Origin of the sequence: Aurantiacibacter suaedae, from assembly GCF_005434915.1 — a bacterium.
GTDB classification, from domain to species: Bacteria; Pseudomonadota; Alphaproteobacteria; order Sphingomonadales; family Sphingomonadaceae; genus Alteraurantiacibacter; species Alteraurantiacibacter suaedae.
In genome coordinates this window covers 224,070-454,755 of sequence record NZ_SKCG01000001.1, presented here as the reverse complement: position 1 = coordinate 454,755, position 230,686 = coordinate 224,070, and the positions used below count along the sequence as shown (strand labels likewise).

Annotated in this window: 189 protein-coding genes, 5 tRNA genes and 3 pseudogenes (2 of these 197 only partly in view); 85 read left to right on the top strand and 112 right to left on the bottom strand. The window is 63.6% G+C overall.

The genetic code is table 11. The features are described 5' to 3' along the window. A protein-coding gene (locus tag E0473_RS02065; RefSeq protein ID WP_241657292.1) for an endonuclease domain-containing protein crosses the window boundary here: on the top strand, window positions 1–40 show its 3' end. The gene continues 320 nt to the left of window position 1, outside the view; 40 of the gene's 360 nt are visible here — the last part of the coding sequence; its start codon lies off the left edge, out of view; its stop codon occupies window positions 38–40. Between the two features lie 124 nt (window positions 41–164). On the opposite strand, the gene carA is transcribed toward E0473_RS02065, so the two are convergent. After that, the gene (carA, locus tag E0473_RS02060) at window positions 165–1,343 is read right to left on the bottom strand and encodes a glutamine-hydrolyzing carbamoyl-phosphate synthase small subunit (protein WP_137679194.1); all 1,179 of its coding nucleotides are present in this window, start codon (window positions 1,341–1,343) and stop codon (window positions 165–167) included. Window positions 1,344–1,488: 145 nt separating this feature from the next. On the opposite strand from carA, the gene E0473_RS02055 reads away from it, so the two are divergent. From E0473_RS02055 to rpoD, 4 genes are all read left to right on the top strand, one after another. Then, window positions 1,489–1,941, top strand: a complete 453-nt coding sequence (locus E0473_RS02055; RefSeq protein ID WP_137679193.1) for a GatB/YqeY domain-containing protein — start codon at window positions 1,489–1,491, stop codon at window positions 1,939–1,941. A gap of 118 nt (window positions 1,942–2,059) precedes the next feature. After that, window positions 2,060–2,800, top strand: coding sequence for a hypothetical protein (locus E0473_RS02050; RefSeq protein WP_137679192.1), 741 nt, complete (start codon window positions 2,060–2,062; stop codon window positions 2,798–2,800). A 57-nt stretch (window positions 2,801–2,857) separates the two neighbouring features. Continuing rightward, window positions 2,858–4,756, top strand: coding sequence for a DNA primase (dnaG, locus tag E0473_RS02045; protein WP_137679191.1), 1,899 nt, complete (start codon window positions 2,858–2,860; stop codon window positions 4,754–4,756). A gap of 9 nt (window positions 4,757–4,765) precedes the next feature. Then, on the top strand, window positions 4,766–6,793 hold the full coding sequence (gene rpoD, locus E0473_RS02040) for an RNA polymerase sigma factor RpoD (protein ID WP_137679190.1): 2,028 nt from the start codon (window positions 4,766–4,768) through the stop codon (window positions 6,791–6,793). A 74-nt stretch (window positions 6,794–6,867) separates the two neighbouring features. Here rpoD and E0473_RS02035 read toward each other — a convergent pair whose 3' ends face one another. Both E0473_RS02035 and E0473_RS02030 read right to left on the bottom strand, forming a co-directional pair. Next, a complete protein-coding gene (locus E0473_RS02035; protein WP_137679189.1) occupies window positions 6,868–8,634 on the bottom strand; it encodes a bifunctional diguanylate cyclase/phosphodiesterase in 1,767 nt (588 codons plus the stop codon). Window positions 8,635–8,753: 119 nt separating this feature from the next. Then, the gene (locus E0473_RS02030) at window positions 8,754–9,161 is read right to left on the bottom strand and encodes a nuclear transport factor 2 family protein (RefSeq protein WP_137679188.1); all 408 of its coding nucleotides are present in this window, start codon (window positions 9,159–9,161) and stop codon (window positions 8,754–8,756) included. 142 nt (window positions 9,162–9,303) lie between these two features. Between E0473_RS02030 and rpiB the strand changes: the two genes are divergently transcribed. The 5 genes from rpiB to rpsD all read left to right on the top strand — a co-directional run bounded on the left by rpiB (window position 9,304) and on the right by rpsD (window position 13,075). Beyond that, window positions 9,304–9,747, top strand: a complete 444-nt coding sequence (rpiB, locus tag E0473_RS02025; RefSeq protein ID WP_137679187.1) for a ribose 5-phosphate isomerase B — start codon at window positions 9,304–9,306, stop codon at window positions 9,745–9,747. Window position 9,748: 1 nt separating this feature from the next. Beyond that, window positions 9,749–11,062, top strand: coding sequence for a serine hydroxymethyltransferase (gene glyA / locus E0473_RS02020; RefSeq protein WP_137679186.1), 1,314 nt, complete (start codon window positions 9,749–9,751; stop codon window positions 11,060–11,062). A 15-nt stretch (window positions 11,063–11,077) separates the two neighbouring features. After that, window positions 11,078–11,548 carry a transcriptional regulator NrdR gene (gene nrdR, locus E0473_RS02015; protein WP_137679185.1) on the top strand — a complete coding sequence of 157 codons (471 nt, stop codon included), beginning with the start codon at window positions 11,078–11,080 and terminating at the stop codon, window positions 11,546–11,548. Beyond that, window positions 11,541–12,299, top strand: coding sequence for an RNA methyltransferase (locus E0473_RS02010; RefSeq protein WP_137679184.1), 759 nt, complete (start codon window positions 11,541–11,543; stop codon window positions 12,297–12,299). The genes nrdR and E0473_RS02010 overlap by 8 nt, the downstream gene beginning before the upstream one ends. A 161-nt stretch (window positions 12,300–12,460) precedes the next feature. Then, complete coding sequence (gene rpsD, locus E0473_RS02005) at window positions 12,461–13,075, top strand: 30S ribosomal protein S4 (RefSeq protein WP_137679183.1); 615 nt, start codon at window positions 12,461–12,463, stop codon at window positions 13,073–13,075. A gap of 88 nt (window positions 13,076–13,163) precedes the next feature. Here rpsD and E0473_RS02000 read toward each other — a convergent pair whose 3' ends face one another. From E0473_RS02000 to E0473_RS01955, 10 genes are all read right to left on the bottom strand, one after another. Then, window positions 13,164–14,414 (bottom strand): cation:proton antiporter, encoded by a 1,251-nt coding sequence (locus E0473_RS02000; protein WP_137679182.1) that lies wholly within the window; start codon window positions 14,412–14,414, stop codon window positions 13,164–13,166. Window positions 14,415–14,481: 67 nt separating this feature from the next. Then, the gene (tgt, locus tag E0473_RS01995; protein ID WP_137679181.1) at window positions 14,482–15,612 is read right to left on the bottom strand and encodes a tRNA guanosine(34) transglycosylase Tgt; all 1,131 of its coding nucleotides are present in this window, start codon (window positions 15,610–15,612) and stop codon (window positions 14,482–14,484) included. A 43-nt stretch (window positions 15,613–15,655) separates the two neighbouring features. Continuing rightward, entirely contained in the window at window positions 15,656–16,612 is a 957-nt protein-coding gene (locus tag E0473_RS01990; RefSeq protein ID WP_338325084.1) for a DUF481 domain-containing protein, read from the bottom strand. Window positions 16,613–16,630: 18 nt separating this feature from the next. Next, window positions 16,631–17,401, bottom strand: a complete 771-nt coding sequence (locus E0473_RS01985; RefSeq protein WP_137679179.1) for an ABC transporter permease — start codon at window positions 17,399–17,401, stop codon at window positions 16,631–16,633. Further along, window positions 17,398–18,348, bottom strand: coding sequence for an ABC transporter ATP-binding protein (locus E0473_RS01980; protein ID WP_137679178.1), 951 nt, complete (start codon window positions 18,346–18,348; stop codon window positions 17,398–17,400). The genes E0473_RS01985 and E0473_RS01980 overlap by 4 nt, the downstream gene beginning before the upstream one ends. 58 nt (window positions 18,349–18,406) lie before the next feature. Further along, a complete protein-coding gene (queA, locus tag E0473_RS01975) occupies window positions 18,407–19,456 on the bottom strand; it encodes a tRNA preQ1(34) S-adenosylmethionine ribosyltransferase-isomerase QueA (RefSeq protein ID WP_137679177.1) in 1,050 nt (349 codons plus the stop codon). Between the two features lie 27 nt (window positions 19,457–19,483). Beyond that, window positions 19,484–20,194 carry a peptidylprolyl isomerase gene (locus tag E0473_RS01970; protein ID WP_137679176.1) on the bottom strand — a complete coding sequence of 237 codons (711 nt, stop codon included), beginning with the start codon at window positions 20,192–20,194 and terminating at the stop codon, window positions 19,484–19,486. A gap of 91 nt (window positions 20,195–20,285) precedes the next feature. Continuing rightward, complete coding sequence (gene coaD / locus E0473_RS01965) at window positions 20,286–20,801, bottom strand: pantetheine-phosphate adenylyltransferase (RefSeq protein ID WP_137679175.1); 516 nt, start codon at window positions 20,799–20,801, stop codon at window positions 20,286–20,288. Then, a complete protein-coding gene (locus E0473_RS01960; protein WP_137679174.1) occupies window positions 20,798–21,703 on the bottom strand; it encodes a polyprenyl synthetase family protein in 906 nt (301 codons plus the stop codon). Before E0473_RS01960 ends, coaD begins: the two co-directional genes overlap by 4 nt. 14 nt (window positions 21,704–21,717) lie before the next feature. Continuing rightward, entirely contained in the window at window positions 21,718–21,966 is a 249-nt protein-coding gene (locus tag E0473_RS01955) for an exodeoxyribonuclease VII small subunit (protein WP_137679173.1), read from the bottom strand. Window positions 21,967–22,052: 86 nt separating this feature from the next. On the opposite strand from E0473_RS01955, the gene purL reads away from it, so the two are divergent. The 3 genes from purL to E0473_RS01940 all read left to right on the top strand — a co-directional run bounded on the left by purL (window position 22,053) and on the right by E0473_RS01940 (window position 25,560). Next, complete coding sequence (gene purL, locus E0473_RS01950) at window positions 22,053–24,287, top strand: phosphoribosylformylglycinamidine synthase subunit PurL (protein WP_137679172.1); 2,235 nt, start codon at window positions 22,053–22,055, stop codon at window positions 24,285–24,287. A gap of 5 nt (window positions 24,288–24,292) precedes the next feature. Next, window positions 24,293–24,859, top strand: coding sequence for a DUF1993 domain-containing protein (locus E0473_RS01945; protein ID WP_137679171.1), 567 nt, complete (start codon window positions 24,293–24,295; stop codon window positions 24,857–24,859). Between the two features lie 83 nt (window positions 24,860–24,942). Beyond that, window positions 24,943–25,560 carry a twin-arginine translocation pathway signal protein gene (locus E0473_RS01940; protein ID WP_137679170.1) on the top strand — a complete coding sequence of 206 codons (618 nt, stop codon included), beginning with the start codon at window positions 24,943–24,945 and terminating at the stop codon, window positions 25,558–25,560. A gap of 1 nt (window position 25,561) precedes the next feature. Here E0473_RS01940 and serB read toward each other — a convergent pair whose 3' ends face one another. Next, complete coding sequence (serB, locus tag E0473_RS01935) at window positions 25,562–26,446, bottom strand: phosphoserine phosphatase SerB (protein WP_137679169.1); 885 nt, start codon at window positions 26,444–26,446, stop codon at window positions 25,562–25,564. Between serB and miaA the strand changes: the two genes are divergently transcribed. From miaA to leuA, 8 genes are all read left to right on the top strand, one after another. After that, window positions 26,439–27,398: a tRNA (adenosine(37)-N6)-dimethylallyltransferase MiaA gene (miaA, locus tag E0473_RS01930; RefSeq protein WP_137679168.1), complete on the top strand. Its 960-nt coding sequence runs from the start codon at window positions 26,439–26,441 to the stop codon at window positions 27,396–27,398. The genes serB and miaA overlap by 8 nt on opposite strands. Window positions 27,399–27,514: 116 nt before the next feature. Then, window positions 27,515–29,257 carry a biosynthetic-type acetolactate synthase large subunit gene (ilvB, locus tag E0473_RS01925; protein ID WP_137679167.1) on the top strand — a complete coding sequence of 581 codons (1,743 nt, stop codon included), beginning with the start codon at window positions 27,515–27,517 and terminating at the stop codon, window positions 29,255–29,257. A gap of 14 nt (window positions 29,258–29,271) precedes the next feature. After that, complete coding sequence (gene ilvN / locus E0473_RS01920) at window positions 29,272–29,787, top strand: acetolactate synthase small subunit (RefSeq protein ID WP_137679166.1); 516 nt, start codon at window positions 29,272–29,274, stop codon at window positions 29,785–29,787. A 142-nt stretch (window positions 29,788–29,929) separates the two neighbouring features. Continuing rightward, window positions 29,930–30,949: a ketol-acid reductoisomerase gene (ilvC, locus tag E0473_RS01915; RefSeq protein ID WP_137679165.1), complete on the top strand. Its 1,020-nt coding sequence runs from the start codon at window positions 29,930–29,932 to the stop codon at window positions 30,947–30,949. A gap of 48 nt (window positions 30,950–30,997) precedes the next feature. After that, entirely contained in the window at window positions 30,998–32,149 is a 1,152-nt protein-coding gene (locus E0473_RS01910; protein WP_137679164.1) for a glycosyltransferase, read from the top strand. Further along, the gene (locus E0473_RS01905; protein ID WP_137679163.1) at window positions 32,146–33,567 is read left to right on the top strand and encodes a hypothetical protein; all 1,422 of its coding nucleotides are present in this window, start codon (window positions 32,146–32,148) and stop codon (window positions 33,565–33,567) included. The genes E0473_RS01910 and E0473_RS01905 overlap by 4 nt, the downstream gene beginning before the upstream one ends. 145 nt (window positions 33,568–33,712) lie before the next feature. Continuing rightward, entirely contained in the window at window positions 33,713–34,357 is a 645-nt protein-coding gene (locus tag E0473_RS01900; RefSeq protein WP_137679162.1) for a YceI family protein, read from the top strand. A 277-nt stretch (window positions 34,358–34,634) separates the two neighbouring features. Next, on the top strand, window positions 34,635–36,332 hold the full coding sequence (gene leuA / locus E0473_RS01895) for a 2-isopropylmalate synthase (protein WP_137679161.1): 1,698 nt from the start codon (window positions 34,635–34,637) through the stop codon (window positions 36,330–36,332). 37 nt (window positions 36,333–36,369) lie between these two features. On the opposite strand, the gene E0473_RS01890 is transcribed toward leuA, so the two are convergent. After that, the gene (locus E0473_RS01890) at window positions 36,370–36,888 is read right to left on the bottom strand and encodes an AHH domain-containing protein (RefSeq protein WP_277751510.1); all 519 of its coding nucleotides are present in this window, start codon (window positions 36,886–36,888) and stop codon (window positions 36,370–36,372) included. Window positions 36,889–36,952: 64 nt separating this feature from the next. Further along, on the bottom strand, window positions 36,953–37,594 hold the full coding sequence (locus E0473_RS01885; protein ID WP_137679159.1) for a hypothetical protein: 642 nt from the start codon (window positions 37,592–37,594) through the stop codon (window positions 36,953–36,955). 329 nt (window positions 37,595–37,923) lie between these two features. Here E0473_RS01885 and recJ point away from each other — a divergent pair, with 329 nt between their 5' ends. From recJ to phoB, 10 genes are all read left to right on the top strand, one after another. Next, a complete protein-coding gene (gene recJ, locus E0473_RS01880; protein WP_137679158.1) occupies window positions 37,924–39,705 on the top strand; it encodes a single-stranded-DNA-specific exonuclease RecJ in 1,782 nt (593 codons plus the stop codon). Window positions 39,706–39,788: 83 nt separating this feature from the next. Continuing rightward, window positions 39,789–39,863 (top strand) — tRNA-Glu (locus E0473_RS01875). A gap of 31 nt (window positions 39,864–39,894) precedes the next feature. Further along, window positions 39,895–39,969, top strand: a tRNA-Glu gene (locus E0473_RS01870). A gap of 70 nt (window positions 39,970–40,039) precedes the next feature. After that, entirely contained in the window at window positions 40,040–41,224 is a 1,185-nt protein-coding gene (locus E0473_RS01865; protein ID WP_137679157.1) for a sensor histidine kinase, read from the top strand. Window positions 41,225–41,357: 133 nt separating this feature from the next. After that, window positions 41,358–42,386, top strand: coding sequence for a substrate-binding domain-containing protein (locus E0473_RS01860; RefSeq protein ID WP_137679156.1), 1,029 nt, complete (start codon window positions 41,358–41,360; stop codon window positions 42,384–42,386). 18 nt (window positions 42,387–42,404) lie between these two features. Then, on the top strand, window positions 42,405–43,790 hold the full coding sequence (pstC, locus tag E0473_RS01855; protein ID WP_137679155.1) for a phosphate ABC transporter permease subunit PstC: 1,386 nt from the start codon (window positions 42,405–42,407) through the stop codon (window positions 43,788–43,790). Next, window positions 43,783–45,042: a phosphate ABC transporter permease PstA gene (pstA, locus tag E0473_RS01850; RefSeq protein WP_137679154.1), complete on the top strand. Its 1,260-nt coding sequence runs from the start codon at window positions 43,783–43,785 to the stop codon at window positions 45,040–45,042. Before pstC ends, pstA begins: the two co-directional genes overlap by 8 nt. 38 nt (window positions 45,043–45,080) lie before the next feature. Further along, the gene (gene pstB, locus E0473_RS01845) at window positions 45,081–45,872 is read left to right on the top strand and encodes a phosphate ABC transporter ATP-binding protein PstB (RefSeq protein ID WP_170308120.1); all 792 of its coding nucleotides are present in this window, start codon (window positions 45,081–45,083) and stop codon (window positions 45,870–45,872) included. After that, entirely contained in the window at window positions 45,872–46,540 is a 669-nt protein-coding gene (gene phoU, locus E0473_RS01840; RefSeq protein ID WP_170308108.1) for a phosphate signaling complex protein PhoU, read from the top strand. The genes pstB and phoU overlap by 1 nt, the downstream gene beginning before the upstream one ends. Window positions 46,541–46,651: 111 nt before the next feature. After that, window positions 46,652–47,341 carry a phosphate regulon transcriptional regulator PhoB gene (gene phoB / locus E0473_RS01835; RefSeq protein ID WP_137679151.1) on the top strand — a complete coding sequence of 230 codons (690 nt, stop codon included), beginning with the start codon at window positions 46,652–46,654 and terminating at the stop codon, window positions 47,339–47,341. Between the two features lie 2 nt (window positions 47,342–47,343). Here phoB and E0473_RS01830 read toward each other — a convergent pair whose 3' ends face one another. Further along, window positions 47,344–48,072 carry an extensin-like domain-containing protein gene (locus tag E0473_RS01830; protein WP_137679150.1) on the bottom strand — a complete coding sequence of 243 codons (729 nt, stop codon included), beginning with the start codon at window positions 48,070–48,072 and terminating at the stop codon, window positions 47,344–47,346. Window position 48,073: 1 nt separating this feature from the next. Further along, window positions 48,074–51,691: an error-prone DNA polymerase gene (locus tag E0473_RS01825; protein WP_137679149.1), complete on the bottom strand. Its 3,618-nt coding sequence runs from the start codon at window positions 51,689–51,691 to the stop codon at window positions 48,074–48,076. A gap of 239 nt (window positions 51,692–51,930) precedes the next feature. On the opposite strand from E0473_RS01825, the gene E0473_RS01820 reads away from it, so the two are divergent. Beyond that, window positions 51,931–52,731: a TerC family protein gene (locus E0473_RS01820; protein WP_137679148.1), complete on the top strand. Its 801-nt coding sequence runs from the start codon at window positions 51,931–51,933 to the stop codon at window positions 52,729–52,731. 56 nt (window positions 52,732–52,787) lie between these two features. Here the strand turns inward: E0473_RS01820 and E0473_RS01815 are convergent, their stop codons facing one another. The 3 genes from E0473_RS01815 to E0473_RS01805 form a co-directional block, all read right to left on the bottom strand. After that, window positions 52,788–53,204, bottom strand: coding sequence for a PRC-barrel domain containing protein (locus E0473_RS01815; protein WP_206663411.1), 417 nt, complete (start codon window positions 53,202–53,204; stop codon window positions 52,788–52,790). A gap of 76 nt (window positions 53,205–53,280) precedes the next feature. Beyond that, window positions 53,281–54,888 carry a DUF6504 family protein gene (locus E0473_RS01810; RefSeq protein WP_137679146.1) on the bottom strand — a complete coding sequence of 536 codons (1,608 nt, stop codon included), beginning with the start codon at window positions 54,886–54,888 and terminating at the stop codon, window positions 53,281–53,283. Further along, window positions 54,794–55,522 carry an ImuA family protein gene (locus E0473_RS01805; protein ID WP_137679145.1) on the bottom strand — a complete coding sequence of 243 codons (729 nt, stop codon included), beginning with the start codon at window positions 55,520–55,522 and terminating at the stop codon, window positions 54,794–54,796. Before E0473_RS01805 ends, E0473_RS01810 begins: the two co-directional genes overlap by 95 nt. A gap of 99 nt (window positions 55,523–55,621) precedes the next feature. On the opposite strand from E0473_RS01805, the gene E0473_RS01800 reads away from it, so the two are divergent. Continuing rightward, entirely contained in the window at window positions 55,622–56,092 is a 471-nt protein-coding gene (locus E0473_RS01800) for a pyridoxamine 5'-phosphate oxidase family protein (RefSeq protein ID WP_137679144.1), read from the top strand. 75 nt (window positions 56,093–56,167) lie between these two features. Here the strand turns inward: E0473_RS01800 and E0473_RS01795 are convergent, their stop codons facing one another. Next, window positions 56,168–57,604: a sodium-dependent transporter gene (locus E0473_RS01795; protein ID WP_137679143.1), complete on the bottom strand. Its 1,437-nt coding sequence runs from the start codon at window positions 57,602–57,604 to the stop codon at window positions 56,168–56,170. A gap of 85 nt (window positions 57,605–57,689) precedes the next feature. On the opposite strand from E0473_RS01795, the gene panB reads away from it, so the two are divergent. Both panB and E0473_RS01785 read left to right on the top strand, forming a co-directional pair. Continuing rightward, on the top strand, window positions 57,690–58,559 hold the full coding sequence (panB, locus tag E0473_RS01790) for a 3-methyl-2-oxobutanoate hydroxymethyltransferase (protein ID WP_137679142.1): 870 nt from the start codon (window positions 57,690–57,692) through the stop codon (window positions 58,557–58,559). Window positions 58,560–58,662: 103 nt separating this feature from the next. Next, the gene (locus E0473_RS01785; protein ID WP_137679141.1) at window positions 58,663–59,742 is read left to right on the top strand and encodes a DUF475 domain-containing protein; all 1,080 of its coding nucleotides are present in this window, start codon (window positions 58,663–58,665) and stop codon (window positions 59,740–59,742) included. Here E0473_RS01785 and prsR read toward each other — a convergent pair. The 3 genes from prsR to E0473_RS01770 are packed head-to-tail and all read right to left on the bottom strand — an operon-like array spanning window position 59,739 to window position 64,599. Beyond that, window positions 59,739–61,103: a PEP-CTERM-box response regulator transcription factor gene (gene prsR / locus E0473_RS01780; protein WP_137679140.1), complete on the bottom strand. Its 1,365-nt coding sequence runs from the start codon at window positions 61,101–61,103 to the stop codon at window positions 59,739–59,741. The genes E0473_RS01785 and prsR overlap by 4 nt on opposite strands. After that, window positions 61,103–63,232, bottom strand: coding sequence for an XrtA/PEP-CTERM system histidine kinase PrsK (gene prsK, locus E0473_RS01775; protein ID WP_241657291.1), 2,130 nt, complete (start codon window positions 63,230–63,232; stop codon window positions 61,103–61,105). Before prsK ends, prsR begins: the two co-directional genes overlap by 1 nt. Next, window positions 63,211–64,599, bottom strand: a complete 1,389-nt coding sequence (locus E0473_RS01770) for a TIGR03013 family XrtA/PEP-CTERM system glycosyltransferase (protein WP_137679138.1) — start codon at window positions 64,597–64,599, stop codon at window positions 63,211–63,213. The genes prsK and E0473_RS01770 overlap by 22 nt, the downstream gene beginning before the upstream one ends. 180 nt (window positions 64,600–64,779) lie before the next feature. Between E0473_RS01770 and E0473_RS01765 the strand changes: the two genes are divergently transcribed. Next, the gene (locus tag E0473_RS01765; protein WP_137679137.1) at window positions 64,780–65,286 is read left to right on the top strand and encodes a hypothetical protein; all 507 of its coding nucleotides are present in this window, start codon (window positions 64,780–64,782) and stop codon (window positions 65,284–65,286) included. A 2-nt stretch (window positions 65,287–65,288) separates the two neighbouring features. Here the strand turns inward: E0473_RS01765 and E0473_RS01760 are convergent, their stop codons facing one another. The 10 genes from E0473_RS01760 to E0473_RS01715 form a co-directional block, all read right to left on the bottom strand. Beyond that, window positions 65,289–67,085, bottom strand: coding sequence for an SLC13 family permease (locus E0473_RS01760; protein WP_137679136.1), 1,797 nt, complete (start codon window positions 67,083–67,085; stop codon window positions 65,289–65,291). 103 nt (window positions 67,086–67,188) lie between these two features. After that, window positions 67,189–67,273, bottom strand: a tRNA-Leu gene (locus E0473_RS01755). Window positions 67,274–67,319: 46 nt separating this feature from the next. Then, a complete protein-coding gene (locus tag E0473_RS01750) occupies window positions 67,320–68,141 on the bottom strand; it encodes an inositol monophosphatase family protein (RefSeq protein ID WP_137679135.1) in 822 nt (273 codons plus the stop codon). Window positions 68,142–68,147: 6 nt separating this feature from the next. After that, window positions 68,148–68,711 carry an elongation factor P gene (gene efp / locus E0473_RS01745; RefSeq protein ID WP_137679134.1) on the bottom strand — a complete coding sequence of 188 codons (564 nt, stop codon included), beginning with the start codon at window positions 68,709–68,711 and terminating at the stop codon, window positions 68,148–68,150. Window positions 68,712–68,776: 65 nt separating this feature from the next. Further along, complete coding sequence (locus tag E0473_RS01740) at window positions 68,777–69,418, bottom strand: esterase/lipase family protein (RefSeq protein WP_241657290.1); 642 nt, start codon at window positions 69,416–69,418, stop codon at window positions 68,777–68,779. Between the two features lie 58 nt (window positions 69,419–69,476). After that, window positions 69,477–70,883, bottom strand: a complete 1,407-nt coding sequence (locus E0473_RS01735; RefSeq protein WP_137679132.1) for an NAD(P)H-dependent flavin oxidoreductase — start codon at window positions 70,881–70,883, stop codon at window positions 69,477–69,479. Between the two features lie 24 nt (window positions 70,884–70,907). Then, complete coding sequence (locus E0473_RS01730) at window positions 70,908–71,648, bottom strand: class I SAM-dependent methyltransferase (RefSeq protein ID WP_241657289.1); 741 nt, start codon at window positions 71,646–71,648, stop codon at window positions 70,908–70,910. A 74-nt stretch (window positions 71,649–71,722) separates the two neighbouring features. Further along, window positions 71,723–72,850, bottom strand: coding sequence for a peptide chain release factor 2 (prfB, locus tag E0473_RS01725; protein ID WP_137679130.1), 1,128 nt, complete (start codon window positions 72,848–72,850; stop codon window positions 71,723–71,725). A gap of 90 nt (window positions 72,851–72,940) precedes the next feature. Further along, complete coding sequence (locus E0473_RS01720) at window positions 72,941–75,475, bottom strand: penicillin-binding protein 1A (protein ID WP_241657288.1); 2,535 nt, start codon at window positions 75,473–75,475, stop codon at window positions 72,941–72,943. A 68-nt stretch (window positions 75,476–75,543) separates the two neighbouring features. Next, window positions 75,544–76,395 carry an N-acetylmuramoyl-L-alanine amidase family protein gene (locus tag E0473_RS01715; protein ID WP_241657287.1) on the bottom strand — a complete coding sequence of 284 codons (852 nt, stop codon included), beginning with the start codon at window positions 76,393–76,395 and terminating at the stop codon, window positions 75,544–75,546. A gap of 486 nt (window positions 76,396–76,881) precedes the next feature. On the opposite strand from E0473_RS01715, the gene E0473_RS01710 reads away from it, so the two are divergent. After that, window positions 76,882–79,725 carry an Rne/Rng family ribonuclease gene (locus E0473_RS01710; RefSeq protein WP_137679129.1) on the top strand — a complete coding sequence of 948 codons (2,844 nt, stop codon included), beginning with the start codon at window positions 76,882–76,884 and terminating at the stop codon, window positions 79,723–79,725. Between the two features lie 74 nt (window positions 79,726–79,799). Here the strand turns inward: E0473_RS01710 and E0473_RS01705 are convergent, their stop codons facing one another. After that, window positions 79,800–80,435 carry a class I SAM-dependent methyltransferase gene (locus tag E0473_RS01705; RefSeq protein WP_137679128.1) on the bottom strand — a complete coding sequence of 212 codons (636 nt, stop codon included), beginning with the start codon at window positions 80,433–80,435 and terminating at the stop codon, window positions 79,800–79,802. Between the two features lie 63 nt (window positions 80,436–80,498). Continuing rightward, window positions 80,499–81,215 carry an SDR family NAD(P)-dependent oxidoreductase gene (locus E0473_RS01700; RefSeq protein WP_170308107.1) on the bottom strand — a complete coding sequence of 239 codons (717 nt, stop codon included), beginning with the start codon at window positions 81,213–81,215 and terminating at the stop codon, window positions 80,499–80,501. A 121-nt stretch (window positions 81,216–81,336) separates the two neighbouring features. Between E0473_RS01700 and E0473_RS01695 the strand changes: the two genes are divergently transcribed. From E0473_RS01695 to zapE, 3 genes are read left to right on the top strand one after another with little or no spacing between them, the layout of a single operon-like run. Continuing rightward, window positions 81,337–82,119 carry a succinate dehydrogenase iron-sulfur subunit gene (locus E0473_RS01695; RefSeq protein ID WP_137679127.1) on the top strand — a complete coding sequence of 261 codons (783 nt, stop codon included), beginning with the start codon at window positions 81,337–81,339 and terminating at the stop codon, window positions 82,117–82,119. A gap of 12 nt (window positions 82,120–82,131) precedes the next feature. Beyond that, window positions 82,132–82,581 carry a PaaI family thioesterase gene (locus E0473_RS01690; RefSeq protein WP_137679126.1) on the top strand — a complete coding sequence of 150 codons (450 nt, stop codon included), beginning with the start codon at window positions 82,132–82,134 and terminating at the stop codon, window positions 82,579–82,581. 10 nt (window positions 82,582–82,591) lie between these two features. After that, the gene (gene zapE / locus E0473_RS01685; RefSeq protein ID WP_137679125.1) at window positions 82,592–83,704 is read left to right on the top strand and encodes a cell division protein ZapE; all 1,113 of its coding nucleotides are present in this window, start codon (window positions 82,592–82,594) and stop codon (window positions 83,702–83,704) included. On the opposite strand, the gene E0473_RS01680 is transcribed toward zapE, so the two are convergent. From E0473_RS01680 to E0473_RS01625, 12 genes are all read right to left on the bottom strand, one after another. Next, on the bottom strand, window positions 83,701–85,599 hold the full coding sequence (locus tag E0473_RS01680; RefSeq protein ID WP_137679124.1) for an XrtA/PEP-CTERM system amidotransferase: 1,899 nt from the start codon (window positions 85,597–85,599) through the stop codon (window positions 83,701–83,703). The two genes, zapE and E0473_RS01680, sit on opposite strands and share 4 nt — an antisense overlap. An 11-nt stretch (window positions 85,600–85,610) precedes the next feature. Beyond that, a complete protein-coding gene (xrtA, locus tag E0473_RS01675; RefSeq protein WP_241657286.1) occupies window positions 85,611–87,149 on the bottom strand; it encodes an exosortase A in 1,539 nt (512 codons plus the stop codon). 4 nt (window positions 87,150–87,153) lie between these two features. After that, complete coding sequence (locus tag E0473_RS01670) at window positions 87,154–88,383, bottom strand: TIGR03087 family PEP-CTERM/XrtA system glycosyltransferase (RefSeq protein WP_137679122.1); 1,230 nt, start codon at window positions 88,381–88,383, stop codon at window positions 87,154–87,156. Next, window positions 88,383–89,441: a FemAB family XrtA/PEP-CTERM system-associated protein gene (locus E0473_RS01665; RefSeq protein ID WP_137679121.1), complete on the bottom strand. Its 1,059-nt coding sequence runs from the start codon at window positions 89,439–89,441 to the stop codon at window positions 88,383–88,385. Before E0473_RS01665 ends, E0473_RS01670 begins: the two co-directional genes overlap by 1 nt. Next, complete coding sequence (locus tag E0473_RS01660; RefSeq protein WP_137679120.1) at window positions 89,438–90,292, bottom strand: XrtA system polysaccharide deacetylase; 855 nt, start codon at window positions 90,290–90,292, stop codon at window positions 89,438–89,440. Before E0473_RS01660 ends, E0473_RS01665 begins: the two co-directional genes overlap by 4 nt. Window positions 90,293–90,373: 81 nt before the next feature. Continuing rightward, a complete protein-coding gene (locus E0473_RS01655; protein ID WP_137679119.1) occupies window positions 90,374–91,633 on the bottom strand; it encodes an XrtA/PEP-CTERM system-associated ATPase in 1,260 nt (419 codons plus the stop codon). A gap of 20 nt (window positions 91,634–91,653) precedes the next feature. Further along, the gene (locus E0473_RS01650; protein WP_137680010.1) at window positions 91,654–93,291 is read right to left on the bottom strand and encodes a preprotein translocase subunit YajC; all 1,638 of its coding nucleotides are present in this window, start codon (window positions 93,289–93,291) and stop codon (window positions 91,654–91,656) included. A 5-nt stretch (window positions 93,292–93,296) separates the two neighbouring features. Then, window positions 93,297–94,277: an AAA family ATPase gene (locus tag E0473_RS01645; RefSeq protein ID WP_137679118.1), complete on the bottom strand. Its 981-nt coding sequence runs from the start codon at window positions 94,275–94,277 to the stop codon at window positions 93,297–93,299. 10 nt (window positions 94,278–94,287) lie between these two features. Beyond that, window positions 94,288–95,811: an XrtA system polysaccharide chain length determinant gene (locus E0473_RS01640; RefSeq protein ID WP_137679117.1), complete on the bottom strand. Its 1,524-nt coding sequence runs from the start codon at window positions 95,809–95,811 to the stop codon at window positions 94,288–94,290. Window positions 95,812–95,827: 16 nt separating this feature from the next. Then, a complete protein-coding gene (locus E0473_RS01635) occupies window positions 95,828–96,463 on the bottom strand; it encodes an XrtA/PEP-CTERM system exopolysaccharide export protein (RefSeq protein WP_421721761.1) in 636 nt (211 codons plus the stop codon). A gap of 206 nt (window positions 96,464–96,669) precedes the next feature. After that, on the bottom strand, window positions 96,670–97,896 hold the full coding sequence (locus E0473_RS01630) for a pyridoxal-dependent decarboxylase, exosortase A system-associated (protein ID WP_137679115.1): 1,227 nt from the start codon (window positions 97,894–97,896) through the stop codon (window positions 96,670–96,672). Beyond that, a complete protein-coding gene (locus E0473_RS01625) occupies window positions 97,893–99,407 on the bottom strand; it encodes an acyl-CoA ligase (AMP-forming), exosortase A system-associated (RefSeq protein ID WP_241657285.1) in 1,515 nt (504 codons plus the stop codon). The genes E0473_RS01630 and E0473_RS01625 overlap by 4 nt, the downstream gene beginning before the upstream one ends. Before the next feature lie 20 nt (window positions 99,408–99,427). Here E0473_RS01625 and E0473_RS01620 point away from each other — a divergent pair, with 20 nt between their 5' ends. Genes E0473_RS01620 through E0473_RS01605 form a run of 4 tightly spaced genes read left to right on the top strand, consistent with a single transcriptional unit; the run spans window position 99,428 to window position 102,183 of the window. Further along, window positions 99,428–100,414, top strand: coding sequence for a GNAT family N-acetyltransferase (locus tag E0473_RS01620; protein ID WP_137679114.1), 987 nt, complete (start codon window positions 99,428–99,430; stop codon window positions 100,412–100,414). Window positions 100,415–100,426: 12 nt separating this feature from the next. After that, window positions 100,427–100,720, top strand: coding sequence for an acyl carrier protein (locus tag E0473_RS01615; protein ID WP_137679113.1), 294 nt, complete (start codon window positions 100,427–100,429; stop codon window positions 100,718–100,720). Window positions 100,721–100,726: 6 nt separating this feature from the next. Continuing rightward, window positions 100,727–101,377, top strand: a complete 651-nt coding sequence (locus E0473_RS01610) for an alpha/beta hydrolase family protein (protein ID WP_241657284.1) — start codon at window positions 100,727–100,729, stop codon at window positions 101,375–101,377. Then, window positions 101,374–102,183 carry a hydrolase 1, exosortase A system-associated gene (locus tag E0473_RS01605; protein WP_137679112.1) on the top strand — a complete coding sequence of 270 codons (810 nt, stop codon included), beginning with the start codon at window positions 101,374–101,376 and terminating at the stop codon, window positions 102,181–102,183. Before E0473_RS01610 ends, E0473_RS01605 begins: the two co-directional genes overlap by 4 nt. Here E0473_RS01605 and E0473_RS01600 read toward each other — a convergent pair. The 8 genes from E0473_RS01600 to E0473_RS01565 form a co-directional block, all read right to left on the bottom strand. Continuing rightward, a complete protein-coding gene (locus tag E0473_RS01600) occupies window positions 102,136–103,341 on the bottom strand; it encodes a class I SAM-dependent RNA methyltransferase (RefSeq protein ID WP_137679111.1) in 1,206 nt (401 codons plus the stop codon). The two genes, E0473_RS01605 and E0473_RS01600, sit on opposite strands and share 48 nt — an antisense overlap. Continuing rightward, a complete protein-coding gene (locus tag E0473_RS01595; protein ID WP_137679110.1) occupies window positions 103,338–104,732 on the bottom strand; it encodes an NAD(P)H-hydrate dehydratase in 1,395 nt (464 codons plus the stop codon). The genes E0473_RS01600 and E0473_RS01595 overlap by 4 nt, the downstream gene beginning before the upstream one ends. 4 nt (window positions 104,733–104,736) lie before the next feature. Then, on the bottom strand, window positions 104,737–105,069 hold the full coding sequence (locus E0473_RS01590) for a hypothetical protein (protein ID WP_137679109.1): 333 nt from the start codon (window positions 105,067–105,069) through the stop codon (window positions 104,737–104,739). A gap of 149 nt (window positions 105,070–105,218) precedes the next feature. Then, entirely contained in the window at window positions 105,219–107,084 is a 1,866-nt protein-coding gene (gene ilvD, locus E0473_RS01585) for a dihydroxy-acid dehydratase (protein ID WP_137679108.1), read from the bottom strand. A gap of 96 nt (window positions 107,085–107,180) precedes the next feature. Continuing rightward, window positions 107,181–107,903 (bottom strand): N-formylglutamate amidohydrolase, encoded by a 723-nt coding sequence (locus tag E0473_RS01580; RefSeq protein WP_137679107.1) that lies wholly within the window; start codon window positions 107,901–107,903, stop codon window positions 107,181–107,183. Window positions 107,904–108,015: 112 nt separating this feature from the next. After that, on the bottom strand, window positions 108,016–108,813 hold the full coding sequence (locus E0473_RS01575) for a 4-(cytidine 5'-diphospho)-2-C-methyl-D-erythritol kinase (RefSeq protein ID WP_137679106.1): 798 nt from the start codon (window positions 108,811–108,813) through the stop codon (window positions 108,016–108,018). After that, the gene (locus tag E0473_RS01570) at window positions 108,813–109,244 is read right to left on the bottom strand and encodes an endonuclease domain-containing protein (RefSeq protein ID WP_137679105.1); all 432 of its coding nucleotides are present in this window, start codon (window positions 109,242–109,244) and stop codon (window positions 108,813–108,815) included. The genes E0473_RS01575 and E0473_RS01570 overlap by 1 nt, the downstream gene beginning before the upstream one ends. A gap of 60 nt (window positions 109,245–109,304) precedes the next feature. Continuing rightward, window positions 109,305–110,966, bottom strand: coding sequence for an electron transfer flavoprotein-ubiquinone oxidoreductase (locus E0473_RS01565; protein WP_241657282.1), 1,662 nt, complete (start codon window positions 110,964–110,966; stop codon window positions 109,305–109,307). Between the two features lie 40 nt (window positions 110,967–111,006). On the opposite strand from E0473_RS01565, the gene E0473_RS01560 reads away from it, so the two are divergent. From E0473_RS01560 to E0473_RS01525, 8 genes and pseudogenes are all read left to right on the top strand, one after another. Next, window positions 111,007–111,768, top strand: coding sequence for a uracil-DNA glycosylase family protein (locus E0473_RS01560; RefSeq protein WP_137679104.1), 762 nt, complete (start codon window positions 111,007–111,009; stop codon window positions 111,766–111,768). Between the two features lie 38 nt (window positions 111,769–111,806). Further along, window positions 111,807–113,555 carry a lytic transglycosylase domain-containing protein gene (locus E0473_RS01555; protein WP_137679103.1) on the top strand — a complete coding sequence of 583 codons (1,749 nt, stop codon included), beginning with the start codon at window positions 111,807–111,809 and terminating at the stop codon, window positions 113,553–113,555. A gap of 10 nt (window positions 113,556–113,565) precedes the next feature. Beyond that, window positions 113,566–114,093, top strand: a complete 528-nt coding sequence (gene moaB, locus E0473_RS01550) for a molybdenum cofactor biosynthesis protein B (RefSeq protein WP_137679102.1) — start codon at window positions 113,566–113,568, stop codon at window positions 114,091–114,093. A 36-nt stretch (window positions 114,094–114,129) separates the two neighbouring features. After that, a pseudogene (locus E0473_RS01545) lies at window positions 114,130–114,369 on the top strand (PA0069 family radical SAM protein); the annotation flags it as partial. A 173-nt stretch (window positions 114,370–114,542) separates the two neighbouring features. Continuing rightward, window positions 114,543–115,853 (top strand): tyrosine-type recombinase/integrase, encoded by a 1,311-nt coding sequence (locus E0473_RS01540; RefSeq protein ID WP_161981477.1) that lies wholly within the window; start codon window positions 114,543–114,545, stop codon window positions 115,851–115,853. A gap of 86 nt (window positions 115,854–115,939) precedes the next feature. Next, on the top strand, window positions 115,940–117,793 hold the full coding sequence (locus E0473_RS01535) for a hypothetical protein (RefSeq protein ID WP_137679100.1): 1,854 nt from the start codon (window positions 115,940–115,942) through the stop codon (window positions 117,791–117,793). A 5-nt stretch (window positions 117,794–117,798) separates the two neighbouring features. Beyond that, on the top strand, window positions 117,799–120,261 hold the full coding sequence (locus E0473_RS01530; RefSeq protein WP_137679099.1) for a site-specific integrase: 2,463 nt from the start codon (window positions 117,799–117,801) through the stop codon (window positions 120,259–120,261). Beyond that, window positions 120,251–120,748: a hypothetical protein gene (locus E0473_RS01525; protein ID WP_137679098.1), complete on the top strand. Its 498-nt coding sequence runs from the start codon at window positions 120,251–120,253 to the stop codon at window positions 120,746–120,748. Before E0473_RS01530 ends, E0473_RS01525 begins: the two co-directional genes overlap by 11 nt. A 508-nt stretch (window positions 120,749–121,256) precedes the next feature. Here the strand turns inward: E0473_RS01525 and E0473_RS01520 are convergent. After that, window positions 121,257–121,529 (bottom strand): hypothetical protein, encoded by a 273-nt coding sequence (locus tag E0473_RS01520; protein WP_137679097.1) that lies wholly within the window; start codon window positions 121,527–121,529, stop codon window positions 121,257–121,259. Window positions 121,530–121,832: 303 nt separating this feature from the next. Between E0473_RS01520 and E0473_RS01515 the strand changes: the two genes are divergently transcribed. From E0473_RS01515 to E0473_RS01485, 7 genes are all read left to right on the top strand, one after another. Beyond that, entirely contained in the window at window positions 121,833–123,356 is a 1,524-nt protein-coding gene (locus tag E0473_RS01515; protein WP_137679096.1) for a site-specific DNA-methyltransferase, read from the top strand. Then, window positions 123,356–126,037 carry a DEAD/DEAH box helicase family protein gene (locus E0473_RS01510; protein WP_137679095.1) on the top strand — a complete coding sequence of 894 codons (2,682 nt, stop codon included), beginning with the start codon at window positions 123,356–123,358 and terminating at the stop codon, window positions 126,035–126,037. The genes E0473_RS01515 and E0473_RS01510 overlap by 1 nt, the downstream gene beginning before the upstream one ends. 136 nt (window positions 126,038–126,173) lie before the next feature. After that, window positions 126,174–126,458 (top strand): hypothetical protein, encoded by a 285-nt coding sequence (locus E0473_RS01505; protein WP_137679094.1) that lies wholly within the window; start codon window positions 126,174–126,176, stop codon window positions 126,456–126,458. Between the two features lie 1,267 nt (window positions 126,459–127,725). Continuing rightward, window positions 127,726–129,798 carry a TonB-dependent receptor gene (locus E0473_RS01500; RefSeq protein WP_206663410.1) on the top strand — a complete coding sequence of 691 codons (2,073 nt, stop codon included), beginning with the start codon at window positions 127,726–127,728 and terminating at the stop codon, window positions 129,796–129,798. 64 nt (window positions 129,799–129,862) lie between these two features. After that, window positions 129,863–130,831 carry an amidohydrolase family protein gene (locus tag E0473_RS01495; protein WP_206663409.1) on the top strand — a complete coding sequence of 323 codons (969 nt, stop codon included), beginning with the start codon at window positions 129,863–129,865 and terminating at the stop codon, window positions 130,829–130,831. A gap of 353 nt (window positions 130,832–131,184) precedes the next feature. Next, window positions 131,185–132,219: a LacI family DNA-binding transcriptional regulator gene (locus tag E0473_RS01490; protein ID WP_137679091.1), complete on the top strand. Its 1,035-nt coding sequence runs from the start codon at window positions 131,185–131,187 to the stop codon at window positions 132,217–132,219. A gap of 449 nt (window positions 132,220–132,668) precedes the next feature. Beyond that, window positions 132,669–133,307, top strand: a complete 639-nt coding sequence (locus E0473_RS01485) for a tyrosine-type recombinase/integrase (protein WP_421721760.1) — start codon at window positions 132,669–132,671, stop codon at window positions 133,305–133,307. Window positions 133,308–133,904: 597 nt separating this feature from the next. Here E0473_RS01485 and E0473_RS01480 read toward each other — a convergent pair. Together E0473_RS01480 and E0473_RS01475 are read right to left on the bottom strand one after the other, a co-directional pair. Further along, a complete protein-coding gene (locus E0473_RS01480) occupies window positions 133,905–135,020 on the bottom strand; it encodes an extracellular catalytic domain type 1 short-chain-length polyhydroxyalkanoate depolymerase (protein ID WP_206663408.1) in 1,116 nt (371 codons plus the stop codon). Continuing rightward, a complete protein-coding gene (locus tag E0473_RS01475) occupies window positions 135,017–135,535 on the bottom strand; it encodes a hypothetical protein (protein WP_206663407.1) in 519 nt (172 codons plus the stop codon). The genes E0473_RS01480 and E0473_RS01475 overlap by 4 nt, the downstream gene beginning before the upstream one ends. 182 nt (window positions 135,536–135,717) lie before the next feature. On the opposite strand from E0473_RS01475, the gene E0473_RS01470 reads away from it, so the two are divergent. Both E0473_RS01470 and E0473_RS01465 read left to right on the top strand, forming a co-directional pair. Then, entirely contained in the window at window positions 135,718–136,224 is a 507-nt protein-coding gene (locus tag E0473_RS01470) for a YciE/YciF ferroxidase family protein (RefSeq protein ID WP_137679089.1), read from the top strand. A gap of 116 nt (window positions 136,225–136,340) precedes the next feature. Further along, window positions 136,341–137,999, top strand: a pseudogene (locus E0473_RS01465) (catalase); the annotation flags it as partial. Window positions 138,000–138,095: 96 nt separating this feature from the next. Here the strand turns inward: E0473_RS01465 and E0473_RS01460 are convergent. From E0473_RS01460 to E0473_RS01445, 4 genes are read right to left on the bottom strand one after another with little or no spacing between them, the layout of a single operon-like run. Next, the gene (locus E0473_RS01460) at window positions 138,096–138,668 is read right to left on the bottom strand and encodes a class I SAM-dependent DNA methyltransferase (RefSeq protein WP_161981474.1); all 573 of its coding nucleotides are present in this window, start codon (window positions 138,666–138,668) and stop codon (window positions 138,096–138,098) included. Beyond that, window positions 138,661–139,392, bottom strand: coding sequence for a PIG-L deacetylase family protein (locus tag E0473_RS01455; RefSeq protein WP_161981472.1), 732 nt, complete (start codon window positions 139,390–139,392; stop codon window positions 138,661–138,663). The genes E0473_RS01460 and E0473_RS01455 overlap by 8 nt, the downstream gene beginning before the upstream one ends. After that, window positions 139,389–140,474, bottom strand: a complete 1,086-nt coding sequence (locus E0473_RS01450) for an acyl-CoA dehydrogenase family protein (protein WP_241657281.1) — start codon at window positions 140,472–140,474, stop codon at window positions 139,389–139,391. The genes E0473_RS01455 and E0473_RS01450 overlap by 4 nt, the downstream gene beginning before the upstream one ends. Then, window positions 140,471–141,487 (bottom strand): glycosyltransferase family 2 protein, encoded by a 1,017-nt coding sequence (locus tag E0473_RS01445; protein WP_161981471.1) that lies wholly within the window; start codon window positions 141,485–141,487, stop codon window positions 140,471–140,473. The genes E0473_RS01450 and E0473_RS01445 overlap by 4 nt, the downstream gene beginning before the upstream one ends. Before the next feature lie 881 nt (window positions 141,488–142,368). Here E0473_RS01445 and E0473_RS01440 point away from each other — a divergent pair. Both E0473_RS01440 and E0473_RS01435 read left to right on the top strand, forming a co-directional pair. Then, window positions 142,369–143,205: pseudogene (locus E0473_RS01440) on the top strand (PA0069 family radical SAM protein); the annotation flags it as partial. A 121-nt stretch (window positions 143,206–143,326) separates the two neighbouring features. Beyond that, complete coding sequence (locus E0473_RS01435; RefSeq protein WP_137679084.1) at window positions 143,327–144,445, top strand: OmpA family protein; 1,119 nt, start codon at window positions 143,327–143,329, stop codon at window positions 144,443–144,445. 74 nt (window positions 144,446–144,519) lie between these two features. On the opposite strand, the gene E0473_RS01430 is transcribed toward E0473_RS01435, so the two are convergent. Beyond that, complete coding sequence (locus tag E0473_RS01430) at window positions 144,520–144,972, bottom strand: Lrp/AsnC family transcriptional regulator (RefSeq protein WP_137679083.1); 453 nt, start codon at window positions 144,970–144,972, stop codon at window positions 144,520–144,522. Between the two features lie 67 nt (window positions 144,973–145,039). On the opposite strand from E0473_RS01430, the gene E0473_RS01425 reads away from it, so the two are divergent. After that, the gene (locus E0473_RS01425) at window positions 145,040–145,642 is read left to right on the top strand and encodes a LysE family translocator (protein WP_161981469.1); all 603 of its coding nucleotides are present in this window, start codon (window positions 145,040–145,042) and stop codon (window positions 145,640–145,642) included. Window position 145,643: 1 nt separating this feature from the next. Here the strand turns inward: E0473_RS01425 and dnaE are convergent, their stop codons facing one another. The 8 genes from dnaE to recG form a co-directional block, all read right to left on the bottom strand. Beyond that, the gene (gene dnaE, locus E0473_RS01420) at window positions 145,644–149,207 is read right to left on the bottom strand and encodes a DNA polymerase III subunit alpha (RefSeq protein ID WP_137679081.1); all 3,564 of its coding nucleotides are present in this window, start codon (window positions 149,205–149,207) and stop codon (window positions 145,644–145,646) included. A gap of 75 nt (window positions 149,208–149,282) precedes the next feature. Continuing rightward, window positions 149,283–149,618: a hypothetical protein gene (locus tag E0473_RS01415; protein ID WP_137679080.1), complete on the bottom strand. Its 336-nt coding sequence runs from the start codon at window positions 149,616–149,618 to the stop codon at window positions 149,283–149,285. Between the two features lie 74 nt (window positions 149,619–149,692). Further along, the gene (locus tag E0473_RS01410) at window positions 149,693–149,971 is read right to left on the bottom strand and encodes a hypothetical protein (RefSeq protein WP_137679079.1); all 279 of its coding nucleotides are present in this window, start codon (window positions 149,969–149,971) and stop codon (window positions 149,693–149,695) included. A 66-nt stretch (window positions 149,972–150,037) separates the two neighbouring features. After that, window positions 150,038–150,712, bottom strand: coding sequence for an ABC transporter ATP-binding protein (locus tag E0473_RS01405; RefSeq protein ID WP_137679078.1), 675 nt, complete (start codon window positions 150,710–150,712; stop codon window positions 150,038–150,040). Beyond that, window positions 150,705–151,946 carry a lipoprotein-releasing ABC transporter permease subunit gene (locus tag E0473_RS01400; protein ID WP_137679077.1) on the bottom strand — a complete coding sequence of 414 codons (1,242 nt, stop codon included), beginning with the start codon at window positions 151,944–151,946 and terminating at the stop codon, window positions 150,705–150,707. Before E0473_RS01400 ends, E0473_RS01405 begins: the two co-directional genes overlap by 8 nt. 91 nt (window positions 151,947–152,037) lie before the next feature. After that, entirely contained in the window at window positions 152,038–153,390 is a 1,353-nt protein-coding gene (locus E0473_RS01395; protein ID WP_137679076.1) for an aldehyde dehydrogenase family protein, read from the bottom strand. 150 nt (window positions 153,391–153,540) lie between these two features. Beyond that, window positions 153,541–155,994 carry a TonB-dependent receptor gene (locus tag E0473_RS01390; RefSeq protein WP_241657280.1) on the bottom strand — a complete coding sequence of 818 codons (2,454 nt, stop codon included), beginning with the start codon at window positions 155,992–155,994 and terminating at the stop codon, window positions 153,541–153,543. Window positions 155,995–156,159: 165 nt separating this feature from the next. Further along, window positions 156,160–158,229, bottom strand: coding sequence for an ATP-dependent DNA helicase RecG (gene recG, locus E0473_RS01385; protein ID WP_137680002.1), 2,070 nt, complete (start codon window positions 158,227–158,229; stop codon window positions 156,160–156,162). A gap of 48 nt (window positions 158,230–158,277) precedes the next feature. Between recG and E0473_RS01380 the strand changes: the two genes are divergently transcribed. Further along, window positions 158,278–158,547 (top strand): FAD assembly factor SdhE, encoded by a 270-nt coding sequence (locus E0473_RS01380; RefSeq protein WP_137679075.1) that lies wholly within the window; start codon window positions 158,278–158,280, stop codon window positions 158,545–158,547. Between the two features lie 37 nt (window positions 158,548–158,584). After that, window positions 158,585–162,064, top strand: coding sequence for a transcription-repair coupling factor (gene mfd, locus E0473_RS01375; RefSeq protein WP_137679074.1), 3,480 nt, complete (start codon window positions 158,585–158,587; stop codon window positions 162,062–162,064). Here the strand turns inward: mfd and E0473_RS15695 are convergent. Continuing rightward, complete coding sequence (locus E0473_RS15695) at window positions 162,061–162,732, bottom strand: CatB-related O-acetyltransferase (protein ID WP_137679073.1); 672 nt, start codon at window positions 162,730–162,732, stop codon at window positions 162,061–162,063. The genes mfd and E0473_RS15695 overlap by 4 nt on opposite strands. Window positions 162,733–162,781: 49 nt before the next feature. Then, on the bottom strand, window positions 162,782–164,083 hold the full coding sequence (locus E0473_RS01365) for a GGDEF domain-containing phosphodiesterase (RefSeq protein ID WP_137679072.1): 1,302 nt from the start codon (window positions 164,081–164,083) through the stop codon (window positions 162,782–162,784). Window positions 164,084–164,194: 111 nt separating this feature from the next. Between E0473_RS01365 and E0473_RS01360 the strand changes: the two genes are divergently transcribed. The 3 genes from E0473_RS01360 to E0473_RS01350 all read left to right on the top strand — a co-directional run bounded on the left by E0473_RS01360 (window position 164,195) and on the right by E0473_RS01350 (window position 168,010). Then, window positions 164,195–164,980 (top strand): NAD kinase, encoded by a 786-nt coding sequence (locus E0473_RS01360; protein ID WP_137679071.1) that lies wholly within the window; start codon window positions 164,195–164,197, stop codon window positions 164,978–164,980. A 153-nt stretch (window positions 164,981–165,133) separates the two neighbouring features. After that, window positions 165,134–165,208, top strand: a tRNA-Asn gene (locus tag E0473_RS01355). A gap of 159 nt (window positions 165,209–165,367) precedes the next feature. After that, window positions 165,368–168,010 carry a M14 family zinc carboxypeptidase gene (locus E0473_RS01350; RefSeq protein WP_137679070.1) on the top strand — a complete coding sequence of 881 codons (2,643 nt, stop codon included), beginning with the start codon at window positions 165,368–165,370 and terminating at the stop codon, window positions 168,008–168,010. Here the strand turns inward: E0473_RS01350 and E0473_RS01345 are convergent. From E0473_RS01345 to E0473_RS01330, 4 genes are all read right to left on the bottom strand, one after another. Then, entirely contained in the window at window positions 168,007–169,194 is a 1,188-nt protein-coding gene (locus E0473_RS01345; RefSeq protein ID WP_137679069.1) for an MFS transporter, read from the bottom strand. The two genes, E0473_RS01350 and E0473_RS01345, sit on opposite strands and share 4 nt — an antisense overlap. Beyond that, window positions 169,187–170,050: an SMP-30/gluconolactonase/LRE family protein gene (locus E0473_RS01340; protein WP_137679068.1), complete on the bottom strand. Its 864-nt coding sequence runs from the start codon at window positions 170,048–170,050 to the stop codon at window positions 169,187–169,189. The genes E0473_RS01345 and E0473_RS01340 overlap by 8 nt, the downstream gene beginning before the upstream one ends. A gap of 64 nt (window positions 170,051–170,114) precedes the next feature. Continuing rightward, complete coding sequence (gene secA, locus E0473_RS01335; protein ID WP_137679067.1) at window positions 170,115–172,862, bottom strand: preprotein translocase subunit SecA; 2,748 nt, start codon at window positions 172,860–172,862, stop codon at window positions 170,115–170,117. 97 nt (window positions 172,863–172,959) lie between these two features. Beyond that, on the bottom strand, window positions 172,960–173,220 hold the full coding sequence (locus E0473_RS01330) for a hypothetical protein (protein ID WP_137679066.1): 261 nt from the start codon (window positions 173,218–173,220) through the stop codon (window positions 172,960–172,962). A 65-nt stretch (window positions 173,221–173,285) separates the two neighbouring features. Here E0473_RS01330 and argJ point away from each other — a divergent pair, with 65 nt between their 5' ends. Both argJ and E0473_RS01320 read left to right on the top strand, forming a co-directional pair. Continuing rightward, window positions 173,286–174,512, top strand: a complete 1,227-nt coding sequence (gene argJ / locus E0473_RS01325; RefSeq protein WP_137679065.1) for a bifunctional glutamate N-acetyltransferase/amino-acid acetyltransferase ArgJ — start codon at window positions 173,286–173,288, stop codon at window positions 174,510–174,512. Further along, window positions 174,493–175,326 (top strand): inositol monophosphatase family protein, encoded by an 834-nt coding sequence (locus E0473_RS01320; RefSeq protein WP_241657279.1) that lies wholly within the window; start codon window positions 174,493–174,495, stop codon window positions 175,324–175,326. The genes argJ and E0473_RS01320 overlap by 20 nt, the downstream gene beginning before the upstream one ends. A 40-nt stretch (window positions 175,327–175,366) precedes the next feature. On the opposite strand, the gene trxA is transcribed toward E0473_RS01320, so the two are convergent. The 8 genes from trxA to ahcY form a co-directional block, all read right to left on the bottom strand. Beyond that, complete coding sequence (gene trxA / locus E0473_RS01315) at window positions 175,367–175,687, bottom strand: thioredoxin (RefSeq protein WP_137679064.1); 321 nt, start codon at window positions 175,685–175,687, stop codon at window positions 175,367–175,369. A 70-nt stretch (window positions 175,688–175,757) separates the two neighbouring features. Continuing rightward, complete coding sequence (gene addA / locus E0473_RS01310) at window positions 175,758–179,213, bottom strand: double-strand break repair helicase AddA (RefSeq protein ID WP_137679063.1); 3,456 nt, start codon at window positions 179,211–179,213, stop codon at window positions 175,758–175,760. After that, entirely contained in the window at window positions 179,210–182,185 is a 2,976-nt protein-coding gene (locus E0473_RS01305) for a PD-(D/E)XK nuclease family protein (protein ID WP_137679062.1), read from the bottom strand. Before E0473_RS01305 ends, addA begins: the two co-directional genes overlap by 4 nt. Further along, window positions 182,178–182,894 carry a nucleotidyltransferase family protein gene (locus E0473_RS01300; RefSeq protein ID WP_137679061.1) on the bottom strand — a complete coding sequence of 239 codons (717 nt, stop codon included), beginning with the start codon at window positions 182,892–182,894 and terminating at the stop codon, window positions 182,178–182,180. The genes E0473_RS01305 and E0473_RS01300 overlap by 8 nt, the downstream gene beginning before the upstream one ends. Next, window positions 182,891–183,868, bottom strand: coding sequence for an aminoglycoside phosphotransferase family protein (locus E0473_RS01295; RefSeq protein ID WP_137679060.1), 978 nt, complete (start codon window positions 183,866–183,868; stop codon window positions 182,891–182,893). Before E0473_RS01295 ends, E0473_RS01300 begins: the two co-directional genes overlap by 4 nt. Then, a complete protein-coding gene (gene tsaE, locus E0473_RS01290) occupies window positions 183,865–184,320 on the bottom strand; it encodes a tRNA (adenosine(37)-N6)-threonylcarbamoyltransferase complex ATPase subunit type 1 TsaE (protein ID WP_137679059.1) in 456 nt (151 codons plus the stop codon). Before tsaE ends, E0473_RS01295 begins: the two co-directional genes overlap by 4 nt. Further along, the gene (locus E0473_RS01285; protein WP_137679058.1) at window positions 184,317–186,659 is read right to left on the bottom strand and encodes a PAS domain-containing sensor histidine kinase; all 2,343 of its coding nucleotides are present in this window, start codon (window positions 186,657–186,659) and stop codon (window positions 184,317–184,319) included. The genes tsaE and E0473_RS01285 overlap by 4 nt, the downstream gene beginning before the upstream one ends. Window positions 186,660–186,734: 75 nt before the next feature. Further along, window positions 186,735–188,144, bottom strand: a complete 1,410-nt coding sequence (ahcY, locus tag E0473_RS01280; RefSeq protein ID WP_241657278.1) for an adenosylhomocysteinase — start codon at window positions 188,142–188,144, stop codon at window positions 186,735–186,737. Window positions 188,145–188,325: 181 nt separating this feature from the next. On the opposite strand from ahcY, the gene E0473_RS01275 reads away from it, so the two are divergent. Beyond that, on the top strand, window positions 188,326–188,805 hold the full coding sequence (locus E0473_RS01275; RefSeq protein WP_137679056.1) for a peroxiredoxin: 480 nt from the start codon (window positions 188,326–188,328) through the stop codon (window positions 188,803–188,805). A 79-nt stretch (window positions 188,806–188,884) separates the two neighbouring features. Here E0473_RS01275 and E0473_RS01270 read toward each other — a convergent pair whose 3' ends face one another. The 5 genes from E0473_RS01270 to E0473_RS01250 form a co-directional block, all read right to left on the bottom strand. After that, the gene (locus E0473_RS01270; RefSeq protein WP_137679055.1) at window positions 188,885–190,177 is read right to left on the bottom strand and encodes a UDP-N-acetylglucosamine 1-carboxyvinyltransferase; all 1,293 of its coding nucleotides are present in this window, start codon (window positions 190,175–190,177) and stop codon (window positions 188,885–188,887) included. Window positions 190,178–190,220: 43 nt separating this feature from the next. Beyond that, complete coding sequence (gene folE, locus E0473_RS01265) at window positions 190,221–190,826, bottom strand: GTP cyclohydrolase I FolE (RefSeq protein ID WP_137679054.1); 606 nt, start codon at window positions 190,824–190,826, stop codon at window positions 190,221–190,223. After that, a complete protein-coding gene (locus E0473_RS01260; RefSeq protein ID WP_137679053.1) occupies window positions 190,826–192,406 on the bottom strand; it encodes a phospholipase D-like domain-containing protein in 1,581 nt (526 codons plus the stop codon). The genes folE and E0473_RS01260 overlap by 1 nt, the downstream gene beginning before the upstream one ends. Window positions 192,407–192,462: 56 nt before the next feature. After that, window positions 192,463–192,948, bottom strand: coding sequence for a hemerythrin domain-containing protein (locus E0473_RS01255; RefSeq protein ID WP_137679052.1), 486 nt, complete (start codon window positions 192,946–192,948; stop codon window positions 192,463–192,465). Window positions 192,949–193,117: 169 nt separating this feature from the next. Then, window positions 193,118–195,586, bottom strand: a complete 2,469-nt coding sequence (locus tag E0473_RS01250) for a TonB-dependent receptor (protein WP_137679051.1) — start codon at window positions 195,584–195,586, stop codon at window positions 193,118–193,120. Between the two features lie 404 nt (window positions 195,587–195,990). Between E0473_RS01250 and E0473_RS01245 the strand changes: the two genes are divergently transcribed. Continuing rightward, a complete protein-coding gene (locus tag E0473_RS01245) occupies window positions 195,991–196,185 on the top strand; it encodes a hypothetical protein (RefSeq protein ID WP_137679050.1) in 195 nt (64 codons plus the stop codon). A 114-nt stretch (window positions 196,186–196,299) separates the two neighbouring features. On the opposite strand, the gene E0473_RS01240 is transcribed toward E0473_RS01245, so the two are convergent. After that, window positions 196,300–196,376 (bottom strand) — tRNA-Arg (locus tag E0473_RS01240). A gap of 47 nt (window positions 196,377–196,423) precedes the next feature. After that, a complete protein-coding gene (locus E0473_RS01235; RefSeq protein ID WP_277751495.1) occupies window positions 196,424–196,801 on the bottom strand; it encodes a (deoxy)nucleoside triphosphate pyrophosphohydrolase in 378 nt (125 codons plus the stop codon). A gap of 108 nt (window positions 196,802–196,909) precedes the next feature. Between E0473_RS01235 and E0473_RS01230 the strand changes: the two genes are divergently transcribed. Next, a complete protein-coding gene (locus E0473_RS01230; protein WP_137679049.1) occupies window positions 196,910–197,095 on the top strand; it encodes a Flp family type IVb pilin in 186 nt (61 codons plus the stop codon). A 94-nt stretch (window positions 197,096–197,189) separates the two neighbouring features. Then, window positions 197,190–197,369: a Flp family type IVb pilin gene (locus E0473_RS01225; RefSeq protein ID WP_137679048.1), complete on the top strand. Its 180-nt coding sequence runs from the start codon at window positions 197,190–197,192 to the stop codon at window positions 197,367–197,369. Window positions 197,370–197,429: 60 nt separating this feature from the next. Here E0473_RS01225 and E0473_RS01220 read toward each other — a convergent pair whose 3' ends face one another. The 4 genes from E0473_RS01220 to E0473_RS01205 all read right to left on the bottom strand — a co-directional run bounded on the left by E0473_RS01220 (window position 197,430) and on the right by E0473_RS01205 (window position 202,784). Next, the gene (locus E0473_RS01220) at window positions 197,430–198,929 is read right to left on the bottom strand and encodes a M48 family metalloprotease (protein ID WP_137679047.1); all 1,500 of its coding nucleotides are present in this window, start codon (window positions 198,927–198,929) and stop codon (window positions 197,430–197,432) included. A gap of 126 nt (window positions 198,930–199,055) precedes the next feature. Continuing rightward, on the bottom strand, window positions 199,056–200,009 hold the full coding sequence (locus E0473_RS01215; protein WP_137679046.1) for an acetyl-CoA carboxylase carboxyltransferase subunit alpha: 954 nt from the start codon (window positions 200,007–200,009) through the stop codon (window positions 199,056–199,058). Window positions 200,010–200,019: 10 nt separating this feature from the next. Continuing rightward, window positions 200,020–200,913, bottom strand: a complete 894-nt coding sequence (locus E0473_RS01210; protein WP_137679045.1) for a tyrosine recombinase — start codon at window positions 200,911–200,913, stop codon at window positions 200,020–200,022. Continuing rightward, window positions 200,913–202,784 (bottom strand): hypothetical protein, encoded by a 1,872-nt coding sequence (locus E0473_RS01205; RefSeq protein WP_137679044.1) that lies wholly within the window; start codon window positions 202,782–202,784, stop codon window positions 200,913–200,915. Before E0473_RS01205 ends, E0473_RS01210 begins: the two co-directional genes overlap by 1 nt. Window positions 202,785–202,998: 214 nt before the next feature. Here E0473_RS01205 and E0473_RS01200 point away from each other — a divergent pair, with 214 nt between their 5' ends. After that, window positions 202,999–203,580: a shikimate kinase gene (locus E0473_RS01200; RefSeq protein ID WP_137679043.1), complete on the top strand. Its 582-nt coding sequence runs from the start codon at window positions 202,999–203,001 to the stop codon at window positions 203,578–203,580. Further along, the gene (aroB, locus tag E0473_RS01195) at window positions 203,559–204,677 is read left to right on the top strand and encodes a 3-dehydroquinate synthase (RefSeq protein WP_137679042.1); all 1,119 of its coding nucleotides are present in this window, start codon (window positions 203,559–203,561) and stop codon (window positions 204,675–204,677) included. The genes E0473_RS01200 and aroB overlap by 22 nt, the downstream gene beginning before the upstream one ends. 6 nt (window positions 204,678–204,683) lie before the next feature. On the opposite strand, the gene E0473_RS01190 is transcribed toward aroB, so the two are convergent. The 4 genes from E0473_RS01190 to pgi all read right to left on the bottom strand — a co-directional run bounded on the left by E0473_RS01190 (window position 204,684) and on the right by pgi (window position 209,857). Then, window positions 204,684–205,208: a DUF421 domain-containing protein gene (locus tag E0473_RS01190; protein WP_137679041.1), complete on the bottom strand. Its 525-nt coding sequence runs from the start codon at window positions 205,206–205,208 to the stop codon at window positions 204,684–204,686. A 37-nt stretch (window positions 205,209–205,245) separates the two neighbouring features. Then, window positions 205,246–206,589, bottom strand: coding sequence for a glutathione-disulfide reductase (gene gorA / locus E0473_RS01185; RefSeq protein WP_137679040.1), 1,344 nt, complete (start codon window positions 206,587–206,589; stop codon window positions 205,246–205,248). A gap of 75 nt (window positions 206,590–206,664) precedes the next feature. Continuing rightward, window positions 206,665–208,104 (bottom strand): DEAD/DEAH box helicase, encoded by a 1,440-nt coding sequence (locus E0473_RS01180; protein ID WP_137679039.1) that lies wholly within the window; start codon window positions 208,102–208,104, stop codon window positions 206,665–206,667. Window positions 208,105–208,342: 238 nt separating this feature from the next. Beyond that, window positions 208,343–209,857: a glucose-6-phosphate isomerase gene (gene pgi / locus E0473_RS01175; RefSeq protein WP_137679038.1), complete on the bottom strand. Its 1,515-nt coding sequence runs from the start codon at window positions 209,855–209,857 to the stop codon at window positions 208,343–208,345. Between the two features lie 152 nt (window positions 209,858–210,009). Here pgi and lepB point away from each other — a divergent pair, with 152 nt between their 5' ends. The 3 genes from lepB to era are packed head-to-tail and all read left to right on the top strand — an operon-like array spanning window position 210,010 to window position 212,437. Further along, window positions 210,010–210,867, top strand: a complete 858-nt coding sequence (lepB, locus tag E0473_RS01170) for a signal peptidase I (protein WP_137679037.1) — start codon at window positions 210,010–210,012, stop codon at window positions 210,865–210,867. Continuing rightward, window positions 210,864–211,535 carry a ribonuclease III gene (rnc, locus tag E0473_RS01165; protein WP_137679999.1) on the top strand — a complete coding sequence of 224 codons (672 nt, stop codon included), beginning with the start codon at window positions 210,864–210,866 and terminating at the stop codon, window positions 211,533–211,535. The genes lepB and rnc overlap by 4 nt, the downstream gene beginning before the upstream one ends. After that, a complete protein-coding gene (era, locus tag E0473_RS01160; RefSeq protein ID WP_137679036.1) occupies window positions 211,532–212,437 on the top strand; it encodes a GTPase Era in 906 nt (301 codons plus the stop codon). The genes rnc and era overlap by 4 nt, the downstream gene beginning before the upstream one ends. Here era and E0473_RS01155 read toward each other — a convergent pair. The 4 genes from E0473_RS01155 to plsY all read right to left on the bottom strand — a co-directional run bounded on the left by E0473_RS01155 (window position 212,430) and on the right by plsY (window position 218,495). After that, window positions 212,430–213,821, bottom strand: a complete 1,392-nt coding sequence (locus tag E0473_RS01155; RefSeq protein ID WP_137679035.1) for an MFS transporter — start codon at window positions 213,819–213,821, stop codon at window positions 212,430–212,432. The genes era and E0473_RS01155 overlap by 8 nt on opposite strands. A gap of 289 nt (window positions 213,822–214,110) precedes the next feature. Further along, window positions 214,111–216,681: a type I DNA topoisomerase gene (topA, locus tag E0473_RS01150; protein ID WP_137679034.1), complete on the bottom strand. Its 2,571-nt coding sequence runs from the start codon at window positions 216,679–216,681 to the stop codon at window positions 214,111–214,113. Window positions 216,682–216,774: 93 nt separating this feature from the next. Next, window positions 216,775–217,887: a DNA-processing protein DprA gene (gene dprA, locus E0473_RS01145; protein WP_137679033.1), complete on the bottom strand. Its 1,113-nt coding sequence runs from the start codon at window positions 217,885–217,887 to the stop codon at window positions 216,775–216,777. Next, window positions 217,884–218,495 (bottom strand): glycerol-3-phosphate 1-O-acyltransferase PlsY, encoded by a 612-nt coding sequence (gene plsY / locus E0473_RS01140; RefSeq protein WP_137679032.1) that lies wholly within the window; start codon window positions 218,493–218,495, stop codon window positions 217,884–217,886. Before plsY ends, dprA begins: the two co-directional genes overlap by 4 nt. A gap of 113 nt (window positions 218,496–218,608) precedes the next feature. On the opposite strand from plsY, the gene murI reads away from it, so the two are divergent. Both murI and hemA read left to right on the top strand, forming a co-directional pair. Further along, the gene (gene murI, locus E0473_RS01135) at window positions 218,609–219,403 is read left to right on the top strand and encodes a glutamate racemase (RefSeq protein WP_241657277.1); all 795 of its coding nucleotides are present in this window, start codon (window positions 218,609–218,611) and stop codon (window positions 219,401–219,403) included. A 106-nt stretch (window positions 219,404–219,509) separates the two neighbouring features. Further along, a complete protein-coding gene (gene hemA / locus E0473_RS01130) occupies window positions 219,510–220,730 on the top strand; it encodes a 5-aminolevulinate synthase (protein ID WP_137679998.1) in 1,221 nt (406 codons plus the stop codon). Between the two features lie 92 nt (window positions 220,731–220,822). On the opposite strand, the gene E0473_RS01125 is transcribed toward hemA, so the two are convergent. The 3 genes from E0473_RS01125 to E0473_RS01115 form a co-directional block, all read right to left on the bottom strand. After that, entirely contained in the window at window positions 220,823–221,887 is a 1,065-nt protein-coding gene (locus tag E0473_RS01125) for a choice-of-anchor A family protein (protein WP_137679030.1), read from the bottom strand. A gap of 123 nt (window positions 221,888–222,010) precedes the next feature. Next, window positions 222,011–223,213: a type III PLP-dependent enzyme gene (locus E0473_RS01120; protein ID WP_137679029.1), complete on the bottom strand. Its 1,203-nt coding sequence runs from the start codon at window positions 223,211–223,213 to the stop codon at window positions 222,011–222,013. A gap of 401 nt (window positions 223,214–223,614) precedes the next feature. Beyond that, the gene (locus E0473_RS01115) at window positions 223,615–224,667 is read right to left on the bottom strand and encodes a 1,9-bis(guanidino)-5-aza-nonane synthase (protein WP_137679028.1); all 1,053 of its coding nucleotides are present in this window, start codon (window positions 224,665–224,667) and stop codon (window positions 223,615–223,617) included. 134 nt (window positions 224,668–224,801) lie between these two features. Here E0473_RS01115 and E0473_RS01110 point away from each other — a divergent pair, with 134 nt between their 5' ends. The 3 genes from E0473_RS01110 to E0473_RS01100 all read left to right on the top strand — a co-directional run bounded on the left by E0473_RS01110 (window position 224,802) and on the right by E0473_RS01100 (window position 226,800). Beyond that, a complete protein-coding gene (locus E0473_RS01110; protein ID WP_137679027.1) occupies window positions 224,802–225,779 on the top strand; it encodes a threonine ammonia-lyase in 978 nt (325 codons plus the stop codon). 37 nt (window positions 225,780–225,816) lie between these two features. Further along, on the top strand, window positions 225,817–226,239 hold the full coding sequence (locus tag E0473_RS01105; protein WP_137679026.1) for an MAPEG family protein: 423 nt from the start codon (window positions 225,817–225,819) through the stop codon (window positions 226,237–226,239). 93 nt (window positions 226,240–226,332) lie between these two features. Further along, the gene (locus tag E0473_RS01100; protein ID WP_161981466.1) at window positions 226,333–226,800 is read left to right on the top strand and encodes a response regulator; all 468 of its coding nucleotides are present in this window, start codon (window positions 226,333–226,335) and stop codon (window positions 226,798–226,800) included. Window positions 226,801–226,817: 17 nt separating this feature from the next. Here E0473_RS01100 and E0473_RS01095 read toward each other — a convergent pair whose 3' ends face one another. The 3 genes in view from E0473_RS01095 to otsB are tightly spaced (at most 25 nt apart) and all read right to left on the bottom strand, a layout consistent with a single transcriptional unit that may run on beyond the window. After that, window positions 226,818–228,221, bottom strand: coding sequence for an alpha,alpha-trehalose-phosphate synthase (UDP-forming) (locus tag E0473_RS01095; RefSeq protein WP_137679024.1), 1,404 nt, complete (start codon window positions 228,219–228,221; stop codon window positions 226,818–226,820). 25 nt (window positions 228,222–228,246) lie between these two features. Beyond that, complete coding sequence (locus tag E0473_RS01090; RefSeq protein WP_137679023.1) at window positions 228,247–230,037, bottom strand: glycoside hydrolase family 15 protein; 1,791 nt, start codon at window positions 230,035–230,037, stop codon at window positions 228,247–228,249. Continuing rightward, window positions 230,034–230,686, bottom strand: partial view of a trehalose-phosphatase gene (gene otsB, locus E0473_RS01085; protein ID WP_241657276.1) — the 3' portion only. The gene runs 61 nt beyond the window's last position; only the last 653 of its 714 coding nucleotides appear in the window; its start codon lies beyond the right edge, outside the window — the gene reads right to left on this strand; it ends in the stop codon at window positions 230,034–230,036. The genes E0473_RS01090 and otsB overlap by 4 nt, the downstream gene beginning before the upstream one ends.

Below are 230,686 nucleotides of genomic sequence, written 5' to 3'. Positions count from 1 at the left end.
CGAGATTGCCCTGGCGCGCAACCAAGCTCCCCTTCGCTGAAGGGAAGGGGTTGGGGGATGGTTCTCCGAATTCGGAATTGTGGCGCTGCAATATCAAAGTATAACCCCCATCCCCAACCCTTCCCCAAGGGGAAGGGAGTTATGGGTGGAAGTCAGGTGATCGCTCACCCCAACATCCCCACGAACTTCTCGAACAGATAAAACGAGTCCTGCGGCCCCGGCGAGGCCTCGGGGTGATACTGCACGCCGAACGCCTTCTTGCCCGCAATCGCGATGCCGCAGTTCGAACCGTCGAACAGCGACACGTGCGTCTGCTCCACGCCCGCAGGCAAAGTATCGCCATCCACCGCAAAACCGTGGTTCATGGAGGTGATCTCGACCAGACCCGAAGTCTCGCCCCAGCCCTCGCCCACGCGCTGCACCGGGTGGTTCGCGCCGCGGTGGCCCTGGTGCATCTTCATCGTCTTTGCGCCCGCCGCCAGGGCCAGCATCTGGTGGCCGAGGCAGATCCCGAACAGCGGCATGTCCGCATCGAGCAGCGCCTTGATCACCGGCACCGCATATTCTCCGGTCGCGGCCGGGTCGCCGGGGCCGTTGGAGAGGAACACGCCCGCAGGCTTGAGCGCCACGATTTCGTCGTAAGAGGTCTGCGCCGGAACCACCGTAACCTTGGCGCCAGCGCGCACGAGGTTGCGGAAGATGTTGTCCTTCGCGCCATAGTCGATGGCGACCACGTGCGGGCGGCTATCGCCCTCGCCTTCACCGTAGCCATGGCCGAGCTGCCAGTAAGAACCGGTCCAGCTTTCCTGATCGCGCCGCGAAACGCCGATGGCGAGGTCCATGCCCTCAAGCCCCGGCCAGCTCTGCGCCTTGCCGAGCAGCGCATCGACATCGAACTTGCCCTCAGGGTTGTGCGCGATCACCGCGTTGGGCGCGCCGCTCATGCGAATGCGGCGGGTCAGCGCGCGGGTGTCGACGCCCGAGAGGCCGATCTTGCCCTTGGCCTTCATCCACTCGACGAACTCGACCTCGGAGCGGAAGTTGCTCTGCAACGTGACTTCCTCGCGCACCACGCAGCCCACCGCGCCTTCGACGGCGCTTTCCACATCCTCGCCGTTGGTGCCGACGTTGCCGATATGGGGGAAAGTGAACGTGACGATCTGCGCCGCATAGGAGGGATCGGTCATCACCTCCTGATAGCCGGTCATCGCGGTGTTGAAGCAGACTTCGCCCACCGCATCGCCGATGGCGCCGAAGCCCTTGCCCCAGATGATCGTTCCATCCGCCAGAACGAGGACGCCCGTGGCTCCGTGTGGCGCAGGCGAAGAGGCGGAAAAGGCCATGAATGGGCTCCCGTAGAAAGGTTGATACCGGCGATGTCGCTAAGCCTGAGCCGCTAGGGACAAGGTGGCCCCGCGTCAAGCGCAAGACTTGGATTTGCGGCCAGCAGCGCTACCTAGGCCGCGAACAGTCCACAGGAACGACATCATGCTCAGGGATACGATCAAGACCGAAACCGTCGCCGCGATGAAGGCGAAAGACAAGGAGCGGACCGCTGCGCTTCGCCTGATTGCCGCCAAAATCAAGGACCGCGACATCGAACTTCGCACGTCCGAGGCGCCTGCCGACGACGATGCCATGGTGATCGACGTGCTGCAGAAGATGGCCAAGCAGCGCCGCGAATCGATCCAGATGTATCAGGATGGCGGCCGCACCGAACTGGCCGAACAGGAGCAGGCCGAGCTTGCGGTGATCGAGGAATTCCTCCCCCAGCAGATGAGCGAGGCCGAAACCATGGCCGCTATCGAATCGATCAAAACCGAGATCGGTGCCGAGGGCATGAAGGACATGGGCAAGGTCATGGCCGAACTGAAGGCGCGCCACGGCACGCAGCTCGATATGGCCAAGGCGAGTGGATGGGTGAAGGCATCGCTCAGCTGAAGGTTGCCCGAGGCTTAACCATAACTGGCTGAAAAGAAGGGAACTCCTGAGCGTCTTGCGCGCTGTCGAAGCACGTTTTGGCGTGCTTTTCGCGCCGGTGTTCAGGAGCGATCCCGCGATGCGCCATACTTTTTCGACCGTCCCCCTCGCCTGCCTCGCGCTAGTTGCGGCCTGCGGCGATGGTCAGCCCGATGTCGCTCCGCCCGATCTCGATGAGGTCGAATCGGACGGCGAGCTGGAAGCAGCGCGCGAAGCATTGCCGGCGGGCGATTTTCTTGACCTTGCGCTGGGCGCGAAGGTGATCGGCCCTGAGGGCGAGGATGTTACGACCCGGATGACGAATGAAGCCGGCGCCTTCGCCGATATGACCTCCTATGTCGCCTGCCCGGCCGGGTTCACCTCCTGCGATCCCGCGACGGTGCCCGAGGGCACGGTCTTCACCTATGTTCACGTGGTCTATCCGGGTGAAGATAACGATCCCGACACCGGCAGCGGCACGGGCAACGACAGCTCCGATGTCGAAAGCGCCGATCTGTTTCGGCTGACCCGCCCTGCGCACGGCTTCACCGGCGGTGTCGGCTATGCCAAGCCCGAGGCGCTGGCGGCGATTGGCGAGACCGGCAAGGTGGTGATTTCTTGCGAAGGCGAGGCGCTGGCCTGGACCGTCTATGCCGGCGACGGCGGCGACCAGTGGGAACAGGCCGAACCGATCACCTTCTATTGGCAGAGCACTGTCCCGCCCGCTGGCCCTGCCGAGGCCTATGAAATTTTCGCCAACGATGTCGCGGCGCAAGGCTCCGGCCCTTATCCCGGCGTCGATGCTGCGGCGGGTAATGCCTGCCCTTCCCTCCCGAATTGAGCGTTAAGGTGTCCCCGCGGACTTGAATGGCGAGCGACCTGCGCGCATGGGTCGGGCATGGCGCTTTCCCCGCAATGGCTGGATGAACTCAAGACGCGGACCACGCTGTCCGCGCTGATCATGCGCACCACCAAGCTCACGCGCGCGGGCAACGAGTGGAAGGCTTGCTGCCCGTTCCATCAAGAGAAGACGCCCAGCTTCTACGTCAACGACGCCAAGGGCTTTTACCACTGCTTCGGCTGCCAGGCTCACGGCAGCGCGATCGACTGGATGATGCAGCAGCACGGGCTGGAATTCATGGACGCGGTGAAGGAGCTCGCCGCCGCTGCCTCAATGGACGTCCCCGCCCCCGATCCGCGCGCCGCGCGCCGGGCAGAGGAGCGCGCCTCGCTACACGATGTGATGCAGGCTGCGCAGCAGTGGCTTATGGCGAATCTTCGCCAGCCGGTAGGGGGCAAGGCACGCGACTACCTCTCCTCGCGCGGCTTCTCGCAGGCCATCTGCAACGAGTTCGGCTTCGGCTATGCCCCCGATGAGCGGCAGTCACTTAAGCAGGCGCTTGGCAACTTCGAAGAGCCGATGCTGATCGAGGCGGGCCTGCGCATCGCGGTCGACGACAAGGAGCCTTACGACCGCTTCCGCGACCGTCTGATGCTGCCCATTCAGGATGCGCGCGGGCGGGTGATCGCGTTCGGTGGACGTATCCTCGAAAAGCGCGAAGGCGCGCCCAAGTATCTCAACAGCCCCGACACCCCGCTGTTCGACAAGAGCCGCACGCTTTACAACCTCCACCGCGCCGCCCCTGCCGCGCGCAAGAGCGGGCGGCTGATCGCGGTCGAAGGCTATATGGACGTGATCGCGCTCGCGGCGGCAGGTTTTGCCGAGGCGGTCGCGCCGATGGGCACCGCGCTCACCGAACAACAAATCGAACTGATGTGGCGGGCATGTGAAAAGCCGGTGTTGTGCTTCGATGGCGATGCGGCGGGGCAGCGCGCGGCGATGAAGGCAGTGGTGCGTGCCCTGCCCCTGCTGCGTCCGGGGCATACCTTGCAGATCGTCACGCTGCCCGAGGGGCTCGATCCCGACGATCTCATCCGCCAGCGCGGCAAGGCGGCGATGGGCAAGCTGCTCGAAGCGCCGCGCTCGATGATCGACCTGATCTGGAGCCACGAGAGCGCCGCGGCCCCCCTCGCCTCGCCAGAAGAAAAGGCGGGCCTGAAGGCGCGGCTGCTGGCGCATGTCGATAGCATCGCCGATACCGACATCCGCGCGCTCTATCGCCGTGAACTGCTCGATCGGTATGGAGCTTTCGCCTTTCCGCCGCGTGAGGCAAGGTCCGGCAATCGCACCGCATGGCAAGGCCGGCCCGGTCAGCGTCCCGCAGCTCCCGCGCGTATGGACCCGCAACATGCGGCCAATCTGCGCAAAGCTGCCGAGGGCGCCTCGCGCGATGTTCTCACCCGTGCGGTGCTGCATGGATTCCTGCGCCATCCTGAGCTGATCGCCCCTCATGCCGACAGCCTGTTCGAGCTGGCCAGAGCCTTGCCGCAGGTCGCGCCATTGGTCGATCATCTGGTCGATAGTGCGGAAAGCCTTGAAGCCTTCGAGAATTTGCCCATATTCGATGCAGACAGCGTTCCGCCGCCACCGGATAACACCCGTTTCTCCTTCCTCGGTGAAGGACAAGATCCGGTCGAAGTGCGCGAGGACCTGGCCGAGGCGGTTTCGCTGCTGGTCGAAAGGCCAGCGCTTGAGGCTGCAATAAAGGCGGCTACCGCCCGATTCGATGCCGATCCCGAAGGCGCGTTTGCCGAGCAGCAGCTGCTCCGTAAACGAAAGCTGGAAATTGAGGAGCGTATCGGGCAGATGGCCAGAAAACGGGCCGCAGCTTACGCGGTAGAAACACCAACGCCCGACGGTGCCGAACCATCGGAAGGCGCGAGCGAAACGGAATAAAGCACTATTATGGCCACTGACGCCAAGAGCAATGCCAGTGAAGACGCGCCGCTGATCGACCTGAACGAAGCCTCGGTCAAGAAGCTGATCGCGAAAGCCAAGCGCAAGGGCTACATCACGTACGACGAGCTGAACGAGGCGCTCCCGCAAGGCGAGATGTCTTCCGATCAGATCGAGGACATTCAGGCCGCGATCTCCGAGATGGGCGTGCAAATCGTCGAGAACGCTGAAGAGGCCGAGGAAGAGGACGGCGACAACGTCGAGGAAATCGCGCCGACCGGGTCGGACGACAGCGACACAGACGAAAATAAGCAGAACGTCCCCGAAAAGAAGCGCGCCACCGGCGCGGGCGAGCGGACCGACGATCCGGTCCGCATGTACCTGCGCGAAATGGGCGCGGTGGAGCTGCTCAGCCGCGAGGGCGAAATCGCCATCGCCAAGCGCATCGAGGCCGGGCGCGACACCATGATCATGGGCCTGTGCGAAAGCCCGATCACGTTCCACGCGATCATCACCTGGTCCGAAGCCCTCAACAACGAGGAAATGCAGCTGCGCGAGATCCTCGATCTCGACGCCATGCTCTCGAAGGAGCCGCCGGTCGACAAGATGGCCGAAGGCGCGGAAGACGATGACGACGGCGAAATCTCGGAAGAGACCGCCGGCCCGACCATCCGCGAGGATGACGACGAGGACGAGGAAGAAAACGCCGAGGGTGAAGACGGCGAAGAGGGGTCCTCGCGCCGCCGCGAGGAAGAGGACGAAGAGGACAACACCATGTCCCTCGCCCAGATGGAAGCGGCGCTTAAGCCCGATGCCATCGAGCGCTTCGCCCGCATCACCGACCTGTTCAAGAAATTCGAGAAGCTGCAGGCCGAGCGTGTCGACGTTCTGGGCCGCGGCGAAGATTTCCCCAAGGCCAAGGAAACCAAGTACGAAAACCTGCGTGAGGAGCTTACCGCCGAGGTCGAATCGGTGCAGTTCCACGCGACCAAGATCGAATTCCTGGTCGACAATCTTTATGCCTTCAACCGCCGCCTGACCGCGCTCGGCGGACAGATGCTGCGTCTGGCCGAGCGTCACAAGGTGAAGCGCGTCGATTTCCTCAACGCCTACGTTGGTAACGAGCTCGACGACGCCTGGCTGAAGGATCGCTCCAAGAAGGACAAGAAGTGGGCTGCCTTCGCCGAGAAGGAAGCCGACGCGGTCGAGCGTATCCGCGCGGAAATCGCCGATATCGCCAGCGCCACCGGCATGAGTCTCGACGAGTTCCGCCGCATCGTGAACATGGTGCAGAAGGGCGAGCGCGAGGCGCGTATCGCGAAGAAGGAAATGGTCGAGGCGAACCTGCGCCTGGTGATTTCCATCGCCAAGAAATATACTAACCGCGGGTTGCAATTCCTTGATCTTATTCAGGAAGGCAACATCGGCCTGATGAAGGCGGTCGACAAGTTCGAGTACCGCCGCGGTTACAAGTTCTCCACCTATGCCACCTGGTGGATCAGGCAGGCGATCACCCGCTCGATTGCCGATCAGGCGCGTACGATCCGTATCCCGGTCCACATGATCGAGACGATCAACAAGCTGGTGCGCACCAGCCGCCAGTTCCTGCACGAGCAGGGCCGCGAGCCGACGCCGGAAGAAATGGCCGAGCGTCTCTCGATGCCGCTCGAAAAGGTGCGCAAGGTGATGAAGATCGCCAAGGAGCCGATCAGCCTCGAAACGCCGATCGGCGACGAAGAAGACAGCCACCTGGGCGACTTCATCGAGGACAAGAACGCGATCATCCCGGTCGATGCGGCCATTCAGGCGAACCTGAAGGAAACCGTCACCCGCGTGCTCGCCAGCCTCACCCCGCGTGAAGAGCGCGTGCTGCGGATGCGCTTCGGGATCGGCATGAACACCGATCATACGCTGGAAGAAGTCGGCCAGCAGTTCTCGGTGACGCGCGAACGTATTCGCCAGATCGAGGCCAAGGCGCTGCGCAAGCTGAAGCATCCGAGCCGCAGCCGCAAGATGCGTTCGTTCCTCGATCAGTAGGGTATTCAGGGATAGGGGGCGGTAGGCTTGCGCAAGCCGCCTCACCCGCTCCGGTGATCTCGGCTAAGCTGCGTTCAGCAGCAGCACAGCGCCACCACGGCGATGCCATCTGGCGAGCGTTTCGCCTGCTTTTTCCCGCAGTTCAGGCGATCCTCAAGGTCCGGTGTCGAGCAGGGGTTGGCCCCCGACGGCAGATGCAGGACCGATGCCGAAACGCTGAGCATCGGAAACAGGCGCTCGCTGCCGTAGCGGTCAAGCGCGCGGATGCCGCCGCGTTCGCGGTCTTCGGCGCTGTAGAGACACGAGGCGTCCGAAGCGAACTTGGCGCGGATATCTTCGATGATCTGCAGCGCTTCCTTGGGCTCTGCCTCGACAGCGAGGAAGAAATCATCGCCGCCGATATGAGCCGCGAATATGTCGGTTCGGCGGGCCAGGTCTTTCAGCTGGTCTGCGAACATCATCAGCGCGCGGTCGCCCATGCTGAATCCGTAACAGTCGTTGAATGCCTTGAAGTGGTCGAAGTCGAAATAGGCGATTGAGGTCGCGGGGCCGGTTTTGGTCACGTCGCCCAGCTTGCGGGTAATGGCGCGGTTGCCGGGTAGCTGGGTGAGCGGATTGGCATCGCGCGCGATGGATACCGCGCGATCGAGCGCCAGGCGCATCAGCGCGTGGTTGGAAAGATAGCCGACATAGGCGCCCTCGTCGGCGAGCATGATGCCGCGCGCTGAATTGGTGTCGACATAGCTGTTGAGGATCTGCTCGACCGAGCCGGTGGCATCGGCAATCGGGCAGTTGCGCACGAACGAGCCGATGCGCGGCGCGGAAGCCTTGTTCGCCATTAGCGCGCGCCCGAATTCCGAGCTGCGATAGGAAAAGAAGTCGTCCTCGTAGACGACGCCCACCAGCATACCCGTTTCGTCGACCGCGGGGGCGAGTGGAAGGTCTGGATTGTCTTCGAAAAAAGTTTCCAGCTTGCCCAGCGAATCGGTGGTGAGCATCGGCGCCGCCTTGTTGAGCAGCAAGCCGACATCCTCGTCCATCTGGTTGCTTGTCACCTGAGCCACGCAGCGCGTGTAATTCTGGGTGAGCTTGCGCAGTTCTGTGGTCGGGCGGGCGATGTGGTAGCCTTGCGCAAAGTCGCAGCCGAGGTCGCGCGCCACGCGGAAATCTTCCTCGCATTCGACCCCTTCGGCCACGGTCTGAAAGCCAAGCGAATGGGCCAGCCCGCACAGCTTCGAAACCACCGCCTGCTGGCGCTGGTTCGTGGCTATCGAGAAGATGAAACTCTGGTCGATCTTCACATAGTTCGGCTCCACCCGCAGCAGCAGGTGCAGGCCGGACATGCCGGTGCCGAAATCGTCGAGCGCGGTATGCATTCCGCAGGCGGAAAGCTGCTTCGAAAGGTCGATCAGGTTGGTCCAGTTGCGCAGCTGGTAGCGTTCGGAAATCTCGAGGCAGATCGCGCCCGGCGGAAGGCTTCGCGGGCGCAGCAGATCGCGCATCAGATCTGGCGAAAGACACTCGCCTTCGTAAAGTCGGCCGTCGAGATTACAAAACAGCCGGGTGGAGCCGGCCGCCTCGTAGCGGGCGAATTTCGCAACCGCGTTGTCGAGGATAACACTCTCGGCACGTTGAAGATCTGCGGTCTGGGTCATCGCTTCAAGCAGATCGATGATCGAGCCGAACGGTGTTTCCTGGGTGCGGGCCAGAGCTTCAAAGCCATGCACGGCCAGAGTCTTGGTGCTGACGATTGGCTGATAGGCGAAGTCGACGCTCGCCACACTGTCGAGAGCGAGCTGCGCAAGGTCGGCCTGTTCGCTTGTCGAAGGCGGTGTTGTCACCGTCCCGGGTCGTGCTGTTGCCACGCTGCGACCTAACCTCGCTGTTGGATGAGTACGCAGCTTGGCTAGGCCATATAGGTAAATATACTGTGTGCGGGCCCTGCGGCTAGTACGTAGCCTTAGGTTTCAGGCATCCACACCGCGCCTTTGATATGGTGAATGAGCCCGTAGTCCCCGAGTTTGTAGTGGATATAGAACTCGACGGGCACGGTCATGCCGACCGGAATCGGGGTCATGCCGGAATAGCCGCGTTCGTCGAGCTGCGCCTGAGACAGCTCTTGCAGCCCTGTAAAGTGGATGACGACATTGGCGACAAAACCGTTCTTGCCCGGAAAGTACCCTTTGAACTCGACCTCTTCGCGGCAGAATGTGTGGAAGAAGGCATAGAATTGGCGAAAGGCCGCCTTGCCGCGCACCGCAAAGCCGGCGTTTTCGAGCACGAAATCGTCGGCGAAGAATGTCTCCAGCGTCGCGTAGTCCTGCGCATTGAAGGCCCCGATATAGCGGTGATAATCATCTTCGGTCATGCGGCAGGCTCCTCTCGCGGCACAGCATATAGGTGAGCGATGGGGCACAAAAGGCTATTTGCGGTAGTCACTGACGCGAAGTGCTCCTATTGGCTCGCGCACACGAGTCATTGTCCTGAGAAGAACGCCGGAAGAGTTCCCCATGCGCATTGCCATCGCATCCGACCACGCCGCTTTCGAGCTGAAGGCGCTTCTGCGCGACTGGTTGATCGACGAAGGGCACGAGGTTGCCGACCTTGGCCCCGATAGCGACGACCGGGTTGACTACCCCGATTATGGATATTTGCTGGCGGGCGTTGTCGCCGATGGCACCGCCGAACGCGGCATTGCGCTGTGCGGCAGCGGGATCGGCATTTCGATGGCGGTCAACCGCAACCCGGCGCTGCGCTGCGCGCTGGTGTCGGAGCCGCTATCTGCCGCCCTCGCCCGCGAACATAACGATGCCAACTGCCTTGCGCTCGGCGCGCGGCTGACCGGGATCGACATGGCGAAGGCCTGCGTCACCGCTTTCCTCGAAACCGAATTTGGCGGCGGCCGCCATGCTGGCCGCGTCGAAAAACTGTCCAATCCGTCCCACGAGTGCTGATATGTCCACCATTGCCCCTCCTGCCCAGTCCGCTGCCCTCGATCGTTTCTGGAACGAAAGCCTCGAACAGGCCGATCCCGAAGTGTTCGGCACGATCCGCCGCGAGCTGGGCCGCCAGCGCGACCGGATCGAGCTGATTGCGAGCGAGAACATCGCCAGCCCCGCCGTGCTCGAAGCGACCGGTTCGGTGTTCACCAACAAGTATGCCGAGGGCTATCCGGGCAAGCGCTATTACGGTGGCTGTGAGTTCGCCGACGAGGTGGAAAATCTCGCCATCGCACGCGCCAAGCAACTGTTCGGCTGCAACTTCGCCAATGTGCAGCCCAATTCGGGCAGCCAGATGAACCAGGCGGTGTTCCTCGCCCTGCTTAATCCGGGCGACACCTTCCTCGGGCTCGATCTTGCAAGCGGTGGGCACCTCACCCACGGCTCGCCCGTCAATATGAGCGGCAAGTGGTTCAACGCCGTGCCTTACGGCGTGCGCCGCGAGGACGAGCGGCTCGACATGGATAAGGTTCGTGAGCTGGCACATAAGCACAAGCCCAAGCTGATTATCTCGGGCGGCACGGCTTATCCCCGCCTGTGGGACTTTGCCGCTTTCCGCGAAATCGCGGACGAGGTCGGCGCCTATCTGCTGGCCGATATGAGCCACTTCTCCGGCCTCGTGGCAGGCGGGATGCACCCCAACCCGTTCCCCCATGCTCACATCGTCACCTCCACCACGCACAAATCGATGCGTGGCCCGCGTTCGGGCATCATCCTGTGGAACGACGAAGAGCTTTCCAAGCCGCTCAACATGGCGGTTTTCCCCGGGATGCAGGGCGGCCCGCTGATGCATGTGATCGCAGGCAAGGCCGTGGCCTTCGGCGAGGCGCTGCGGCCCGAGTTCAAGACTTATGCCGCCAACGTGGTCGAGAACGCCAAGGCGCTTGCCGCAAGCCTTGAAGAAAACGGCCTGCGCGTTGTTTCGGGCGGAACCGACAATCACCTGATGCTGGTCGATCTCACCTCTGCCGATGTCACCGGCAAGGCCGCAGAGAAGGGCCTCGATCGCGCCTTCCTTACCTGCAACAAGAACGGCATCCCGTTCGACACCCGCTCGCCCTTCGTAACCAGCGGTGTGCGCCTCGGCGCGCCTGCGGGAACCACGCGCGGGTTCGGCCCGGCCGAGTTCCGCAAGATCGGCGCCTTGATCGCCGATGTGGTGGGCGGCATGAGCCGCAACGGCGAGGAAGGCGACGCGCAGATCGAGGAGCGTGTGCAGCGCGAAGTCAGCGAGATGTGCGCGGCTTTCCCGGTCTATCCGGGCCGGTAATCGGGCGACAAAGCGATGCGCTGCCCGTTCTGCGCCCACGACAACAGCCAGGTAAAGGACTCGCGCCCGACCGAGGACAACTCGGCCATCCGCCGCCGCCGCCAGTGTGAAAGCTGCGGCGCGCGCTTCACCACCTTCGAGCGCGTGCAATTGCGCGAGGTGACGGTGGTGAAGTCGGGCGACCGCCGCCAGCCGTTCGACCGCACCAAGCTGGAGCAGTCTGTCACCCTCGCCTGCCGCAAACGCAGTGTGGAGCCCGAGCGCATTGCGCAGCTGGTTTCGGGCATCCAGCGGCAGGTGGAAACGGCGGGCGAGAGCGAAGTCGCCTCATCGCGTATCGGGGAGATGGTGATGGAGGGTCTGAAGCAGCTCGACTCGGTCGCCTATATCCGCTTCGCAAGTGTTTACCGCGATTTCTCCGAAGCACGCGATTTCGAGGAGTTTGCGAGCACGGTGCAGGATGCGGCCGGAAAGCCGAATGCCTGAGAAGCTGCAAGCGGGTGAGCAACCCGTCATCGTCTTGGTGCGCCCCCAGCTGGGCGAGAACATCGGCAAGGCCGCGCGCGCTATGCTCAACTTCGGGCTGACCGAAATGCGGCTCGTGGCCCCGCGCGATGGCTGGCCCAATCCCTCGGCTGGCCCTGCCGCCTCGGGCGCGGACATCATTCTCGAACAGGCCAAGGTTTACGAGACCACCGCCGAAGCTGTGGCCGACTGCGCGCATGTCTATGCTACCACGGTGCGCAAGCGCGGGGTGACCAAGCCCGTTGTCACGCCCGAGGGCGCGGCGGCGGAAATGGTCCGCGCAGAAGGCCGCTCCGCTGTGCTGTTCGGGCGCGAGGCCTCGGGGCTGGAGACGAGCGACGTGGCGCTGGCCCGCACGATTATCACCGCGCCGATCAACCCCGAGTTCGGCTCGCTCAACCTCGCGCAGGCCGTGATGCTGGTGGTCTACGAGCTGTCCAAGCACGCCGATCTCACCATGCCCACGGTGGAGGAGCTGCTCCCCCCTGCCCCGCAGGACGAGCTCGAAGGCCTGATCGGCCATTTCGAGAAACTGCTCGAACCGCGCCGCTATTTCTGGCCGGAAAGCCGCGCTGAGGCCACCCGCCGTACCCTGCGCGGTGTGCTCACGCGGCCAGGCTGGAACCACCTCGAAGTGCGCACCCTGCGCGGCGTGCTGAGCGCCCTCGAACGGCCCGAGGGCGAGCGCCACCGTTCGGACGACGAGCAATAGCTTGACTTTGGCCCGCGCGCAGCTATTTGCGCGCCTTCGCGATTGATTGGCTCCGCATCCCGGTGAAGCGGTGGCCGCGTCTGGCAACTCGGTCAGACGGTGCGATACCGGGTTTAAGCGCTGCCACTGGGGCCGCGATAGCAAATTGAAGGATACGTCTGATGACGAAGCGCACCAGCGCCAAGCACAAACTCGACCGCCGGATGGGCGAAAACATCTGGGGTCGTCCGAATTCGCCGGTCAACAAGCGTTCGTATGGCCCGGGCCAGCACGGTCAGCGCCGTAAGGGCAAGATGAGCGACTATGGCCTGCAGCTGCGCGCCAAGCAGAAGCTCAAGGGCTACTACGGCGATGTGACGGAAAAGCAGTTCCGTAGTACCTACAAGCAGGCTGCCGCGATGAAGGGCGACGCTAGCCAGAACCTGATCGGCCTGCTCGAGCGTCGTCTCGACATGATCGTTTATCGCGCCAAGTTCGCGCCGACGATCTTCGCGGCCCGTCAGATCGTTTCGCACGGCCACATCAAGGTCAACGGCGTGAAGTGCAACATCGCCAGCCGTCGCATCGACGTGGGCGACGTGATCTCGCTGGGTGACAAGGCCAAGGAAATGGCGCTGGTGATCGAGGCGCAGAGCCTGCCCGAGCGTGAAATTCCCGAATATGTCGTTCCCGATGGCACCGACAAAGTGACCTTCAACCGCGTGCCGACGCTGGATGAAGTGCCCTACCCGGTGCAGATGGAGCCGAACCTGGTCGTCGAGTTCTACTCGCGCTAAGTCCGGCGGCTTATGCCGACAATGCAAAGGGCGGTCCTTCGGGGCCGCCCTTTTCGTTTGTTCGGGTGATTAGCGCAGGCAGCCGAACCTAGCCTTCGGCGGCTTCACCACTCTTCCTCGTTACCCAATCGACGTTCGCGCCAGCGGTGAAGCCATGAACGATGGTGGATACCAGAATGGTAAAGCCGACCGTGGCCCAAAGGGGGCCTTCGTCCGCCAGATCAAGCTTGCCGCCTGCATAAGCAAGGTAATAAATCGACCCTACCCCGCGCACGCCGTAGAACGAAACGACTGCCCGCTCACGTATTGTCATCGAGCTGCCGAGAAGCGCCAGCATCCCGCTGGCGGGCCGGATCAGGAAAATCAGCGCCAGGGCGAGTGCGGCGTGGCTCCACTCAAGATAGGGTAACAATCCCGGCAAAGCGCCGCCAAGCAGCACGAGCAAGACCGCGGTGATCGCATGTTCGAGCGCCTGCGAGAAGCCGTGCAGCCGCGCGTGATATTCGTGCTCGCTCTCGATCTGCCGCAGCGTGAGGCCCATCACGAAGGCGGCGATAAAACCGTAACCCTCGGCTATTTCGCACAATCCATAGGTGAGCAGCACGCCTGCCAGGGCGATAAGGCCGGATGACGTGTCGGCCAGAACATTGTCGCGTGGGAAACGGAACAACACGCGCCCGAGCACAAACCCCGCCGCGACGCCGATCAGCACGCCAATGGCGATCTTGTAGACGAGATAGAGGCCGAACCACTCCATGCCCCAGCTGCCGCTCGCCGCCACCATGAAGATGCCCAGATAGACGAACGGAAAGGCCAGCCCGTCATTTAACCCTGCTTCGGCGGTAAGGGCAAAGCGAACAGGATGTTCGCCGCCTTCGAGCGGCGGCCCAACCTGGACATCGGCGGCCAATACCGGATCGGTGGGCGCGAGCACAGCGGCGAGAAGCACCGCGCCTGCAAGCGTCATTCCGATAAGCCACCCGCCAAGCGTGACGGCGAGGATACACAGCGGCATGGCAACTGCCAGCATTCGCGTCGTGTTGCCCCACTTGGCCAGAGGCCGGATCGCATCGATCCTGATGCCGGTGCCGAACAGCGCAATGATCACCGCCATCTCGGCCGCCATTTCCCAGAACACGGGCCGCTCGATGGGGCTGAACGCGTCGGGCACTCCCGGCATGACGCCGAACACTGCCATGCCGCCAAGGATCAACAGCCCCGAGGCAGCAGGCTCTCGCCCCGAAAACAGGCGCGGCAACCAGTAGGCAGCGACAATGACGATACCGCAACCGGCGAGCAGCACATGATAGGGCGCAAGGTCAAAGAAAGCGGTGTCCATGAGCGACTAACGAACCCCGGCAAAGGTTGTTTCGCCACACGGGTTTTTGCTGGTCAAAGCGCTGTGCTCAGGTGCCGAGGTAATCCCGGCGAAAATCGGCGGCAAAGGCGGCGAAACGCCGCTCGCCAATCGCATCGCGCATCGCCTGCATCAGTTGCTGATAAAATGCGAGGTTGTGTTCGGTCAGCAGCATCGCGCCGAGAATTTCGCCCGACTTGTGTAGGTGGTGCAGATAGGCGCGGCTGTAGTTCTGGCAGGTGTCGCAAGAGCAGCGCTCGTCTAGCGGCGCGGTGTCTTCGGCATGGCGGGCGTTGCGCAGGTTGACCGGCCCACTCCAGGTAAAGCCCTGCCCGTTGCGGCCGGAACGCGTCGGCAGAACGCAGTCGAACATGTCGATCCCGCGTTCCACCGCGCCGACTAGATCGTCGGGCTTGCCCACGCCCATCAGATAGCGCGGTGCGTCTTGCGGCAGTTGTCCCGGCGCGAAGTCGAGCGTGGCGAACATCGCCTCCTGCCCCTCGCCCACCGCCAAGCCGCCGATGGCATAGCCGTCGAAGCCGATCTCCCGCAGAGCTTCCGCCGAGCGAACACGCAGCCCTTCGTCGAGCGCGCCCTGCTGAATGCCGAACAGGGCCGAATTCGCCGCATGGTCGCCGCCAGCATCGAAGGCATCACGGCTGCGCTTCGCCCAGCGCATCGACAGCTCCATGCTCGCCTCGATTTCCTTGAGCGGGCGGTCGGCCCGCGGGCATTCATCGAAGCACATCACGATGTCGGAGCCGAGCAATCGCTGGATCTCCATACTGCGCTCGGGGCTGAGCATGTGGCGCGAGCCGTCGATATGGCTCTGGAAGGTGACGCCTTCCTCGGTCAGCTTGCGCAGCGAGGCGAGGCTCATCACCTGATAGCCGCCGCTGTCGGTAAGGATCGGCCGGTCCCAGCGCATGAAACGGTGCAGCCCGCCCAACCGTGCGACACGCTCGGCACCGGGGCGCAGCATCAGGTGATAGGTGTTGCCGAGAATGATGTCGGCCCCGATCGAGCGCACGGTTTCGGGCTTCATCGCCTTCACCGTGGCCGCAGTGCCCACCGGCATGAAGGCAGGCGTGCGGATTTCGCCGCGACGCATGGCGATGGTGCCGGTGCGGGCCTTGCCGTCGGTGGCACGGATCGAAAACTGGAAACGCGGTGCTGTCATCTTCGGCTCGTTAGCTTGGCAGCCGTGTGAGGCAAGTCAGAACCTAAAATCCGTACACCAGCGTAAAGCGCGCGAGAGTATCGGTCTTCACCGAGCCTGCGGGCGGATCGCTGTTGTACTCGACCGAATAGGTCAGCCGGGTCGACAGCGACGAATTGAGCTTCGCCTCCAGTCCGGTGAGCGCCGAAAGGCTGATATTCTCAGAGTCTACGAACACCAAGGCCTGCCCGCCACCCTCGGCAGTGGCGCTGGTGTCGTTGGTCAGCTTGACCTTGTCGGCGAGCTGCCAGTCGAAATCGAGGCCGAACAGGGCGGCCAGGTTGTTGTCCGTCGTGCCATCCACGAATTCGGTGCGGCGATAGGCCGGGCCGAGCTTGATCGAAAGGTTCACGTCGCTCTGCTCGACGAGCTTCCAGCCCAGCCCGCCCGAAAGCGCATAGCGCCCGGTGTAGCCCTGGAAGCGGTTGCTCTCGTATTGGGCGAGGCCGTAAGTGAATGCGCGCTCGGAAAATTGATAGCGCGGTTCGTAGCTAGCCAGCCATTGTTTGCGCGAGGTTTCGCCATCGGTGCGCTGGTAATCGGCCGCCACCTTCATCTTGTGCGTCCAGTCGAGGCCCTTTCTGGTGAGCGACAGCGCTGCTGTCAGGCCGATGCTCTCGGTATTGCCCGAGGACTGGAACGCGCCGATCTGCCCTTGACCGCTCCAGTTCGCCAGCAGCCCGGCTTCGCGGATACGCCTTTCCTCTTCGGCGGCGGCGATGCGTTCGGCCTCGGCGCGATCCTCGTTGAAGGCCTCTTGCAGCGTGTCGAGCTCGTGCGCAGACTCGGGATTGGTGGACCGGGCAATCTCGATCACCGCCGCGACCTTGCCCGGATCGCCGGTTTCGATCGCCGCATCGATCATGGCGCGGACAGGCTCGGGAAGCTCCGCCAAGGCTGGGCTGGCGGCGGCGGAAGTTGCAAGCGCGATGGCTGGGGCGATCAGGCGAACACGGGTCATGCCCATTTCGCTAGCCAATCATTCGCGCAAGCACCAGCCTGTCCGGAAGATCCATGCGATGACTGCCACGCACAGCACGAGGAATGCCAGCGTGAAGCCGAATGCCACGCCGATGGGCACGTCGGCGCTGCCGGTGAAGGTCCAGCGAAGGCCGTTGATGAGGTAGAAGATCGGGTTGAACTGGGCGACCGTGGACCAAGGTTCCGCCAGCATCTGCACCGAGTAGAACGTGCCGCCGAGGAAAGTGAGCGGCATCAGGATCAGCAGCGGCACGATCTGTAGCTTCTCGAACCCGTCGGCCCATAGCCCGATGATGAAACCGAACAGCGCGAACGATGCAGCCACCATCACCACATAGCCCACCGCCAACAGCGGATGGGCGATCTCGTAATCGACGAAGATCCGCGCAGTTACCAAGATGATCGCTGAAATGATCAGCGACTTGAGCACCGCTGCGCCAACGAATCCCAAGATCGTTTCGGCTACGCCAACTGGGGCAGACAGAAGCTCGTAAATCGCCCCGGTGAACTTGGGCATGTATATGCCGAAGCTTGCGTTGCTGGTGCTTTCCGATAGCAGCGTGAGCATGATCAGCCCCGGTACGATGAACGCGCCATAGCTGGCCCCGCCGAACTGGCTCGGGTCCATCTGGCCGCCAATGGCGGCGCCGAACACCACGATATAAAGCGAGGTGGTCAGCACCGGTGACAGGATCGAACCGAAGGCGGTCCGGAAGAAGCGCGCCAGTTCGTGCTTGAGGATGGCGATTGCGCCGCGCCAGTTCATCATGCCGCCTGCTCCTGCGCGCCCTGTTCGACAAGATCGACGAAGATATCCTCCAGCGTGCTCTCGCGCGTTTCGAGGCCGGTATAGGCAATGCCAAGACCGGGCAGACGCTGCGCCAGCTCGGCCACTTCGCGCTTGCCCTTGCCGGTGCCGTCGCCGCCGCGATAGATCAGATGGGTGCCGCCATCTTCCAGCGTGATCGGGTAGTCTAAGAAGTCGGCGGGAATTTTTGCCAGCGGCTCGGCCAGTGTAAAGTGTGCCTCGGTGCGGCCGAGCTTGGCCATGATTGCGTCCTTGTCGTCGACCAGAAGGATACGCCCCTTGTTGATGACGCCCACGCGGTCGGCCATCTCCTCGGCCTCTTCGATGTAGTGCGTGGTGAGGATGATGGTGACGCCCGCTGCGCGCAGCGCATCGATCTGCCGCCACATATCGCGGCGCAGTTCGACGTCGACCCCGGCGGTCGGCTCGTCGAGGAACAGCAGTTCGGGATCGTGAGCGAGCGCCTTGGCGATCATCACCCGGCGCTTCATCCCGCCCGAAAGCTCGCGAATGGCGGCATCGCGTTTGTCCCACAGGCTAAGCGAGCGCAGCACTTGTTCGATCCGCGCTTCATCCGGCGGGCAACCGAACATGCCGCGCGAGTAGCGCACCTGCCGGATCACCTTGTCGAACATGTCGAAGCTGAGCTCCTGCGGCACCAGCCCGATCTTGCGCCGCGCTTCGCGCCAGCTTTTCGCGGTGTCCTGCCCGAAGGCGTGGATCGAGCCGCCGGTGGGGTTCACCAAGCCACAAACCGCCCCGATCAGCGTTGTCTTGCCAGCACCGTTCGGCCCCAGCAGAGCGAAAATCTCGCCTTTGTTGATCGTCAGGTCGACGCCGGCCAGTGCCTTGGTGCCGCCCTTATAGGTCTTTTCCAGCCCGCGGATTTCGAGAATCGGTTCGCTCATGCGCGGCAATGTGGCGCGCGGGCCGGGTTTTACAAGCTTTTCTGTATCGAGTGGTATTTTATTCGCTGGCCGTAGCCTTGCGCGGTAACAGCAGCGAAGAGTCGCCATAGGAATAGAAGCGGTATTCAGCGGCGATGGCATGGGCATAGGCCGCCTGCATTGTCTCGCGGCCCATCAGCGCGCTGACCAGCATGAACAGAGTGGACTTGGGCAGGTGGAAGTTGGTCATCAGCCCGTCGACCGCGCGGAACCTGTAGCCGGGCGTGATGAAGATGTCGGTATCGCCTGCGAACTCGCGGATCTGGCCGTCTTCGCCCGCAGCGCTTTCGAGCAGGCGCAGGCTGGTGGTGCCGACCGCGATCAGTCGGCCGCCCGCCGCGCGTGCTTCGTTGAGCCGCGCGGCCGTGGCGGCATCGATGCGGCCCCATTCGGAGTGCATCTTATGCTCGGCAGTGTCCTCGGCCTTCACCGGCAGGAAGGTCCCTGCCCCTACGTGCAGAGTTAGTGTCTCGCGGGCGATCCCCGCCGCGTCGAGGGCGGCAACCAGTGCGTCGGTGAAATGGAGCGAGGCGGTGGGGGCGGCAACCGCGCCATCCTCGCGGGCAAACATTGTCTGATAGTCCGAGCGGTCGGCCTCGTCGGTGCCGCGCTTTTGCGCGATATAGGGCGGCAGAGGCATGGTGCCCGCACGCTCGAGCAGCAGTTCGACCGGCTCCTCGCCCGCGAAGGCGAGCGTGAACGAGCCATCGGCATGGCGCGTCTCTGCCGCGGCGACAACTTCCGCGCCGAAGTCGATCACGTCGCCCTCGCGCAGCCGCTTGGCATTGCGGATAAAGGCCTGCCAGCGCCTGAGGTCGAGCCGCTTGTGGAGCGTCGCCCCGATCCGTGCCTCACCGCGCCGCCCTTCAAGCTGGGCAGGGATCACGCGGGTATCGTTGAAGACCAGCACGTCGCCCGGTGCGAGCAGGCTGGGCAGGTCGCGCACGCCCGCATCGGCAAGCGGTTCGCCCTCTTTCACCACCAGCATCCGCGCCGCGTCGCGCGGGCGCGCCGGACGCAGCGCTATCCGCTCGGGCGGGAGGTCGAAATCGAACAGGTCAACGCGCACGGCGCGCCCCCTTCAGCCAGGCTGGGATCAATCGCTCTGCGAGTTGTTGAGCATGTCGCGCGTGACTTGCTGCTGCTGCGCCGGAGCGGCGGGCGCGGGCATGGCCTGCGGCTTGTTGTCCGAAGCGATGCTCGCTTGCAGGATGCGCGTGGGGTTGGTCGGCGGCTCGCCCCGCTCGATCTCATCCACGGCGGTCATGTTCGAAATCACGCGGCCGAAATTGGTGTAAGTCCGGTCGAGCGCGAAGCGCGGGTAGAACACGATGAAGAACTGGCTGTTGGCGCTGTCTTCGGTGGCCGAGCGCGCCATCGAGACGGTGCCGCGAACGTGGGGCAGCATGTTGAACTCGGCCTTGAGGTCGGGCAGCTCGGAGCCGCCCCGGCCGGTGCCGGTCGGGTCACCGGTCTGCGCCATGAAGCCGTCGATCACGCGGTGGAAGATCACCCCGTCGTAAAAACCGGCGCGGGCCAGTTCCTTGACCCGCTCGACATGGTGCGGCGCCCATTGCGGCATCAGACGGATCGCGACCCGTTCGCCGGTAGAAAGATCGAGCAGGAGGATATTGTCGCGATCTTGGGTCAGGTCGAAGTTGACCTTGATCGGCATTTGCTCCGCCTGAGAATTCGCCTCCTGCGTTGTCTCCAGAGCGGGCGACAGCGAAGTATCCTGCGCCAGCGACGGCGCGGCGGTGAACGAGAGGGTGGCGGCGATGGCGGCGCCAATCAGAGTGCGGATCATGAAGATAGTCCGGTTATGCGCATGGCAGATGAGCGGCGGGCCTAGTCAAAGCACGCTGACAGTTCAATGAACATTGCGTGTGCGGTTGTGGTCAAAGATCGCCGCGCAGGCCCAGCTCGGCTACTCGTGCAGCGACCAGCTTGCAAACATGCGGCGCGACAAAGGGGGCGATATCGCCGCCATAGAGGGCGATTTCCTTCACCAGCTTGGAGGCAATCGGCTGCAACGAGATGTCGGCCATCAGGAAGACCGTCTCGATATTGGCATTGAGTTGCTGGTTCATGCCAGCCATCTGATATTCATATTCGAAATCGGCCACCGCGCGCAGGCCGCGCACGATCACGCTGGCGCCCTGAGCTTCGGCGAATTTCATCAGCAGCGCATCGAAGCCGACCACCTCGACGTTTTCGAGCCCCAGCCGCGCGACTTCGGCGACTACCATGTCCATCCGCTCTTCAGGCGTGAACATGGGATTTTTCGAAGGATTGGTGGTGACGCCGATAATCAGCTTGTCGACCAGCTTTGAGCCGCGCCGGATGATGTCGGAATGCCCGAGCGTGACGGGATCGAAAGTGCCGGGGTAAAGACCGATGCGGGGAACGCTCATCGGTCGCGCTCCACCACGAAACTGGCAAGTGCGCGCAACAGGTCTGCCTCCTCGCCGTGCTGCGCCAGATGACCGATGGCCTGTTCGCTCAAGGCGTGGGCCTGCGCGCGGGCGGCCTCGGCACCCATGAGCGAGACAAAGGTGGCCTTGCCCTGCCCTTCGTCTTTCCTCAGCGCCTTGCCGGCCAGCTCCTCGTCGCCCTCGTGATCGAGCAGATCGTCGGCGATCTGGAACGCGAGGCCGATGTCGCGGGCATAGTTGCGCAGGTGATTGCGCCCCTCGTCGGGCAGCTTGCCGAGGATCGCGCCCATCTCCACCGCCGCCATCAGCAGCGCGCCAGTCTTCAATTGCTGGAGCCGGGTGACGGTATGCAGGTCGAACTCTTCGCTCTCGGCGGCGAGGTCCATCATCTGGCCGCCTGCCATGCCTTTGTGCCCGCTGGCCGTGGCAAGCGTGAGCACCAGCTCGGCGCGGACAAAAGGATCAGCACTCACCCGTTCGTCGGCGAGCAATTCGAAAGCCAGCGCGTGAAGCGAGTCGCCCGCGAGGACGGCAGTCGCTTCGTCGAAGGCCTTGTGAACGGTCGGCTTGCCGTGGCGCAGGTCGTCATCGTCCATGCAGGGCAGATCGTCGTGGATCAGCGAATAGACGTGAATCGCTTCGAGCGCGCAGGCGGCGCGAATTGCGGCATTGCGGTTCGCACCGTACATTTCGGCCACGGTGACCACCAGCAACGGGCGCACCCGCTTGCCGCCACCGATCACGGCATAGCGCATGGCCTCGATCAGGCGGGCACGCGAATCCTCGGGCACCGGAAGAATAGCGTCGAACGCATTGTCGATCTCGCGCTGGACCTGCGCCAGCCCGCGTCCAAGCAAATCATCAGCCAAGATGAGCCCCATCCCCCTGTGCTCCCTCAACCAGCGTCGAACGGCGCAGTGCCGGTCGGCGTGCCGTCGGCTGAGGCAACGATCTTCTCGATCCGTTCCTGCGCCGCATCGAGCCGCTTCTGGCAGTGGCGACGCAGCGCCTCGCCGCGCTCATACAGCGCCAGTGATTCGTCGAGCGGCACTTCGCCGCCTTCAAGCTTGCGCACCACGTCTTCGAGCGAGCGCAAGGCGTCTTCGAAGCTCAGATCGGCCATTTGTGCAGGGTTTTCCGCCATGGCAGCCACGTTTGGCGGGGATGAGTGGCATGGTCAAGCGCGCGAGGACTGGCGCTCCCCCGCAGCCAGCGTTATTGGCGCTGCCCATGAGCGAAATTACCCCTGATGTCGTCGAGGCGCACGGCCTCAGCCCCGAGGAATACGAGCGCGTGCTGAATGCGCTGGGCCGCGAGCCGAACATGGTCGAGCTTGGCATTTTCTCGGTCATGTGGTCCGAACATTGCAGCTACAAGTCATCACGACTGCATCTGAAGAAGCTGCCGACCGAGGCGCCCTGGGTGATCTGTGGCCCCGGCGAGAATGCCGGCGTGATCGACATTGGCGATGGTCAGGCGGCGATCTTCAAGATGGAGAGCCACAACCACCCCTCGTACATCGAGCCCTATCAGGGCGCGGCGACGGGCGTGGGCGGCATCCTGCGCGACGTCTTCACGATGGGCGCGCGCCCGGTGGCGAACGCCAATGCGCTGCGCTTCGGGCGTCCCGAGCATCCGAAGATGAAGCATCTGGTGCAAGGCGTGGTCGCGGGCATCGGCGGCTACGGCAACTGCGTCGGCGTGCCGACCGTTGCGGGCGAGACAAACTTCCATCCGGCCTACGATGGCAACATTCTTGTCAACGCGATGACCGTGGGCGTCGCCGATGCGGACAAGATCTTCTACAGCGCGGCGACGGGTGTGGGTAACCCCATCGTCTATGTCGGCTCGAAGACCGGGCGCGACGGCATCCACGGCGCGACCATGGCTAGCGCCGACTTCGGCGAAGACGCCGAGGCCAAGCGCCCCACGGTGCAGGTGGGCGATCCCTTCACCGAGAAGCTACTGATCGAGGCCTGTCTCGAACTGATGGCCACCGACGCCATCGTCGCTATTCAGGACATGGGCGCGGCGGGCCTGACCTCGTCGTCGGTGGAAATGGCCACCAACGGCAAGGCCGGCATCCGGCTCGACATGAACATGGTGCCTTGCCGCGAAGAGGGGATGACGCCCTACGAGATGATGCTGAGCGAAAGCCAGGAGCGGATGCTCATGGTCCTGAAGCCCGGCAAGGAGGCCATGGCCGAGGAAATCTTCCGCAAGTGGGAGCTGGACTTTGCCGTAATCGGCGAAGTGACCGACACCCAACACATGGTGCTCGAATTCGACGGTGAGGTGGTCTGCGACATTCCGCTCGGCCCGCTCGCGGCCGATGCGCCGCTGTATGACCGGCCCTATCTCACCCGCGAGGAATACCGCGCCTGGGCGGGCACGAAGCCACTGGAGAATGTTCCCGGCGGCACCGATATCGGCGGCGACCTGCTTAAGCTGATCGGCAGCCCTGATCTCGCCAGCCGCAGCTGGATTTCCGAGCAGTACGACAGCCAGGTCGGCGCGGACACCTTGCAGACCGGCGGCGATGCCGGTGTGGTGCGCGTCCACGGCACGAAGAAGGCGCTGGCGATCAGCACCGATTGCACCCCGCGCTATGTCTATGCCGACCCGTTCGAGGGCGGCAAGCAAGCGATCGCCGAAGCCTATCGCAACCTGTGCGCGGTAGGCGCGCGCCCGCTGGCGGTGACCAATTGCCTGAACTTCGCGAACCCGCAGCGGCCCGAAATCATGGCCCAGCTGGTCCACGCGCTCGATGGCATGGGCGAAGCCTGCCGTGTGCTCGATTTCCCGATCGTGAGCGGCAATGTCTCGCTTTATAACGAGAGCAAGGCGACCGGCGGCGGCTCGGCGATCCTGCCCACCCCCGCCATCGGCGGCGTCGGCCTAATTGACGACTACGCGACGATGATGACCGCGCCGTTCAAGCAGGAAGGTGATGCGATCTACGTTATGGGCGCAGAGCCATGGGCGACGCCGAACCCCGAGCGCAGCCTGGTCGGCCAATCGCTGTGGCTGCGGATCATCCATGGCCGCGAGGAAGGCCGCGCGCCGCATGTCGACCTGACGTTGGAGAAGAACTCCGGCGAATTCATCCGCGAGCTGATCGAAGCTGGCCTCGTGAATGCGGTGCACGACGTGTCCGATGGCGGCATGGCCGTGGCGCTTGCCGAAATGGCTATGCAGAGCGGGCTTGGCGCGGAAACGGTGAACCACCCCGATTACGATCCGGCCCGCTGGTGGTTCGGCGAAGATCAGGGTCGTTACATCGTCACCGTGCCCGATAATGAGGCCTTCCAGGCACAAATCGCCAAGGGGACCCGCGACGATGAGACGGCGTCGAGCGGCCTCAGGCGGATCGGCACCGTGGGCGGCTCGTCGCTGTTCGGCGTTGAGGTGGAGGAGCTGCGCAACACGCACAAGGCCTTCTTCAAAGACTGGATGGAGGCCTGAGCGCCATGCACCTGACCAACATCCTCGCGCCGACCTATCTTCAGATGCTCGGGGCTTTGTCGGCCTGGCTGAGCAAGGCGGCCGAGCAACTGCCCGAGGCAGAGGCCGAGGCGCTGCTATCGAAGCGGCTGGCCGACGATATGTTCCCGCTGGCGACCCAGGTTCGCTTCTCCTGCGTGCAGGCGCTTGAAGGGATGCATCGTCTGCGCGAGGAGGATCTCCCGCCGCTGGTCGACGAACTTCTGACAGAAGGACGCAATGCAGGCGAGCAGCCCGGCACCATTGCCGATGCGCGTGCACGGATCGATCAGGTATTGACCGAGGTGCGCAAGCTTGCCGAGGATATGCCTGCTGGCGATGAGGACCGTAAGCTCGAACATGCGCTGCCGATGGGCATCGTTTTCGACCTGACCGCCGCGCAATATGCGCGCGACTGGGCGTTGGGACAGTTCTATTTTCACATCATGATCGCCTATGCGATCATGCGCGCGGGCGGCGTCGATCTCGGCAAGGCCGACTATGTCGCGCATATGTTCCAGTATGTGCGGCCTGGCACCATGCCGACAGCCTGAGCGACGGGCGCGTTCCGGCTTGCGACTTGCTGGACTCATGATATTATCTTTGCCGGCATTGGTAATATCATGAGGGCGGTCTTATGCGGCACACGCACGTGAAAAATGGCCTGCGCCTCTCGCTTTCAGCGCTCGGCCTGTGCATTGCCACAGCCGGTTTTGCCGGCGAGCCGGTCGTTGACGAAGTCGCCGCCAGCCCTGCCCCTTCCTTCATTCCGGCTGACTTCGAGCCGCCGACCTTGGTCGACGCGCAAGGCTTCAAGCTCGTTCCTCTCGGCCCCGATGTGGTCAAGCAGGATTATGCGGCCTACATGTCGTCGATCGAGCACCTGCAGCAGACCTTCACGCGCAGCACCGGATGGCCTCGCGCCGATCTCACGCTGGCCGATTCGATGGTCGATATGGAGACAGAGGCGGCCCGCTTCGCCAATCGAGAAAGCTTTGCCTATGGCGTGTTGACGCCAGACGGCCAGCACGAACTGGGCAGCGTCTACGTCCGCCCCAGCCCTGTTTCCGATTACGACGCGGTGGTGTCGCTGTGGGGAACGAAAGCGCAATACGATGCCGGGTTCGACGCCGTGCTTTATCGCTGGGTGCGCAGCTGGGTGGCGCGCGATTGGCCGTTCGCCAAGGTCGCCTATCCGGGGCGAGAGATCGCCTGGGGCGAGTGGGACGTTATGACCGAAGCAGCGGGAAGCTGACCTAGCCCCCGACCCACTCCTCGCGCGGGATTTCGAGCAGCTCAAGCAAGGCGGTCAGGTCGCCCTGCTCCACCCAGCCATTGGCGGCGGCGCGGGCCTTGGGCTTGGCGCGATAGGCGATGCCGTAGGCGCTCGCTTCGAGCATCGGGATGTCGTTCGCACCGTCGCCAGCGGCCATGCTGATCGCGCCCTCGCCCAGCTTCGCCAGTTCCTCTTCGAGGACCGCCTGCTTGGTCGAGCTGTCGCAGATGTCGCCGACCAGCGCGCCAGTGAGCTTGCCATCTGCCACCTCGAGCCGATTGCCGACCACACGTTCGAAGCCGATCTGATCCGCCACGACATCAGCGAAGTGGTGGAAACCGCCGGTCACAAGCGCGGACCGACAGCCGCGCGACTTGAGCGTCTCGACCAGCACCCGCGCGCCGTCGTTGGGGCGGATGCGCTCATCCAGGCACTGCTGGATCGCGGCCTCATCGAGGCCAGCCAGCAGCCCGACACGTTCGCGCAGGGCGCTGCGGAAATCGAGTTCGCCCTGCATCGCGCGCTCGGTGATGTCGGCAATTTTCTCCTTGAGCCCAGCAAAGTCCGCCAGTTCGTCGATGCATTCCTGCCCGATCATGGTCGAATCCATGTCGGACACGAACAGGTGCGGCACGGCGATCTCGTCGCGCGCGATCAGACCGTCGGTGGGGCCGAAGTGGCTGTCGATGACTGCGCGCAGGGTGGCCATGTCGTCGCCCGGGCATTCGATCTGCAACACCCGCGAATTGGCGTCGAGCAATTCGGCGCAGGCGGCCGGCAAGCCCTTCGCCTTCAATTCGGCAAGCGCGGCGTCGAGGCTGGTTTGCAGCTTCGCGGGGTCTGCTATCAGGCGGGCAATGAGCACTCGGGAAACTCCAACGGATAACGCGCCAAGAAACGTCCTGGCGCTCATTGCAGGGCCGACCGCCAGCGGCAAGAGCGATCTCGCCGTCAGGCTTGCACTGGCCTTGCAGGAGCGTGGCCGGGAAGCCCGCGTGATCAATGCCGACAGCGCGCAGGTCTATGCCGATCTTTCGATCGTTAGTGCCCGCCCGACCGAGGCCGAGATGCAGGGTGTGCCACATCTGCTGTTCGGCGCATGGGACGGGGCGCAAGCCTGCTCGGCGGCGGACTGGGCCGAGGCCGCCAAGCGCGAGGTCTTCGCGGCGCACGAGGCGGACGCGGTGCCGATCCTTGTGGGCGGAACCGGGCTGTATATTCGCACCCTGCTGGAAGGGATCGCTCCGATCCCCGCAATCGACCCCATCGTGCGCGAGACTGTGCGCGCCCTGCCCTTGGCCGAGGCCTATGCCGCCCTGCAAGCCGAAGACCCGGCCCGGGCAGCTCAGCTCAACGCTGGCGACAGCCAGCGCGTGGCCCGGGCGCTCGAAGTCGTGCGTTCGACCGGGCGTTCGATGCTCGAATGGCAGCGGCACCTGGAAGGCGGCATTGCAGATCAGGTCACGCTCGCTCCGCTGGTCCTGCTGCCTGAGCGCGAGGCACTGTTCGACCGGTGCGATCGGCGCTTTGCCGCGATGGTCAAGGCCGGTGCGCTCGAGGAAGTTGAGGCGCTCTATGCTCGCGGGCTCGAGGAGAACCTGCCCGTCATGCGCGCGATTGGTGTGCCCGAACTGGGCGAGGTGCTGCGCGGTCGCGCTTCTGTGGCCGAGGCAATTGCCAATGGCCAGCGCGCCACCCGGCAATATGCCAAGCGGCAATATACTTGGCTCCGCAATCAGCTGCCGGACGATTGGAAGCGCGCTTTGCCCGAAAATATCGACCTAGCCTCCGATTTTGAAATGTTATTGCCTATATAAAGGTTGACATGACATTTCGTGTCTCATAGAGCCGCATCAGGAATTCGGAGAGGAACGGCCCGGTATGAGCGATCATGCCGGGCCAATCATTTCACGAAGCGAGAAAGGAATTTCACGTGGCAGACGAACGCAGTGGCGCTGCGATACTGGTCGAGACATTGGTGCGGCATGGGGTCGAATATGTGTTCGGCTATCCCGGCGGCGCCGTGCTCCCGATCTACGACGAGCTATTCGCCGATAATCGTATTCGCCACATTCTGGTCCGCCACGAAGCGGGCGCGGCCCATGCGGCCGAAGGCTATGCCCGCAGCACCGGCAAGCCCGGCGTTGTTCTGGTTACCTCCGGCCCCGGCGCGACCAACGCGATTACCGGCATTGCCGATGCCTTCCTCGATTCCATCCCGCTGGTCGTCATCACCGGGCAGGTTCCGACCAATCTGATCGGCACTGATGCGTTTCAGGAGGCCGACACCATCGGCCTGACCCGCCACTGCACCAAGCACAACTATCTGGTGAAAGACCCGGAGCAGCTTGCAGCCGCAGTCGATGAAGCTTTCGAGATCGCCACCACCGGTCGCCCCGGCCCGGTCGTGATCGACATCCCCAAGAACGTCCAGATCGCCACCGCGCGCCTTGAAGATACCGCGCCGCAGCGCCCGAAGCGCTATAATCCGCAACTGGTCGCCCCGGCGGACGAGATTGCCGAGGCCATCGACCTGATCGCCAATGCGGAAAAGCCGGTGTTCTACACGGGCGGAGGCGTGATCAACTCTGGCCCACGCGCTACCGAGCTGCTGCGTGAGTTTCAGGCGCTCACCGGCGCTCCGGTTACCTCGACGCTGATGGGCCTTGGCGCGTTCCCCGCCGAACATGCCGACTGGCTCGGGATGCTCGGTATGCACGGCACTTATGAAGCCAACATGGCGATGAACCAGTGCGACGTCATGATAAACATCGGCGCGCGCTTCGATGATCGGGTGACCGGCCGTCTCGATGCGTTCTCGCCGGGTTCGAAGAAAATCCACATCGATATCGACCGGGCCAGCATCAACAAGATCGTGCCAGTCGATCTCGGGATCGTGGGTGACTGCGCGCACGTACTCGAACAGCTGATCGCAGCCTGGGGCAACCGCAAGGGTGCGGACCTTGCCGAATGGCAGGCGCGCATCACCGGTTGGAAAGCGCGCGAAAGCCTGTCCTACCCGGCCAAGGCTGACGAGATCATGCCGCAGCTCGCGGTCGAGCGGCTCTATGCTCTTACCAAGGAACAGGACCCGATCATCACCACCGAGGTCGGCCAGCATCAGATGTGGGCCGCGCAGTACTTCGGCTTTCAGGGGCCTAACAAGTGGCTCACCTCGGGCGGGCTTGGCACCATGGGCTATGGGATGCCTGCCGCTATCGGCGCGCAGCTCGGCAATCCCGATAGCCTCGTGATCGACATCGCGGGCGAAGCCTCGATCCAGATGAACATTCAGGAGATGGGCACGGCCAGCCAGTTCCGCCTGCCGATCAAGGTGTTCATCCTCAACAACGAGTACATGGGCATGGTTCGCCAGTGGCAGGAACTGACCTATGAGAGCCGCTATTCGAATAGCTATTCCGACAGCCTGCCCGATTTCGTCGCGCTGGCCGAGGCCTATGGCTGGAAGGGTATTCGCATTCATGACGAAAGTGAACTCGACGCCGGGATCAAGGCCATGCTGGAGCACGATGGCCCGGTGATGGTCGACTGCCTCGTATCGAAGGAAGCCAACTGTTTCCCGATGATCCCGAGCGGCGCGGCACACACCGAAATGCTGCTCTATGGCGACATGGTGGCCGGCACCATGGCAGACGAAGCCAAGGCTCTGGTCTAAGAGGCGCGTAGACAATGAAAATCAATCACCGCGAATCCGAGCGCCACGTGCTCGCCATCATGGTCGACAACGAAGCGGGTATTCTCGCCAAGATCGCCGGTCTGTTCACAGCGCGTGGATACAACATCGACAGCCTGACCGTGGCCGACATCACGAACGACCATGCGATCAGCCGCATCACCATCGTTACCAACGGCCCGCCGCAGGTGATCGACCAGATCGAAGCGCAGCTCGAACGGCTTGTGCCCGTCCACAAGGTCGTCGACCTTACGGCAGCTGGCCCGCATGTCGAACGTGAGCTGGCGCTGGTGAAGGTACAGGGCACAGGCGAGAAGCGGGTCGAGGCGCTGCGCCTCGCCGATATTTTCCGCGCCCGGCCGGTCGACACCACCACCGAGAGTTTTGTGTTCGAGATCACCGGGCCTCCCGAAAAGATCGACAGCTTCATCGCTTTGATGCGCGAGTTGGGGCTGGTCGAGGTAGGGCGCACGGGCGTCGTCGGCATGATGCGCGGTAGCGAAGGCGTCTGAGCACGCGACCGCCGGTCGTTACAAAGTAACTACATTTCCCGTTCCCGAACGGGGGGCATTGCCGCTAGGGCCACTTTTTCCGAGTCGCGCGCTCCGCGCATTTCCCGCAGAGCGACTCCATAAGATAAGCAGGAAAGACGAGATGAAAGTCTATTACGACGCCGATTGCGACCTGAACCTGATCGCTGACAAGAACATCGCCATCCTCGGCTATGGTTCGCAAGGCCACGCCCATGCGCAGAACCTGCGCGATTCGGGCTGCAAGAACGTCGCCATCGCGCTGCGCCCCGGCTCGGCCTCGGCCAAGAAGGCTGAAGGCGCTGGGTTCAAGGTACTGTCGAACAGCGAAGCTGCCGGCTGGGCCGACATCCTCATGATCCTCGCACCCGACGAACATCAGGCCGCGATCTGGGCGGACGATCTCAAGGGCAACATGAAGCCTGGTGCCGCGCTCGCCTTCGCGCATGGCCTGAACATTCACTTCGGCCTGATCGAAGCGCCCACCGATATCGACGTGATCATGATCGCGCCCAAGGGCCCCGGCCACACGGTGCGCGGCGAATACCAGAAGGGCGGCGGCGTGCCATGCCTGATCGCGGTCCATCAGGACGCTTCGGGCAATGCGCATGACGTGGCGCTGGCCTATGCTTCGGGCGTCGGCGGCGGTCGCTCGGGCATCATCGAGACCAACTTCAAGGAAGAGTGCGAAACCGACCTGTTCGGCGAACAGGCTGTGCTTTGCGGCGGGATCACCCACCTCATCCAGGCCGGGTTCGAGACGCTTACCGAAGCAGGCTATGCTCCCGAGATGGCCTATTTCGAGTGCCTGCACGAAACCAAGCTGATCGTCGACCTGCTCTATGAAGGCGGCATTGCCAACATGCGCTATTCGATCTCGAACACCGCCGAATATGGCGACATCGTGACCGGCCCGCGCATCATCACCGAAGAAACCAAGGCCGAGATGAAGCGCGTCCTCGCCGACATCCAGTCGGGCCGCTTCGTGAAGAACTTCGTGCTCGACAACCGTGCCGGCCAGCCCGAGCTGAAGGCGAGCCGAAAGGCTGCCGAGGCACACCCGATCGAGCAGACCGGTGCCAAGCTGCGTGCGATGATGCCGTGGATCGGCAAGAACAAGCTGGTCGATCAGGAAAAGAACTGAGCCTGATCCCATAATTAGGTATCGCAAAAAGCGCGCCATGGCCTTCCCATGGCGCGCTTTTTCGTGTTCGAGCGGGATATGGACGAGACGAGCGCACGGCACATCCTGATCCCGATCCACGACTTCTCGCTTGGCGGGACGGAGCGGATCGCCTTTCGTCTGGCGGGCGAATGGGTCCGCCGCGGGCGGCGCGTTACCGTGCTGGCGGGCGCGAGCGATGGGCCGATGCGTGCGCAGGTGCCGGGCGGTGTTGGGATCGAGGTGCTGGCAGAGCCTGTGCCGCGCAGTACCTTTTCGCGAATGCGTCTCGGTGCGGCGATGGCGGGACCAGCCAAAGCGCTCTCGCCCGATGGCGTTTTTCTGATCGGCAATTTCCATTTTGCCGTGGCTAAGGCGCTCAAGCAGGCACTGCCGGCGGTGCCCATTGTCGGCAAGGTCAGCAATCCGCTGGTTCCTGCCAGTCTGGGAACTGGCCCCCTGGCCCGCGCCTTGGCTGGCTGGTGGTCGGGCGGCGTAGACAGGCTGGTAGCCATGTCCCCCGGTATGCGCGAGCAACTGGCGCAGCTCGTCCCCGCCAGCCGCACACTCGCCATCCCCGACCCCTTTGTTGACGACGATGTGGCCGTGACTGCACGCTTGGGACAGCCGCGCAAGCCGCTTTCGCTGCTGTTCGTGGGTAGGCTCGAACCGCAGAAGAATCCGCTGCTCGCGCTCGCCACCGCTGCGAGCGTGCGCGATCTTGGCGAGCCCTTCACGCTCACCATGATCGGCGGCGGCGCGATGGAGCGGCAGGTCCACAAGGAGATCGCGCGGCTGGGACTGGCCGAGCACGTCACCCTGCACGGCCACGTCGCGAACCCCGCTCCGTTCTTTCGCGAGGCAGACATCCTGCTGATGACCTCGCGCTATGAAGGCGTCCCGGCGGTGATCGGCGAGGCGCTGGTGACCGGAATGCCTTTCGTCGCGACACCCTGCACCGCTTGGCTTGAAGGACTGGTCGTAGGCGATCCGGCGCTTGGCACGCTGGTTGCCGCGCACGATCCTGCTCAGCTTGCCGAGGCGGTGCGCAAGCGTGCGGCACTGCCCTTCCCCGCTGCAGATGCAATCGAGCAAGCGATCGGCGGGCACCGTCTCGCAAACGCGGCAGAGGCCTATCTTTCCCTATTCGACGCGCTTGCACGCGATCAAAAGCAGACGTGAACGCCGTGCGCCGCGTTCCGCCCGTTGTGTGGCTTGCGATTGCGGCGGCGATCCTGCGCGCGCAGACCTTCGGCAATCCGGTGATCGAGTTCGACGAGCAGTATTACCTGCTGGTGGGCGAGCGGATGTTGGATGGTGTGCTGCCTTACGTCGATATCTGGGATCGCAAGCCCATCGGCCTATTTTCGATGTTTGCCGCCTTTGCTTGGATTGGCGGGCTGTTCGGCGGCGATGGCTTGCTTACCAGCCAGATCGGAGGCCTTGTGGCGGCAGTTGCCGCTGCCGAGCTGATCCGCCGCATGGCTTTGCACGGCGGAGCGAGCGGCGTGCCTGCAATTATGGGTGGGCTGGCTTACGTTATCTGGCTCAACCTCGCCCAGGGCGAAGGCACGCAAGCTTCGGTGCTTTATACCCCGCTGGTGGTGGGCGCGGCTTTTCTGGTTCAGCGTTGCGGTCACAGATTGCTGCGCGATGGCGCGCTGGCGATGGGGCTGATCGGTCTGGCAATACAGCTCAAGTACACTGTCGGCCTTGAGGGCCTGTTCTTCGGTCTTTGGCTGATGGCGCTTGGCCATCGGCGAGGCTGGTCTTCGTCGCGAGTGCTCGGGGCAGCGGCGCTATGGGCGCTGGTTGCCTTCCTTCCTACGCTGGTGGCAATGGCACTTTACGCTCAGCTCGGAGCGCTCGATGCCTTCGTGTTCGCCAACTTCCAGTCACAATTCCTGCGCGTCCCTGATGAGCTTTCGGTGATGGGTGAAGACCTGCTTGGAAGCATGGCGATCCTGCTGCTGCCCCTCATCCTGCTGCTGGCCACCATCCGGCGTGAAGACCTGCGCTTGCGGCGTTTCGAATGGCAATGGCTGGCTGTTGCGCTGGCCGCGATTCTGATCGTCGGTGCGTATAGCCCACACTATTTCATTCCGCTGTTCGCGCCGCTGTTCGTTGTTCTGGCGCCTGCGTTCGAGCGCTGGCGCAAGCTTGGTGCCGCCATGCTCGTTCTTGGCGTCGTAGCCGGGCAATACCTCCTTCATCATTATGAGGAGACGAAGGGAGGCCGGGCCGAAGCCTTGGCGATGGTCGAAGCCATCGGCGAAGTGCCGAACTGCCTTTATGTCCACGATGGCTTTCCCGCGCTTTACCGTCTCTCGGGAAGCTGTCTGCCATCACCGTTCGCCTTCCCCGGCTCGCTCAATATGGCCAACGAGGCCGATGCGCTCGGGGTGGACAGCCGAAGGGAAGTCGAACGCATCTTCGCGGCGCGCCCCGATGCCGTGGTGACTGACCTTCCCGCGTACAATCGCGGCAACCGCGTTACCCGTGCGATCGTTCAGCGCGAGCTGGCCGCGCATTACAAGCTGGCCCTTCGCCTCAAGACCGGGTCCGACCGCTACCGTCTCGTCTACCGCCGCCGCGACTGACCCGCGGCTGCCTGTTCATTCACGAATGCGACCTATTCGCAAGTTCGCAGTGGACAATGCGCAGCGCTACCTTCACATTGAATCTCGACAACCCTCAATTTTGCTACATCAATTCCCTCAGCCTTTTCGAAACGGGAGATCTCGAATGCGCAAGACCCTTCTCGCCACTGTGGCCGCCGCTGGCATGGCCACCCTCGCCCTTGGCACGCTTAACGCTCAGGACGCCCCTGCACCCGGCGCGATCGACCTCGCTGCGGTCGACGCGGGCGACTATGCCACCGATCCGGCGCACTCGCTGGTCGTGTGGGAGATCAGCCACCTCGGATTCAACGACTATTTCGGCATCTTCGGTGATGTTGAAGGCACGCTGTCGATCGATCCGGCCAATGTCGAGGCTGCCGCGCTTGACGTGACCATTCCGATCGCTGCGGTCACCGTGCCGAGCGAAGGCCTGAAAGACCACCTGCTGCGCCCTGGCAAGGACGGCGGCGATCCCGACTTCTTCGGCCCTGAACCTGAGGCTGCCCGCTTCGTGTCGACCGCCGTCCACAAGACCGGCGACACCACCGCGCACATCATGGGCGATCTCACCTTCAACGGTGTGACCAAGCCTGTGACCATTCAGGCCGAGCTTTCCGGCATGGGCACGAACGCCATGAGCCAGAAGGAAACGCTCGGCTTCCACGGCACGACCACCATCAAGCGGTCGGACTGGAACCTTGCATGGGGTATCCCCTTCGGCATCAGCGACGAGGTCGATCTCGAAATCTCGGTTGCCTTCGAGAAGTAAGCCTCACCTCAAAACTCACAACAGGAGCGCGCGGGGCCATGCCTCGCGCGCTTCTTGCGTTGGGCGGCGGGGCTGGACATTCGGCGCTCCTGCCCGCATATAACGTGCCTATGAGCACCCGCGAGCTTCTTTCGCTGCTTCGACTTACGCGCCCTTAGGCGCGCCATTTATCCTGCCCGCGTGGCAGGAACCCGCCTAAGGGCCCTTCCAGCTTCGTAAAGAAACAGCAGCGCGCGGTCTTGCCGTGCGCGCGTCAGGCGATAAGGCGAATTCCACCATGCCGATGCTCAAAGACCCTTCCCGCAAGTACCAGCCCTTCCCGCAGGTTCCGTTGACGGAACGCCAGTGGCCCAGCCGCACGATCACCGCGCCGCCGCGATGGCTCAGCACCGATCTGCGCGATGGCAACCAGTCGATCATCGATCCAATGGACGCAGTTAAGAAGAACCGCTTCTTCGACCTCTTGTGCGAAGTGGGCGTGAAGGAGATCGAGGTCGGCTTCCCCGCCGCCGGCGCGACCGAGTTCGACTTCATCACCGGCCTGATCAAGGCAGATCGCATCCCCGAGGACGTGGTGATTCAGGTCCTCACGCAGAGCCGCGAAGACCTGATCCGCCGCAGCTTTGAAAGCTTGCAGGGCGCACGCGAGGCGATTGTCCATCTCTATAACGCGGTAAGCCCCGCTTGGCGCGATATTGTGTTCCGGATGAGCCGCGAGGACGTGAAGGCGATCGCGATCAAGGGCGCGCAGATGCTGGTCGACGAGGCAGCGAAACAGCCCGATACCAAGTGGCATTTCGAATATTCGCCCGAGACCTTCTCGACCGCCGAACTCGACTTCAGCCTCGAGGTTTGCGAGGCAGTGATGAACGTGGTCGGACCGACCAAGGACTGGCCGATCATCCTCAACCTGCCAGCCACGGTAGAGGCGGCGACGCCCAATATCTATGCCGACCAGATCGAATATTTCTGCCGCAATCTTCCAAACCGCGAAGCGGCGGTGATCTCCCTGCACACGCATAACGACCGGGGCACCGGCGTCGCGGCGGCGGAGCTTGGCATGATGGCGGGTGCCGACCGTGTCGAGGGCTGCCTGTTCGGCAATGGCGAGCGCACCGGCAACTGCTGCCTCGTCACCGTGGCGATGAACATGTACACGCAAGGGGTCGATCCGGGGCTCGACTTTTCGGACATCGACAAAGTGATCGAGACGGTTGAATACTGTAACCAGCTGCCGGTCCATCCGCGCCATCCCTATGGCGGCGAGCTGGTGTTCACCGCCTTTTCGGGCAGCCATCAGGACGCAATCAAGAAGGGTTTCGAGGCCCATTCGACGCAGAACAACGAACATTGGCGCGTGCCCTATCTGCCAATCGATCCGGCGGACCTCGGCCGCAGCTATGAGGCGGTAATCCGCGTTAACTCGCAAAGCGGCAAAGGCGGCTTTGCCTGGGTGCTCGAACAGGGTCAGGGGCTCAAGCTGCCAAAGCGCTTGCAAGCCGATTTCTCGAAGCACGTGCAACAGATGGCCGACGATATGGGCCGCGAACTCAACGCTGAAGACATCTGGACCTGTTTCCGCAAGGCTTACTACGTGAAGGTCGAGCCGCGCCACTTCCGTCTGGTCGACTACGAGGAAAGCCGCGCTGGCGACGGCACGCGTATCTTTACCGGCACCGTCGAGGTCGACGGCGAGCCGCAGCGCATTTCGGGACGCGGCAAGGGGCTGGTTTCCTCGGTGTTGGCAACGATTCGCGATGCCTATGGCCTTGAACTCGACGTTCTCGACTACACCGAGCACGCGATGGGCAAAGGCAGCGACGCGCGGGCGGCGGCCTATCTCGAATGTGCGCTGCCCGATGGACGTATTGTCTGGGGCGTAGGCATCGACGAGGACGTGGCGACGGCCAGCGTGCGCGCGATCCTCTCGGCGGCCAATTCCGCGCACCATGGGCCGGGAATGGGCAAGGCCTGATAACGGCACAGTGGCGCTCGTTGTAGATGTGGCGCGCCTAGTGCCGCATCCAGCTGCTGCTTGCCCAAAGCGCTTCGGCCATCGCATCGAGTTCGGTGAAGTCGAAGCCCTTGCCGAGCGGGTCGTGCCGGTTGAGCCGGTACGGCCGCTCCCCGCCCTCGAGCAACTTTCGCCGGAGCGCATTGCGCAGCAGATCTAGCCGCATCAGAGCTTCGTCGAGTGCGACCTCCGGTGCGCGTCGGCGCAGGTGCGCCCAGCGGCCTTCGATCTGTCCGAACCGTTCCATCACCAGTCCGTTGTAGGCCCTGTGCGGCCCGCGGTGCAGCGGCAGGCCTGCGCTTAACGCTGCATCCTCGGTGGCGGGCAGCAGCAGGCCGTTGCGGCGAAAGTCGTCATACCCCAGCCGCTCGCGCCCGAGCGCTTCGATCAGGCGGGCAAAGCTCGGCTCGCAAAGCAATTGACGCGGCAGCAGGTGGTGGCGCTGCATCTGCGGCGCAAATCCGGGAGCGTCGCGCCGGTTGACCGAACGAAAAGGCAGATGCCGCCGCGCCCACACCGGCACGACAGGCCTAACGCCTGCCACAGCGGCAGCGCTGATTTTGCGACTTGTTCCCACGTCGTCAGAAAGACGCGGTAACCTTAACAATTCGCTGATTTTGTTCCGGAACCAGGCGCAATGTCTCGCCCGCAGGTCCCATCATCGAGGTGCTCTCAGTAATGCGGCCGCTCTCGGCCAGCCAATTCATCAGGCGGATCGCCACCTTGGTCCCTTCTGCCTTGTCACGCGCAAGATCAGGCCCAAGCACCAGCTCCTGCCCGATGAAAATCTCCAGTCCGTCGCTCTTGAGACCGCCTTCCCTTGTAGGAGCAATAGCCGTGAGGCCGAGGCTGGGAAACGGGCCGCCGGCGATCCAGCGCAGAATGACGGAGCGAAAGTAGCCCGGCTCGCTCCAGGCGCCGGCGGCGTGCCAGACGACGGCATGAACCTGAGGCAACTCTGCCAGCATGGCCCCGAGCAGGGCAAGGCTCCGCAAAACCGGCAGCATTGTCCTGCCGCCTGCAAGGTGCGGTCCCGGCGTGATGGTGATGGCTTCGCTGGTTGAGAAGTCTTCGGCTTCGGCAAGGCCTAGCAGATGGTAGCGTTCGGGGTGGACGCGGGCCGGGCCGGGACTTAGACCGGTCACGTCGAAGGTTAGCCCGTTGGCGAGCAGTTCGGCCCAATGCTCTTCTTCATGCGACCTTTCTTCAGAAGCGACGCTCATCGCAAACTTGCCGTTGCTCTTTGCCAAAGCCCTGATTGCAGGCGCGTCGGGTCTCGCGCCGGGGACGAAGACCAGCGAGACGGCAGGTTGATCTGCCCGAGAAGGCGTGTTCCCGGCGCTGGCGATAGCCTCTATCTCCTTCTTTTCCCGCTCGTTTCCTGACCAAGAGCATCGTCATTTCGAACCCGAAACGCAAAGATGCAATTTCGTCAGTCCACCCGATACAACCGAAATGTTCACAAACCTTTCCGGACGTAGCTCGGGTAAATCTGTAGACGGGCGATGGGGCTGCCTTCCGTAATGCGCCCGCTTGGCTTAGCGCAGCTGTCATGCACAATCGCGCTTCTGTCCTCGGTGTCGATCGGTCGCTGTCCGGCAAGCGCTGGCTGTGGCGCGGCGGCAATATGGCTCTGGCCTCGCCTGCCGACGCGCTGAGCAACGACATCGTCACCCAGTTGCTTCTATCACGCGGCGTTGCTCCCGACGACCTCGATAGGCATCGCCAGCCGAGCCTGCGCGCCTTCTTGCCCGATCCGTCGATCTTTCGTGACATGGACCGCGCGGCCGAGCGTCTGGCCGAAGCTGTGATCGCACAGGAACAGGTAACGATTTACGGTGACTACGACGTCGATGGCGCGACAAGCTCGGCGCTGCTGATCCGCTTGCTGCGCCAGCTGGGCCTGGAGGCTGGGCACTATATCCCGGATCGTCTGCTCGAAGGCTATGGCCCGAGTGGCGCGGCGCTGGTCGAGCTTGGCCGCGCAGGGTCCAGCCTGGTCGTGACGGTCGATTGCGGAGCGATGGCATTCGACGCGCTGGCAGAAGCTCACGAGGCCGGGATCGACGTGATCGTGGTCGATCACCACAAGTGCGCGCCCGAGTTGCCCCGCGCTCTTGCTCTGGTGAACCCCAACCGGCTCGACGAGGATGACGAGGCCGCCGCGCACGGGCATTTGGCCGCGGTCGGTGTCGCTTTCGTGCTCGCGGTGGCGCTGGTCCGCCGATTGCGCACGAGTGGCTACTTCAAAGACCGGCCCGAGCCCGATTTGATGGGCCTGCTCGATCTGGTGGCGCTGGGCACCGTGGCGGATGTGGCCGCGATTCGCGGGCTCAACCGTGCGTTCGTCGCGCAGGGGCTCAAGGTGATGGCCAAGCGAGCAAACACCGGCATGGCGGCGCTGATCGACGCCAGCCGGCTAAAGGCCGCCCCGCAGGCCAGCGATTGCGGCTTCGCTCTGGGCCCGCGAATCAATGCCGGCGGGCGTGTGGGCGAATCGACGCTCGGCGTGCGTCTGCTGACCACCGAAGACCCGGAGGAAGCGCGCCAGATCGCGGCCCAGCTCTCCCAGCTCAACGAGGAGCGCCGCGCCATCGAGGCGGCCGTGCAGGAAGAGGCCGAGGCGCAGATCGCGGCACAGCACAACCGCGCGGTGATAACGGTTGCGGGCCGCGGGTGGCATCCCGGCGTGATCGGGATTGTCGCGGGGCGGTTGAAGGAGAAATATGGCCGCCCCGCCCTCGCCGTGGCGATCGATTCGGAAACTGGAGAAGGCAAAGGCTCTGGCCGCTCTATTCAGGGCGTAGATCTTGGTGCGGCAATCATCGCCGCCCGAGCCGAGGGTTTGCTCATTGCCGGTGGTGGTCACGCGATGGCGGCGGGTTTCACCGTGGCCGGGGATAAGCTCGAGCAGTTCGCCGATTGGCTCGACGAACGCCTGGCCACGCCGGTTGCCCGTGCCAGTGCCGAGCAGACCATGCTGCTTGATCTCGCGGTCGCGCCGGGCGGGCTGGTTCCCGATCTTGTCACTTCGCTCGACGCAGCAGGGCCCTATGGCATGGGCTGGCCCGGCCCGCGCGTGGCCGTGGGTCCGGTCAGGCTCGTCAAAGCCGACGTTGTCGGGACCGATCATCTGCGCGTGATCGCGGCCGGGCAGGATGGCGCCTCGTTCAAGGGTATCGCCTTTCGCGCCGCCGAAAGCCCTATGGGGCAGGCTCTGCTGCACGGGGCGAAGGGGCGTTTGTTGCACCTGGCTGGCCGCGCCAAGATCGACGATTGGGGCAGCCGACCGGCAGCCGAACTGCATCTGGAAGATGCGGCCTGGGCCGACTGATGCGAACTCTCTTTTACAACAGTTGCAATGAGGGCTTGACCCGAATCCAAACCCCTCCTAATTGCGCCCCTCGCCTCGCGCATGGCCCCTTCGTCTAGCGGTTAGGACGCGGCCCTTTCACGGCTGAAACACGGGTTCGATTCCCGTAGGGGTCACCAGCGCGAGGCGGCTTTACCACATGGCTCACAAGGCCCCTTCGTCTAGCGGTCAGGACGCGGCCCTCTCACGGCTGAAACACGGGTTCGATTCCCGTAGGGGTCACCAGCCGGACTTATCCCGGCTCCCGCCAACTTCTCCCTAGCCAAGCCGCCCACCTTATGCTGTTGCACCCGGCATGGGAGAACGCCCGCTACCATTTTCTGGAATCGCACTTGCGCTGATAACCGGCGCCGTGCTTGTCGCTGCGGGGATGGATTTCTGGCTCGTCGGCGGGGCCTGTGTGGTGTGGATCGGCTCGTTGTGGCTGCTTGCTCCACCGCCCCCGCCTCCGCGTATGCAGGAACCCGATAGCGTCAAAATGACCCGCTCGGGTATGCGCGACATGATCGAACATTCGGGCCTGCCGGTGCTGATGCTCGACGGCAACCGAATCATCTCGGCCAACGCCGCCGCGCGAGAGGCTATCGGTGCCCATGTGGTCGGACAGGACGCGCGGGTGGCTCTGCGTCATCCGGCAGCGGTCGACCTGCTTGCCCGGCCCAGAGGCGGCTCGGCCACGGTGCAGGGGCTCACCGGGCCAAGATCGAGCTGGCAGATGACGCGCCAGCCGATCGACGAACGCTATTGTCTGATCGAACTGGTCAACCGCACTGCCGAAGCCGATGTCAGCCGCGCGCATACCGATTTCGTCGCCAATGCCAGCCACGAGCTGCGTACGCCGCTCGCCTCGATCATCGGCTATATGGAAACGCTGGAAGACGAAGGCGAACGCGTCGATCCGAAGCAGGCGAGCAAGTTTTACGGCACCGTCCTGCGTGAGGCGCGGCGGTTGCAGGCGCTGGTCGACGATCTGATGAGCCTGAGCCGTGTGGAAGCGGAAAAGCATGATCATCCGCGCGAGAAGATCGATCTGCGCCCGATCATTCTCCAGGCAGCTCGCGACGGGGCCGGCCCCAATCGAATCGAACGTTTGGTCTGCAATATCTCCGAAGGGACGTTTCCCGTGCGCGGCGATTCGCGCCAGCTCGAACAGCTCGTGCGCAATCTCGTGGACAATGCGATGAAATATGGCGGGCAGGATAAACCGGTCACCGTCACGCTAGACCATGGCACGCGCGAGATGGCCGTATTCACCGTGCGCGACGAAGGCGAAGGCATTGCGCCCGAGCATATCCCGCACCTCACCCGCCGCTTCTACCGCACCGATCCAGGGCGCAGCCGCGCGCAAGGCGGCACTGGACTCGGCCTTGCCATCGTGAAGCACATCGTCGAACGGCACCGCGGTCGGCTCGACATAAGCAGCAAGCTCAACAAGGGAACGAGCGTGGAAGTGAAGCTCCCGCTGGTCACGGAAGACTAGGCACGAACGCGGTTCTTGGAAGACAGTCCCCAAGAGTCGCGAAATCAGGGGTTGCTTTGCCAGCCGACCTTGGCTGTAGCCATCGCGTAACCTGGCTGACTTAAGTCGCGCTCGGAAGGAATTGGAATTGCCCATGCACGCCAGACCTGCCCTCATCCTACTTGCAGCGGCCAGCGCCCTGCTTTCCTCGTGCGGCGATGCCGGCGAAGGCCGCACCGGGATTCGCGCGGTGGGATCGTCCACCGTCTATCCCTTTGCCAAGGTGGTGGCCGAAACGTTCGCCCGGTCCTATCCCGAATATTCGTCGCCCGTGATCGAGGCGATTGGCTCTGGCGCGGGCATTGCGCTGTTCTGTAGCGGCGTCGGCCCCGATACGCCCGATTTCGCCAACGCCTCACGCCGGATGAAGAAGAGCGAGTTCGAAACCTGCGCTGCCAACGGCGTCAACGCGATTACCGAGATCCAGGTTGGCTTGGACGGCATCGCCTTTGCCTCGTCGCGTGATGGGATCACGATCGATCTCACGCCAGAGATTGTCTATCGTGCGCTTGCGGCAAACCCTTATGGCGGCGAGCAGACAGCGGAAAACTGGTCCGATATCGATCCCTCGCTGCCCGATCTGCCGATCCTCGTCTATGGTCCGCCCTCCACGTCGGGCACGCGCGATGCGTTGAAAGAACTGGTGCTCACGGTCGGCTGCGAGGCTGGCCCACTGCCCGAAGGTTTGAGCGAAGAAGATGAGGATCGCATCTGCACGGAAGTGCGCGCCGACGGCGCTTTCGTCGAGCAGGGTGAGCAGGACAACCTGATCGTGCAGAAGATCGAGAGCAACCCCAACACCATCGGTGTGTTCGGCTATTCCTATCTCGAAGAAAACCTCGACAAGTTGCAGGGCCTGACGATGAACGGCGTCGAGCCGACTTATGACAACATCGCCAGCTTCACCTATCCCGGCGCGCGGCCGCTTTACGTCTACGTGAAGAACGACCATGTCGGAGCGATTCCTGGTTTGGTCGAATACCTTCAGGTCTGGCGCGAGAGCTGGACGGCTGACGGCCCGCTAGCCAAGGTTGGCCTGGTGGCCAATCCGCCCGAAAAGATGGCGGAGATGGACGCGGCAATCTCCAGCCGCCCCGCCCTTACCACCGCTGATTTCCAGTAACCGGAAGAAGCGCACCCCATGTCGCCCGCCTTGCCGATTCTGCTTGCTCTTGGCCTTGGCCTGGCCGCCTGGCTTTTTGCGCGGGCGCGGGCGCAAACCTTCCGCGCGAACAGCACGGCCAAGCGCCATGCCGCGCTGCCATCGCATTTTGGCTGGTATGCGGCGATATGGGTGGCGGTGCCGATGGCGCTGTTCCTGCTGGCGTGGGAGCCGATCTCGGCGCAGCTCATCATGGCCGACGTGCTGGACAGCCCGGCTGCGCAGGGCCTTCCCGCCTTCGGCCAGCAGCGCATGGCGATCCTTGCCGAAGCTCGCAATCTTGCCAACAATCCGGGCGGACCGAACTTCTACGACGAGGCCCGCGGCCTGGCCGATGTCTATGCCGCGTCGAGCCAGTTCTACACCTTCATCGGCGTGGCAATTGCGCTGTTGATAGCGGGTGCCTCAGCGGTTTACGTCTACCTGCGCCTGAAGCCCGATCTTGCCGCGCGCAACCATGTCGAACGCATGGTGATGGGCGTGCTGCTGGCTTTCTCGCTGGTTGCGATCTTCACCACGCTGGGGATCTTCGCGACGCTTGTGTTCGAAACCTGGCGCTTCTTCGGCATGGTTTCACCGCTGGATTTCCTGTTCGGCCTCCAGTGGAACCCCGACCCCATGAGCGCGGTCGAGACTATCGACCCCAGCCGTTATGGCGCGGTGCCGCTGTTCTGGGGCACGCTGTTCATTGGCGCGATTATCGCGATGATTGTGGCGATCCCCATCGGCATGATGAGCGCGATCTACCTCACCCAGTATGCAAACCCGCGCTTCCGCGCCTGGGCCAAGCCAGCGCTTGAGATTCTCGCAGGCGTGCCGACCGTGGTTTATGGCTACTTCGCCGCGCTCACCATCGGCCCAGCCATTCGCGATGTGGCGATGGCGATCGGAGTGTCGAATCCTTCGAGTGAGAGCGCGCTGTCAGCCGGCCTTGTGATGGGCGTGATGATTATTCCGTTCGTGTCTTCGATGGCTGACGATTCCATCGCCGCTGTGCCTTCTGCCATGCGCGATGGCAGTCTGGCGATGGGAGCTACCAAAAACGAGACCATCCGCCGCGTGCTCGTTCCCGCAGCGCTTCCCGGCATTGTCGCCGGCGTCATGCTGGCGGTCAGCCGCGCCATTGGCGAAACCATGATCGTGGTGATGGCCGCATCGACTGCCGCCAACCTTACCGCAAATCCGCTGGAGGCGATGACCACCGTCACGGTGCAGATCGTCGCCCTGCTAACCGGTGAAGGCAGTTTCGATCATCCGACCACTCTGGCGGCATTCGCGCTTGGTTTCGTGCTGTTTCTGGTCACACTGGCGCTCAACTTCATAGCTCTGCGCGTGGTGAAGAGGTTCCGTGAAGCCTATGAATAACAGCACCGAACCCCTCGGCCCTACCCGCACCCCAGCCTTTGCCGCGCGGTTGCAGAAGCGTTACGCTGCAGAGCGTCGCTTCAAGTACCTTGGCATGGCCGCGGTGGGCTTTTCCATTGCCATGCTGTTGTTCCTGCTGGTGACGATGACGCTTAACGGTCTTGGCGGCTTTCAGCGCGCCGAACTGCGGGTGGACATCGATCTCTCCAGCGCGGCGCTCTCGCTTGATCCAACTGCCGATAGCGACGCGGTGCAGATCCGCGCGCTCGAAAGCCAGGGCTTGCCCGAGGTGGTTTCCTTCTCGGCCGAGCAGAGCCTTGGCGAGGACGCCGCCGAGGAACTGAACACCGATGCCTGGCGCTCTGTTGCCGAACGCATCATCGATGATCCCGGCATCCTCAATCGGTCGACCCAGGTGTGGCTGCCGGCCAGCAACTCGCTTGCCTCAGCTTACGCGGGCGACGGACAGGTTCAGCTGCAACCGCTGGCGCAACAACTCGCCGCCGAGGGCAAGCTGGCGGAACGCTTCGATGTCGGCTTTCTGGCCCGCTCTGACGCGACCGATCCGCAGCTTGCCGGTATCTGGGCTGCGCTCAAAGGCTCGATCCTGACAATGATCGTCACGCTCGCCCTCGCCTTCCCCATCGGGGTGCTGGCGGCGCTTTACCTTGAAGAATATGCGCCCAAAAATCGCTGGACCGACATTATCGAAGTCTCGATCAACAATCTGGCCGCCGTGCCTTCGATCATTTTCGGTTTGCTTGGCCTTGCAGTCTTCCTCGCGATTTTTCCTGGCTTTCGCTCCGCCCCGCTGATCGGCGGCCTGACGCTGGCGCTGATGACGATGCCGGTGATCGTCATTTCTGGCCGCAATGCGATCAAGGCCGTACCCCCTTCGATCCGCGCCGGGGCTCTGGCAATTGGTGCCTCTCCGATTCAGGTGGTGTTCCACCATGTGCTGCCACTGGCGCTGCCCGGCATCCTGACCGGCACCATCATCGGCATGGCTCGCGCCTTGGGCGAAACTGCGCCCTTGCTGCTAATCGGTATGCGCGCTTTCGTTGCCACCCCGCCCGACGGGTTCACTGACAACGCCACCGTTCTGCCGATGCAGATCTTCCTGTGGTCGGACGAAATCGACCGCGGGTTTGTGGAAAGGACCAGCGCGGCTATTATCGTCCTGCTCGTGTTCCTCCTGCTGATGAATGGCCTCGCCATTTACCTGCGCAACCGCTTCGAGAAGAAATGGTGATGACCGAATATACGGAAGCCCCGAAAATCCGCGCGGCCATGCCCTCAATCGACGCCGAGCGCGCCGATCACGGCCCGGCCAAGATGACCGCGCGCGACGTGTCGGTCTACTATGGTGACAAGCAGGCGATCGATTCGGTGTCGATCGACGTGTTCAGCGAATATGTGACCGCCTTCATCGGCCCTTCGGGCTGCGGCAAGTCGACCTTCCTGCGCTCGCTAAACCGCATGAACGATACCATCGCCTCCGCGCGCGTCACCGGACAGATCGCGCTCGATGGCGAGGACATCTACGACAGCGGGATGGACGTGGTGCAGCTGCGGGCACGCGTGGGCATGGTGTTCCAGAAGCCCAACCCCTTCCCCAAGTCGATTTACGAGAACATCGCCTATGGCCCGCGCATCCATGGGCTCGCGGATAACAAAGCCGATCTCGATGTGATCGTGGAAAAGAGCCTCCAGCGCGCAGGCCTGTGGAACGAAGTCAAAGACCGGCTGACCGATACCGGCACAGCGCTTTCGGGTGGCCAGCAGCAGCGCCTGTGCATCGCGCGCGCCATCGCGGTGGAGCCAGAGGTTATCCTCATGGACGAGCCATGCAGCGCGCTTGACCCGATCGCTACCGCCAAAATCGAGGAACTTATCGATGATCTGCGCGGCAACTATGCTATCGTAATCGTTACCCATTCGATGCAGCAAGCTGCGCGCGTATCGCAGCGAACTGCCTTTTTTCACCTCGGCCATCTGGTCGAATACGGTCTGACGTCCGACGTCTTCACCAACCCGGCGGAAGAGCGGACCAAGGACTACATCACGGGACGCTACGGCTGATGAGCGAACATACCGTCAAGGCCTTCGACGAGGACATTACCCGTCTGCGCGGGCTGATCGCCGAAATGGGCGGTCTGGCCGAACTGGCAATCCATCAGGCGATGGAGGCCATGCTCAATGGCGACGAGGTTCTCGCCGCCGAGGTGGTGGAGCGGGACAAGAAGCTCGACACGCTTGAGGCAGAGGTCGATGCGATGGCCGTGCGGATGCTCGCCCTGCGCGCGCCGATGGCTGACGACCTGCGCGAGATCATCGCCGCTCTGAAGATCGGCGGCGTGATCGAGCGCATCGGTGACTATGCGAAGAACATCGCCAAGCGCACCGGCCGCATCGAAGGTCGTGCCCGGTTCGAGCCGCTGACGCTGCTGCCTGCGATGGCTGAGGTTGCCATCGAGATGGTGCATGACGTGCTCACCGCCTATGCTGCGCGTGACCCAATCGTGGCGCGCGACGTGATTGAGGCCGACGCCAAGGTCGATGCTTTCTACGACAGCATCTTCCGCAATTACGTCAGCTATATGGTCGAGAATCCTGCCACCATTTCGAGCGCGGCGCAGCTGCTATTCGTGGCCCGCAATATCGAGCGGATCGGCGACCATGCGACCAATGTGGCCGAAATGGTGCACTTTGCCGCCGTCGGCACTTATCCGCAGGATATCGAGCGCTAAGCGGCAATCTCACGTCAGCGTTGTGTCTTATTGTCACAAATCTGTCGGAAAAATGCCATAACTGCGTGACAGCGGCCCGCGCTTGTGCGGCCGTCCATGAGGTTTCGCATTATGTCCGCTCCCAAACTGCTGCTGGTCGAAGACGATACGGCGCTCGCCGAACTGCTCGAATACCGCTTCGCCAGCGAGGGATACGAGGTGCGTACCAGCGCTGACGGTGACGAGGCGCTGGTCATGGCATCCGAGGATACGCCCGATCTGGTTCTGCTCGACTGGATGATCGAGGGCACCAGCGGCATCGAGGTCTGCCGCCGCCTGCGCCGCGACAAAGCGACCGCGCACGTTCCTATCATTATGCTCACCGCGCGCGAGGCCGAGGATGATCGTGTGCGCGGGCTTGAAACGGGTGCTGACGATTATGTGACCAAGCCGTTCTCGCCGCGCGAATTGTTGGCGCGCGTTTCTGCCGTGCTGCGCCGTGTGCGTCCGGCACTGGCGGGCGAGACCATCGAGACGGGCGACATCAAGCTCGACCCAGTAGCGCACCGAGTGGAGCGGCGCGGGCGCGCCTTGCAGATCGGCCCCACCGAATATCGCTTGCTCAAGTTCTTCATGGAGCACCCGCGCCGCGTGTTCTCGCGCAGCCAGTTGCTGGATGCGGTCTGGGGCACGGGCAGCGAGATCGAGGAGCGCACCGTCGACGTGCATATCCGCCGTCTGCGCAAGGCGATCGCGCTCGACAATGCGCGCGATCCGATCCGCACCGTGCGCTCGGCCGGTTACGCGCTCGAGCCGGTCTGAGGCTAGCGGCAGGCGCCCATCATGGGCGGGCGACCCTGATCGAGATGGAAATGATCGGCGTGGGCGGCGTTGTAATCGGGCGATAGCACGGTGCCGAAGCTTTCGCAGGCAGCTGTGCGTGCAGCGCGTAGGAACTCTCCGCGCTCGCCCTCTTCCTCCCAGTCGCCCAGTAAACTGATGCGGCGTCCATCTTCGAGCACGAAAGCCGCCACGTCGATCGCGTTGCCGGTGGCGTGTTCGCTCCAGTTGCCGGTTGTTGCGCCATACATACGGCGGCACGAATAGGTGCCGAGCTGCTCAATCCGCGCGATGGACGAGCCGAGGATGTCTGTGGCGAGCGGCTCCAGGTCCTGTGTCCACAGGGTGATGCCGATGGCGACCGGACAAGTCATCTGCGGGCTGCCAGGGGTTAGCGCCGCGTCGGACAGGGTCATCCGGTCTTCGCGTCGGCACTCGCCCTCTCCTGACGGATCGAGCGCGGTAAAGGTTACCTCGCTGCGGGTAAGCACGGCGCGGCACTCGTCCATATCCTCGCGCGCCAGTTCGAGCTTGGCTGCGGTGGCCCAGCCACGTGGCTCGCGCAGATCGAGCGGAGCCCACGGGTTATGCTGCGGGTTCTCCTGCAACCATATCCATCCCGCATAGAGAAAGGCTGTCAGCGCGAGCAGGCTGGCCCAAGTTCCCGGCGCTGGTAGTCTGCGTGGTGAACTGCGTCGCTTTGGTCTGGCCATATCAATGAAAGTCGCGGGACTTGGGAATGATCCGAAGATCGCGCGGATGGCCGCGCAAGTCGGGGCCGTGAAAGCCGCAATCGCGGTTGCCCGGTGGGGGATCTTGCCATGGCTCGACCGGATCGTCGGCCCCTTCGCGCAGATTGTCGCGCGGGTTGACCTTGCCGCTGGGCAGCGGGGCCTTGATATGATCGGCGCGCGCAAGTGGAGCGGACAGCAGATCCTCGGAGAGGAGATGCAAATCCTGCGTCGTGTCGGTGATATGCTGGGCGATGATGTGGACCACCTCGTCGTCATACTCGACCCGGCCGCGCACTTCCATCAGCCGCGCGCCCATAACCACGCGGCGAAGGCGCTCCATCAGGTCGGGCCAGACCACCACATTGGCGACGCCGGTCTCATCTTCGATGGTGATGAAGCAGACACCCTTAGCCGAGCCGGGCCGCTGGCGGATCAGCACAACGCCCGCCACCTGCACCATCGTGCGGTTCTTGCGTGCGCGCAGGTCCGCGGCGCGGACGAACCCGCGCTCGCCCAGCGAAGCGCGCAGGAAGCTCATCGGGTGTGCCTTCAGGCTGAGCCGGGTGGTCTGGTAGTCAGTGACGACTTCCTCGCTGAGCGGCATTTTGGGCAACACCGCCCGGCCCCGTTCGGCACCTTCCTCGCGGGTTTCGGCATGGGTGAACAGCGGCAGGTCTGGCGCGGAGACGAGGCTGCGTGCATCCCACAGCGCCTGCCTACGGCTGAGGCTGAGCGAGACAAAACAGTCGGCACTGGCGAGCTTTTCGATATGCGCAGGGATCAACCGCGCGCGTTCGCGCAGGTCGTTCACATCGGCAAAGGCCCCGCCTGCCTGCCGCGCGGCGACCAGCATGGCGGCGGCGTGTTCGGGCAGGCCGTCGAGCTGGCGGAAGCCGAGGCGCAGAGCGATGTGCCGGTCTTGCCTGCCGGATGGGGATTTTTCGTTCTGTGAGCGCTCGTCCAACACCTCCAGAGTACAATCCCATCCCGATCTGTTCACATCGACCGGCAGCACCACCACGCCATGCTCGCGCGCATCGCGAACGATCTGCGCCGGTGCGTAAAACCCCATAGGCTGCGAATTGAGCAAGGCGCAGGCAAAGGCGCCGGGGAAGTGGCACTTCAGCCAGCTCGAAACATAAACCAGATGCGCAAAGCTCGCCGCGTGGCTTTCGGGAAAGCCATATTCGCCAAAGCCCTTGATCTGGTTGAAGCACCGCTCCGCAAACTCCGGGTTATAGCCCCGTTTTATCATGCGCCCGACCATCATATCCTGCAATTCGTCGACCATGCCCCGGCTGCGGAAGGTGGCCATGGCCTTGCGCAGCCGGTTCGCTTCGAGAGCGCTGAACTTGGCCGCATCGAGCGCGATCTTCATCGCCTGCTCCTGAAAGATCGGCACGCCCAAGGTCCGCTTGAGAATGCTCGACAGTTCATCGGGCGGGCCATGTTCAGGGCTCGGCGCGGGTATCTCCACCGCCTCCGCTCCGCGCCGCCGGCGCAGGTAGGGATGCACCATGTCGCCCTGGATCGGGCCGGGGCGCACGATCGCGACCTGGATCACAAGGTCATAAAACTCGCGCGGGCGCAGCCGGGGTAGCATGTTCATCTGCGCCCGGCTCTCGACCTGAAACACCCCCAGCGAATCGCCCTTGCGCAGCATCGCGTAGGTCTCCTCGTCCTCGCGCGGCACCGTCGCCAGCGTGAGCGCGCGGTCATGGTGATCCTCCAGCAGGTCGAGACATTTGCGGATGCAGGTGAGCATCCCCAGCGCCAGCACATCGACCTTGAGGATGCCGAGCGCGTCGATATCGTCCTTGTCCCATTCGATGAGCGAACGCTCGGGCATGGCGCCATTGCCGATCGGCACCGTCTCGGTGAGCGGGCTAGCGGTGAGGATGAAGCCGCCAACATGCTGGCTGAGATGGCGTGGCATCCCGATCATTTGCTCGGTCAGCGCCAGCACGCGCCTGAGGTGCGGGTCGGATAGATCCATGCCGATTTCCTCGGCGTGGCGGTGGCTCACCTCGCGGCCCATGCTGCCCCAGACCGTGCGCGCCAGCGCCGAGGTGACATCTTCGCTGAGGCCCATCACCTTGCCCACTTCGCGGATCGCCATGCGCGGGCGGTAGTGGATCACCGTCGCGCACAGCCCCGCGCGGTGGCGGCCATATTTGCGGTAGATATACTGGATCACCTCTTCGCGCCGCTCGTGCTCGAAATCGACGTCGATATCGGGCGGCTCCTTACGCTCTTCGGAGATGAAGCGGTCGAACAGCAGAGCGTGTTTCGCCGGGTCCACGCTGGTGATGCCGAGCACGTAGCAAACCGCTGAATTGGCCGCACTGCCCCGCCCCTGGCACAGGATCGGCGGCTCCTGCCTACGGGCGAAATCGACGATGTCCTTGATGGTGAGGAAATAGCGCGCGAGGCCCAGCTTGCCGATCAGCGCCAGCTCGCGCTCCAGCGTCTCGCGCACCGACGAGGGGACGCCTTGCGGAAATTCCTCAGGTGGATAGCGCCGCTTGGCACCTATCCATGTCTCGGCTTCGAGGTGTTCCTGCGGGGTGCGGCCTTTGGGGTGGATCTCCTCAGGGTAGTCATATGCCAACTGCTCCAGATCGAAGGTGCAGGCATCGGCAATTTGCCGCGTTGCTGCGATGGCGTGAGGCCAGCGGGCGAACAGGCGCTCCATCTCTGCGGGCGATTTCAGGTGCCGCTCGGCATTGGCGTGGAGCAGGTGGCCTGCCTTGGCGATAGTGGTCTTGTGGCGGATCGCGCTCATCACGTCTTGCAGCGGGCGGCGCTCGGGGGCGTGATGGTGAACGTCGTTGGTGGCAAGGATCGTCAGCGCGTTGGCATGGGCGAGCATGTCGAGCCGCTCGATCCTTGCGATGTCATCGCCGGCATAGAGGAAGCTGGCGGCAAGGTGCTTCATGGTGGGGAGCTGCTCGACAAGGTGCGGGAGCAGGTCCACGTATGCGGCGGTGAGCTGGCGGGTTTTTGCTGCGCTCACAGAGTCCGCAAAGATAGGATCGCGCGCCAAATCCCTCTGCGGCCTCTGTGAGCGGCCCGGAAAGGCCACCACATTATCCTCCACCGCAATGGTGAACTCCGCCATCAGATCGCGCGGTGGCAGGGCAATCAGGTGAACTCCCTCAGCATGAGCTGCCAGCATCGCCAGCGAAATCGCGCAGGCCCCTTTTTCCTGCCACTCGCCGTCCAGCGTCTGCATCCGGCCTGCCGAGATCAGGCGGCACAGGTGCCCATAGGCGGCGCGGTCTCGCGGATAGGCAAGGAAGGCCAGCCCCTCGACCGTCTCGATCCGGCAGCCGATCACCGGGCGCAGCTTCAGCGCCTTGGCCTCGGTATGCACGCGCACCACGCCCGCCATCGAATTGGCATCGGCAATGCCCAGCGCATCGTAGCCCAACGCCCGCGCGGTGAGCGCAAGGTCGACCGCATCGGAAGCCCCGCGTAGAAAGGAGAAGCAGCTCATCACCCCCAGCTCGACGAAGCTGGCACGCGGGGGTTGCCCGATCAGCTCGGGGTCGACCTCTACATGACGCTTGCCAGGTGTGAGCGGAGCGTCAGGCACAGGGGCCTTCCCTTCGACAGGCACCCTTTTCGATGATCGTAGCTGGCCACATATGTTCTACATATGTTCTTTAAATCGGGCCGCCAACAACATTCGTCTGCCATGGAACCTTTCCATCCGGCCTGAGCACAGCTAAACCGCATGGGCGACCGGGCCCCTCTGGCGAGCATTTGCTCGTGATGTCGGACGCTTCAACAGGGGCCGTTTCGCAATGCGGCCCTCAGTAACAGGGACCATTGATGGATATCCTCGCCCTTCTTTCCGATCCCGGCGCATGGCTCGCGCTGCTTACGCTGATTGCGCTCGAAGTCGTGCTCGGGATCGACAACCTCATCTTCATCGCCATCCTCTCGAACAAGCTGCCCGTGCACCAGCAACAGCGGGCGCGCCGCATCGGCCTTGCGCTGGCATTGGTGATGCGGATCGGCCTGCTGATGCTGATTGGCTGGCTCGTCACCTTGCAGGCGCCGCTGTTCGATCTCGGCATTCGCGGTGCACCCGGCCCCTATGGCGAGCCGACCTTCGATACCGCCTTCTCTGGCCGTGACCTGATCCTTCTGGCAGGCGGGCTTTTCCTGCTGTGGAAGGCCACCAAGGAAATCCATCATTCGATGGAGCCGGAAGACAATTCGGGCGAACTGCTGGACAAGACCCCCGGCGCTGCCGCCGCGGCGACCGCTACTTTCGGAGCGGTGATCCTGCAGATCGTGGCGATCGACATGGTGTTCTCGGTCGATTCGATCCTCACCGCCGTTGGTATGACCGACGAGATCCCGATCATGGTCACGGCCGTGGTGATCACCGTGGGTGTCATGATGGTGGCGGCCGATCCGCTGGCGAAGTTCATCGAGAAAAACCCGACGCTGGTGATGCTGGCTCTGGCCTTCCTGGTAATGATCGGCCTCGTGCTGATCGCCGACGGTTTCGGCGTTCACGTGCCGAAGGGCTATATCTATGCGGCGATGGGCTTCTCTGTCGGTGTGGAGTTGCTCAATATGGTGCAGCGCAACCGGCGGGCAAAGAAGGCTACCTCGGGGTAAATCAGATAGGTCTGCGGCAAGGCGGATTTCGATCTGCCTTGCCGCAGTTCTTGGTATTATGTTGCTGCCGGGGTGGGCGCTGCCGGCATCTCGGATAGTGCGACTTCGGGCAAAGCCATCAGGTCGTCGGCTGTCATCGAGGTAACAAGGTCGATATCGTCGCCTTGGCGTTGCACGGTCAGGCCCTCAATCGGCACTTCGACATAGCGATCGGGATTGCTATCCTCGATTTCCACCAGCAGACGATTGACCGAGCCTTCTGTATCGCGCCGGATCGCTGCAACGTCGGCCAGTTCGCGTCCGTCGGTGCTCCGCAGTTCGCCATCGAGCAGTTCCCATTCGGTCAGGCCGAGCGCTACGATGGTGTTGCCCGATTGGGCAGCGCTGGTTTCGGCGGCCATTTCCACCTGATCTTCTGCCCGCTCCTGCGCAGTATCTTCGTCGGCGCAGGCGGCCAGCAATGCGACCGGCATGAAGATTAAAGATTTAATTACATAGCTTTGCATGACAGTTCTTTCTCTAAGGGGGTGCGTCACATAAGTGTCATATTTATCCGCACAAGCCTTGGAGAAACCACACGGGCATTCCGCCGCGCCCATCGTCAGGAAGACCGCTGCGGTAAATCCAGTAACGCCGCCCCAAGCCATCTTCGACGCGGTAATAGTCGCGCAGGCGCGCATTGCCGCGCTCGCGCCACCATTCGGGGGCGATCCGCTCCGGCCCCTCGACCCGCGCCACTTCATGCACCTCGCCGCGCCAGCGAAACCGGCGCGGATAGCCATCTGGGCTGGCGTAGAGCACCGAAATCGCCTCCGCCTTGTCGAGCAGTTTTGTCGGGCGGGCGTGGAAGCGCAGCTCTTCCTGATGGAGCGGCTCGGGCTCCAGCGGGGCCTGCCAACGCAGGCTGCGTTCGGGAATGTGGCTGGCGTGCAGTACTGGACGACGCACCGCCCCTGCCCCAAGCCGCACGCTGAGCCGGTCGATACAGGCTGCAAGCGAGGTGCCATGCTCCTCGGCGGCGGCTTCGAGATCGGCCTGACCCAACGGCAGCGGCTGCGCCCAGCTGGCGGTGAGGCGCACCATCTCGATCCCGAACCCGGCGTCGATATCGTCGAGCTTTGCCGCGAACAGACGGCAGATATGTGTGGCTTCGCGAGTGGCCGCAGCCAGTTCGAGGCGGCGCGTGAGCACCTCGCCATCGACGCGCCACATAGCCAGATCGAGCCGCCGTGCTCCCTCCCCCCGCCCTTCGAGCAGCCGCTCCATATCCGCCGCCAGATCGATCATTACCGTGTCGAGCGGATCGCGGTGGCGGATTGGTTCCATCAGGCGGCGCTGCACCAGCGGCACCTCGGGCATGGTCACGGGCAGCAGTGGCTCGGGCACGTGGCCGATAAGCTGGTCGAGACGGATCAGCGGGTTGGCGCTGGCGGCATGGCGGGTGCGAAAGCGGCGGCGCAGCGCATCACGTCCGCTGGCCCGGTCGCCTGCGCCGCTCTCAACCCGCACCAGATCGCCGATCCGCTTCAGCCCGAGCCTTCGCAGCACCAGCAGCACATCGGGATCGAGCCTGAGTGCGGCAACGGGTAGATCGGCAAGGCGCGCCAGCGGGTCGTCTTCCGGCGCAAGGATCGCGCGCTCCGGCCCATGGTGCGCCAGCGCCCAAGCCGCCCCTGCCGTGGGCGCGATGGCCACCCGCACGGCCAGCCCGCGCCCGGCACAGCAAGCCACCACGTCGGCCAGCAAGCGTGCCTCGCCGCCGAACAAGTGCGCCACCGCTGACACATCGACCAGCACACCCTCTGGCGCGTCGAGCGCGCTCCACGGTCCCCAGCGCTGCGCCCACACGGCGAACCGCTCAAGAAAGGCGAGGTCGCCCGCCGGGTCTGCCGGGCGCAAATCGAGCCTTGGGCACAGGGTGCGCGCATCGGCCAGCATCATGCCCGGCGCGGCTCCTTCGGCCAGCGCGGCCGGGTTCGCCGCTTCGATGCGGGGGCCATGGGCCGTGTCCATAGTCAGAACCAGCGGCGCAGCGTCGGGCCCCTCTCCGGGCGCGCAGCCTTCAGCCTGTCGCCAGCGATCGAGCGCCAGCGTCTGGCACCAGATCGCCATGATCCGGCGCGGCGATCCGTTCGGCGCCAAGGGCGTGTCCATCATCGCGCAAGGTCCATTCTCCCGGAGCGTGCCCGCGGGCACGGAACAGCTCGGCATGCCAGCTCGGATGGCCGGGGGCACCGCGATCCCACAGTGGCGGAACCGATGGCGCCGAGCACACCTGCCAGCGCATCCGTGCCGAGCCGAGATCGGGCCGCGCGTCGTGCCTGAGCACGAACAGCGGCACGTCATGCCGCTCCGCCGCCAGCGTGAGCCGGCGCGAGGCGGTGAAGCTCATCTCCTTGGGGTTGCCGCCAATCTCGCCGATCACGCAGGCCAGATCGCGACAGCGCAGACCCTCCTCCAAGGCAAACAGCGCATCTTTGGCACTATCTGCCGCAACGTGAATGACGCGGTGGCGCAAGCCTTGCGGCAGGCCGGGAGGATAGGGCCGCCCGCTCAGCCGGATGGCCGCCTTGTCCTGTACCCACAGCAGCGCCCGCTCCTCCACCCGGCCACGCTCGCGCTGACGCAGGGCCGCGCCTGCCAGCGCCAGCAGCGCGCCCATGCCACCGCCATCGCTGGAGGCGGCAAAGATTTCGCTATGCAGTGCCGGGGCAACACCGGGATGCCAATGCGGGTTGCGCGCGCCTGCATGAACCAGTTCCACCGCCCTTGGCAGCGAGGCAAGCTCCATGATTCGACTCCTTTGTTCTTATTATGTTCTTATTTCTGAGCCATGACAAGAGTGGAACCGCCGCGTGAATATGGCGTTGGTAGGCAAAGGAGATTATTCATGACCGACATCAGCGAACTCAAGCAGCGCTTCTGGAAGAAACTGGACGACAGCCCCTTCGTGTTCCTGCAGCAGGACGCCGATCCCTCCACCGCTGTTCCGATGACCGCTCAGCTCGACAAGGATGCCAATCACGCGATCTGGTTCTTTGGCCGCCGCTCGTCTGAGCTTGCCAAAGGCGGGCCTGTTACTGCCACTTTCGCTGGAAAGGGCCACGAAATGTTTGCACGCTTCAATGGCGTCCTCAGCGAAGAGCCGAGCCGCGAACGGCTTGAGCAGTTTTGGGGCAAGCCGGTTGAGGCATGGTACCCGCAGGGCAAGCAGGATCCTGAACTGATCCTGTTACGCATGGATCTGGGCCAGGCTGAGCTGTGGAACTCGGACCTCGGCTTCCTCGACACGGCGCGTATGCTGTTCGGCTTCGACATGCTGGACGAAGCGAAAGACGAGCACGCCGAAACAACGCTCTAAACAAGCACAAACTTGCGGCGCCGCATGGCGCTGTTCGGGCCGTCGCACCCCCTGCGGCGGCCCGAATTGTATGGCCTATCCCAAAAGGCCGGGGAACAGCCCGAACAACAGGATAAGGCCAACCGCGACTGGCGCCAGCCAAACCACGAGACCGCGCCAAAGTACGAAGGCCACGCCAGAAAGCCCGCTTTCCGCTTCGACCAACCGCCGGTCGGCACGCCAGCCGGTAAACACCGCAAGGCCCAGCCCCGCCAGCGGCAACATCAGCTTGCCCGTCACCCCATCGATAGAATCGAGGATGTCGGTGTTTTCGAAGATGCTCCAGAAAGCCAGCGGTCGCACGTCCGACCACACATTGTAGCCCAGCGCACAGGCAATCCCGATCGCGAAGGCCAGCACGGCCACCAAAATCGCCGCCGGAACGCGGCGAAGCTTCAGCGCCGACATGGCAAACGCGGTCGGGCCCTCAAGCAGCGAAATCGAACTGGTGAGCGCGGCAAAGAAGATCAGCACGAAGAACGCCAGCCCCACCAGCGCGCCGCCTGGCATCCCCTGAAACGCCACCGGCAACGACTGAAAGATCAGCGCCGGTCCCGCCGCAGGATCGAGCCCGGCGGCAAACACGATGGGGAATATCATCAGGCCGGCAAGGAGAGCTACCCCCGTATCGGCAGCCGCGATCATCGCCGCTGTCGAGCCGAGGCTCACCCGCGCCGGGACATAGGAGCCATAGGTGATAAGCGCCGCCGACCCGAGGCTGAGCGAAAAGAACGCCTGCCCCAGCGCTTCGTTGACCGCCAGCGGGGTCAGCGCCGAGAAATCGGGTGTGAAAAGAAACGTCACAGCCTCGGCAAAAGCGCCTTCAAACGCGCCGTAGACCGTGATGAGAACCAGCAGTACGAAGAAGGCCGGCATCAGCCAGGTGGCCGCCTTCTCGATCCCTCCGCCCACTCCGAGCATCACGATCCCCAGGGTCACGGCCATGAACAGCGCGTGCATAGCAATCATCCGTCCGGGCGAGCTGAACAGCGTTCCCATCATGCCCGTCACCTCGGCCTGGCTTTGCTCGGCGAAGGCCGTTGCCATCGGGTTGCCTGCCAGCACGGCCGACAGGACATCCCCGCCCGACAGCAACACGTAGTTGAGCACCCAGCCCGCCACCACGGAATAGAACGACAGGATGAAGAAGGCCGCGATCACCTCGATCAGGCCGAAAGTGCTCCACATACGGCTGCGTCCCGAGCGCTCTGCCACGTCGGCCACCGAACCCACGGCATCGGCATGGCCCCCGCCCGCGCGCCCAAGCAGCACTTCGGTCAGCACCATCGGCATCCCGATCAGCGCCACACACAAAACATAGACCAGCACGAAGGCGCCGCCGCCATTTTCACCAGCCAGAGTTGGAAAGCGCCAGATGTTGCCCAGCCCCACCGCAGCACCGATTGCCGCCATCAGGAATGCTGTGCGCGACGACCAGCCGTCGTTCGCCGCTACTGCGCCGGATCCAACCATATAAACCCCTTGAAGTCCCACCAATCCGGCGAACATGCATGGAAAAGCCCCTCGCGTCGAGTGATCCATCTGCTAGAAGCAAACCATGTCCACCAGCTTCACGCTCGATACCTCCACCAGCCGCGCCAATCCCACGCCCACGCCGATGAAACGGCTGACCGTGCCCGCGATCCGCGCGCGCAAGGTGGATGGGGTCACCGCCGAACCGATCGTCATGCTCACGGCCTACACCGCGCGGCAGGCGCAGCTGCTCGATCCGCATTGCGATATGCTGCTCGTGGGGGATTCGCTGGGGCAGGTGATTTATGGCCTGCCCTCGACCATCCCTGTCACGCTCGACATGATGGCGAACCATGCCGCCGCCGTGGTGCGCGGATCGTACCATTCGGTGGTCGTCGTCGACATGCCCTTCGGCGCTTACGAGGCATCGCCAGAGGCTGCATTCGAAGCCGCAGCCACCCTGTTGAAAGCCAGCAACGCGGCTGCCGTGAAGCTCGAAGGCGGCGCGGCCATGGCCGAGACGGTCGCTTTCCTCGTGCAGCGGGGCATACCGGTAATGGGCCATGTCGGGCTCACCCCACAGGCGGTGAATGTGCTCGGCGGGTATGGCGCGCGCGGGCGCTCCGATGCGGAGGCGGACAAGATCGTCAGCGACGCCAAGGCCCTGTGCGATGCGGGCGCCTTTGCCATTGTTGTGGAAGGCGTGGTCGAACCTATCGCCATCGCCGTGACCGAGGCGGTGAGCTGCCCCACCATCGGCATCGGCGCTTCGGCCCAGTGCGACGGACAGGTGTTGGTGACCGAGGATATGCTCGGCATGTTCGAACGCGTGCCGCGTTTCGTGAAGCGCTATGACGACATGGCGGGCCTTATCCGCCGCACCGCCGAAACCTACGCCGCCGAGGTGCGCGAGCGCAGCTTTCCCGGCCCCGAGCAGACCTATCAACCTAAGTAGCGCAACGGGTATCTGGGGGCAGCGCTTGCACCGTCCGCCTCACCCGCCTAGCGCTCCCTAGTTCGCAACCGATCCAACTTCTTCACGGCGGGATGCCAGGTTCATGTCCACACTGCTGCGCTACTATAAATTCTCGCTCGTTTTCACACTCGTCTGCTTCGGGTTGGCGGTATGGTATGGGGCAGCGAGCACAGGCAGCTTTGGCGGGATGCTGGAGATCCTGTGGATTGTAGCCATCCTTTCGGTGCTGGAGGTTTCGCTCAGCTTCGATAACGCGGTGGTCAATGCCACCGTGCTCAAGCAGATGGACGAGAAATGGCAGCAACGCTTCCTCGTCTGGGGCATTGCCATCGCCGTGTTCGGCACCCGGATCATCTTCCCGCTTGCCATCGTTGCCATCGCGGCGGGCATCGGCCCGATAGAGGCGATCGATCTCTCGCTTAACAATCCGCAGGAATACGAACGGATCGTATCGTCGGCGCATATAGGCATTGCGGGCTTTGGCGGGGCCTTTCTCGCCATGGTCGGCCTCAAGTTCTTCTTCGACGGCGAGAAGGACGTTCACTGGATCACCGCGATAGAAACACGCCTTTCGCGCGTCTCGGCCTTGCCTGCGATCGAGATCGGCCTCCTGCTGGTGGTCTTGTGGATCATATCCACCTTCCTGCCCCAAGCGGAGGCGCTGACTTTCCTCACAGCGGGGATGCTCGGCCTTGCTACTTACATCGCTGTAGACGCGCTGGGCTCTTGGCTTGACCAGAAGGAACAGGCCAAGAAGGTTAGCGGCACCGTGATGCGCTCGGGCCTGGGCGGTTTCCTTTATCTCGAGGTGCTTGACGCGTCGTTCAGCTTCGATGGCGTGATCGGTGCCTTCGCCCTGTCGAACAACATGATCGTGATCGCACTGGGGCTCTCAATCGGAGCCATGTTCGTACGATCGATGACGATCCACCTTGTCCGGCAAGGTACTCTGGCCGAATACCGCTACCTTGAACACGGCGCCTTCTGGGCGATCATCGTGCTGGGTTCGATCATGCTGCTATCGGCGCTGGTGCATATTCCCGAAGTCTTCACCGGCCTGATCGGAGCGACGCTGATCGGATTCTCGCTGTGGTGGTCAATCCGGTTCAACCGCCGCAACGGGGTGGCCCCGGCCGAGGTGGAGCCATCCTCTCAAGCCTAAGCCTGCAGATCGTATTGTTTTAGCAAATCGTAGAGCGTCGGGCGGCTGATCCCTAGCAGCTTGGCGGTGTTGGAGATGTTGCCCTCGCTGCGAGCCAGCGCGTGACGGATCATCTTGCGGTCCGACTGTTCGCGCGCGCACTTGAGGTTGAGCATTTCGCCGGCATCTTCCTCGCCCGCATCCAGATCGAGATCCTCGGCCCCCACAAGTTTGCCATCGGCCATGATGACCGCGCGCTTCACCCGGTTTTCCAATTCGCGCACGTTGCCCGGCCAGCCCCAGCTGTCGATCACAGCCAGCGCATCGGCGGAAAAGCCGGTGACGGCCGGGTTCATCTCCTTGGCGAACCGCTTGAGGAAGGCCTTGGCCAGCAACACCGCGTCGCCCGGCCGCTCAGCGAGGCTGGGGATTTTGATCACCACCTCGGCCAGACGATAGAACAGGTCTTCGCGGAACGAGCCTTCCGTTATCATGCTTTCGAGGTTCTGATGGGTGGCGCAGACGATCCGCGTGTCGACACTGATCGCCTTGCGCCCGCCGATGCGCTCGATGGTCCGCTCCTGCAGGAAACGGAGCAGCTTGACCTGCAGGGGCAGCGGAATGTCGCCCACTTCATCGAGGAACAGCGTGCCACCGTCGGCGAGTTCGATCTTGCCCTCGGTGGTTTTGACTGCCCCGGTGAAGGCGCCCTTTTCGTGGCCGAACAGCTCACTTTCCAACAGGTTTTCCGGAATCGCCGCGCAGTTGATGGCGATGAAGGCGCCGTCGCTACGGTTGCTGGCATCGTGTAGCCCCTTGGCGAGAAGCTCCTTGCCAGTCCCGCTGGCGCCGAGCAGCATGACCGAGACATTGGTGTTGGCGACCCGCTCGATCGTGCGCGCGACCTTCACCATCTCGGGCGCGGCGGTGATCATACGGCCAAGCACGGTCTTTTCTTCCCCCACCTTCTCGGCCAGCGCGCGGTTCTCGCGCTCGATCTGGTGGAGGTTCAGCGCGCGGCGCACGATCAGGCCAAGCTGATCGATATCGACCGGCTTCTGGTAGAAATCGTAGGCCCCCCGTTCGATCGCCTGCAAGGCGCTCTCGCGCGAGCCATGGCCCGAAGCGACGATCACCTTGGTATCTGGCTTCAGCGCCATGATCGCATCGAGCACGGCAAAGCCTTCGCTGGTGCCATCGGGATCGGGCGGCAGGCCAAGATCAAGCGTGACCACCGGCGGCGCATAGGCGCGCAGTGCCGCCAGCGCGCTTTCGCGGTCGCCCGCGATGACCACCTCGAAATCGTCGTACGACCACTTGAGCTGCGCCTGCAGTCCCTCGTCGTCCTCGACGATCAGCAGCGTCGGTTTCGGATCACTCATTATGCCACCTCGGCGTTTAGATCGTTGATATTGGGTCGCGGGCCAGCGGTTGTGCTGGTCGGAAGGCGCAGGAGAAAGCGCGTTCCTTCACCTTCGCGCGATTGCACATCGAGCCGACCGCCCATGGCGCGGATCATCTCGCGCGCTTCGAAAGCGCCGATCCCAAAACCGCCCGACTTGGAGGAATGGAACGGCTTGAACAGGTGCATCCGGATAAACTCCGGGCTCATGCCGACACCATTGTCAGAAACCTCGATAATCGCGGTGCCCTGCTCCACGCGAAGGGCAAGCCTGACCGGCGAATTTGCGGCGCTCGCCTCAATCGCGTTCTGCACCAGATGGACGATCGCCTGTTCGAGCGCCTCGGCATTGCCTTCGATAAAGCAAGCAGGATGGTCCGCTGCGATGACCTCGTGCCGGGCCTTGTATTGCTGGGCAACAGAGCGGATCATGGCTGCCAGATCGACCTGTTCGCGAACCGTCCGCGATTGCCCTCCGTAGCGGCCGAGGCGGGCCAGCAGGCCCTGCAACTTGTCGGTCGAGTTCCTGAGTGTCAGCAACATGTCTGCGCGAAATTCCGGCTTGTCGGCGTGGAGTTCGGCATTGCGCGCCAGCAGCGAGAGCTGGCTGGCCAGGTTCTTGATGTCGTGCATCACGAAGGCGATGCGGCGGTTGAATTCGTCGAACCGTTGCGCTTCGCCCAGCGCGTCCTGGCTGGCGTGCTCGGCGAGGTAGCTGGCAAGCTGCCTGCCCACGACGCGCAGGAGGTCAAAGTCCTCCCAGTCGAGTTGGCGCGCCAGCGGCGGACGCGCCAGGACCACGAGCCCGACCAGACGTTCATAGTGGACCAGCGGCACAACTGCCCAGGCACGCTCTTCCTCGAACAGCCAATCGGGATAGGCTGCGGTCGGGATTGCCTGCTCTCGCCCGGCCCGCAGATCGTCGAGGTCCAAAATGAACTGGCTTTCCTCGAAGAACCTAGCGCCTTCGCAGCACACAGCCACGCCCGGAACCTCGATCGCGCTCCATTGCCAGCGGGCGGCAAGTGCCAGCCCGCCTTCCTCAAGCGGGGTGAGCAACAAGCCAGCCGGACTATCGGTTACGTCCGCCACGGCTTGCACGATGCGCTGTGGGAGTGGCGGAGCTTCCGGCCCTGCCCGGCCGATAGTGTCGGTGAAACGCAGCCATTCGGTGCGGTAGTCGTAACGATGCTGGAACAGATGCTTGGAGATCATCACCCTTAGCCAGCGGCGCAGCTTGGGCGAAGGCAGCACCGCCAGCGCCACGGCACTGGCGGCCACCATGAAACCGACCTGCATGGCGGGGGCATAGGCATTGCCCGCGTAGGCAATCGCCTGGGCGACCACCACCATCACAACAAGATAGGTGCCGATCACCAGCAGCGAGAAGGACTGGAATGCAAAGCTTCGCGAAGGGCGGAACTTCAGCTCGCTCTCGCTGCGCAGCGAACCGATCGCCAGCACGATCACTGCCACCAGCAGCGCAGCGCCACGCAGCTGCGCGAGCATCTCGGGCAACTCGTTAAGAAGATAGGCGATCGTGTAGAAGTTGAGGTCGTAAAGCCAGATCGCGCCCATGGCGGCGGCGGGCCAGCGCAACGACTGGCGCGACTGTTGCTCTGCTCCGGCATAGAGGTTGTGGACGAGGACCAGCGCGCCGACACAGAACAGCAGGCGAAAGATCACAGCGAAGTGCGCAATCAGCTGTGCTGGCGCGCTGCCCGCAGGAAAGCTGAACTGGGCCAGCAAGGTCGCCACATGGAGCAGCTCCACCAATGCCAGCGATGCAACCACGGGCCGAATTGGTGCCAGGCTCTTGTCACGATCGTCGTTTGCGAAGAGCCGGTAAAGCAGCCAGAGCCAGGCGAAATAGCTGGCCGAAAACACCAGCAGCGTCGGCACGGCAAGGTAGCCGAAGCCGACCGCGCAAAAGCCCCAGAGGCTGGAGATGCCGAGCGCGGCTGCGCTTGCCGTCTTGGCCGGGCCTTTCGCGCGCTCGCTGGAGACAAGCCATAAGGCAAGCACGGCCGCGCCCGAGGCGCCAGCCACGAACATCAGAATAACAAACAGGAACCACAGCGGCTCCATCAGCGCGCACCCTCTGGCCACAGAACCACGCGCAGCGTTTGCAACAGGATCAGAAGATCGAGGAAGGGCGTGTAGTTCTTGGCGTAATACAGGTCATATTCGAGCTTCGCCCGCGCATCCTCGACCGACGCGCCATAGGGATAGTTGATCTGTGCCCAGCCCGTGATGCCCGGCTTCACCATGTGCCGTTCGGCATAGTAGGGCAGCTCAGCGTCCAGCTCCTCGACGAACTTGGGCACTTCGGGCCGAGGGCCGACGAAACTCATTTCGCCTTTCAGCACCGTCCACACCTGCGGCAGTTCGTCCACCCGGATTTTGCGGATCACGTTGCCCACACGGGTGATGCGCGTATCGTTCTTGTCCGCCCATTTCGCCCCGTCCTTTTCGGCATCGGTTCGCATCGAGCGGAGCTTCACCAGCTCGAATTTTTGACCGTAAAGGCCCACACGCTGCTGGCGGAAGAAAGCCGGCCCCTTCGAATCGATTTTGACCAGCAGGGCGAAGAAGAGAATCACCGGAAGCGCCAGAACCAGCAGCACCAGGCTGGCGGTGACGTCGAACACACGCTTTGCGAAGCTCGAAAACATGCGACTGGAAGAGAAGCCGTCGGAAAAGATCAGCCAGCTCGGATTGAGCGTGTCAAGGTCCACCCGGCCGGTCTCGCGTTCGAGAAAGCTGGAGAAGTCGTTCACATGGACGCCCGCGGTCTTGATCCGCAGCAAATCCTTCAGCGGCAACGCATTGCGCCGCTCTTCCAGCGCAAGCACCACCTCGGTGACGCCCAGATTGCTCACGAACTTGGCCAGATCATGGATTGCCGAACGCGCGATGGCCTCTGCGATAATTGTGGTCTGCTGTTCGCCCATGGCGATGTAGCCGACGATAGAGAACCCGCTGCCGGGGCGCTCGCTGAGTTCAAGCAAGCGCTGCGCGCGCGGGCCTGCTCCAAGCACCAGTACCCGTCGGCGAAAGGCCGCCGTCCCAAGCAAACCACCAACAAGCAGACGGTTCGCCACCAGCAGCGCGATCGAGAGCCCCATCGAATAGAGCAGCGTGGAGCGCCAGAAGGTATGTCCCGGCAGGAGAAAGTCGATCAGCGCGAGTGCAAGGATGGCAAGGCTCACCGCCACCAGCAGCCGCGCGCAGGCAAAACGCATCGAGCGCAGCGCATCGGCACCATAAACGCCAACCGCGATCATCGCGGCAAGCGTGGTGGCGGCAAAGGCGCTGAGCGGAAGGAAACGCTCTGCCAGCGAGCCTGGCTCCATGGCTATCTGCGAGGCACGGAAAGTCCACGCAAAATTGGCCGCGACGAGCAACAGCACGAAATCGAGCAGGCCGAGCAACAACACCGCATGTGGGATATAGTGCTTGAATAGTCGGATCATGGTTCCTGCCGTTTGTTTCCGGTTAGGTGCCCGGCACAGAGGCGTTAGCCGGTAAGGATAAATTGTCGGTAAACTTTACACTTAACCCAACGCAACCCCGCAGACCAACATATGTCTTAAGTAGGTCTCGATAGGGATACGCCGGAATGTTTAAGGGTTTGCGCGTATGAGGGGCGCGCTATGGCACAGATCCGAAAGCCTCTTGTTCCTGCCAAAGTGTTCCGGCACTTCGCCTTAGCGACGGTTGGGCTCACCGCTGTGGTGGCGATGCTGGCTGACGGTAGTCATCATGAGGCACAAGCGCTTGCAGACCGCGAAGAGCTGCCCGAAGCCGATACTGCCAAACCGCAGCCGAAGCTGGTTCGCCGAGACAATGGCGGAGGCGCTCGCGACAATAATTCGAGCGACTTCTTCGCGGATTCCAGCGGTACGTTCGGCGCTCCGATGATGCGCCCAGCCCGGTCGGGCGGCACAGTCGCAAACGCGAAGGGTGCGGGTGGAGGTTCTCGCTCTTCCCTCGCAGGATATACGCAGGCCTATCTCGATAGCCTCAACGATGAGGAATACGAGGCCCTCGTCGAAGGGCTGCAGGAGACCGGGATGCTTGATCCCGCGCAGCGCGAATTGCAGGTGACTGCGCTGGAACGGCAGTCGGCAGCGCGCAGCGGCAACGCTTCGACAGACTGAACCTACATGCCGTAGGTGATCGCGAGCAGAATACTGAGCGTGGTCACCATGATCAGCACCAGCGGCACACCCGTGCGCAGGTAATCGGCGAAGGAATAGCGGCCCTCGGCCATGATCAGCATGTTGGTCTGATAGGCGATGGGCGTCGCGTAACACAGGTTGCAACCGAACAGCACGGCCAGCACCAGCGGCTCCTGCGGCATTCCCAGCTGGCTGGCGAGATTGAACGCAATTGGCGTGCCCACGGTGGCGGCGGTGGCGTTCGAGGCGAAGTTGGTCAGCACGGTCACGAACAGCATGATGGCGGCGATTACGCCCGCAGGTGGCAAGTGTTGCAGCCCCAGCGCCAGCGCTTCGCCCAGCCACATGGCCGCCCCGCTATCGAGCACGATCCGCCCGATGGCGATACTGGCGGCGACCAGCACGATCACTTTGCCCGAGAGCGCCCTGCCCACCCGGTCGAACTTCACGCAGCCGGTCACGAACATCAGGATCGCACCGGCAAGCGCGGAGATGGCAATTGGCACCAGGCCCACCGAGGCAAAGGCAACAGCGCCGAACATGATCGCTGCCGCGAGCAGCGCCTTCGACCGGCGCGGCATCTCGCGCGCACCTTCGAGGCGGAGCAGCCCGTCTCCCGCGGTGAACGCTTCGAGCCCGTCACTCAGGCCCATGACCAGCAATACGTCGCCTTCGGTAAGGCGCACGTCGGCATCGACGTTGGTGCGCTCCTCAGCCAGTGGCTTGGCGGGGCGATGAATGCCGAGCACGGCCACGCCATAGTGATCGGCAATGTTGCTGCTCGCCAATGTGCGGCCGATCAGGCGGCTGTCACCGGTCACAATCATCTCGACGACCTGGATGTCCTCGCTGCGCGCCTTGCCCTCGGTGCCGATGCGCTCGATCACCCAGGCGGGCGCGACCGGACCACGTAGCAGCCGCATGGCGTTCTCAAGCCCCTCATGGGTGCCCGAGATCATCATCCGCTGACCCGCCTCGAACGGACCTGTCGGCCGTTCCTCAAAGCGGAAATCTTCCGGCAGCGTGTCGACGATTTCATCGAAATGCTTGCCCACCAGGCCGCTCAGTTCGGTCACGCGCAGCTTGGCGAAGAAGCGCCGCTCGATATGATTCTGGTCGGGCGAATTATCGGGCAACAGGCGCGGCATCACCAGCCACAGGTAGGGGAACGCAACCAGTCCCGCCGCCAGCACGATGGGCGTATAGTGGAACACGCTCATCTGCGGCATCCCCAGATCGACCGCAATCCCGACCACCAGCAGGTTGGTCGAGGTGCCGATGGTGGTCGCCATGCCGCCGATCAGCACGGCAGCGTTGATCGGAATCAGCGTTTGCGAAGCGGGCATGGCCCCGCGCTGAGCCAGTGCGACGAAGATCGGCAGGAGCAGCACCAGAACGGGCGTGTCGTTGACGATCATGGACAGGCCCATCGCGATACCCAGCGAAACGAACAGGCCGAGCTGGGTGTTTACTTTCCACACCCGTTCGAGCGCGCGCGAAACCGGATCGAGCGCGCCGGTCACCACCAGCCCGCGACCCATAATCATCAGCGCGCAGATCGTTATCAGCGCATAGTGCCCGAATCCCCCGAACGCGAGCGCCAGACCATCGGTTGGCAGCGTATCGGGCAAGGGATAGAAATAGAGGCCAACCGCGATTACCGCGATTGTGCCGAGCGAGACGATCTCGGTCGACATTTTCCCCCGCGCGAACAGGTAGAACACGACGACGGTCAGCACCATGGCTGCGAGCGCATGGTAAGAAGGCATGGCGAGCATAAGCGCCCTCTATCCCAGCCTTGCGCGCAGGTGAAGCAAAGACATCATAGCAACCTGTACAGAAAAGGAAAAAAGGGGCGCCGTGAGCGCCCCTTTCGATGCCTGGTACCTCCGGCCGGACTCGAACCGGCACTTCCGAAGAAACTCGATTTTGAGTCGAGCGCGTCTACCAATTCCGCCACGGAGGCATCGCTAGCGCAAGGGCCGATACAGCCCGCCGCGCGAACTGACAAGCTATGCCTTGAGTGCTTCTGTCACCAACTTGTGGAGACGCGAGTGCATCTGATCGTTGCCGGCAATCACCTGCTTGTCGCAAATGGTGAGGCTGCGCCCGCGATAATCGGAGACGAACCCGCCCGCTTCGCGCACCAGCAGACAGCCCGCGGCGGTGTCCCAAGGCGAAAGTTCGCTTTCCCAGAACCCGTCGAACCGGCCAGCCGCGAGCCAGGCGAGATCCAGCGAGGCAGCGCCATAGCGGCGAATGCCCGCCACGTTCGGGCCAACGCGGCCGAAGATGCGCGTCCACTCGGAGAAGTTTCCGTGTCCTTGAAACGGCGTGCCGGTGGCGATCAGCGCCTCGCTGAGCTGCCTGCGACCTGAAACGCGCAGCCGCGCATCTTGCAGCCAGGCACCGCGGGTTTTCTCGGCCCAGAAGGTCTCGTCGGTGATCGGCTGATAGATCACACCGGCTGTCACCTCGCCCCACTCGTCCGAGCCGAGCTTGCGCTCCTGCACCGCGATCGAGATCGCGAAGTGCGGCAGGCCGTGAAGGAAGTTGCTGGTGCCATCGAGCGGGTCGATGATGAAACGCGGTTGGCCCGGCTCCGCCTCGATTTCGCCGCCCTCTTCGAGCAGGAAGCCCCAACCGGGGCGCGCGACCTTGAGTTCATCCCACAGGATGCGCTCGGAGGCTTCGTCTGCCTTTGAGACGAAGTCGGCCGGGCCCTTGCGGCTGACCTGCAGGTTTTCGATTTCGCCGAAGTCGCGGCGCAGGCGGGCCCCCGCCTTGCGGGCGGCCTTCTCCATCACGCGAATGAGGCCTGAGATTGCTGCCATGACTGTTTAGCCAGCCTTCCCGACGTAGCTCTGTTCGTAAACGTCGACCACGATGCGGGTGCCGCTTTCGATGTGCGGGGGCACGAGGATGCGCACGCCGTTGTCGAGCACGGCAGGCTTGTAGCTCGACGAAGCGGTCTGGCCCTTCACCACGGCGTCGGCCTCGACGATGGTGGCTTCGATCTGGCTTGGCAGTTCGACCGAGATCGGGCGCTCTTCCCACAGCTCAAGAGAGACCTGCATTCCGTCCTGCAGGAACGGGCGGGCATCGCCCAAGAGGTCGCTCGGCAGGTGGATTTGCTCGAAGGTGTCGGTGTCCATGAACACCAGCATGTCGCCGTCTTCGTAGAGGAACTGGTAGTCCTTGGTATCCAGACGCACCTTTTCGACCGTGTCGGCGCTGCGGAAGCGGACGTTGGTCTTGCGGCCGTCGATGAGGTTCTTCATCTCGACCTGCATATAGGCACCGCCCTTGCCGGGCTGGGTATGCTGGATCTTGGCGACCTTCCAGATGCCCTTTTCGTATTCGATGATATTGCCGGGACGAATGTCCACGCCGCTGATCTTCATGGGTCTGCTTCCGATTTCAAAGAGATTGGCACGCGCCCTAGCCGCAGTTGCGCCAAGCGGCAAGCTTAGCCGAGCGTGTCGGCTATCGTGATCGCGTCGATGACCTGCTCGATACAGCGCCGCGAAGTTCCAAGAGCGAAGTGCTGGGCCTTCACCTCGATGCGCAGATCGCTCTCGTTGTCGCGCCCGCGTGACGAATGCGCGGCGACGATCCCGTCGATGGCCGACCATATGGCCACGGTCGGCACCGGAGGTTTCTGGCTGAAGTCCTCGGCAAAGGGCGGGTTGTCGACGGTGTGATCGTTGATCAGCTCGTAGTAGCGCCACCCGGCGTTGTCGCGCCGCCCGCCCGAGAACGGGCTACCCACGGTGATGACTGAGGCGATGTGCTCGCTCGCGCGCTGGCCGAGGATTCGTCCGTAGAGCCCGCCAAGGCTCCACCCGATCACCACCACCTTGCAGCCCGTCTGATCGTGCAATGTGGCAATGCGCGCTTCTAGTCGGGCCAGCTTGGCAAGGTCGGCGCCTTGGTTCGTCCCGAGCCGCCATCCGCTCGGCGCAAAGCCGCGGGCGCGCAGGGTGCGCCGCATCAGCAGGGTGGAAATGTCGCCCGTGGCGAGGCCGGGGATGACCAGCACCGGCCTGCCCTCCCCGATCCGTTTGCCCTTGCGCGGCAGCCGAAACGGGTTGGCGAGCAAGGCGGGCATCGCCAATCCCTCGCGCAACGTATTGCGCAAGGGCGGCGGATGGGCCTTGCCGCTCAGATCAGTCCCCGGTCAGGATGCGGTCGACCAGCTGCTTCACCGTGGGGGTGAAGTTGTTCGAATAGAACGGGTCTTGCGCAAAGCGATAGGCCGCGTGGCCGGCGAACATCAGGTTCTCTTCCACCGGAGCGCCATGAGCGATTTCCTGCAAGGTCTTCTGGATGCAGAAGCTGCGCGGATCGGCAAGGCGGCCGGTGGTGTAATCGTCGTGGTCCTTCCAGCTCGAAAAGCCGCAGTGCGACAGGCAGCCCATGCAGTCGGCCTGGTCCTTGCGGATGGTCTCGCGGCTTTCGGGGGTGACGAAAACGACAGTGTCGTCAGGCGTCTTGAGTGCGGTGGTATAACCCTCGGCGGCCCAGCCGCGCGCACGGTCCAGATCCTTGGGGGTGACCCAGAAGTTCTTGCCCTTCACGCCAACGTCAAGCTGCACGGTATGCTCGCCCGCCGAGACGCGGCTGTAAGGAATTTGCCGCTCCGAGCGGGCCATCAGGTCAAGCAGGAACGGGTTGCGCACCGCGCTCGAATAGAAGCCGGTGGGGCTGAAGCGGTGCAGCTCGACATCGCCGGGCTGGATCGTGCGCAGCGCGTTTTTCCATCCTTCCGGGATCGGGCTTTCCTCGGTCAGCAGCGGGCGCGTGCCGAACTGGAATGCGATCGGGCCAAGCTCGTCGTTGTCGATCCAGTCGTTCCACTCGCGCAGATACCACACGCCGCCAGCCATCACGATCGGCACGCTTTCAGGCACGCCTTCCTTGCGCATCATCGCGCGCAGCTCGGCCACGCGGGGATAGGGATCTTGCGGCTTCTTCGGATCTTCGGCGTTGGAGAGACCGTTGTGGCCACCCGCCAGCCACGGGTCTTCATAGACGACCGCCGCGAGCAGGTGCGAAACCTTGTGATAGGCCCTCTTCCACAGCGCCCGGAAAGCGCGGCCCGAGCTGACGATGGGCAGATAGTGGACGTTATACCGCTGCGCGATCTCGGACAGGCGATAGGGCATACCCGCGCCGCAGGTCACACCGGTGACGAGGCCCTTGGTACGCTCCAGAATGCCTTCGAGCACGGGCTGAGCGCCGCCCATTTCCCACAGCACGTTGATGTTGATCGCGCCGTTGCCGCCAGCAATATCATGGGCGCGCTTCACCTGCTCCACGCCGCCATCGATGGCATAGCGGATCAGCTGTTCATGGCGTTCCTTGCGGGTCATTTGATTATAGACCTGGGGCACGATCTTGCCCTCGGCATCATAACTATCCGCATTGACCGCGCTGACCGTGCCGATGCCGCCAGCCGCGGCCCAGGCCCCGGAGCTGGCGTGGTTGGTGGCGGACACACCCTTGCCACCTTCCACCAGTGGCCACACCTCGCGGCCACCATACATAATCGGCTTCAAACCTTTGAACGTCATTGACTTCCCCTGTGCCGCCACCGCTCAACCGGTAGCGGAACTATCTTTCGCGTCGGCCTGAACACATGGCTCTATCGCGCCCGGTTCGGGTCGCTCGCCGACCGCTTCGAACTCGGCGTAATAGCCGGCTATTTCCGGCTTGCGGACAAACTCGGTCAGCCGATAGCCGACGCGGGCAAATTCGCAAAACAGCAATTGCGGACCGATCCCATGTTCGCCGATGGGCCGATCGACATCGACCACCACCACATGGCCCTTTTCCCGCAGCGACGGGCGCAGATGCCAGAGGAAGGCATAGGGCTCTTCCACCTCGTGATACATGTGGACGAGCAGGATACGGTCGAAGCTGTTTTCCGGCAGGCGCGGATCGTCGGGCAGGCCCGGCTTGATCGAAACGTTATCGAGCCGGTCGCGCTCGACACGGCTGCCGAGGCGGCGCAGCGCATCCTCGTTGATATCGCTGGCCAATACGCGCCCTGTCTCGCCCACGCGGGCGGCAAGGCGTACGGTGTAGTAGCCCTCGCCCGCGCCCACATCGGCCACGCTCATGCCCGGCTCTATCCCTGCAAGATCCATCACCGTTTCGGCTTCCTGACGCCGGTCGCGCGCCTCTTCATTCGAAAAAGCGGTGGCCCCGCCTGCGGAAACGGGCCGGTCGGCTTTGGGAAATTCCTGCGTGCCGGGCGCGTTATCGCCATCCGGTTGCTGGCAGGCCGCCAGCAACGCAAATGCGGCAAGGGCAATCAGAGAGCGCAGGCCAACCATGGCAGGCGCCATTACTCCGCCGGAACGCGGAAGGCAAAATTCGCAATCTGAATGTCCCGCCATTGCGCGTGACCCTAGTCGACGTCGTCCACTTCGACCGCCTCGCCCGTCACCTTGAGCGCGAGCGCGGCCGCGATGAACGCGTCGATGTCGCCGTCGAGAACATCGTCGGGCGTCGGGCTGGTGACGCCGGTGCGCAAGTCCTTCACCATCTGGTATGGTTGCAGAACGTAGGAGCGAATCTGGCGGCCCCATCCGATCTCGGTCTTTTCCTCGTATTCGCTTGCCGCGGCAGCCTCACGCTCGGCCATTTCGCGCTCGTAAAGGCGGGCCTTCAGCATATTCATTGCCGTCACACGGTTTTTCAGCTGGTTGCGATCGGACTGGCAGGCGACCACGATTCCCGAGGGAATATGCGTGATGCGGACCGCGGAATCGGTCGTATTCACGTGCTGACCACCCGAGCCCGAGGCGCGGTAGGTGTCGACCTTGAGGTCCGAATCGTTGACGGTGATCTCGATGTTGTCGTCGATCACCGGATAGACCCATGCGCTGGAGAAGCTGGTGTGCCGCCGCGCTGAGCTGTCATAGGGGCTGATGCGGACAAGGCGGTGAACGCCGCTCTCGGTCTTGGCATAGCCATAGGCGTTTTCGCCCTTGATCAGCAGCGTGGCCGACTTGATCCCGGCCTGGTCGCCCGCCTGATATTCCACCACCTCGACCTTGAAGCCACGCTTCTCGGCCCAGCGATAGTACATGCGGAACAGCATCTCGGCCCAGTCGCAGCTTTCGGTGCCGCCTGCGCCCGAGTGAATTTCGATGTAAGTGTCGTTGCCATCGGCCTCGCCCGAAAGCAGCGCCTTCACCTTGTCGCGGTCGGCTCGTTCGGCCAGCGAGGCGAGCGTTGCCATGCCATCGGCCACCACTTCGTCATCACCCTCGGCCTCGCCCATCTCGATGAACTCGACCGCATCGGACATTTCCGAAGCGATCTCGTTCACGGTCTCTACCGCGTCCTTGAGGTTCTTGTGCTCGCGGCTGACAGCCTGCGCGTGCTTGGGATCGTTCCACAGGTCCGGGTCCTGCACGCGCGCTTCCAGCTCGTCGAGCCGACGCAGCGCGGCGTCCCAGTCGAGCGATTTCCGGACCAGCGCCAGCGCGGCTTCGATCCGGTCGATATGGGCCTGCCCTTCGGCACGCATGGCATTGGTCTCCGCTAAAACAAAGCGCGCCGACTAGCGCAGCCGGGCGCTAAGGGAAAGGGCTGAGGACATGTGAACGCGGGCAGTGCGTTAATAGATGCCACCCTGATCCTCGGCAAAGTTGCTCGGCACACCCTCGGATTCTCCACCCTGGTTGCGGTCGCCCTGCTCGCGGCGGCGCAATTGGGCGAGGATGAGGTCACGCATTGCGGCAATGGTATCGCCATCGCGCCCGCGGCGACGCGGCTCGGTATCGGGCTTGAACGCTTCCCAGATCACGGCATCGGCGGTTTGCGCCGGCCAGCCATCGAACACGCGGCGTCCGCTGCGCCGGTCGATCCGTACCATTCGCACCCCATCGGGAGCGATGAAGGGCCGTTCGGACCAGCGTTCACGCGTCGCCTTGGCGAAATCGACGAAGATCGGCGCGGCCGTGTTGCCACCCTGAACATAACCGCCGAGCGTGCGTGACTGCTGGTCGAAGCCGAGATAGGTTCCCGCCACGATGTCGGGCGAGCCGCCCACGAACCAGGCGTTGGTCGGGCCGGAGCTGGTGCCGGTTTTGCCGAACAGCGGCATGTCGAGAACCTTCAGCCGGGTTGCGGTGCCGCGCTGGACCACGCCTTCGAGCATATGCACGATCTGGAACGCGGTGCGCGGATCCATCCGCTGCGCCCCCATGCGCTCGAACCGGGGCATGGGCTTGCCGTCCCACTCATCCATGTTGCAGCCGTTGCAGGCCCGCTCGTCGGAGCGCCAGATGACCTTGCCATTGCGATCCTGCACGTAGTCGATCAGCGAGGGCTGGATCAGCTTGCCGTGGTTCACCATCATCGAATAGGCGGCGACCATCTTCAGCACCGTGGTATCGCCTGCGCCGAGCGCGAAGGCCGGATAGGGTTCGTACTGGTCCTTGTCGGCGATGCCGACGTTTTCGAACGTCTTGATGACGTTCTCCATCCCCGAATCCATCGCGATGTGGACGGTCATCAGGTTCTTCGACTGCTCCAGCCCGTAGCGCATCGGGTATTCCCCACCGCCGCGCGAGCCGCCGAAGTTGGTAAAGCATTTCTCGCCCAGATTTGCGCCCTGATAATAGCAATACTGCCGGTCGGGAATAAGCGTGGCGGGGGTCATCCCGTTGTCGAGCCCGGTGGCGTAAACGAACGGCTTGATGGTCGATCCCGGCTGACGCAGCGCCTGCGTAGCGCGGTTGAAAGCGCCGAGCCGCGAATCGAAGCCGCCCTGCATTGCCATCACCCTGCCCGTGGTCGGGCTCATGGCGACGAAGCCGCCCGAGACCTCGGGAATACCGCGCACTCGCCAGCCATTCCCCTCAGGCGAAACAGCGATGATGTCACCCGTCTTAAGCGCATCGGGCAGCGATCCTGCCAACGATCCTTCGTCGCCGTCGGCAAAGCCGACCCTGCCCGCGCCGCCAGACCGGCTGAGCACCACGGCGATCCGCCAGTCGCGATAGTTGATGCCGATGTAGGAGCTGCGCAGCTGGCTCTTCATGTCGCCATCGCCCGGGTTGACCGTGGCAATCGGCTTTTTCCAGGGACGGTTGTTGTCATAGCGCAGGATCGCGTTGCGCAGCGCGTCGCGCGCGGCATCCTGCATCTCCACGTCGAGCGAGGTGCGCACCCACAGTCCACCGCCATAGACGCTGTTGGGCCCATCCTCGGCCTCTTCGCCATAGCGGTCGATCAGCTCGCGTCGCACTTCTTCGAGGAAATAGCCTGCATCGGCGGTTTCGTTGCTGCCGGGATTGTTGACGATCCCGAGCGGCTTGGCCTGCGCGGCTTCCATCTGGGCACTGGTGATATGCCCGTTGTCCTCCATCTGCTGGAGCACCCAGTTGCGGCGCGCACGCGCGGTCTCGTAGTTCTTCGCCCGGCTATAGACTTCCGGCGCGCGCGGCAGAATCGCGAGAAAGGCCATCTCGTGGAGTTCGAGATCGTCGACATCCTTATCGAAATAGGCGCGCGCTGCGGCCTGCACCCCGAACGAACGCCGCCCCAGCGGGATTTCGTTGAGGTACAAGGTGATGATCTCGCGCTTCGAAAGCACGCTTTCGACGCGCGTGGCGAGAATCATTTCCTTCAGCTTGCGGGTGACCGAATATTCGTTGCCCACGAGGATGTTCTTGGCCACCTGCTGCGTGATGGTCGACCCGCCGACCGCACGCTCGCCCGAGCCGAGCTTCGAGATATAATCCATCACCGCGTTGAGGAAGCCGCCAGCGTCGATGCCGCCATGGCTCCAGAAGGTCTCGTCCTCGGCTGAGGTATAGGCGTTGATGAGCTGCGTGGGCAGATCTTTGAACTGCAGCTCCACGCGCCGCTCGCGCTCGTACCGGGCGACGATCTCGCCATCCATGCCGCGCACCACGGTGGGCAGGTTCGGGCGATAGTCGAGCAGGCTCTCGGCATCGGGCAGATCGCGCACCAGCACTGCCCAAAAGGCGGCGGCCATCAGCAGCCCCACCAACAGCGCGTAGCCTGCAAGGCGGACCAATAGGTTTGCACGCCAAATCTCGCCGATCCGGCCGAAGGCGGCGCCGGCATTGCGGCGGATGCGAAGGCTGGTGGAGCCGTCGTCCATGGTATGATCGTCAGTCATTTCCGGCGCCCTCTAGCATGGCCTTGCCGCACTGCGCCAGATGGATGCGACGGCCCGAACGCGAAGGCTCACGGTGCCGCCGCATTGCGGGCAAGAAAGATGCGGATTGCGCTGGCCATGGTTGCGGCAAAGTTTTCACGGCCCTGGGCGGAGGCCAGGCGCTTCGCCTCCTCCGGGTTGCTGACAAAGCCCGCCTCATAAAGGATCGCGGGCACGTCGGGCGCACGCAGCACCGCCAACGCGGCCTTCCGGCGTGGTTGCGGATGGAAGGTCAGTCGCCCTTCCCCTTCGCGCACGATCAGCGCGGCAAACTCGTCGGACTGCGCAGCGGTTTGTCGCTGCGAAAGCTCGACCAGGATCGTCTCGACCGCCTCGTCCTGGCCCGAAAGATCAAGGCCATTGAGCACGTCGGCGCCGTTTTCGCGCCGGGCGAAGCGGGCGGCGGCCTGCGAATTGGCCGCGTCGCTCAGCGTATAGATGCTAGCGCCGCGCACCTCGGCCAGCTCGCCGGCGCTATCGGCATGGATCGAGACGAACAGATCGGCGCCAAGCTCGCGGGCGATGGCCACGCGTTCCGGCAGAACCACGAAGCTGTCATCATCGCGCGTCATGGCGACACGTACGCCGCCCTCTTCGAGCAAAGTGTCGCGCAAGGCCTTGGCGAGGCCCAGCACGATCCGCTTTTCCTGAAAGCCGGGGCCCACGGCGCCGGGGTCCGGCCCGCCATGGCCAGCGTCGATCACCACCAGCGGCCGGGTCTTGTCCTGCGGGCCCAGCACCTCGGGCAGGTCAAGCTGCTGCCCGGCCTGCGGCAGGTCGATAGTCACGACATAGCCGCGCCCGAGCACAGGTACCGGGATGCTCAGCCCCCACGTGTATAACAGCCCGAGCAGCAGCACCGGCGCGGCAAAGAGCAACATTATCTTGGAGCGTTCAGGCACCGTACTGCAAATTCCCCCGGTGTTGCGACCCATTCGGGTATCTACTTAGCGCAATGCAAAGAGAAATTGACCTGAATGCGCAACATGGTTGCCGAGCCTTTCCCCGAATGCTAGCGAAATGCAATCCGGCCCATTTGGTCGGCAAGGGTCTGGAAAGCTAGGGCTCCCCTCCTTTTCCGCCGCAGTTACAGGTTGATGTCGTAATGCCAAGCATAAGTCCCCTCGCCCAGCCGCAGCCTCTGTGCTGCCGCGCAGGCGAACAGGGCTTTGCGCAGAACACGAAGCTGCGCCTCGGCATTGCTGCAGACACGAATCACGGTTCCTTCGGGCTGAACGCCTCGGGAATCTGTCCATCTCCCCCGCAAGCCACCGGAATAACGCCTTTGGCGGCGGGGATTCACACATTGGGACAGCGCAGCCGGGCAGGCACCGCCTCCTCGCGCCCCGCTGTCCGGAGACTTATCAATGGCTACGCGCATGCTTATCGATGCGCGCCACCCGGAAGAAACTCGGGTGGCGGTGCTCCAGGGAAATCGCATTGAGGAATTCGACTTTGAATCTGCCGAACACAAGCAGATCAAAGGCAACATCTATCTCGCCAAGGTTACACGGGTAGAACCCAGCCTGCAGGCCGCGTTCGTCGATTTCGGCGGCAACCGGCACGGGTTCCTGGCGTTCAGCGAAATTCATCCCGACTATTATCAGATCCCGCAGTCCGATCGTGACGCGCTGCTGGCCGAAGAACAGGCCGCGGCCGAAGAAGAAGCTGCGCTGCGCGAGCAGGAAGACGGCGACGATGTCGACCTCGACGAGGACGATGGTGACGACGAAGGCGAGCCCGGCGTCGAGGAGATCGACACCTCCGAAAAGAAGCATGTCGCGACGATCGAGGATGGTCACGTCGAAAACGGCGATGACGACGACAGCGATGGCGAAGATGCCAGCGGCGACGGCGACGGTGACGACGACCAGGATGAGAGCGAGTCCGGCGAAGACGACAACGGCGAGCAGCGCTCGCGTCGCGGCCGGGGCCGTGGCCGCGCACGCCGTCAGGGCAATGGTCGCCGTAGTGGTGGCGGCAGCCGGGCGAAGGAAATCGACGAAGCCCGCGCCAAGCGCCAGGCGCTGCGTCGCCGCTACAAAATCCAGGACGTTATCCAGCGCCGCCAGGTTCTGTTGGTGCAGGTCGTCAAGGAAGAGCGCGGCAACAAGGGCGCTGCCCTCACCACCTATCTTTCGCTGGCGGGCCGCTATTGCGTGCTTATGCCGAACTCCAGCCACGGCGGCGGCATCAGCCGCAAGATTTCGTCGGGCTCGGACCGCAAGCGCCTGAAGAGCATCGTCAGCGATCTGTCGCTGCCGCGCTCGATGGGCCTGATCGTGCGCACCGCCGGCCTTTCGCGCACCAAGACCGAGATCAAGCGCGACTTCGACTACCTCGCCCGCTTGTGGGACGAGATCCGCGAGAACACGTTGAAGTCGTCCGCCCCGTCGATGATCCATTCGGACAGCGACCTGATCAAACGCGCCATCCGCGACATCTACAACCGCGAGATCGAAGAGGTCGTGGTCGAGGGTGAGGCCGGCTACAAGGCCGCGCGCAACTTCATGAAGCTGCTGATGCCCAGCCACGCCCGGCGGGTGAAGCACTATTCCGATCCGGTGCCGCTGTTCCAGCGCTATGGCGCGGAAGACCAGCTTTCGGCGATGTACGATCCGATGGTGCAGCTTAAATCGGGCGGCTACCTGATCATCAACCCGACAGAGGCGCTGGTCTCGATCGACATCAACTCGGGCCGCTCCACCAAGGAACACGGCATTGAGCAGACGGCGCTGCACACCAACCTTGAAGCCGCGCGCGAAATCGCGCGCCAGCTGCGCCTCCGCGACATGGCAGGCCTGGTGGTGATCGACTTCATCGACATGGAGCACGGCTCGAACGTGCGCAAAGTCGAGAAAGCGATGAAGGACGCGCTCAAGAACGACCGGGCGCGCATTCAGGTCGGGCGCATTTCTGGCTTCGGCCTGATGGAGATGAGCCGCCAGCGCCTGCGCACCGGCGTGCTCGAGGCGACCACGCGCGAGTGTCCGCACTGCGACGGCACCGGCCTTGTTCGCACTGCCAGCTCGGCGGGCCTCTCGGCGCTGCGTCTGATCGAGGACGAAGCGGCCAAGGGCAAGGGCACGCTCATCACCCTCTATGCCTCGACCGAGGCCTCGATCTACCTGCTCAACTCCAAGCGCGCCGATCTCGCCGAGATCGAGAAGCTCTATGGTGTGACCGTGGAAGTTCAGCCCGAGGGTGAGGACGAAGGCGCTAAGATGCGTGTCACCTCATCCGGTCCGCGCCCGACTGAGACGCCAAAGTTCGAGCAGATTGTCGATGAAGACGACGATGACGACACCGTCGACGACGAGGACGAGGGCAACGAGGACGAGAGCGATGACGGCGACGACGCCGATCAGCGTCGCTCGAAGCGTCGCCGCCGTCGCCGTGGCGGTCGTGGCCGAAACAAGAACCGCACCGAAGATGGTGATAACGACGGTTCGGATGACGATGGCGAAGAAGGGTCGGACGACGACGCTTCCGACAATTCCCAGGGCGACAATACCGAAAGCGACAACGACGAGGACGGCGAAGACAAGCCGCGCCGCCGTCGCCGCCGGGGTGGCCGTGGTCGCAACCGCCGCCGTGACGAGAACGGTGCGGAAGGCGAAGACGATGCAAGCTCCGATGGGGATGACAGCTCCGCTAAGGATGCCGAGCCCCAAGCTGCCGATACCAAGGAAGCGAAGGAAGACACTCCCGCACCGGAAGTAGCTAAGACGCCCGAACCTGAAGCAGAAAAAGCTGAAGGCGAAGCTGCTGCACCGGCCGAAGAAGAAGCGCCCAAGCCCAAGCGTCGCTCGCGCGCCAAGAAGGCGGAGCCCAAGCCCGAAGCCGAAGCCGAGAGCGAAGCGCCTGCCGAGGAGGCTCCCAAGCCCAAGCGTCGCTCGCGTGCCAAGAAGGCGGATACCGAAGCTGCCCCGGCCGCAGAGGGTGAAGAGGCTCCGAAGCCGAAGCGTCGCTCGCGCGCCAAAAAGGTTGCCGAACCCGCACCCGAGGAGGCGATCGAGGCCAAGCCCGAGGCAGATGCGACCCCCGCCCCGGCTGAACCCGAAGCAGCCGAGCCTGCTCAGGACACTGCGCCCGTTGAGGAAGCGCCGACGCCTGAAGCTCCGGCCGCCGAAGACAGCGAAGCAAATGCCGAAAGCGGCGAAGATCAGCCCAAGCGCGGCGGATGGTGGCAGCGCACCTTCGGCAACTGATCGCCGCATCATAGCAATATGGGCGGGCCGCTTGTCTTCGGACAGGCGGCCCGTTTGTCATGGGCTGTCCGCTCTCAGGCTCCGGCGCGACGGGCCGCGCCCCACTCCATCCATCCCGCCCAGCGCGGGGCCTTGGCGAAATACTCCTGCCCCAGTGGCTCGACCTCGAACCCGGCGGCACGGATCGCCCCGCCGATCTCGCGGGTGAGGTGGCAATTGCCTGCAAGCCGCTTCCACACTGGCTCTATCCGGCGCTGCCAGCGGGCCACGTCCGCATCGGGCGCGCCGCCATGTTCCAGGTAAAGCAGGCGTCCGCCGGGTTTCAAAACCCGCCGCATTTCTGCCAGAACCCGCGCTGGATCTCGCACCGAACATAGGGTGTAAGTGCACACCACCGCATCGAAAGCGCCATCGGCGAAGGGAATGTTCTCGCCCACACCGGCGCGGATATCGGCGGGTATGCCTGCCGCCTGCGCTCTCGCCCGTGCGGCATCGAGAAGGCTGGCATTGGGGTCGATCCCGGCAAAGCTGGTAATCGCGGCGGGATCGTAAAGCTGCTGGTTGAAGCCGCCACCGCAGCCCAGTTCGAACACCGCGCCGCGCGCCAGCGGCACCACCTCGCGCCGTAACTGCCTCACATCGTCGCTGCTGCACCCCATCGCGATAACGCGCGGAAGCACATGCGCATCGTACCAGGACCGTACCCCCATCGTCGCCCCCTCGCACCGCCAAGCGCCTGGTTTAGCAGGTTATTTCTCCATCACCAATCGCCATCAAGGCTTGATACGAAGGCCGCGCCAGTCGAACAGGCCGCCGCTATCTGCCGGGCTTAGCCCTTCGATAACCGAGAGCAGGTTGGCGCTTGCCGCATCAGGCGCGGTCAGTTGCCCCTCCGGCAGGTTGCTCTGAAAAGGAGACGACAGGCGCGTGTCGACGGTCCCCGGATGCAGCGCGACGACTACGGCTTCGGGATGGGTGCGGCCCATCTCGATGGCGAAGTTCGCCACCAGCATGTTGAGCGCGGCCTTGCTCGCGCGGTAGGAATGCCACCCGCCGATCCGGTTGTCGGAAATCGACCCGACCCGCGCCGATAGCGCCGCAAACACACTGCGCCGATCGCGCGGGAACAGCGGCAGCACATGTTTTGCCACCAGCGCCGGACCGATCGTGTTGACCCGCAAGACCTCCGCCATCGCCGCCGGATCCAGCGACTTGTAGCTTCGCTCCGGCCCGGTCCCATCAGGCAGTGTCAGCACGCCTGTTGCCACCACCACCAGGTCGGGTGGATCGTTAGACCAGTCTGCCACCGCATCGGCGATGCTGTCCTCGTCGTCGATATCGCAGGCGAACCGTCGCACGCCTTCAAGCGGCGGCCCCTCGCCGCTACGCGAGCCGGCAAGAACGTCCACACCGCGCGCAGCCAGATCAGCCACCAGCGCGCTGCCGATGCCGCCGCTTGCTCCGAACACTGCTGCCTTGCCGATGGCCATAGGCGTTTTCTCCTCCAAAACCGCGCCTGAGGGCGAAATTCCCCGCTCTGCTGCGCCTGCACACCTTGCGCCAACGCGTCAGGCGGCTAGATAGGGACCAAATTCATACAGGACCGATCTCATGGCGACCTTCACCCTCCCCAAGAACTCCAAGATTTCCGGCAAGGGCAATGTCCATAAGGCCGAAGGCGCGAACCGTGTGAAGTCCTTCAAGATTTACCGTTACGATCCCGACAGCGGCCAGAACCCGCGTTATGACACGTTCGAGATCGACCTGGACGACTGCGGCCCGATGGTGCTGGATGCGCTGTTCAAGATCAAGAATGAGGTCGATCCCACGCTGACCTTCCGCCGCTCCTGCCGCGAGGGGATTTGCGGTTCGTGCTCGATGAACATGAACGGGAAGAACGGCCTCGCCTGCACCACCGCGATTGAAGACCTGTCCGGCGAAATCCGCATCACGCCGCTGCCGCACATGGAGGTGATCAAGGATCTGGTCCCCGACTTCACCCACTTCTACGCGCAATATGCCAGTATCCGCCCCTGGTTGCAGACCGTCAGCACTACGCCCTCGGGCAAGGAGCGGTTGCAGTCGCCCGAACAGCGCGAGAAGCTTGACGGGCTTTACGAATGCATCCTGTGCGCCTGCTGCTCGACCTCGTGCCCGAGCTACTGGTGGAATTCCGACAAGTTCCTCGGCCCGGCGATCCTTCTTCAGGCTTACCGCTGGCTGGCCGACAGCCGCGACGAGATGACTGGTGAGCGGCTCGATGCGCTGGAAGACCCGTTCCGGCTCTATCGTTGCCACACGATCATGAACTGCGCGAACGTATGCCCCAAGGGCCTCTCGCCCGCCAAGGCGATTGCCGAAACCAAGAAGATGATGGCCGAAAGGCACATCTAAACCTTGGCCAATGTGAACGAACTGCCCGCGCGGCGCGAGCATCCGGACTATCCGGGGTGGATCGACGCGGCTTTCGGCAAGGCCGAGCATTACAACCGCGCCGTTATCGGCACGCTGCTGATCCGGCGGGATAGCCCGCAGGTGGCCCGGCTGCGGATGATTCCCGAGGAGCGGCACAAGAACCAGTACGGTGTCGTCCATGGCGGGGTAATTCTTGGCCTTATCGACATTGCCGGTTTCGCTGGTGCTACCGAACTGACCGACGGCGCCTTTCCTGGCGGTGTCACCATCGAGCTGACCAATCACTTCGTGGGCGCCGCCGATCCGGGTCAGCCGCTCGACGCCACGGTCGAAGTGATCCGCGAGACGGGCAAGATGGTGTTCGTGCGCGGCACCGTCGAGCAGGACGGGGCAATCCTCGGTTCGTGGTCCTCGATCCTGCGCAAAGTTTCCGCGCAATAAAGGCTTCGCGATGAGCGTACTCGCACGCTACGAGCGGCTCGTTACCGACGGCCAGCTCCGCCCCGACCCCGACCAGCGCCGCGCGGCCGAACGGCTCGACCGGCTCCAGCGCGAACTTGAGGCCGACGAGACGGGCGGTCTGCTCGGTCAGTTGTTCGGCCGCAAGAAGGTGCGGCCGCAGGGCGTTTACATGTGGGGCGGCGTGGGACGCGGCAAGTCCATGCTGATGGATCTGTTCCACGAAAACCTCGCCATCCCCGAAAAGCGGCGCGTACATTTTCATGCCTTCATGCAGGAGGTTCACGCCCGCCTGCGCGATGCCCGGAAGAGCGAGAGCGGCGACCCGATCCCGGTGATCGCGCGCGAGATCGCCGAGGGGCTGCGCGTGCTTGCCTTCGACGAGATGGTGGTCACCAATTCGGCCGATGCGATGATCATGAGCCGGCTGTTCACCGCGCTGATCCACGAGCATTCAATTGCCGTGGTTACGACAAGTAACCGCCCCCCGCGCGATCTTTACAAGGATGGCATCAACCGCGATCTGTTCGTTCCGTTCATCACGCTGATCGAGGATGAGCTGGACGTGCTCCCGCTCGACGGGCCGACCGACTACCGGATGCAGCGCATTGGCGGGCTCGACACCTGGCATTACCCGCTGGGCGACGAGGCCACGGCGAAAGTGCGCGAGGCGTTCTTCCGCCTGACCGACTTCGCGCCCGAAGATGCCGAGCATGTTCCCAGCGCCGAACTCGATGTGGGCGGCGGGCGCACGCTGCACGTGCCCAAGAGCCTGAAGGGCGTGGCGGTGTTCAGCTTCAAGCGGCTGTGCGGCGAAGCGCGCGGCGCGCCCGATTATCTCGCCATTGCGCGGGCCTATCACACCGTGATCCTGGTCGGCATTCCGCAGATGGGGGCGCATATGCGCAACGAGGCGGCACGCTTCGTGACGCTGATCGACGCGCTTTACGAGCACCGGGTGAAGCTGTTCGCCACCGCCGCTTGCGCGCCTGATGACCTCTATCCGTCGGGCGACGGGGCTTTCGAGTTCGAACGCACGGTGAGCCGCCTCAACGAGATGCAGAGCAGCGAATATATGGCGCTCGGCCACGGCGAAGGTGACTAGACGCTGATCCCCAAGCGGGCCAGCGAGCGATCCAGCATCACCAGTTGCCACAAGAGCCGACCGTGGTCGCTCCGCCCCGCGATGTGGTCCTCGGCCACGGCAGACAGCCGCGCATTATCGAACCAGTCCGTCCGAGCCAGCGCCGATCCGCGCGAAATGCCGCGCGCCTTGTCTGCCAGCGGTCCGCGGAACCACTCGGCAATCGGGGTCACAAACCCCTGCTTGGGGCGATAGAGAATGTCCTTGGGCAGATAGCGCTCCATCGCCTTTTTCAGCAGCCATTTGCCCTGCCCGCCCTTCACCCGCATCCCCTCGGGCAGCCGCGCGCAGAACTCCACCAGATGGTGATCGAGCAGCGGCTCGCGCGCTTCGAGGCTCACCGCCATCGAGGTGCGGTCGACCTTCGTGAGAATGTCGCCGGGTAGCCAGAACGTGAGGTCCGCATATTGCGCCGCATCGAGGCCCGAGCGGGCGGGCGCGCTTGCCATCCGCTCGATCAGCGCCGTTTCGCCGCGATAGTCTCCGATCTGCCGTGCGAGCGCATCGGAATAGAGGCCGAGCCGCACTTCTGGCGGCGTTACGGAGAGCCCGCGCGCATAGCCTTGCGGCCCCGTTCCCGAAAGCGAATGCAAGGTCGACTTGAACCGCAAAGGGCGTGGCAGCCAGTCCGCCTTGGGCCAGGCTTCGCCTAATGGCGCGAGCGCCTTCTCGCGCAGCGCCTGCGGGATCAGGCTGCGCACCCGTTCCTCGTGCGCGTGGAACACCTGCCGGCGATAGCCCGCGAGCGCCTCGTCCGCCCCGTCGCCCGAGAGCGCCACGGTCACGCTTTCGCGTGCGAGCTGGCACACGCGCCAGGTCGGCAGCGCGGAGGCATCGGCGAAGGGTTCGTCGAACATGCCGGCGACGGCGTCGATGGAATCGAACTGGTCAGCGCTGACCGTGCGGGCGGCGTGGCTGGTTCCGAACAGCTCAGCCACGCGCTCGGCGTAGCTCGTTTCGTCGGCGCTGGCGACGTCGAACCCGATCGAGCAGGTGCGCACCGGTTCGCGCGCCTCCTCCGCCATCATCGCCACCACGGTCGAGCTGTCGACACCGCCCGAGAGAAAGGCGCCCAGCGGCACGTCGGCAACCATACGTGAGGAGACGCCCAGCTTCAGCCGGTGCAGCAGTTCGGCCTCCAGATCGCGCTCACTGCCCTTGTGGCGGTCGGCGAAGGAGATGTCCCAATAGCGCTGCGGCTCAGGCACCGCGCTGTTGTGGCGCAGCAGCAGGGTATGCGCGGCGGGCAGCTTTTCCACGCCCTTGAGGATCGAGCGGTGATCGGGAACATAGCCCCAGGTCATGTAGTCCTCGATCGCGAGCGGATCGACGTCACGCCGCAGCAGCGGGTGCGCGAGCAGGCCTTTCAGTTCTGAAGCAAAGGCCAGCGATCCATCGGCCAGATACGCAAGAAACAGCGGCTTCACCCCGAAGCGGTCACGCGCAAGGAACAGCGTGCGCTCGCCGTTATCGTAAATCGCGAAGGCAAACATCCCGTCGAGCCGCCGCACGCAGTCCGGCCCCCAGCGCCGCCAGGCTGCGAGGATCACCTCGGTATCGCCATCGGTGCGGAACTGCTCGCCAAGCGCGATCAGATCGCGGCGCAGCTCACGGTAGTTGTAGATCTCGCCGTTGAAGACGATGGCCACGCGTTCATCGGGCGTGAGCATCGGTTGCGGTGAGCCTTCGATGTCGATAATCGAAAGCCGCCGATGGCCCAGCGCAACACCCGGCGCGGTCCACACGCCCGATCCGTCCGGCCCGCGATGGGCAAGCACGTCGCACATTCGTTCGACCCTAGCGGGGTCCACCGGCTTGATCGTGCCACAGTGGAATATGCCAGCGATCCCGCACATGTGCGCCTCGCCTAGTCGAGCCCGACGATCCGGTCCATCCATTTGCCGGACGGGCCGATAGCGCCGATAAAGTCGGAAATAACGGCCTCTGCCGCATCTCCGCTGCCTTCTGCCGAAACGATCATCGTCGCAGTCGGGCGGGCGGTGAACAGCAGGCGGTCGCGCATTGTCAGCGCTTTGAGCTCAAGGCGGCTACTGCCCGTCCAGTCGCCATGGCGATACCAGGTCATGGCCAGCCTTGGGTGAAGACCCACGGCCTGCAACTGTTCGCCCTTACCGCCCTTGATGGAATGAGCCTCACCCAGCCAGCGCCACTCGGTGCCGGGCGGCTGCGCGCCCTCGCCATAGGCGCCGGCCTCGCGCCCCTCTTCCTGCGCGCCGTAAAAGGCGAGGAACACGTCGACCCGCTGGCCGCTCTCGCTGCGATAGGAGCCGAACAGACGCCGGTCAGCACCCGGAGCATGGGGCCGCCACGGCCACGCCTGCTCGGTCGGCACCTGCTCCCAGCCTGCCACCTGCGGCAGCGCGATAGCTTGCGGCAGCGGAGCTTCGACTGCGCGTGCCGCAGATGCCCATGCAGTGGTTGTCAAGGCGAGCGCGGCGATACCCGCAAGCACAGCCCAGCCCGGTGCAATGAACCGTTCTAGCGGCGCGATCCAACGCGCGCCTTCGATGTCAGCGAGATAGATCGCAGGCTCGTCCATGCCGCGGTCGAAGAAGCGCCAGCCCGCGCCGATCAGTATCGCCATCACCACGGCAAAGAATATCCAGCCGTAGAACACATGGTCGAACCCGGCAGCGAATTCGATGCCCTGGAACTGCGCGATGTAGATCGTGCCCCACGCGCGCACGCCGTTGGCGAGGATCGGCACGATCACGCAGGCCGCCATGAACGCCATCCGCCGCCAGACCGAGCGGAAGCACTGGTTGGCGATCAGCGCGCCGAGCGCCACCATCGCGACGAGAAACTTCACACCCGAGCAGGCCTCCGCCACCTCGAACAGACCCACCGGCGTATCGATGAACACCCCTTCGATCTCGGCCGGAATGCCCGATAAGTGGGTGAGCGCGATGGTGATATCCGCCGTGATCATCTGCAGCACGGGCACCAGTTCCTCGCCAATTGGGACGAGAAAGCCGCTGTAAAACAGCGGGAACAGCAGCGCATAGGAAACGCGCGGGCCGAGCAGTGCCAGCACGCTGGCGGGCAGCATCGCCACCGCGCCGAGCTGGCTGGCGGTGGCCAGCCCGGAAATGTTGCCAAGCAACCAGACCAGCAAGGCCCCGCCGAGCGCCACCAAACCCGGCCACCACGCGCGCGGGGTCAGGCGGGCAAGTTCAGGCAGCCGCTGCCATACCAGCCAGGCGATGATCGCCGGGATCAGCAGGATATGGTTATAGGTGGACGTGTTCCACCAGTGGGCCGCCATAGCTGCCCAGTCGCCCGCAAACAGCGCGAGCATCGCCGCCCAGCCAAGCGACAGCTGCAACAACGGCACCCGCCACTGCGGCGCGATACTCTCGGTCAGCGGAGCGCGCGTCGGGGACATGACCTCAGGCCGCATCGCGACAGGCCGCCCCCTCTCCAAGCCCGACAATGTCAGCCAGCGGTGCCATCATCGCCGGCCAGCTCATGCGGTCGAGCACCAGTTGGCGCGCCGCTTTTCCGATCGCCTCGGCCCGCGCGGCATCCTGAGCTAATGTGCTGGCCCGGGCGACGAACTCGGCATCGCTCCCGCAGCGCAGGAAGTGTTCGCCGGGCTCGCCATCGATCCCCACAAGCGCCTCGGGCGAGGCAAGCACGGGCCTGGCCATGGCCATGGCTTCGAGCACCTTGTTCTGCACCCCGCGCGCGATGGTTAGCGGCGCGACTACCATGCTCGCCGCAGCGAGAAACGGGCGCACGTCGGGCACTTCGCCCCACACCTTGGTGCCCGGCTCACCCGCCAGCCTGCGCACCGCTGGCGTGGGCGCACGGCCAACGATGTGGAACTGCGCCTTTGGCTGACGCGCGATAATCGCAGGCATGATCTGCCGGGCAAACCGTTCGACCGCCTCGACATTGGGAGCATAGTCCATCTGCCCCGAGAACACGAAATGAGGGCGGGCGGCGCTCGCCAACTCAGGATGAGGGCGGATCTTGGCCGGATCGTAGGCCGCGCAGTCGATCCCGTTACGCAGCGCGCCGATATTTGGCACGCCGGGGCATCGCGCGCGCATCAGGGCAGCCTCTTCCTCGCTGACCAACAGCGAGCAGTCGGCGCGCGTCGCAAGCTTCGCTTCGACCTCGCTTAGCAGTCGCCCCTCGCGAGTATGGACCCAGCGCATCGGCCAACCACTCTTCGCAGCATAAGCCTCGAACTTGGCCGAATCGACATCGACGAAATCGACCACCAAACGCCCCCGCCAGCCTTGCGGCACATATTGCCCCATCTGGCCCGAGAAGACGTAGATCGCGGCGATTGGGCGGGTGGCAAGCGTCTCGTGGACCCAGCGATGCAGCTTCTTGTCGGCGAAGGCCGACAGGCTGATCGGAGAGCCTGCCAACAGCGCTTCCACCCCGGCAACCGGCAGCGGCTTTGTCCGGCGCGGCATACAATAGCTCGCCGCTATGCCGGCCAAGGCCTTTTCTTCGGCCATATCGGCATCGGTTTCGGCCAAGCAGCCGACATGCACCGGAGCAAGCTCGGCCAGCGCCTTCAGCACGTTGTGCGAACGGATCTTGTCGCCGCGATCGGGCGGAAAGGGCGTTCGGTGCGCGAGAAACAGAATCTCTCCCGCCATCACCCCAGCCCCCGCGCGATCACGGGGCCGAGCCGGTTCGCTACGCCCAGCGGCAACTGCTTCCACATCGCGATGCGCGACTGGTGCTGCGGGCTGAGCGGATCGGCATCGCGCGCCTCGCAGCCGGGCACGGTCCATTCGGCATAGGTCAGCGGCTCAGGTTCGAAGCCCCAGGTCTTCTTGTAGGCATAGGGGCCGGTGCCCGTCTTGCTGCGGCCGAAGTCGAAATGTGTGCAGCCCTTGTGGCGGGCATGGCACATCAGCTCGTAATACATCCGGTCGTTACTACGCAGGCGGCGCGCGGCATAGGTGCCCCCGCCCCAGTAAGGCATCACCGCGTCACCGTGATAGAACGACATAACCGACGACACCGGCACGCCCTGATGGCGCACCGTGAGGATATCGGCATCGATGGCATCCAGCACGGCGTCGAACAGACTGCGTGGGAATACCGGCGTGCCCAGATTGCGCACACTTTCGGCATAGACGGCATAGTGCGCCGCCCGCTCGCTTTCGTCGCGGCCGATAGTCACTTCCAGCTCTGCGTTGAGGCTCTTGCGCACTTCGGCGCGCTGCTTGCGCGGGATTGCGGCAAGCTGCGCTTCGTCGCTGTCCGCCAGCGGCATCACGAACCCGCAATAGCGCTCTGTGAGCAAGTCCCAGCCCGCCCGCGCCGGACCACCGCGCAGTTCCACGCTTGAGCACGAAAGCCGCTGCGCCAGTTCCTCGACTGCCGCGATCAACCGCTGGGCCGTGCGCTCTTCCACGGCCAGCGCGCCGCCACCCACGGCAAACCCGGCCGAAGCCAGCGTGCGCCCGAAGATCGGCGAGTGCAATTCGGTTAGCGGCATCCAGCCGGTCAGGTCTCCGCCACGCTCGGCAATCAGGCCCAGCGCCCTCTGCCCGGTGCCGTCCTCTACCGCGTGGAGCCACCGTGGGCGATGAAAGACAGTGCCGCTGTGCAGCGCCACAAATGCCTCGATGCGGGTAAGTTCGTCGGGCTGCGATAGCTCGGCGAGACGCACTGTTTCTGCTGCCACGGCGAAGGGCGCGTTCATGTCGCCGCGTCCAGCGCGGCAGCCTCTCGCGCGACGACCGTGTCCACACGGTCCCAGGCAAACTCGCTCACCACGCGGGTGAGCTTGCCCGCCATCCGGCCGAGATTGGTGTAGTGACGAAAGCGCGAGCGCAGCGGCGCATCGGCCACGCGGGGTTGATCGGGGTCCACCTCCCAGGGGTGGAAATAGAAGATCGCCGGTCGCCCCTCGCGGCCATTCACCTGCCGGATCGCCCAGCGGCTGAACCCATATGGCAGCACCCGGAAAAACCCGCCGCCGCCCGCGGCAATGCGCCTGTCTCCAAGCATGGCGGTGGTGACCGGCAGCTCGATCAGATCGGCATCGGCCAATGGGCGGAACGCAAAGCGCGGAGCCTCTGGCCAGCCATAGTGATCGTGCGCCACCGGGGCCACGCTGGAGGAATAGGTATAGCCCTGCTCGGCCAACACCTCGAACGCCCACGGATTGCGCTTGTCGATGGAGAAACTCGGGGCGCGATAACCGTTTACCGCGGTTCCGCCCGCATCTTCGAGCACGCCGCGCGCGCGGGCAAGGTCCTGCGCAAACTGTTCGCGTGTGAGCGTGAACACACGGGCGTGATCCCATCCGTGGCTGGCGATTTCATGGCCTTCCTCGACGATGCGCCGGATCAGCCGCTTGTGGCGTTCGGCCACCCAGCCAAGCGTGAAGAAGGTGGCCTTGACCTGCGCCGCATCGAACATGGCAAGGATCGCCTCGACATTGCGCTCCACCCGGTCCTCCAGCGAGGGCCAGGTATCGCGCTCGATCACTTTTTCGAAGGCGCCGACCTGGAACCAGTCCTCGACATCGACCGACAGGGCGTTGACCACGCTTGTGAGAGCGGGCCGCCCCTGATGTGGTGCAATCGCGTTCACCTTGCCCTGCCCCCTTGTCGCCGTTCAGGTCGCCGCTCAGGCGGCCTTGCTCGAATCCATCTCCGCCTCGATCCACTCGATCAGCATCGAGAGCGTCTGGCGGATGGTGCGTTCCTGCTCGAAAGTGCGCGCTTCCAGCTTCGACATCTCGGCCCGCATCGCCTCGATCTCAGGCGCGAGCAGCCGTTTCACACTCTCTTCCGCCTGGCCCGAAAGATCGAGCACCGCATGTTGCAGCTCTTCGATCTGCTCGCGGATGGTTTCCTGATCGGATTCGCTCGCGGGAGCTTTCTCGGCCTTGGCCGCCAGTTCGTCGAGCGCTTGTCCGAGTTCGGCAATGCGCACGTCGCGCTCGGCCAGCAGATCGTCGATCAGTTGCGGGTCGATTGCGGAAGGCGCGGCCCGCTCGGCAGTAGGAGCCTGCTGCGGCTGCGTGACAGGCTGGCTGCTCCGCTGTTCCCCATCGACCGGTGCAAGATGCGCGCGCTCTGCCGCCATTTCGGCAAGAACCTGATCGAGCAACTCGACGTCGATCAGCTCGATCCGGTCAAGCGAACCAAGCATCAGCACGCGGTTGACGATCTGGTTGACCTTGCGCGGAATGCCGCCGCTGGCCTCGTAAAGTTCGTCGAACACGCCATCGGCGAACTGCGGGTTGCCCTGCCAGCCTGCCTTTTCGAGGCGGTGCAGGACATAGGGCTCCACCTCCTCGGCCTGCATGGGTTCGAGGTGATGGGCCGCGATGATGCGCTGACGCAGCTGTTCGAGCGCGGGCTCGTTCCGCAAGGTGGCGCGAAATTCGGGCTGGCCGAGCAGCAGCACCTGCAGCAGCGGGTGGCTGCCAAGCTGGAAGTTCGACAGCATCCGCAGCTCTTCCAGCGCCGAGACCGACAGATTCTGCGATTCGTCCACCACCAGCAGGCAGCGCCGACCAGCGCGCGCCTCATCGTGCAGGAAGGCCTCGATCTCACCCAGAGCGGTGGCCTTGTCATGCCCGGCCACCGACAGGCCGAACGCGCGCGCGACGACGTGGACGATCTCCTCGCCATCGAGGTGGCTGGTGACAACCTGCGCGACCGTCACCTGATTGGCATCGAGGCTGCGGATCGTGTGCGCGACCAGCGTCGACTTGCCTGCGCCGATTTCGCCGGTGATGACGATGAACCCCTCCCCCTGCGCGAGGCCATATCCGAGGTACGACAGCGCCTTGCGATGCGTGGCGCTGCGGAAATAGAAATCCGGATCGGGGGTCAGCTGGAAGGGCTTCGCGGTGAAGCCGTAGAATTGGTCGTGCATCTGTGAACTCCCGTAGTCCGTCAGAAGGAATAGCGCAGGCCGAGCAGGGCCGATGCAGAGGTGTAGTCCGGCAGGCTTTCACGCGTAATGCCGTCGAGGCCAACGGCTGCCGTGCCGCTCAGACCTGCAATGATCGTTCTATAGTACGAAACGCTTGCGCTGTAACCGAGCGTGCTGCCAGCGTTATCGAGTCCGGTTTCGAACCATGACGCCGAAGCGTTGAAGTTGAGGCTCGACTGGCGGTCAAGCTGGCGGCCGGCATAGGCCGAGACCCAGTAGTTCTCATCGGTAATTCCGTCGAGTGGGGCCAGCACCGTGCCCGCCGCCGCGATATATTTGCGCCGCTCGTAGCCCACGCCGAGGCCAAGCTGAGTACGCCCCATCACGCGCGAGAAGGTGGCGCTCACCCCGCGGCGCCGGTAAATCGCCGAGCGCAGCGAGCCGAGCCCGGCCAGCGTGCAGTTCTCGCCTTCCACGCCGCCAACACAGCCACCGAGATCGCCTGTGACCGGATTGCGGATCGCCTCGAAATTGGTGCTCAGCCCGTTTAAAGAATTGGCGAGTTGCCCGCCGAAGCCGGTGATGTCGTCGTAAACCGAGACACTGAACGAGCTGTTCGCGCTGGGCGCATAGGACAGCGAGCCGTAATAGGTGGTCGAATCGTAGCGGCGGCCCACGGTGGCGGTCAGGCTGGTGCGGCGGCTCGGTCGCCACATCACGCCCACGTCCCAGATCAGGCCCTCGGCTTCATAGGCGATCTGGCGCGGCTGGCTCTCATCCGTGATGAAGCGGCCATCGGGGCCGATCACCGGGTCGCCGTCACTGTCGCGCAAGGCGTCGCGGCTCGAAACTTCCACGTCCTCATACCCCACGCCGCCGATCAGCGCGATCTCGCGCGTTACCGGCACAGTGATGTCGCCGCGCACATGGCGGTCGTCGATCCGCTGGTCGAGGTTGGAGATGTCCTGCCGGTTCCAGCCCGCGCCCACTCCCAGGCCCACAGGTAGAACCATATCGGGTGCAATTCCTGCGCGCACAGAGGCTGCCTGGCTCACACTTTCGTCGAACACATCGACCAGTCCGCCGGTCGACGAGGCCGGCACGAGATCGGGCGATTCGACCCGCGAGTAGCCGACCAGGTAGGTTCCGGTAACTTCGACATCGCCCACCTGCGTTTGCAGACTGGGTCCGGCGTAGACCGAGTAGATCTGCGTGGTTGAATCCGAATTGGCGCCAAAGCCGCCGATCGAGGTCGCGCCGTTGCGATCGATCCGTGTTCGCGCCGCCAGGCCGCCCGCTTCGAGCGTGAGGGTCTGCGGCACCAGCGCGAGCGATCCGCGCGCGACGCCGGTCAGGGTATCGAAGTCGGCGACATCGTCATCCCAACCGATAGAGCGTTCGTAGCGCAGCGACACCGACGCGGCGGAATTGCGCCCCGAAATCGCGGCGTCCACACCGGCGGCAAGCCGGGTGTAGGTGAACACGTCGGAGCCGGGCTGAAGCTCGGCGGTGACGACCTGCGCTGCCTCGATGTAAGGCGTGACATCCAGGCGGCTGCGACGCTCTCCGGGCGCGTCATCGTCCTGCGCCAGCGCGGGCGCGGCGAAACAGGCGGCCATTGTGGCAGCGAGCGCGGCAGAGTGCCGGAAGCGGCGCATGGCCATCATTCCTCCTGCCCATAATAGGTGCCGAAGCGGCGGCCGCTGGGGCTGAAGTGCGCCGCGTTAAGCAACAACTTGATATCGGGGCAGGCCGAAAGCAGCGTCAGCGCATCTTCCAACGCGCTTTGCCCGGTGCGGTCGGCACGGGTGACGACGATGGCCTGGCCCACGTGGCGGGCAAGCTCTGCCGCCGGAGAAGCCGCCAGCGCTGGGGGCGAATCGAAAATCACGATCCGGTTCGGCTCACCCGCCGTCAGCCGATCGAGAATTTGCGCGGTGCGGGCGCTGGCCAGAAATTCGCTGTCGGAATTGGTCTGGTTGCCTGCGGGAAGCACCAGCAGACCGGCAATGTCGGTTTCGATGATGCAGTCTTCGAGATGGACATCGGGATTGGCCAGCACGTCCATCAGGCCAAGGCTGCTCGACAGGCCGAGCGTCGACAGGATCGAAGGCTTGGCAAAGTCGGCATCGACCAGCAGCACTTCGCTGTCCTTCTCCGCCGCCATGGCAAGCGCGAGGTTGGCGGCGCAGAAGGTCTTGCCCTCGGCAGGCAACGGCGAACACACCAGCACCCGCTGCGCCCGCGCGCCCTTGCCTGCCTCGCGCGCCTTGCGCACTGAATTCAACACCTGCCGTTTCACGATGCGGAATTCTTCAAGGAGGCCCGTCACCTGGCCTTCGGGCTGAATCAGACCGGCGCGCTGCAACTGCTCGCGGTCGATCGGCTCGATGTGGCCTGACCGGCGCAGCGGCGCCTTGTCTTCAGTCACGGGAACGGCTGCATCAGCTTCTGTCGTGCGCTGGGGAGCGCGCGGCTGCGGTGCGGAGACCGGACGCTCGGCGCGCTTCGGGGCCTGCCGGTTCACCGGGCGCACAAGCTCGCTTGGCACGGGTGCGGCGCGCAGGTCGTCCGCCCCCCACACGTCCTCGTCGCGGTCGAACAGCGAGCGGCCCGGGCCGGTGATCTTGCTCTGGTCGGTCATGCCCGCTTCCTCATGCCATCAGCCCGCGCTGGACAAATTCGAGGCCCATCAGAATTACAAACAGCAGCCCTAGCCCGCCAACACCGACAGCGAAATACTTCAAACGCCTGGCCCGCAAAGCGCGGCCCGCCGGGGTGAACACGTGCGATACCGTGCCGATCACGGGCAGACCGATCTCGCGTTCGAGTTGGCTGGCCGTGGCGAAGGTTGAACCGAGCTTCGACAGCGCAAAGGCGGTCGCCGCCCCGGCCCCCAGCCCCACGATCAACACGCCGAGCAGCAACAGCGGACGATTGGGCGCGGCTGGCTTGCGCGGGGTGCCTGGCGGGTCGATTACTTCGAACTTGATCGCGCTGTTCTCACTCTCGACATCGCCGCGCAGACGCAGCTGTTCGCGGTCGTTGAGCAGGTCGTCATAGCGCTTGCGCAGCACGTCGTAGTCACGGCTGATGCGCTGGGCTTCGGCAGTCGCACCCGGCTCGCGCGCGAGGCTGCTGTTGATCGAAGCGATTTCGGAGCGCAGCGCCGCGGCGCGCGAGGTCAGCGCCTGCACATTGGCTTCCCGCTCGACCAGCATCGACTGTAGCGAGGTGAAAGCGGGGTTCAGCGTTCCGCCGCCGCCCGCGCCGCCGTTGCGCTGGACGGTCGCGCGCAGATTCTCCACCGTGCGCTGCGCGGCCATCAGGTCGGGGTGTTCGGGGGTGAGTCCACGCGCCTGCAAGGCGGCGAGGTTCGCCTCGGCCTGTGCCAGGGCCGCCTGCGGCCCGCCCGAATTGGCGGTGACGATGGTGCGCGGCGTGCTGGCAAGCTGGCCTCGCAGCGCGGCGAGCGCGCTCTGGGCAGCGGCTAGGTCGGCCTCGACGCTGCGCAGTTCGTTGCGCGCAGCGCTCATCTGCGAGGCAATCGCGGCAGAGCCTCCCACAAGATCGGGATTGGCGGCTTCGAACGCCAGACGCTCCTGTTCCGCCTTTGCCAACTCGGCCTCGCGTTCGGCGAGTTGCTCGTTCAGAAAGGCAATCGACTGCTGCATCTCATCGCGCGCGCCGCCGAGATTTTCCTCGCGGAAAATATCGATCATCCGCTGCGCCACGGTTTGCGCCAGCTCCGCGTTCTCGCGGTCGGAAAAGTCGCTGCGGCCGATGGTGACGGTAATCTCGAAGATATTCTCGCCCTGGCTTTCGACCGCAATTTCCTTGCCCAGCTTGGTGGTCGCGGTCTCCATCTCCGCCGGGGTGGTGACGGCATCGCCAAGCCGGGTGGCGCGCACGACCTTCTCGAGGTTAACCGAGCTGACCAGCGTCTGGCGAATGCGGTCGATATCGCGCGCGCGGCTAGCCGAGCCGATGCCGATCTGCTCCGCCAGCACATCGTCGAGCTGGATGAAGATGCGGGTCTCGCTTTCGTAGGAATTGGGGATCAGCGCCACTGCCAGCCAGCCCAGCAGGCATATCGCCCAGGCAATGCCCAACGCCAGCCAGCGGCGGTTCCACACCGCCCAAAGCGCCGCCCGCGCTTCTTCCAGAAGGTGATTCAAGCCCCCCGCCTCCGGTTCAGAACATGCTTTCCGGGATGATGATGACATCGCCTGGCATCAGCATCACGTTGGCATCGCTATCGCCTTTGCGCAGCAGATCGGACAGGCGCAACGAATATTCTGCTTGGCTGCCGGTTTCGCGGTCGAAGCGGATCAGTTTGGCCCGGTTACCGGCGGCAAATTCGCTCAAGCCCCCCACCGCGATCATCGCGTCGAGCAGGGTCATATTCGCGCGGTAGGGCAGCGAGGCAGGCTTCTCGGTCGCGCCGACGATGCGGACCTGCTGGCTGAACGTGCCCGCAAACTTGTTGACAATGACGGTAACCAGCGGCTCCTCGATGTATTGCGAGAGCTGCAGGCGGATGTCTTCGGCGAGCATGGTCGGCGTCTTGCCCACGGCGGGCATATCCTCGACCAGCGGCGTGCTGATGCGCCCGTCGGGCCGCACCTGCACCGAGGCGCCAAGTTCGTCGTTGCGCCATACGTGAATGGTCAATTCATCAAGCGGACCAATGACATATTCCTCGCCCGGGCCTTCCTGCATGGCCACGAACCGCGCCGGTTGCAGCTGCGGAGCGCTGTTCGTAGCGCATCCGCCCAGCGTCAGCGCCATGGCCGCCCCGGCGAGACAAAGACGGGCGATTTGGGTCATTCGCATCGATAGTCCTTCACGTGGTCGAGCCAGCAGCGCAACGGAGACAACCCCGATGCAGCGGCAAAGCCCGTGGATCCGCGGTCGCTTCTCACCAAAAAGGGTGAACATTGCGTTAGTTTTGCGCCTGAACCCGCAGGAATAGCGGGCTTTATCTCACTCCGTCCCAAAAAGGGACGACTTGTTGCAGGGCGGTAAAGAGCCCGTCAGACCAGCACTTCGGCAGCCGGCCCCTGCCCCAGAAATGTCGCCGGGCTGGCGCTGGCGCCATAGGCCCCGGCGCAGAACACCGCGACCAGATCGCCCACTTCGGCATGGGCCAGCAAGGCATTGTCGGCGAGACGGTCAAGCGGGGTGCACAGGCACCCGACGACGCTCGCCTCTTCCTCGCCCGGCGCATCGAACTTGCTGGCAATGGCGAGCGGATAGTTGCGCCGCACCACCGCGCCGAAATTGCCCGAGGCGGCAAGCTGATGATGCAGACCGCCATCGGTGACGAGATAGGTCGTGCCATGGCTCACCTTGCGGTCGACGATCCTGGTCAGATAGACCCCGGCCTCACCCACCAGATAACGGCCCAGCTCGATAGCGAACTTCGTCTCGCGCAGCCGTTCGGGAAGTTGAACCAATTGTGCCCCCAATGCGGAGCCGATAGCCGCCACATCGAGCGGGCTATCCTTGTCGAAATAGGGGATGCCGAAACCTCCACCCATATTTAGGTGCGGCACCGCGACGCCTGCTTGATCGCCCAGCTTTGCGGCCAGAGCGATGACATTGGCCTGCGTCTCGATAATGGCCGAAGCGTCAAGCGCCTGACTGCCGGTATAGATGTGAAAGCCGCGCCAGTCCGCGCCTTCGTCGACGATCCTTCGGGCAAGCGCGGGCACCTGTTCCTCATCGATTCCGAACGGTTTAGCCCCGCCTCCCATCTTCATACCCGAGCCGCGCATCTCGAACCCCGGATTGACCCGGATCGCCAATCGAGGCTTCACAGACAGCGCCTTGCCCATCGCCAGCGCGCGCGAAATTTCGCCTTCGCTTTCGCAGTTTAGCGTCACCCCGGTGGTGATCGCGGCTTTGAGTTCCGCGTCACGCTTGCCCGGGCCGGCGAAGCTGATTTCGCGCGGGAGGTATCCCGCCTTGCGCGCAATCTCCAGCTCGCCGCCCGAAGCGATGTCGAGCCCGTCGACCAGCTCGGCGATATGCTCCAGCAGGGGCGGATAGGGGTTGGCCTTCATGGCATAGTGAATGGCGAGCTGGTCTGGCATGGCCGCCCGTAAACCTGCAACCCGCGCCTCGATAATATCGCGCGAATAGACAAACAGCGGCGTGCGCCGCGCCTCCTTCACCAGCGACGAGGCTTTGCGCCCGCCAATCGCGAGTTCGCCATTGATGGCGGTATAGTCTGCCGGAATGGGGCCGAGCGGCTTCATGATTGATCCTTCGCGAGCGCAGCGCGGTCAATCTTTCCATTGGGATTCAGAGGCATGGCCTCGACCCAGCGGATCACCGCAGGCTGCATGAAATTTGGCAGGTCGGCCCGAAGCGCGGCGCGCAAGGCCTCATCGTCGCCATTACCGCGCACCACCAGATGGATCACTTGTCCGAGCCGTTCGTCGCTCACCCCGAAGGCGACGGCCTCGCTGGCAAGGCCCGTGGCGATGGCCGCTTCCTCGATCTCCTGCGGGCTGATGCGGTTGCCCGCGCTCTTGATCATGGCATCGGTCCGGCCGACGAAATGCAGCAGGCCTAGCTCGTCACGCCGCACCGTGTCGCCCGAAAACACCGCCATGCCGCCGTAAAGCGAGGCTTTCGGCGCCGGCTTGAAGCCTTCGGAGGTGCGTTCGGGGTCGTCCCAGTACCCTTGCGTGACCAGCGGCCCGCAGTGGACCAGCTCTCCCTCGCTCGCCACTTCGCCCTTATCGTCGACCACCAGGATCTCGGCGAAAGGAATGGCGCGGCCCATCGAGGTCGGGTGTTCGTCGACCATAGCGGGATCGAGATAGGTCGAGCGGAAAGCCTCGGTGAGCCCATACATCGGGAACAGCCGCGCCTCCGGGAACAGGCGGCGTAGCGCCCGCACCATATCCTCGGTAAGCGCCCCGCCCGAGTTGGTGAGCCTGCGCATCGAGGCCACGGCTTCGGCAGGCCAATCCTGCTCGATCAGTTGCAGCCACAAGGGTGGGACTGCCGCCAGCGTCGTCACCCCTTGGCGCGCGCAGGCCTTCACCACATCGCGCGGGGTGAGGTAGTCGAGCGGGACCACGCTGCCACCGGCGTACCATGTAGAGAGCAGCTGGTTCTGGCCATAGTCGAAGCTCAGCGGCAACACGGCGAGCGTTACGTCGTCCGCCGCCATTTCGAGATAGTGCGCGACGCTCACCGCGCCGAGCCACATGTTGGTATGGCTGAGCATCACACCCTTGGGCCGCCCGGTCGATCCAGAAGTGTAAAGAATGGCCGCAAGGCTATCGGGATCGGCCTCACTGGGCGGCAAAGCCTCGGCGTCCTGTGCCTCTGCAAGCGCGAAAAGATCATCCAGCGCCTCGCAACCTTTCGGAAGGTCACCATCTTCGAGCAGCGACAGCCGCGCCTTGTTGCCAAGCAACAGGCTCGCACCGCAATCGGCAAGGATATGCGCGACCTGAGCGCGTTTAAGCAGCGGGTTGATCGGTACATGCACCAGCCCCGCCCGCGCGGCGGCAAGCGGCATCAGGCAGGTCAGCTCGCCCTTGCCTGCCCAGCTCGCCACCCGCGCGCCCGGATGGTGCACCCGCGCCTTCAGCCACCCCGCCAGCGTCCCCACACGGCTTCTTAAGTCCTTCCAGCTAAGGACTTCGTGCTTCAGCACCAGAGCCGCGCTATCGTCACTCCCGCGCAGCGCGAGATGGTCGAGCGGCCACGGCGCTGGATCGGGTTCGAACAGGTTTGCAGGCTGCTTCAAAGGATGGGGACTTCTTCGCTGTGACTGCGATCAGCTATCACGCCAGTCTTAACGATCTGCAAGCCCAAGGCTTGGCCGAAGCAGGCCCTTTTGCCCGGCCGCGCTGGTTTGCGCTGCTGGAAGAGGCGGGCACGCAGCCCTATCTTGCCTGTGCCAGCGACGGTGACGCACGCGTATGCCTGCCGTTGGAAAAGCGCAACAGAAGCCTCGTTTCGCTCACGAACTGGTATGCGTTCACCTGGGCACCGCTCCACACGGGCATTGCACCTGACGCGGGCCTTTTGCGTGCGTTGGCCTACGATCTTTCCCGTCGCAGCCGCCGCGTCGTCTTCGACAAGCTGAGCGTGGAAGACGGCACCGCTGCCTTGCTCGCCACTGCCTTCCGCGAGGCCGGGTGTAGCGTGTTCGACGAACACTGCGATGTAAACCATGTGCTCGCCCTGAACGGGCGCAGCTATGCCGACTATCTGGCCCAGCGCCCCGGCCAACTGCGCACTACGCTCAAACGCAAGGGCCGCAAGGTCGAGGTCACGCTTTCGCAGGAATTCGACGCTCAGGACTGGGCCGCCTACGAAGACATCTATGCCGACAGCTGGAAGCCCGAGGAAGGCGACCCAGAGCTGCTCAAGCGGTTCGCGATGGAGGAAGCCGCGGCGGGGCGGATGCGCTTCGGCCTTGCGCGGGCCGAGGGCCATCCGGTCGCCGCGCAGTTCTGGACCGTCGAGAACGGCACGGCCTACATTCACAAGCTGGCCCACCGCGAGAGCGCGAAGTCGCTCTCGCCCGGCACCACGCTATCGGCGGCGCTGTTCGCGCAGGTGATCGATCACGACAAGGTCGATCTGGTCGACTTCGGCACCGGCGATGATGGCTACAAGCGCGACTGGATGGAAGCAGTGCGCGAACGCCGCCGCCTGACCTGCCTGAGGCCCGGCGTCCCTGCCAATTGGCCCGAGCTGGCGAAGGCCGCCGCGCGCAAACTTGTCTCTGCGATCCGCCACGGCTAAGGCCGCGAAATTATGACGACCAATCCTTCCGCTTCGGTGGCGCAGCCCCACGATACCGACACGATCCTGCGCGCCATCCTGCGCGACGTTCTGGGCCTGTCGGACGAGCGCGTGGCCGAGCTTGACGCGGACTCGGGCCTGTTCGGGCACATCCCGGAGTTCGATTCGATGGCGGTTGCAGGGCTTTTGACCGAGGTCGAAGATCGCTGCGACATCCTGATCGAGGATGACGAGGTCGATGGCGACATGCTCGAAACCTACGGGGCCTTACTCACCTTCGTCAACGCCAAGCGCGCCGCAGGCTGACCGCCTATGCTGACCACCTGGCGAGCGCCCGGCGGCAGCGAGGAACTGGCAATCCGCTTTGGCGATGACGGCGGCCCGCGCCTGCTGGTGCTGCCCGCGTGGTTCGACGAGAGCAACAAGACCCGCCACTTCACCGTCGAGACGATGCGCCTGCTGGCCGAGCGCGGCGTGGCCAGCGTTCTACCCGACTTACCCGGCTGCAACGAAAGCATGGCCGAGCTGACTGAACAGACATTCGGTTCGTGGCGCGAAGCGGCTATGGCGGCGGCGAAGCACTTCGAATGCACGCACGTGCTCGCCATGCGCGCTGGCGTGAACATTTCGCCCGATCTGCCCGGTTTTGCCTATGCGCCGCTGGCCGGCAAGTCGGTCCTGCGCGCTCTGCTCAGGGCGCGGACGCTTGCGGCAAAGGAAGCTGGCCGCCCTGAAACGACCGAGACTCTGCTCCAGACCGGCAAGGTCGAGGGGCTGGAACTGGCAGGCTATTATCTGGGCGCCGCGATGGTTGCTGACCTCGCCGAAGCAGTTCTTGCGCCGAGCTCTCTGGTGCCGCTCGATCCGGGCGGTCAACTGCTGTGGCTGCGCGCCGAGCCCGAGCACAATCCCAAGCAAGCTGCCGCTCTGGCCGATCTCATCGCCAAGGGCATGGTCGCATGAGCCGCTCCCATTTCACCACCGACTGTCACGGCGAAAACCTCGCCTGCACGCTCGACGATGCGGCGAGCCCGGTCGGCCTGCTGATCGTCAGCGGCGGCAACGAGACCCGCGCCGGGGCCTTCGCCGGACAAGCCCGCCTTGCTGCCCGGATCGCCGCAGCAGGCTACCCGGTGCTGCGCTCAGACCGGCGCGGGGTGGGCGACAGCACCGGCGACAACCTCGGCTTCACCGGCAGCGCGCCCGACATCGCCGCTGCGGTGCGCGCGTTCGCAGCGGCCAACCCCCGTCTGCGCCGCGTGGTCGCCTTCGGTAACTGCGATGCGGCCAGCGCGCTGATGCTGGGCGCGGGCTCCGGGTGCGACGCATTGGTGCTCGCCAACCCGTGGACTTTCGAGGGCGAGGCCGCCGACGATGCTTCGGCTATGCCCACCGCGGCGATCCGCGCCCGCTATGCCGCGCGTCTCAAGGATCCGCGCGAGTGGAAGCGTCTGCTCACCGGCGGTGTCGACCTGCGCAAGCTCGCGCGGGGCCTAAAAGGGGCACTCAGCAAGCCTGCTCCGCCCTCCTCGCTGGCCGAGGACATGCGTGCAGGCTTGGCGCGCTTCGCTGGCCCCGTCCGCATCCTGCTCGCCGGAAGCGACCGCACCGCGCAGGCCTTTGCCGCCGTGTGGGACAAGGCGGACCCGCGCCTTCACCGCCGCGAAGGGGCCGATCACGCCTTCTCCGCGAAGGCCGACAGCGACTGGCTGTTTACCCAGTTACTCGCCGCGCTTGACGAACAGGCTCGCGAGCTCGACGTGGATTGACCAGCGGAACTGCCCCACGGGACGCAGCTCTGCCAGTTCGTAACCCGCGTCGCGCAGCAGCACGCCGTCGCGCGCCCAGCTTGATGGGTTGCAGCTGATGTAGACCACCCGCTCCACCCCAGAAGCCGCGATCTGTTCGACCTGCGTGCGCGCGCCCGCTCGCGGCGGATCGAGCACGATGCCGTCGAAGCCGCGAAGCTCCTCCGCGCGCAGCGGATTGCGGAACAGGTCGCGGTGCGCGGCCTCCATCTGCAAGCCCGCCTTCGCCCCCGCCGTGCGGCAGGCGAGCAAGGCGGCGCGCTCTGCCTCGGCGGCCAGCACCTTGCGGCCCTCACCGAGCGCCAGCGCAAAGGTGCCGAGGCCGCTGAACAGGTCCGCCACGTTGATAGAACCGGCGAGCCACTCCTGCGCCGCGCTCACCAACGCCGCCTCGCCATCGGCGGTCGCTTGCAGGAAAGTACCCGGCGGACAGGCCACCGACGTGCCCGACAGCGTGACCGTGACCGGCTCGGGCTCCCAGAACCCTTCCGGGCCATAGCCCTGATCGAGCGACAGCCGCGCGAAGCCCGAACGGCGGCACAGCTCGAGCAGGTCTTCGGTCTGCTCCAGCCCCTCGGGCATGAAGCCCGACAGCAGGCAGTCGATACCCTGATCGAGCAGCGCCAACTCCACCCCGATCGCGAACTTGCCCTTCAGCTTGCCGAAGTAGGCGGCGAGCGTATCGCGCACGGCCATCAGTTCTGGGCGCAGCACGTGGCATTCGCGCATGTCGACGACCTTGTGCGAGCCGCCCTCGTTGAACCCGATCACGGCCCGCCCGCCGCCGTTGATCGCGCGCAGCGAGGCGCGGCGGCGCGAGCCGGGCGGCGACATGTGCGGCGCTGTGACCTTGGCCGGGACCAGGCCCTGCCCCTCGGCGGCGTTCACCACCCGATCGCGCACGAAGCCTGCCAACGCCTCGTCGTCGCAGTGCTGCAACTGGCACCCGCCGCATTTGCCGAAGTGGCGGCATGGCGGCTGGGCATGGTGCGGCCCCGGCGTGATTGCGCCCTCGACGCCGATCGTGTCGCCGGGGGCGGCATAGCGGACATGTTGCCCGTTCGCGGTTACGCCATCGCCCTTGGCGGCGATGCGGATGATCTGTTCGGTTTCGCTCACAGGAAGGCCCCATAGGCCGCCGGAAGCTGCGCGACCAGATCGCTTGCCGAGAAAGCAGGCCCCGCGCGCAGCGCTGCCTCGCGGTGCAGCCAGCAGCCGTTCTGCGCGGCCTGAAACGCGCTCGCTTCGCCCACGGCAAGCTGGCTGGCGATGAGGCCCGCCAGCACGTCTCCCGTGCCCGCAGTCGAGAGCCAGCTTGGCGCAGGCGGCATGAACACCGGAGGACGACCCGGCGCGGCGATCATCGTGTCCGGTCCCTTCGCCACCAGCACGCCTTCGATCGCCTCGGCCAGTTCGGTGAGCTGTTCGAGCCGGTCCGGCTCCGAACTGGCGAAGGCGTTGCCGATGGCATCGAGTTCGCCCGCGTGCGGGGTGAGCACCAGCGGCGCGGTGCGATCCTCCAGCATTTCGGGTTCGAGCAGCACCAGCGCATCGGCATCGCAGACGGTCGGCAGATCGCAGGCGAGCGCCCAGGCAAGCACCGAGCGCGCCTCTTCCGAGCGGCCCAGCCCCGGCCCGATGAGCACGGCGGCAATGCGCGGATCGGTTGCGAGAGCGGGCATGGCTTCATCAGCCACGACCAGATCGGGCGGCACGCCTGGCAGGTGCTGGTGGTCGCTGTAGAGCTTCACATAGCCCGCGCCGCCATGCATCGCCGCACGCGAGGCGAGCACCCCGGCACCCGGCATCGCGCCGCCGATCACGGCAAGCAACCCGCGCGAGTACTTGTGGTCATCACGCTCGGGCACAAACAGGAGCGGTCGTTCAGATAGGCTTGCCGCGCCCTCCACCGGCATCACCCCGATATCGACGAGCCGCAGGTCGCCCATGATGGCCTGCGCGGGCATCATCCAGTGCGCCAGCTTCCACGCGCCGAGCGCGATGGTAAGGCTGTAGACCGGCAGCCGATCGCTGAGCAGTTCGCCGCTGTCGGCGTCGATCCCGCTCGGCAGGTCCACCGCGATCCAGTGGTCGTGGCCGTAGCTCAGTTCGATCAGCAGCTTGTGCAGATCGTCCGAGAGAGGACGCGAGAGGCCGGTGCCGAACAGGCAATCGACCAGCACCGCGCCCTCGGCATCGGCCACGGGTTCGCCGCCCCAGCGCTTGCGGGCCTCTTTAGCCGCATCGGTGGTGGGCGCTCGCGGGGCGACCACCTCGACCGGCACGCCGCGTGTCGCCAGCACACGGGCGATCACATAGCCATCGCCGCCGTTGTTGCCGGGTCCGCACAGCACCGTGACCTTGCGCCCCGCCGCAATGCGATAGACCCAGTCCGCCGCGCCGTGTCCGGCCCTTTCCATCAACTCGATGACGCTGGTGCCGCCTTCGATGAGGCGCTCTTCTGAACTGCGCATCTGCGCTGCGGTAAGGATCTGGTTGGGCGCTTCCATAACGCTAAGGCTTCATCGGCAGACGGTAGCGGTCGGCCCCCACGCGCACCTCGACCATCCCCTCGCCGGGCACGACCTCGGCCTGCTCCATCCCATCGGCGGTGATCAGGCCTTCGCCCGGAACGCCAAGCTGGAACCGGCGGAAGCCCCCGTCGGAATGGCGCAGGATCGCGGTGCGGCCATCGCTATCCTCGTGCAACTCCATGCTGCAATCGGGCGCGAAGGAGGCCGATCCAGCCACCGCGCACTGGACCATCATCGCGCCCTCGGGCAAGTCATCTCCGCTCGCACTGCCGCATCCTGCCAGCGTGAGCGCGGCCAGCCCGGCAAGGCCCAAGGTGTGACAGGTGTTACACCGTCCTGAGGCAAAAAAGCCGGCCCGCTCCCGCGGCTCCCGAAAGGCAGCGCGAGAGCGGAGGTGGAAGAGATGCAAGGTCAGCGTCATGGCGGCGAGCTTACTCTCGCAAAGCCTGAGTAGGAAAGGGCCTAGGCCCGGCTCTTGCCCGTTACCTGCGTAACATCGCGCACCGCGCCCTTCGCCGCGCTGGTCGTCATCGCGGCATAGGCTTGCAAGGCGGGCGTTACCCGGCGCGTGCGAACTGCCGCAGGCTGCCATGCGGCATCGCCCTTGGCTTCCATGTCCGCACGGCGCGCGGCGAGGTCTGCGTCGGAGACTTCCATGGCGATGGTGCGCCCGGGAATGTCGATGGTGATCACGTCGCCCTCTTCGACGAGGCCGATATTGCCGCCTTCCGCCGCCTCGGGTGAGGCATGGCCGATCGAGAGGCCCGAGGTGCCGCCCGAGAAGCGCCCGTCGGTCAGCAAAGCGCAGGCTTTGCCGAGGCCCTTCGATTTCAGATAGCTGGTCGGGTACAGCATTTCCTGCATACCGGGGCCACCACGCGGGCCCTCGTAGCGGATGATGACCACGTCGCCTTCGCTCACCTTCCCGGCGAGGATCGCTTCGACCGCAGCATCCTGGCTTTCGAACACGCGCGCCGGGCCGGAGAACTTGAGAATACTCTCGTCGACCCCGGCGGTCTTCACGATGCAGCCGTCTTCCGCGATATTGCCGTAAAGCACCGCCAGGCCGCCATCCTGCGAGAAAGCGTGCTTGCCGCTGCGGATCACGCCGTTCTCGCGGTCGCAGTCAAGCTCGTCCCAGCGGCGCGATTGGCTGAAAGCGGTCTGCGTGGGGACGCCGCCCGGCGCGGCCTTGTAGAATTCCTGCACCACCGGATTGTCGGTGAGCGTGATGTCCCAGTCGGCCAACGCGTCGCCCAAGGTGGGCGAATGGACGGTGGGCAAAGCGGTGTGCAGCAGCCCGGCGCGATCAAGCTCGCCGAGGATCGACATGATCCCGCCCGCGCGGTGGACGTCCTCCATATGCACGTCGTTCTTGGCCGGGGCGACCTTGCACAGGCACGGCACCTTGCGGCTGAGCCGGTCGATATCGGCCATGGTGAAATCGACCCCCGCCTCGTTGGCGGCGGCGAGCAGGTGGAGCACGGTGTTGGTCGATCCGCCCATGGCGATATCGAGGCTCATCGCGTTTTCGAAGGCTTCGAAGCTGGCGATATTGCGCGGCAGAACGCTCGCATCGTTTTCTTCGTAGTAGCGCTTCGCCAGCGTCACCGCGAGCCGGCCCGCGCGTTCGAACAGGCCTTGGCGATCCGAATGGGTGGCAAGCTGCGAGCCATTGCCCGGCAGCGACAGGCCCAGCGCCTCGGTCAGGCAGTTCATCGAGTTGGCGGTGAACATGCCCGAGCACGAACCGCAGGTCGGGCAGGCCGAACGCTCGATGTCGGTCACTTCCTCGTCGGTATAGCTTTCGTCGGCCGCAGCAACCATCGCGTCAACCAGATCGAGCGCCACTTCCTTGCCTTTCAGCACGACCTTGCCCGCTTCCATCGGCCCGCCGCTGACGAACACGACCGGAATGTTGATCCGCATCGCCGCCATCAGCATTCCCGGCGTGATCTTGTCGCAGTTGGAGATGCAGACCATGGCATCGGCGCAGTGGGCGTTGACCATGTATTCCACACTGTCGGCGATCAGGTCGCGGCTGGGCAGCGAATAGAGCATGCCGTCGTGGCCCATAGCGATCCCGTCATCCACGGCGATGGTGTTGAATTCCTTGGCGACGCCGCCCGCCGCCTCGATCTCGCGCGCGACGAGCTGGCCGAGGTCCTTCAGGTGGACGTGGCCGGGCACGAACTGGGTAAAGCTGTTCACCACGGCGATGATCGGCTTGCCGAAGTCGCCATCCTTCATGCCGGTCGCGCGCCATAGCCCGCGCGCGCCTGCCATGTTGCGGCCGTGGGTGGAGGTGCGGGAGCGATAGGCGGGCATTGTACTTGTCCTGACTGAATTTGCTTGTGGCTGCGCCCTTAGCGCAGCGGGGCCGCGAAGCTAAGCGCTAATGCGGTTGCAGCTGCAACGGCCCGCCTAGCCTGCCAGCGCGTGGACGACCGTCTGGCCCATTTGCGCGAGCAACTTGGCAAAGCGCGCCTGGCCGGTCTCGTTGGTGATCAGGTCGTTGCGAATCTCGATTGCGCAATAGGGGCGGCCATGGGCTTCGGCATGGCGGTTCATCGTCGCGTTGAGCTGGCGGCCAGAATAGGGCTCGTTGTCGCCCACGACGAGGCGCTGATCGGCGAAGAATTTCATCGCGTGCTGCGCGGCGCGGTCGTCTTGGTTGTAAAGGAGCGCGATCTCCCAGGGGCGCGGTTCGCCGCCATCTTCCATGCGAGGCGTGAACGAGTGGACCGAAAGGATCAGCGCCGGGTCGGCCTCGTCGAGCCAGCTCGCCATCGCAGCATGATAGGGGCGATGGAAGGCGTCGAGCCGCGCTTCGCGGTCGGCGCCGATATTGCCGGGGATGAGGATGCCGTCGCTGACTTCGGGGATAAGGCCCTTGGACTCCTCCTCGCGGTGAAGGTCGATCACGAGGCGGCTGAGCGTGGCGAGGTGCGCGGCCATGCCGTGGCGCCTAACCAGACGCTCGACCACGCCGGCGGTGCCGATATCCCAACCCACGTGCTTGTCCAGCACCTCGGCGGTGACGCCGAGTTCAACGTCTGCGGGAACGTGGTTGGAGGCATGGTCGCAAACGGCAACGATGCCGCCGCGCGTGGGGGTGCCGATCTGGCGGTAGGGGGTGAAGGTCATAGGGCGCCTATACAGCAAAATTCATGCGCGTCCTTAGCCAGCACAAATCTCGTATAGCCCGAGCCAAGCACCCACACCCTCTCAGGGCGAGCAGAAGTAGGTTCTGAATTTCTTAGCGCAGCAAACCCGCCATCTGCCACCAGTCGGAAGGCATAGCGCGGGCCGCCGCATCGCGGGCCTCAACGTCATTGAACAGCGCAAAGCAGGTCGCACCCGAGCCGGACATTTCGACCTTCCATGCCTCGCTCTTGCCGAGCGCGGCCAGCACCTCAGCGATCACCGGGCACTGGCTGATCGCGGGATCGCGCAGATCGTTGCGGCCTGCCTCGGCGATTTCGCGTGCGGTCCCCTCGGGCATGGGGCCGCGATCCTTATCGTCCCACGCTTTGAACACCGGCCCGGTGGCAAGCGGCACGCGCGGATTGACCAGCAGAACAGGCGTTCCCGTGAGATCGCTGTCGATGGGTTCGAGATCGGTCCCGGTCCCGCGCCCGACGCAGGTGACGCTCTCGACGCAGGCCGGAACATCGGCGCCGAGCTTCGCGGCACGTTGGCGCCAGTCGTCGGGCAGGCCTTGGGCGCGTTCGACCAGCCGGAACAGAGCCCCAGCGTCCGCCGAGCCCCCGCCCAGCCCCGCGGCGACGGGGAGGCTCTTCTCAAGCGTGATCGCCAGCCCATCGGGACGCGGCAGCGATCCCAGCGCCTGCATCACGATATTGCCGAACGGATCATCTAGCGCGCCGCCGAATTCGCCGACCACCTGCAACTGGTCCTGCTCGGCGCGTTTGGCCAGCAGGGTGTCGCCGCGATCGACGAAAGCGAACAGCGTTTCGAGCTCGTGATAACCGTCCTCGCGCCGACTGCGGACATGCAGCGCGAGGTTGATCTTGGCGTAGGCGGTTTCTTGCATCAATCCTCCCCCTCCGGGGGAGGGGGACCATGCGCAGCATGGTGGAGGGGTACAGGCCGCTTGAAAGCCCCCCGCCCGGTCCGTTCCCGACAAATCTCAACTATCCGCACCACAACCGGCTCCACATCGTCCAGAATTATCTTTGCGGGTATCCGCGTGGTCGCGATCCCCTGCGAGCGCAACCATGCGGACCGCCGCGTGTCACGCGCTGATACCGATGCGCTGTTATGCGCGATCCCATCGACCTCGATGGCCAATCGGACCGAAGCACAGTAAAAATCGAGCACATAGTCACCCGCTGGATGCTGACGTCGAAACTTGAAATTACCGGGCCGTTGACGCAATTCAGTCCACAGCTTGCGCTCAGGCAGAGACATTTCGCTGCGCAGCTTGCGGGCGTGTTTGACCGTTTCGCGCGGTCCGGTGATCACCTCTCCAGCCCCTCCACCATGCTGCGCATGGTCCCCCTCCCCGTTTCGGGGAGGATGAACTCACATATTCGGATAGTTCGGCCCACCGCCGCCTTCGGGCGTGGTCCAGGTGATATTCTGGTTCGGGTCCTTGATATCGCAGGTCTTGCAGTGGACGCAGTTCTGCGAATTGATCTGGAACTTCGGCTCCTCGCCGTCCTCGATCAGCCACTCGTAGACCCCCGCCGGGCAATAGCGCGTCGACGGCCCCGCAAACACACCCAGCTCGCTCTCGCGTTGCAGCTCCATGTCGGCCACCTTGAGGTGGTTGGGCTGATCCTCGGCGTGGTTGGTGAACGAGTAGGACACGCTGGTCAGCCGGTCGAAGCTGATCTTGCCGTCGGGCGCCGGATAGGCGATCGGCTGGTGCAGGTCGGCGCGTTGCAGTTCTTCGTAGTCGCGGTGGTGCTTCATCGTGATCGGCAGGCCGATCTTCAGCGAGCGCATCCACATGTCCGCCCCCGCCAGTACGGTTCCGATCTCACCCCCGAACTTGGCGACGGCAGGCTGCGCGTTCTTCACCAGCTTCAGCTCCGTGGCGATCCAGCTCTCGCGCAGGGCCGCGTCGTAATCCATCACCGCGTCATGCTGGCGGCCCGCCGCAATCGCCGCCGCCACACTTTCAGCCGCCAGCATTCCGCTCTTCATCGCGGTGTGGCTGCCCTTGATGCGCGGCACGTTCACGAAGCCCGCCGCACAGCCGATCAGCGCGCCGCCCGGGAAAGCGAGCTGCGGCACCGACTGCCACCCACCCTCGTTGATCGCCCGCGCGCCATAGGCCACGCGCTTGCCGCCTTCGAGCACCGCACGGATCTCCGGGTGCTGCTTCCAGCGCTGGAATTCGTGGAAAGGGCTGACGTAAGGGTTCTTGTAATCGAGCGCGGTCACGAAGCCCAAGGCCACCTGCCCGCCCGCCTGATAGTAGAGGAAGCCCCCGCCCCAGGTGTCGCTTTCGCTTAAGGGCCAGCCCTGCGTGTGGATCACCCGGCCCGGCTTGTGCTTGGCCGGATCGATGTCCCACAGCTCCTTGATGCCAAGGCCATAGACCTGCGGCTCGCAATTGGCCTCCAGATCGAAGCGGGCCTTCATCTGCTTGGTCAGGTTGCCGCGCGCGCCCTCGGCGAACAGCGTGTACTTGGCCTCGATGGCCATACCGGGCTGGAAATCGCCCTTGCGGCTGCCATCGGCAGCGACTCCCATGTCCTGCGTGATCACGCCCGTTACCGCGCCATCCTCGCCCAGCATCACTTCGGCGGCAGGGAAGCCGGGGAACACCATCACGCCCAGCCCTTCGGCCTGTTCGGCCAGCCAGCGGGTGAGATTGCCGAGCGAGCCGGTGTAGCACCCGTGGTTGCTCATCAGCGGCGGCATGAACGCGTGCGGCAGGCTGGTCTTGCCGCTCTTCGACAGCGCCCAGTGCCAGTTGTCCGTCACCGGCGTTTGTGCCATCGGACAATCCATCGTGCGCCATTCGGGCAGCAGCTCGTCAAGCGCCTTGGGATCGACCACCGCGCCCGAAAGAATATGCGCGCCGATCTCCGAGCCCTTTTCGAGCACGACAACTTCCAACTCCTCATTGAGCTGTTTGAGCCGGATCGCGGCGGAAAGGCCCGCCGGGCCACCACCGACAATCACAACATCGCAGGGCATACTCTCGCGTTCGATTTCCACTTCGGTACTCATCGTTTCGGCCCGTTTTGCAGTGAGATCATGGCTCTGGGGCTTGATCGCTACCCGCGCCCGCGTCAAGGGTGGCCCCGTGCTCGGGTTCGACAATTCACCTGCTGGATCTTTCGCCGATCAGCTTGCCGCGATCAATGCGTGGTGGGCCGATGCCGGTGTCGATCACCTGTTCGATGACGAGCCGCAGGCGCTGCTGCGTGAACAAGTGGCTGCGCCGGATGCCATGCCCAAGGCAGCCGACACGAGTGCCCAAGCCGAGGCGGAGCTGGTTCCGAGCTTCGATCCCTCGACTTTGCCGACCTCGCTCGAGGCCTTCGCTACCTGGTGGAAAGACCCGGCGACCGAGCTTCCGCTCGCGCATGGCACACGCGTCGCGGCACGCGGCCCTGCCGAGGCGCCGATCATGGTGCTGGTGCCGATGCCCGAAGCTGGCGACAGCGAACGGCTGCTTGCGAGCGCGCAGGGGCGGCTGATCGCCAACATCCTGCGCGCCATGGGGCTTGCCGAAGAGCAGGCCTATTTCGCCAGCGCCTTGCCTTGCCCCACCACCATGCCCGACTGGCCCGGCCTTGCCCGTGTTGGCCTTTCCGCGATCACCGAGCGCCATGTGGCCCTTGCCGCACCACAGCGGGTGTTGGTGCTGGGCGACGGCATGGGGCAGATGCTCGGGCTGGCGCAGGGTCAGGGCCAGCTTGCCGATATCCCGGCCCTCGCCGCGCGCGCGCCCGAACACCTTCTTGCTCACCCACGCCAGCGCGCCCGCTTGTGGCGCGCGCTGCTTGACTGGATGCCCAGCCAATGACGCTTCGCCCATTATCCCTTCGCCCATTGACGCTCGGTATGGCTCTCGGCCTCGCCGTCACGGCCTGCCTAGGCGCGCCTGCCGCCGCGCAGGATTCGCGCACCTACTTCACCGCCCGCATCACTCAGAGCGACGTGCCGCAGGTGCTCAGCCAGTCGGATCGTGATTATTACGGCGCACTGTTTAGTGCCATCGATGGCGAGCGGTGGGGCGAAGTGGAAGGCCTGCTGGCGCAGCGCCAAGACGGCCCGCTTCATGCAGTAGCGCGCGCCGAATACTATCTTGCCGCCAATTCACCGCGCGTCGAGGCGCCGCAGATCGAGGCCTGGATGCAGACCGGGCGCAACCTTCCGCAGGCCGAACAGCTGGCCCGGCTGGGCGAGCGGCGCGGCGTTTCGGTGCCGGTTTCGCTCCCTGCCAAGCAAGGGTTCGTGCAGCAACCCGGCCAGGTCCGCCGCACCCGCCCTCGCTCGGTGAACGACGGCACTATGCCCTCCTCGCTCGAAGCTGCGATCCTTGAACGTATTACCAACGACGACCCCAACGGCGCGCGCCAACTGCTTGACGGGATCGACGCTTCGCTCAGCTCTGCTGCAAGGGCCGAATGGCGCCAGCGCGTGGCATGGTCCTATTTCATCGAGAACATGGACGACCAGTCGCTTGCCATGGCGCGCACGGTGAGTGAAGGTACCGGCGAGTGGGTGGCCGAGGGGCAGTGGGTCGAAGGGCTGGCCTCGTGGCGGCTCAACGATTGCGCAGGCGCGCTCGATGCGTTCCGGCGCTCCGCCTACAACGCGATCAACCCCGAACTGCGCACGGCGGCGCTCTACTGGGGTGCCCGTTCCGCGTTGCTGTGCCGTCAGCCCGATCTCGCAACGGAAATGCTGGGGCAAGCGGCGGCCAACGATGGCACGATGTACGGTATGCTTGCTGCCGAGCAGCTGGGCCGCGATTTGCCCGACCGGGTGGAAAGTGCCGACTTCTCCGAGGCCGACTGGCAGCAGCTTGGTGGCAACCAAAACGTCCGCATCGCCATTGCGCTGGCGGAACTTGGCCGCGATATTCTGAGCAGCGAGGTGCTGCTGCACGAAGCTGCCATCGGACCGGCCAGCAACTATGCCGCGCTCTCGCGCCTCGCCCGCTCGCTCGGCTTCCCGCAGACGCAGCTTTACATGGCCTACAATGCGCCGGTCGGCACCAGCAGCGATCCGGCCTCCTACTTCCCGGCGCCGAAGATCGCGCCGCGCGGTGGCTGGCAGATCGATCCAGCGCTGGCCTTTGCGCATATCCTCCAGGAATCGAACTTCCGCGCCAGCGCGGTCAGCCCGGCCAATGCACAGGGGCTGATGCAGATCACCCCGATCACGGTGCGCCAGCACGCGGGCTGCGTCGGCCAGTCTTCGGGTTCAATCGATGTGTTCGAAGAGAGCACCAACCTGGCGCTCGGCCAGTGCAACATCCAGATGCTGCGCGACGATTCTGCCATACGCGGAGAGCTGCCGAAGATGATGGCGGCCTACAACGCCGGGCTCACCCCGGTTCGCCGCTGGGAGAGCGAGGTCAACGATCAGGGCGATCCGCTGCTGTACATGGAGGCGATCCCCTATTGGGAGACGCGCAGCTATGTCGCCATCGTGATGCGCAACTACTGGATGTACGAACGGCAGGCCAATGCCCCCTCGGCCAGTCGCCGCGCGCTGGCGCAGAACGTCTGGCCGCAACTCACCACCGGCACCGCCGGCGAGGAACGCGGACAGACGAGCGGCCGCGTCTACTTCTCCAACTGAGGCCTCACCGATGGCAATCGACACCACCCGAACCTTCACCCCCATCACCATCGCGCTGCTGACGGTGTCCGACACACGCGGCCCGGAGGAGGATACCTCGGGCGACATTCTGGCCGAGCGCATCACCGCCGCAGGCCACACGCTCGGCGCGCGCACAATCCTGCGTGACGATGCCGAGCTGATCGCCGCGCAGCTTGAGGCGTGGATAGAAGATCCCGCCATCGACGCGGTGGTCTCGACCGGCGGCACGGGCCTCACCGGGCGCGACGTGACGCCCGAAGCGCTTGACCGGGTGAAGGAGAAGGACATCCCCGGCTTCGGCGAACTGTTCCGCTGGGTCAGCTACAACACCATCGGCACCAGCACGGTGCAGTCGCGCGCCTGCGCGGTGCTGGCGCGGGGCACCTATATTTTCGCGCTGCCCGGCTCGAACGGCGCGGTGAAGGATGGCTGGGACAAGATCCTCGCCGAACAGCTCGACAGCCGCAACCGGCCCTGCAACTTCGTCGAACTGATGCCGAGGCTGCGCGAAAAATAGCTTCCCCGACTCGAATGTTCCGTTTATGTTCCTACTGTGGAACAGCAGCGGATCAAAGGTCGGGGGGCGCAATCGGGCAAGGTTTCCGCGCGCTTTGCCCTGCCTGAGCGGACCGAGGACGGCGACTGGCGTGATGCGCGCGAGGCCGTCGACGGCGGGCCGCCACCGCTGCGCACCGAGGTGACCGAGGAGCATCCCCGCTCGATCCTCAGCTACAATACATCACCCGACATTCCGTTCGACCGTTCGATCAACGCCTATCGCGGGTGCGAGCATGTTATGTCGGGTACCACTTAAAATATCCCATCGAGCAAAGAGTTACAATGACCAGCATCAGCACTTGCATAGTCATACGCCAGATTTGTTGCTCATCTGGACATTGAACCCATTGAAATTGGAGAACCTTTCCTCCTTCCATGGTTTGGTCATATAGGACTTCAAAATTTCTCATGCACAAAGTTTCTTACAGTCCAGACCCAGTTTCCGCGTCCTCTCCCACGGTTCTGCAGCCATGGTTCAGCAGAACTGGCCTCAAAGCAGGTCATCCTGCCATTTGGTGTGATGGGGAACTCTTTGAAGAGGGTTGTCGCTGGCTGAATGAAGAGATTGTGCCAATCCGTTCCAGTGCCAAGACTTGGGCGCAGGCAGCGCAAAGTTTGCTCACCTGGCTTGATTTTCTTGGAGCGATACAGGTTGATTGGCGTCACGCTGGTAAGGACGAGCTGGTAGCCTACCGAGATGCTTATCTCGGCTCGATTTCCCCGCAAACCGGTAAGGAGTATTCTTCCAACACGGTTTCAGTGCGAATGACTTACCTCATCGATTTCATTAGCTTTGCGGTCGAACAAGGGTGGATCTATAGTGATTTCAGGTCAGGCAAAGTTGCACAGCCCAGACCCAAAGCATGTACACCAACCGACCAAGACCCGCTAGCACACATACGCAAGGGCAATCGCCAGCTTGTAGCGGGAGGTGGTGTAGCAGCGTCCGGACTTAACAAGCTGATCCCTAAAGCCAGCCAGGACGACACCGTTAGGGTCCTGTCGCGCGAAGATCTTGCAGCTCTTTTGCGTTGGGCTGGGCCTAGGCCGAGCGAGAGGGAAGCAGAAGACGGCGGAAGTGACCGAGATTTCGTGTTGTTGGATTTAGGCTGGGCGTGCGGCCTGCGCGTTCAGGAAATCGTAAATATAGATATCCTGTCCATTCTCGCACTCCCAGCGAATCCCAGTTTCCCAGGAGAGATGGCTAAACTGCCGATCAAGGGAAAAGGCGAAAAAACTCGATTGATCGACGTACCGTCTTGGCTTTTGCTTGATCTGCAAGCCTATGTCGAAAATGAACGGAAGCGCGCCCTGAGAAAGCGCGGGCACAGAATTGATGAGCGGCAACTTATACTCAATTCTGAATACTCTTCTCGCTCCGGCAAGCCCATGACGAAGGCGGCGATGCAGGATCTTATGCGACGGGCATGCGCGGCTTGCGGGCTGCTCACCAAAGTCAGGAAAACCAATCCCGAGACTGGTGAAGTCGTATTCATGGAGATTCCTAAGTATTCCATGCACTGCCTGCGGCACGTCTACGCTGTGATGACCTACCACAATCACCGCAAGTCGGGATTTGCGGACTTGGATGCGTGGAAATATGTGCAAATGCAATTAGGTCACAAGTCGCCGACAACGACGATCAAAACCTACCTCAATCATATTTCCGTCTGGGCTGATTATCGAGCCGCCCGCAGCTTGCTCCAGATGGTTCGATGAGCCCGAGGCGTTTCAAGACGGCTGCCTCCGTCGTAGCTCAAGCCAATGCCCGTGCAGCAGAGGCGTCAAAAAACATCGCTCAACCTATGCCGTTAATGCTGCGGCCGGAAGAGCGAAGCGCACCCGTCGCGTTCCATTCACGCATCGACGATTCACGTGACCCAGAGACCGGAGCGCCCCGGCTGCGCGTCATCTTCCCCAACAATGATGCTCCTGAAATCTACGAGCTCTCGTGCTTGCTCGCACATGAGGAACTGGCTCTTTTCCTTGCAGAAGGCTTCAACCATTGGGCGGCTTCGGTGAGCCCTCCAACCCGCGATAAGCGGCTCCGCGAACTGACCAGAGGGATCGGCACATTTTTGATGAGCCTAGACCAGAAGGTCACGCCAACTTCGATCGACGAGGCCTTTTGGACGAGCTTCGTTGTCTGGCTGAACGGGCCGCGCCACAGAAGCGGAAAGACTTGGGCTCCAGCAACCAGAGCGAAAACTCTCAACGCAGTTAAGATTTGTATTTCAGCACTTCTGGATCATCCCGTCCACGGCGCGGCTGCAACCACCATTATGGATCAGTCTGGATTTCCTCATAACTCTTGGCCTGGGCGTTCTAGAAAGAGCGTTCCGACTAAGGTTTTGTCGCCTACAGAACGGCAGGCCATGATCTTCGCTTGTCTAAGCGAAATCGCGGTGACTCGCGAGCACCTGCTGGAGCGTGAAGCCATCCTTGCGACCGGTCGAGCCTTGCTTGAAGATGCGCAGTCCGAAGGCCGCGCCCCCCCCTATTACTCGGAAGTTGGAGCTTGCGCAGCGCGAATAGAACAATCATTCCCAGATCGACTAGCTTTGCCAAAAGACCTGCATCTCTTGGAACCCGCATTGGGCAGAGCCGTAGCTTACAAACATGGAATGATTCCAACTCGACGTCTACTATACGCAACGTTTCGAGACCTCGTGCCATTTGTAATCTTAATTGGCACGAAAACTGCCTTCAATTCAGACACAGTTTTGTCCTTGAAATGGAGTCAGGTCAGAACATCGAGAGACAAAAAGACAATTACATTTCTGGGGATCAAAAATCGTGCATCTGATCTCCAGGTCAGCATGACTGAAGCAGGCACAGCGCTCGATCACGATTTTGCCGCCGAACCTGGCGTACCTTTTGCTTTTGCCGACCTTCTCGATATGCTGCGCGAGCTCACGGAGCGTACTCGCCACATTCTTTCGGATCCAAGCCAGGCTGACAGGCTGTTTGTCGGCATTCCAGCTTGGGGGAGTCAAACGGTGAAATCGTACGACCATAAAAATGGTCCATCGTCTGACGAGGCTTGGAAGTATTCACTGCAGAAATTCGTGAACGACCATGGGCTAAAGCCGTTTTCATTACAGACGGTGCGATTTACTGAGGGGGAGTCAGAGTGGCGCAGGACAGGCGACCTACTTGCAGTGCGGGACCGTCTCGGCCACACACATATCGCTACAACGAGGACCCACTACACCAGTGATGGGATGCGACGTGACAGCCAGTTGCGCGTCGCTGAGACCCAAGCATTTTATCATCGGTGGGCTCGAACCGAAGGTCGCATCGATCCGCGGCAACAACCAGAGAAGTGTCGATCTGCTGCAACCCCTGGCTTTGGTTGCCTAGATCCCTTTAACAGCCCTCGGCCCGGACAAAGCAAAGGCAAGTTATGCACCGCCTATGGGGAATGCGCAGATTGCCCACTTGCACAGGCGTGGCCTCATAATGTGCAAGCGGCCGCCTACTATCTCGCTCTGCCAAAGGCGATCAACGATGCACGGCTAGGACGAATGTCACCTAGACACTGGGCACAAAAGTGGCCGCCAATCTTGAACGCCCACAATCATTTGCTTGACGAGATTCCCTCAGAGATACGGGCCAATGCGTCACGGCTTCACGTAAAACTCAAGCCGGTGGGTTGATCGCAATGCCCGCCGTCACAGAAAAATCGAACCGTGTCACGACCACATCCGCCGTTCTCGAAGTGACGGCTGAGAAACCGCTGCACCTGTGGCTTGACCGCGATCGCCTTGCGCTAGAACCCGTCTCCAGTAAGAGCCTCTGGGGAGACACCCGCTGGGTGTTCGACAACCCGACTAGCGGTGCCGTGGACAATGCAAGCACTATTAGCTGGGACTTGGAGCTGCTTGACGATGAAAATCTACTTGACCGCAAGTATGCTGATTTGCTGGACTGGGTACGCCGACTAGTATGGTCTTCCTTTGCTGCGCCTGGCGAAGGCGCCAGCGCTAGAAAGCCGGGCAGCTTAGGATCCTTGGCCGCTGGCATGCGGTATTGGATCTCTTGGCTTGTTCAGCAAGAAGTTACCTGGCCCCACGAGATCGACACGGATGTTGTCAAACTATACCAGACACATTTGCGCGACGACTTTGACGACGATTTACCTTCGAGGGCTCTGACCGAAGCGCAAGCTTACTCGCGTTTGCTTCCATTCCTCCTTCTTTGGCGTCAGCGCTTCACTTTGGAGCGGGCAGGTATTGCGCCTATGCCTACTCCGCCATTTGGCCGCTCTAGCGTAATCAATATTGCTATGAAGATCGCTTCAATTCAAAGGGGAAGCTATAGCCCTTTGCCAGACGAAGTTGCGATCCCGGTGCTCAACACCTCGATGGCTATGCTTGGACAGCCTGCTTCTGATGTCATCGCTCTGACTGAGGCCTGTGCGCAAGGCTACGCCGCAGGTATGGCTGAAAAAGTTGGGATTGACCGGAAAAAGTATCACGCGGAGCGTCGACAGCGCGCTGCGGCCAGAGCATTCCAGTTCGCCAAAATAGATGGTCGAGCATGGCACCCGCCGCTCGATCCTAAAGATTGGGATCCGACGATAGTCGCTACCATCGAAGGGACCTTGAAGTCATACCTTCAACGCAATCGTGCCAAATGGCTTGCGCAAGAGAAACGCCGGCCAACACTTCCACTCCACCGACGGAGAGGAAGAGAGTGTGTCGACCTCCGCAAGATTACCAAGGAGGCAGAACTCAGGCCAAGCGATGAACACATGTTTTCTCAGCATCAGGCTCTCAAAAGCTTGATCAATGCGACAGCGGTCGAGCAAGGATGCCCTAGACTGCAAGTACTTGATGTTATGCAACGGGTCCGCCAATTGATGATGTCGATCTGCTCGGCAGCCCACCTTGTGATTCAAGCAACGACCGGCATGCGGATCAGTGAAATTTGCGGCCTCAAGGCTGGGATTGATCCAGAAAGTTCCTTACCGCACTCAGTCCGCATTCAAGACAGCTTCGATGGTCTCAGCGAAGTCTTCGTCCTCACATCTGAACTTTCAAAAACCGAAGAAACACCAAGAGATGTACCGTGGGTCTTGGGCTATCGTCCAAAAGGAGCAAGCGAGCTGCCTCCTGCCGTCCACGCGATAATGATACTGACTCGGCTCCTAGCGCCATATCGTGAGCTGCTTGGTACCGACGACCTGTTTGTAACCCTTTGGTCTGGTAGAGGTGTTGCAAAGACCGCCGCTGGCGTCAGTCGAATAAACACTGATCGCCTGCGAGAAAGCGCGAAGGAATTCATCGCGGAATGGGTCGATCTTACCTCCCTCCCTGACGAAGCAGCGAGGAAAACTCGCGACAAGGAACTTGTACCCTATCGCGAGAGCCATGGGCGATGCATCATGACACATCAACTTCGAAAGAGCTTCGGATACTTCGCCTCCAACATCGACCGACGCCTTTTGCCCATATTACAGATGAATTTTCATCACGTCTCGGTCGCGATGACAGATGGCTCCTACACCGGGAACCCCGTGTTAGAACGTGATGCGAACGATGTCCGTTACCAGAGCCTCGCATTGGAGTCGCTCGAAATTGCCCGCGGTAGCAGCGGGATGGCGGGGCGATTCGGCGAGAAGTTGGAAGAGAAAACCATTGCCGAGCTAGGGCCGCGCATCCAAGGACTCTCGACCGAGGACGCATACCTCGAAGCATTTGTTTACGTTGAAGAGGCCGGAATCAACCGGTTGTATTTCGAGCCTTACGGAATCTGCGGAGCTCTAAGCGCGTCGCAAATGGCTTGTCACGATGCTGGTGGGACAACAGATATCGCTCGCTGGGAACATAGTCTGACTCCCAATTATGATACCCGGCATCCAAGCCTTTGCGCTGGCTGCGCTTGCTTCGCCATTTCCCGGCGGCACCTTCCATATTGGGAGACGCGATACATCGACAATAGCGCTCAACTTCGAGTTTTTGAGACGTTGGGTCTCACCGGCCCATTGGTTGACGGTTCCCTCACGCTCACCCAGGCACAGGCGCAGCAGTCGCTGGCAATCTGCCGCAGGCTCGGAAGTGACATGGCAGATCTTGAGAGCCGCCTCCAGATTGAAGTGAAGGAGGCGCTCGATGCCACGTAGGAGAACAAACTCGCCAGACCGGATTAAGCAGGATTTCCTTGATGCGATTGAGCGCTTGAAAAATGGGCGACCGCAGGATCCGGAATTGCGTGATAAGGTCGCGAGGGGCAAGGCTGTCAAAATCAACATCCTGACGGTTTCTAAAGAGGCAGGGCGCGCTCGCGGGCTGATCGGCAAAGAGAACTGCCGTTACCCCGAAGTGCGCCAGCTTGTCTTGATGGAGGCTGACGCAAGTGGACTCGTCCCCAAAAGCCGCGATGATGTAATCAAAAGATTGCGAGTCGAGATCGCCGAACTGCGGGCGCAGCTCTCACACGCAGAAGCCCATGCCGCTTATCACTTTGCTGAGAGGACAAAGGCGGAAAAGGGTATGCGCGACTACAAGAGCCGATATGAACGGTTGAGGGCTAAAGTGGTTAAGGACACGAAGTCCAGAGAAAGTACGGTGATTCCATTGTACCCTGAAACTGCTGACGAAACCAAATGAACTACTGCGTAGGCCCGTCCACAGAGTGGCTAACTACATCGGCACGACTACCTTTCCATGGTCCCAACCACCTCAATCCGACCTTCGAGTTCGTCGAAGCGCCAAGCCCCCGGCATGTTGTGGCGTTCTCCGTCGCTGCCTTCGATTGTGACAGTCGCCTCGCAGTTTTGACCAGTTAATGGCGATGCTGATGCGCAGCTTATGTCGCGAGCTGAAATGAACTTTGAACCCGCAATATATTCTGCCTCTCCCTGCTCAGAGCGCGCGTTCTGGGCTGTTTCGCGCGCACCATCAGCCAACTCGTTATCCGTCCCCAAACGACGAGCAATGTCTGCCGATCGCTGGGCGCTCTCTTAAAAATTCTCCGCATGACATTGCAGGAATTCAGCCCGATCCAATTGCGCTTGTTGCTCGACAGGCCACCGCCGTTCGATAGCGGCCTCATGGTCACTGTCTGAAGGGCCGCACGCCGCAGCGAAAGCCAACAGGCCTAATCCCAGAGCGCGCCTCATTGGTCGTCTCCGTTATCCGCGACTGGCTGCACCCGCGGGGAGAACGTCTTGAATTGCCGCTGGTCCCTGCCCTCGAATTTCAGCAGCTTGAACGGCGCCCCGGTTTCCTGATCGGCGAACTCAAGCTGGCGATCGTTGTGAAAGGCATTGATATACAGGTTGGCACTACGGATCTCGTTCATGCCGTTCGCGACCAGAGCCTGCACGATGCAGTCGACCGCGTCCTGAAATTCATGCGGGCGGTACTGGCCGCTCATCTTGATCCGCATGTCGTCGTTACTCCCTGACCAGCTTTCAAGCCGGGCCGTAGTAACATCCGAGACTGAGTCCGAAAGCGCTGCCGTCTTTAGGCAGGGCCCTGGACATGCACGACAGCGACCCGGCCAGTAGCACTGACCAAGCCCCAGTCGTTCAGCGGAGTTACTACGCTCCGGACAGCACTTTCCGCGGCGTTGGCCAAGCTATTGCATCGACATGGCGTTTTGTCATCCCCGCGCGATTAGCGTTCGGCGATTGTTCCCCGTCCACCGCTTTGCTAGTCGTTGTACCAAATCTGGACCAACGGGGAATTCATGCCGATATTGTCGTGGCTTACGCGCGAGCAGGATGTGAAGGCAGCGGACAGCGTTCCGTATCGCCTGCTTGAGCGGGACGATGCGCTATCCGACGGCGAGTCCGATAGCGGCAATATGCTGATTCAGGGTGACAATCTGGAGGCGTTGAAGGCGCTGCTGCCCTATTATCGCGGGCAGGTGAAATGCATCTATATCGATCCGCCGTACAATACTGGCTCAGCCTTCGAGCATTATGACGACAATCTGGAACACAGCCGCTGGCTGGCGATGATGTGGCCGAGGCTCGAGCTGTTGCGGGAGTTGCTCGCCGAGGATGGCAGCATTTGGATCAGCATGGACGATGACGAGGCTCACTACCTCAAGATTATCCTCGATGAGATTTTTGGACGCCAGAATTTCGTCGCCACCTGCATGTGGCAGAAGCGATATTCGCGCGACGGGCGTGGTGCCATTGGAGACGCGCACGAGAGCGTCTTCTGCTACGCATCGTCGGCTGAAGAATTCAAACTGACTCGCAATCTTCTGCCACTCTCAGATAAGCAGCGGAAACTGTACAAGAATCCCGATAGGGATCCGCGTGGGCCATGGCAGTCGGTATCGATGCTTGCCCAAGGGTACCGACCCAATCAAATGTACGAAATCCAAGCTCCAAATGGGGCCAAGCATACGCCCCCAGACGGGAACTGTTGGAAGCTGATTGAGCCAGAATTCAAAAGGCAACTCGAAGATGGGCGGATTACCTTTGGTGCCAATGGAGACGGCGTGCCTCGACGAAAATATTTCCTCTCCGAGGCGAAGGGAGTGGTTCCGTGGACTTGGTGGCCTCATGAAGAAGTGGGGCACACAGGGGAGTCCAAAGCCGAGATTAAGGCGCTCTTCGGGAAAGATGTTTTTGACACACCCAAGCCCGAACGGCTGATGAAGCGCGTCTTGGAGATCGCTTCAAATCCGGGCGACCTTGTCCTCGATTCGTTCCTCGGATCAGGCACCACCGCAGCAGTAGCGCACAAAATGGGTCGCCGCTGGATTGGCGTCGAGATGGGCGATCACGCTCATACCCACTGTGTTCCTCGCTTGAAGAAAGTCGTCGAAGGCGAGCAAGGCGGAATCAGCGAAGCGGTCGAATGGAAAGGCGGTGGCGGCTTCGCGTTCTACCGGCTTGGCGGCGAGGTATTCGCCCCGGATGGCACCATCGCACCCGGGATCAAGTTCGCGCCGCTCGCCGCGCATATCTGGTTCGCTGAAACCGGCACTCCGATGGCTGGCGATGCGGCGACACCGTTTCTTGGTGTGCATGATGGCACGGGCATCGCGCTACTCTACAACGGCATCCTCGGCGACAAGAGTGTCGCGGGCGGCAACGTGTTGACCCGAACGACGCTCGGCATCATTCGGGAAGCAGCCGGTGACTTCGACGGCCCGCTGATCGTCTATGGCGAGGCAAGCCGGATCGGTCCCGAAGCGCTGAAGCGAGAAGGCATCACCTTCAAGCAGACACCCTATGACGTGAAGGCCCGCTGATGCAGCTCAAGACCTATCAGCGCGAAACGCTGGGCACGCTCCGCCGCTTCCTGCGCGATGCGCGGGTGCGCGGCCCGAAAGCGGCCTATGAGGCGATCACGTCAGAGCCGGATCAGGCCAGGCGGCTGCGCGGCTATGGCGGCAGCTACACCCCGCTGCTGGGCGATGAGGAGCTTCCCTATGTCTGCCTGCGTCTGCCCACCGGGGGCGGCAAGACGATCCTCGCCGCGCATTCCATCGCCGCCGCAGCCGAAGACTATATCGGGCAGGAGTTCCCGATGGTGCTATGGCTGGTGCCGTCGACCACGATCCGCAAGCAAACCGCCGAAGCGCTGCAGAACCCGCGTCACCCCTATCGCAAGGCCCTGTCCGAACATTTCGGCGAGCCGTTGCGCGTCTTCGATATGTCCGATTTCCTGCGCCTGCGCCCGCACGATATCGGCCGGCATCTGTGCGTGTTCGTCGGCACGATCCAGAACCTGCGCGTCAGCAACACCGATGGACGCAAGGTCTATGACCATCAGGAGGATCTGGAGCCGTTCTTCACCAAGGTGCCCAAGCGTGCGAAAGGGTTGGAGCCGCTGGGCGAGGATCTCACGAAGAAGGTCGGCGGCGATCCGGCCGATATCCGCTACAGCTTCGCCAATCTGATGCACCTACATCGCCCGCTCATGATCGTGGACGAAGCGCACAAGGCGGTGACCGGCCTTTCGCGCGAAATGCAGTCGCGGGTGAACCCTGCCGCTGTGATCGAGTTCACCGCCACACCGCAGAAGAAGAGCAACATCCTGCACGCTGTGAGTGCGCTCGAACTCAAGAACGAGCAGATGATCAAATTGCCCGTCCAGTTGGGTGAACACCAAACTTGGCAGGGCGCAGTGACGGCGGCAATCGCGAAACGCGCAGAGCTGGCCGAGGAAGCGGAGAAGGACCGCGAGGGGTACATCCGCCCCATCGTGCTGTTCCAAGCGCAGGACAAGGGCCAGGAGGTCACGGTTGAGGTGCTCAAGCAGCACCTGATCGATGTGCACCGGGTAGACGAAAGCAGCATCGCAATCGCCACCGGCGAACAGCGGGAGCTCGACGGGATCGACCTGTTCGATCCGAATGCCGATCCGCTGATCGAATATGTCATCACCAAAGAGGCGTTGAAGGAAGGTTGGGACTGCTCCTTCGCCTACGTGTTCTGTTCAGTGGCCAACATCAAAAGCTCGACTGACGCCGAGCAGTTGCTCGGCCGCGTGCTGCGCATGCCCTACGCCACGCGGCGCAAGTCGCCGAAGCTTAATAAGGCTTACGCCAACCTGGTCAGCAAGAGCTTTGCCGAGGCGGCAACGGCGCTGCGCGATCGTCTGGTCGACATGGGTTTCGAGGAAACCGAGGCCGAAGAGAACATCGAAGCTGATCCGCAGTTCGGCAGCGATGATCCGGACGATCTGTGGGCCCCGCGACGCAGGCCCAAGCCATCGGTCCGGATCGAGATCGAAGCCAGCGACGAAGAGCTTTCGAACGCCCGCGAGGCAGCATCGGACAACATCGCCGTCACGAAGGATGACGATGGCAAGGCAACCATCGTCGTCACTGGCTTCGTCCGCGACGAAGAAATCGAGCAGGTTGCAGCTGCCCTTCCCCAAGCGGCCGCCGACCGCATCCGCGAGGACGTAGCGAAATACAACGCCGAGCATGCCCACAAGGCTTCGCCCGCTGAGAAGGGCGAGGAGTTCGTCGTACCGGCCCTGATGGCCCATGTGCAGGGCGATCTGGTGTTCGCTGACAGCGAGCGGTTCGCCGAATATTTCGACTGGTCGCTGAAGGACGCCCCGGTCCAGCTCGGCAAAGACGAGTTCGACGTCAACGCGACCGAGGACGGCTTCGAGATCGACCTCGACGGCAATAATCTGACGCTGAAGCCGACCGACCAGTCAGACCAATTGTTGCTCGACATCGAAGTGGATGGCTGGAGCGAAGCCAGCTTGGTGCGCCTGCTCGCCAAGCAGGTGCGGGCGGATGATGTGCCGGCCAGTGAGATGCTCGCGTGGCTGTCATCGGTAGTGCAGCACCTGACCGGCACACGCGGGCTGCCCCTGGCTGCGCTGATGCGATGCCGGTTTATCCTCGCGCGTAAGCTCAAGGACAAGGTCGACGCGCTGCGCAAGGCTGCCCGGGAGAATGCATACCAGACCTGCCTCTTCGCTCCTGATGCCGAGGTGGAGGTATCCTTCGATGAAGGCTTCCGCTTCTTCGACGGCATGTTCGATGGTGTGCCGAGCTATCGCGGCACCAAATACACCTTCGCGAAGCATTTCCTCGGCCCCGATCGTGTCCCGCGTTTCGATGGCAAGGGCGAAGACGGTGCTGAGGGCGAGGAGTTTAAGGCGGCGCAGCTGATCGATGCGATGCCCGAGATCGAATACTGGGTCCGCAACGTGTCGCAGCATCCGAATGCGTTCCGCCTTCCGGTCGCGGGTGGCTGGACCTACCCGGACTTCGTCGCGAAGCTGAAGGACGAACGCTTGCTTGTCGTCGAGTACAAAGGCAGCCATCTCGTCGCCGACTCCGCCGAAAAGCGTGCCGTTGGCGATCTGTGGCAAGCTCGTAGCGGCGGCGACGGGGTGTATGTTTTTGCCGAGAAGGCTGTCGACGGCAAAGGCGTGCGGGAGCAAATCAGAGCACAGCTCTGAACCACCAACACCTCGCTCCCCTTTACCTGCGCAATCCAGCTGCTAACATTCAGCCAGAACCTTTCAGCTGCTCGGTCGCATCGCCCAGGCTCCGCGATCGACAGGATACGTGTACTCAAACGAAAGGCTCTATCTCATGAAAAGTCATGCATGTTTCCGTGTTTCGGTCGACGAAGTCGCTCAGGATTTCGCGAAGTACGCCGAACTCGCCAAGACCCGCACATTCGAGATTTACGACGAAGGTAAAGTTGAGGTGATGCTGGTGCGCATTTCTGCTGTTCCCGAGTGGGATCGCCAACTGCAGAGAAGCATCCGTACGGATATGTTAACTCCGGAAGAGTGGGAGATGTCCATGACCCCGCCAGATGATCTCAGTCACCTGCGGGAAAGCTATGACGATTGGGAGGATCCTAACCAGTAAGTTCACGCCGGTCAGCGTGATAAAATGGCGCTGACCGGCAACACTTCTATGGCAGCTCTGCGCCCAATCCCGGTCATCCACCTTTGCCCGTGCGACGCCTAAAAGCGGACGTTACCGTCGTCTGAAGCGAGTGGACACCTCTGGGACGAAGCTGCCGCTCAGAAGTCATCTGTCGAATGACAGGTCCCGCCAAAAGCTGACCTTCAGCATGGCGCGGCCCCACCGCTCGGAATGTCACAAGCTGGGCAGGTAGCGATTGGTCCGCTTTTACTCGATCCTGTTGATCGGGTAACCGTTGCCGATGGCCCCGAAAAGGCGGTCAGCCAGTCCTACAGGTTCATGGTCGTGGCCGTGCCGAGCATCGAGTACATGTTGCCGGCTCGCTCGCAGCCGCTGTCGGGGCCAGCAAAGGTTCAGTTCTTGCGTCCCTGCACTATGCCGCGAAGCACATTCTCCCTCGGGTTGTTGGCGATATCGACTCTGCCGTCTTGCGTGTCTCATCGCGCGGTCAAAGACGGCCTCCAGACCGCCCGTACCGGCATCGCTCGGCTTTGCCATTGAGATTTGCAGAGCTTTCTCAGGGCAAAAGTAAGCGCAAATGGTTGGGGTCCCCCCCAAACAGCCGACCTCTTGCCCTACTTCAATTCATGACCCGAGGTGATCCGCTTGGTCGTGATAATGTACGTCCGCTTGCCATTGTTACAATTGTTATCAGCGTGAGTGAGCTGCCATGCAAGCGCTCATCCCAGTTAAGGAGGCGGCGCGATTCAAGCTGTTGGAGAGGCCGGCAGCGCTCCCATTAAGCACGGCCACGGCTCACTTGTTCGTGGGCGTCAATGCCAACTGAACAACGCTTTTACCGAAAGCGGTGGCTCACTTAGGCTCTCTAGCAAGGATAAGGAGCGTCGGCTCGCCCGTCTCGTGAGCGCCAAGGTCGGCTAGCAGGATGCGCTTACCGAACGCGCGGTTGCGTCTGAACATGAACGCGCCTGTGCCAGAATACCTCACTTCGCCATAATCTCGCTTCTCTTAGACAGCGCTGTCTAGACAAGCATTTCCGCGCTCGTTAACGGGCCCGCGATTTAACTCGAAGCTTGCGGCAATTCGCAAGGCAGATGAAAGTAATGGGAGAAAAATAATGCGTAGATCTCTGGTTTTGGCTATGGGTTGCGCGCTGGGAGCGTTGGTAGCGCCCAACGGAGCACTCGCCCAACAGGCAGCGCCTGATTCTTCGGCGTCCGAAGGGGACGCAGGAGACGCCATCATTGTGACTGCGCAACGTCGTGCCGAGGTCGTGCAAGACGTTCCGCTGGCGATCACGGCGCTTGGCGGCGACGCGCTGGAAGAGGAAGGCGTTCGCGACATCTCCAACCTGTCCGATCTGGCGCCCAGCCTGTCGATCACCAATAATGGCGGCACGCCGCAGGTGTTCATGCGCGGCATAGGCAGCACCAACACCAATGCCAATGGCGATGCTGCAGTGGCCGTACATATTGATGGCGTCTATCTCGCCCGCGCCAATTCGCTGAACGCGCAATTCTACGATCTCGCGCGGGTCGAGGTGGTGCGCGGCCCCCAGGGTACGCTTTATGGCCGCAACGCAACGGCCGGCGCCATCAACATCATCACCAACCAGCCGCGTTTCACCTTCGAGGGCGCGGCTGCGGTGGAATATGGCAATTACAACACCCTGGTCACGTCGGGCATGGTGAACGCGCCGGTTAGCGACACGATCGCCGTGCGCGCCGCCTTCCAGACCGTGCGCCATGATGGCTATTTGCGTACCGCCGAGGCACCGGGTGTCACCGGGAACGACCGCAACGATCAGGATGACGTGTCTGCCCGGCTGCAGGTGCTGTTCGAACCGACCGAGCGGCTGCGCATCACCGCGCGCGGTGACTTCACCCATCTCGGCGGCGCGGGCACTGCGCTTAATGCCTACCCGCTGCCTACCGGAGATCCCTACGAATCCACCGCCAAGCTCAACGTTTCGCGCAACAATCGCATCTTTGGTGGCAGCCTAGAGCTGAATTACGATTTCGATTTCGCCACGCTGACCTATCTTGGCGGCTACCGCGAACTGCAGCTCGACATCACGTCGGAGAATTTGACGCCCGGCAACAACCGCCCGAATTACATCAACAACCGGCAGAAGAGTTCGTCGCACGAATTGCGCCTGGCTGGCGACCTGGCCAGGCTGGACTGGGTCGTGGGAGCCTACCTGTTCGACGAGAAGAACATCGATGACGTCGATATCGGTCTCGCAAACGGTACGTTCCTGACCATCTTCCAGAACCCCATCAAGGCCAACAGCTTCGCGCTATTCGGTCAGGCGACCTACGAATTGACCGACGCGCTGCGGGTGACGGCGGGGCTGCGCTACACCGAGGATGAAAAGTCAAACCGGGGCGGCACATTCATCACCACGCCGCAGGGCGACGTGATATTACAGATCGCGGTCAACCGTGCCGATGCGGACTGGACATCCACCGATTGGAAGGTTGGCCTAGAATACGACATCGGCCCGGATTCACTAGTCTATGCCCAGGTCGCGACAGCCTACAAGGCGGGCGGCTATTTCGACGGGCCAGCGCCTAACACGTATGACCCCGAAGAGATCGTCGCTTACGAGATCGGATCGAAAAACACGTTCCTGAACGGCGACCTCGTCTTCAACCTGTCGGCCTTCTACAACGATTACTCCGACCTGCAGGTATCCGCCGTTGAGACCATTGCGGGGGAAGCGGCGCTGGTCACTCGTAACGCCGGCACCGCCACCATTTACGGCATGGAACTGGAAACGCGTTTGCGCGTGGCGGAAAATGGCGGATTCAGCTTCGTAGGATCATGGCTGCACGCCCGCTACGACGATTTCGTGCTCGAGCAGGGCGATCCGTTCGTCAACAATCCGGGCAATGCCAATGTGGAGCGCTGCTACACCGCCGATTACAGCCAGCCCGCGCCACGCCGGGCCGACTTCAGCGGCTGCGCGCTCGCCCGGACGCCGGAATGGTCGTTCACCACTGGCTACACCCACAACTTCGACCTGAGCAATGGCGCCGCGATCGAGGCGCAGGTGCAGACCCGCTTCGAGAGTGGCAAGGATCTGGAGTTTCACGGCTTTGCCAGCAATTATCAGGATTCCTTCACCAAGACCGACCTGTCGTTGACATATGTCGCACCGGAGGCGTGGCGATTGCAGGTCTATGTGCGCAACCTGGAGGATGAGGCGGTGAAAACCGTATCCAATTCCAATGCGCAGACAGGCGATTCGAGCATCGGCACGGCGGATTACGCGCCACCGCGCCAGTACGGCGTTCGCCTGTCGGCTACGTTCTGATGGTTGCGCAACGAGGAGAGCGCTGATGAAGTACCCCTGTGCGGCCCTTGCCGCTGCCGCCTGCATGGCTGCGCCACTGGCCGCGCAGGAGGAGTCGCGCCCTGAAGCGCCGCCGCCGATCATCGACGTGCACTTCCATGCGACTCTCGAGAGCAGTTCGTTGGGCGATCCGATCTGCCCCAACCCGCAGCAATTTCTCGCGCTCGACCCGAGTGATGCCCCAGGCGGCTTCTTCGGATGGTCGCAGGAAGATTGCTCGCCGCGACTCTATCCGGCACCACCTGGAGAATATCTGTCCACGCTGGTGGCCGAAATGGAACGGCTTAACGTCACGGCCGTGGTGTTCGGCGATCCTGAAAGCGTGCATGCCTACCAGCAGGCCGCTCCGGATCGCATGATCGCGGGCACCACCTTCGCCTCGGAGCCCGACACCGACAAGGCGGCCGAACTGCGCCGGCTGGAAGATTTGTTCACCGATGGCGGCTTCAAGGTGATGGGCGAGATCGGCTTGCAATATCAGGGCCTGTCACCAAGCGACCCTAGTGTGGATGAGTATTTCGCACTGGCCGAACGGCTCGACATCCCCGTTGCCATTCATATGGGCACCGGCGGGTCGGGTCGGGCCAATGTCCTCATGCCGACATTCCGCGCATCCATGGGTGATCCGCTGCTGCTGGAGGATCTGCTCGCACGTCATCCGAAGCTGCGGGTGCAGATAATGCATGCGGGTTACCCCATGATCGACAATCTGCTCACCCTGTTGCAGGCCAACGCCTACGTCCATGTCGACATTGCTGGCCTCATCTGGAGCTATCCAATCGAGGAGGTGAACCGCTACATCGAACGGATCGTGGATGCTGGTTTCGGCGACCGGGTCATGTTCGGAACGGACCAAGTCGCTTGGCCGGGGTTGATGGCCCACTCGATCAGTATCATTCAGAACGCGGAATACCTATCGCCGCAGCAGAAGCGGGATATCCTCTACAATAACGCCGCCCGTTTTTTGCGGATCGGAAGTAAAGTGGATAACTGATTCCGACGGCGCCTTGAAGAGCTGGGGATAGTCAGGAGTAGCTTGCTTTAGCGGCCGCTACGTGAACTTGGGCGAGGAATCCGTCGGAAGGCTCAACGCGCTTTATTGGGCGGCGCGATGATTCCGCCGCTTGCTGGCGCACCGGTAGCCTTGGACTTGGTGCTCCCTGCGCTCTTCTATGCCGTGATCGCGGTTCTCGGCTAGTTGCCAGAAGACCGTTGGCGTTAGATGTCGGCGGCCCCGGGGCGCGCGTCAACCTGCGTACGCGTTCGTTGACTTCTCCTAATCTATCGGGCGATAGACCCGCCTCTGCTCCGGCCGGAAGAGCATCGATTTTGGGGGAGACATGTTGCATGCGTGAGGGTGTGGGTTCCCGTGTCACGATGGAGGTCGTTGCCAAGCGCGCCGGTGTGTCCCTCAAGAGCGTTTCACGGGTCGTAAATGGCGAGGCGGGGGTCTCCGAAGAGCTGCGTGCGAAAGTGACAGAAGCCGTTAACGCGTTGGGTTACGTGCCCGATGTGGCGGCGCGGTCGCTGGCCGGGGTGCGGTCCTTCACCATCGCTATCTTGTTCGACAATCCCTCGTCCAACTATAACATGAAGATTCAATCCGGAGCTTACGAAGCCTGCAGCGATGCAGGCTATCACCTGCGACTCTACGAAATCCAATCGGATTGTTCGGATGAAGAGCTCATCCGGCAGCTCTCCGGCATCCTGCAAAAGGGCCGTTGCGACGGTTTCGTGCTATCACCCCCGCTGTGCGACGATTCACGCCTGCTGGATTTCCTTGAGCGCGAGCAGAAGGCCTACGTAAGGATCGCGCCTGTTCTGGAGCCCAGCCGAACAAGCGCCGTTGAGACTGACGATTTCGAAGCTGCGGGCGAGGTCGCTCGCCTGTTCCACCGGCTGGGACACAAGAGGATAGCGCTGGTCAACGGGCCCGTCACGCACGGCCAAGCAATCTATCGGCGCGACGGCTTTCTCAAGGCAATCCAGTCGCTCGTCCCTAACGCCACGGTTCGCGAGGATTGGGGCGACTTCACCTTCTATAGTGGAATGATGGCGGGGAAGCGCTTGCTGAAGGGCTGCGAGCCGCCTCAGGCGGTCTTTGCCACCAATGACGACATGGCGGCGGGCGTGATGAACGCTGCGCAGCAGATGGGTTACCGAGTGCCGGAGGATCTCTCGGTGTGCGGCTTTGATGACGGGATCATCGCGATGACGATATGGCCCCATCTTACGACTATCCACCAACCGATCGCGGAGATGGCTTCCAAAGCGGTAAGGATGTTGATTGAGGGGCTGCCAAAGGAACCGGTCACAAGATTGGTCAATACCTATCTGGTCGAACGGGATTCAGTGGCGTCCGCCGCGACGCTACCTGCGTAGAGTAGTTATGGCGATCGGGATGGTGCGTTTTGAGGCTTACGGTTAGGCGGCTCTATTGAAATGAGCGCCTTGTCGTATCGAATGGGAGGACGCGCCCGAACGATCAGGATGCGGACGCGAGGTTGAAACGTCGTTTCACCGTTTCGAATGTCTGCTATCCCGATCCGTGCTCCGGCAAACTGCGGCTCTGGATCGTCCGAAATCTTGGCCACCTTGAACATGCTGATCCGAGGCCCGCTTTAAGGCAATCGTGGGCCAAGCTTCAATTGTCGGTATTTGGGCACGTTGCAGTTAATTCACTTTGAGGCGTCAATACGGCAGCTTCTATCAGAAGCAGATGTTCGCCGTGGGCAAGCTAAACGGCCGGGTCTGGGTCAGCTCGAGCCTTGCAGCATTTGCTCCCTAGATCAGACGACGTTCTTCAAATGGCCAATTCTGGCCATCGGAGAATGAACATGGAAATTTCTGAGACCAAACTCAAGTCGCCCAAGCGTCAAGTCTGGAACGCTGGGCGCACTGTCGGCGCAAAGCGGGCGCTGAAGCCCAAGCAGATTTGGGAGATCCGTTTTTTCCTCAATGAGCGGCGCCGCATTCGAGATCGGGCATTGTTCGACCTCGCGATCGACAGCAAGCTACGTGGCTGCGACTTCGTTCAGATGAAAATCGGCGACATTGTCAGTGGCGGGCAGATCCGCACGCGCGCACTGGTGACACAACAAAAAACGGGTCGGCCTGTTCAATTCGAACTGCTCCCAGATGCCCGGGCCAGCCTGCTGGCTTGGCTCGAGCGGCGGGGCGGCACTGTGGACGACTATGTTTTCCCAAGTCGCGTTGATCGCAGCGGCCATCTCAGCACCCGCCAGTATGCTCGACTCGTTGATGAATGGGTCTCGGGGGTAGGTCTGATGCGAAGTGAGTATGGCACACACTCGCTACGCCGAACGAAAGCGTCGATCATCTACCGGGCGACAGGCAATTTGCGCGCCGTCCAGATCCTGCTCGGCCATAGCAAGATCGAGAATACGGTACGCTATCTCGGGATCGACGTGGAAGACGCTCTTGCCCTCGCCGAGAACACTGAAATCTGAACCCGATGGCTCCTCGCCGATGGCGGGGAGCCAGCCTCACTGCGCTTGGGACTTTCCTGCCGTTCAGAGGCGACGGGCGAAACGGCAGGTTACGCCAACAGCTAACATTCGGCGATCACCAAGTCGAGCTACGGGAAAAGGCAAAAACTGGGCCGTTTGCGGACAGTCCGGTTTCAGCAATCGGGCCGGGCAATGCTGCCTTTTAGCTAACGACCCGATCGTGGAAGGTATCGGCTATCACTTTGTAAATGAGACTTGCAAAGGATTGGATTAGAAAACCTATTGGTCACTCACCCAAGCGCATTACTATTAATGCTCTACAAGCCTGAACGGCAGGCCTGCTCAGGCATGATCATGAAAGAAAATAGCGCAAGCTTGGCGAGAGTTTTCAAAATCTAATGTTTACGGCTGTGCTGCGCTCCTGAGAAGAACAAAACATGTTCGTGTTGGGAAAAACGGGCGAGTTCGTCGCAAGCTGTGTAATCATGATGTAGCTTGCCGTCTTTAGGGTATTCGCTCGCGCGAGAGGCGCGCCGCTTGTGGTAGAGGCCCGCCTCTGCAAGGCTCTGCCGCCGCTCAGGGAGCATTGTCTTGCTCTCACGCCAAACGGTGTTGCATGAAGAACCGAAGCATCTCGCGCGATGCATCAGGCCCGGACTTGGCGGTATAAGACCCCGAAGGCGATCCGCCCGACCACGCATGCCCCGCACCTTTCAGCAACCAGCTTTCCGACATGCTGCGCCCTTCGCCGTCAAGCATCGCGGTTTTGCGATATGCGCCACCGGACCGTCCGCACCCTGTTGTGACTTCGCGCTTCAAGCCAGCCATCGCCGGAGTCGCTTTCCAAGCTGCATGAATTCGATCGCTATTGACGGGATGGACGGTGTTGTCGCGATCACCGTGAAAGGTGATGATTGGGACGTACTTCCCGCCGGAAGCCGGCTCACGGATCGACCCACCCCCGCGCATTGCTGCGAGCGCACTCGGCAGGTCTTTCGCTGACCCGCATGCAAGCCCCGAGTGAACACCAGCCGCGGCGTAGAGGTCGGGAAAAGCGCTCGCCATGATCGCGGCGGCCGCCCCGCCTGCGGAAAGCCCGGCGACATAGACGCGCTGGGAGTCGACGCCTTCGGCCGCGATGATCTCGCGGGTGATCGCAGCGATGACCGCCGGTTCGCCCGAGGCCTTGCCCTGATCGCCGGGCCGGAACCAGTTCCAGCACTTCTGTGCATTCGCAGACCGGGTTTGCTCGGGATAGGCGACAATGAATCCCAGTTCGTCCGCAAGCGCATTCATCCGCGTTCCGCGCGAGAAATCCTCCGCAGATTGCGTGCAGCCATGCAGCATGACCACGAGCGGAGCAGGATCGTTCAAGCCGCTCGGCCTGTAGAGCAGATAATCGAGAGAGCCGGCGGCATTGCGCAATGTGCGCCGCTCGAAGCTCGCCGGGCTGGGGGTGGCTGGAGCGCGCCTTGGATTGCCGGGTTCGGTCGCTGGCCTCGCAATGGGAGCGGGCAAGGCGATGATGTCGCCGATCTCGTCGACCGAAGTCTCGCGAGCAGTGGCCGGTGCATTCCTGAAGCGTAGATTGCGCTGGATAAGATCGGTCGCCTGCCGGAGCCTCCCTGCCCGCGTGAGGGCGAGAACCTCCGACATGCTAGCGGTTAGGGGATTGGACATTTCAAGTACCTTCGGTTGCTGCGTGAAAATCACGCAAGGCGGTCGGCAAGGGCCGATTTCACTTCTGGCGGCGCGTGGAAGGCGCCCAGAATGGAGAGCGATCGAATGGTCGCCTGCGCCAACTCCGCATCGACGTCGTTGGCGATGCTGAGCAGACCGAGCACGCGAAAATCGAGCATCTCGCCCGCGTCGCGTGCCGCTTCGAGATCGGCACGAACCACGTGGCGGATGCCCAGCACGGGGGTGTCGCGCCCCTTCACCTGCCGGGCAATCTCGTCGTGCCGGGCAAGCTCATTTCGGATGGCGGTGCGGATGAAGTCGGTGCGATTTGCAAAGACGCTTTCGCGCACCAGCAAGTCTATCGAGCCGAGATCAACGAAGCCCAGATTAATGGTAATTTTTTCAGTTTCGGTGTTGGGGCGGGTCGACATAGCCATCTGTTGATCATCCCAGTGGATGGTGATGAGATGGTGCAGTCCATGCATCTCCACAAGGGGCCGCGTCCGCTTTTTATATATCATCCGCAGAAATTCGCGGAAATTCGGCATTGCTTTCCTTGATCGCTCATGCCGCGGGAACGAGTGAGCCCGTCTGGCATTGGCAAGTTAGCTACCAGCCGCTTTCGACGGTTTCGGGCGTTCGATCGAGAAACGCCAATTCCTTCTATTTCGACTCCTAGTCGTCCGCGCAGCCGCTCCGGTGCGCGGCCCCTCCCTTTGAAGGATTACCCATGAGCGCTCCCAAGAATCTCTCAGAACTCTACGTCGAGGAACTCAAAGACCTGGTGTCGGCGAATGATCAGATGAAGAAGATCGTTAAGCAGATGGCGAAAAAGATCGAGGACGAGGCCCTGTCCGGGATGCTCGACGATGCAGTAGGCGGCATCGAGGAACACACCCAGACCCTGCGCGCAATGCTCGCCGACAATGGCGGAGCGGATAAATCCAAGGAACATTGCAAGGGAATGGAAGGCCTAGTCGCCGAAGCCCGCGCCCACGTGATCGACGAGGATGTGAGCGACGAGGTCCGCGCTGTGGCCGCTATCGCGCAGTATCAGCGCATGAGCCACTACGGCATTGCCGGCTTCGGCACTGCAAAGGCGTTTTCCGATGCGCTCGGCCGAGACGACGATACCGCGAAGCTCGATGAGATTGTCGACGACATTTACGGCGCCGACGATTTCGCCAGCGAACTGGCCGAACGCTCGGTCAACCTTGCCGCCAAGCAGGACAATTGAGCTGACTTTGCCGGGTGCGGTGGCCTCGGCCACCGCAACCCCCTGTCAGCATTCGATTTCAAAGGATTTCCAGGATGGCCAAGTAACTCGAACTCTGAGAAGGTGGTGCGAACCAGCAGAAGCCCCAGGGCGACAATGACGTCATGACGACCGCACAGGGTGCGCCAGTCGCTGACGACTAGAACTGGCTGACCGCCGGTCCGCACAGTCCGCAGCTGCTCGAAGACCACATCGCGCGCGAAAAGACATTCCACTTCGATCACGAACGCATTCCTGAGCGCGTCGTTCACGCGCGCGGATACGGCATCCATGGCGAATTCGAGCTGACCGATCCAATCCCCGCTCTGACCCGTGCCAAGGTGATGGCGGGCGAAAAGGGCAAGAAGACGCCCTGCTTCGTGCGTTTCTCCACCGTAGCGGGCAACAAAGGTTCGCCCGATCTGGCGCGCGACGTGCGCGGCTCCGCGGTCAAGCTTTACACCGAAGAGGGTAACCGGGACATCGTGGGCAACAACATCCCGGTGTTTTTTGTTCAGGACGCGATCAAGTTTCCCGACCTGATCCACTCGGTAAAGCCCGCGCCCGATCGCGGCTTTCCCCAATGGGATCTCGGAGTTCAAGTGTTCGACCAGGAGTCCGCTGAGAAGTTCGAATTCGATGTGCTCGACGCGACCAAGCTTATACCCGAAGAACAGATTCCAGTCCAAATTGTCGGCACGATGACACTGAACAACAATGTCGACAATTTCTTCGCCGAGATCGAGCAGGTGGCCTTCTGCACGCAGAATATCGTGCCCGGCATCGACTTCTCTGACGATCCGCTTCTTCAGGGCCGCAATTTCAGCTATCTCGATACGCAGCTGAAGCGGCTTGGCGGGCCCAACTTCACCCATATCCCCATCAATGCGCCCAAGGTGCCGGTTCGCCATTTCCAGCAGGACGGGCACATGGCGATAACTAACCCAAAGGGACGGGTGAACTACGAGCCCAACAGCTGGGGCGATGGCGACGGCGCCGAGGAGGATCGCGGCCCTCGCGGCTGCTCCATGCAGGGCTTTACAAGCTATGAAGCCCCGTCGAGAGGCCCAAGGTACGTGTGCGTTCCGAGACCTTTGCCGATCACTACAGTCAAGCGCGCCAGGTCTACATCAGCCAGACCGAGATCGAGCAGAGCCACCTTGGCGACGCGCTCGTCTTCGAACTGAGCAAGGTCGGCCGCCTGTCGATCCGTGAGTGGATGGTCGGGCACCTGCGCCATATCGATGGCGATCTGGCGAAAGCCGTGAGCGACGGACTGGGCATGGACAAGCTGCCGGACAAGGTTCCGCTTGCACGCGAGCCGATCACCGACTTGCCCGAAAGCCCGGCGCTGTCGATCCTTAAAAACGGTTCCGACAGCTTCAAGGGCCGCAAGCTTGGTATCTACATCGCCGATGGTGCTGATGCCGACGTGGTGAAGAGCCTGAAGGAGGCGGCCGAGAAGATCGACGGCGGGCCTTCGGTCGTATTCGATGCGGTCGCGATCGTGATGGGCGAAGCGGCAGCGAATAAGCTGGCCGACGACAAGCCGAGCCAGGACTTCGTATCCGACGCCTTCGCCCACGCGAAGTTCATCGCCCACATACCGGCGGTAAAGGCTATTCGAGGCGATCGGCATCGCGGCCAAGATGGACGACGGCTTCTTCGATGTGAGCAAGGGCGCATCTGCCAAGGACTTCATCAAGGCCTGCGGCAAACTGCGCTACTGGGGCCGGGCCACAGTCAAGAAGGCGTAGCCCCGCTGGCGCCACCGAAGAAAGCAACACCCGGATCGCAGAAAAAGTGCGGTCCGGGTCGTCGTATATTCGAGATCGGGTGGTCCGATGCCTCGACTATCTGCGCAGCCGGTCGATCCTGTAGGAGGCTTCGATCCGCGGCTCTTCGCTGCGCCACGGGGCGGAACGGGAGAACAGGAGTGCAGCCTCCTCTCCGCCCACCAGCAGATCGTTTGGGCCGGTCCAGTTGACCAGCAGGCAAAGTCCGTCTGCCGCCAGCGTTTCGTGAGCACGCCGCGAGACGATGGCGATCTCTTCCGCCGACAGGAAATAGAGGACTTCGGAAAGGACAATCAGGTCGAACGATCCCTCCGGCCAGTCGCGCGGCGCTTCAGCGCGGCGATACACAACCGTGTCGTTCGTGACGGACTTCGACCTGGCGATAGCAAGCGCCTGCTCCGACACGTCGAGCGCGAGAAGCGCATCGCTGTGCGCGGCGAGGTCACGGGTCAGGACCCCGGTGGCGCATCCGATTTCAAGAGCGTTGGAAAAACGCGCATCTTGAAGCGCCGCGATAGTAGCTGCGCGCTTGTCACGTTCGTAAACGCTGTTCTCGAAATTCCACGGATCGGGATTGTCCGCAAACAGCGCGTCGAAGGTTTCCGCGCGCTCTGCCTCGTTCTCATCCACCGATGAAAATCTCCGGGCTCTCGGCGAAGTGATCGAGCAGCCCTTGCGGAATCACAACGGCATCCGGATCGTCTGCGATCAGCGATGTCGTTTGCGAGCGGTAGGCATCGATCGCCTCGAGCTTGCGGGCCCGATATTGCCGAACGGCGAAGATGCGCAGATCGTCAGGTACGTCGCGCTCTCCGAACCGGCCCCAGATGGGAAACCGCCACAATTTTGCTCCGATCTCGTCCGCGACCATGCGACCGAGCGTGGCGGCGGTCTTGTGGTCGCAGTGCGGATCTCCATTCCAGGTCGTCCAGACCGACCGGGTATCGAGCGCCGAAGCGAATGCGAAGATGCGCTGCAGCCGGTGCAGGCCGAGCCGCTCGAGATCGCTGCTTCCGTCTTCCAGCCCAGCGCGCATGACCGGGATGTCCTTCCCAGGGGCGAGAACCTTCAGTGCCGCGCGCATTTCCTCCCTGCGGAGGGCGGTGAGCCGGTCGCGGCCGTATTCAACCGACCGCGGATGCGATCCCTCGCCGTCGGTGAGCAGCACGATCCCGATCTTTCGCCCGGCCTGAGCAGCAGAAGCGAGCGCTTCCCCGCAACCAAAGGTCTCATCGTCGGGATGGGGCGCGACGATCAGCAGGCCGCCGGGAGGAGCAAGTTCGTCGATTTCGACGGGGCGCGCGTCGGCAGCCGCCGAGAGTAGCGCGCCTTTCGCAGAAGAAGGCAGGCTCACAGGAACTCCAGTTCGTGCTCGAGATGGAACAGTGTCTTGGCCGCGCGTGCGCGCTTGGCGTCGGGCGCCGCCTGGCACAGGAACAGCGCCAGATCGCGGCGAATGCGTTCGACCAGCGAACCGGCGATATGCGAGCCCATGCCGAGCGCCTGCTCGACCGTTTCGATGACGGTGCGGCAGCTTCGCTCCGTCACTTCACGCGCGAGTAGCGACAGCGCGGCCACATTGGCCGGGGCGTCGGTGGCTTCCACCGCGCGGGCTGCGCGAAGCAACCAGAGCCGCGCGGTTTCAATGACGATTGCGGCCTCCACAATCCTGCGTTGCTGGTGCGGATCTTCGGCACGGCCGCGATTCATCAGCTCGCGCCGCATAGCGCGATAAAGGGCCTCGGCTCCGCCGAGATGGGCGGCGCAATAGCGCCAGATTCCGCCTTCGAAATATGGCTCTCGCAGATAGTCGCCGGGTTCGCCCAGTTTTTGGCTGCTCGAGATATTGACCCCGTCGAAATCGTAACGCCCGGAGCGTGTCGCTCGCATGCCGCCCATGCGCCAGCCCGATGCATCGGCGCGTTCCGCGTCGCCGCACGGCACGAGCAGCAACTGCGGGCTGGTGTCGCTCGCCACTGTGACGATGGCCCGGTCGACCAGCCCGAGGCCGGAGGCGAAGCGTTTGGCTCCGCGCAGGGTATCGCCGGCAGGATCGAGCGTCAGCGGGCAATTCGGATCGTCCGCACCCCACACTCCGAAAAGCGCACCACTTCGGATCGCAGAGAACGCCTCATCCCGCGATGGCCCGCGCGCATAGAGAACGACCAGCTTGACGGCATTCATATGCCCTTCGAACAGCCGGGCGACAGAGAGGTTGGCCCTGCCAAGGGCGCGCAGCGCATCGAAGGCGGGCAAGGTTCCCTCGTCCTGCGTCCCCCAGCCTTGCCCGCCCTCTTCCCGGGGGAGACAGAACACAAGCCAATTATGGTCGCGCAACTCGCCAATATCCGCGGCGAGATCGCCATCGTCGAAATCGACCGCAGCGGCTCGCGCGGCGATAGCCTTCTCGACCGCGGCTATGGACAGCAAGGTCAAACGATTGCCTCCTCTGCCAGCAGTGACCGGGCGTGAGCCAGCTCGACAAGGATCTCGCTGTAGCGAAGCGCTTTTTCAGGCCGGTCCCTTTCGTCCCGATACCCATGACGCAGCCGGAAGGAAGCGAGCCTTCTCAATTCCGCGAGCGGGACAAGCGCTGCGTCGCAAACCGGATCGATCGCGCTGGCGCGTCTGCTCAACGCCGCACCGCAGCCACCGGCGGCGCGACCTTCCAGGCGGGCAGACGTGCGTGTGCCGCCATCGGCGATGGTGATCACACGCCCTCCGTCGGCCAGGACCATCGCACACAGCGCCGCATCCTCGCCGTGATGGGGGACGGGCAATCTTCCGAGCTTGCGATAGGTGGCGGCTGCGATCGCCAGGCTCGCCCCCGAAGCACGATGTGCGAAAGCACCTGTCTCGCCACTCCATCTGCGCCAGAGGACGTCGCAGGCCGAGTAGTAGGCGCGCTCGGCATCTCCGGCGAGGCGCACCTGGTCCGGCAATGCGGCGAGGCCGGAATCGTCCAGGCGGACGTCTTCACAGATTAGATCGAACCCGTCGGCGAGACCATCCAAGCCTTGTCGGACCCATCCCGGTCCCACTTCGCTATCCGCATCGGTCGTCAGCAGCGCGCCTCCCGGTGCAAAGCAGCTGGCGACATCCAGTGCAAGCCGCCTTGTATACGGCGCGCTGCGTATCGCCGGGGCGAAGCCGACTTCGACAACCACGCCCGATAATCCGTTGAGCCCGAGCCAGTCCTTGATGAGTTGCGCCGACGCGTCCTGCGTATCGTTCACCGCGAACACCGCCAGGCCCCGCTCGCTCACGCCTGTCATGGCGCTCAGCAGCGCCGCCAACATCCGCGGAAGGATTTCCCCTTCGTTGCATACCGGGACCGCGACCGCGAAGGTAAATTCTCCCACCGCGTTGGGGCTGAATTGCCGGAGCGTCGCCCGGCCATCGAAGGGCGCATCTGCGAGCAATGCGGCCAACCATGCCGAGTGTTCCATGGAAACGCGACATGGCGCAGGACTTCTGACGAAGTTGCGCAAGACTTCTTGCGGCAACGAACAGGCTACGCGGGCAGACTGATACCCGCCGCTCACGGTCTTTCTTGGCCGATAAGCGCCTTAAGCGAACCATGGCGGAAAGGATTCATGGTCGGGAACCCGCGCCATCCGATCGGACTATCGACAAGGATCGAGCAGTCGAGCGTGATCGGCCCGAGGATTGCACTCGCAGAACGGTATTGGGGAAAGCAGTTCGTTCGAACATACGAAGGCTCCGGCTGATCGAGGAAGAGCCGGTGCCTTTCCAATTATCGGGACAGTCGGATCATAAACGCCCGACATTGCGATATGGGTTCAGCCAATCGGCGTTCGGGTCTGGAAAGACGCCTGTTTCCAAGTCGGCTCAACATTTCAATAGCGACCAAGATTGGGGCGCCTTGCTGCCATCCGCTAAATACTGCGCAAACGGCAGCTTACCGATCAGAGCGCGAGCATCTCGAATGAACGGGATTGGGGCGCCTTGCTGACGAAACGCTTCAGCCCATTCAATTGGCAGTTTCTGTCAGAAGCTGACTTTCGCGATGACTGAGCTGTACGACCGGCATTGGTCGATGACGGACACGGACATTGCCATGGTCAAATGGCCGCTTCGCTCGATCTGGCTCCCAAGACCGGACAGTCCGGTTTCGGCCCAGAGATTGTCGTTCCGCCTTCGGCGGTTGCGACCATCGGAGTTCGAAAGTGCAGTAGCGCTTTCGAACTCCGATGGTCACTCAGGTACTTTCGTGAACATAAACATTCTTCTCGACCACCTCCATCTTTCTGTCTGAAGTCTCAACATTTCCATCCATTATGAACACTAGACATCTGATATAAGAGACGGCTGCATCTATTGCTTTGCCCGGCCTACCCACGCCTATCTCGATCTTTCGCCGGGGCTGGATTTCGAGACGCGGCTTTTTGCCAAGCCTAATGCGGCAGAGCTGCTTCGCCGCGAGCTGGCGCATCCGCGCTACAAGTGCGCGCCGATTGCCATGGGCACCAACACCGATCCCTATCAGCCGATCGAGCGGCAATACCGGATCACCCGCCAGATCCTCGAACTGTGCCTTGAGCTGCGCCATCCGGTGACGATCACGACGAAGTCCGACCGGGTGCTCGACGATCTCGATCTGATCGCGGAGCTGGCACGGCATGATCTGGTGGCGGTGGCGATTTCGGTTACATCGCTCGACGCGAGGCTGTCGGCCCAGCTTGAACCGCGCGCCACCACGCCGGAAAAGCGCCTCGCCGCACTTGCTTCGCTATCGGCGGCGGGCGTGCATACCAATTGCTCCATCGCGCCCGTGATCCCCGCGATCACCGATGATGTGATGGAACGGCTTATCGAACGCGCTGCCTCTGTCGGCGTGAAGTCGGCGACGTGGATACCCTTGCGTTTGCCGCACGAGGTCGCCCCGCTATTCCGCGAATGGCTGGAGGCATACTACCCTGATCGTGCGGGCAAGGTGATGGCGACCTTGCGCGACATGCGCGGCGGGCGGGACAACGATCCGCGCTTCTTTTCAAGAATGCGCCCGCAAGGCGTATGGGCCGACCTGTTCCGCAAGCGCTTCCAGCTCGCCTGCCGCCGTGCCGGGCTGTCGCGCAAGACGGTTTCGCTGGACACCAGCGCTTTCCGAAAGCCTGAGCCGACGGGCCAATTGTCACTGTTCTAGCGCAGGCAGAAGGGAGAGTGGCAAGCATCGCCGGACTGTCTCCAATTTGCCTTATGTGGGGCCTAAGCGCTCGCTAACGGCCGTGCTTCGTGATCGCGGCCAGCAGCAAGGGGAATGACGAATGAGACTTTCCGCAATCGGCCTCCTGACAGCCACGGCGCTCGTTGCGACGCCTGCCATGGCGCGCGATGGCCAGGTCTATGCCGGTCTCGGCGGGGGCGTTGTGCTCGCCGACGATCCGTCGTTGCGTGTCGTTGGCACCGCGAACACGGTCGACCTCGATCTCGACGCGGGCTGGGAAGCAGAAGCCGTGCTTGGCTATGACTTCGGCCCTGTGCGCCTTGAGGCAGAAGGTGCCTACAAGCACATCACCCTCGGCCCCGTGGATGCCACTTCGGGCGGCATCTATACCGGCGGGACCGCGCTCAGTTTCGCGAGTTACGACCAGGGCCACGGCGAAGTCGATGTCGCCAGCGGCATGGCCAACCTGCTGCTCGATTTCGGTGGTGAAGACGGTGTCGGCTTCTCGATCGGCGGCGGCGCGGGCTTCTCGAACGCGCGGTTCTTCGATTTGTCCACCGGCGCGGATATCAACTTTGTCGACGATAACGATATTCTCTTCGCCTATCAGGGCATTGCTCAGCTGCGCGCGCCGGTGTCGGATAAGCTCGAAGCTTCGCTGAAGTACAAGTATCATCGCGTGAACGACGTGACGCTGCTCGACGAAGCGGATCGCACGCTCGACACCGACTTTGCCACGCATTCGCTTCTCGCGACGTTGATCTACAACTTCGGCGGCAGCGAGCCGGTGGCTCCGCCCCCGCCACCAACACCTCCTCCGCCGCCGCCTCCCCCGCCGCCGCCTCCGCCGGCTCCGGTTGCGCAGCCCTGCAACACTGGCCCGTACATCGTGTTCTTCGACTGGGATAAGTCGGACATCACGGCTGAGGCTGCCAGCGTTCTGAACTCGGCGGTTACGGCCTATGGCGATTGCGGCACGGCCCGCATCATGCTCGCCGGCTACACCGACACCTCGGGTTCGGCGCAGTACAACATGGGTCTGTCGGAGCGTCGTAACGCTTCGGTCCAGCAGTACCTGACCGGCCGCGGCATCCCCGCTGCCCGCATCAGCACCGAAGCCTTCGGCGAGACGAACCTTCGTGTGCCGACTGCCGACGGTGTCCGCGAGCTGCAGAACCGCCGCGTCCAGATCACCTACGGTCCCGGCTCGGGCAACTAAGCTGGGCCGGCCCCAGGGCTAGACACAAGAATGCCCGGCAAGAGCGATCCTGCCGGGCCTTTTCTATGGGGTGGTCAATCGAACCGCGTTTTGGTCGTCGCCAGCAGAACGTGAGTGGTGATCTGCGCCACACCCGGCACGGCGGCCAGCGTTTCGGTGTGGAACTTCTTGTATTGCTGCAACCCGGCGACCTCCACGCGCAGCAGGTAGGAGGTAGCGCCGGTGATGTTGTGGCACTCCACCACCTGCGGTGCGCCCGCCACCGCGCGCTCGAACGCCTCCAGATTTTCTTTCGAGTGCGAGGAAAGCGCCACGGTAACATAGGCGATGAAGCCCGCCCCGCCCGCCAGCGGATCGACCCGCGCATGATAGCCGGAGATCACGCCCGCGCGCTCAAGCTCCTGCACCCGGCGTAGGCACGCCGAGGGCGAAAGGCCCACCCGCTCGGCCAGTTCGACATTGGTGAGTCGCGCTTGGCGCTGAAGTTCGCGCAATATCCTGCGGTCAATCTCGTCATTCTTCGGCATATGTTGCAGAAATATCCGGCGCAAGATGCAACAGGCAAGGATATTGTTCCCAGCTGCGCCTATAATTATGGCCATGGAAACGTACACCAGCCTCGTCCTGTTCGCTCTCGTGGCTTCGATCACGCCCGGCCCGAACAATATCCTGCTGATGACATCGGGTGCCAACTTCGGTGTACGCCGTTCGCTGCCCCTGCTGTTTGGCATTATCGTGGGATTTCATCTCTTGATTGGGCTCGGCGGGCTGGGCGCGGCCGCGATCCTGCTCGCCTATCCCGAGGCGGACATCGCCTTCCGCGTTGCCTGCGCGCTGGTGGTAACATGGCTCGCATGGAAGCTGGCGCGAAGTGGCCGCACCAAGGCTGGCGAGGTGCAGGCAAAGCCGCTTGGCTTCGTGCAGGGGCTGACGCTGCAACTCATCAACGCAAAGGCATGGGTGGTGGCCGTGGCCGCGAGCGCGCTGTTCGCGCCGGGAGGTTCCTATGGCGACGTTGGTGTCCTGGTTGCCGTATTTCTGCTGGTCAACCTGCCCAGCGTTACGCTGTGGCTGGTCGCGGGCCGCGGGATCGAGCGGATGCTGCGCAAGGAGAGCCAGCTACGCGCCTTCAACCTGGTGATGGCCGCACTGCTACTCGGCTCCACCCTGCCGCCGCTGCTATGGCCTGCTGTGTAACCTAGGCCACAAGGCGCAGGTGCCCGATCCCCCGGATCGGCGCGAGATTAGCCCCGCCCAGCCCGGCAACGTTCGCCAGTTTATCGACCAGCGAGCCATCGAGCGCGAAGTCGCGGCCGAGCAGCACGCTTGGCTCCTGTTCCTCACCGATGCGCAGGCGCACGAGCACCTCGCCGTGGCCCGGCTGCCCCGGTTCGAGCATCGCGCGCAAGGTAGCAAGGCCCGCTTCATCGTAGACATCGACGCGCAGGATCATTTTCGCCGAGCCCGTCACCTCGGCCAGCGGCTTGGCCCCGCGCACGGTGACGCGCGGCGGCTCGTCGGGGCTCGGGCTGTCGAGTTCGACGTTCAGCAGCACGCAGGTGCCCTCTGAGGCCCAGCGCTGGAAGCTTTCGACCAGCCCCTCCTCGAAACAGGCGGCGGAGAAGTTGCCGGTGCTGTCCGAGAAATCGGCGCGGATGAATTCGGCCCCACGCTTGGTGCGGCCCTTGCTTGCGCCCTCGACCATCGCCGCGACCACCGCGTTCTCGCGGCCACCGCGGACTCCGCCGGTCATCAGCGAGGCATAGGTCCGCGCCCCTTGCGCCGAGGCGGCATGGCGGAATTGTTCGACCGGGTGAGCGGCGAAGTAGAACCCGAAGTTCTCGCGCTCCGCCGCCATCTGCTCGGCGCGCGGCCAAGGCTTGGCCTCGACCAGACGCACCTCGGGCTCGGCATGGTCGTCGCCGCCGAACAGGCCCGCCTGCCCGCTTGAGCGCTCGCGGCTCGCGGCATCGGCGACCGCCATCAGCATGTCGGCATTGGCGAGCACCTTGGCGCGGTTGGGTTCGAGCACGTCGAATGCACCCGACGCGGCGAGGCTTTCGAGCTGACGGCGGTTCATCGCGCCTGCGGGCATCCGTTCGAAGACGTCGGTGAGGCTGGCGAAGGCTCCGCGCGTCTCGCGCTCTGCCACCACCTGCTCCATCGCCCTCTCACCCACATTGCGCAGACCGGCGAGAGCGAAGCGCACGGCGTAGCCCTCTTCGGTCTGCTCGACGTGGAACTCGGCCTCCGAATGGTTGATACAGGGGCCGAGCAGCTTCAGCCCGTTGCGCCTGAGGTCGTCGACGAACACCGCCAGCTTTTCCGACTGGTGCATGTCGAAGCACATCGAGCCGGCGTAAAACTCCTCCGGATAGTGCGCCTTCAGCCACGCGGTTTGATAGGCGAGCAGCGCATATGCGGCGGCGTGCGACTTGTTGAAGCCGTAGCCGGCGAACTTGTCGATCAAGTCGAACAGCTTGTTGGCCTCGTCCTTTTCGATGCCCGAGACCTCCTTGCAGCCCTCACAGAAACGCAGGCGCTGGGCGTCCATCTCGGCCTGGATCTTCTTGCCCATGGCGCGGCGCAGCAGGTCGGCGTCGCCGAGCGAATAGCCCGCGAGGATCTGCGCGGCCTGCATCACCTGTTCCTGATAGACGAAAATGCCGTAGGTCTCTTCGAGGATGCCCCTCAGCTTTTCGTGCGGGTAGATGATCTCCTCTTCGCCCGCTTTGCGCCTGCCAAAGCTCGGGATATTGTCCATCGGGCCGGGGCGGTAAAGCGAGACCAGCGCGATAATATCCTCGAATTTTGTGGGCTTTACCGCAGTCAGCGTACGGCGCATCCCTTCCGATTCCAGCTGGAACACGCCGACCGTGTCGCCGCGCTTGAGCAGCTCGAACACGGCGGGATCGTCCCATGCCAGCTTGTCCAGCTCCACCTCGATCCCGCGGCGAGCGAGCAGGTCGACCGCCTTGCGCAGCACCGACAGCGTCTTGAGGCCGAGGAAGTCGAACTTGACCAGTCCGCTGTCTTCCACATGCTTCATGTCGAACTGCGTCACCGGCATGTCCGAGCGCGGATCGCGGTAAAGCGGCACCAGTTGCGATAAGGGCCGGTCGCCGATCACCACACCCGCCGCGTGGGTGGACGAGTTGCGCGGGAAGCCTTCGAGCTGGATCGCCAGATCGACGAGCCGCTTCACCTCGTTGTCGTTCGAATATTCGCGCTTGAAGTCCGCCGCGCCATTGAGGGTGCGCGGCAGGGTCCAGGGGTCGGTCGGGTGGTTGGGGACCATCTTGGTCAGCCGGTCGACCTGGCCATAGGGCATCTGCAAAATGCGCCCGCAATCGCGCAGCACGGCGCGGGCCTTCATCTTGCCGAAGGTGATGATCTGCGCGACGTGGTCGTGGCCATACTTGGCCTGCACATAGCGGATCACCTCGCCGCGCCGCGTTTCGCAGAAGTCGATGTCGAAGTCGGGCATGGAAACGCGTTCAGGGTTGAGGAAACGTTCGAAGAGCAGCCCCAACCGGATCGGGTCAAGATCGGTGATGGTGAGCGCCCAGGCCACCAGCGAACCTGCGCCGGAACCGCGCCCCGGCCCCACCGGAATGCCTTGTGCCTTGGCCCACTTGATGAAGTCGGCAACGATCAGGAAGTAGCCGGGAAAGCCCATCCGCTGGATGATCCCGACCTCGAAATCGAGGCGTTTCGCATATTCGCGGAACTCTTCGAGATGGCCCGCTTCGCCGAGCGCGTCGAACACCGGCGCCGCTTCCTCGCCGCCCGCAGAGATCGTCTCCAGCGCGGCGACCAGTCCGGCTTCCTCGGCCTCGGGGTAATACGGCGCGATCCGCATGGCGAGGCCCTTGCGCGCATCCTCCTCAAGCATCCGCGCCTCGCCCTCCTGATCGCCCGCGAGGCTGGGCAGGATCGGTTTGCGCTTGGGCGGCGCGAAGGCGCAGCGCTGCGCCACCACGAGCGTGTTCGCCAGCGCTTCGGGGAGGTCGGCGAACAGCTCCTCCATCATCGAGGCGGGCTTGATGTAGGTCTGCGCGTTCGAGGTGGGCCGGTCGGAACTGTCGAGCTGCGACGAATTGGCGATGCACAGCATGGCATCGTGCGCCTTGTGCATGTGCGGCTCACCATAGTGCGCGGGGTTGGTCGCCACCAGCGGCAGGTCGCGGGCATAGGCAAGGTCGATCAGCGCACCCTCGGCCGCCTCTTCGACCGGATCGCCGCGCCGCGCCAGTTCAATGTAGAGCTTGCCGGGAAACAGCTCTTCAAGCTGGCTCAGCAGCTCCTCGGCCTGCGCGGTCTGGCCCTGAGCCAGCCATCGCGCCAAGGCGCCCTCGCCCGCGCCGGTCAGCGCGATCAGGTCGTCGGTGTGGCCGGCCAGATCGCCAAGCTGGACGTGCGGCTCGAGCTCCAGCGGGCGGTCGAGATGCGCGCGGCTGACGAGGTGGCACAGGTTGTTCCACCCGTCGTCGCCCTGCGCGAACAGCGGCAGATAATCGACCACCTCTCCGGTGACATCGCGCGCCACGCCCAGGAGCGTGCCGATAATCGGTTGCACCCCTTCGCCTTTACAGGCTCCAGCAAAGGCGGATGAGCCATAAAGGCCGTTGCGGTCGCAAACGGCGATGGCTGGAAAGCCACGCTCTTTCGCCAGTTTGGCGATCTGTTTCGGATCGATCGCGGCCTCCAGCATCGAGAAGCTGGAAAAGACTCGCAGGGGAACAAAGGGAGCGTATGCCATGGATTAGTGAATGTGCGGAGCGCGGCGCTGTCGATCAAGGGCCCTGACACAAGGTTTGGGGAAAACCTGGAGCGGTCAGCTATCCTTGCCATCCTTCGCGGCGATCTTGCGGCGCGTGTCGCGAATGGTCGACCAGGCACCATAGGCAATGAGCGCGGCGAGGAACATCCATACCCACACCGGAATGTCCTGCCCGAACACGGCGAGATACAGATAGGCCGAGACGAAGAAGAAGCCGGCCAGCATCGTCGGTGCCACGGTCGAGCGGCCCGCCCGTGCCCGCTTCACCAGCCACCCTATCGAAGCGAGGAAGAACGGGATCGCGCCGATATAGATCGCGCCGAAGATGTAAGGATTGACGCCGTATTGCGCGCCGAGGCCTAAGAACCAGTCGTTAAACGATGCCAGCACGCGCGACTCCCATGCCTTTGGCGCGCCTCATTGATCGCCTGCCGCGAACCTAGGCGTTCGCGGCAGGCGATCAATCATTTGCGCGGAAAATCCTCTCGCGCGGCGAGCGCGACGATTTCGTCCGCATGAAATTCGCGGTCGCCGGCCTTCTGGATGTAATATTCGCGCCGCTCTTCTTCCGGCAGCGCTGCGATCTGGGCGACCAGCTCCGCAAAGGTGCCGCTGCGGATAGCCTTGGCGCGATCAAGCACGCCATCGCCATCGCCGACCACGTGGAGAAACGCCCGATCATCCCACTGGATGCCGACGCGGTTGGTCCCCTCCGCCTTATAGCTGCTGGGAAAATCGACCATGCTAGAACACTCCTATTCTGTGCCTCATCAACGCCCGAGCAAGCGCCCGGTTTCCGCGTGAATGCGCTAAGCCAATCGGCCTTCCGAGAGGCGCACCACCCGGTCCATCCGTGCTGCAAGCCGCTCGTTGTGCGTGGCCACCAATGCAGAGCTGCCCTGCCCGCGGACCAGTTCGAGGAACTGGGCGAAGACCTTGTCCGACGTGACTTCGTCGAGATTGCCGGTAGGCTCATCAGCGAGCACCAGCAACGGCTTGTTCGCCAGTGCGCGCGCCACGGCCACGCGCTGCTGCTCGCCGCCCGAAAGCTGACTCGGCCGGTGCGTCAGCCGGTGTGCGAGGCCGAGCGCGCTAAGCAGGTCACGCGCGCGTGCTTCCGCCTCACTCCGGCTCACGCCGAGCAACAACTGCGGCAGGACCACGTTCTCTTCGGCGGAGAAATCGGGCAGCAGGTGGTGGAACTGATAAACGAAGCCAAGGTTTTCGCGGCGCAGCGTCGTGCGCTCGGCGGCATTGGCCTTGCTGGCGTCGGTGCCTGCCAGTTCGATCCGGCCCGAGAAGCCGCCCTCAAGCAAGCCCACCGCCTGCAACATGGTCGACTTGCCCGAACCCGAAGGGCCGAGCAGGGCCACGATCTCGCCGGGCTGGATTGTCAGATCGACTCCGCGCAACACTTCGATCACCACGCCGCCCTGCTCGAAATTGCGGGCCAGCGAGGTGAGGCGGACGACAGGACTATTCATAGCGCAGCACCTCGACCGGATCGGTGTTCGCGGCGCGATAGGCCGGGTAGAGCGTGGCGAGGAACGACAGCCCCATGGCCATGCCGGCAATCGCGAGCACCTCGAACGGATCGGTGCGCGAGGGCAGTTCGGACAGGAAACGGATCTGCGGGTCCCACAGGTTCTGTCCGGTCACCACCTCGATCACCTTCACGATGGACTGGCGGAAATGGAGCACCACGAAGCCGAGGGTGAGCCCCGCCATGGTGCCGATCACGCCGATGGCCGAGCCGGTGGTGACAAAGATCTTCATCAGCGAATTGCGCCGCGCGCCCATCGTCCGCATGATTGCGATGTCGCGCGTTTTCGAACGCACCAGCATCACCAGCGAGGACAGGATGTTGAACGCGGCCACCAGCACGATGATCGACAGCGCGAAGGCCATCGCCACCCGCTCAACCTGCAAGGCCTCGAACAGCGAGGCGTTGAGGCTCTTCCAGTCGGTCAACACCGCGCGGCCCGAGATCGCCTGCTGCACCGGCGCTAGGATTTCGCCCACCTTATCGGGATCGTCCACCTGCACCTCGATCATGCCGATGGTGTCCCCCGTGAGCAGAAGGGTCTGCGCATTGGGGATCGGCATAATGATGAAGCGTTCGTCGAAATCGTAGAGGCCGACCTCGAAAATGCCCGTGACCGTGTAGCCCACCTGCCGCGGATAGGTGCCGAAGGGCGTGGTGCGGCCCTGCGGGTTGATGATCGTGATCGTATCGCCGAGCCGCAGCCCCAGGTTGAGAGCAAGCCGCGAACCGATGGCAACATTGCGCTCGCCAGGCTTGAGATCGTCTAGCGAGCCCGAGACGAGATTCTGCTTCATCTCGGCGATGTCTTCCGCCGTGTTCCCGCGCACGAACACCGCATCGGCCCGGCCTTCGTAACTCGCGAGCAGCGGCTTCTCGATCATGGGCGAGGCTTTGGTAACGCCCTCCGTCGAGCGCACGATCTCCAGCACTTGCTGCCAATCGTCAATCTTGTCGCCATAGCCCTGGATCACGGCATGGCCATTGAGGCCAGTGATGCGATCAAGTAGTTCGGCGCGAAAGCCGTTCATCACGCTCATTACGATCACCAGCATGGCGACCGAAAGCATCACGACGGTGATGGAAATGCCAGCAACCAGCGCGATCACGGCTTCGCCGCGACCGGGTAGCATGTAGCGTTTGGCAACCGTCCATTCGAAAGGGCTGAGAAGCAAGGGCCTGCGTTTCTGTTTGGTTAAACAACTGGCACGCGTCTAGGCGGCATAGCCCGGCCCGGCAATCGAAAAGCCGGGCCGGGTCGCGATATCAGGCCTCGGCCGTGTGGCGATAAACCGCGCGTTCGTGGCTGAAGGCCTTGAACCCGAAATAGCCGTGGTACGAGCCCGTGCCGCTGGCATTGACGCCGCCGAACGGCAGGTTGTTTTCGAGATAGTGCGAGAACACGCCGTTCACCGTGACCCCGCCCGAGCTGGTGCGCTGGAGTACCTTCTCGACCGTTTCATCATTCGGGCTGAACACATAGAGCGCGAGCGGCTTGTCGCGTGCCTCGATGTAGCCGATAGCCTGATCGATATCGTCGTAGGTCATCACCGGCAGCAGCGGCGCGAAGATTTCCTCCTGCAGGATGGTCATCTGCGGGGTCACATCAGTCAGCATGGTCGGGTGGACGGTCAGCGTGTCCTCTTCGAACGTGCCGCCCACGGCGACTGTCGCGCCCTTCGCCACGGCATCGTCGAACAGGCCCTTCACCCGCTTGAAGTTGGTTTCATTGACGACCTGCGCGATGGCCTCGTGCTTGATCTCGCCCTGTTCGTAGAGGTTGGTCTCGACGTTGCTGGCGAAGGCTTCGACCAGCGCATCTTTCTGGCTTTCCTTCACGAACACATAGTCGGGACAGATGCAGGCCTGCCCGCCGTTAAACTGCTTGGCACCGGCGAGCGCGGCACCGATGGCGGCGACATCAGCACCCTCGTCGACGATGACAGGTGACTTGCCGCCCAGCTCCAGCGTGACGCTGGCGAGGTTCTTCGCCGCAGCCGTCATCACGATTTTGCCGACCTTGGTGCTGCCGGTAAAGAAGATGTGGTTGAACGGCAGATCGAGCAGCGCCTCGGCCACGCTCACGTCGCCTTCGAACACGGCGGCCTCGTTCTCGTCGAACACCTCTTCGACGATGGCCTTGGCGATCTTCGCGGTGGCCGGGCACAGGTCGGTCAGCTTGACCATGCAGACGTTGCCCGCCGCCACTGCCGCCGCGAGCGGGCCGAAAGTTAAACCCAGCGGGAAGTTCCACGGCCCGAGGATCAGGCACACGCCGCGTGCCTCGTAGACGATCTCGGCCTTGTCGTCAGGGTTCGAGGACGAGCCTACCTCGGTCGGTTTCATCCAATCGTCGAGGCTTTCGATGTTGCGCTGGATGTTGCCGAGGATGTTGAGCACCTCGGTCACACGAATTTCGCCCTCGGGCTTGCGGGTATCTTCGCGCACGGCGGCGATGATGTCGTCGGTGCGGGCGCCGATCACGTCCTTCAGCTTCGTAAGCTTGGCCTTACGCGTCTCGGCACTCGAAGCCTTCACCTCCCACTGGTGTTCTTGCTGCGCGGCGAACACGCGTTTGATGTCGGCGGCAAGATCGGCGGCGGTCGGCTGGGTGGTCATCGGGCTATCCCTCCAAATTGACTTTGACCGCCCATTTGGGGCGGCAGGGCGTCACTGGCAAGAGCGATGTCCTGACGGCCTCCGCATACGAAAAAGGCGCCCCGGTGAGGGAGCGCCTTTTCCTTTACGGATCGAACCCGAGCCTTTCGCTTAGTAGCGATAGCCCAGCGTCAGGCCATAGGTGCGCGGCGGCAGGTAGGTCGCGCCGATCACGCGGCCCGTCGACAGCGCGAAGGTGCTCGACCGGCGCAGCGTGTCACCGATGTTGCGGACATAGCCGAGCGCATAGAGGCCGCCGTTGTTGTCTTCCCAGCGAAGCGAGGCGTCGAACATCGTGTAGGCCTCCGAGCCTTCAACCAGGCGGTTGAACTCGGTGAAGAACACGTCCGAACGACCATACATGTCACCCGCAAGGGTGAGCGTGCCGCCCAGCAGATCCTGCGAGGCATCAAGCTCGGCGCGCAGGTTGTACGACCATTCGGGCGTGTTGCGCGTCGGGTTGCCAGCCAGCTGGATGCGGCAAGGGCCAAAGTCGTCAAGCGAATCCGCCGGGCACGGGCCGCCAAAGGCGGTCGGGCTGGGGTTGGTCACCGGGTCATAGGCCGGTTGACCGGGCTGCGACACGTTAACCGGATCAAGCGGATCAAGCGTGACGAAATCGTCGTACTTGCTGTCGGTGTAGCTGAGGCCGCCCGAAAGACGGAAGATTTCCACCGGACGGAACGAGAAATCGGCCTCGAACCCGGTCGCGCTGGTCTCGGCTGCGTTCTCGAAGATCGTGGTGAAGCCAGCGGGGCCGCCACCCACGGTCTTGTTGATCTGCAGACCCGTCAGTTCGTAGGTATAGCCCGCAAGGTTCAGCGTCAGCATCCGGTCGAACAGCTGCAGCTTGGCGCCGATTTCGTGGTTCACCACGCTCTCGGGGTCGACGATCGTGGTCGAACCGGCAGCGTTCTCACCCGAGCCGGCCTTGAAGCCTTCCGAATAGGTGTAATAGAACAGCATGTCCGAGTTCGGCTCCCAGCTGATGCCGAGTTCCGGGGTGAAGTCCTCGAAGGTCCGCTCAGTGAAGGTGCCCTCGTTGGTGTTGACGAGAATAGTCGACACCGCCGGATTGGCGTTGGCCGTCATGATGATCGACGGGTTGCGGCTGTCGACCTCTTCATGGCTCCAGCGACCGCCGAGCTTGATCGAGACGCCATCCAGGCCGAACTTGGCCATGTCGAAGTTCAGCTGACCAAAGGCGGCATAGGCCTCGGTTCCGAGGTTGGAGCGCAGGCACACGCGGTTGGGCGCAGCGCCAGCCTGGAACGCGCACATGTCGAGCGATTCGGCCAGCGAGATCGAACCGACCGGAGCAGGCGTACCGTCGATCACCACCGGGCGGGTGGCGAGCGTGGTGATGTTGCTCTGCATACCGGTAGTGCTTGAAAGCCCGACCTGATCGCGCGGCTTCTGACGCTCGTTGAAGTAGTAGAGGCCAGCCACACCAGTGACGAAATCGGTATCGATCGCGAGTTGCAGTTCGTTAGAGAACTGCTCGGCATCGATCGTGCGGGTCTGCACCGTGGTGGCCTGAGGCAACCGGTTCACGACCGCCGAAATGTCGAGATCCTGGATCAGCTGCGTGTCAAACTTGCGATAGTTGGCAAGGTTGGTCACCCGCAGGTTCTCGTTAAGGTCGATGCCGAGGTTCGCGGAGAAGCTGTAGGTCTCGGTATCGACCGAGGGCGGTTCGTCGCTCGAAAGATCGCGCGGGTCGCTGGCAAAGCCGCCGGCTCCGATAGGTGCAAGGCGCGTCACGCCGGGGAAGGCGGGAGCCGAATAGTGCACCGCACCCGAATTGTCGTGCTGGCCGTAGAATTCGGCGCCAAGCAGCAGATCCCAGCCCTGATCGAAATCAAACAGCAGCTGACCGCGAACCATCTGGCGCGAATTGTCATCGACGTCCCAGCCATTGACCGGATCGACACCGTAACCGGAGCGCTCATCGACGCGGCCCGCCAGGCGGAACATCACACCATCGGTGATCGGGCCGCCGATGCCGACTTCCGCCGACTTCGTCTCGTAGTTGCCAAGGGTGAACTGGGCATCGACTGTCAGGTAGTCAGTCGGTTTCTTGGTGATCAGGTTGATCGAACCGCCCACCGCGTTACGGCCATAAAGGCTGCCCTGCGGGCCGCGCAGCACTTCGACGCGCTCGAGGTCGAACATCGAGGTTAGCTGCGCTTCGGCACGCGCGACATAGGCGCCATCGACGTGCATGGCGACGCCGGTGCTCGATCCCGTGGTCGAGGTGTTGGCGCCCACGCCGCGGATGAATACCTTGGCCTGGTTGAAGTCGTTACCGAAGGTCACCGAAGGCACGGCCGACTGAATGTCCGACAGGTTGGAAATGCCGCGGTCAGCCAGCAGTTCGCCGCCGACAGCCGAAACCGCCACCGAAACGTCCTGCATATCCTGCGCACGCTTGTTCGCGGTAACGATGATCATGTCGTCGTCGGCAGGCGCGGAATCCTGCGCCAAGGCCGGGGCTGCTACCGCGAGCGCCACCATCGACACGGTGCCAAGACGGGCGACGCGAGCGAAATTTCTGGGGGTCATTATTGTTCCTCTTCCTGCAATACGAGTTGTTGCGAGCGCAACTGACAAAGATTGCGGAAGGCGCATTTGATCCGTCGCAAAGATTATGCAATGCCGAGTAGACAGGTAGTATAAATTATACCCAAGTGTTGCCTCGAGGGCACACCGGATTGCGGTGATGAAAATCTAGCCGCCGCGCAGCATCTGCACGCCCCAATCGCGCTCCAGCAGATAGAGCAAGGTCCGCGCAGCCTGCCCGCGCGGACCATCGAGCCCGCCGTCGCGCTCGACGAGCAGACGCGCATCGTCACTGGCCATTTCGCCATACTTCTGCACTTGTTCGAGGCTCGCGATGGAAAAGCCATCCTCGCCGCTCTGCCGCGTGCCGAGCAGTTCGCCGCCGCCGCGAAGCTCCAGATCCTGTTCGGCGAGATAGAACCCGTCCTGGCTCTCCCGCATCAGGGCGAGGCGCTGCTTGCCCACTTCGGAAAGCTCGCTGCTGCGCAGAAGAAGGCAGACCGATTTCTCCGACCCGCGTCCAACCCGGCCGCGCAGCTGGTGGAGCTGAGCAAGGCCAAACCGCTCGGCCTGTTCGATCACCATCAGGGTGGAACTGGGCACGTCGACGCCGACTTCGATCACTGTGGTCGCCACCAGCAGCTTGGCCCCGCCGCTGGCAAACCGCGCCATGGCTGCGTCCTTCTGTTCCGGCGTTAGCTGGCCGTGAACCAGTACCACGTCATCGCCGAAGCGCTCCTTCAACGAAGCGAAACGGGCTTCGGCGGCAGCAATGTCATCGCTCGCGGTTTCACTGTCGCTTACCATCGGGCAGACCCAGTAGGCTTGTTGCCCGCTCGCTACATGCCGCGCCACACCCTCGACCACATCGCCGAGCCGGTCGAGCGCGATCACGCGGGTATCAATTGGCTGGCGACCGGGCGGCATCTCGTCGAGGCGGCTGACGTCCATCTCGCCATATTGCGCGAGCACCAGCGTGCGCGGGATCGGCGTTGCGGTCATGGCGAGGGTATGCGGGGTAACGCGGCCCTTCTGCGTTAGCATCAGCCGCTGCGAGACGCCGAAGCGATGCTGCTCGTCGATCACCACCAGCCCGAGATTGCGGTAGCTGACCGTGGGCTGGAAAATGGCGTGGGTGCCGACGAGAATCTGCACCGAGCCATCGACCAACCCCATGAGGATACCTTCGCGCGCCCTGCCCTTGTCGCGCCCGGTCAGCAGTTCGATGCTGACCCCGGTGGGCGCGGCCATCTTGCGCAGCGTTTCGAAATGCTGCCGCGCGAGGATCTCGGTCGGCGCGAGCAGCGCCGCCTGTGCGCCCGCCTCAACCGCTGCCAGCATCGCCTCCAGCGCCACGACGGTCTTGCCCGCACCGACATCGCCTTGCAGCAGCCGCAACATCGGGCTCGCCTGCGCCATGTCGCCGGTGATCTCGGCAATCGAGCGCTTCTGCGCTCCCGTTAGTGGGAACGGCAGCGCGAGCTTGTCGCGCAAGGTTCCGTCGCCCTGGAGGCTCTGGCCCTTGCGCGCCTTGTTGCTCTGCCGCACCAGCATCAGCGCCAGCGCATTGGCGAACAGCTCGTCATAAGCGAGCCGGTCGCGTGCGTTGGCCGCCTCGCCCGCGTGCGCAAGCCGCAGCGCCTCTGCCCACTGTGGCCAGCCTTCACGCGCAAGCAGGCCCGGCTCGATCCATTCGGCCAGCTCGGGCATTCGCGCCAGGGCCTGCTCGACCATTGCACCGACACGCGGCTGCGTCAGCCCTTCGGCGAGGCGGTAAACCGGCTCGATCAGGCGGCCCATCGCGCCCGCGCTGTCGTCAGCCACGTGATCGGGATGCACGATCTGCAGCATATCGCCATACTGGTCGAGCCGCCCGGCGACCCAGCGCCTCTCGCCCACCGGAAGCTGCTTCTTCGCATTGTAGCTGGCGCGCCCGAAATAGGTCAGCGCGCAGATGTTGCCCTTGGCGTCCGCCGCCAGCACCCGATACGGTCCGCGCCCCGGATTGCGCGGCGCACGGTGTTCTGTCGCCGTGAGCGCGACGACGATTTGCTCGCCCACCAGCGCCTCGTCGAGATCGGCCACGCTGCGCCGCGCCACGAACCGCTCGGGCAGATGATAAAGCACGTCGCGCACCCGCTCCAGCCCGAGGCGTTCGAGCGGCTTCTTCAGCTTGGGGCCGATGCCATCGAGGCTGTCGATCTCGGCAAACAGTGGGTTAAGCTCTTCAGGGCGCATGGTCGAAGCTCTAGCCCAAGCCGCGCGCATCGGATAGGAGGCGCGGCGATGATTACCCCAGGCCATTCCACCCGCCTCGCCCGCGCCAAGTTCCGCGCCTGGCACCGGGGCACCCGTGAGGCGGACTACACCATCGGTTGCTACTTCGACGCCTTCCACCAAGGCTGGGACGAAGCGCAGCTGGTGTGGTTCGAGAAACTGCTCGATGCGGAGGATGTCGATATCCTCGCTTGGGCACTGGGCACTGCCGAGGCTCCGGCGGAGTTTCACGGGCCGCAACTGGAGGCCTTGCGCAAACTGGATTACGTGCGCATCTGAGCGCCCTTCCCCGCCGTAGCCGATCCAGACACGCACCATGCCCGACATCTCCCGCATTCTCTCGGCGGATACACCGCTCACGCTGTCCTCACTCGTGCGCGGCGCGCAGCCGCTGGTGCTGGCCGACCTCACCCGCGCTTCAAAAGGTCGCGCGGTGTTCGTCGCGCCAGACGATGCGGCGATGCGCGCCGTGGCCGACGCGGCGCAATACTTCGCGCCCGAACTGGAGGTGATCGAGTTCCCCGCCTGGGATTGTCTGCCCTACGACCGCGCAAGCCCCGCCCTGTCGGTCAGCGCGCGGCGGCTGTCGGCGCTTTACCGGTTGCAGCAGGGCAAGCCGGGCACGCAATTGCTGGTCACCACGATCAACGCCGTGCTGCAACGCGTGCTCACGCCGTTCCGCATCCGCGAGGCGGTGCGCGAGCTGAAGCCGGCCGTAAGCATCGGCCACGAGAGCCTTGCCGCGCTGCTGCAACGGCAGGGCTATTCGCGCACCGACACCGTGGTCGACACTGGCGAGTTCGCGGTGCGCGGCTCGATCTTCGATATCTATCCGAGCGGGCTCGAATCAGGCCTCAGGCTCGATTTCTTCGGCGACGAGCTGGAAAGCCTGCGCCTGTTCGATCCGAGCACCCAGCGCACTACGCAGGTGGTGGACAGCCACCTCCTGCTCCCCGCCAGCGAGGCGCTGCTCGACGACGATACGATCAAGCGCTTCCGCAGCCGTTACCGCGAACGCTTCGGCGCCACCGCCACGCAAGACCCGCTTTATGAAGCGGTCAGCGAGGGGCGCAGGCTGGCGGGGATGGAGCACTGGCTGCCGCTGTTCGAAGACCGGCTCGCCACGTTGTTCGACCACCTCGCCCCCGCCGATGTGCTGGTGATGGAGGCAGGGGCTGTCTCGGCCATGGACGAGCGGCTGAAGGACATTGCAGACTACCACCGCCAGCGCGGCGAGGTCTCAGGCCAAGCCAAGGGCAGCTACCGCCCGCTGGCGACCGCAGACCTCTATCTCGCGCCCGACGAAGCCGCCGATCTGTTGGCTAAGTGGCCCGCCCATGTGGCCGATCAGTTCGCCCGCCCTGAAGACGCGAAATCGCTCGACTTCGACTTCCGCTCGGCGCGTGACTTCACGCCCGAACGCTCGCGCGGCGAGAACGTTCACGAGGCCGCCGCCAAGCATTTCACCGCCGTCGGCAAACAGGGCAAGCGCCCGCTGCTCGCCGCCTATTCCCAAGGTTCGCGCGCGCGGATCGTCTCGATCCTTGAGGAAGCCGGAGCACCGGCCACGCTCGCCGCGAGCTGGCAGGAGGCACTGGGGCAGTCGGCCAAGGGGCGGCTTGCGGCGATGGTCCTGCCGCTCGACACTGGCTTTGCCAGCGACGATATCGAGCTGATCACCGAGCAGGATTTGCTGGGTGACCGGCTCGTGCGCCGCCGCAAGAAGAAAAAGGATGCCGACGCCTTCCTCGCCGAATTGCAGGCGCTGCGGCGGGGCGATCTGGTGGTCCATGTCGACCACGGGATCGGCAAGTATCTCGGCCTTGAACCCATCGCCGTGGGCAAGAGCCAGCACGACTGCGTGATGCTGGAATATGCCGGCGGCGATAAGCTCTACATCCCGGTCGAGAACATCGACGTGCTCTCGCGCTATGGCAGCAGCGAGGAAGGCGCGCCGCTGGATAAGCTCGGCGGCGAGGCCTGGCAGAAACGCCGCGCCCGCCTGAAAGAGCGCATCCGCGCCATCGCGGGCGAACTGATGCTGGTCGCCGCCCAGCGCGCCTTGCGCAAGGCTCCGGCGCTGGCGGTGGACGAGGCGAGCTACAACCAGTTCCTCGACCGGTTCCCCTGGCAGGAAACCGAAGATCAGGATCAAGCCATCGCCGATGTGCTGGGTGACCTCGAAAGCGGCAAGCCGATGGACCGGCTCGTCTGCGGCGATGTCGGCTTCGGCAAGACAGAGGTTGCGCTGCGCGCTGCTTTTGTCGCCGCCATGGCGGGGCAGCAGGTGGTGATGGTGGCCCCAACCACGCTGCTGGCGCGCCAGCACTACCAGAACTTCTGCGAGCGCTTCGCCGGGTTCCCGCTGCGGATCGGTCGCCTCTCGCGGCTTGTCGGGGCCAAGGAAGCGAAGGAAACGCGCGAGGCACTGGCGGCGGGCACAATGGACGTTGTGATCGGCACCCACGCGATCCTGTCGAAGAACACCAAGTTCAAGAACCTCGGCCTCGTGCTGGTGGACGAGGAGCAGCGCTTCGGCGTCACCCACAAGGAAAAACTCAAGCAGCTGCGCGCCGACGTCCACGTGCTGACGCTGACCGCCACCCCGATCCCGCGCACCTTGCAGATGGCGATGAGCGGCCTGCGCGAACTCTCCACCATCCAGACCCCGCCGGTCGACCGTCTTGCCGTGCGCACCTACGTGATGGAGTGGGACGAGATGGTCGTGCGCGAGGCCTTGCTGCGCGAACACCATCGCGGCGGGCAGAGCTTCATCGTCGTCCCCCGCATCTCCGACATGGCCGAGATCGAGGACTGGCTGCACAACACCGTTCCGGAAGTGAAATTCGTAACCGCGCACGGCCAGATGGCGCCGAGCGAGATCGAGGAGCGCATGAGCGCGTTCTACGAGAAGAAGTACGACGTGCTGCTCTCGACCACGATCGTTGAAAGCGGGCTCGACCTGCCAAGCGCCAACACCATCATCATCCACCGCGCCGACCGCTTCGGCCTTGCCCAGCTTTACCAGCTGCGCGGGCGCGTCGGCCGTGCGAAAATCCGCGCCTACGCCTATCTCACCACGGCCGAGAACACCGCGCTGTCGGAAGTGGCGGAGAAGCGCCTCAAGGTGCTGAGCGACCTCGATTCGCTCGGTGCGGGTTTCCAGCTTGCCAGCCACGATCTCGACATCCGCGGCGCGGGCAACCTGCTCGGCGACGAGCAATCGGGCCATATCCGCGAGGTCGGGTTCGAACTCTACCAGTCAATGCTGGAAGATGCGATTCTTGCCGCCAAGGCAGGCGATGTCGGGTTGGAGCGCGACAGCTCTGGCCTGTCACCGCAGATCACGGTCGATGCGCCGATCATGATTCCGGAAGACTATGTGCCCGATCTGGCGGTGCGCATGGCGCTTTATCGCCGCCTGAACCAGGCCGAGAACAAGGGCGACCTCGACGCCATGGCCGCCGAGATGATCGACCGGTTTGGCGACCTGCCCGCAGCAACCAAGAACCTCATCCGTCTGATCGAGGTGAAGCAGCAGGCCATCGGTGCCAACATCGCCAAGATCGATGTGGGCGCACGCGGCACGCTCGTCACCTTCCACAATGACGACTTTCCTGATCCTGCCGGTCTGCTTGCCTATGTCGAGCGCCTGCAAGGCACGGCCCGCCTGCGGCCCGACATGAAGCTCGTGATCGAGCGTGCCTGGGGCAACCCGGAGAGCAGGCTCAACGGGCTGTTCCAGCTCACCAAGGGCCTGAGCGGGATCGCCCGCAAAGCGGCGAAGAAGGGTTAGGCGGCAGGCTGCGCCGCGCGCAGGGCCTCGATATTGGCCCCGGTGATGGCGGAGACATTGGCGCTGATTACCTCGGCAGGCCAGTCCCACCAGGCGATCTCAAGCAGTGCTTCGGTCGTTTCCTCGTCGAAGCGCTGCTTGAGGACCTTGGCCGGGTTACCGCCAACGACAGAATAGGCAGGCACGTCCTTCACCACCACCGAATAGGCGCCCACCATCACGCCGTCGCCGATCGTCACACCGGGCATGATCACCGCACCCATTCCGATCCACACGTCGTTGCCGATCACTGTGTCGCCCTTGCGGTTCGGCAAGTCGAACATCGCCAGCATGTCCTCCCCGGTCGTGTGCTGGTCCAGCATGACATTGGGGAACGGATAGGTCGAGAAGCCTGAAGTATCGTGGTTCGCCGAGCTGGTAATGATGCGGACGCCATGCGCGATCTGGCAGAACTTGCCGATCACCAGTTTTTCCGGGCTCGGAGCGAACAGGAATGGCGCGAGAAACGCGGCGTAGTCGTCCAACTCCTCAAGGTGGCCGAAGTAGGTAAAATCGCCGATCGCAATGCGCGGATGATCGATCACCTGATTGAGATGGACCATGGTTTTTACCTCGGTGCCATCGGGCAGGACCATCGGATATTTCTGAGTCGGATCGAGCGATCGCATCGGCGGCACCTCTTTACTTGGCCTGAAAGCAGGCGCGCGCTCCTAGCCCTCACGCGTCTATAAAGGAAGCCAGTTCACTTGCCGACATGGGCCGCGCCCCGAGGAAGCCCTGCCACTTCGAACAGCCCTCTTCCGTGACAATCGCCTTCTGTGTTTCGGTTTCCACACCCTCGGCGAGGACATAGAGATCGAGCGCCCGCGCCATCGCGACGATTCCGCGCAACACGGCCAGATCGCGTGTGTCCTCGGCGAGGTTCTCGATCATCGAACGGTCGAGCTTCAGGCCAGTCAGCGGCAGCATCGTGAGGTAGCGAAAGTTGCAGAAGCCCGCGCCGAAATCGTCGAGCACGATGCGCATTCCGCGATCGGCCAGCTCCTGCAAGCGTTGCGCCGAGCGGTCCAGCTCGATCACCAGCGCCTGTTCGGTGATCTCGATAATGACGCGTTCGGGCGCGATCCCGGCGCCGATCGCGGCATGGGCCAGCACCGCGCCGAAATCCCGGGTGGCAAGATCAGCGCTGGTGACATTGAGCGAAATGTTCAGGTGCCGGGGCCAATCGCGCGCGCCGGCCAGCGCCTTGCGCACGATATGGCGTGACAACTGCCCGAGGTGATCCGCCCGCTCGGCAATCGCCAGCATCGCGCCCGCCCCGATCCTGCCGAGCGCGGGATGCTCCCACCGCGCGAGCGCTTCCGCCCCGACCATCGTGCCGGTCTCTGCACAGAACTGCGGCTGATAAAGGATGGAAATCTCGTCGCGGCCAAGCGCAGCGATTAGATCGGCTTCAAGTTGCTGCGCGCTGCGATCGGGCAGCGAACGCGTGCCGTCGACCCAGCAGAACCGCTTGCCCGGATTGTGCCGACCGCTCTCCAGCGCCTCGCCAAGCCGCGTGACCATGCGCGCCGGGCTTTCGCCTGCCACGGCGCGCAGCAGCGCCATGCGCGGCCACAGCCGGACCGGCGCGGGGGCTTCGATGCTGGTCAGCGGGCGCGCGATATCGAGGGCCAGCTCCTCGGCCAGCCATTGCCAACGCTCGCGGCTGGAGGCTTCCATCGCGGCAATCAGAAAGGTGCTGCCCGTGACGCGCGCCACCAGCCATTCAAGATCGAACTCAACCCGCGCGAAGGCGGTCATCCGCGCCGCAATCTCGACCAGCGCCCGGTCGCCCGCAGCTTTGCCATAGGCAAGGTTGACCGCGGAGAAGCGCTTCACCGTCAGCAGCATGGCGTGGATGGGTGGCACCTGACCGGGATCGGTCCCGGCCTGCCACTCTTCCAACTGCTTGATGGCCGCGCCGGCACTGAGCACGCCGGTCAGCCGGTCAAGCCATTCGGTCTGATCTAATTCCATCCTCGGTCCCTGCGCCAAACCGGCGGCGAATGCGCGCCCGCAATTGATCTCGTTGCAAATCGGGACGCCGCTTCATAGTAGGGCATCGCCTTTTGCGCGGGAAAACTTGTCATGGCCGACCACGAATTCACCAAGCTGGCGCTGTTCCACGCGCAGACCGATCCCGCTCGCAAGGCGGCGCGCGATCTGGGCGAGCAGATCACCTTCGTGCCGGTTGACGAGGCCGACTGCGTGGTGGCGCTGGGTGGCGATGGCTCGATGCTCGATGCCTTGCACCACATGCTCGATACCGGACGCAAGTTGCCGGTATACGGGCTGAATCTAGGCACGGTCGGCTTCCTGATGAACCGCTGGCATGGCGCGCGTGGCCTGCTGGGCCACATCAACCGCGCCAAGACCATGCGCGTCGCCCCCCTACGGATGTCCGCTACCACACAGAGCGGCGAGACCACCTGCTATTACGCTATCAACGAGGTGAGCCTGCTGCGCGAAACGCGCCAGACCGCCAAGATCGAGATTTCCGTGAACGAACGCGTGCGCATTCCCGAATTGGTCGGCGACGGCGTATTGCTCGCCACTCCGGTTGGCTCGACCGCCTACAACCTTTCGGCCAACGGACCGATCCTTCCGCTCGGCTCGCAGATGCTTGCGCTGACGCCGATCAGCCCATTTCGCCCGCGGCGTTGGTCGGGCGCGATCCTGCCCGACTGGATGACCGTCACCTTCCGTGTGAACGAGCCGGCCAAAAGGCCGGTGGCTGTGGTGGCCGATCAGAAGGAGGTGCGCGACGTGGCCGAGGTCGAGGTCGCCATCGCGCGTGACAAGGAAATGATCATGCTGTTCGATCCTGGCCAGGCGCTCGACGAACGGATCGTGTCCGAGCAGTTTGTGCATTAGTTTGCTGTTCCCCTCGCCTCAGGCTGCGGGGCCGTTTTTGGCCTAAGTGTGTGGCCTGATGGGTATTTTTCAGCAGCACCGAGAGAAAGCCAAAATCAGTCCTTGCCAAACCGGAATCACCCCCATATAGGCCCTCACCTGCCTGAGGGCTGCTCCCCGATAGCTCAGCGGTAGAGTAGGTGACTGTTAATCACTTGGCCGTAGGTTCGAATCCTACTCGGGGAGCCATTTTCCACTTTATATTAGTGCGATAACCCGCCTTGCGGGGCACCTCGCTGGCGTCTGACGAACCCCAGTATTACCTTTTGGCAAAAGTTTGCGCGTGGCTGCTTGCCTAACGCGGTCAATCAGATCATCCTCCCTCCCACAACACGACAGGGAAGCTTGATGATCTGCCACACTATTGTCCGCGCCGCACTGCTCGGCGCAGCCAGCCTGCTTGCCACAACCCCCCTGGCCGCCCAGTCGATCCTTCCCGGCACTTTCGACCCCGCCATCCCCGAACTGCAACAGGTGATCGGCCATGCGCCGGGCGAAGAGATCACCGCGCCAGCTGACCTCCTCACCTATATGGAAGCGCTGGCGGCAGCCGCTCCCGAACGGGTACGGTTGGTCGAATATGCCGAGAGCTGGGAAGGCCGTCCGCTGGTCTATGCGGTCATTGCCAGCCCGGCCAACATGGCGCGGATAGAAGCGATCAAGGCCGACATGGGGGAGCTTGCGCGAGGGATAGCCCCCGCAGCCGCCAGCGCCATCATAGAGCGTACCGTGCCCGTCACCTGGCTTTCCTACGGCGTTCATGGTGACGAGATTTCTTCCACCGATGCAGCGCTCGCCCTAGCCTATCACCTGCTCGCCTCGGAGGGTGACGCTACGGTCGATACGATCCTCGCCAACAGCGTCGTGATCATCGACCCTTCGCAGAACCCCGATGGCCGCAACCGCTTCGTTCAGAGCTTCACCGCCGCGCGTGGCCTTGTGCCGCAGGTCGATCCTGACACCGCCGAGCACGACCAGCCCTGGCCCGGCGGGCGCGTCAATCACTACCTGTTCGATCTTAACCGAGACTGGTTCGCGCTGACCCAGCCCGAAACGCGCGGCAAGGTCGCCGCCGTGCGTGACTGGCAGCCGGTGGTGTTCGTGGATGCCCACGAGATGGGCGGTGCCAGCACCTATTTCATGCCGCCCGTCGCCAACCCGATCAATCCGAACATCACGCTCGGACAAATCTCCGCGCAGGAGCTGCTTGGTCGCAACAACGCCGCCGCGCTCGATGCGATCGGCCAGCCCTATTACACCCGCGAAGTGTTCGACGCGTTCTATCCCGGCTACGGCGATAGCTGGCCCATGATGAACGGCGCCATCGGCATGACGTTCGAGCAAGCCAGCGCGCGCGGTCTGGTCTATGAACGCCCTGACGGCACCGTGCTGACTTACCGCGACGGCGTGCGCAACCACTTCACCACCACGCTCGCCACGGCCTACACAGTCGCCACCAATGCTCGCCGTTTCCTCTCGGACTATGCCGCCTATCGCCGCAGCGCCGCCACGGGCGAAGCCGGGCGCGGCAGCTATGTGATCGACCTCGCCTCGCGCCGCTGGAACGCCGAACAGCTCGGACGCCGCCTCGCCTTTCAGGGTATTGCCGTGCGCCAGGTGGGAGGCCCGGCCAGCGCCTGTGGCAAGAGCTATCCGCAAGGCTATCTCGCCGTACCGCGCGAACAGGGCACCGGGAGACTGGTCCGCTCGCTGCTCGATGAGCAGACCGACCTGCCCGGCTCCTTCGTTGCCGAGCAGGAGGATCGCCGCAGCCGCGACCTGCCGCACGAGCTTTACGATTCGACCGCGTGGTCGCTCGGTTTGATGTCCGGGGTGGACGTAACGCTTTGCGCCGATGCAGCGGGCGGAACCGCGCTTGCTGCCGATGCCCCCTTGGCCGAGCGCACCGAGACTCCCGGCACCTTCGGCCTTGTCGTGCCATGGAGCGATAGCGGGCAGGTCCGCCTGGTGGCCGAAGCCTTGCGCGCCGGGCTGGTCGGACGCTCGAGCGCCGAAGCCTTTACCACCGGCGGGCGCAGCTATCCGCGCGGTTCGGTGGTCTTCACCGCAGCGGCCAATCCTGATAAGCTCGGCGAGCTTAACCGTCTTGCCCGCACCATCGGCGCCGAGACGCGCGCGCTTGCAAATGGCTGGGTTGATCGAGGGCCAAACCTGGGCAGCGATGCAGTGGCCATGCTCACCGCTCCGCGCATCGCGATGTTGTGGGATGATGGCGTGTCGCCGCTGTCTGCCGGGGCGCTGCGCTATGTGATCGAGCAGCGGCTCGCCCTGCCCGTCGCGCCGATCCGAACGGGCAAAGTGAGCGCGGCTGACCTTGGCCGCTATGACGTAGTGCTCGTGCCTGACGGCAGCCCGGGCCGCGCGCTAGGGTCAGCAGGCGTTGCCGCACTCGCCAGCTTTGCCGAGGAGGGCGGCGTGCTTGTCGCCATTGGCCAGTCGATCATGGACCTCAATCGGGGCGAGGATGCGCTGCTGGCGACCAAGCCGGAAGGCGCCGCATCTGCGGGCGACGCCAAGGGGAAGGCACCCGGCGAAGGCCCCGTCGCCCCAGGAACCGATATCGCCACACTCGCCGAATACCGCAGCCTCATCGGCGACCCCGATGCCCTGCCCGACGTGCTTCCCGGCGCGCTGCTCAACACCGCCATCGATCCCGACACGATCCTCTCGGCAGGCTATGAGGCAGGCCCGGTGGTGAATGCCGATGGCAACCTGATCTTCACGCCGCTTGCGCGCGGAACGGGGACCAATGCGGTGCGCTATGCCGCGCCGGCCGACCTGCTCGCCAGCGGCTATATCTGGGACGAGAACCGGCGCCAGATGGCTTTCAAGCCTTACCTGATGGCGCAGGAGCACGGCGACGGACTGGTGGTCGGCTTCGCGCAGGACCCGTCAACGCGGGGCTATCTCGACGGGCTCGACCTGCTGATTGCCAACGCCGTGCTGCAAGCGCCCGCCCGCTATCGCTAGGCCGCCGCCGCGCGCTTCGCATCGAGCAGGCGCACCGCCTGCAACGCGATCAGCGCGGCGAGCGCGATCATTGCTGCACCTGCATACCACGGCAAGTCCATCTCCAGCGCAAACAGCGCGCCAAAGGCTGGCGGAGCGAGGATGCGGCCGATTGCGTTGGACGCCATCAACAGCCCCATCGTGCTGCCCTGCCGCTCGGGCGGGGTGTTGCGGCTGAGCAGCGCGCCGGCAGAAGGAAAGGCGAGGCTGTGCCCCGTCATCAGCAAACCCATCAGCGCCACCCCGGTGAATGGCGTGCGGATTACAGGCTGCAACAGCATCGCGAGCACGAGGCAACCCAGCCCAATCAAAATCACCCGCGCCTCCCCGAAGCGGGCCACCAACGGCCCGATCAACACCAGCTGCGCGAACAGTCCGCCGCCGCCGATGGCGAGGAACGCCCAGCCCAGGTCCTTCGCGCTCCACCCGAAGTTCGCCTCGCTCCACAGCCCGTAAATCGCCTCCATCGAGGCAAAGGCGGCAATGCCGAAGAACGAGATCACGAACAGCCGCGACAGCAGCGGCTCGGACGAGACGAAGGCAAAGGCCTCGGAATATTTCGGCAAAGGCCGCCCCTTGCCCGATGGCTCGACCGCATCGCGCAGGACGAGGAAACACCAGATGCTCGCCATGACCGACAGCGCCCCGGCGATCAGGATCGGCGCGTGGAAACTCTGCGCCGCGACTTCCTCGCCTGCGAACAGTCCACCCAGCACCGGCCCGAAGGCAAAGCCGAGCGAGAAGGCCGCGCCGAAATAGCCCATTGTCTTGGCCCGTCGCTCTGGCGCAGAAACGTCGGCGATAAAGCCCTGCGCGACGCTGAGCGTGCCCGAGAAGAACCCGCTGACGATGCGGATAACGATGGCCGCCCAAAGGTTCGGCGCAAAGGCGAAGGCGATGTAGGTCAGCCCGGCGATGAAGGTGGTGACGTAGAACACCTTGCGCCGCCCCCAGCGATCGGACTGACGGCCCCAGTGGATTTCCCCGAACACGTTGCCGAACGAATAGGCCGCAAACAGCAGCGCGATCTCGAACGAGCTGGCAGAGAACACCTGCCCATAGAACGGCAGCAGCGGCAGAATCAGGCTGAACCCGGCGATGTTGATGAACACCGCAACCAGCAGTGGGGGCAGGCGTTTATCCATGATAGCGCGGCTCCGGCAAACCGGTGACGGCGAGGTCGTCGATCACATAGCTCCAACCGTCGCCCTCGCCCGGCTCACGGCCGAGAAAGGAAGGGTCGATGCTGGGCACGAACAGGCGATCCAGCTTCTCGCCGAAGAACATGCAGCTGGCAGGCAGTTTGGTGGGCATTTCGATCACCTGCTTCACCTCGCCTTCAGGCGATAACCGCAGCACCACACCGCCCTCGCAGATCGCGCTCCACAGATCGCCATCGGCAGAAACCGTGCAGCCATCGGGGATCGGGCCATAGTCGCTGGTGTCGAAGAACACGCGACGGTTCGCAGCGGTGCCGCTCTCGATGTCATAATCGTAGGCGTAGATCAGGTGCGCCATGCTGTCGGCGTGATAGAGCGTAGTGCCATCGGGCGACCAGCAGGGGCCGTTGCCGAGCGTCAGCCCGCTGTCGAGTTGGCGGATCGTCCCGCGGTCGAGCGTAAACAGGCCGCCGACGGGTTCGCTCGCCTTGCGATGGCTGGTGCCGAAGATGAAGCGGCCCGCCCGGTCGACCTTGCCATCGGCGAACTGGATCGCGGGATTGGCCGGCTCGATCAGTGCCAACGGCTCCACGGCTCCAGTGGCAAAATCGAGGCTGTGAATGCCGCCAACGAGTGCAACGATGGCCCCGCCCTGTTCGCGCAAGGCCATCGAGCCGATCATGTCGGGAACGTCCCACTGCGCATGATCGCCAGTGGCAGGATCCCACCGGAACACTTTCCGGGCGAGGATGTCGATGTAAAATAAAGCCTGCTCGGCCACATCCCACACCGGCCCCTCGCCCACCTGACAGCGCGGCAGGTCCAACCTCGAAATTCGCATCGCCCTCTCCTCTCTCTCGAGAGGTTACTAACGGGCGTTACGATTATAACAAGAGCTCTGCCGTTCAGACCGCGCCGTGACAGTGCTTATATTTGCTGCCCGAGCCGCAGGGGCACGGCGCATTACGGTTCACGTTCTGGTCCTTATAAGGATCGTTGGTCTCCGCGCCGCCGGGGCCGACGCCTGCGACCGGCGATCCCGCCAGCGAACCGAACAACGACGCAAACCGGGCCGAACCGTCGCCGTCGTTCGAGTTGTCCTCGCCCGACAACGGGTCGATGTGACCAGTGAGGAAGTCGGGCAGTTCGGGCAGCGGAGCCTGCTGGGCCGGCTGCGCGATGCGGAAATGCGCGGTGAGTAGCACGCGGGTAACATCCTCGCGAAGCGTATCGAGCATCGACTCGAACAGGCCGAAAGCTTCCTGCTTGTATTCGTTGATCGGCGTCTTTTGCGCATAGGCGCGCAGGAACACCACCTGCCGCAGCGCATCGAGCGTGGCGAGGTGTTCTTTCCAGTGATGATCGAGCCGTTCAAGCAGAATGCCCTTCTCGTTCTGCCGCCACACATCTTCATCGAACTGCGCCACGCGCCCGGCGAGCTTCTCCTCGGCAAGCGTCTGCAAGCGCTGCTCGATCAGCTCGGGGTCGACCTGTTCCTCTTCCAGCCAGTCGTCGAGCGGCGGGGTCTCGCCCATCACGTCCTCGACCCTGGCCTTGAGCGTTTCCACGTCCCACTGCTCGGGATAGGAGCCCGGCGGGCAAGCGGAGGTGACGATCGCGTTGATCGCGTCGCGGCGCATTTCCTCGACCACGTCATCGACCTTCTCGGAATCCATGATTTCCGCGCGCTGATCGTAAACCACGGTGCGCTGATCGTTCATCACGTCGTCGTACTGCACCACTTGCTTGCGCATCTCGTAGTTGCGCGCCTCGACCTTCTTCTGCGCGGTTTCGATGGCCTTCGAGAGCCACTTCGAGCCGATCGCCTCGCCATCTTCGAGGTTCGAATTCATCATCTTGGAGAACAGCGTGTCCGGCCCGAAGATGCGCAACAGATCGTCCTCCAGGCAGAGGTAGAAGCGCGAGAGGCCGGGGTCTCCCTGACGGCCCGAACGGCCGCGCAGCTGGTTGTCGATGCGGCGGCTTTCGTGCCGCTCGGTGCCGAGCACGAACAGGCCGCCGGCCTCGATCACGCGCGCCTTCTCGGCGGCGATCTCTTCCTTGATCCGGGCGATGGCAGCGTCCTTCTCGGGGCCGTCTTCGAGATGGCTCAGCTCGTCGCCGATGCGGAAATCGAGGTTACCGCCGAGCTGAATGTCGGTGCCACGTCCGGCCATGTTGGTGGCGATGGTGACCGTGCCGAAGCGGCCCGCCTGCGCCACGATGTGTGCTTCCTGCTCGTGCATCCGAGCATTGAGCACGGCGTGCTTCACGCCTTCCTTGTCGAGGAACTGGCTGAGCAATTCGCTCTTTTCGATCGAGACAGTGCCGACCAGCACGGGTTGGCCGATTTCCTGCTTCTCCTTGATCGCCTTGGCGATGGCGGCGAACTTGTCGAGCGTGTTCTTGTAGAACTGGTCGTCATCGTCGATGCGCGCGATGGGCAGATTGGTCGGGATCTCGGCCACGTCGAGCTTGTAGATGTCGAAGAACTCGGCCGCCTCGGTGGCGGCGGTGCCGGTCATGCCCGAAAGCTTGGGATACATGCGGAAGTAGTTCTGGAAGGTGATCGAGGCCATGGTCTGGTTCTCGGGCTGGATTTCCGCGCCCTCTTTCGCCTCGACCGCCTGGTGCAGGCCGTTCGACCAGCGGCGGCCGTCCATCATGCGCCCCGTAAACTCGTCGATGATGACGACCTTGCCATCCTTGACGATATAGTCGGTGTCCTTCCGGAACATCTTCACCGCGCGCAAGGACTGGTCGAGGTGATGCACGACCTGCGTGTTCTCGACATCGTAGAGGTTGTCGGTTGCCAGAAGCCCGGCCGCGAGCAGGCGCTGCTCCATGATTTCGACGCCATCCTCGGTCAACTGGATGTTGCGCGCCTTTTCGTCGGTCTCGTAGTACTCTTCCTCAAGCTCCTTCACCACAGCGTCGATCGACATGTAAAGCTCGGACTTGTCCTCGGTCTGGCCCGAGATGATGAGCGGCGTGCGCGCCTCGTCGATCAGGATCGAGTCGACCTCGTCGACGATGGCGAAGTTGAAGGGCCGCTGCACCATCTGGCTGCGCGAATGCTTCATGTTGTCGCGCAGGTAGTCGAAGCCCAACTCGTTGTTGGTCGAGTAGGTGATGTCGGCAGCATAGGATTCGCGCCGCGCATGTTCGGGCAGGTTGGGCACGATCACGCCCACGCTCAGTCCGAGGAAGCTGTAGAGCTTGCCCATCTCCTCGGCGTCGCGGCTGGCGAGGTAATCGTTCACGGTAACGACGTGGACGCCCTTGCCCTCGATGGCGTTCAGATAGACGGCGAGCGTCGCCATCAGGGTCTTGCCTTCGCCTGTCTTCATCTCGGCGATCTGGCCGCGGTGGAGCACGATGCCGCCGATCAGCTGAACATCGAAATGGCGCATTCCGTAAACGCGCTTCGAAGCCTCGCGAACGGTCGCGAACGCTTCGGGCATCAGGTCGTCGAGCGTCTGGCCCTCTTCCAGCTTCTGGCGGAACTTGGCGGTTTGCGCACGCAGCTCATCGTCGGAGAAATCAACGAGCTGCTCTTCCAGGCCGTTGATACGATCAACGATCTTGCCGAGCGATTTAACGTACCGGTCGTTGGATGAGCCGAACAGGGACTTGGCGATAGACTGCCACATGAGGTGGATTCCTGACTATGAATACGGGGATGCCGCGCGGGCAAAGGGCGCGGCGGGAAACAGGGCTGTAGGCTGCACGCAGGCGCGCGCGGCGGCGCTATTCCAGCGCGCGGTCTGCCTGAAGCTGGACCGAGGGGCTCCACACGACGACCGGGCGTTCGCCGCAGGGGCGACGCATCGGTGCTATGGCGGTGCGGGAAGCCGAGAACTCGAGCGGGGCGACGACGATGGCCGAACAGTCACCGCAATCGGCAGCTTCCGCCAGCGAGACCACGTCCGCTTCCACCGCGCGCGCAGGCTCCGCGACAAGCGCAAAGCCCGACATCACGGCAAGCAGGGTCAAAAGACGGCGAAGCATTGCTGGGACAGATAGCGATCTATTGGCAATTGTCCACTGCGCACCAAGCGCCTATCGCACGGCCGATGAACATCGCCACCTCCCCGCTCGCCAAGCCCTTCCCCGCCATGGAGCCCATCGCCGGCGTAACGCTGCGTGTGGCCCGTGCGAACTACAAGACGTGGGACCGCTGCGACCTCACTTATGCCGAGCTGGCGGAGGGCACAGCCGTTGCCGGTGTGTTCACGCGCAATGTCTGCTGTTCGTCGGAAGTCGAGCTGGGCCGCGAACAGGTGAAGCTCGGTCACGCGCGGGCGCTGATTGTCAACGCTGGCAATTCGAACGCCTTCACCGGCTACCGCGGGCGCGACGCGGTCGAGCAGATCATGGCGCAGGTCGCCGCTCACCTGGGCTGTCAGCCCGCCGAGGTGCTGGTTTCCTCGACCGGCGTGATCGGGGTGCCGCTGCCCAAGGACAAGGCCGAAGCGGGCGTCGCCGCGGCGCTCACCGCCGAGCCCTGCACCTTCGAGGACGCCACCAACACAATCGGCACCACCGACACCTTCGCCAAAGGCGCCAGCGCCACGGCGATGATCGGCGAGACGAAGGTGACCATCAACGGCATCATCAAGGGCTCGGGCATGATCGCGCCCGACATGGCGACAATGCTCGGCTACGTCTTCACCGACGCTGCGGTCGAGCCCGCCTTCCTGCAAGCCTGCCTCAGCGCCGCCAGCGATGCGACCTTCAACTGCATCACTGTCGACAGCGACACCTCGACCAGCGACACCGTGCTTGCCTTCGCCACCGGCAAGGCGGGCAACGTGCCGCTTGCGCATGTCGATGACGCGGGCGCTGACGCTTTTGCCGCCGCGCTGCACGATGTCTGCCGCCAGCTTGCCCATCTGGTGGTGCGCGACGGCGAAGGGGCGAGCAAGTTCATCGGCGTGACCGTTCATGGCGCAGCGTCGGATGAGAGCGCGCGCAAGGTCGGCCTCGCCGTGGCCAACTCGCCGCTGGTGAAGACGGCCATCGCGGGCGGCGATGCGAACTGGGGCCGCGTTGTGATGGCGGTCGGCAAGGCGGGCGAACCGGCCGATCGCGACAAGCTCGGCATTGCCTTCGGCGGAATCTGGGCGGCGAAGGACGGCCTGCCTTTGCCGGACTATGACGAAACGCCCGTGGCCGCGCATCTGGCAGGCGACGAGGTCGATATTACCGTGGATCTTGGCCTTGGCGAAGGCCGGGCCACCGTTTGGACCTGTGATCTCACACATGGCTACATCAGCATCAATGCCGATTACCGCTCATAAGGCGGCGGGGATGACCGGCCTCGATACAGCCATCGCCAAGCTGCTGCGCGAGGTGACCGAACGCGCGATCCTCCCGCGTTTTCGCAACCTTGCCGAGGGCGAGGTGGAAGACAAAGGCGGCAACGACCCGGTCACCGTGGCCGACAAGGACAGCGAGCATATGCTGGCTGAAGGTCTGGCGCGGATCATGCCCGGCCTTGCCGTGGTTGGCGAAGAGGCTGCCCATGCCGATCCGCAAGTGCTGGAAGGTCTCAAAGGCGATTGCTGGATCATCGACCCTATCGACGGGACGCGCAACTTTGCAGCCGGAAAGCCACCCTTCGGGATTCTGCTTGCCATGGCTTCTGGCGGAGAGGCGCACACCGGGTGGATCTATGATTGCCTCTCCGGCCGCCTCTGCGTGGCGCAGAAGGGCAAGGGAGCATTCGTTAATGGCGAGCGGATCACCGCCCGCGTCACCGGCGAAACATCGCCAGTGGCAGCGATCTCGTTGCTGTTCATGGACGAAGCCAAACGCGAATCGGTGAAGGAGCATATCGCTCCGCACTACCGCCTCGTCGACATCCCCTATTGCGCTGCCGAGCAATATCCAAGGCTTGCACTAGGCACCAACGATGTCTCGATCTTCGAGCGCACGCTGGCATGGGACCATGCAGCAGGCGCGCTCTGGCTCAACGAAGCGGGTGGCAAGGCCGCGCGGCCCGATGGCACGGCTTACCGGGTGGATGAGTGGGAGCGCAAAGGCCTGATCGGCGCCGCATCGCCCGCGTTGTGGGACGGCATGGCAGAGCGGCTCTCAGCCTTGGCCGCGTAGAAAGCCCGGCCCCGGCTCAAGGCCGGGGCGACGGATAAGCTCAGAGGTTGCTCTCAAGCCAGTTCTTGAGCGCGTTCTTCGGCGCCGCACCCATCTGGTGCGCCACCACCTTGCCGCCCGAGAACAGCGCCAGATAGGGGATCGACTGAACTCCCATCTGCCCAGGGACATCGGGGTTCTCCATGATGTCCATCTTAACGATCTCGACCTTGCCTTCCAGTTCGTCCGAAATCTCTTCGAGCGCGGGGGCGATCATCTTGCACGGGCCGCACCAATCGGCCCAGAAATCCACCAGCACGGGCTTGTCGGCCTCGATCACGTCGGACTTGAAGCTGGCGTCGGTCACTGCTTTGGTTGCCATCGGAATTCTCCTTGTCTTTCGTGCAATCTAGTCATTGCTCATGGCTGGGCAATATGCGCGCGCGATAGCTTTAGTCGCCCTGTGCGAAGCCGGGCTTGTGCGCTGCGAGCACCGCATCGGGCAAGGCGATCAGGCGCGGAACCTGTGTATAGAGCACTGCGGCCTCCACCGTGCGCCCCGGATAGATCACCTCCAGCGCCGCGACATAAGCCGCCATCTGCGCCAGCGTCGATGTCGGCACCTCGGCAAGGCCCACAGGTGGGCGGCGCGCCGTCTTGAAATCAGCCACCACGATCCGCTCGGGCGTCACCAGCAGCCGGTCGACCGTGCCCGCGATCACTTCGCTGCCCACCACTGCGGCAAGCGGCACTTCGGCCAGAGCCTCGGGACCGAACAGCTCGCGCCATTCCGGCTCGGCCAGCACGGCCAGCGCGCGATCCAACATTTCCTCGCGCTCGGCCTCGGCAAGGTCTGCCCCGTGGCGCGCCAGCCATGCCCGGCCGCCCGCAGGCCGCATGTCCTCGGGCACATCGGGCAAACGTTCGAGCAGCGCGTGGATCAGCACCCCGCGCCGCGCGGCAATCGCCGCCTGCGCTACCGGCAAGGGCGGATCGGCCCCGCGCTCCTCGGTCGCGGCAGAACTCGGCGCGAGCGGACGCGGCGGGCGCGGCTCCTCACCGACCGGCGTGGTAGCCCAGCGCGGCAGGACCTCGGGGATCGGCAGCGCCTGCTGGCTGCGGTGCGGAAACGCGGGCGCGCGCTCGCCGCGTTCGGTGCGCGCGCCCCATATATCGTCTTCAAGCGGATCGCCCGCGAACAGCGGCGCGAGGCGGGAATACCAACTGTCGGGCGCGGGCTCCTTCTCAAGCTTGCCCAGCGCGCCTCCGATAAACAGCGCCTCTTCCGCGCGCGTCATGGCGACATAGAGCAAACGCCAATGCTCCTCGCGCTCGGCGGCCTTGGCAGCCTCGGCAGCCTCGGCAACTGTCCCCACGCGCTCGTCCTTGCCGAGCGGGAGCAGCGGAATCGCGCGGGGAGTGCCGCCCCCAAGCGGTTCCTCGACCAGTTCCAGCCCGCTCGCCATGCCCTTTTCGGGGTCGCCGCAGGCATCGGCGAGGATCACGATCGGGGCTTGCAAACCCTTCGAGCCGTGGACCGTCATGACCCGCACGAAGTCGCCCCCGCCCTCGGCCTCGCGTTTCAGCTCCCCCTCGCCCGCGTCGAACCAGCGGATGAAGCCCTGCAGGCTCGGCGTGTTGCTAGCGGCGAACTGGAATGCGGCGTTGAGCAATTCGTCGATAGGATCGGAGGCCTCGCTGCCAAGCCGCGCGAGCAGCTTGCGCCGCCCCTGCCACGGGCCGACGAGTATCCAGTGCAAGAGCGCTTGAGGCACCTCGAAATCGGCCCGCGCGAGCAGATCGAGCAACATGACCCGCGCCGCCTCGACCTCGGGATGCGCACCATCGCGCAGGTGCTGCCACAGGCTCTTGCCGCTATCGCCGCGGTAGCCGTGTTCGAGCAGTTGCTCCTGGCTCCACCCGATCAGCGGCGAGACCAGCAGGTTCGCCAGTTGCAGGTCATCCCCCGGTTGCGCGGCGAAGCGCAGCGCCGCCATCAGGTCCTGCACGGCGAGCGGCGCGGCGAGCCGCAAGCGGTCCACCCCCGCCACCGGCACGCCAGCTGCATGAAGCCGCGCGACGATCAGCCCGGCCAATTCACGCCGCTTGCGCACCAGCACCATGAAGTCGCCCGGCGTTGCGTTGCGATGGCCGCCCTTGCTGAGCGCGAAGCCGCCATTCCACATGCGCAGGATCGACTGGGCGATCTTGTCGGCCATGCGCCGCTCGGGCTCGGATACGCGCAGTTCGGGGCCGTCTTCCTCGTCGCTGTCGCCCACCTTGCCCGGCACCGGCGCCCACAGCGTGACAAGGCCGGGGCGCTGGTCGCCCACATGCGGCGCAGGGCGTTCGTCGAGCCCGAAGGCCTTGTGGCCGATGGCGTCGATGGCCTCATCGACGAAAGTGAGCACCGGCTGCGCGGTGCGGTAGGAGCGCCCGAGGTCGAGATCCTGCAACTCGCGCCAGCGCAGTTTCTCGCGCAATTGCCCGGCATTGATCACGCGCTGGCGCAGCTTTTCGGCGTAGTCGTCGCGCTTGGAGAGGAAGTTGTCCGGGCTCGTGCCCTGAAAGCCGAAGATCGCTTGTTTGTAATCGCCGACCACGAAGATGGTTCGCTGGCGCTCGCCCGCTGCACCGATCCCGGCGAAGAAGTCGTCAGTCAGCGCGTCGATGATCGCCCACTGGCTGACGTTGGTGTCCTGCGCCTCGTCGACGAGGATATGGTCGAACTGCCGGTCAAGCTTGTAGCGGATCCACTCGCCCTGCCCCGGATCGGCAAGCAAAGCGGCGGCGCGGCGGATCAGGTCGTCGAAATCGACCAGCCCCTCGCGCTGCTTGGCCTCGTCCCATGCCAGCGCATAGCGCCGCCCCAATTCGAGCGCCGGGGTGAGCACTGCGACCAGCTCAAGCAAGGCAGCCTGCTGGCGCACCTTTTCGAGCCATGCCAGCGCATCGACTGCGACCATCTCGACTGCCGGATCGGCCTTCGCGAGGTTGTTCTGGTACTTGAGCAGGCCCTTGTCGTTGAACAGCTCGCCCATCAGCGCGCCGCTGGCGGCGAAGCGCTCCTCGGCCGAGCCCAGCAGCCATTCACCGATCAGCGCGGAAAACTTCTGCCCGCTCGCCGCGCCCCAGCCATCGTAGGCCCACATGATCTGGCGCAGGAGTTCGATCCCGGCGCTGCCGTCGGCGCAGGCTCCGGCGAAATCGGCGACGCTGGCCTCGGCGGGCAGGCCGACCAGTTGTGCGACCCTCCCGCGCAAGGGTGGCTGCCATGCGCCCGGCCCGAACCACGCCTCGCGCGCGGCGGCACAGCGCATCAGCCACTTGCGCGCCTCTGCGGGGCCGAGCCGGACGGATAGCTCTTCCAGCGCGGCCATGGCGGCGGGGTCGCTCTTGTCCCAGTCCTCAACCAGATCGGCCAGCACCTGCGAGGCCAAAAGGTCGCGGTCACGATCCTCCATCGGACGCGTTCCGGGCACCAGTCCGGCCTCGTTCGGGAAAGCCGCCAGCAGCCACTGCGCAAAAGCGTGGATTGTATCGATTCTAAGCCCGCCACCGGGGCAGTCGAGCACGCTGGCGAACAGGCTGCGCGCCCGGGCAATGGTGGCGGGATCGGCGCTCGCACCGATGGCCAGCAGATCCGCCGCCAGCGCCTCGGCGGGCATCCGCACCCAGTTCGCCAGCACCTCGTTGACGCGCACGGCCATTTCCGCCGCGCCCGCCTTGGTGAAGGTGAGGCACAGTATCTGCTCGGGCCGCACCGCCGAATCGAGCAGCAGCCGCAAGACCCGCGCCGACAGCACCTGCGTCTTGCCGGTGCCCGCCGAGGCCGACAGCCACACACTGTCCGCAGGGTCGACCGCCAGCATCTGGTTGTTCTGCAAGGGATAGACCGCGCCGCTCATCGCTCGTCCCCGCGCCCTTGCCACTCGCCGAGCCGCATCAGGTGATCGTAGGTGTTGTAGCCCGGCGCATCGGGGTTGAGCCCGGCGGTGAACGGCTCCTCGCCCAAAATCCAGCGGCCGAGCGCATCATGCAGATAGCGTTCGGCCTCGGGGAGGAAGTCCTCGGGCAGGATACCCGAGCGCTTTGAGCCGACCTTCAGCGGCGTGGTGATATAGCCGAAGCCGGTCGCGTGGTCCTTCACCTTGGCCTTGCCGAGCGACCAATATTCGAAGGCGGTCGGCTCTCCCGCGATGCCCGTAAACCCGCCGTCCCGCGCGATCAGCCCGAGTGTGCCCAGTTGCAGCGCATAGCCGTTTTCGACTGTTGGCCCGGTCGGCGGACCGCCGGTCTTGTAGTCGACAACCGCCAGCGAGCCGTCGGAGAGCCGATCGATCCGGTCGGCCTTGCCGTGGATTCGGATGCCCTCGACGTGCATCTCGCCCTTGGCCTCGATCCCGTTGGGGAGCGGTTGGCGCTGCGGGTCGGCCCCGATCTGCGCGACGATCCATTGCAGCGCGCGGACCAGACGCGGCTTCCACAGCGCCCGCATCACGGGGTGCGCGTGCATCTCGGCGAGATGTTGCTCGGCCAGCGCCTCGATGGCGCCCTCGCCGTTGTGCCAATGTTCGAGGATAGCGTGGGCCAGCGTGCCCTGCCAGGCAGCATCGGGTTCAGCGTCGAGCGGCTCTAAATCGCGCAGCCCCATGATTTTGCTGGCGTAGAATTCGAATGGATCGGACCGCAGCCGGTCAAGCTGGGTGACCGAGATGTCCTGCCGCCGCTGGTCTGCCGAGGGCATCGGCGCAGGCACCGGATAGGGTGCGATTTCCATTGGCGCGGGGTCCAGCTCGCGCGCCAGTTTGAGCGTCTGTTCGTCGCTCGCCGCCGCCGACAGATCGGCCCCGAGCAGCGCGCGCACCCGCAGCAGGAAGCGCGAAGGGATCGCGGGGCCGGAGACATCACGCCGCGCGCGGGTCAGCACCACCTCGGGCGCGCCGAGCGCTCCGGCAAGGTCATGCGCGGCAAGGCCGATGCGGAAGTCTGCCCCCGGCACCCCGAGCGCGCGCAAGACAGCGGGCGCGAGCAACGGGTCGCTGGCGGGGGCCGGCGGCCAGGTGCCCTCGTTCAGACCGCCACAAATCACCAGATCGGCGCGCGTCATCCGCGCTTCGAGCAGGCCGTAGATCGCCACCCGAGGATGCCCACCGAACTGCGGACGCACCGCCACCTGATCGAACAGGTCGCGCAAAACGCGCGGCAATTCGTCTGGCGCGAAGTCCACCGACACTTCGCGCGCGTGGAGCCGCCATTGCTCGATAAAGGCCGACAGCGCGCGGCCATCTTCGCGCGCCCACAGCGCCTCTCCGCATAGCGCCTCGCCCGCGTCGGCCAGCAGATCGAGCCACTCGGCGAGACCCAGCGGTGCTGCCACTTCAAGCAGCGGAGCGAGGACGGGTTCGACCGTTTGCCACCAGTCGGCAACGCCCGCTTTCTCGGCCAGCCTGCGCGGCTCTTCCAGCCCGGAAGCCCTGCGCGGACCGCGCAGCCTCAGTTCGAGCCGTCGCACCGCGCGCAACCAGTCGGCGCGCTCTTCGTGGCCAACCAGTGGATGACCCAGCAAAGCCATCAGCGGTACCGGCGCGGCACGCTCGGCTCCGACCTGCGCCAGCAGCAGCAACACACGCCCCGCCGCCGTCTGGCTGAGCGGGACACCGGCCGAATCGTCCGCCCGCACGTTCCAGCGCCGCAAATGCTGCGACACCCGCGCGGCCAGGCCGCGGTCGGGCGTCACCACGGCAACGCGCCGTTCGGGTGTGGCAAGAGCCTCGCGCACCAGCAGCGCGATGGCCTGCGCCTCTTCTTCGGGATTGCCCGCCTCGATCAGCCGCACCCCGGCAAGACGCCGCTGCTTCGCCGGAAGCGCCGCCCACCGGCGGCTTGCGAGCGGCGGCAGGAACAGGCTCGAAATGGCATGGCTGCGCTCGGGCGGCCCCTTACCGAGACCGGCCCGGTGCCAGGCGCGGATCTCCTCGCGGGCAATGCCCATCCGTCCGAGCAGCAGCTTGAGGTGATACTGCGGGTGGGTGATCGCATCGTCGCGTCCGAACGGCTCTTCCAGCGACGGGTCGCCCGCGTGGCCAAGTTCGTCCCACACCTCTGCGTCCATCGACAGGTCGAAATCGGGCAGGATCACCGCGCCCTGCGGCATATGCGCGATGGTGCGCAGCATTTCGGCGAGCGCAGGCGCGGCGCTGGTGACGCCCGCCGCGACAATCGGATGTTCAGGCGGTGCCTCGCGCAACCTTCGCGCTGCGGCGCGGAACAGCAGGTTGCGCCGCGCCGAGGTGTCGATCTCGCCGCGCTGGTCAAGGTGGTCGCGCCACAGCAGTTGCACCTTGGCGAACAGCGCCAGATTGTCACGCCAGTGATCGGAGTTGGCGGCGAGGATGCCGAGCACCCGCTCACCGAGCAGATCCTGAGGTTCGATATCCTCGATCAGCAGCCGGTCGATCACCCTCCCGGTCTCGGTAGCGAGCCGCATCAGCGCCGCGCCGGTTGGAGCCTTGTCGCCCTCGACCTCGCCGATCAGTTGCGCAAGCTTGAGCGTTCGCCGCAAGGGGTCAGCCGCCGGGGGCACCGCTGCGCCCGCTCCCAGCGAATCGAACAGCGGGCCAAGCGCTTCGTCGAGATCGAGATCGCCCACCTGCACCATGCGCGGCAGCAGCAGGCCGCTAGTCCCCGCCTCGCCCGCATAGCGGACAAAGGCTTCGGTGATGGTGCGCGCGGCACGGGTGGAGGGGACCAGCAGTGTCAGCCGGGCGAGGCCGAAGCTGTCATCTCCATAACGCGGGACCAGCCCCGCCACGAGCGCATCGGCAAAGCCCCGGTGCGCGGCGATGGAATAGACGTGCGGTCCGGGCCGCTCAGACATTCCTGAGCGCGTCTTCGGTCGGCGCGATCATTTGCGGGGTGCCAACCTCGAACCATTGGCCGGTGAACGGCAAGCCGAACAATCGCCCCTCTTCGATGGCGCGGTCCCACAGGACATTCGTGGAAAACGGTCCTTCGGGCGCATCGCGCAGCAGGCGTTTCGATACAAGCTGAATGCCGGTGAACACGAAGGGTGCCACCCGTGGCTTGTTCCGGCGGCGCAGGCGGCCTGCCGCGTCCATATGGAAGTCGCCCAGACCGCGAAAATTCACCGCGCCCTTGTGCGCGACGACCAGCAGCAGCGCGTCCATCTGTTCGGGGTCCCATCGGACCGAGAGGTCGGCAAAGCAGTTGCGCGGGCCGTCGAGCCAGATGTTGTCCGAGTTCAGGCAGAAGAACGGATCGGGCAGCTGATCCTGCGCCTTCACCAGCCCGCCCCCGGTCTCAAGCAGCTGCGGTCGCTCGTCCGAGATGGTGATGGCAGGGTCCTTACGCTCGGCTAGGTGCGCTTCGAGCGTATCGGGCATATAGTGAACGTTGACCAGCGCCTTGGCCACCCCGGCATCGGCAAGCCGGTCGAGCGCATGATCGATCATGGGCTTGCCCATCACCCGCACCATCGGCTTGGGCATCGATGCAGTGAGCGGGCGCATCCGCTTGCCCATACCTGCGGCCAGCACCATGGCGGTATCGGAAGCGAGCGTGGTCATGCGGTCAGTTTGCCCTTGTTGGCGCGGATTTCGTCCGGGATGTTGGCATCGAACCAGCGCGCGACCGGGGCCAGCGCCGGATGCGCCAGATCGCGCTCCATCGCTTCCCACACGCGCGGGATCATAGAGAGGTAGCGCGGTTTGCCGTCGCGCTGGTTGAGGCGCGCAAAAATGCCGACAATCTTGGCGTTCCGCTGCGCCCCAAGCCGGGCATAGTCGGCGGCGAAGTGCTCGTCGCAACCGGCCTCCTGGCAATAGTGGTCGAGCATGGCCGCCTCCAGCTCCTCCGAGACGTCACGGCGCGCATCCTGCAACAACGAGACGAGGTCATAAGCCGGGTGGCCAACCAGCGCATCCTGAAAGTCGATCAGCCCTTGCGAGCCATCTGCCAACAGCATGATGTTTTCGGCATGATAATCGCGCAGGACGGTGACGCCGGGCGTCTGGCGGTCAAGCAGCGGGGTCAGCACCTCGCGCCATGCCGCCTCGAACCCTTCCGCATCGACCTCGATGCCAGCCTGCGGACAGAACCACTCGGGCAGCAGCGTGACCTCGCGCAGATAAGTTGCCATATCATAGGGCGCGAATGGGCCGGGCTCGCAACGGTGCAAGGCCACCAGCGCATCGATCGCCTCGGAATAGACCCGCGTTTCGTCAGCCGGGTTTTCATCTAGCCAATCGCGCATCCGGTCCAGCCCGAAGTCCTCGAGCAAGACTAGCCCGCGCTCGTCGCACTGGGCGTATATGTGCGGCGCGCGCATGCCCTGCCCATTGAGCCAGTGGGCGACATGAAGGAACGGGCGCACATCCTCGTGCGGGGGCGGCGCGTCCATCAAGAGCGCAGCCTTGCCCTCGCGATTGAGGCGGAAATAGCGGCGGAAGCTGGCATCGCCGGGCAGCGCCTCGATCTGAGGAGTGGCCCAGCCAGATTCGGCCAGAAACTCGTCGATGCGGCGCGGGAGAGTCTGAGTCATCGCCACCGCCCTAGCCAAGCTTGCCCCGGCTCGACAATCGCCTTGCGCCCCCCTTCCCCGTTTTCGTCGCGAAACTGGAGCGTGATGGCGAGGCAGGCAGGCTCATGCGCGAAGCCGCCGGCGTGCTTTGGCCATTCGGCAATCAGCACTGCGCCCTCGCGATAGTCGTCGAGCCCGATCTCGTCGGTTTCCGAGGGGTGTTCGAGCCGGTAGAAATCGGCGTGGACCAGCGGCGGCGAAAGATGGTCGTACATCTCGACGATGGTGAAGCTGGGCGACGGCACCTCGCCCTCGTGCCCCAGCGCAGCGATGATCGTGCGTGCCAACGTCGTCTTGCCCGTGCCGAGGTCGCCTTCAAGCGCCACCACATCTCCCGGCTCAATCAGCTTCGCGATGCGGTCGCCCAGCGCTTGCATCGCGGCAAGATCGGGCAGCGCGACTTCGGCGCTCATGGCAGATAGATCGTGGCGGTGGTGCCCACGCCCTTCTCCGACTGAATTTCGAGCCTGCCGTTGTGCGCCTCGATCAACTGCCTGGCGAGCGGTAAGCCGAGACCGCGTTTGCCCGCCTTGTCTTCGCCAGTGCCGGGACGCCGATAGCCGTCGAGCGCGCGCGCCAGTTCCGACGGCTTCATCCCCGCGCCATTATCCGAAATCACGATCTGCACGCCCGACTTGCGCCGCTGCAGGGCAACGAGCACGCGCCCCTTGCTGCCGGTCGCCGAAATCGCGTTGTCGAGCACATTGCCCACGGCCCGCGCCAACTGCCGTGCATCGCCGGTGATCGAACCGGCCGAACGATCGCCGCGCAGGTCGAGCGTAATGTTCTTCGCTTCGATAGCCTCTTCGCGCTCGCGCACCACGCGGGTGAGGAAAGCAAACAGAGCGATCTCTTCCTGCGCCATCGGCAGCAGGCCTGCCTCGCTCTGCGTCAGGTCGAGCACGGTCTCGATCTGCTGCGTCAGCCGTTCGACCGAAGCGATGATCGCGTTCACGTAGTCCTGCGCCTGATCGCTCAGGTTGCCCGCGATGCCACTCGCCAGCAGTTCGGCAAAGCCGCCGATCGAGGTCAGCGGCGTACGGAACTCGTAAGACATATTGGCGAGGAACCGCGTCTTCATCGCGTCCGCTTCTTCCAGCGCGGCATTGCGTTCGCGCAGCGCGGCCTCGGCCTTTGTCGAATCGGTCACGTCGAGCACGGTAAGCAGACCGTTGCCGTCGGGCAGCGGCACGCCGGCAAATTCGAGCGTGCGCCCGTCGGCCATCAGCACCCGCCCGCTCTTGTGCTGCCGGTCAAGCGTGGCGGCGCGGACCACCTCGCCGATTGCCGTGCGCTGTCCCGGCCGCGCCAGACGCGTGCCGAGCTGTTCGAGCAGGGCGTCGACATGCGGATGCTTGTCGAAGAAATCTTCGTCGAGGCCCCAGGTCGAGGGGAAGCTGCGGTTCCACAGCTGGATCTGGCCATTGGGCGCAAACACCGCCAGCGCCTCGAACAGTGAATCGAATGTGGCCGTGCGGGTGCGCAGCAAGGTGTCCCTGGTGGCAGAAAGTGCGAGCTGCTCGGAACGGTCTTCGGCCACCAGCACCAGCGAGCCATCGGGCATGGGTTGCGCAACGATGCGCAGGTGCATGTTACCTGGCAGCGTCCAGGCATCCTCCACCGCGCTGTCGGAGGAGAACCACTTGCGCAGCTGGCCGCGCCACTCGGGAAAGTCGCGCACTTCGGGCAGCCGCGCCTTGTCGCGCGCGATGTCGATGAAGCGTTCGAAATCGAGCCCACGCGCAAGGGCCGGTGCGGGCAGCGCGAAGATACGCGCGAAAGGCTGGTTGGCAAAGGCGATTACCCGGTCGGGATCGAACTGCGCCACGCCCACCGAAAGCTGATCAAGCATCGAGCGCTGCGCCTCGCGGAAGGCGCGGAAAGTGCGGGCCTGCTCCTCCATATCCTCGATATCGACGGCATAGCCTGCCACCCCGTCTTCGCCCAGCGGAAGGTCGGACACGCGCAAAGAGCGGCGCTGGTTGCCAATGGTGGCGGGAACGATGCGTTCGACCGGCTCTTCTTCGCTGTGCGCCTGCAACGCGACATCGGCGGCAGTTCGCCCCTCGACGGTCTCGACCAGTTCGATCTGCTGCGCGACAACTTCGTTGGCATCGCTTGCCCCCACCGCCTCGACATAGGCACCGTTGACGAGCCGCAGTTGCATGTCCGGCCCGCGGAACCACATCGGCATGGGCGCAGCCTCGATCAGGCCGATGAGCGCGATGAAATCGGCACGGGCACGCACCGCGTCTGCACGCAGGCGCTCAAGTTCAACCTGACTTGAGGAAAAGTCGAACCACCAGGTCAGCGCCGCCCCTCCGGTTGCCACTGCCGGATCGGCAAGGCTGCCATGGACGGCCAAGCTGCGGGTCGATCCGTGCGGCTGCAACGCCAGTGAGAACGGTGCGGCCGTCTTGTGCGTGCGGCGCAGCGCCTCGCGCAGCCGGTCAAGCTCGCCCGGCGCAAGGCCACTGGTGCCGCGATCCAGTTCGGAAAGGAACTCGGGCAGATGATCGAGCCCGAGCCAGGCGGCGAGCCGGTCCGGCCCTTCGATCCTGCCATCGGCGCGCACCAGCATCGGCACCGCTGGTGATTCTTCGATCATCTGCGCCAAGCGGCGCGACTTGACCATCGCGCTGCGCGCCGCCCGCTCGCTCGCGCGGGCTCGCCACGTGAGCCAGGCAGCAAGCCCGGTCCACGCGGCCAGCAGCAGGCCGATCAAAGCCGCGGCAAGAGGAGAGAGTTCCATCTTCCGTCAGCTATGACCGGCAGCCCCGCGATGCAAGCTGCCCGCGGGGCGCAACCCCCGATCAATAGCGCCCGGTCAATAACGATAGTGCTCGGGCTTGAACGGGCCTTCCACCGGCACGCCGATGTAATCGGCCTGCTTCTGGCTGAGCTTGGAGAGCTTCACCCCAAGCTTGTCGAGGTGCAGCGCCGCCACCTTCTCGTCGAGGTGCTTGGGCAGCACGTAGACGTCGTTTTCATATTCGTCGTGCTTTTCCCAGAGTTCCATCTGCGCCATCACCTGGTTGGTGAACGAGCAGCTCATCACGAAGCTGGGGTGACCGGTCGCGCAGGCGAGGTTCACCAGACGGCCCTTGGCGAGCACGATGATTTCCTTGCCATCGGGGAACTTGACGAGATCGGTGCCCGGCTTGAGTTCGCTCCACTCGTAGTTCGAAAGCGCCGAAATCTGGATCTCGCTGTCGAAGTGGCCGATGTTGCAGACGATCGCCATCGGCTTCATCGCCTTCATGTGATCGGCGGTGATCACGTCCTCGTTGCCGGTGGTGGTGACGAAGATGTCGGCGCGGGTCACCGCGTCTTCCATCGTGGTCACTTCAAAACCTTCCATCGCCGCCTGCAGCGCGCAGATCGGGTCGATTTCGGTGACGAGCACACGCGCGCCGCCGTTGCGAAGCGACTGCGCCGAGCCTTTGCCAACGTCGCCATAGCCGGCAACGCAGGCGACCTTGCCCGAAAGCATCACGTCGGTGGCGCGGCGGATCGCGTCGACCAGCGATTCGCGGCAGCCATAGAGGTTGTCGAACTTCGACTTGGTCACGCTATCGTTCACGTTGATGGCCGGGAACGGCAGCTTGCCCTGCTTGGCAAGGCTGTAAAGGCGGTGGACGCCGGTGGTCGTCTCTTCCGAAACACCGCGCAGGGTCTTCACCGTTTCGGTGAGGTAACCCGGCTTCTTCGCAAGGAAGGCCTTGAGCGAGCGCTGGAATTCAATTTCCTCAGCATTGGCCGGGGCCGGCAACTCCTCGCCCGCTTCGACACGCGCGCCCCACAGGGCGAACATGGTGGCATCGCCGCCATCGTCGAGGATGATATTTGCGGTATGGCCCGAGCCGTCCTTGTCCCAGTCGAAGATCTCACCGACATAGTCCCAGTATTCCGCGAGGCTCTCGCCCTTCACCGCGAACACCGGAATATCCTGCGCGGCGATGGCGGCGGCAGCGTGGTCCTGCGTCGAGAAGATGTTGCAGGTGGCCCAGCGGACCTCGGCGCCGAGAGCGGTCAGCGTCTCGATCAGCACAGCGGTCTGGATCGTCATGTGCAGCGAGCCGGTGATGCGCGCGCCCTTCAGCGGCTGCGCAGGGCCGAATTCCTCGCGCGTGGCCATCAGGCCCGGCATTTCGGTTTCGGCAATGGCGATCTCGGCCCGGCCATAGTCGGCCAGAGCAATGTCCTTGATGATATAGTCGTTCTTTGCGTCAGCCACGCGCACTTCTCCTGTCATGTGGGGATGAGCGCCGCCGGGGCTCCGCGCGGCACAAGGTGTGGGGAGCCATAGGGCCGCGCGAAGACGAGGTAAACCCTCCTCCCTTGCGCAAATCATGACTCGCAACCGCTCGGCTGTCTTCCTATGTCTCGCGTGACCCTCACCAGGAAGGATACCTGACATGACGATTTCCCAAGGCGACAAGATTCCCGACGTGAAACTGGTCAAGGCGACCGCCGATGGCCCCGATGCCGTGCAATCGAGCGAGTTCTTCGCCGGCAAGAAGGTGGCGCTGTTCGGCGTACCCGGCGCTTTCACACCCACCTGCTCGGCCAAGCACCTGCCCGGCTATGTCGAAAAGGCGGCCGATCTCAAGGCCAAGGGTATCGACGAGATCGCCTGCCTCTCGGTTAACGACGCGTTCGTGATGGGCGCATGGGGCAAAGATGCCGGCTCCGACGATGTTACCATGCTGGCCGATGGCAGCGCCGACTTCGCTACTGCGCTCGGCCTCGATGCCGATTTCTCGGGCTATGGCATGGGCACACGTGCGCAGCGTTTCTCGATGATCGTCAACGATGGCGTGGTCGAAGAGCTGAACGTCGAAGGCCCGGGCGAGTTCAAGGTTTCGAGCGCGGAGCACATGCTCGGCCAGCTCTGAGGCAAATTCGTAATGAAAAAGGGCGGCGCTCCAACCGGAACGCCGCCCTTTTTCGTGCCACAACGGCAGTAGAATCGGTTCAATCGCCCCATTCGACATCGACGCCAAGCGAATCGATGTTCTTCACGAAATCGGGATGCGCACGGCGGATCGGATCGGCATCGAGAATGGTGCTCTCGCCATCGATGCTTGCCGCCACCATCAGCATCGCGATGGCAACACGGATGATGTAGGGGCTGGTCACCGTTGCCGGCACCAGCTTCTCGCCGCCGAAGGTGATCAGGCGGTGCGGGTCGCACAGCAAAGTGTGGGCACCGAACAGCGACAGTTCGGTATGCCAGGTCAGCCCGCCTTCGTACACCTTGTTCCAGAACATCACCTGCCCTTCGGCCTTCACGCCGAGCGCGATGAAGATCGGCAGCAGGTCGGCCGGGATATAGGGCCAGGGTGCGGCTTCCACCTTCACGGTGAGGTGCGAGGTGAAGTTGTCTTTCACGCTCAACCGCTCGGGCGCTTCCATGCGCGACCAGCCATCCTTGTGTTCGACATGGGCGCCGAACTTCTCGAACGTGCGGTCGATCAGCATGAAATGCTCGGGGCAGCCGTTGCGCACCGAAATATCGCCGCCTGTCACCGCCGCCAGTGCGAGGAAGGTCGCAACCTCGTGATAGTCGTCGGCGAAGGTGTAGTCGACGCTGGTGAACGTAGGCTCGCCCTCGATGCTGACCATCGAGGTGCCCTTGCCCTTGATCCGCGCGCCCATCTTTTCGAGGAACGCGCACAGCTCCTGCACATGCGGTTCGCACGCGGCATTCACGATCTGGCTGGTGCCCTTGGCATTGAGCGCCGAGATGATGAAGTTCTCGGTGGTCGTCACCGAAGCATATTCGAGCCACATGCGGGTCGCCTCGCCCGCGCCGCGCTGGCGGAACACGATGTGGCGGCCTTCGGACGACACCTCGGCCCCGAAGTTGCGGAACACCTCGACATGCGGATCGATCTCGCGCGCGCCGAGCGTGCAGCCCTTCACCTCATGCTCAAGCCGCGCCTCGCCGAGCCGCGCGAGCAGGCCGGGGATCATCATGATCGAGGCCCGCATCGCCTGCGGCAGGCTGGCCCGCGCGCTGGAGGAAATGGTCGAGTGATCGATGGCGAAGGTCTTGGCTGCCTTGTCCCACTCCACCGTGCTGCCAAGCTCGGAGAAAAACGCGTGAATGCGCGTCACATCGGTGATCTCGGGCACGTTGCGCAGCATGATCGGCGCGTCGCTCAGCAGCGTAGCGCAGAGCACCGGGAGCACCGCATTCTTGTTGGCCGATGGCTCGATCCGTCCGCTCAGCTTTTGCCCGCCGCGAACTCGCAATGCCGTCATTCTCGTATGTCCTTAACTTGATCTGCGACGCAGCCAGCGCGCATCAATAGCCCATCAGCTTGAGCACTTCCTCGCGGCTGCGATGGTCCTTGCGGAACAGGCCCATCACCCGGCTCGTCACCATGCTCACGCCTTGCGTGCGCACGCCGCGCGCCGACATGCAGGCATGGCTCGCCTCGATCACCACGGCCACGCCGCGCGGTTGAAGCTCATCCTGAATGCACTGGGCGACCTCGGCCGTCAGCCGTTCCTGAATCTGCAAGCGCCGGGAATAGCCGTGCAGCACGCGCGCCAATTTCGAGATGCCCACCACCTTGTCGGTCGGCAGATAGGCGATCGCCGCCTTGCCGATGATGGGGGCCATGTGGTGTTCGCAGTGGCTCTGGAACGGAATGTCCTTAAGCAGCACGATCTCGTCATACCCGCCGACCTCGTGGAACACACGCGAAAGATGAACGCGCGGATCTTCCTCGTAGCCCTGGCAATATTCCTTCCATGCCCGCGCCACGCGCGCCGGGGTGTCCGTCAGGCCCTCGCGCGTTGGATCGTCGCCCGCCCAGCGGATGAGCGTGCGGATAGCTTCCTGAACGTCTTCGGGAACCGGCAGCTTGCTATTGCCGACCGTCTCTTCTTCGTGATTGCAACTCATCAATCGACCTGGCGTATCCTTCTCAGCCGGGCTCTTCCCTTGGCTCTCGCTTTCGCCAATAGGCTCCCGCGACGGAAAAGGCCATTCCTCGCCGGGACTATCGTGAACACATCCCCCGGCTCCTCCGGGTCGAGCGTCTCTCGCAAGGCCATGTCGCGCGTCGTCTGATCCGGCGGTGTGGGATGAAATGGGCGCAGATGCCGCCGTTGCAAGCCTTCGCCGCGCTGGTTGATTCCGGCAATCATTGCCGCCATCGACCCATAGGTCGCCAGAAGGGCCGGCACAGCCTCTTCCGCCATGCCGCAGTGCTCGGCCAGTAGCGAGTGACGCAACCGTTCGATCTGCCCCGTGACATGATCGTTTCCGGGCCGGTTGGAATCGATGAACACATCGCACTCCGAATCAAGCCCCATCGACCGGTTGTTGAAGTTGGCCGAGCCGATTCGGAGCAATTCATCGTCGACGATCATCAGCTTGGCATGAACGTAAATCGGCTGATCGTCGGTATAGGGCACGTAAAGATGAAAGGCATGGTGCTTGTCGAGTTCGTTGAGTGCGGTGACAAGTTCCGCACGGGCCGGGTCCATCGCCTGACCCTCCACCCAGCCATCGGCGGAGTGGGGATGCACAACGATGATCTCGGGCGGGTCAGACTCGGCCAGTCTCTTCGCAATGGCCTCGCATACGGCGCGGCTGGCGAAATACTGGGTTTCGGCATAGATGAAGCGCTTGGCGCTGGCGATCTGATCGCAGAACAGCTGCTCCACCTCGTGGACTTTGGGCATACCGTCATGCTCGGCCCGGGTCCGCGCAATGCCAATTTCGACATTTTCGAAATGCGCTTCCAATCCCTCGGGCCAGGCGCTTTCTTCGCTTTTCTCTGACGGCTTGAGCGGCTTGCCACCTGCCGTAATCCAGCGTTGGCGACCAAGATCCTCCAGCGCTCCGGCAACATCGCCTTCCATCAGCATGGTTACGTCGTGCCATGGGGTGTACAGAGAACCGCCCGGCAGCTTTCGCTCAGGATCCTCGGTCTCATGCGCCCGCGTGTCCCAGCGGCCGCCGGTCATGTCGATCCCGCCGCATACCGCGAATTGCTTGTCGATCACCACGATCTTCTGGTGATGGCTGCACCCTACCGGATGCGCGGTATCGAACTTGAAGTCGATCCTGCGATGGCGCGCCCAGCGCACCAGATCAAACAGCATTGCCCCACGCGTCGCCAGCGAAAAGACCGAGTAGCTCCACTTGAGGATGCGTACCTCAAGCCCGGGTCGATTGCGATTGAGCCACAGGATAAAGCTGCCCAACCGCGAAGGGAACGACCGGTCGAACGGACGCTGATACCAGCGTCGGCCGCGGGTGAGGTGAATGCGGGTGTCGAAATCCCACCCGATCAGCATGATGCGCTGCTTGGCCTGCAACATAGCCTGCTGGACGAGGTCGAAATACTCCTCGCCATCGACTGCAACGCGCACGCGCCGGGCCTTGGCGTAGCGCCAAACACCCGGCTCAACCGAACTGTCGTCGAACTCGTTCAGCTTGCTTTCCGCCTCAGCCGTACCGCGCGCCATCGGCATGATTGCTCCTGTTAGCGCCGAGGCGCGATGTTGCCGTTCGCGTTACGGCAGAAGCGCTATTCCTTGGCGTCTTCCGCTTTCTCGGGCGTCACATCCGCATCGGCCTTCTCGGCTTCCTTACGCCGATCGAACACGGATTGCATATGCTCGCGGTCCTCGTCAGTGAGATATTTCTCGAAATCGGGGAAGTGATCTTCCTCTTCCTCGTTGATATGGTGGCGATAATCGTGATCGAGCTGCTTGAACTTGGCCATCCATGCCGAGGACGACATGTCGGTGGCGGCAAGATCGTTAAGCGCTTCCTCGATCTCGTGATGCTCAGCCACCGAATGGCGGGTCTCATCGGTGGTATCGGGCTTGCGCAGCATGGTGGAATAGAGCGCCTGCTCTTCGGCGGAGGCATGGCTCTTCACTTCCTTTGTGAACTCTTCGAGCAGGCTCTGGCGGTCCTCGCTTTCGCCGTGCGTCTGCGCCATTTTCTCGAGCAGATCGCGGTGTTTGTCGTGGTCGCGCTTAAGCCGCGCGAAGATGTCGTGTTCCATAAGGTCTCTCCTGTAACGGATGGTTATAGGACAAACACCGTTTCGCACGGTCCGTTCCTTCCGCAGCGTGGGGCTTGGGCAAAACCGTTAATGTGGAAACAAGCCGAAACGGGGCGGCGACACATGTGCCGCCACCCCGCCAAGCTGATTAGCTTTTCAGATCGGCCGATTAATAGCCCAGAACCAGCGACACGCTCGCGGCACGCGGGGCGCCCATCTGGACAAAGGGCGTGCCGGTCAGACCGCCACCGAAGCCGCCGACATAGAACTCGTCGAACAGGTTGGTGATGTTGAGCTGCACAGCCATATCGCCTTCGCCGAGCGGGTTCTGGCCGATGGTGTAGCGCAGGTCGAGGTCGACCAGCGTGTAGGCATCGACGATGCCGTTGTTCACCAGCTCCGGATCCTCGTTCGTATCGTTGAAGAACCGCTCGCCGGTGTACTTTACCTGCGCACCCAATTCGAAGCCGCCGAACGACACCTGGCCGCGCGCACCGAACATCAGATCGGGCGTGCCGCTTTCGCGGTTGCCGGCGGTGTTCAGCACGTCGCCTTCGATTTCGATGTCGTCCTTGATCTCCGATTCGTTGATCGAGCCGAAGACGTAGAGCATCGTGTTGGGCGTGGGCGTGAACGCAACCGAGGCATCGAGGCCGTATTTGTCCACCTCGCCGAGGTTGCGGTAGATCGTCTCGTCAAGGATCGGATCGTAGGAGGTGGCGAGGCGGTTGTTGTACTTGGTGTACCACCCGGCAATCTGCACCTGCACATTGCGCGTCTGGTAGCGCAGGCCGAGGTCGAAGGTGTCGGTCGTTTCCGGATCGGGGCGGGTCTCGTCGACGTCGGGCAGGTAGAAGCTGTCATACAGCGGATCGGTGCCCGGTACCGACAGGCCCTTCGCATAGTTTGCAAACACCTGCGCGTTGTCGCTGAACGAGTAGACCAGACCGGCGCTCGGCAGAACCTTGTCGTATTTGTAGGTACGATCGGTCGGGCCGACGTGATCGGGGTTTGCTTCCTCATAGGCGGTGGTGTCCTGATTGCCCAGGCAATCGACAAAGCCAGCGGCCGAGGTGGTCCAGCAATACTGATGCAGCTCGCGGCTGAAGAACGGGGCGCGGAGGCCCAGCGTCACCGAAAGGTCTTCGTCGAAGAACAGGCCGCGATACTCGCCCGAGATCTGATGCAGGATCGCATAGGACTGGCGGTTGCGCTTGTTGAGGGCGAAGCCGTCCGAGGTGTACTGCGGATTGTTGATCGCGAAGACATCGGCGATCTCACCATTCTGCAACGCCAGCGAGGTCTGGCCGGTCTGGCGGTGGTTGGCGCGGTCCCAGGTGTAGGCGATGCGCGCGCGGTGCTGGTCGTTGATCTCCCAGTTCAGCGACGAAATGATGGTGAAGCGATTGGTACGCGTCTGGCTCGGATCGTTGCCGGCCACTTCGTCGAGCAGGTCGCCGTCGCCGTTGAGATCCATGCCGTAGTAGTATTTGCCGCTGATGAAGCCGGTGTAGTTCACCCCGTCGACATCGCGGAAGCCTTCGATCAGCTCCTCATCGCCGCCGCCATTGGCCTTAACGTACTGGTAGGTCGGGTCGATCGTCAGCACGAGGCCTTCGGCCAGCGTAAAGCGCGACGAGCCGCGGATGTTGCCGGTGTTGGAGGGGTTGTAGCGGCGGCTGAATTCCGCGCCGCAGCCGTTTACCTCATCGGCCACACCCGGGGTGGGGGTGGTGATTTCGCAGGGGAAATCGACCGAATCGAGAACGTTGAAGCGGTCGCTCTTGCGGCCTTCGTCGATAGCGCTCTGGATTGCGCCGGCGCTGACCGAACCGAAGAAGTTGTTGCGGTTCTGGTTGTAGTGCCCGGCAACCGAGACGAAGTCGCCATTGGAGCCCAGCTCCTGATAGATGCGCCCGTTAAGCTGGATCTTCTCGACTTCGCCGTAGACGTTGAACGGGTTCTCGTAGGTCGTGTAGCTGGCCGAAGCGAAGGCAGTGGTGCCAGCGCCGGTGAAATCGCCGCTATCGACCATGCCGAATGCGCGCCAGAACGGACGATCCCCCGCCCCGTCGGCCAGGACGTTGCCGTAGCTGCCGGTGGCGGTGATGCCCATGGTGTCGCTCGGGCGGCGGGTGCGCAGGTTGATTGTGCCGCCGGTGGCCGAAGCGGTCGGGCTGTCGATGTCGGTCACGCCGAGATTGACGCTGATCTCGCCGATGATTTCCGGATCGACCTGCTGGTTGGTGTAAAGGGCATAGTTACCCGAATCGTTGAGCGGAATGCCGTCAAGCGTCTGCGACACACGGTCGTCGGAGAAGCCGCGAATGGTGAAGCTGCCGCCCGAGGAGCCCCACGGATCGTTGTTCTGAAAGCTCACGCCGGGCACCAGGTTGATGATGTCGTTGGCGGTCTGGCCAGGGCGCTGACGGCGGATCACCTCTTCGGTCAGCACCTGCTTGGCGCGCGGCGTTTCCGGCAGGTCAACACCGCCGATCGCGGTGTCGATAGCGCCAATAACGACGATCTGGTCATCGAAATCCTGCGAGCCGGTCGACTGCGCCGCGGCAGGCGAACAGATTGTGGCGGCGGCAACGAGGCTGCCCGCGCTGGCGGTAAGAAGATATTTCAGTTTCATCGAAGCGTCCCTTTTTCGTGCTTCCGCGGTTGGCGGCGCCGATAAAGCGACGGAGAGACAGAATTGCGTCACTTACATGACAAGATCGTTACAATAGAAATCACCAACCGCCCGACACGTGCCCGCTAAGTCTCGAAGGTGTTAGCTTTCCGCCGATTTTCTGAGCTGCGCGCCCGACGCACCCTACACTCCGGCAAAAAGACGATCCCGGCGGGTTTTGCTGCAGTGCGACATTTATGCATCACGGTTGAGGGCGATCTCAGCCGCCTGCGAATACCGGGGCGGGTTTCTTCGCGGCAGTCTCCGGTTTGCTCTGCATGGATTGCTCTGCATGGATTGGCGAAAGGCAGTGCCAGCTTCATCGGCGAAAATGAACCAATCGGTCTGCCGATCGTTACCTTGTCATGAGCACGAACCCGCAACCCGAGCCCGAATTTCCCACCCCGCAGGCACCGCCGGAAACGCCGCCCGCCCCGCCCGAGCGGCGCGAGCCGGTGCCGGAGCGGCCCGATGAGATCGAACCGGTAACACCCGATATCGACCGCCCGGATCGCAGCCCCGATGAAACGCCGCCCGATCGCGTGGACGACGTCGCCTAAGCGCGATCCTGTTCGAGCCGCGCCACGGATTCATAGTCTCCAATGGTGCACAAAAAACAGACTTAGCACGCCCCGAGGGGCGCAGCTGGAAACACTAAGTCTTGAAGGGAAAAATGGCGCACCCGGAAGGATTCGAACCTCCGACCACCTGATTCGTAGTCAGGTACTCTATCCAGCTGAGCTACGGGTGCGCTCTGGAGGCCGGGCAAATACGGAGCGATGTTCCGCTTGGCAAGCCCTAATCCGACATTCTTTCCACAAACTGGCGATCCATGGGTGCCAAAGCCAGTTTCTCAGCCTCTAAGCGGGAGAACCAGCCCCAGTGCTGCCCCTCCCGTCCCTCAGGCGATCCGCTCCAGCGGGTGGCTCTATAAAGCATCAGGATAACCGGCGGGCTCCCTTCCCGCGCTTCCTCGGCGAGCAGCAGAGCCGTGCAGTCGGCTGGATCGACCCCAATGGCGAGTTCCTCGGCAATCTCGCGCGCGAGCGCCTCTCGCGGTGTTTCTCCGCTATCGACCTTGCCGCCGGGAAACTCCCACAAGCCGCCGTGGTGCTTTTCAGCGGGGCGCTGCTGAAGCAGGATCCGACCCCTGTTGTCGATCAGGGCAAGCGCCACGACGGGTATCCAAGCAGCACTAGAAACCTTCATCTGGGGCATCACTAATCATTCGTTAGAGCTTTTCTGACACTACCGGCCTCGACACGCCTGCGAAAGGGGACCTCCATGGCAGCCTGGACATTTTTCAAGCGAGTCATGGTTGATCGCTCTGCGGCTACGGCCGTGGAATATGGCCTGATTATCAGCCTGGTCGTGCTTGCGATGATAGCCGCTCTAAAAGGCGTCGCCGATGTCACGGTGGACATGTGGGGCGACGTGCGAAGCGAGGTTGTCAATGCCAGCGCCGATTAGCTTTTTATCAAGCATTCATGCGTAAAATCCCGGCATCCGGATGGGAAACCAGCTGGATCGGGTACCGAAGACTTCGAAAACTTAGGAGACAACCATGACCTTCTTCAACAAGCTCGCCCGCGACGAAGCTGGCGCCACCGCAATCGAATATGGCCTCATCGCCGCCCTTATCGCCGTTGCCGCGATCACTGCGATGAATGCTCTGGGCGACCAGCTCTTCGCCGTTTTCAACGAAGTGAACACCGAGATGGGCGGAACCGCCGCCACGCAGTAATTCTGAAGTGCAGCAGGGATTCGGGGCGGCGGGGAAACCTGCCGCCCCTTTTCTTTGGGTTCAGTTGGAGCGAACCACGATCTTGTACTGCTGGCCCGGCACAAGCATAGCGTTACCCGATAGCCCGTTCAGCACGCGGAACCGCGCCTCCTGCCCATCGGCATAGGCCATCCGCCGCGCAAGCGTAGCCACAGTATCGCTGCGCTGCGCGGTCACCACGTCAACCCGGCGCGGGACCACGGCATTGGCCTCGCTCGCATTGATCCGGCGCATCGAGTTGAACATCTCGTTGAACACCCCGGCCTGCCCTGCAGGCGTGATGGCCTGGAAATGGAACGCCTGATTTGGCGCGAATTCATAGGCGAACACGGTCACGTCGATCTGCTGCTGACCGTTGTTGACCCGTGCCATGCCATAGGCCGCAGTCAAACCGTTCACTGTCGTTCGCTGGATCGAGGCCGGGGCCAGGTTTGCGTTCTGGCCGCCAATCGCCTGGAACACCGAGCGGATATAGCTATCGAGATTGCCCGAGAAGGCAGCGGTGGTCATCTGCGCCTTGCCAGCATCGCCGTTGATGCTCACGGCCCTCGTCCCGTTGACCATGTAAAAACCTTCAGGCGCGGTGAAGCTCAGCCGCAGTTCGGGATGAATGAACTGCCGCCCTTCGATAATTCCTTGCGCCGGATCGTCGCCATACATCAGCCCGTCGATATTATTGAGGAAGCTGTCGCGGTTGACGACGCCGGTGCGGTTGCCTGCCAGTTGCATCGCATACTGCACGCGGCTCGCCGGATCGGGGTGAGTGCTGGCCCATTCAGGGATTGTTGCGTTGGCGCGCCCCTGCAATTGCGCATCGAGCGCGTTCTGCGCCGCCAGGCTGGAAAGCAGCGAGGCCATGGCGTGCGGATCATAGCCGGCCGATTCGAGGTACTGAATGCCGAGCTCGTCGGCCTCTGTCTCCTGACTGCGCGAATAGCTCAGCGTCAGCATTTGCGAGCCTTGCACCGCCCCTTGCGCGATGGTGTTGCCCAGTGCGCTGTTGCCAAGCAGGACCTGGCTGAGGATCGCAATGCCCAAGCCGCCAAGCTGATTGCGCTGCGCCGCCGCTTGCCGCCTCGCCGAATGGCGGGCCGCAACGTGGCCGACTTCGTGGCCGAGCACGGCGGCAAGCTCGGCCTCGTTGTTCATCAAGGTCACCAACTGGCGCGTGGCATAGACATAGCCACCCGGCACCGCGAAGGCGTTGTTTACTGAAGAGTTGAGCAGCGTCACGTCGAAGGCGGTCGGGCTGGTGGCCAGCCCTGACTGGACGGCGATGTTCTGGCCGACCTGCGACACATAGCGCGCCTGCGGCCCCGACATCTCGCCGCCGAATTCGGCCACGAACTGTTCGTGGTATTCCGCACCCTGCTGCGCTTCGGCCTGCGTAATCGGCGAACCCGGCGCGATATTTGCCCCTGGAACGGAGGCGCAGGCGGCCAGCGCCAGCGAAGCGCTGGTTGCCGCAAGCAGGCCTTTGATGCGGGTGGACAAACGAACTGCGCGAACGCGGTGCGACATGTGACGATGCTCCTCATGGGACAAGAGGAAGCACGCGTCGCTCTTGCCAGATCCCTACCTGATGACGGCTTGCCGGTGCTGCTATTCGCAGCTTAGCAAGCGTCCTAAGCCAAACAGCCTAGCGTCTCAGAGGTTCCGGCCGATGGCGAGGAAGCGTTCCTCGCGCTGCTTGCGCAAGGTGTTGGCATCGAGCTTCGCAAGGCTGTCGAGTTCGGCGACGATCGCATCGGCCAGCGAGGCCACTGCGGCCTCAGGATCGCGCTGCGCGCCGCCGACCGGCTCGGGCACAATCCGGTCGATCACGCCAAGCTCGGCAAGATCCTGCGCGGTGAGCTTCATCGCCTCGGCCGCATCGGGGGCCTTTTCCGCCGTGCGCCACAGGATCGATGCGCAGCCTTCGGGCGAAATCACCGAATAAACTGCGTGTTCGAACATCAGCACCCGCTCGGCGCTCGCCAGCGCCACCGCACCACCCGAACCGCCCTCGCCCACGATCACCGCCACCATCGGCACGCCGAGCGCGAGGCAGGCTTCGGTGGAACGGGCGATGGCTTCGGCCTGACCGCGCTCCTCGGCCTCGATGCCGGGGAAAGCGCCCGATGTATCCACCAGCGTCACCACGGGGAGGCCGAACTTGTCGGCCATTTCCATCAGGCGGATCGCCTTGCGATAGCCTTCGGGCTTGCCCATCCCGAAGTTGTGTTCGAGCCGGCTGACGGTGTCATTGCCCTTTTCGTGCCCGATCAGCATCACCTTGCGCCCGCGCAGGGTGGCAAGACCGGCCATGATCGCACGGTCATCACCGTAAAGACGATCACCGCCCAGCGGCATGAAGTGATCGAAGCCGAGGCTCACGTAGTCGCGGAAGTGCGGACGGCCGGGATGCCGGGCGACCTGTGTCTTCTGCCATGGCGAGAGCCCGGCATAGGTGCTGGCCAACAGCTTGGCGCTGCGCGTTTCGAGCCGTGTCAGCTCGCGCGAGATGTCGACGTCACCGTCTTCCCCCGCTGCGGCGCGCAGCTCGGCAATCTTGTTTTCAAGGTCTGCGACCGGCTTTTCGAATTCGAGGTAAGCTACCATAAAGGCCGCGCTAGCTCGACCTTCCCTCGCCCGCAAGAGGATGACGTGCGTTTACCAGAGCCACGAGCCGCGCCGCATCGACATGCGTGTAAATTTGCGTGGTCGAAATATCGGCATGGCCGAGCAGCGTTTGCAGCAGCCTGAGGTCCGCACCGCCTTCAAGCAGATGGGTGGCAAAGGCATGGCGCAGCACGTGCGGGCTGACCTTGGAGGCGTCCAGCCCTGCCCGCGCGGCCAGCTCCTTGATCAGCTGATAAAGCCTGATTCGGCTGAGATAGGCATTGCGCGAGGGGAACAGATACTTCGATCCTTGCGGGCGCACCTCCAGCCAGCGCGACAGGGCGTTGCGCGCGCGACTAGATACCGGCACCATCCGCGCCACCCCGCCCTTACCCACCAGCGACAGGAACGGCGCATCGCGCGGCACGGCGGATAACGGCAGTGACACCAGCTCGCTCGCGCGCAGGCCTGAGCCATAGAGCAATTCGACCAGCGCCAGCATCCGAATCGCTGCCGGGCTGTCGCTCGCCGCTTCCTCTTCCAGCACGGCGAACAGCTTGGCCACGTCCTCATGCGAAAGCAGCTTCGGCAATGGTCGGCGCGTTTGCGGGCGGGCCAGCGCGGTCGAAGGGTCATCGTCGCGCCAGCCTTCGTCCACGGCGAAGGCGAAGAACTGACGTAGCGCCGAAATCCGCCGCGCCACCGACGAGGGCGCCAGATGCGCCCATTGTCCAGCCAGTCGCGCAAGTTGCTCGCGCCCGGCTGCACACAGATCGCCGACCGCTTCTTCGCTTGCGCGCAAGTCACGGCCATAGGCGTCAAGCGTGTTGCGGGTCGCGCCGCGCTCCGCCGCGAGCATATCGAGGAAGGCCGCAACCGCGCCGGAGGCAGCGCGCGTCGCCATCAGCCGCGCGCGACCGCTTCGGCCGCGATCATGCGCGCCTCGGCAGAAAGCCCGACCTGATCGAGCGCGCGCACAATGGTGTAGAGCTGTCGCGGCGTCATTCCTGCCCAGGTCTGGCCCTGCATCCCGACACCGGCAAGCAGAGCCACCAGCGCGGCATTGTCGGTGGCCGCAGCCCGCTCGATCTTGGCGCGCCATGGGCCGGTGCGATCGAGTGAAGTGCCGAGGTTGCTGGCGATATTGCGCGCGTCACCGTCGCTCAAACGGCCAAGCCCCGCCAGCCCCGCCAGCAGGAACCGGGCCTTGCGATCGCTCACGTCGGCAAAGTTCTCCACTGCGCTGGCTGAAACCGAGGCACTCCCCGCAGGCCGCGCCAGCGATAACAGTGCCCAGCCCAGCGAGCCATCCTCGACCACACCGCTCCAGCGCATGGCGTTGCGATCGAGCCCGGCGGTAAGCATCGAGGCGATCAGCTCGCCCGCATCGTCTTCCAGCGCTTCGGACGGCTCGATCCGCGCGGCGGCATAGGCGGTGAGCACCTGCGAGCCATAGCCGGGGTTGGCTGTCCACAGACTGCGCATGGCCGCGATCCGTTGAGCCACATCGGCGGCAGCATAGGCCGCGCGCAACTGGCGCGCCGGGTCCTTGGCACCGGCATCGTAAAGCTCGCTGGCGTAGAGCAGCGAATAGAGATCGACCATCGCCGCAGCCGAAAAGATGCCGCGCTCCGCCGCGACGTTGGCGGCTTTGATACGGTCGAGCAGCGGGCTGGCAGGTATCTGCACCTCGGCAATGTCGAGTTCGGGTTGCTGGCCAGGGCGGCGCAGGCTTTCGGGGATGTCCGCCCCCAAGGCGCGGGCAAGGCCGAAGCGCCAGGGGGTGAGGTCTTCGACCCCGTCCCACTCGATATTGACGGCGCGCCGCCCTTCGCCCGCAGCCCCGGCGAAACGCTGCGCAAGCCGCACGTCGATGGTCGGGGCCATTTGGGTGCCGAGCACCTTTTGCAAGCGCCGCTCCCCACTGCGGACCTGTCCGTCGTAGGCGAGGCAAAGGCCCTGGATCATCTCCCACTCGCCATCCTCGCGCAGCAGCGGCTGAAGCCGCGCCACCGGGCACATGCCCAGAATGTCGCCGGTGGCGAGATAGCTTTCCATCGCCGCATCGGCGAGCGCGCGGTTGTAGTTCGACCCATCGACATCCTGCACCAGCGCGCGGGCCACCGTCTCCTCGCCCATCGCGTTAAGCGCAGAGGCGCGCATGGCGGCAAAACCCGCCGGGTCCATGCCCTCAGGCGCATCGAGCCTGCTCGCCAGCACGCGCCGCAGCAGGATATGCCCCCAGCGCGAAATCATCGGGCCTTTGGCCGCCTGCAGCGCGGCCTCGACCAAGCGAGCGGGCTGACCGGCGAAGCTGCGTGAGTGGAAGCCACCCTCCGCGCTCGACAGCACGCCCACCTTCTCCATCGAGCGGCGGGCACCGGGCGGAATATCGTATTTGGGCGTGAGGCCGAGGACCTGATCGATTTCGTCGGGTTCCATCGCCTCCAGCTCGGCCAGCGAAGGGAAACCATCGGGCAAGGCCACCCTGCTTCCCCGTGCGGCAGGTGGTTCTTCGCCAATGCCGGGCAGGGGCTGGATCACCGGGGTCGAACTCGAACCGCTATTTCCGCTCGCACCCGGCGCCGGGCCCGGGCTTGGGGCGGGGTTGCCTCCGGATGCACGCGGCGTCGGCGTAGGCGCAGGGGGCGGCGGAGGTGGTGGAGGCGCGTTGCCGAAGCCGGGCGGCAGCAAATCTTCGGGCGCAGCCAGAGCAAAGGTGGCCGAGGTGCAGGCCAGCGCCACGCCCGCCAGCAAGAGAACCGAACGCTTCATCGCGTCACCTCCGAGGGCCAGTCCACCGGCTGCGAAATTTGCCGCATTTCCTGTTGGCCGCCATCTATCCACGCCACCAGGGCCAGGACGAGAGCCAACACCGCAATCACCACCAGGGCACTCATTCCGCCACGTCTCACTCTTGTGCAGTCCCGTATCGCCGACAGTCGGCACGCTTGCGCCAGCGGTTAGCCTATCTATAGGCCATGCGGCAATGACCAAGCCACCTGCCCTTCCCGATAGCGAGAGCCGAAAGGCGCTTGTCGCGCGCCTTACACGGCCTGTGGTGCTGGTCGGCATGATGGGCGTGGGAAAGTCCTCGGTCGGCCGGCGGCTCGCCGCGGCGCTGGACATGCCCTTCTACGATGCCGACGACGAAATCGAGAAAGCGGCGCAGATGCGCGTGCCCGAAATTTTCGAGCAGTTCGGCGAAGACTATTTCCGCGACGGCGAGCGGCGCGTGATCGAACGGCTGCTCGATCAGCGCCATGCTGTGATCGCGACCGGAGGCGGAGCCTTCGTGCAACAGCAGACGGCGGACATGATTCTCGAGCGCGGGATCGCGATCTGGCTCGATGCCGATCTCGAAACGCTGCTCGAACGCGTCAGCCGCAATGACAACCGCCCCCTTTTGCGAGGGGGCAACAAGCGCGAAATCCTTGCCCGGCTGAAGGCCGAGCGCGAGCCATCCTACGCCCGGGCGCCGATCAAGGTGACCAGCGGCAAGGGGCCGCATGGCGAGGTGGTCGCCCGCATTCTGGAGGCTTTGAAGACATGGCAGACGTTGGCGCAGTAATTCGGGTGCAACTGGCTGGGCGCGCCTATGACGTGCGTGTGGGCGAAGGTCTGCTGGGCGATTTTGCCGCGCACTGCGGCACGCTGCTGCGCAAGAAAGACGTGCCGATCATCACCGATGCCAACGTATCGCAGCACTGGCGCGAAACGGTAACGGTCTCGCTGATGGAGGCGGGCTACACGCCGCATTTCCTCGTGCTCGATCCCGGCGAGGCGGCCAAGAGCTGGGCCGGCCTTGAAGGCGTGGTCGAGTGGCTGCTCGGCAAGGGTGTTGAGCGCGGCGATCATATCGTGGCGCTGGGCGGCGGTGTAATCGGAGACCTCACCGGGTTTGCTGCCAGTGTGCTCAAGCGTGGCTGCGGTTTCATCCAAATTCCGACCACCCTCCTCGCGCAGGTCGATTCGTCGGTGGGCGGGAAAACCGCGATCAATTCGAAGCAGGGCAAGAACCTCATCGGTGCCTTCCACCAACCCGCTCTGGTGCTGGCCGATACCGGCGCGCTGGCCACCCTGCCCCGCCGCGAAATGCTCGCGGGCTATGCCGAGGTGATCAAGTACGGCATTCTGGGGGACCGTAATTTCTTCGACTGGTGCGAGGCAAATGGGGCAAAGGTCGTCGATGGCGATCGCGTTGCCCTTGCTCTCGCGGTCGAGAAAAGCGTGGCGGCTAAGGCCCGCATTGTGGCCGAGGACGAGCGCGAAACCACCGGCACTCGCGCTTTGCTCAATCTCGGCCACACCTTCGGCCACGCGCTTGAGGCGGAAACGGGCTTTTCCTCCTCCCTGCTTCACGGCGAGGCGGTGGCGCTGGGCATGGTGCTGGCGGCGCGCTACTCCGCGCGGATCGGCAACATTAGCGAGGGCGACGCATCGCGTGTGGCCAAGGCCATCGCCGCCTCGGGCCTGCGCAGCGAAATTTCGGGCCTTGGACTAACCTGTTCGGGCAAGGATCTTGCCGCTCATATGCTGCACGACAAGAAGATGGATGCAGGCACCCTGCCCTTCATCCTCCTGAAGGGCATCGGCGAGGCCTATCTCGACAAGAGCGTGGCGATGGACGACGTTGCGGCGTTCCTGTCAGAACAACTCGGCGGCTGACCGCAGCTATTCCTTCCCCTCGCTATCCGAGAGCATCGGCCCAAGCGCACTGCACTCGATCGCAGGCCTGTTGGCAAGTACGCTGAGGGCACCGTCCGTCTCCAACACGACGGCGGCAACATCTTCAGTGCGCCCGTGGCCCTTCTTGCGAATCGCGGCGAGTATCTCTCCCTCCGTAACCCGTTCATCGCGCATGGCCTGTGCAAGGAACCGGCCATCGCGGAAGATCAGACGCGCGTCGGAGCGGATCAGCCGTTTGAACCACCCGACCCGCATCGAAAGCCATGAAACGATGAACTGCAGAACCACCAGCACGGCAATTGCGGCAAACCCTTCGGACAGGGAAATGTCCTTCAAGATCATCGTGGAGGCCAAGATCGATCCCAGCGCAATCGTGACCACGAAGTCGAAAACATTGAGCTTCGCCAGCGAGCGTTTGCCCGCCAGCAACAGCACCACGATGATCAGCGCATAGATACAAAGACTCGTAAGCCCAATCTGCGCAATGTCTTTCCAGCTATCGAACCACATACAGGCCCAACGCGCCAGGGCAGGAGATGGCCCCGCGCTATTTCAGCAGCACCAGCTCTTCCGACATGCTGGGATGCAGCGCCACTGTGTCGTCGAAAGCCTGCTTCGTCAGACCCGCCTTGATCGCCACGGCGGCGACTTGCAGGATTTCCGGCGACTCCGGCCCGATCATGTGGATGCCGAGGATCTTGCCCGAGGTATCGTCCACGATCATCTTGTAGAGGCCGCGCTCGACATGGTCTGAAAACAGGTTCTTCATCGGGCGGAAGTCCGAGGTGTAGACCTTCACCCCTCCATATTGGCTGCGGGCCTCGGTTTCGGTCATGCCAACGCCTGCCAGCGGCGGCTGAGTGAAAACGGCGCTGGGAATGTTGTCGTAGTCGATGGTGCGCTTGTTGCCGCCGAACAGGCTGTCGGCAAAGGCGTGGCCTTCGCGGATCGCGACCGGCGTGAGCTGTACACGGTCGGTCACGTCGCCCACCGCATAGATGCTTTCGCAGCTTGTCTGGTTGTATTCGTCGACCTTGATTGCGCCGTTCTCGGCCAGCTCGACCCCGACGCTTTCTAGGCCAAGCCCCTCGCTGTTGGGCTTGCGTCCGGTAGCGATCAGCACCTGATCGGCGCGAATGGGATTTTCCGTTCCGATGTGGACGAGCAGACAGTCGCCATCGCGCTCCACCTTCTCGATCTCACAGCTCATGCGGAAGTCGATCCCGCGCTCCATGGCGATGTGCAGCATCCGCTCGACGATCTGCACATCGTAGCCGCGCAGCACCTTGTTCGAACGGTTGATGACCGAAACTTCGGAGCCGAGCGCGTTGAAGATCGAAGCGAACTCCATCGCGATATAGCCGCCGCCCTGGACCACCAGAGACTTCGGCTGTTGCTCAAGGTGGAACACCTCGTTCGAGGTGATGCACAGATCGTTGCCGGGGAAGTCGGGCACCGAGGGCCAGCCCCCGGTGGCGATGAGGATCGTGCCGGCGGAGACTGTCTTCCCGCTTGCCAGCTTCACCTCGTGCGGCCCGGTGATCGTCGCGCGTTCGCGGAACAGTTCGACTTCGTGGCTCGACAGCGTGTTGCCGTAGAGGCCTTCGAGCCGGTCGACATCGGCCATCACGAAGCTGCGCAGCGCGTTCCAGTCGAATGTCGCGCCTTCGATGGTCCAGCCATACTTGTCGGCATGGCCCAGCTCTTCGGCGAACATCGAGCCGTAAACGAGCATCTTCTTGGGCACGCAGCCCCGGATGACGCAGGTCCCGCCGATCCGGTGCTCTTCGGCGACCGCGACCTTCGCGCCGTGGCTGGCGGCGATGCGCGATGCGCGCACACCCCCGGACCCAGCACCGATGACGAAAAGGTCGTAGTCGTAGTCGCTCATGATGTGGCCCTATGCTGCTATCTCGCGGAGCAGGCCATATGAGGACTAGATGGCAGAATTGGAAGGCGCAGCGGCTTAGCCGCGGCCGCGCTGGCCTCCGCCGCCGCCCTGACCGCCACCGCCACCACGGCGACGACGCGAGCCGCCACCGGGGCGACCCTGTCCGCCTTGGCCACCTTGACCGCCCTGCCCGGCAGGACGGCTCTGACCACCACCCGCACGCTTCTGACCGCCCGGCTTGCCTTGGCCCGGCTTGCCCTGCGCCCGGCCACCACCGGCGGAGGCACCGCGCGGCTTGGGCGCAACGCGCTGGCGCTGCTGCTTGGGCGCGGGCTTGGTCGGCCCGACACCTTCGACCACAGCGCGGAAATTCTCCGGCAGCGGCAGGCGCTCGAACTCGGCGTCGGTCGTCTTGCGAATATCCTTGAGGTAAGCGCGTTCGTCCTCGGCACAGAAGGCAATCGCCACGCCATCGCGCCCCGCACGCGCGGTGCGGCCGATGCGATGGACATATTGCTCGGGCACGTTGGGCAGCTCGTAGTTGATCACGTGGCTCACGCCGGGGATGTCGATCCCGCGTGCGGCAACGTCGGTCGCTATCAGTACCGGCACCTTGGCGCTGCGGAACTCCTCAAGCGCGCGCTGGCGCTGGGGCTGGCTCTTGTTGCCGTGGATCGCATTGGCGCGAATGCCGTCCTGCGCCAGCTTCTTCACCACGCGGTCGGCGCCATGCTTGGTGCGGGTAAAAATGAGTACGCGCTCGATCTTGGTCGGCACCTCGTAACGGCCCGAGAGGATCAGCCCGAGCAGCGCCTGCTTCTCATCCTGCTGGACCATCAGCAGATACTGGTCGATCCGTTCGGCAGTGGTGCTTTCGGGCGTGACCGAGACCTGCGCCGGGTTCTTGCAATAACCGCTCACCAGTTCCTTGATCTGCGAAGGCATGGTGGCCGAGAAGAACAGCGTCTGCCGATCCTTCGGCGCAATGTCGCGGATCTTGCGCAGGGCGTGGATGAAGCCGAGGTCAAGCATCTGGTCCGCCTCGTCGAGCACCAGAATTTCAAGCCCCGAAAGGTTGAACGCCTTCTGGTCGATCAGGTCGAGCAAGCGGCCCGGCGTCGCGACCAGAATGTCGGTGCCCTTGTGCAGCTTGTTGCGATCCTTGTTGACCGAAGTGCCGCCGACGATCGAGTGAACTTTGAGCCCGGCCAGCGCGCCATAGTCCTCGGCCGACTGGGCGATCTGCCCGGCCAGCTCGCGGGTGGGCGCAAGCACCAGCATCCGGCACGACTTGAACGGCACGCGGTTGTCGCTCTTGCGCAGGTTGTCGATGCTCGGGAGCATGAAGGCGGCGGTCTTGCCGGTGCCGGTCTGCGCAATGCCGAGCAGGTCGCGGCCCTCGAGCACGGGCGGGATCGCCTCCTGCTGGATCGGTGTCGGCGTGGTATAGCCCTTCATGTCGAGCGCCTGAAGAACAGGCTGCGACAGGCCGAGCTGGTCGAAAGTGGTAGTCATAGAAAAAACTCGCATAGAGTGCGAAGGCGCGCAGCCATAGGGGCGCGCACTCGCGGAGGTAAGGAACCGCCCGCGTGAAATGGGAAGCTTTGGAATCAGAACCGAAACGCGGCCGGGGCGAGCTATCGCCTGTTCACGCTGCCATGCGTATCGATGTGCGGCGTGTGGCCGCTGCAACGCAAAAAGTCAATTTGTTTCGCGAAGGCGTGAGAAAGTTGCACACCTCCGCGAAGCGAATTTAAGCGAGGCCCGCCGCCTTCAACAGGGCCTCGGTGCTCGGATCGAACTTTGCGCCGCCGGCCTCGATCTTCTTGGCAATCTCCTTGCCGAGCTCCACGCCGAACTGATCGAACGGATTGATGTCCATCAGCACAGCGGCGGCGAAAACGCGGTGTTCGTGGAAGGCGATCAGCGCGCCGAAACTCTCTGGCGTCACGTCATCGAGCAGGATCGTCGCCGAGGGTCGGTTGCCGGGATAATTGCGATGCGGATCTTCGTTGCTCTTGCCCGCCATCAGCGCCGCGCCTTGCGCAAAGCAATTCATCAGCAGGATATGGTGGTGCGCAGGATCAAGCGCGTCGCCCGGCTCGATACTGGCAATGAAGTCCACCGGGACCAGATTCGTGCCTTGATGCAAAAGCTGGAACACGGCGTGCTGCGCATCGGTGCCCACCCCGCCCCATGTAATCGGCGCGGTAATACCCGCCGGCTCGCCATCCACGGTCACGCTCTTGCCGTTCGATTCCATTTCGAGCTGCTGGAGATAGTCGGGCAGCACCCGCAGCCGCTCATCATAGGCAAACACCGCGCGGGTCTGCGCGTGGAGGATGCGGGCGTGGTGCAGATCGGCAAAGGCGGCGCGCAGCGGAAGATTTTCCCGGCCCTCGGCGCTTTCGAAGTGCCGGTCCATGGCGGCGGCCCCGGCGAGGAACTGCTCGAAGCCCTCCACTCCGATGGCAAGCGCAATCGGAAAGCCGATGCTCGACCACATCGAATAGCGCCCGCCCACACTTGTGGCGAAGGGCAGGATGCGCGTTTCGTCGACGCCCCATTCCACTGCCTTCTCCGGCGCGGCGGTGAGCGCGATCACCCGGCCTGTGGGGTCGTCCACACCGTTGTCGGCCAGCCAGCGCAGCGCGCTCTGGGCGTTGGTCATCGTCTCGATGGTGGTGAAGGTCTTGGAGGCGACCGCAATCAGGGTAGTGGCCGGATCGCACTTGGCGAAGGCCTCTTCCAGCGCTAGCCCGTCAATGTTGGCGACGACGTGAACATCGACCGGCGCATCCTCGCGCGCCAGCGCATCCACCGCCAGCGCCGGGCCGAGCGCAGAACCGCCGATGCCGACATGGATCAGATGGCGCACCTCGCCCAGCACGCCATCGTGGATCGCCTGCACCATCATCAGCATCCGTGCGCGCAGAGCTTCGGCTTCCTCGACGCTGGCGTCCTTGCCGACACCGCGCAGTGCGGAATGTTCGGCGGCGCGCTCCTCGGTGGGGTTAACCACTTCGCCCGCGAACAGCCGCCGGCGCATCTCGTCGAAGTCAGAAGCCTTGGCGAGCGTTTCGAAGCCTTCGATCCGTGCATCGTCGAGGTGCGTCTTCGACCAGTCGAAACGAATGCCGCCGTCGTCCAGCTCTATCCGCCGGGTCAGCTTTTCGACCCGAGCCTCATCCGCCGCGAACAGCTCCGCCAGGGTGGGTTGCGGCAGTTGTTCCAGCGCGGTCCAGCATTCCTCGCGAGTGGTGGTCATGGTGATCTCGGATCCCTTCCTCAATTCTGTTCGGCGGTATGGCTAGGCCCATCGTGGGGTAAAGAAAACCGCAAAAATGTTGCACATGCGAAGGCAATCGAGGCGAACCCCCGCTTGACGGAGCGCCGCGCGGGCAACATGACCGCGCGAAGATGAGCGACACCGACCATATCCGCGAACTGCGCGAGCCCGATTCCACCGGCGCAGCGGCCAGACCTGAGAAGAAACCGGAGGATGCGAAGAGCTTCGCCTGGTTCCTTGTAAAGCTGGTGCTGATCGTGCTGCTGTTCCGCACGCTGGTGTTTACGAGCTTCAACATTCCATCCGAATCGATGATGCCGCGCCTGTTGGTCGGGGACTATCTGTTCGCGGCCAAATGGCCCTACGGCTACTCGCGCCACTCGCTGCCGTTCGATCTTGATGTCGGCGACGGGCGGCTGTTCTCCACCCTGCCCGAACGCGGCGACGTGGCGATCTTCAAGCACCCGATCGACAAGAGCGACTATATCAAGCGCGTGATCGGCCTGCCTGGCGACACGATCCAGATGATGGACGGCGTGCTCTACATCAACGGCGCGGCTGTTCCCAAGGAGCCAGTCGCGAACTTCGTGCTGCCGACCACGGCAGCGCGCGGTTGCGGGCCCGGTCGTGCCCGTTTCACAGTGCGGCAGGCTGACGGCAGCTTCGCCTGCTCGTTCCCGCAGTTCCGCGAGACGCTGCCCAACGGGGTGAGCTACAACGTGCTCGATCTCACCACGGTCGAGGTCGACAACACGCCGCCGATCACCGTTCCCCAAGGCCACCTGCTGATGATGGGCGACAACCGCGACAACTCGCAGGATTCGCGCAAGCCTGCGGTGGCGAACGGCTGGGTCGGCATGGTTCCGGTCGAAAACCTCGTCGGCCGCGCGAGCTTCATGTATTTCTCCACCGATGGCAGCGCCGAATGGCTCAAGCCGTGGACATGGTTCACCGCCGCGCGGTGGAGCAGGATCGGAAAGTCGATATGAGCGAGCTTTCATCCGACACCCGAAAATGGCTGACCGGCGTAGGCTTCACCCTCAACCGGGCTGGCCTGTGGCGCGATGCGCTCACCCACGGCAGCACCGGCGAGGCAGGAAACTACGAGCGGCTCGAATTTCTGGGCGACCGTGTGCTCGGCCTGACCGTGGCCGAGTGGCTTTACGAACGCGACCAGAGCGCCGAGGGCAAGCTCGCCCAGCGGCTCAACGCGCTCGTCTCGCGCAACCAGTGCGCCGCCCGCGCCCGCGCCATCGGAGCGCCCGCTCACATCCGCCTCGGCAAGCAGGCACGCGACGATGGCGCTGCCGACAGCGACAACGTGTTAGGCGACATCATGGAGGCGCTGCTGGGCGCGAATTTCCTCGAAGTCGGCTTTGCGCCCACCCGCGACCTGATCCGCACGATCTGGTCAGAGGCGATGGACGGCGCCGCGGGTCGCTCGAAACATCCCAAAAGCGCGTTGCAGGAATGGGCCGCAGGCAACCAGCGCAAGCCGCCCGAATACGAAGTGGTCAACATCGAGGGGCCTGACCACGCCCGCAAGTTCACAGTGCGCGTGAGCGTACACAAGGTCGGCGCGGTCGAGGCCACTGCCAGCGGCAAGCAAGACGCGCAGACCGAAGCCGCAAGGCTGTTCATGGAGAAATACGGATGAGCGATCAGGCTCCCCAGAAGTGCGGCCTCGTAGCCGTGATCGGCGCGCCAAATGCGGGCAAGTCGACGCTCGTTAATCAGCTGGTTGGCCAGAAGGTCGCCATCACCAGCGCCAAAGCGCAGACCACCCGCGCGCGGATGCTCGGCATTGCACTGCACGACGAGGTGCAGATGATCCTCGTCGACACCCCCGGCATTTTCGCGCCGAAGCGGCGGCTCGATCGGGCGATGGTGTCGGCGGCGTGGGAAGGCGCGGTGGAGGCCGATGCGGTGCTGCTGATTGTCGACCCGGTCAAGCAGCGGCGGCACGAGCTGATCCCGCTGCTCGAGAACCTCAAGGGCCGCCCTGAGCGCAAGTATCTGGTGCTGAACAAGGTCGACGTATCGAAGAAGGAGCCGCTGCTGGCGCTGGCCCAAGAGCTGAACGAGATGGCCGACTTTGCCGAGGTCTTCTTCGTCTCGGCGCTGACCGGCGACGGGGTGCCCGAACTGAAGGCGCATTTGGCCTCACTGATGCCCGAAGGCGTCTGGCACTATCCCGAAGATCAGGTGTCTGACGCGAGCGAGCGGCTGCTGGCCACCGAAGTGACCCGCGAACAGCTTTACCGCCAGTTGCACGAGGAGCTGCCCTACGACAGCGCCGTGCGGCCCGAAAGCTATCAGACCAGGCCCGATGGATCGGTGGAAATCCACCAGCAGATCGTGATCGCGCGTGACAGTCAGAAGGGCATTGTTCTCGGCAAGGGTGGCAGCAAGTTGAAGGCCATCGGCGAGGCTGCGCGGGCCGAACTGGCCGAGATCCTCGGCGTGAAGGTCCACCTGTTCATCCATGTGAAGGTGGACGAGAAGTGGTCAGAAAGCCGCGAGATCTTCGAAGAAATCGGGCTCGACTGGGTCAAGTAGCGGCGCGCGAGGGGAACACGGTGCGATAGCGCGCGAGCGAACAGATCGCCGCCACCACCGCCAGCGCACATGCCGCATAGAGCGGGACGGGGCTTTGGCCGAAACCGGCCTGAAGCAGGATACCGACGAGTACCGCGGCCAGGGTCTGCCCGAACAGGCGCGAGGTGCTGAGCAGTCCGCCCGCTGCCGCTGCCCGCTCGCGCGGGGCGCGCCCGATCATCAGGCGCGAATTGGGGCTGAAAAACAGGCCGAATCCCACCGCCGTGAACGAGAGGCGCCAGCAGATGCCGAATATTCCCGGCTCGTCGCCCATCGTGGCCAGCAACAGCAGGCCAATGATCGCAATGGCCATGCCCGCAACGCCAAGCTTCGTCGGCGCCACCCGGTCAGACACCCAGCCCGCCACCGGCGAGACCACCAGCATGGTGAGCGGGAACGGCAGCAACAGCGTGCCCACGACCTGCGGATCGTAGCCCATGCCGGTCTCAAGCCGGAACGGCAGCGACAGCATCAGCGCGCCCGACGATACGAAGCAAGCCATCGCCGCCAGCGCGGAAAGCCCGATCACGGGCCTTGCCAACAGGTCAACCGGCAGAACCGGCGTTGCGCGCTGGCGTTCACGGCGCACCAGCATCGCGGTGGACACGATGCCAGCGGCAATTACTGCGATGCCGACCACCACGCTCCCATGCGTTCCCAATTGCAGCCCGCCCACCAGCAGCAACATCGATAGCGCGCTCCATACGCCCGAGACCAGCTCGCTGCGCCGGTTAAGGCGAACCGGCTCCGGCAGGGCCCGTCCGATTATCAGCGATACGATGGCAAATGGCACGGCGACCACGAACACCAGATGCCAATCGGTGTGGCCGACGATGTAACCGCCCAAGGTCGGCGCTAACGCCGCCGAGCTGGCCACGATTACCGAGTTGACGCCCAGCCCAGTGCCGAGTTTGGTCGACGGATAAATCTGCCGCAACATCGCTGCCGAAACGCTCAGCGCCATCGCCGCGCCCACCGCTTGCGCACCGCGCAATACGAGCAGCAGCACGAAGTTGTCGGCGAAATAGCATAGCCCCGAGGCGACCATGAACACGCCCTGCCCATACTGATAAAGCGTACGGTGGCCGAGCCTGTCCCCAAGCGAGGAGAACGGCAGCAGCAACATGACCAGGACGAGCTGATAAACGGTGATAACATTGGTCACCAACGCGCTGGAAACACCCAGATCGCGAGCGATGGTCGGCAGCGCCACAGTGGGGATTGCCCCGTCGATCACCAGCAGGCTGGTGCCCAGGCTGATGGCGACAATCGCCCAGATCCGGCGCGGAAGCGGCAGTCCGTCTTCGCTGGCTGCGGCCTCGCGGGCGCGTGCGACTGAGCTCATTTGATCCATCCGCCCCACTTGTGTGCAACTGCGAAGAAAGGCAAGCTGATCGCCAATTGTTCTTTTCGCACCTGAACTTTACAAAGTTGACACACTGCCGCGCCCACAACCTTGGAAAAAGCCCAAGGTTCCCCCTACTTACGGCGGCCTGTCAACTTGACGCCGCAGCGAGGCATAATGCGCTTCAAGCGCTTTGTGTTAAGCGGGGCAATGCTCAAGGGCGGCAGCGGCTTCCACGTGGCGCTTGTGACACATGCACGCCGCTGTAGAAGACCATCGCGCCGGCGCGTTAGTCTCCCGCAGCGGGCTTCTTCGCCGCAGCCTTCTTCTTTGCGGGCGCCTTCTTCTTGGCAGGGGCCTTCTTCTTTGCCGGCGCCTTGCGCTTTTTCGCCGGACCCTTCGCCGCCTTCTCGGTGATCAGCGTGACCGCCTGTTCCTCGGTGAGGTCTTCGGGCTTGATGTCCTTGGGAATGGTCGCATTGGTCGTGCCATCAGTGACATAGGGGCCATAGCGGCCGGGCATCACCTTCATCTCGCCGCCGCTTTCGGGATGCGCGCCGAACGTTTTGACCGGCTCGGCCTTGGCCCGGCCACCACCGCCCTTGCGATTGGCAGCCTCGGCCAGCAGCGTGACCGCCGCGTTCATGCCGGTCTCGAACACGTCGCGGGTACCCGAGAGCTTGGCATACTTGCCATCATGCCTGAGGTATGGCCCGTAACGCCCTATCGCAGCTTCGATATCCAAACCCGTCTCGGGGTGCTTGCCGATGATGCGCGGCAAGGCCAGCAGCTTCAGCGCCCAGTCGAGATCGAAATCGTCGAGATCCTTGGGGATGCTCGCGCGCTTGGCGTCCTTGCCCTCGCCGATCTGCACATAGGGACCGAACCGCCCGGTCTTGCGCTCGACCGGCAGGCCGGTCTCGGGGTCGGTGCCCATGCTTTCGTCTTCGGAGCCGTCACCCTCGCCGGGCTGGCCGAACTTGCGGCGAAAGTTGCACTCGGGGTAGTTCACGCAGCCGATGAAGGCGCCGAACCGCCCCCCGCGCAGATGCAGTTCGCCCCCGTCGCGGCCCTCTTCGGCGCACTTCGGGCACCAGCGCGGCGGGTTGCCGTCATCACGCTTGGGGAACAGATAGTCTTCGAGGAAAACGTCGAGCGCCTCGGTCACTTCCGAGGGCTGCTGCTCCATCACCTCGTCGGACTTGGGCTTGAAGTCCTTCCAGAAGTTTTCGAGCAGCGCCTTGTATTCGGCGCGGCCACCCGAAACCTCGTCCAGCTCATCCTCCATCCCAGCGGTGAAGTCATAAGCGACATAGGTGGGGAAGAAGCGTTCGAGAAATGCTGTCAGAAGGCGGCCCGAATCCTCGGCAAAGAAACGGTTTTTCTCCATCCGCACATAGGCACGATCGCGCAGCGTCTGGATGGTCGAGGCATAGGTTGACGGACGGCCAATGCCCAGTTCCTCCAACCGCTTGACGAGGCTCGCCTCGGAGAAGCGCGGCGGCGGCTGGGTGAAGTGCTGCGTGGCATCGACGCCCTTTTTGGCCGGAAGGTCGCCTTGGCGCAGCGCCGGCAGCAGGCCGTCGTCATCGTCCTCGTTCTTCTCGTCAAAACTTTCCGAATAGACCGCGAGATAACCGGGGAACTTGACCACCTGGCCGGTCGCACGCAGCTCGTGCTGTCCGGTCGCTTCGCGCAGGGTGACGCTGGTGCGCTCAAGCTGCGCGGTCGCCATCTGGCTGGCCATGGCGCGCTTGAAGATGAGATCATAGAGCTTGCCCTCGTCGCCCGAGGCGGCGCGGTCGCGGGTGAAGTCGGTCGGGCGGATCGCTTCGTGCGCTTCCTGCGCGTTCTTGGCCTTGGTCGAGTAGAAGCGCGGTTTTTCAGGCAGGTACGCACTATCGTAACGGTCGCCAATGGCGTGGCGGCAGGCGTCGATGGCGCTAGGGTCCATCTGCACACCGTCGGTACGCATGTAGGTGATCGCTCCCGCCTCGTACAGCGACTGGGCGCAGCGCATCGTGTGGCTGGCCGAGAACCCGAGCTTTCGCGCGGCTTCCTGCTGCAAGGTGGAAGTGGTGAACGGCGGCGCAGGGTTGCGCTTGAGCGGCTTGGTCTCGACCTCCTCGACAGTGAAACGCCCGGCCTCGACCGCCGCCTTTGCCGCCTCGGCGCTGGTGCCGTTCCCGAGCGACATTTTATCAAGCTTCTTGCCGTCGAACTTGACCAGGCGCGCGTCGAACTGGCTGCCATCATGCTCCATATGGGCGACGATCGACCAGTATTCCTCGGGCTTGAACGCCTCGATTTCGCGCTCGCGCTCGCAAATCAGCCGCAGCGCGACAGACTGGACGCGGCCCGCGCTCTTGGCGCCGGGCAGCTTGCGCCACAGCACCGGCGAAAGGGTGAAGCCGAACAGATAATCGAGCGCGCGGCGGGCGAGATAGGCGTCGATCAGATCCTGATCGAGATCGCGCGGTTTCTCCATCGCGCTGGTGACGGCCGGCTTGGTGATCGCGTTGAAGGTCACGCGGCTCACATTGGTGGGCAGCGCCTTCTTGCGCTTGAGCAGGTCCATTACGTGCCAGCTGATCGCCTCGCCCTCGCGGTCAGGGTCGGTGGCGAGGATCAGGCGGTCGGCCTTCTTGGCCGCGTCGGCAATGGCTTTCACCTGATCGCGGTTGCGCTTGTCGGCGTAGACCTCCCAATCCATCGCGAAATCTTCATCCGGGCGAACCGAGCCGTCTTTCGGCGGCAGATCGCGCACGTGCCCGTATGAGGCGAGGACCTTGTAATCCTTGCCGAGGTACTTCTCGATGGTCTTCGCCTTCGCGGGCGATTCTACGATAACTAGCTGCATGGAGAAAACCGTAAGTCCCTTACACGTGTACGTACGCGCGAGGGTGGTGCGGCTAGCGGCCTCGCGTCAAGCCAGCAGTTAGCGAGGCTTGCCTCATCCGGCCAGAGAGACTTTTGCCCCGGCATGGCGCGCAAGGTGCCCCGCAATCTCCAGTTCAAGCAGCGCCATATGCACCGCGCCGGGGCTGGAGCCGGTCTGGCGGATCAGTTCGTCGATGGCGACGGGGGCGGTGCTGAGCAGGTCGACCAGGTCGGGGGCTGGCATCTCGTCATCCGGTGCGGCGGCAAAGTCCGGCTCGGGCTCGCGCACGTGGGAGCGGGGTTTGCCGTCGAACCCGGAGAGCAGTTCGATCACGTCTGCGGCGCTTTGCACGAGGATCGCGCCCTCGCGGATCAGCTGGTTGCACCCGTGGCTGCGTGCGTCGAGCGGCGAGCCTGGGATCGCCATCACCTCGCGCCCCGCCTCACCCGCAAGCCGCGCGGTGATCAGCGAGCCCGACTTGGGCGCCGCCTCTACCACCAGCGTTCCGGCGGCGATACCGGCGATGATACGGTTGCGCGAGGGGAAGTGGCTGCCGCGCGGCTCGGTGCCGGGGCGTTGTTCTGCCAACAGCAGCCCCTCGTTAGCGATCTGTTCCTGCAACTTCGCGTGCTGCGGCGGATAGGCGATGTCGATCCCGCTGGCGATCACGCCGATGGTGGCGGGCATGGCGCCCTCGTGGCAGGCCCCATCGATCCCGCGCGCCAGCCCGGATACGACGACATACCCCTCCCCCGCCAGCTCGTGCGCCAGATCGCGCGCCAGCTTCACCGCCGCCGCCGAGGCGTTGCGCGCACCCACCATCGCCACCGCCGGACGGTGCGCGAGCGACGCATCACCGCGCGCGGTGAGGATCGGCGGAGCGCTCTCCAGTTCGGCCAGCAGCGGGGGATAATCGGCGCTGTCGTGAAAAAGGTAGCGCGCGCCCGCCGCCCGCGCAGCCTCGATCTCGGCGCTCACCGCGGTGCGAGCCGCCACCCGGTACGACTTTTTGAGGCCCCGCGCGGCAAGGTCCGGCAGAGCTTCCAGCGCGGCCTCGGCATTGCCGTAGCGGGCCAGCAGCTGGCGATAGGAAACCGGGCCGACATTGGCCGAGCGCAGCAGGCGGATACGGGCATAGGCCTCGGCCTGCGAGAGCGCGGGTGACGCAGGCCGCCCCTCGCTCACTTTCTGCCGCCGACCTTCGGTTCAGTTCCAGCTTTGATGCGGGCAATGTTCGCGCGGTGAAGCCAGATCACCAACACGCCAATCAGCGCCAACACCGGCACGAAGCGATCATAGCCCAGCAGCGCCGCCGCCAGCACCGCGGCCAGCACAGCGCCCATTCCCGCGACCGAGCTGATCCGCACGGTAGCCAGCAGCCCCAGCCACACCAGCGCATAGGCCAGCCCGACCGGCCATCCGATGCCGAAGGCAACCCCGGCGTTGGTCGCCACGCCCTTTCCGCCCTTGAACTTCAGCCAGACGGGAAAGCAATGTCCGAGCACGGCACCCAGCGCCGCCAACGGCACGGGGCCGAAAGCACCGGCAGGAAGAGAGGCATTTTCGCCAAACAGCGCGCGCGCGATCAGCACCGGGGCCAGCCCCTTGGCCAGATCGAGCAGCAGCGTGCCCGCCGCCAGCCCCTTGGAGCCGGTGCGCAGCACATTGGTCGCGCCGATATTGCCGCTGCCGATCTGCCGAATGTCGCCCTTGCCCGCCGCCATGGCGAGCAGCAGCCCGAACGGAATCGAGCCGAAAGCATATCCCAGCAGCAATGAGAGCACTTGTTCCACACCAACTCCGTTCGGGCCGCGCTTGTCGAACCCCCGCGCAACGTCTTATGCGCTGCGCTAGAAGAAAATGCAGTCCTTCGACAAGATCAGGACGGTCGGTTTTGGATAAAAGCGTGCACGACAGCTCCCCCATTCTCATGTTCGACTCGGGCGTCGGCGGGCTTACCGTGCTTGCCGAAACGCGCGCGCTGCTGCCCGGAGCGCACTATATCTACGTCGCCGACAGCGCCGCCCTGCCCTATGGCGACAAAAGCGAGGCCGAAATCGCCGCGCGCGTATGCGGGTTGCTGGGGCGACTCGCGGAACGCTATCACCCGCGCCTGATCTGCATCGCGTGCAACACCGCCTCGACCATTGCGCTGGGCATGGTGCGCGAAGTGCTCGAAACGCCGATTGTCGGCACCGTGCCCGCGATCAAACCCGCCGCCGAAACCACGCAGAGCGGGGTTATCGGCTTGCTCGGCACAGCGGCTACAGTCCGCCAGCCCTATGTCGATCAACTCGAAGCGCAGTTTGCCACAGGCAAGACGCTCCTGCGCCATGCCGCGCCCGAACTTGTCGTCGCCGCCGAGCGAAAGCTGCGCGGCGAACAGCCCGACTCGGCGGCCATCGCCGCAGCCGTTGCGGGGCTGCGCAGCCAACCAGGCGGCGAGCGGATCGATACGGTGGTGCTCGCCTGCACCCATTTCCCGCTGCTGACCGAGGAACTGGCGAAAGAATTCGGGGCGGACGTAGCGTTTATTGATGGAGCGCAAGGAATCGCTCGCCGCATCGCCTATCTCACACGCTGTCAGGCCTTCACGCGGCCTGACAGCGATCTTGCAATCATTACAGGTGACGCCAGCCATGACACCGCGCTCCATCGGGCTCTCCAGCATTACGGAATTGGCAGAATTGCGAGGTTGTAATGAGAACCCTTCGCAAACATCGCCCTTTCAAAATAACGCTGTGTTGACTAATTCCGCGCATGAGGATTGCCGCAGCCAAGCGCGCGGCGCAGATCGGACCGGTACGCTGAACTACAATCATATCTTCGACCAGGCGATTGACCGTCTCCACGGCGAGGGTCGCTATCGCGTCTTCATCGACATCCTGCGCAACAAGGGTGCCTTTCCCAATGCGCGCTGTTTTGCCGGGCACAACGGCCCCAAGCCGATCACCGTATGGTGCTCGAACGACTATCTTGCGATGGGCCAGCACCCCAAGGTCGTCGCCGCCATGGAAGAGGCGCTGCACGATGTCGGCGCAGGCTCGGGCGGCACGCGCAATATCGGCGGCAACACCCACTACCATATCGAGCTTGAGCGCGAACTGGCCGATCTGCACGGCAAGGAAGGCGCGCTGCTGTTCACCTCGGGCTATGTCTCGAACGACGCAACGCTCTCCACACTGGGCAAGTTGCTGCCCGGCTGCGTGATCTTTTCCGACGAATTGAACCACGCCAGCATGATCGCAGGGATCCGCAATTCGGGCTGCGAAAAGCGCATCTGGCGGCACAACGATGTCGCTCACCTGGAAGAGCTGCTGGCCGCCGAATCGCCCGACGTGCCCAAGCTGATCGCTTTCGAAAGCGTCTATTCGATGGACGGCGACGTGGCCCCGATCCACGCCATCTGCGATCTGGCCGAGAAATACGGCGCCCTCACCTATATCGACGAGGTCCACGCGGTAGGCATGTACGGCAACCGCGGCGGCGGCATTTCGGAGCGTGACGAAGCCGCGCACCGGATCGACATCATCGAGGGTACGCTGGGCAAGGCCTTTGGCGTAATGGGCGGCTATATCGCTGCTGACACGCGCATTATCGACTGCATCCGCTCCTACGCCCCCGGCTTCATCTTCACTACCTCGATCAGTCCAGTGCTGGCGGCCGGTGTGCTCGCTTCGGTGAAGCACCTCAAGCAATCGAGCGCCGAGCGCGATGGCCAGCAGGCCGCCGCCGCACTGCTGAAGGCAAAGTTCCGCAATGCCGGGCTGCCGGTGATGGATTCGACCACGCACATCGTTCCGCTGATGGTCGGCGATCCGGTGCGGGCGAAGAAGATTTCCGACATCCTGCTCGCTGAATACGGCGTCTATGTGCAGCCGATCAATTTCCCGACTGTGCCGCGCGGCACGGAGCGGCTGCGGTTCACTCCCGGCCCCTCGCACACCGCGGTAATGATGGACGAGCTGACCACGGCGCTGGTCGAGATCTGGGATCGGCTCGAATTGCAACTGCGCGTCGCCGCCTGACAGCCGGGCAGTCTTGCGCCGGATATTCGGCAAACAAAAGGGGCGACCTCCTGCTGGAGGCCGCCCCTTTTGCTTGATGCCACTCTAAACGCTCAGGCTTTCTGTCGACGCCGACGGCGCATGAAAAACAGACCCGCAAGCGCCGCCCCGAATAGCCCCAGAACGCCCGGCTCGGGCACTGGCGTGCCACCGCTCGACGAGGACGAACCACCCGGAGGCGTGCCCGGATTGCTCGGCGGAGTGTAGCCGCCCTTATAGGTACCCACGTGCATTTCGCCGTTCTGTGTCAGGCTGCCGAACACGGCGGAGCCTTCGATATAGTTGGCCGTCTTCGCCTTGGCCTTGGGTGCGAGCACCGAGCCGCCGAACGCTGTGGTGAACTCGAGATCGGTGGCATCCGGGAAGTTCCAGATCACGTTCTCGCCCAGCTCCTGCGTGCCGCCGAGGAAGTTGTCGTTCAGCACAGCCGACGAGCCAGTGACGTTGACCACCACCGTCTCGGCCCCGTTGCGCTTGAAGTCGATCTCGCCAATCGCGGCAAGGTCGGCCGCATCGATCGTGAACACCGCCAGCCCGTCGGCATCGGGGGTCGCATTGAAGATGCCCCGGTTGCCCGAAATCTGCATCGTGCTGTTTCCGGAAAGCCCCTTAAGGTCCTGCGACAGGTTGAGCATACTGCTCTCAAGCAAGCTCGCATCCTGTTTAAGGTTCTGCACGAAGCCAGGATCGCTCGCACCGATGCCGCTGGTGACGACGTTGCTGTTGATGTTGGTGTTCGACAGCGTGCCGCCCACCTGCACGGTCTGCTGGCCGTTAAGGTTGAACCCGCTTTCGACATTGCCGCCGACGATCGCGCCTGACCCGTTGTTGAGGTTCTTGTGCCCGCCGGTCACATTCCCGACCACGATCAGCCCGGGCTGGCCGTTCGGCGAGGCCTCGTCGGGCATGATGTTGTAGTTCGACGAATTGCCGCTGAGGTTCCCGCCAACGAAGGTGCGGCCCTCGACCTCTGACGAGGAGGTGAGATCGCCAAGAACCACGAGGTTCCATTCGCGCAGCACATCGGTGCCAACGGGCACATCCGCCAGCGCGGCGGTCGAACACATCACTGCACCGGCGATCAGGGCCGAGGTGGCAAGGCACTTGTTACGAATCATGCTAACTCCAGCAACAACGTTTCGCCTGCGCGTAAAACGCAGGTCGCTCGCGGCTAAGCGGACAAATAATATCGTCCCATAACGGTAAGCTATTTTTGAATTGCTTACGCTGGCCCTCCGGACTCAGCGCAGGCTCACCACGTTGTCGGAGACCCGCTCGTCCTTGCGGCCGAGGTAAAGGCTTGCCATCGGCTCGTCGTCGACCACCGAGGCTTCCACCGCGCCAAAGCCGTTGAACCCGGTCTTCATGGCCGCACCATAAGCGCCGAGCATCCCGATCTCGATGAAGTCGCCCGACTGGATATCCTCCGGCAGAAGGAACGGGCCTTTCATGAAGTCGGCATCGTCGCAGGTGGGGCCATAGAAGGCAAACTCGGCGAGCGGCTGAGTGAGGTCGTCCTCCAGCGCACGCACCGGGAAGCGCCAGGCCACATGCGCGGCATCGAACAGCGCGCCATAGGCGCCGTCGTTAATGAACAGCTCGTCGCCGCGGCGCTTCTCCACCTTGACGATGATCGACGAATATTCGGCACACAGCGCGCGGCCCGGTTCGCCCCACAGCTCTGCCGAATAGGAAATCGGCAGCGCCTCGAAATGGCGATGGATGAGCGCGAAGTAGTCCTCCAGCGGGGGCGGCTCCATGCCCGGGTAGGACGAGGGGAACCCGCCGCCGACATCGATAATGTCGACGGTCACCGCAGCCTCGGCAATCGCCGCGCGCACGCGTTCGAGCGCCTGGACATAGGCAAACGGCGTCATCGCCTGGCTGCCCACGTGGAAGCAGATGCCCAGCGCGTCGCAATGCTGGCGGGTGGCCTGCAGCAGCGGCGCGGCATCGACGAGATCGACCCCGAACTTGGCCGCCAGCGACAGCTCCGAATGCTCGGACGAGACGCGCAGACGGACCAGCAGACGCAGGTCTTCAGCTGCCTTGCCGTTCTCATCAGTTGTGGCCTTCACCACCTTGCCCAGCTCTTCGATGGTATCGAGGCTGAAGGTACGCACGCCGTGGGTGAAATAGGCCTCGCGCACGGCGCTCGCGGTCTTCACCGGGTGCATGAAGCACAGCTCGGCCTGCGGCAGCACGGCGCGCACCATGCGCACCTCGCCAATCGAGGCGACGTCGTAATGGGTGACGCCGTTCTCCCACAGGATGCGGATAAGATCTGGCGAGGGATTCGCCTTTACCGCATACATCGCGGTGCCGGGGAAGTTCTCGACAAAGAAACGCGCCGCCCGCGCAGCCGCCTTGGGCCGCGTCAGAATGACGGGTTCGTCCGGCGAAAGGGCCTGGACTACAGCTCGTGCGTCAGGAAAATGGTGCAATTCAAGGGACCCCCTAAGGCTCTAAACCGACAAGAAGCTGCCTTGCGGTGGGAATCCCTTGGGGCAGCGGAAGCGCGCATATAGTCCGCACAGAATGAACTGCAAGTGAAAATGGGCGGCTAAAACCGCACCTGTGGCGCTGTTTCCACAAAACCTCTCTCGCAGTCGTCGAGACGATGGAATCTGCCTCCGATAACCCAGGTATTCCGGCGAAGAAATCCGCCGGAAATGTCTCCCGCCCGGTGCTGGACCGGGCAACCGCTGCATAGCGCGTCAAGCGCGGCAGCTTGCTTGCCTTCTATAACAGAAAGCTCGCGCCGAGGTTCCTGAAACCTGGCGATCGCCGGGCTGGCAACGTGCCTAAAAGAGGCACGCAGCCAACCCGGCCCATGGCGCAAAGCTTACTGATCGAAAAGCTTGGCCCAGCGGCGCGGCTCGCGCTTCTTCCAGTGCTCGCGGTGGTAGGCATCGGACGCCAGCAGCGGCATCACCGAACCGGCCTCGGCAAACACCATCTGCTCGATCGCGGTGTTCACCTTGCCCCAGCTCGCCGCTTCCTGCAGGGTCGAGGACGAGCAGGCACCGTCGCGCACGTCGGCCACCGTCACCTGCACCGCATACTTGTGCACGTCGACATCCTCGTGGCCGAGGATTTCGGCGCAGACCACGGTATCCTGAATGAAGTTTTTGGGCACGCCGCCGCCCACCATCAGCAGGCCCGAAACGCCCGCTTCGATCTTAATCTGGGTCAGCTCCCGGAAGTCGGCAATCGCGTCGAGCACCATGTAGGGCTTGCCGGCCTTAGCAGCGTCGACCTGATGCTTGACCAGGCCGAACCCGGCGGAGCTATCGACGAAGGCCGGGCAGAAGATCGGCACGTCGTTCTCGTAGGCGAGCTTGACGAGGCTGTTTTCCTTCTTGCCGTGCTTCACGAGATATTTGCCCATCTCGCGGATGAAGGCGCGGCTCGAATAGGCCTTCGGCTCCAGCGATTCGGCGATCTCGAAGATCGTGTGGTCGACGTTCTGAAGGTCGTCCTCGTCGATGTAGGTGTCGTAGATGCGGTCGATGTAGAGCGAGCGCAGCGTGTCGTCGTCCGGCACTTCGAGCGCTTGATAGTGCTTGTGGCCCAGCCCCTCGAAGAAATCCATGTCGACGATGGTGGCGCCGGTGGCGACCACGGCGTCGACCATGTTGTTGCGCACCAGCTCGGCATAGAGGTCCATGCAGCCGCCCGCGCTGGTCGAACCGGCGATGACGAGGAACACGGTGCAGTCCTTGTCCGACAGCATATCGTTATAAATGCCGGTGGCGCGCGCGAGGTCGCGGCTGGTGAAGCTCATCTTGCCCATGGCGTCGATGATCGGACGCGCATCGAAGCTGGTGATGTCGATGTGCTCGACCTGAGTCGACAGCAGCTCGGCCTTGCGGTTGCTCTTGAGGGGATCGTTCATGAGGAGAAGACTCCGGAAGGGTGTGTAGGTCGGGCCCGCAGATAGCCGCGTTCGCGCGAGGGATAAAGGTCTGAACGCAGATGCAGCATCCAACCGGGTGGCGGCGCGCATTTTCAGGTGCCATAGCCCGCCGCATGACCAAGCCAGCACTCCGCAGCCCCACCCGCGAAGGCGTGCTTGCAGCCGCCCGCAAAGTCGCCGCCATCCTGCCGCCGACGCCGCTGCTCCCTTTGCGCATTGACGGCCAGCAAGTCTGGATCAAGGCCGAGTGCCTGCAACCGGTGGGCGCTTTCAAGATACGCGGGGCCTGGCACCGGCTCTCCGCTTTGAGCGACAAGGAACGCGCGGCAGGCGTGGTGGCTGTGTCGAGCGGCAACCATGCGCAGGGCGTCGCCTGGGCCGCGCACAGGCTGGGCATGGCCGCAACCATCGTTATGCCCGCCGACGCGCCGCCGATCAAACTGGCGCGCACCCGCGAACTTGGCGCACAGGTGGTCACTTACGACCGCCTCAAGGAAAACCGCGAGGAGATCGCGCAGGCCATCGCCGCAGAGAAAGGCGCGACCTATTGCCATGCCTTCGCCGATCCCTGGGTGATCGAGGGTCAAGGCAGCGCCGGGATCGAGATCGTCGAGCAACTCGCCGCCCGTAGTGCGCCACCGGTCGACCGCATCATCGCCTGTTGCGGCGGAGGCGGACTCACCGCCGGGCTGGCGCTGGCCTGCCCCGAGGCCGAGGTGATTCCGGTGGAACCCGAGGGGTGGGACGATGTGTGCCGCTCGCTCGAAGCGGGGGAGATCTGCCGCGTGTCGGACGCCCCTCCCCCGACCGCCTGCGATGCTTTGCAGACGCTCGCCACCAGCCCGCTGAACTTCGCCGTGCTGCAACAGCGCTGCGCGTTCGGCCTGCGAGTCAGCGAAGCCGAGGTGCAGGACGCGCAGCGCTTCGCCTTCGAGCGCCTGCGGCTGGTGCTCGAACCCGGCGGTGCGGTGGCTTTGGCCGCAGCTATGACCGGTAAGGCGCAACTAGGGGGAACTACGGTGATCTTGGCCAGCGGTGGCAATGTGGACCCCGGCCAGTTCGCGCGTGTGCTGGAGGCAAGGACGCGCTAGGCAGAACAAAACAAGGCGCCACAGGAGAGTTCCAACGATGCAAACCCAGATTCTTGTTCCGGCGGCGGTGCTGATCATATGGTCGTTGGTGATGCTGTTGTGGATGGGTGCCGCACGCTTTCCAGCTATGGCGCGCGCAGGAATCCGGCTTCAGGAACGCACGGGCGGCCGTGGGCAGGACCTTGAAGGCGTGCTTGAGCCTTCGGTAAACTGGAAGGCTCACAATTACGCGCACCTGATGGAGCAGCCGACGCTGTTCTACGCTTGCGTTCTGATCCTTGCGCTGGTCGGCTATTCCCCGCTCGTGCTTGTTGCTGCCTGGCTCTATGTCACGCTTCGGATCGCGCATTCGCTGTGGCAGGCGTTGGTCAACACCATTCCGGTCCGCTTCACCTTGTTCATGCTCAGCTCGTTCGTTTTGCTGTTCATGGCCGTCAACGCACTGGTGGAGGCTCTGTAGCCTATGTATAACTGCGTATCTTTTCGCTAACGCCGCAATATCCTTTCGCGCTCAATCATTGCGATGGCGAACTATATCAGAGGGATGACGACGATGGCGCAGATTCTCCTCGTCGATGCGAGCGGGCTAGCAGCGGAACACGCAACGCAGGTGATGATAGCTGCCGGGCATAGCTGCGGCTGGGTGCCCAGCGCAGAAGAGGCGATGCGCATCCTGAACCGCCATCGCCCCGACTTGCTGCTGCTTGAAGACAGGTTGCCCGGCCAAAGCGGTATCGGCCTGCTGACGGACCTGAGAGACTCGCGCGCGTTTCGTGATTTGCCGGTCATCATGTTGACGACCACATACGAGTTTCGCGCAGAGCAGATGGCCCGGCGAATCGGCGCGCAGGATTACATCCACAAGCCGTTCACTCCCTCTATGCTGCAGTTCCGCGTGCGGCGCGTTCTGGAGATGCATCGCACCCATCCGCGCTATCGCTCCGGCGCGGGAAGGCCTGAATTCGGGGCCATCCCGGCACACAAGCTCGATGCCTACCCCAAGCCGACCCGCGTCGGCTGACAGCCGGCCGGGGCCAGCTAGTCCAGCTCGATCGCGGTCAGATCGCCGACGAAGTTCTCGGTCCACCAATGCACGTTGTCCTCGCGCACCGTGCCGATCATACGCTCCCACCGCGCCTTGCGTTCGTCCAGCGGCATGTCGAGTGCGAGCCGGATATTGTGGGCAATATCGTCGGCGCTGTGCGGATTGATCATCAGCGCGCCCTCGCCGTCGCAATCAAGCTGCGGCGCAGCGCCAGCAAAGCGCGAGAGGATCAGCACGCCCGGATCGCTGGGATCTTGCGCCGCGACATATTCCTTGGCCACAAGATTCATCCCGTCGCGCAGAGGCGTGACAAGCCCGATCTTCGCCCCGCGATAGAAGCCGAACAGCTCCTCCTGACTATGCCCCCGGTTCACGTAGCGGATCGGTACGATGTCGACCTCGGAGCGCGCGCCGTTGATCTGGCCGGTCTTCTGTTCGAGCACGGCGCGGATCTGCTGGTAGCTCTGCACGTCTTCCCGGCTTGGCGGCGCGATCTGGATGAACACCAGATCACGCACGCGCTCAGGATAGTTGTCGAAGAAGCGGCCGATCCCGTCCAGCCGCTCGGGCAGACCTTTCGAGTAGTCGAGCCGGTCCACGCCGATCATCGCCGTGCGATGGCGCGTTGAGGACATAAGCCGCTGCTGCGCCTGGCGCGCTTCGCCGGTTTCGCCTTTGCTCATGAAGTGATCGTAGTCGATACCGATGGGATAGGCCTTGGCGATTGTCGTGCGCCCGTCGAGCACCACCTTGCCCGTTTCCTCGTCGACCTCGGCACCCAATTCCTTGCGGCAATAGTGCAGGAAACTGTCGAGCCAGGTATCGTTCTGCAGGCCGATCAGATCGTACCGCAGCAGCGCCCGCACCAGCTTCTCGTGAAACGGCAGCGACACCAGCAGGTTGGTCGGCGGCCATGGGATATGGAGGAAAAACCCGATGCGGTTCTTCACCCCCTTGTCGCGCAGTCGCTCAGCCAGCGGCATCAGGTGATAGTCGTGGACCCAGATGTCGTCTTCCGGCTCGATCAGCGGGAGTACCGCTGCAGCAAAGCGTTCGTTCACCCGCTCATAGCCGACGCCGAATTCGTTTTCGTAGCGGGTCAGGTCGAGCCGGAAGTGGAACAGCGGCCACAGCGTCGAATTGGCATAGCCGTTATAATATTCGTCAACGTCCTGATATTGGAGATCGATGGTGGCGGTGGTGACCCCATCGCTCGATCGGGCGTAGTTGATCGAGCCGGTGAATTTCTTCACCCCCTCGCCCGACCAGCCGAACCAGATCCCGCCGTTCTTGCGCAAAGCCGCATTGAGCGCGCCAGCCAGACCGCCCTGCGCCCCCGCCGCGCCGCGCGCCTTGGGCACCGCGACGCGGTTGGAAATGACTACCAGTCTGCTCATTCTTTGCCCCCGATCGGCCCTTAGCTCATCGCAGCGCATTCCACGGGCGCGACAGCAGGGCGGCACAATTGATTACTCCAACTAGCGAATAGGTTTGCGGGAAGTTCCCCCACAGTTCGCCGGTTTCGAAGTCCATGTCCTCCGACAACAGACCCGACGCCGTGCGATGGTTAAGCATGGTCGTAAACAGTTCGCGCGCTTCATCCTTGCGGTCGGTCATGGCGAGCGCTTCGATGAGCCAGAAGGTGCATATGTTGAAGGCCGTTTCGGGCGCACCGAAATCATCCTCCGCGGCGTAGCGAAGCATGTGTTCGCCGCGACGCAGCTCCTGCTCCACCTTCTCGAATGTCGCCACGAAGCGCGGATCGTCGGGCGCGCAGTAACGCAGTTCCAGCAGCTGCAGCAGGCTGGCATCGAGATAGTTGCTTTCGAAGCTTGCGCCATAGTGCCCCGTCTCTTCCTTCCAGGCTTTCGCCTCGATGGTGGTGCGGATGGCGTCGGCACGGGTGCGCCAGTGCTCCGCCCGATCGGGCTTGCCCAGATGTTCGGCGCTGGTTGCGAGCCGGTCGCAAGCTGCCCAGCTCATCACGGCGGAATAGGTGTGAACCTCTTGCCGGGTGCGGAATTCCCACAGGCCCGCATCGGGCTGATCGTGCATTTGCCATGCCTTTTCGCCCACTTCTTCGAGCGCCTCGAAGTCGCGCTCGTCAGCGATGCGCAGCAGTCGCTTGTCGATGAAGCCCTGCACCGTCGGCAGCACGATCTGGCCGTAGCAATCGTATTGCACCTGTTTGTAGGCCGCATTGCCGATCCGCACCGGCCCCATGCCGCGATAGCCGGCGAGCCACCCGGCGGTGGTTTCATTCAGCTCGCCCTCGCCCATCACTGAATAGAGCGGCTGAATATGCCCGCCCTTGGCCGAATCGACGATATTGCGCAGATAGCCGAGATACTTCTCCAGCACATCGAGCGCGCCAAGCCGGTTCAGCGCCTGGACCGTATAATACGAATCGCGAATCCAGCAGTAGCGATAGTCCCAGTTGCGCTCCGACCCGGGCGCCTCGGGGATCGAGGTGGTGAGCGAGGCGACAATCGCGCCGGTTTCCTCGTGCTGGCACAGCTTCAGCGTGATCGCGCAGCGGATGACATCTTCCTGCCACTCGTAAGGCGTGGCGAGGCCGCGCGACCACAGCTGCCAGTACTTGCGCGTCTGCTGCTCCATCGAGCGGACCTGTTCGCGCAGGTTGCCGTTGAAAGGCTCGTCCGGCCCGAGAAAGAAATGGGTATCCTCCTCGATGCGGAACGCGCGCTGCTCAAGCACATAGCCGACCGGCGCATCGGTCGAGAGACGCAGCGCCTGCCCGCTGGTGAGATAGCGGATGTGGTTGGTGCCGCTGGTGGTCTCAGCCAGCGCGGCACCGTGATCCTTCATCGGCCGCAGCACCACCTTGACCCGCGGCGTTCCGGCAACCGGGCGCACGATCCTGGCATAGGCGACGGGGCGATACATCCGGCCCGAGCGTTCGAACCGGGGGCAGAAATCGAGCACCTCGACCGCACTGCCATCTTCCGATTCAAGCCGGGTGACGAGGATCGGCGTGTTGCGGATATAGCTTTGGGTGGCCGAAACCTGCCCCTCGATCTCGAACCGCCACACGCCCACATCCTGCGAATCGCCGTTGACCAGCGCACAGAAGGCCGGATCGCCATCTACGCGCGGCACGCAGCCCCACACGATGGCCCCGCGCCGGTCGATAAGGCCGGACACTTGGCAATTGCCTATCGGCCACAGTTCGAGCGAAGGTTTATGTGTCATTCAATCTCCAGCCATTCATAAACGTCGGTGGGCCGGCCCAGCCCATAGCGTGCCTGCGAGCCTTCACGGTCGCCAACCAGCACCCCGAAGCCGCCAAGCTGCCCGGCGGCGCGAAATCCGTCTTCGTCGGTCACATCATCGCCCACGAACACCGGCAACGCGCCTGCGAAAGGCGCCTCCGCCATGAGCGCGGCAACCGCCCCGCCCTTGTCTGCACCCGCGTTGGCGACGAACTCGATCACACACTTGCCACGCTTGACGGCGAGCCCGTGGCGAGCGGCGAAGGCCTCGGCAAAGGCCAGCCCCTTGTCTTCCAGAGCGGGATCGTGGCGATAGTGCAGCGCGCCGCCGTGCGGCTTGTCTTCGCGCACAAAACCCTCGCTTTCGGCAAAGGCCGCGATCTCTTCCAATGCGCCACTGGCAAGACCAGCAGGGGCCGCCCCCAGCACGGTGCCGTCGGCAAGTCGGCAGTCTGCGCCATGCGATCCTGCGCGGGCGAGCGCCAGCGGACCGAGGTGCTTTTCAAGATCGACAATCGCGCGCCCGCTAACCAGCGCGAGGCGTCCGTCGAGCCGGTCAGACAATCTGGTCAGCGCTTCGACCAACCCCTCGGGCACCACGATATCGTCGGGGCCGCGAGCAAGCTCGA

Bases quoted from the DNA above. Each gene is read 5' to 3' on its own strand.
- carA (WP_137679194.1), bottom strand. From the start codon at position 1,343: ATGGCCTTTTCCGCCTCTTCGCCTGCGCCACACGGAGCCACGGGCGTC.
- E0473_RS02055 (WP_137679193.1), top strand. From the start codon at position 1,489: ATGCTCAGGGATACGATCAAGACCGAAACCGTCGCCGCGATGAAGGCG.
- E0473_RS02050 (WP_137679192.1), top strand. From the start codon at position 2,060: ATGCGCCATACTTTTTCGACCGTCCCCCTCGCCTGCCTCGCGCTAGTT.
- dnaG (WP_137679191.1), top strand. From the start codon at position 2,858: ATGGCGCTTTCCCCGCAATGGCTGGATGAACTCAAGACGCGGACCACG.
- rpoD (WP_137679190.1), top strand. From the start codon at position 4,766: ATGGCCACTGACGCCAAGAGCAATGCCAGTGAAGACGCGCCGCTGATC.
- E0473_RS02030 (WP_137679188.1), bottom strand. From the start codon at position 9,161: ATGACCGAAGATGATTATCACCGCTATATCGGGGCCTTCAATGCGCAG.
- rpiB (WP_137679187.1), top strand. From the start codon at position 9,304: ATGCGCATTGCCATCGCATCCGACCACGCCGCTTTCGAGCTGAAGGCG.
- glyA (WP_137679186.1), top strand. From the start codon at position 9,749: ATGTCCACCATTGCCCCTCCTGCCCAGTCCGCTGCCCTCGATCGTTTC.
- nrdR (WP_137679185.1), top strand. From the start codon at position 11,078: ATGCGCTGCCCGTTCTGCGCCCACGACAACAGCCAGGTAAAGGACTCG.
- E0473_RS02010 (WP_137679184.1), top strand. From the start codon at position 11,541: ATGCCTGAGAAGCTGCAAGCGGGTGAGCAACCCGTCATCGTCTTGGTG.
- rpsD (WP_137679183.1), top strand. From the start codon at position 12,461: ATGACGAAGCGCACCAGCGCCAAGCACAAACTCGACCGCCGGATGGGC.
- E0473_RS02000 (WP_137679182.1), bottom strand. From the start codon at position 14,414: ATGGACACCGCTTTCTTTGACCTTGCGCCCTATCATGTGCTGCTCGCC.
- tgt (WP_137679181.1), bottom strand. From the start codon at position 15,612: ATGACAGCACCGCGTTTCCAGTTTTCGATCCGTGCCACCGACGGCAAG.
- E0473_RS01990 (WP_338325084.1), bottom strand. From the start codon at position 16,612: ATGACCCGTGTTCGCCTGATCGCCCCAGCCATCGCGCTTGCAACTTCC.
- E0473_RS01985 (WP_137679179.1), bottom strand. From the start codon at position 17,401: ATGATGAACTGGCGCGGCGCAATCGCCATCCTCAAGCACGAACTGGCG.
- E0473_RS01980 (WP_137679178.1), bottom strand. From the start codon at position 18,348: ATGAGCGAACCGATTCTCGAAATCCGCGGGCTGGAAAAGACCTATAAG.
- E0473_RS01970 (WP_137679176.1), bottom strand. From the start codon at position 20,194: ATGATCCGCACTCTGATTGGCGCCGCCATCGCCGCCACCCTCTCGTTC.
- coaD (WP_137679175.1), bottom strand. From the start codon at position 20,801: ATGAGCGTTCCCCGCATCGGTCTTTACCCCGGCACTTTCGATCCCGTC.
- E0473_RS01960 (WP_137679174.1), bottom strand. From the start codon at position 21,703: ATGGGGCTCATCTTGGCTGATGATTTGCTTGGACGCGGGCTGGCGCAG.
- E0473_RS01955 (WP_137679173.1), bottom strand. From the start codon at position 21,966: ATGGCGGAAAACCCTGCACAAATGGCCGATCTGAGCTTCGAAGACGCC.
- purL (WP_137679172.1), top strand. From the start codon at position 22,053: ATGAGCGAAATTACCCCTGATGTCGTCGAGGCGCACGGCCTCAGCCCC.
- E0473_RS01945 (WP_137679171.1), top strand. From the start codon at position 24,293: ATGCACCTGACCAACATCCTCGCGCCGACCTATCTTCAGATGCTCGGG.
- E0473_RS01940 (WP_137679170.1), top strand. From the start codon at position 24,943: ATGCGGCACACGCACGTGAAAAATGGCCTGCGCCTCTCGCTTTCAGCG.
- miaA (WP_137679168.1), top strand. From the start codon at position 26,439: ATGAGCACTCGGGAAACTCCAACGGATAACGCGCCAAGAAACGTCCTG.
- ilvN (WP_137679166.1), top strand. From the start codon at position 29,272: ATGAAAATCAATCACCGCGAATCCGAGCGCCACGTGCTCGCCATCATG.
- ilvC (WP_137679165.1), top strand. From the start codon at position 29,930: ATGAAAGTCTATTACGACGCCGATTGCGACCTGAACCTGATCGCTGAC.
- E0473_RS01910 (WP_137679164.1), top strand. From the start codon at position 30,998: ATGGCGCGCTTTTTCGTGTTCGAGCGGGATATGGACGAGACGAGCGCA.
- E0473_RS01900 (WP_137679162.1), top strand. From the start codon at position 33,713: ATGCGCAAGACCCTTCTCGCCACTGTGGCCGCCGCTGGCATGGCCACC.
- leuA (WP_137679161.1), top strand. From the start codon at position 34,635: ATGCCGATGCTCAAAGACCCTTCCCGCAAGTACCAGCCCTTCCCGCAG.
- E0473_RS01885 (WP_137679159.1), bottom strand. From the start codon at position 37,594: ATGAGCGTCGCTTCTGAAGAAAGGTCGCATGAAGAAGAGCATTGGGCC.
- recJ (WP_137679158.1), top strand. From the start codon at position 37,924: ATGCACAATCGCGCTTCTGTCCTCGGTGTCGATCGGTCGCTGTCCGGC.
- E0473_RS01865 (WP_137679157.1), top strand. From the start codon at position 40,040: ATGGGAGAACGCCCGCTACCATTTTCTGGAATCGCACTTGCGCTGATA.
- E0473_RS01860 (WP_137679156.1), top strand. From the start codon at position 41,358: ATGCACGCCAGACCTGCCCTCATCCTACTTGCAGCGGCCAGCGCCCTG.
- pstC (WP_137679155.1), top strand. From the start codon at position 42,405: ATGTCGCCCGCCTTGCCGATTCTGCTTGCTCTTGGCCTTGGCCTGGCC.
- pstA (WP_137679154.1), top strand. From the start codon at position 43,783: ATGAATAACAGCACCGAACCCCTCGGCCCTACCCGCACCCCAGCCTTT.
- pstB (WP_170308120.1), top strand. From the start codon at position 45,081: ATGCCCTCAATCGACGCCGAGCGCGCCGATCACGGCCCGGCCAAGATG.
- phoU (WP_170308108.1), top strand. From the start codon at position 45,872: ATGAGCGAACATACCGTCAAGGCCTTCGACGAGGACATTACCCGTCTG.
- phoB (WP_137679151.1), top strand. From the start codon at position 46,652: ATGTCCGCTCCCAAACTGCTGCTGGTCGAAGACGATACGGCGCTCGCC.
- E0473_RS01830 (WP_137679150.1), bottom strand. From the start codon at position 48,072: ATGGCCAGACCAAAGCGACGCAGTTCACCACGCAGACTACCAGCGCCG.
- E0473_RS01820 (WP_137679148.1), top strand. From the start codon at position 51,931: ATGGATATCCTCGCCCTTCTTTCCGATCCCGGCGCATGGCTCGCGCTG.
- E0473_RS01815 (WP_206663411.1), bottom strand. From the start codon at position 53,204: ATGCCGGTCGCATTGCTGGCCGCCTGCGCCGACGAAGATACTGCGCAG.
- E0473_RS01810 (WP_137679146.1), bottom strand. From the start codon at position 54,888: ATGATGGACACGCCCTTGGCGCCGAACGGATCGCCGCGCCGGATCATG.
- E0473_RS01805 (WP_137679145.1), bottom strand. From the start codon at position 55,522: ATGGAGCTTGCCTCGCTGCCAAGGGCGGTGGAACTGGTTCATGCAGGC.
- E0473_RS01800 (WP_137679144.1), top strand. From the start codon at position 55,622: ATGACCGACATCAGCGAACTCAAGCAGCGCTTCTGGAAGAAACTGGAC.
- E0473_RS01795 (WP_137679143.1), bottom strand. From the start codon at position 57,604: ATGGTTGGATCCGGCGCAGTAGCGGCGAACGACGGCTGGTCGTCGCGC.
- panB (WP_137679142.1), top strand. From the start codon at position 57,690: ATGTCCACCAGCTTCACGCTCGATACCTCCACCAGCCGCGCCAATCCC.
- E0473_RS01785 (WP_137679141.1), top strand. From the start codon at position 58,663: ATGTCCACACTGCTGCGCTACTATAAATTCTCGCTCGTTTTCACACTC.
- prsR (WP_137679140.1), bottom strand. From the start codon at position 61,103: ATGAGTGATCCGAAACCGACGCTGCTGATCGTCGAGGACGACGAGGGA.
- E0473_RS01770 (WP_137679138.1), bottom strand. From the start codon at position 64,599: ATGATCCGACTATTCAAGCACTATATCCCACATGCGGTGTTGTTGCTC.
- E0473_RS01765 (WP_137679137.1), top strand. From the start codon at position 64,780: ATGGCACAGATCCGAAAGCCTCTTGTTCCTGCCAAAGTGTTCCGGCAC.
- E0473_RS01760 (WP_137679136.1), bottom strand. From the start codon at position 67,085: ATGCTCGCCATGCCTTCTTACCATGCGCTCGCAGCCATGGTGCTGACC.
- E0473_RS01750 (WP_137679135.1), bottom strand. From the start codon at position 68,141: ATGGCAGCAATCTCAGGCCTCATTCGCGTGATGGAGAAGGCCGCCCGC.
- efp (WP_137679134.1), bottom strand. From the start codon at position 68,711: ATGAAGATCAGCGGCGTGGACATTCGTCCCGGCAATATCATCGAATAC.
- E0473_RS01740 (WP_241657290.1), bottom strand. From the start codon at position 69,418: ATGCCCGCCTTGCTCGCCAACCCGTTTCGGCTGCCGCGCAAGGGCAAA.
- E0473_RS01735 (WP_137679132.1), bottom strand. From the start codon at position 70,883: ATGACGTTCAAAGGTTTGAAGCCGATTATGTATGGTGGCCGCGAGGTG.
- E0473_RS01730 (WP_241657289.1), bottom strand. From the start codon at position 71,648: ATGGTTGGCCTGCGCTCTCTGATTGCCCTTGCCGCATTTGCGTTGCTG.
- prfB (WP_137679130.1), bottom strand. From the start codon at position 72,850: ATGCGTGCCGAAGGGCAGGCCCATATCGACCGGATCGAAGCCGCGCTG.
- E0473_RS01720 (WP_241657288.1), bottom strand. From the start codon at position 75,475: ATGACTGACGATCATACCATGGACGACGGCTCCACCAGCCTTCGCATC.
- E0473_RS01715 (WP_241657287.1), bottom strand. From the start codon at position 76,395: ATGTTGCTCTTTGCCGCGCCGGTGCTGCTGCTCGGGCTGTTATACACG.
- E0473_RS01710 (WP_137679129.1), top strand. From the start codon at position 76,882: ATGGCTACGCGCATGCTTATCGATGCGCGCCACCCGGAAGAAACTCGG.
- E0473_RS01705 (WP_137679128.1), bottom strand. From the start codon at position 80,435: ATGGGGGTACGGTCCTGGTACGATGCGCATGTGCTTCCGCGCGTTATC.
- E0473_RS01700 (WP_170308107.1), bottom strand. From the start codon at position 81,215: ATGGCCATCGGCAAGGCAGCAGTGTTCGGAGCAAGCGGCGGCATCGGC.
- E0473_RS01695 (WP_137679127.1), top strand. From the start codon at position 81,337: ATGGCGACCTTCACCCTCCCCAAGAACTCCAAGATTTCCGGCAAGGGC.
- zapE (WP_137679125.1), top strand. From the start codon at position 82,592: ATGAGCGTACTCGCACGCTACGAGCGGCTCGTTACCGACGGCCAGCTC.
- E0473_RS01680 (WP_137679124.1), bottom strand. From the start codon at position 85,599: ATGTGCGGGATCGCTGGCATATTCCACTGTGGCACGATCAAGCCGGTG.
- xrtA (WP_241657286.1), bottom strand. From the start codon at position 87,149: ATGTCCCCGACGCGCGCTCCGCTGACCGAGAGTATCGCGCCGCAGTGG.
- E0473_RS01670 (WP_137679122.1), bottom strand. From the start codon at position 88,383: ATGGCGGGAGAGATTCTGTTTCTCGCGCACCGAACGCCCTTTCCGCCC.
- E0473_RS01665 (WP_137679121.1), bottom strand. From the start codon at position 89,441: ATGAACGCGCCCTTCGCCGTGGCAGCAGAAACAGTGCGTCTCGCCGAG.
- E0473_RS01655 (WP_137679119.1), bottom strand. From the start codon at position 91,633: ATGCACGACCAATTCTACGGCTTCACCGCGAAGCCCTTCCAGCTGACC.
- E0473_RS01650 (WP_137680010.1), bottom strand. From the start codon at position 93,291: ATGCGCCGCTTCCGGCACTCTGCCGCGCTCGCTGCCACAATGGCCGCC.
- E0473_RS01645 (WP_137679118.1), bottom strand. From the start codon at position 94,277: ATGACCGACCAGAGCAAGATCACCGGCCCGGGCCGCTCGCTGTTCGAC.
- E0473_RS01635 (WP_421721761.1), bottom strand. From the start codon at position 96,463: ATGACCCAAATCGCCCGTCTTTGTCTCGCCGGGGCGGCCATGGCGCTG.
- E0473_RS01630 (WP_137679115.1), bottom strand. From the start codon at position 97,896: ATGAAGCCGCTCGGCCCCATTCCGGCAGACTATACCGCCATCAATGGC.
- E0473_RS01615 (WP_137679113.1), top strand. From the start codon at position 100,427: ATGACGACCAATCCTTCCGCTTCGGTGGCGCAGCCCCACGATACCGAC.
- E0473_RS01610 (WP_241657284.1), top strand. From the start codon at position 100,727: ATGCTGACCACCTGGCGAGCGCCCGGCGGCAGCGAGGAACTGGCAATC.
- E0473_RS01605 (WP_137679112.1), top strand. From the start codon at position 101,374: ATGAGCCGCTCCCATTTCACCACCGACTGTCACGGCGAAAACCTCGCC.
- E0473_RS01595 (WP_137679110.1), bottom strand. From the start codon at position 104,732: ATGGAAGCGCCCAACCAGATCCTTACCGCAGCGCAGATGCGCAGTTCA.
- ilvD (WP_137679108.1), bottom strand. From the start codon at position 107,084: ATGCCCGCCTATCGCTCCCGCACCTCCACCCACGGCCGCAACATGGCA.
- E0473_RS01580 (WP_137679107.1), bottom strand. From the start codon at position 107,903: ATGACCTTCACCCCCTACCGCCAGATCGGCACCCCCACGCGCGGCGGC.
- E0473_RS01575 (WP_137679106.1), bottom strand. From the start codon at position 108,813: ATGCAAGAAACCGCCTACGCCAAGATCAACCTCGCGCTGCATGTCCGC.
- E0473_RS01565 (WP_241657282.1), bottom strand. From the start codon at position 110,966: ATGAGTACCGAAGTGGAAATCGAACGCGAGAGTATGCCCTGCGATGTT.
- E0473_RS01555 (WP_137679103.1), top strand. From the start codon at position 111,807: ATGGCTCTCGGCCTCGCCGTCACGGCCTGCCTAGGCGCGCCTGCCGCC.
- moaB (WP_137679102.1), top strand. From the start codon at position 113,566: ATGGCAATCGACACCACCCGAACCTTCACCCCCATCACCATCGCGCTG.
- E0473_RS01540 (WP_161981477.1), top strand. From the start codon at position 114,543: ATGCACAAAGTTTCTTACAGTCCAGACCCAGTTTCCGCGTCCTCTCCC.
- E0473_RS01535 (WP_137679100.1), top strand. From the start codon at position 115,940: ATGCCGTTAATGCTGCGGCCGGAAGAGCGAAGCGCACCCGTCGCGTTC.
- E0473_RS01530 (WP_137679099.1), top strand. From the start codon at position 117,799: ATGCCCGCCGTCACAGAAAAATCGAACCGTGTCACGACCACATCCGCC.
- E0473_RS01525 (WP_137679098.1), top strand. From the start codon at position 120,251: ATGCCACGTAGGAGAACAAACTCGCCAGACCGGATTAAGCAGGATTTC.
- E0473_RS01520 (WP_137679097.1), bottom strand. From the start codon at position 121,529: ATGCGGATCAAGATGAGCGGCCAGTACCGCCCGCATGAATTTCAGGAC.
- E0473_RS01515 (WP_137679096.1), top strand. From the start codon at position 121,833: ATGCCGATATTGTCGTGGCTTACGCGCGAGCAGGATGTGAAGGCAGCG.
- E0473_RS01510 (WP_137679095.1), top strand. From the start codon at position 123,356: ATGCAGCTCAAGACCTATCAGCGCGAAACGCTGGGCACGCTCCGCCGC.
- E0473_RS01505 (WP_137679094.1), top strand. From the start codon at position 126,174: ATGAAAAGTCATGCATGTTTCCGTGTTTCGGTCGACGAAGTCGCTCAG.
- E0473_RS01495 (WP_206663409.1), top strand. From the start codon at position 129,863: ATGGCTGCGCCACTGGCCGCGCAGGAGGAGTCGCGCCCTGAAGCGCCG.
- E0473_RS01490 (WP_137679091.1), top strand. From the start codon at position 131,185: ATGCGTGAGGGTGTGGGTTCCCGTGTCACGATGGAGGTCGTTGCCAAG.
- E0473_RS01485 (WP_421721760.1), top strand. From the start codon at position 132,669: ATGAACATGGAAATTTCTGAGACCAAACTCAAGTCGCCCAAGCGTCAA.
- E0473_RS01475 (WP_206663407.1), bottom strand. From the start codon at position 135,535: ATGCCGAATTTCCGCGAATTTCTGCGGATGATATATAAAAAGCGGACG.
- E0473_RS01470 (WP_137679089.1), top strand. From the start codon at position 135,718: ATGAGCGCTCCCAAGAATCTCTCAGAACTCTACGTCGAGGAACTCAAA.
- E0473_RS01445 (WP_161981471.1), bottom strand. From the start codon at position 141,487: ATGGAACACTCGGCATGGTTGGCCGCATTGCTCGCAGATGCGCCCTTC.
- E0473_RS01435 (WP_137679084.1), top strand. From the start codon at position 143,327: ATGAGACTTTCCGCAATCGGCCTCCTGACAGCCACGGCGCTCGTTGCG.
- E0473_RS01430 (WP_137679083.1), bottom strand. From the start codon at position 144,972: ATGCCGAAGAATGACGAGATTGACCGCAGGATATTGCGCGAACTTCAG.
- E0473_RS01425 (WP_161981469.1), top strand. From the start codon at position 145,040: ATGGCCATGGAAACGTACACCAGCCTCGTCCTGTTCGCTCTCGTGGCT.
- dnaE (WP_137679081.1), bottom strand. From the start codon at position 149,207: ATGGCATACGCTCCCTTTGTTCCCCTGCGAGTCTTTTCCAGCTTCTCG.
- E0473_RS01410 (WP_137679079.1), bottom strand. From the start codon at position 149,971: ATGGTCGATTTTCCCAGCAGCTATAAGGCGGAGGGGACCAACCGCGTC.
- E0473_RS01405 (WP_137679078.1), bottom strand. From the start codon at position 150,712: ATGAATAGTCCTGTCGTCCGCCTCACCTCGCTGGCCCGCAATTTCGAG.
- E0473_RS01395 (WP_137679076.1), bottom strand. From the start codon at position 153,390: ATGACCACCCAGCCGACCGCCGCCGATCTTGCCGCCGACATCAAACGC.
- E0473_RS01390 (WP_241657280.1), bottom strand. From the start codon at position 155,994: ATGACCCCCAGAAATTTCGCTCGCGTCGCCCGTCTTGGCACCGTGTCG.
- recG (WP_137680002.1), bottom strand. From the start codon at position 158,229: ATGCGCCCTGAAGAGCTTAACCCACTGTTTGCCGAGATCGACAGCCTC.
- E0473_RS01380 (WP_137679075.1), top strand. From the start codon at position 158,278: ATGATTACCCCAGGCCATTCCACCCGCCTCGCCCGCGCCAAGTTCCGC.
- mfd (WP_137679074.1), top strand. From the start codon at position 158,585: ATGCCCGACATCTCCCGCATTCTCTCGGCGGATACACCGCTCACGCTG.
- E0473_RS15695 (WP_137679073.1), bottom strand. From the start codon at position 162,732: ATGCGATCGCTCGATCCGACTCAGAAATATCCGATGGTCCTGCCCGAT.
- E0473_RS01365 (WP_137679072.1), bottom strand. From the start codon at position 164,083: ATGGAATTAGATCAGACCGAATGGCTTGACCGGCTGACCGGCGTGCTC.
- E0473_RS01360 (WP_137679071.1), top strand. From the start codon at position 164,195: ATGGCCGACCACGAATTCACCAAGCTGGCGCTGTTCCACGCGCAGACC.
- E0473_RS01350 (WP_137679070.1), top strand. From the start codon at position 165,368: ATGATCTGCCACACTATTGTCCGCGCCGCACTGCTCGGCGCAGCCAGC.
- E0473_RS01345 (WP_137679069.1), bottom strand. From the start codon at position 169,194: ATGGATAAACGCCTGCCCCCACTGCTGGTTGCGGTGTTCATCAACATC.
- E0473_RS01340 (WP_137679068.1), bottom strand. From the start codon at position 170,050: ATGCGAATTTCGAGGTTGGACCTGCCGCGCTGTCAGGTGGGCGAGGGG.
- secA (WP_137679067.1), bottom strand. From the start codon at position 172,862: ATGTGGCAGTCTATCGCCAAGTCCCTGTTCGGCTCATCCAACGACCGG.
- E0473_RS01330 (WP_137679066.1), bottom strand. From the start codon at position 173,220: ATGCTTCGCCGTCTTTTGACCCTGCTTGCCGTGATGTCGGGCTTTGCG.
- argJ (WP_137679065.1), top strand. From the start codon at position 173,286: ATGAACATCGCCACCTCCCCGCTCGCCAAGCCCTTCCCCGCCATGGAG.
- E0473_RS01320 (WP_241657279.1), top strand. From the start codon at position 174,493: ATGCCGATTACCGCTCATAAGGCGGCGGGGATGACCGGCCTCGATACA.
- trxA (WP_137679064.1), bottom strand. From the start codon at position 175,687: ATGGCAACCAAAGCAGTGACCGACGCCAGCTTCAAGTCCGACGTGATC.
- addA (WP_137679063.1), bottom strand. From the start codon at position 179,213: ATGAGCGGCGCGGTCTATCCCTTGCAGAACAACCAGATGCTGGCGGTC.
- E0473_RS01305 (WP_137679062.1), bottom strand. From the start codon at position 182,185: ATGTCTGAGCGGCCCGGACCGCACGTCTATTCCATCGCCGCGCACCGG.
- E0473_RS01300 (WP_137679061.1), bottom strand. From the start codon at position 182,894: ATGACCACGCTCGCTTCCGATACCGCCATGGTGCTGGCCGCAGGTATG.
- E0473_RS01295 (WP_137679060.1), bottom strand. From the start codon at position 183,868: ATGACTCAGACTCTCCCGCGCCGCATCGACGAGTTTCTGGCCGAATCT.
- tsaE (WP_137679059.1), bottom strand. From the start codon at position 184,320: ATGAGCGCCGAAGTCGCGCTGCCCGATCTTGCCGCGATGCAAGCGCTG.
- E0473_RS01285 (WP_137679058.1), bottom strand. From the start codon at position 186,659: ATGGAACTCTCTCCTCTTGCCGCGGCTTTGATCGGCCTGCTGCTGGCC.
- E0473_RS01275 (WP_137679056.1), top strand. From the start codon at position 188,326: ATGACGATTTCCCAAGGCGACAAGATTCCCGACGTGAAACTGGTCAAG.
- E0473_RS01270 (WP_137679055.1), bottom strand. From the start codon at position 190,177: ATGACGGCATTGCGAGTTCGCGGCGGGCAAAAGCTGAGCGGACGGATC.
- folE (WP_137679054.1), bottom strand. From the start codon at position 190,826: ATGAGTTGCAATCACGAAGAAGAGACGGTCGGCAATAGCAAGCTGCCG.
- E0473_RS01260 (WP_137679053.1), bottom strand. From the start codon at position 192,406: ATGCCGATGGCGCGCGGTACGGCTGAGGCGGAAAGCAAGCTGAACGAG.
- E0473_RS01255 (WP_137679052.1), bottom strand. From the start codon at position 192,948: ATGGAACACGACATCTTCGCGCGGCTTAAGCGCGACCACGACAAACAC.
- E0473_RS01250 (WP_137679051.1), bottom strand. From the start codon at position 195,586: ATGAAACTGAAATATCTTCTTACCGCCAGCGCGGGCAGCCTCGTTGCC.
- E0473_RS01245 (WP_137679050.1), top strand. From the start codon at position 195,991: ATGAGCACGAACCCGCAACCCGAGCCCGAATTTCCCACCCCGCAGGCA.
- E0473_RS01230 (WP_137679049.1), top strand. From the start codon at position 196,910: ATGGCAGCCTGGACATTTTTCAAGCGAGTCATGGTTGATCGCTCTGCG.
- E0473_RS01225 (WP_137679048.1), top strand. From the start codon at position 197,190: ATGACCTTCTTCAACAAGCTCGCCCGCGACGAAGCTGGCGCCACCGCA.
- E0473_RS01220 (WP_137679047.1), bottom strand. From the start codon at position 198,929: ATGTCGCACCGCGTTCGCGCAGTTCGTTTGTCCACCCGCATCAAAGGC.
- E0473_RS01215 (WP_137679046.1), bottom strand. From the start codon at position 200,009: ATGGTAGCTTACCTCGAATTCGAAAAGCCGGTCGCAGACCTTGAAAAC.
- E0473_RS01210 (WP_137679045.1), bottom strand. From the start codon at position 200,913: ATGGCGACGCGCGCTGCCTCCGGCGCGGTTGCGGCCTTCCTCGATATG.
- E0473_RS01205 (WP_137679044.1), bottom strand. From the start codon at position 202,784: ATGAAGCGTTCGGTTCTCTTGCTGGCGGGCGTGGCGCTGGCCTGCACC.
- E0473_RS01200 (WP_137679043.1), top strand. From the start codon at position 202,999: ATGACCAAGCCACCTGCCCTTCCCGATAGCGAGAGCCGAAAGGCGCTT.
- aroB (WP_137679042.1), top strand. From the start codon at position 203,559: ATGGCAGACGTTGGCGCAGTAATTCGGGTGCAACTGGCTGGGCGCGCC.
- E0473_RS01190 (WP_137679041.1), bottom strand. From the start codon at position 205,208: ATGTGGTTCGATAGCTGGAAAGACATTGCGCAGATTGGGCTTACGAGT.
- gorA (WP_137679040.1), bottom strand. From the start codon at position 206,589: ATGAGCGACTACGACTACGACCTTTTCGTCATCGGTGCTGGGTCCGGG.
- E0473_RS01180 (WP_137679039.1), bottom strand. From the start codon at position 208,104: ATGACTACCACTTTCGACCAGCTCGGCCTGTCGCAGCCTGTTCTTCAG.
- pgi (WP_137679038.1), bottom strand. From the start codon at position 209,857: ATGACCACCACTCGCGAGGAATGCTGGACCGCGCTGGAACAACTGCCG.
- lepB (WP_137679037.1), top strand. From the start codon at position 210,010: ATGAGCGACACCGACCATATCCGCGAACTGCGCGAGCCCGATTCCACC.
- rnc (WP_137679999.1), top strand. From the start codon at position 210,864: ATGAGCGAGCTTTCATCCGACACCCGAAAATGGCTGACCGGCGTAGGC.
- era (WP_137679036.1), top strand. From the start codon at position 211,532: ATGAGCGATCAGGCTCCCCAGAAGTGCGGCCTCGTAGCCGTGATCGGC.
- E0473_RS01155 (WP_137679035.1), bottom strand. From the start codon at position 213,821: ATGAGCTCAGTCGCACGCGCCCGCGAGGCCGCAGCCAGCGAAGACGGA.
- topA (WP_137679034.1), bottom strand. From the start codon at position 216,681: ATGCAGCTAGTTATCGTAGAATCGCCCGCGAAGGCGAAGACCATCGAG.
- E0473_RS01125 (WP_137679030.1), bottom strand. From the start codon at position 221,887: ATGATTCGTAACAAGTGCCTTGCCACCTCGGCCCTGATCGCCGGTGCA.
- E0473_RS01115 (WP_137679028.1), bottom strand. From the start codon at position 224,667: ATGAACGATCCCCTCAAGAGCAACCGCAAGGCCGAGCTGCTGTCGACT.
- E0473_RS01110 (WP_137679027.1), top strand. From the start codon at position 224,802: ATGACCAAGCCAGCACTCCGCAGCCCCACCCGCGAAGGCGTGCTTGCA.
- E0473_RS01105 (WP_137679026.1), top strand. From the start codon at position 225,817: ATGCAAACCCAGATTCTTGTTCCGGCGGCGGTGCTGATCATATGGTCG.
- E0473_RS01100 (WP_161981466.1), top strand. From the start codon at position 226,333: ATGGCGCAGATTCTCCTCGTCGATGCGAGCGGGCTAGCAGCGGAACAC.
- E0473_RS01095 (WP_137679024.1), bottom strand. From the start codon at position 228,221: ATGAGCAGACTGGTAGTCATTTCCAACCGCGTCGCGGTGCCCAAGGCG.
- E0473_RS01090 (WP_137679023.1), bottom strand. From the start codon at position 230,037: ATGACACATAAACCTTCGCTCGAACTGTGGCCGATAGGCAATTGCCAA.